At 50.8% G+C, this 230,686-nt stretch carries 227 protein-coding genes, 7 tRNA genes, 3 rRNA genes, 1 pseudogene and 2 riboswitches (2 of these 240 only partly in view); of the genes and pseudogenes, 71 read left to right on the top strand and 167 right to left on the bottom strand.

The genetic code is table 11. From position 1 onward, the window contains the following. Together ACZ5FK_RS13165 and ACZ5FK_RS13160 are read right to left on the bottom strand one after the other, a co-directional pair. Nucleotides 1–779, bottom strand: the 5' end (the start) of a protein-coding gene (locus tag ACZ5FK_RS13165; protein WP_464805340.1) for an ABC transporter ATP-binding protein. It extends 1,063 nt beyond the left edge of the window; 779 of the gene's 1,842 nt are visible here — the first part of the coding sequence; the start codon lies at nt 777–779; its stop codon lies off the left edge, out of view. Next, nucleotides 776–2,254: pseudogene (locus ACZ5FK_RS13160) on the bottom strand (ABC transporter ATP-binding protein). The gene ACZ5FK_RS13165 and the pseudogene ACZ5FK_RS13160 overlap by 4 nt, the downstream one beginning before the upstream one ends. Nucleotides 2,255–2,473: 219 nt before the next feature. Between ACZ5FK_RS13160 and ACZ5FK_RS13155 the strand changes: the two are divergent. From ACZ5FK_RS13155 to ACZ5FK_RS13145, 3 genes are all read left to right on the top strand, one after another. Beyond that, the gene (locus ACZ5FK_RS13155; protein WP_464805339.1) at nt 2,474–3,082 is read left to right on the top strand and encodes a TetR/AcrR family transcriptional regulator; all 609 of its coding nucleotides are present in this window, start codon (nt 2,474–2,476) and stop codon (nt 3,080–3,082) included. Between the two features lie 96 nt (nt 3,083–3,178). Beyond that, nucleotides 3,179–4,315 (top strand): YibE/F family protein, encoded by a 1,137-nt coding sequence (locus ACZ5FK_RS13150; RefSeq protein WP_464805338.1) that lies wholly within the window; start codon nt 3,179–3,181, stop codon nt 4,313–4,315. After that, a complete protein-coding gene (locus ACZ5FK_RS13145) occupies nt 4,312–5,100 on the top strand; it encodes a YibE/F family protein (protein ID WP_464805337.1) in 789 nt (262 codons plus the stop codon). Before ACZ5FK_RS13150 ends, ACZ5FK_RS13145 begins: the two co-directional genes overlap by 4 nt. A 35-nt stretch (nt 5,101–5,135) precedes the next feature. Here the strand turns inward: ACZ5FK_RS13145 and ACZ5FK_RS13140 are convergent, their stop codons facing one another. From ACZ5FK_RS13140 to ACZ5FK_RS13120, 5 genes are all read right to left on the bottom strand, one after another. Then, a complete protein-coding gene (locus tag ACZ5FK_RS13140; RefSeq protein ID WP_464805336.1) occupies nt 5,136–6,065 on the bottom strand; it encodes an ABC transporter ATP-binding protein in 930 nt (309 codons plus the stop codon). Next, the gene (locus ACZ5FK_RS13135; RefSeq protein ID WP_464805335.1) at nt 6,065–7,129 is read right to left on the bottom strand and encodes an ABC transporter ATP-binding protein; all 1,065 of its coding nucleotides are present in this window, start codon (nt 7,127–7,129) and stop codon (nt 6,065–6,067) included. Before ACZ5FK_RS13135 ends, ACZ5FK_RS13140 begins: the two co-directional genes overlap by 1 nt. Before the next feature lie 15 nt (nt 7,130–7,144). After that, nucleotides 7,145–8,167, bottom strand: coding sequence for an oligopeptide ABC transporter permease (opp3C, locus tag ACZ5FK_RS13130; protein WP_464805334.1), 1,023 nt, complete (start codon nt 8,165–8,167; stop codon nt 7,145–7,147). Then, entirely contained in the window at nt 8,167–9,099 is a 933-nt protein-coding gene (gene opp3b / locus ACZ5FK_RS13125) for an oligopeptide ABC transporter permease (RefSeq protein ID WP_464805333.1), read from the bottom strand. Before opp3b ends, opp3C begins: the two co-directional genes overlap by 1 nt. A 166-nt stretch (nt 9,100–9,265) precedes the next feature. Next, a complete protein-coding gene (locus ACZ5FK_RS13120) occupies nt 9,266–10,987 on the bottom strand; it encodes a peptide ABC transporter substrate-binding protein (protein WP_464805332.1) in 1,722 nt (573 codons plus the stop codon). Nucleotides 10,988–11,241: 254 nt separating this feature from the next. Here ACZ5FK_RS13120 and ACZ5FK_RS13115 point away from each other — a divergent pair, with 254 nt between their 5' ends. The 3 genes from ACZ5FK_RS13115 to ACZ5FK_RS13105 all read left to right on the top strand — a co-directional run bounded on the left by ACZ5FK_RS13115 (nt 11,242) and on the right by ACZ5FK_RS13105 (nt 13,579). Continuing rightward, nucleotides 11,242–11,577, top strand: coding sequence for a DUF3899 domain-containing protein (locus tag ACZ5FK_RS13115; protein WP_464805331.1), 336 nt, complete (start codon nt 11,242–11,244; stop codon nt 11,575–11,577). Between the two features lie 502 nt (nt 11,578–12,079). Beyond that, on the top strand, nt 12,080–12,958 hold the full coding sequence (locus ACZ5FK_RS13110) for a DMT family transporter (protein ID WP_464805330.1): 879 nt from the start codon (nt 12,080–12,082) through the stop codon (nt 12,956–12,958). A 105-nt stretch (nt 12,959–13,063) separates the two neighbouring features. Continuing rightward, nucleotides 13,064–13,579 carry a hypothetical protein gene (locus ACZ5FK_RS13105; protein ID WP_464805329.1) on the top strand — a complete coding sequence of 172 codons (516 nt, stop codon included), beginning with the start codon at nt 13,064–13,066 and terminating at the stop codon, nt 13,577–13,579. A gap of 67 nt (nt 13,580–13,646) precedes the next feature. Here the strand turns inward: ACZ5FK_RS13105 and ACZ5FK_RS13100 are convergent, their stop codons facing one another. Genes ACZ5FK_RS13100 through ACZ5FK_RS13090 form a run of 3 tightly spaced genes read right to left on the bottom strand, consistent with a single transcriptional unit; the run spans nt 13,647 to nt 14,753 of the window. Continuing rightward, a complete protein-coding gene (locus ACZ5FK_RS13100) occupies nt 13,647–14,093 on the bottom strand; it encodes a DUF4385 domain-containing protein (protein WP_464805328.1) in 447 nt (148 codons plus the stop codon). Nucleotides 14,094–14,109: 16 nt separating this feature from the next. After that, the gene (locus ACZ5FK_RS13095) at nt 14,110–14,547 is read right to left on the bottom strand and encodes a hypothetical protein (protein ID WP_464805327.1); all 438 of its coding nucleotides are present in this window, start codon (nt 14,545–14,547) and stop codon (nt 14,110–14,112) included. After that, nucleotides 14,544–14,753, bottom strand: a complete 210-nt coding sequence (locus ACZ5FK_RS13090) for a hypothetical protein (protein ID WP_464805326.1) — start codon at nt 14,751–14,753, stop codon at nt 14,544–14,546. Before ACZ5FK_RS13090 ends, ACZ5FK_RS13095 begins: the two co-directional genes overlap by 4 nt. A gap of 185 nt (nt 14,754–14,938) precedes the next feature. Between ACZ5FK_RS13090 and yiaA the strand changes: the two genes are divergently transcribed. Further along, nucleotides 14,939–15,406 carry an inner membrane protein YiaA gene (gene yiaA / locus ACZ5FK_RS13085; RefSeq protein ID WP_464807439.1) on the top strand — a complete coding sequence of 156 codons (468 nt, stop codon included), beginning with the start codon at nt 14,939–14,941 and terminating at the stop codon, nt 15,404–15,406. A gap of 75 nt (nt 15,407–15,481) precedes the next feature. Next, on the top strand, nt 15,482–15,895 hold the full coding sequence (locus tag ACZ5FK_RS13080) for a hypothetical protein (protein WP_464805325.1): 414 nt from the start codon (nt 15,482–15,484) through the stop codon (nt 15,893–15,895). Nucleotides 15,896–15,907: 12 nt separating this feature from the next. Here ACZ5FK_RS13080 and ACZ5FK_RS13075 read toward each other — a convergent pair whose 3' ends face one another. The 4 genes from ACZ5FK_RS13075 to ACZ5FK_RS13060 all read right to left on the bottom strand — a co-directional run bounded on the left by ACZ5FK_RS13075 (nt 15,908) and on the right by ACZ5FK_RS13060 (nt 19,546). Next, nucleotides 15,908–16,348 (bottom strand): hypothetical protein, encoded by a 441-nt coding sequence (locus ACZ5FK_RS13075; RefSeq protein WP_464805324.1) that lies wholly within the window; start codon nt 16,346–16,348, stop codon nt 15,908–15,910. Nucleotides 16,349–16,468: 120 nt separating this feature from the next. After that, nucleotides 16,469–16,639: a hypothetical protein gene (locus ACZ5FK_RS13070; protein ID WP_464805323.1), complete on the bottom strand. Its 171-nt coding sequence runs from the start codon at nt 16,637–16,639 to the stop codon at nt 16,469–16,471. An 18-nt stretch (nt 16,640–16,657) separates the two neighbouring features. Further along, a complete protein-coding gene (gene thiC / locus ACZ5FK_RS13065) occupies nt 16,658–18,433 on the bottom strand; it encodes a phosphomethylpyrimidine synthase ThiC (RefSeq protein WP_464805322.1) in 1,776 nt (591 codons plus the stop codon). Between the two features lie 143 nt (nt 18,434–18,576). Further along, a riboswitch (TPP riboswitch) is annotated at nt 18,577–18,692 on the bottom strand. Nucleotides 18,693–18,769: 77 nt separating this feature from the next. Further along, nucleotides 18,770–19,546: a GNAT family N-acetyltransferase gene (locus tag ACZ5FK_RS13060; RefSeq protein WP_464805321.1), complete on the bottom strand. Its 777-nt coding sequence runs from the start codon at nt 19,544–19,546 to the stop codon at nt 18,770–18,772. Between the two features lie 185 nt (nt 19,547–19,731). On the opposite strand from ACZ5FK_RS13060, the gene ACZ5FK_RS13055 reads away from it, so the two are divergent. After that, on the top strand, nt 19,732–20,352 hold the full coding sequence (locus ACZ5FK_RS13055; RefSeq protein WP_464805320.1) for a cupin domain-containing protein: 621 nt from the start codon (nt 19,732–19,734) through the stop codon (nt 20,350–20,352). Nucleotides 20,353–20,459: 107 nt separating this feature from the next. Here ACZ5FK_RS13055 and ACZ5FK_RS13050 read toward each other — a convergent pair whose 3' ends face one another. The 8 genes from ACZ5FK_RS13050 to ACZ5FK_RS13015 all read right to left on the bottom strand — a co-directional run bounded on the left by ACZ5FK_RS13050 (nt 20,460) and on the right by ACZ5FK_RS13015 (nt 29,716). Next, nucleotides 20,460–20,909, bottom strand: a complete 450-nt coding sequence (locus ACZ5FK_RS13050) for a DUF4362 domain-containing protein (RefSeq protein ID WP_464805319.1) — start codon at nt 20,907–20,909, stop codon at nt 20,460–20,462. A gap of 106 nt (nt 20,910–21,015) precedes the next feature. After that, nucleotides 21,016–21,654 (bottom strand): FusB/FusC family EF-G-binding protein, encoded by a 639-nt coding sequence (locus ACZ5FK_RS13045; protein WP_464805318.1) that lies wholly within the window; start codon nt 21,652–21,654, stop codon nt 21,016–21,018. A gap of 355 nt (nt 21,655–22,009) precedes the next feature. Continuing rightward, a complete protein-coding gene (locus ACZ5FK_RS13040; RefSeq protein WP_464805317.1) occupies nt 22,010–22,435 on the bottom strand; it encodes a YugN family protein in 426 nt (141 codons plus the stop codon). A gap of 105 nt (nt 22,436–22,540) precedes the next feature. After that, nucleotides 22,541–23,959, bottom strand: a complete 1,419-nt coding sequence (locus tag ACZ5FK_RS13035; RefSeq protein WP_464805316.1) for a vWA domain-containing protein — start codon at nt 23,957–23,959, stop codon at nt 22,541–22,543. A gap of 12 nt (nt 23,960–23,971) precedes the next feature. Next, nucleotides 23,972–25,156 carry an AAA family ATPase gene (locus ACZ5FK_RS13030; protein ID WP_464805315.1) on the bottom strand — a complete coding sequence of 395 codons (1,185 nt, stop codon included), beginning with the start codon at nt 25,154–25,156 and terminating at the stop codon, nt 23,972–23,974. A 392-nt stretch (nt 25,157–25,548) separates the two neighbouring features. After that, on the bottom strand, nt 25,549–26,874 hold the full coding sequence (ltrA, locus tag ACZ5FK_RS13025) for a group II intron reverse transcriptase/maturase (RefSeq protein ID WP_464805314.1): 1,326 nt from the start codon (nt 26,872–26,874) through the stop codon (nt 25,549–25,551). A 694-nt stretch (nt 26,875–27,568) separates the two neighbouring features. Then, the gene (locus ACZ5FK_RS13020) at nt 27,569–28,024 is read right to left on the bottom strand and encodes a CoxG family protein (RefSeq protein WP_464805313.1); all 456 of its coding nucleotides are present in this window, start codon (nt 28,022–28,024) and stop codon (nt 27,569–27,571) included. A 12-nt stretch (nt 28,025–28,036) separates the two neighbouring features. After that, entirely contained in the window at nt 28,037–29,716 is a 1,680-nt protein-coding gene (locus ACZ5FK_RS13015) for an FAD-dependent oxidoreductase (RefSeq protein WP_464805312.1), read from the bottom strand. A 216-nt stretch (nt 29,717–29,932) separates the two neighbouring features. Between ACZ5FK_RS13015 and ACZ5FK_RS13010 the strand changes: the two genes are divergently transcribed. Continuing rightward, entirely contained in the window at nt 29,933–30,526 is a 594-nt protein-coding gene (locus ACZ5FK_RS13010; RefSeq protein WP_464805311.1) for a TetR/AcrR family transcriptional regulator, read from the top strand. Nucleotides 30,527–30,577: 51 nt separating this feature from the next. Here the strand turns inward: ACZ5FK_RS13010 and ACZ5FK_RS13005 are convergent, their stop codons facing one another. Then, nucleotides 30,578–31,537 carry an Rpn family recombination-promoting nuclease/putative transposase gene (locus ACZ5FK_RS13005; protein ID WP_464805310.1) on the bottom strand — a complete coding sequence of 320 codons (960 nt, stop codon included), beginning with the start codon at nt 31,535–31,537 and terminating at the stop codon, nt 30,578–30,580. 296 nt (nt 31,538–31,833) lie between these two features. Further along, nucleotides 31,834–33,228, bottom strand: coding sequence for a 23S rRNA (uracil(1939)-C(5))-methyltransferase RlmD (rlmD, locus tag ACZ5FK_RS13000; RefSeq protein WP_464805309.1), 1,395 nt, complete (start codon nt 33,226–33,228; stop codon nt 31,834–31,836). Between the two features lie 318 nt (nt 33,229–33,546). Between rlmD and ACZ5FK_RS12995 the strand changes: the two genes are divergently transcribed. Next, a complete protein-coding gene (locus ACZ5FK_RS12995) occupies nt 33,547–33,909 on the top strand; it encodes a DUF488 domain-containing protein (protein WP_464805308.1) in 363 nt (120 codons plus the stop codon). A 150-nt stretch (nt 33,910–34,059) separates the two neighbouring features. On the opposite strand, the gene ACZ5FK_RS12990 is transcribed toward ACZ5FK_RS12995, so the two are convergent. The 4 genes from ACZ5FK_RS12990 to ACZ5FK_RS12975 all read right to left on the bottom strand — a co-directional run bounded on the left by ACZ5FK_RS12990 (nt 34,060) and on the right by ACZ5FK_RS12975 (nt 37,761). Next, on the bottom strand, nt 34,060–35,130 hold the full coding sequence (locus tag ACZ5FK_RS12990; protein WP_464805307.1) for a S26 family signal peptidase: 1,071 nt from the start codon (nt 35,128–35,130) through the stop codon (nt 34,060–34,062). Continuing rightward, nucleotides 35,123–35,623, bottom strand: a complete 501-nt coding sequence (locus tag ACZ5FK_RS12985; protein WP_464807438.1) for a sigma-70 family RNA polymerase sigma factor — start codon at nt 35,621–35,623, stop codon at nt 35,123–35,125. Before ACZ5FK_RS12985 ends, ACZ5FK_RS12990 begins: the two co-directional genes overlap by 8 nt. A gap of 275 nt (nt 35,624–35,898) precedes the next feature. Next, nucleotides 35,899–36,858, bottom strand: a complete 960-nt coding sequence (locus ACZ5FK_RS12980) for a tRNA dihydrouridine synthase (protein ID WP_464807437.1) — start codon at nt 36,856–36,858, stop codon at nt 35,899–35,901. 315 nt (nt 36,859–37,173) lie between these two features. Continuing rightward, nucleotides 37,174–37,761, bottom strand: a complete 588-nt coding sequence (locus tag ACZ5FK_RS12975; protein WP_464807436.1) for a TetR/AcrR family transcriptional regulator — start codon at nt 37,759–37,761, stop codon at nt 37,174–37,176. Between the two features lie 112 nt (nt 37,762–37,873). Here ACZ5FK_RS12975 and ACZ5FK_RS12970 point away from each other — a divergent pair, with 112 nt between their 5' ends. Beyond that, nucleotides 37,874–38,425 (top strand): hypothetical protein, encoded by a 552-nt coding sequence (locus tag ACZ5FK_RS12970; protein ID WP_464805306.1) that lies wholly within the window; start codon nt 37,874–37,876, stop codon nt 38,423–38,425. A gap of 264 nt (nt 38,426–38,689) precedes the next feature. Here ACZ5FK_RS12970 and ACZ5FK_RS12965 read toward each other — a convergent pair whose 3' ends face one another. From ACZ5FK_RS12965 to ACZ5FK_RS12950, 4 genes are all read right to left on the bottom strand, one after another. Beyond that, the gene (locus ACZ5FK_RS12965; RefSeq protein WP_464805305.1) at nt 38,690–40,165 is read right to left on the bottom strand and encodes a PH domain-containing protein; all 1,476 of its coding nucleotides are present in this window, start codon (nt 40,163–40,165) and stop codon (nt 38,690–38,692) included. After that, nucleotides 40,162–40,662 (bottom strand): PH domain-containing protein, encoded by a 501-nt coding sequence (locus ACZ5FK_RS12960; protein WP_464805304.1) that lies wholly within the window; start codon nt 40,660–40,662, stop codon nt 40,162–40,164. Before ACZ5FK_RS12960 ends, ACZ5FK_RS12965 begins: the two co-directional genes overlap by 4 nt. A gap of 92 nt (nt 40,663–40,754) precedes the next feature. After that, on the bottom strand, nt 40,755–40,961 hold the full coding sequence (locus ACZ5FK_RS12955) for a hypothetical protein (RefSeq protein WP_464805303.1): 207 nt from the start codon (nt 40,959–40,961) through the stop codon (nt 40,755–40,757). Next, nucleotides 40,948–42,150 (bottom strand): DUF418 domain-containing protein, encoded by a 1,203-nt coding sequence (locus ACZ5FK_RS12950; RefSeq protein ID WP_464805302.1) that lies wholly within the window; start codon nt 42,148–42,150, stop codon nt 40,948–40,950. Before ACZ5FK_RS12950 ends, ACZ5FK_RS12955 begins: the two co-directional genes overlap by 14 nt. A 128-nt stretch (nt 42,151–42,278) precedes the next feature. On the opposite strand from ACZ5FK_RS12950, the gene ACZ5FK_RS12945 reads away from it, so the two are divergent. Both ACZ5FK_RS12945 and ACZ5FK_RS12940 read left to right on the top strand, forming a co-directional pair. Then, complete coding sequence (locus ACZ5FK_RS12945) at nt 42,279–42,971, top strand: response regulator transcription factor (protein ID WP_464805301.1); 693 nt, start codon at nt 42,279–42,281, stop codon at nt 42,969–42,971. A 37-nt stretch (nt 42,972–43,008) separates the two neighbouring features. Continuing rightward, nucleotides 43,009–44,640 (top strand): sensor histidine kinase, encoded by a 1,632-nt coding sequence (locus ACZ5FK_RS12940; RefSeq protein ID WP_464805300.1) that lies wholly within the window; start codon nt 43,009–43,011, stop codon nt 44,638–44,640. A gap of 45 nt (nt 44,641–44,685) precedes the next feature. On the opposite strand, the gene ACZ5FK_RS12935 is transcribed toward ACZ5FK_RS12940, so the two are convergent. The 3 genes from ACZ5FK_RS12935 to ACZ5FK_RS12925 all read right to left on the bottom strand — a co-directional run bounded on the left by ACZ5FK_RS12935 (nt 44,686) and on the right by ACZ5FK_RS12925 (nt 47,078). Then, the gene (locus tag ACZ5FK_RS12935) at nt 44,686–45,057 is read right to left on the bottom strand and encodes a hypothetical protein (RefSeq protein ID WP_464805299.1); all 372 of its coding nucleotides are present in this window, start codon (nt 45,055–45,057) and stop codon (nt 44,686–44,688) included. A 196-nt stretch (nt 45,058–45,253) separates the two neighbouring features. Further along, complete coding sequence (locus ACZ5FK_RS12930) at nt 45,254–46,567, bottom strand: DUF4179 domain-containing protein (protein WP_464805298.1); 1,314 nt, start codon at nt 46,565–46,567, stop codon at nt 45,254–45,256. After that, nucleotides 46,560–47,078: a sigma-70 family RNA polymerase sigma factor gene (locus ACZ5FK_RS12925; RefSeq protein ID WP_464805297.1), complete on the bottom strand. Its 519-nt coding sequence runs from the start codon at nt 47,076–47,078 to the stop codon at nt 46,560–46,562. The genes ACZ5FK_RS12930 and ACZ5FK_RS12925 overlap by 8 nt, the downstream gene beginning before the upstream one ends. A gap of 154 nt (nt 47,079–47,232) precedes the next feature. Between ACZ5FK_RS12925 and ACZ5FK_RS12920 the strand changes: the two genes are divergently transcribed. Both ACZ5FK_RS12920 and ACZ5FK_RS12915 read left to right on the top strand, forming a co-directional pair. After that, on the top strand, nt 47,233–47,760 hold the full coding sequence (locus tag ACZ5FK_RS12920) for a sigma-70 family RNA polymerase sigma factor (RefSeq protein WP_464805296.1): 528 nt from the start codon (nt 47,233–47,235) through the stop codon (nt 47,758–47,760). Next, on the top strand, nt 47,753–49,108 hold the full coding sequence (locus ACZ5FK_RS12915) for a DUF4179 domain-containing protein (RefSeq protein WP_464805295.1): 1,356 nt from the start codon (nt 47,753–47,755) through the stop codon (nt 49,106–49,108). The genes ACZ5FK_RS12920 and ACZ5FK_RS12915 overlap by 8 nt, the downstream gene beginning before the upstream one ends. A gap of 69 nt (nt 49,109–49,177) precedes the next feature. Here the strand turns inward: ACZ5FK_RS12915 and ACZ5FK_RS12910 are convergent, their stop codons facing one another. After that, entirely contained in the window at nt 49,178–49,501 is a 324-nt protein-coding gene (locus tag ACZ5FK_RS12910; protein WP_464805294.1) for a hypothetical protein, read from the bottom strand. 19 nt (nt 49,502–49,520) lie between these two features. Continuing rightward, complete coding sequence (locus ACZ5FK_RS12905; RefSeq protein ID WP_464805293.1) at nt 49,521–49,991, bottom strand: DUF3221 domain-containing protein; 471 nt, start codon at nt 49,989–49,991, stop codon at nt 49,521–49,523. A 230-nt stretch (nt 49,992–50,221) separates the two neighbouring features. Here ACZ5FK_RS12905 and ACZ5FK_RS12900 point away from each other — a divergent pair, with 230 nt between their 5' ends. The 3 genes from ACZ5FK_RS12900 to ACZ5FK_RS12890 all read left to right on the top strand — a co-directional run bounded on the left by ACZ5FK_RS12900 (nt 50,222) and on the right by ACZ5FK_RS12890 (nt 51,607). Beyond that, complete coding sequence (locus tag ACZ5FK_RS12900) at nt 50,222–50,752, top strand: DUF1275 family protein (protein ID WP_464805292.1); 531 nt, start codon at nt 50,222–50,224, stop codon at nt 50,750–50,752. Between the two features lie 98 nt (nt 50,753–50,850). Then, the gene (gene csaA, locus ACZ5FK_RS12895) at nt 50,851–51,180 is read left to right on the top strand and encodes a chaperone CsaA (protein ID WP_464805291.1); all 330 of its coding nucleotides are present in this window, start codon (nt 50,851–50,853) and stop codon (nt 51,178–51,180) included. Between the two features lie 115 nt (nt 51,181–51,295). Continuing rightward, nucleotides 51,296–51,607 carry a hypothetical protein gene (locus tag ACZ5FK_RS12890; protein ID WP_464805290.1) on the top strand — a complete coding sequence of 104 codons (312 nt, stop codon included), beginning with the start codon at nt 51,296–51,298 and terminating at the stop codon, nt 51,605–51,607. Nucleotides 51,608–51,719: 112 nt separating this feature from the next. Here ACZ5FK_RS12890 and ACZ5FK_RS12885 read toward each other — a convergent pair whose 3' ends face one another. The 3 genes from ACZ5FK_RS12885 to msrA form a co-directional block, all read right to left on the bottom strand. Beyond that, nucleotides 51,720–52,097, bottom strand: coding sequence for an SET domain-containing protein (locus ACZ5FK_RS12885; protein WP_464805289.1), 378 nt, complete (start codon nt 52,095–52,097; stop codon nt 51,720–51,722). Nucleotides 52,098–52,263: 166 nt separating this feature from the next. After that, on the bottom strand, nt 52,264–52,746 hold the full coding sequence (locus ACZ5FK_RS12880; RefSeq protein ID WP_464805288.1) for a nucleoside deaminase: 483 nt from the start codon (nt 52,744–52,746) through the stop codon (nt 52,264–52,266). A 298-nt stretch (nt 52,747–53,044) separates the two neighbouring features. After that, complete coding sequence (msrA, locus tag ACZ5FK_RS12875; RefSeq protein WP_464805287.1) at nt 53,045–53,764, bottom strand: peptide-methionine (S)-S-oxide reductase MsrA; 720 nt, start codon at nt 53,762–53,764, stop codon at nt 53,045–53,047. A gap of 136 nt (nt 53,765–53,900) precedes the next feature. On the opposite strand from msrA, the gene ACZ5FK_RS12870 reads away from it, so the two are divergent. After that, nucleotides 53,901–54,884, top strand: a complete 984-nt coding sequence (locus tag ACZ5FK_RS12870) for a hypothetical protein (protein ID WP_464805286.1) — start codon at nt 53,901–53,903, stop codon at nt 54,882–54,884. 309 nt (nt 54,885–55,193) lie between these two features. Here ACZ5FK_RS12870 and ACZ5FK_RS12865 read toward each other — a convergent pair whose 3' ends face one another. Next, nucleotides 55,194–56,699, bottom strand: coding sequence for an S-layer homology domain-containing protein (locus tag ACZ5FK_RS12865; protein ID WP_464805285.1), 1,506 nt, complete (start codon nt 56,697–56,699; stop codon nt 55,194–55,196). A 260-nt stretch (nt 56,700–56,959) separates the two neighbouring features. Between ACZ5FK_RS12865 and gltS the strand changes: the two genes are divergently transcribed. Continuing rightward, a complete protein-coding gene (gene gltS, locus ACZ5FK_RS12860; RefSeq protein WP_464805284.1) occupies nt 56,960–58,147 on the top strand; it encodes a sodium/glutamate symporter in 1,188 nt (395 codons plus the stop codon). Nucleotides 58,148–58,278: 131 nt separating this feature from the next. Here gltS and ACZ5FK_RS12855 read toward each other — a convergent pair whose 3' ends face one another. After that, nucleotides 58,279–59,817 carry a bifunctional metallophosphatase/5'-nucleotidase gene (locus ACZ5FK_RS12855; RefSeq protein ID WP_464805283.1) on the bottom strand — a complete coding sequence of 513 codons (1,539 nt, stop codon included), beginning with the start codon at nt 59,815–59,817 and terminating at the stop codon, nt 58,279–58,281. A gap of 128 nt (nt 59,818–59,945) precedes the next feature. Between ACZ5FK_RS12855 and ACZ5FK_RS12850 the strand changes: the two genes are divergently transcribed. The 4 genes from ACZ5FK_RS12850 to phnE (ACZ5FK_RS12835) all read left to right on the top strand — a co-directional run bounded on the left by ACZ5FK_RS12850 (nt 59,946) and on the right by phnE (ACZ5FK_RS12835) (nt 63,449). After that, nucleotides 59,946–60,989, top strand: a complete 1,044-nt coding sequence (locus tag ACZ5FK_RS12850; RefSeq protein WP_464805282.1) for a PhnD/SsuA/transferrin family substrate-binding protein — start codon at nt 59,946–59,948, stop codon at nt 60,987–60,989. Nucleotides 60,990–61,057: 68 nt separating this feature from the next. Further along, nucleotides 61,058–61,819, top strand: coding sequence for a phosphonate ABC transporter ATP-binding protein (gene phnC, locus ACZ5FK_RS12845; protein WP_464805281.1), 762 nt, complete (start codon nt 61,058–61,060; stop codon nt 61,817–61,819). Between the two features lie 2 nt (nt 61,820–61,821). Then, complete coding sequence (gene phnE, locus ACZ5FK_RS12840) at nt 61,822–62,631, top strand: phosphonate ABC transporter, permease protein PhnE (protein ID WP_464807435.1); 810 nt, start codon at nt 61,822–61,824, stop codon at nt 62,629–62,631. A gap of 11 nt (nt 62,632–62,642) precedes the next feature. After that, nucleotides 62,643–63,449 (top strand): phosphonate ABC transporter, permease protein PhnE, encoded by an 807-nt coding sequence (gene phnE / locus ACZ5FK_RS12835; RefSeq protein ID WP_464805280.1) that lies wholly within the window; start codon nt 62,643–62,645, stop codon nt 63,447–63,449. 48 nt (nt 63,450–63,497) lie between these two features. Here phnE (ACZ5FK_RS12835) and ACZ5FK_RS12830 read toward each other — a convergent pair whose 3' ends face one another. The 3 genes from ACZ5FK_RS12830 to ACZ5FK_RS12820 form a co-directional block, all read right to left on the bottom strand. Next, nucleotides 63,498–63,776: a hypothetical protein gene (locus ACZ5FK_RS12830; RefSeq protein WP_464805279.1), complete on the bottom strand. Its 279-nt coding sequence runs from the start codon at nt 63,774–63,776 to the stop codon at nt 63,498–63,500. Between the two features lie 244 nt (nt 63,777–64,020). Further along, nucleotides 64,021–64,395: a YbgA family protein gene (locus tag ACZ5FK_RS12825; RefSeq protein WP_464805278.1), complete on the bottom strand. Its 375-nt coding sequence runs from the start codon at nt 64,393–64,395 to the stop codon at nt 64,021–64,023. A gap of 55 nt (nt 64,396–64,450) precedes the next feature. Further along, nucleotides 64,451–65,473, bottom strand: a complete 1,023-nt coding sequence (locus tag ACZ5FK_RS12820; protein WP_464805277.1) for a glycine-rich domain-containing protein — start codon at nt 65,471–65,473, stop codon at nt 64,451–64,453. A 184-nt stretch (nt 65,474–65,657) separates the two neighbouring features. Between ACZ5FK_RS12820 and ACZ5FK_RS12815 the strand changes: the two genes are divergently transcribed. Together ACZ5FK_RS12815 and ACZ5FK_RS12810 are read left to right on the top strand one after the other, a co-directional pair. Continuing rightward, nucleotides 65,658–66,560, top strand: coding sequence for a polysaccharide deacetylase family protein (locus tag ACZ5FK_RS12815; RefSeq protein ID WP_464805276.1), 903 nt, complete (start codon nt 65,658–65,660; stop codon nt 66,558–66,560). Nucleotides 66,561–66,650: 90 nt separating this feature from the next. Beyond that, on the top strand, nt 66,651–66,995 hold the full coding sequence (locus tag ACZ5FK_RS12810; protein WP_464805275.1) for a c-type cytochrome: 345 nt from the start codon (nt 66,651–66,653) through the stop codon (nt 66,993–66,995). 60 nt (nt 66,996–67,055) lie between these two features. Here ACZ5FK_RS12810 and ACZ5FK_RS12805 read toward each other — a convergent pair whose 3' ends face one another. Together ACZ5FK_RS12805 and ACZ5FK_RS12800 are read right to left on the bottom strand one after the other, a co-directional pair. Continuing rightward, nucleotides 67,056–68,570 carry a hypothetical protein gene (locus ACZ5FK_RS12805; RefSeq protein ID WP_464805274.1) on the bottom strand — a complete coding sequence of 505 codons (1,515 nt, stop codon included), beginning with the start codon at nt 68,568–68,570 and terminating at the stop codon, nt 67,056–67,058. Nucleotides 68,571–68,575: 5 nt separating this feature from the next. Next, nucleotides 68,576–69,208, bottom strand: coding sequence for a hypothetical protein (locus tag ACZ5FK_RS12800; RefSeq protein WP_464805273.1), 633 nt, complete (start codon nt 69,206–69,208; stop codon nt 68,576–68,578). 233 nt (nt 69,209–69,441) lie between these two features. Between ACZ5FK_RS12800 and ACZ5FK_RS12795 the strand changes: the two genes are divergently transcribed. From ACZ5FK_RS12795 to ACZ5FK_RS12765, 7 genes are all read left to right on the top strand, one after another. Next, a complete protein-coding gene (locus tag ACZ5FK_RS12795) occupies nt 69,442–70,956 on the top strand; it encodes a spore germination protein (protein WP_464805272.1) in 1,515 nt (504 codons plus the stop codon). Continuing rightward, nucleotides 70,949–72,043 (top strand): GerAB/ArcD/ProY family transporter, encoded by a 1,095-nt coding sequence (locus tag ACZ5FK_RS12790; protein ID WP_464805271.1) that lies wholly within the window; start codon nt 70,949–70,951, stop codon nt 72,041–72,043. The genes ACZ5FK_RS12795 and ACZ5FK_RS12790 overlap by 8 nt, the downstream gene beginning before the upstream one ends. After that, nucleotides 72,033–73,259, top strand: coding sequence for a Ger(x)C family spore germination protein (locus ACZ5FK_RS12785; protein ID WP_464805270.1), 1,227 nt, complete (start codon nt 72,033–72,035; stop codon nt 73,257–73,259). The genes ACZ5FK_RS12790 and ACZ5FK_RS12785 overlap by 11 nt, the downstream gene beginning before the upstream one ends. A gap of 4 nt (nt 73,260–73,263) precedes the next feature. Further along, nucleotides 73,264–73,425, top strand: coding sequence for a hypothetical protein (locus ACZ5FK_RS12780; RefSeq protein ID WP_464805269.1), 162 nt, complete (start codon nt 73,264–73,266; stop codon nt 73,423–73,425). A gap of 335 nt (nt 73,426–73,760) precedes the next feature. Next, nucleotides 73,761–74,279: a sigma-70 family RNA polymerase sigma factor gene (locus ACZ5FK_RS12775; protein ID WP_464805268.1), complete on the top strand. Its 519-nt coding sequence runs from the start codon at nt 73,761–73,763 to the stop codon at nt 74,277–74,279. Beyond that, on the top strand, nt 74,272–75,207 hold the full coding sequence (locus tag ACZ5FK_RS12770) for a hypothetical protein (RefSeq protein ID WP_464805267.1): 936 nt from the start codon (nt 74,272–74,274) through the stop codon (nt 75,205–75,207). The genes ACZ5FK_RS12775 and ACZ5FK_RS12770 overlap by 8 nt, the downstream gene beginning before the upstream one ends. A 120-nt stretch (nt 75,208–75,327) precedes the next feature. After that, a complete protein-coding gene (locus ACZ5FK_RS12765; RefSeq protein ID WP_464805266.1) occupies nt 75,328–75,813 on the top strand; it encodes a GNAT family N-acetyltransferase in 486 nt (161 codons plus the stop codon). A gap of 199 nt (nt 75,814–76,012) precedes the next feature. Here ACZ5FK_RS12765 and ACZ5FK_RS12760 read toward each other — a convergent pair whose 3' ends face one another. The 7 genes from ACZ5FK_RS12760 to ACZ5FK_RS12730 all read right to left on the bottom strand — a co-directional run bounded on the left by ACZ5FK_RS12760 (nt 76,013) and on the right by ACZ5FK_RS12730 (nt 83,475). Next, complete coding sequence (locus ACZ5FK_RS12760) at nt 76,013–76,672, bottom strand: hypothetical protein (RefSeq protein WP_464805265.1); 660 nt, start codon at nt 76,670–76,672, stop codon at nt 76,013–76,015. A 558-nt stretch (nt 76,673–77,230) separates the two neighbouring features. Beyond that, on the bottom strand, nt 77,231–77,752 hold the full coding sequence (locus ACZ5FK_RS12755) for an N-acetyltransferase family protein (RefSeq protein ID WP_464805264.1): 522 nt from the start codon (nt 77,750–77,752) through the stop codon (nt 77,231–77,233). Between the two features lie 131 nt (nt 77,753–77,883). Next, nucleotides 77,884–78,783, bottom strand: coding sequence for a hypothetical protein (locus ACZ5FK_RS12750; RefSeq protein ID WP_464805263.1), 900 nt, complete (start codon nt 78,781–78,783; stop codon nt 77,884–77,886). A gap of 13 nt (nt 78,784–78,796) precedes the next feature. Then, nucleotides 78,797–79,321 (bottom strand): RNA polymerase sigma factor, encoded by a 525-nt coding sequence (locus ACZ5FK_RS12745; protein ID WP_464805262.1) that lies wholly within the window; start codon nt 79,319–79,321, stop codon nt 78,797–78,799. Between the two features lie 178 nt (nt 79,322–79,499). Next, the gene (locus ACZ5FK_RS12740) at nt 79,500–80,795 is read right to left on the bottom strand and encodes an NCS2 family permease (protein ID WP_464805261.1); all 1,296 of its coding nucleotides are present in this window, start codon (nt 80,793–80,795) and stop codon (nt 79,500–79,502) included. 127 nt (nt 80,796–80,922) lie between these two features. Further along, nucleotides 80,923–81,023, bottom strand: a riboswitch (purine riboswitch). Between the two features lie 62 nt (nt 81,024–81,085). Continuing rightward, nucleotides 81,086–81,895: an aldo/keto reductase gene (locus ACZ5FK_RS12735; RefSeq protein ID WP_464805260.1), complete on the bottom strand. Its 810-nt coding sequence runs from the start codon at nt 81,893–81,895 to the stop codon at nt 81,086–81,088. A gap of 77 nt (nt 81,896–81,972) precedes the next feature. Next, nucleotides 81,973–83,475: an S-layer homology domain-containing protein gene (locus ACZ5FK_RS12730; protein ID WP_464805259.1), complete on the bottom strand. Its 1,503-nt coding sequence runs from the start codon at nt 83,473–83,475 to the stop codon at nt 81,973–81,975. 211 nt (nt 83,476–83,686) lie between these two features. On the opposite strand from ACZ5FK_RS12730, the gene ACZ5FK_RS12725 reads away from it, so the two are divergent. Next, the gene (locus ACZ5FK_RS12725; RefSeq protein WP_464807434.1) at nt 83,687–84,607 is read left to right on the top strand and encodes an Rpn family recombination-promoting nuclease/putative transposase; all 921 of its coding nucleotides are present in this window, start codon (nt 83,687–83,689) and stop codon (nt 84,605–84,607) included. A 150-nt stretch (nt 84,608–84,757) separates the two neighbouring features. Here ACZ5FK_RS12725 and ACZ5FK_RS12720 read toward each other — a convergent pair whose 3' ends face one another. The 9 genes from ACZ5FK_RS12720 to ACZ5FK_RS12680 all read right to left on the bottom strand — a co-directional run bounded on the left by ACZ5FK_RS12720 (nt 84,758) and on the right by ACZ5FK_RS12680 (nt 95,852). Next, nucleotides 84,758–86,245, bottom strand: coding sequence for an S-layer homology domain-containing protein (locus ACZ5FK_RS12720; RefSeq protein WP_464805258.1), 1,488 nt, complete (start codon nt 86,243–86,245; stop codon nt 84,758–84,760). 262 nt (nt 86,246–86,507) lie between these two features. Continuing rightward, nucleotides 86,508–86,771: a hypothetical protein gene (locus ACZ5FK_RS12715; RefSeq protein ID WP_464805257.1), complete on the bottom strand. Its 264-nt coding sequence runs from the start codon at nt 86,769–86,771 to the stop codon at nt 86,508–86,510. 50 nt (nt 86,772–86,821) lie between these two features. Then, nucleotides 86,822–87,037 (bottom strand): hypothetical protein, encoded by a 216-nt coding sequence (locus ACZ5FK_RS12710; RefSeq protein ID WP_464805256.1) that lies wholly within the window; start codon nt 87,035–87,037, stop codon nt 86,822–86,824. Nucleotides 87,038–87,186: 149 nt separating this feature from the next. Then, on the bottom strand, nt 87,187–87,480 hold the full coding sequence (locus ACZ5FK_RS12705) for a TcaA NTF2-like domain-containing protein (RefSeq protein ID WP_464805255.1): 294 nt from the start codon (nt 87,478–87,480) through the stop codon (nt 87,187–87,189). Between the two features lie 291 nt (nt 87,481–87,771). Next, nucleotides 87,772–90,969, bottom strand: coding sequence for an AAA family ATPase (locus ACZ5FK_RS12700; RefSeq protein WP_464805254.1), 3,198 nt, complete (start codon nt 90,967–90,969; stop codon nt 87,772–87,774). Continuing rightward, on the bottom strand, nt 90,966–91,658 hold the full coding sequence (locus ACZ5FK_RS12695; RefSeq protein ID WP_464805253.1) for a hypothetical protein: 693 nt from the start codon (nt 91,656–91,658) through the stop codon (nt 90,966–90,968). The genes ACZ5FK_RS12700 and ACZ5FK_RS12695 overlap by 4 nt, the downstream gene beginning before the upstream one ends. Next, nucleotides 91,615–93,012, bottom strand: coding sequence for a hypothetical protein (locus ACZ5FK_RS12690; RefSeq protein WP_464805252.1), 1,398 nt, complete (start codon nt 93,010–93,012; stop codon nt 91,615–91,617). Before ACZ5FK_RS12690 ends, ACZ5FK_RS12695 begins: the two co-directional genes overlap by 44 nt. Further along, nucleotides 92,988–94,196, bottom strand: a complete 1,209-nt coding sequence (locus ACZ5FK_RS12685; RefSeq protein ID WP_464805251.1) for a hypothetical protein — start codon at nt 94,194–94,196, stop codon at nt 92,988–92,990. The genes ACZ5FK_RS12690 and ACZ5FK_RS12685 overlap by 25 nt, the downstream gene beginning before the upstream one ends. 1,053 nt (nt 94,197–95,249) lie before the next feature. Further along, nucleotides 95,250–95,852 carry a hypothetical protein gene (locus ACZ5FK_RS12680; RefSeq protein WP_464805250.1) on the bottom strand — a complete coding sequence of 201 codons (603 nt, stop codon included), beginning with the start codon at nt 95,850–95,852 and terminating at the stop codon, nt 95,250–95,252. Nucleotides 95,853–96,912: 1,060 nt separating this feature from the next. Between ACZ5FK_RS12680 and ACZ5FK_RS12675 the strand changes: the two genes are divergently transcribed. Both ACZ5FK_RS12675 and ACZ5FK_RS12670 read left to right on the top strand, forming a co-directional pair. Continuing rightward, nucleotides 96,913–98,048, top strand: a protein-coding gene (locus ACZ5FK_RS12675) for an IS3 family transposase (RefSeq protein ID WP_464805249.1) whose coding sequence is annotated in 2 segments (ribosomal slippage) — nt 96,913–97,198 and nt 97,198–98,048 — 1,137 coding nt in all. Because the reading frame shifts where the segments join, the coding sequence is not laid out codon by codon here. A 347-nt stretch (nt 98,049–98,395) separates the two neighbouring features. After that, nucleotides 98,396–99,534 (top strand): IS3 family transposase gene (locus ACZ5FK_RS12670; RefSeq protein WP_464805248.1). Its coding sequence is split into 2 segments (ribosomal slippage): nt 98,396–98,621 and nt 98,621–99,534, totalling 1,140 coding nucleotides; the frame shifts between segments, so codons are not numbered across the junction. An 846-nt stretch (nt 99,535–100,380) separates the two neighbouring features. Here the strand turns inward: ACZ5FK_RS12670 and ACZ5FK_RS12665 are convergent. Together ACZ5FK_RS12665 and ACZ5FK_RS12660 are read right to left on the bottom strand one after the other, a co-directional pair. Next, the gene (locus ACZ5FK_RS12665) at nt 100,381–100,500 is read right to left on the bottom strand and encodes a hypothetical protein (protein ID WP_464807433.1); all 120 of its coding nucleotides are present in this window, start codon (nt 100,498–100,500) and stop codon (nt 100,381–100,383) included. 89 nt (nt 100,501–100,589) lie between these two features. Next, nucleotides 100,590–102,398 (bottom strand): DUF262 domain-containing protein, encoded by a 1,809-nt coding sequence (locus ACZ5FK_RS12660; RefSeq protein ID WP_464805247.1) that lies wholly within the window; start codon nt 102,396–102,398, stop codon nt 100,590–100,592. A gap of 265 nt (nt 102,399–102,663) precedes the next feature. Here ACZ5FK_RS12660 and ACZ5FK_RS12655 point away from each other — a divergent pair, with 265 nt between their 5' ends. The 3 genes from ACZ5FK_RS12655 (at nt 102,664) to ACZ5FK_RS12645 (ending at nt 105,848) form a co-directional block, all read left to right on the top strand. Beyond that, the gene (locus ACZ5FK_RS12655) at nt 102,664–103,041 is read left to right on the top strand and encodes a very short patch repair endonuclease (protein WP_464805246.1); all 378 of its coding nucleotides are present in this window, start codon (nt 102,664–102,666) and stop codon (nt 103,039–103,041) included. A gap of 83 nt (nt 103,042–103,124) precedes the next feature. After that, on the top strand, nt 103,125–104,384 hold the full coding sequence (gene dcm, locus ACZ5FK_RS12650; protein ID WP_464805245.1) for a DNA (cytosine-5-)-methyltransferase: 1,260 nt from the start codon (nt 103,125–103,127) through the stop codon (nt 104,382–104,384). A gap of 69 nt (nt 104,385–104,453) precedes the next feature. Beyond that, nucleotides 104,454–105,848 carry a Sau3AI family type II restriction endonuclease gene (locus tag ACZ5FK_RS12645; protein ID WP_464805244.1) on the top strand — a complete coding sequence of 465 codons (1,395 nt, stop codon included), beginning with the start codon at nt 104,454–104,456 and terminating at the stop codon, nt 105,846–105,848. Between the two features lie 477 nt (nt 105,849–106,325). Here ACZ5FK_RS12645 and ACZ5FK_RS12640 read toward each other — a convergent pair whose 3' ends face one another. The 5 genes from ACZ5FK_RS12640 to ACZ5FK_RS12620 all read right to left on the bottom strand — a co-directional run bounded on the left by ACZ5FK_RS12640 (nt 106,326) and on the right by ACZ5FK_RS12620 (nt 112,789). After that, nucleotides 106,326–108,260: a DNA/RNA helicase domain-containing protein gene (locus ACZ5FK_RS12640; RefSeq protein ID WP_464805243.1), complete on the bottom strand. Its 1,935-nt coding sequence runs from the start codon at nt 108,258–108,260 to the stop codon at nt 106,326–106,328. A 108-nt stretch (nt 108,261–108,368) separates the two neighbouring features. After that, complete coding sequence (locus ACZ5FK_RS12635; RefSeq protein ID WP_464805242.1) at nt 108,369–108,803, bottom strand: hypothetical protein; 435 nt, start codon at nt 108,801–108,803, stop codon at nt 108,369–108,371. Beyond that, nucleotides 108,796–110,031, bottom strand: a complete 1,236-nt coding sequence (locus ACZ5FK_RS12630; protein WP_464805241.1) for a replicative DNA helicase — start codon at nt 110,029–110,031, stop codon at nt 108,796–108,798. Before ACZ5FK_RS12630 ends, ACZ5FK_RS12635 begins: the two co-directional genes overlap by 8 nt. After that, nucleotides 110,031–110,543: a hypothetical protein gene (locus tag ACZ5FK_RS12625; protein WP_464805240.1), complete on the bottom strand. Its 513-nt coding sequence runs from the start codon at nt 110,541–110,543 to the stop codon at nt 110,031–110,033. Before ACZ5FK_RS12625 ends, ACZ5FK_RS12630 begins: the two co-directional genes overlap by 1 nt. Before the next feature lie 302 nt (nt 110,544–110,845). Continuing rightward, nucleotides 110,846–112,789 carry a DUF2207 domain-containing protein gene (locus ACZ5FK_RS12620; protein WP_464805239.1) on the bottom strand — a complete coding sequence of 648 codons (1,944 nt, stop codon included), beginning with the start codon at nt 112,787–112,789 and terminating at the stop codon, nt 110,846–110,848. 118 nt (nt 112,790–112,907) lie between these two features. Between ACZ5FK_RS12620 and ACZ5FK_RS12615 the strand changes: the two genes are divergently transcribed. After that, nucleotides 112,908–113,084: a hypothetical protein gene (locus tag ACZ5FK_RS12615; protein ID WP_464805238.1), complete on the top strand. Its 177-nt coding sequence runs from the start codon at nt 112,908–112,910 to the stop codon at nt 113,082–113,084. Between the two features lie 230 nt (nt 113,085–113,314). Here the strand turns inward: ACZ5FK_RS12615 and ACZ5FK_RS12610 are convergent, their stop codons facing one another. Further along, nucleotides 113,315–114,859: a BCCT family transporter gene (locus ACZ5FK_RS12610; RefSeq protein WP_464805237.1), complete on the bottom strand. Its 1,545-nt coding sequence runs from the start codon at nt 114,857–114,859 to the stop codon at nt 113,315–113,317. A gap of 421 nt (nt 114,860–115,280) precedes the next feature. After that, the gene (locus ACZ5FK_RS12605; RefSeq protein WP_464805236.1) at nt 115,281–116,339 is read right to left on the bottom strand and encodes a threonine aldolase family protein; all 1,059 of its coding nucleotides are present in this window, start codon (nt 116,337–116,339) and stop codon (nt 115,281–115,283) included. 57 nt (nt 116,340–116,396) lie between these two features. On the opposite strand from ACZ5FK_RS12605, the gene ACZ5FK_RS12600 reads away from it, so the two are divergent. Then, entirely contained in the window at nt 116,397–117,155 is a 759-nt protein-coding gene (locus ACZ5FK_RS12600) for an RpnC/YadD family protein (protein WP_464805235.1), read from the top strand. 141 nt (nt 117,156–117,296) lie between these two features. Here the strand turns inward: ACZ5FK_RS12600 and ACZ5FK_RS12595 are convergent, their stop codons facing one another. Further along, nucleotides 117,297–118,565, bottom strand: coding sequence for a DUF4179 domain-containing protein (locus tag ACZ5FK_RS12595; protein WP_464805234.1), 1,269 nt, complete (start codon nt 118,563–118,565; stop codon nt 117,297–117,299). Then, entirely contained in the window at nt 118,558–119,085 is a 528-nt protein-coding gene (locus ACZ5FK_RS12590) for an RNA polymerase sigma factor (RefSeq protein WP_464805233.1), read from the bottom strand. Before ACZ5FK_RS12590 ends, ACZ5FK_RS12595 begins: the two co-directional genes overlap by 8 nt. A gap of 252 nt (nt 119,086–119,337) precedes the next feature. Here ACZ5FK_RS12590 and ACZ5FK_RS12585 point away from each other — a divergent pair, with 252 nt between their 5' ends. After that, complete coding sequence (locus ACZ5FK_RS12585; protein ID WP_464805232.1) at nt 119,338–119,571, top strand: permease; 234 nt, start codon at nt 119,338–119,340, stop codon at nt 119,569–119,571. A gap of 215 nt (nt 119,572–119,786) precedes the next feature. On the opposite strand, the gene ACZ5FK_RS12580 is transcribed toward ACZ5FK_RS12585, so the two are convergent. Next, nucleotides 119,787–120,251: a hypothetical protein gene (locus ACZ5FK_RS12580; RefSeq protein ID WP_464807432.1), complete on the bottom strand. Its 465-nt coding sequence runs from the start codon at nt 120,249–120,251 to the stop codon at nt 119,787–119,789. Between the two features lie 183 nt (nt 120,252–120,434). On the opposite strand from ACZ5FK_RS12580, the gene ACZ5FK_RS12575 reads away from it, so the two are divergent. After that, complete coding sequence (locus ACZ5FK_RS12575; RefSeq protein WP_464805231.1) at nt 120,435–121,628, top strand: chromate transporter; 1,194 nt, start codon at nt 120,435–120,437, stop codon at nt 121,626–121,628. 75 nt (nt 121,629–121,703) lie between these two features. On the opposite strand, the gene ACZ5FK_RS12570 is transcribed toward ACZ5FK_RS12575, so the two are convergent. Both ACZ5FK_RS12570 and ACZ5FK_RS12565 read right to left on the bottom strand, forming a co-directional pair. After that, the gene (locus ACZ5FK_RS12570) at nt 121,704–122,996 is read right to left on the bottom strand and encodes an arsenic transporter (protein ID WP_464805230.1); all 1,293 of its coding nucleotides are present in this window, start codon (nt 122,994–122,996) and stop codon (nt 121,704–121,706) included. A gap of 30 nt (nt 122,997–123,026) precedes the next feature. Next, on the bottom strand, nt 123,027–123,332 hold the full coding sequence (locus ACZ5FK_RS12565) for an ArsR/SmtB family transcription factor (protein ID WP_464807431.1): 306 nt from the start codon (nt 123,330–123,332) through the stop codon (nt 123,027–123,029). Between the two features lie 334 nt (nt 123,333–123,666). Between ACZ5FK_RS12565 and ACZ5FK_RS12560 the strand changes: the two genes are divergently transcribed. Both ACZ5FK_RS12560 and galU read left to right on the top strand, forming a co-directional pair. After that, nucleotides 123,667–125,196: a glycosyltransferase family 2 protein gene (locus ACZ5FK_RS12560; RefSeq protein WP_464805229.1), complete on the top strand. Its 1,530-nt coding sequence runs from the start codon at nt 123,667–123,669 to the stop codon at nt 125,194–125,196. 32 nt (nt 125,197–125,228) lie between these two features. Then, nucleotides 125,229–126,110 carry a UTP--glucose-1-phosphate uridylyltransferase GalU gene (gene galU, locus ACZ5FK_RS12555; protein ID WP_464805228.1) on the top strand — a complete coding sequence of 294 codons (882 nt, stop codon included), beginning with the start codon at nt 125,229–125,231 and terminating at the stop codon, nt 126,108–126,110. Between the two features lie 382 nt (nt 126,111–126,492). On the opposite strand, the gene ACZ5FK_RS12550 is transcribed toward galU, so the two are convergent. The 4 genes from ACZ5FK_RS12550 to pnuC form a co-directional block, all read right to left on the bottom strand. Further along, complete coding sequence (locus ACZ5FK_RS12550) at nt 126,493–127,836, bottom strand: glucose-6-phosphate isomerase (protein ID WP_464805227.1); 1,344 nt, start codon at nt 127,834–127,836, stop codon at nt 126,493–126,495. 731 nt (nt 127,837–128,567) lie between these two features. Continuing rightward, nucleotides 128,568–129,485: an NUDIX hydrolase gene (locus tag ACZ5FK_RS12545; protein ID WP_464805226.1), complete on the bottom strand. Its 918-nt coding sequence runs from the start codon at nt 129,483–129,485 to the stop codon at nt 128,568–128,570. A 97-nt stretch (nt 129,486–129,582) separates the two neighbouring features. Continuing rightward, nucleotides 129,583–130,620, bottom strand: a complete 1,038-nt coding sequence (nadR, locus tag ACZ5FK_RS12540) for a multifunctional transcriptional regulator/nicotinamide-nucleotide adenylyltransferase/ribosylnicotinamide kinase NadR (RefSeq protein WP_464805225.1) — start codon at nt 130,618–130,620, stop codon at nt 129,583–129,585. Beyond that, nucleotides 130,617–131,342, bottom strand: a complete 726-nt coding sequence (gene pnuC, locus ACZ5FK_RS12535) for a nicotinamide riboside transporter PnuC (RefSeq protein WP_464805224.1) — start codon at nt 131,340–131,342, stop codon at nt 130,617–130,619. The genes nadR and pnuC overlap by 4 nt, the downstream gene beginning before the upstream one ends. 356 nt (nt 131,343–131,698) lie before the next feature. Here pnuC and ACZ5FK_RS12530 point away from each other — a divergent pair, with 356 nt between their 5' ends. Together ACZ5FK_RS12530 and ACZ5FK_RS12525 are read left to right on the top strand one after the other, a co-directional pair. Next, on the top strand, nt 131,699–132,250 hold the full coding sequence (locus ACZ5FK_RS12530; RefSeq protein ID WP_464805223.1) for an Rpn family recombination-promoting nuclease/putative transposase: 552 nt from the start codon (nt 131,699–131,701) through the stop codon (nt 132,248–132,250). A gap of 3 nt (nt 132,251–132,253) precedes the next feature. After that, nucleotides 132,254–132,631 (top strand): hypothetical protein, encoded by a 378-nt coding sequence (locus ACZ5FK_RS12525; protein WP_464805222.1) that lies wholly within the window; start codon nt 132,254–132,256, stop codon nt 132,629–132,631. 112 nt (nt 132,632–132,743) lie between these two features. Here ACZ5FK_RS12525 and helD read toward each other — a convergent pair whose 3' ends face one another. The 8 genes from helD to ACZ5FK_RS12485 form a co-directional block, all read right to left on the bottom strand. Next, the gene (gene helD, locus ACZ5FK_RS12520; RefSeq protein ID WP_464805221.1) at nt 132,744–135,062 is read right to left on the bottom strand and encodes an RNA polymerase recycling motor HelD; all 2,319 of its coding nucleotides are present in this window, start codon (nt 135,060–135,062) and stop codon (nt 132,744–132,746) included. A gap of 235 nt (nt 135,063–135,297) precedes the next feature. Then, nucleotides 135,298–135,945 carry an enoyl-CoA hydratase/isomerase family protein gene (locus tag ACZ5FK_RS12515; protein WP_464805220.1) on the bottom strand — a complete coding sequence of 216 codons (648 nt, stop codon included), beginning with the start codon at nt 135,943–135,945 and terminating at the stop codon, nt 135,298–135,300. A gap of 183 nt (nt 135,946–136,128) precedes the next feature. Further along, entirely contained in the window at nt 136,129–136,467 is a 339-nt protein-coding gene (locus ACZ5FK_RS12510) for an NIPSNAP family protein (protein WP_464805219.1), read from the bottom strand. 202 nt (nt 136,468–136,669) lie between these two features. Beyond that, complete coding sequence (locus ACZ5FK_RS12505) at nt 136,670–136,939, bottom strand: DUF2651 family protein (protein WP_464805218.1); 270 nt, start codon at nt 136,937–136,939, stop codon at nt 136,670–136,672. Nucleotides 136,940–136,962: 23 nt separating this feature from the next. Continuing rightward, nucleotides 136,963–137,784, bottom strand: coding sequence for an SAM-dependent methyltransferase (locus tag ACZ5FK_RS12500; RefSeq protein ID WP_464805217.1), 822 nt, complete (start codon nt 137,782–137,784; stop codon nt 136,963–136,965). 39 nt (nt 137,785–137,823) lie between these two features. After that, a complete protein-coding gene (locus ACZ5FK_RS12495; protein ID WP_464805216.1) occupies nt 137,824–138,117 on the bottom strand; it encodes a hypothetical protein in 294 nt (97 codons plus the stop codon). Next, the gene (locus ACZ5FK_RS12490; RefSeq protein WP_464805215.1) at nt 138,114–138,320 is read right to left on the bottom strand and encodes a transcription initiation factor TFIIIB; all 207 of its coding nucleotides are present in this window, start codon (nt 138,318–138,320) and stop codon (nt 138,114–138,116) included. Before ACZ5FK_RS12490 ends, ACZ5FK_RS12495 begins: the two co-directional genes overlap by 4 nt. Nucleotides 138,321–138,350: 30 nt before the next feature. Continuing rightward, on the bottom strand, nt 138,351–138,812 hold the full coding sequence (locus tag ACZ5FK_RS12485; RefSeq protein WP_464807430.1) for a DinB family protein: 462 nt from the start codon (nt 138,810–138,812) through the stop codon (nt 138,351–138,353). 399 nt (nt 138,813–139,211) lie between these two features. Here ACZ5FK_RS12485 and ACZ5FK_RS12480 point away from each other — a divergent pair, with 399 nt between their 5' ends. The 3 genes from ACZ5FK_RS12480 to ACZ5FK_RS12470 all read left to right on the top strand — a co-directional run bounded on the left by ACZ5FK_RS12480 (nt 139,212) and on the right by ACZ5FK_RS12470 (nt 141,659). Next, the gene (locus ACZ5FK_RS12480) at nt 139,212–140,177 is read left to right on the top strand and encodes a linear amide C-N hydrolase (RefSeq protein ID WP_464805214.1); all 966 of its coding nucleotides are present in this window, start codon (nt 139,212–139,214) and stop codon (nt 140,175–140,177) included. A gap of 32 nt (nt 140,178–140,209) precedes the next feature. Then, nucleotides 140,210–141,403: an MFS transporter gene (locus tag ACZ5FK_RS12475; RefSeq protein WP_464805213.1), complete on the top strand. Its 1,194-nt coding sequence runs from the start codon at nt 140,210–140,212 to the stop codon at nt 141,401–141,403. A gap of 103 nt (nt 141,404–141,506) precedes the next feature. Continuing rightward, nucleotides 141,507–141,659, top strand: a complete 153-nt coding sequence (locus tag ACZ5FK_RS12470) for a hypothetical protein (RefSeq protein ID WP_464805212.1) — start codon at nt 141,507–141,509, stop codon at nt 141,657–141,659. 68 nt (nt 141,660–141,727) lie between these two features. Here the strand turns inward: ACZ5FK_RS12470 and ACZ5FK_RS12465 are convergent, their stop codons facing one another. The 6 genes from ACZ5FK_RS12465 to ACZ5FK_RS12440 form a co-directional block, all read right to left on the bottom strand. Then, nucleotides 141,728–142,819, bottom strand: coding sequence for a LolA family protein (locus ACZ5FK_RS12465; protein WP_464805211.1), 1,092 nt, complete (start codon nt 142,817–142,819; stop codon nt 141,728–141,730). After that, nucleotides 142,819–144,264, bottom strand: coding sequence for a HAMP domain-containing sensor histidine kinase (locus ACZ5FK_RS12460; RefSeq protein WP_464805210.1), 1,446 nt, complete (start codon nt 144,262–144,264; stop codon nt 142,819–142,821). The genes ACZ5FK_RS12465 and ACZ5FK_RS12460 overlap by 1 nt, the downstream gene beginning before the upstream one ends. After that, the gene (locus ACZ5FK_RS12455) at nt 144,261–144,962 is read right to left on the bottom strand and encodes a response regulator transcription factor (RefSeq protein ID WP_464805209.1); all 702 of its coding nucleotides are present in this window, start codon (nt 144,960–144,962) and stop codon (nt 144,261–144,263) included. Before ACZ5FK_RS12455 ends, ACZ5FK_RS12460 begins: the two co-directional genes overlap by 4 nt. A 136-nt stretch (nt 144,963–145,098) precedes the next feature. Beyond that, nucleotides 145,099–145,506 carry an IDEAL domain-containing protein gene (locus ACZ5FK_RS12450; RefSeq protein WP_464805208.1) on the bottom strand — a complete coding sequence of 136 codons (408 nt, stop codon included), beginning with the start codon at nt 145,504–145,506 and terminating at the stop codon, nt 145,099–145,101. Nucleotides 145,507–145,742: 236 nt separating this feature from the next. After that, complete coding sequence (locus tag ACZ5FK_RS12445) at nt 145,743–146,123, bottom strand: retropepsin-like aspartic protease (protein WP_464805207.1); 381 nt, start codon at nt 146,121–146,123, stop codon at nt 145,743–145,745. Then, a complete protein-coding gene (locus ACZ5FK_RS12440; protein WP_464805206.1) occupies nt 146,120–146,368 on the bottom strand; it encodes a hypothetical protein in 249 nt (82 codons plus the stop codon). Before ACZ5FK_RS12440 ends, ACZ5FK_RS12445 begins: the two co-directional genes overlap by 4 nt. Nucleotides 146,369–146,574: 206 nt before the next feature. Here ACZ5FK_RS12440 and ACZ5FK_RS12435 point away from each other — a divergent pair, with 206 nt between their 5' ends. Both ACZ5FK_RS12435 and ACZ5FK_RS12430 read left to right on the top strand, forming a co-directional pair. Then, nucleotides 146,575–147,459: a fructose bisphosphate aldolase gene (locus ACZ5FK_RS12435; protein ID WP_464805205.1), complete on the top strand. Its 885-nt coding sequence runs from the start codon at nt 146,575–146,577 to the stop codon at nt 147,457–147,459. Nucleotides 147,460–147,595: 136 nt separating this feature from the next. Further along, entirely contained in the window at nt 147,596–148,204 is a 609-nt protein-coding gene (locus ACZ5FK_RS12430) for an exosporium glycoprotein BclB-related protein (protein ID WP_464805204.1), read from the top strand. A 63-nt stretch (nt 148,205–148,267) separates the two neighbouring features. On the opposite strand, the gene ACZ5FK_RS12425 is transcribed toward ACZ5FK_RS12430, so the two are convergent. The 3 genes from ACZ5FK_RS12425 to ACZ5FK_RS12415 form a co-directional block, all read right to left on the bottom strand. Further along, nucleotides 148,268–149,566, bottom strand: a complete 1,299-nt coding sequence (locus tag ACZ5FK_RS12425; protein WP_464805203.1) for a polysaccharide deacetylase family protein — start codon at nt 149,564–149,566, stop codon at nt 148,268–148,270. Nucleotides 149,567–149,843: 277 nt separating this feature from the next. Further along, nucleotides 149,844–149,987, bottom strand: a complete 144-nt coding sequence (locus ACZ5FK_RS12420; protein WP_464805202.1) for a hypothetical protein — start codon at nt 149,985–149,987, stop codon at nt 149,844–149,846. Further along, a complete protein-coding gene (locus ACZ5FK_RS12415; protein ID WP_464805201.1) occupies nt 149,984–151,630 on the bottom strand; it encodes a catalase in 1,647 nt (548 codons plus the stop codon). The genes ACZ5FK_RS12420 and ACZ5FK_RS12415 overlap by 4 nt, the downstream gene beginning before the upstream one ends. A 183-nt stretch (nt 151,631–151,813) precedes the next feature. On the opposite strand from ACZ5FK_RS12415, the gene ACZ5FK_RS12410 reads away from it, so the two are divergent. From ACZ5FK_RS12410 to ACZ5FK_RS12395, 4 genes are all read left to right on the top strand, one after another. After that, nucleotides 151,814–153,184: a HAMP domain-containing sensor histidine kinase gene (locus ACZ5FK_RS12410; protein ID WP_464805200.1), complete on the top strand. Its 1,371-nt coding sequence runs from the start codon at nt 151,814–151,816 to the stop codon at nt 153,182–153,184. Nucleotides 153,185–153,186: 2 nt separating this feature from the next. Continuing rightward, on the top strand, nt 153,187–153,885 hold the full coding sequence (locus tag ACZ5FK_RS12405) for a response regulator transcription factor (RefSeq protein ID WP_464805199.1): 699 nt from the start codon (nt 153,187–153,189) through the stop codon (nt 153,883–153,885). A gap of 133 nt (nt 153,886–154,018) precedes the next feature. Then, nucleotides 154,019–155,533 (top strand): multicopper oxidase family protein, encoded by a 1,515-nt coding sequence (locus tag ACZ5FK_RS12400; RefSeq protein ID WP_464805198.1) that lies wholly within the window; start codon nt 154,019–154,021, stop codon nt 155,531–155,533. Between the two features lie 112 nt (nt 155,534–155,645). After that, nucleotides 155,646–156,104 (top strand): DUF305 domain-containing protein, encoded by a 459-nt coding sequence (locus ACZ5FK_RS12395; RefSeq protein ID WP_464805197.1) that lies wholly within the window; start codon nt 155,646–155,648, stop codon nt 156,102–156,104. Nucleotides 156,105–156,364: 260 nt separating this feature from the next. Here the strand turns inward: ACZ5FK_RS12395 and ACZ5FK_RS12390 are convergent, their stop codons facing one another. The 4 genes from ACZ5FK_RS12390 to ACZ5FK_RS12375 all read right to left on the bottom strand — a co-directional run bounded on the left by ACZ5FK_RS12390 (nt 156,365) and on the right by ACZ5FK_RS12375 (nt 159,631). After that, the gene (locus ACZ5FK_RS12390) at nt 156,365–156,862 is read right to left on the bottom strand and encodes a lysozyme inhibitor LprI family protein (RefSeq protein ID WP_464805196.1); all 498 of its coding nucleotides are present in this window, start codon (nt 156,860–156,862) and stop codon (nt 156,365–156,367) included. Between the two features lie 39 nt (nt 156,863–156,901). After that, nucleotides 156,902–157,453 (bottom strand): DUF4256 domain-containing protein, encoded by a 552-nt coding sequence (locus ACZ5FK_RS12385; protein ID WP_464805195.1) that lies wholly within the window; start codon nt 157,451–157,453, stop codon nt 156,902–156,904. Nucleotides 157,454–157,952: 499 nt separating this feature from the next. Beyond that, nucleotides 157,953–158,390, bottom strand: coding sequence for a cell wall hydrolase (locus tag ACZ5FK_RS12380; protein ID WP_464805194.1), 438 nt, complete (start codon nt 158,388–158,390; stop codon nt 157,953–157,955). 65 nt (nt 158,391–158,455) lie between these two features. Further along, entirely contained in the window at nt 158,456–159,631 is a 1,176-nt protein-coding gene (locus tag ACZ5FK_RS12375; RefSeq protein ID WP_464805193.1) for an MFS transporter, read from the bottom strand. Between the two features lie 192 nt (nt 159,632–159,823). On the opposite strand from ACZ5FK_RS12375, the gene ACZ5FK_RS12370 reads away from it, so the two are divergent. Further along, nucleotides 159,824–161,095: an amidohydrolase family protein gene (locus ACZ5FK_RS12370; RefSeq protein ID WP_464805192.1), complete on the top strand. Its 1,272-nt coding sequence runs from the start codon at nt 159,824–159,826 to the stop codon at nt 161,093–161,095. Nucleotides 161,096–161,546: 451 nt separating this feature from the next. On the opposite strand, the gene groL is transcribed toward ACZ5FK_RS12370, so the two are convergent. Then, nucleotides 161,547–163,169, bottom strand: a complete 1,623-nt coding sequence (gene groL, locus ACZ5FK_RS12365; RefSeq protein ID WP_464805191.1) for a chaperonin GroEL — start codon at nt 163,167–163,169, stop codon at nt 161,547–161,549. Between the two features lie 58 nt (nt 163,170–163,227). Further along, nucleotides 163,228–163,512, bottom strand: a complete 285-nt coding sequence (groES, locus tag ACZ5FK_RS12360) for a co-chaperone GroES (protein WP_464805190.1) — start codon at nt 163,510–163,512, stop codon at nt 163,228–163,230. A 178-nt stretch (nt 163,513–163,690) separates the two neighbouring features. Between groES and ACZ5FK_RS12355 the strand changes: the two genes are divergently transcribed. Continuing rightward, a complete protein-coding gene (locus tag ACZ5FK_RS12355; protein ID WP_464805189.1) occupies nt 163,691–164,437 on the top strand; it encodes a lysostaphin resistance A-like protein in 747 nt (248 codons plus the stop codon). 42 nt (nt 164,438–164,479) lie between these two features. Here ACZ5FK_RS12355 and ACZ5FK_RS12350 read toward each other — a convergent pair whose 3' ends face one another. Next, a complete protein-coding gene (locus ACZ5FK_RS12350) occupies nt 164,480–165,094 on the bottom strand; it encodes a YIP1 family protein (RefSeq protein WP_464805188.1) in 615 nt (204 codons plus the stop codon). 81 nt (nt 165,095–165,175) lie between these two features. On the opposite strand from ACZ5FK_RS12350, the gene ACZ5FK_RS12345 reads away from it, so the two are divergent. After that, nucleotides 165,176–165,655 (top strand): metallophosphoesterase family protein, encoded by a 480-nt coding sequence (locus ACZ5FK_RS12345; RefSeq protein WP_464805187.1) that lies wholly within the window; start codon nt 165,176–165,178, stop codon nt 165,653–165,655. Between the two features lie 147 nt (nt 165,656–165,802). Here the strand turns inward: ACZ5FK_RS12345 and tatC are convergent, their stop codons facing one another. Genes tatC through ACZ5FK_RS12330 form a run of 3 tightly spaced genes read right to left on the bottom strand, consistent with a single transcriptional unit; the run spans nt 165,803 to nt 167,522 of the window. Further along, on the bottom strand, nt 165,803–166,597 hold the full coding sequence (gene tatC / locus ACZ5FK_RS12340; RefSeq protein WP_464805186.1) for a twin-arginine translocase subunit TatC: 795 nt from the start codon (nt 166,595–166,597) through the stop codon (nt 165,803–165,805). A 17-nt stretch (nt 166,598–166,614) separates the two neighbouring features. After that, nucleotides 166,615–166,800, bottom strand: coding sequence for a twin-arginine translocase TatA/TatE family subunit (gene tatA, locus ACZ5FK_RS12335; RefSeq protein WP_464807429.1), 186 nt, complete (start codon nt 166,798–166,800; stop codon nt 166,615–166,617). A 56-nt stretch (nt 166,801–166,856) separates the two neighbouring features. Next, nucleotides 166,857–167,522, bottom strand: a complete 666-nt coding sequence (locus ACZ5FK_RS12330) for a redox-sensing transcriptional repressor Rex (RefSeq protein WP_464805185.1) — start codon at nt 167,520–167,522, stop codon at nt 166,857–166,859. Nucleotides 167,523–167,710: 188 nt separating this feature from the next. Between ACZ5FK_RS12330 and ACZ5FK_RS12325 the strand changes: the two genes are divergently transcribed. Further along, nucleotides 167,711–169,651, top strand: coding sequence for an ABC-F family ATP-binding cassette domain-containing protein (locus ACZ5FK_RS12325; protein ID WP_464805184.1), 1,941 nt, complete (start codon nt 167,711–167,713; stop codon nt 169,649–169,651). A gap of 297 nt (nt 169,652–169,948) precedes the next feature. Here ACZ5FK_RS12325 and tsaD read toward each other — a convergent pair whose 3' ends face one another. The 29 genes from tsaD to acpS all read right to left on the bottom strand — a co-directional run bounded on the left by tsaD (nt 169,949) and on the right by acpS (nt 191,559). After that, nucleotides 169,949–170,971 carry a tRNA (adenosine(37)-N6)-threonylcarbamoyltransferase complex transferase subunit TsaD gene (gene tsaD / locus ACZ5FK_RS12320; RefSeq protein WP_464805183.1) on the bottom strand — a complete coding sequence of 341 codons (1,023 nt, stop codon included), beginning with the start codon at nt 170,969–170,971 and terminating at the stop codon, nt 169,949–169,951. Next, nucleotides 170,968–171,393 carry a ribosomal protein S18-alanine N-acetyltransferase gene (gene rimI, locus ACZ5FK_RS12315; RefSeq protein ID WP_464807428.1) on the bottom strand — a complete coding sequence of 142 codons (426 nt, stop codon included), beginning with the start codon at nt 171,391–171,393 and terminating at the stop codon, nt 170,968–170,970. Before rimI ends, tsaD begins: the two co-directional genes overlap by 4 nt. A gap of 22 nt (nt 171,394–171,415) precedes the next feature. Then, the gene (gene tsaB / locus ACZ5FK_RS12310) at nt 171,416–172,126 is read right to left on the bottom strand and encodes a tRNA (adenosine(37)-N6)-threonylcarbamoyltransferase complex dimerization subunit type 1 TsaB (RefSeq protein ID WP_464805182.1); all 711 of its coding nucleotides are present in this window, start codon (nt 172,124–172,126) and stop codon (nt 171,416–171,418) included. After that, nucleotides 172,123–172,575, bottom strand: a complete 453-nt coding sequence (gene tsaE, locus ACZ5FK_RS12305; protein ID WP_464805181.1) for a tRNA (adenosine(37)-N6)-threonylcarbamoyltransferase complex ATPase subunit type 1 TsaE — start codon at nt 172,573–172,575, stop codon at nt 172,123–172,125. Before tsaE ends, tsaB begins: the two co-directional genes overlap by 4 nt. A 914-nt stretch (nt 172,576–173,489) precedes the next feature. Further along, a tRNA-Asp gene (locus ACZ5FK_RS12300) sits at nt 173,490–173,565 on the bottom strand. Nucleotides 173,566–173,670: 105 nt separating this feature from the next. After that, nucleotides 173,671–173,786 (bottom strand): 5S ribosomal RNA (rrf, locus tag ACZ5FK_RS12295). A 73-nt stretch (nt 173,787–173,859) separates the two neighbouring features. Beyond that, a 23S ribosomal RNA gene (locus ACZ5FK_RS12290) occupies nt 173,860–176,794 on the bottom strand. A 362-nt stretch (nt 176,795–177,156) separates the two neighbouring features. After that, a 16S ribosomal RNA gene (locus ACZ5FK_RS12285) occupies nt 177,157–178,708 on the bottom strand. Together the 16S, 23S and 5S rRNA genes with 7 tRNA genes alongside form the textbook arrangement of a ribosomal RNA operon. Nucleotides 178,709–179,183: 475 nt before the next feature. After that, a tRNA-Gly gene (locus ACZ5FK_RS12280) sits at nt 179,184–179,257 on the bottom strand. Between the two features lie 10 nt (nt 179,258–179,267). Further along, nucleotides 179,268–179,344, bottom strand: a tRNA-Arg gene (locus tag ACZ5FK_RS12275). A gap of 22 nt (nt 179,345–179,366) precedes the next feature. Beyond that, nucleotides 179,367–179,453, bottom strand: a tRNA-Leu gene (locus tag ACZ5FK_RS12270). 75 nt (nt 179,454–179,528) lie between these two features. Then, nucleotides 179,529–179,604: transfer RNA gene (locus ACZ5FK_RS12265), tRNA-Lys, on the bottom strand. A 248-nt stretch (nt 179,605–179,852) separates the two neighbouring features. Then, nucleotides 179,853–179,927, bottom strand: a tRNA-Gln gene (locus ACZ5FK_RS12260). A gap of 77 nt (nt 179,928–180,004) precedes the next feature. Beyond that, a tRNA-Glu gene (locus ACZ5FK_RS12255) sits at nt 180,005–180,076 on the bottom strand. Nucleotides 180,077–180,221: 145 nt separating this feature from the next. Further along, the gene (locus ACZ5FK_RS12250; RefSeq protein WP_464805180.1) at nt 180,222–180,698 is read right to left on the bottom strand and encodes a SprT family protein; all 477 of its coding nucleotides are present in this window, start codon (nt 180,696–180,698) and stop codon (nt 180,222–180,224) included. 8 nt (nt 180,699–180,706) lie between these two features. Next, entirely contained in the window at nt 180,707–182,860 is a 2,154-nt protein-coding gene (locus ACZ5FK_RS12245; protein ID WP_464805179.1) for a Tex family protein, read from the bottom strand. A 106-nt stretch (nt 182,861–182,966) separates the two neighbouring features. Continuing rightward, the gene (locus ACZ5FK_RS12240) at nt 182,967–183,572 is read right to left on the bottom strand and encodes a PP2C family serine/threonine-protein phosphatase (protein WP_464805178.1); all 606 of its coding nucleotides are present in this window, start codon (nt 183,570–183,572) and stop codon (nt 182,967–182,969) included. Continuing rightward, on the bottom strand, nt 183,572–184,357 hold the full coding sequence (gene sigB, locus ACZ5FK_RS12235; protein WP_464805177.1) for an RNA polymerase sigma factor SigB: 786 nt from the start codon (nt 184,355–184,357) through the stop codon (nt 183,572–183,574). The genes ACZ5FK_RS12240 and sigB overlap by 1 nt, the downstream gene beginning before the upstream one ends. Beyond that, the gene (rsbW, locus tag ACZ5FK_RS12230; protein WP_464805176.1) at nt 184,332–184,805 is read right to left on the bottom strand and encodes an anti-sigma B factor RsbW; all 474 of its coding nucleotides are present in this window, start codon (nt 184,803–184,805) and stop codon (nt 184,332–184,334) included. The genes sigB and rsbW overlap by 26 nt, the downstream gene beginning before the upstream one ends. Then, nucleotides 184,792–185,133 (bottom strand): anti-sigma factor antagonist, encoded by a 342-nt coding sequence (locus ACZ5FK_RS12225; RefSeq protein WP_464805175.1) that lies wholly within the window; start codon nt 185,131–185,133, stop codon nt 184,792–184,794. Before ACZ5FK_RS12225 ends, rsbW begins: the two co-directional genes overlap by 14 nt. 83 nt (nt 185,134–185,216) lie before the next feature. After that, on the bottom strand, nt 185,217–186,221 hold the full coding sequence (locus tag ACZ5FK_RS12220) for a SpoIIE family protein phosphatase (RefSeq protein ID WP_464805174.1): 1,005 nt from the start codon (nt 186,219–186,221) through the stop codon (nt 185,217–185,219). Nucleotides 186,222–186,240: 19 nt separating this feature from the next. Beyond that, complete coding sequence (locus ACZ5FK_RS12215; RefSeq protein ID WP_464805173.1) at nt 186,241–186,642, bottom strand: anti-sigma regulatory factor; 402 nt, start codon at nt 186,640–186,642, stop codon at nt 186,241–186,243. A gap of 2 nt (nt 186,643–186,644) precedes the next feature. Beyond that, nucleotides 186,645–187,007 carry an STAS domain-containing protein gene (locus ACZ5FK_RS12210; protein WP_207958894.1) on the bottom strand — a complete coding sequence of 121 codons (363 nt, stop codon included), beginning with the start codon at nt 187,005–187,007 and terminating at the stop codon, nt 186,645–186,647. Beyond that, a complete protein-coding gene (locus ACZ5FK_RS12205; RefSeq protein WP_464805172.1) occupies nt 187,004–187,849 on the bottom strand; it encodes an RsbT co-antagonist protein RsbRA in 846 nt (281 codons plus the stop codon). Before ACZ5FK_RS12205 ends, ACZ5FK_RS12210 begins: the two co-directional genes overlap by 4 nt. Nucleotides 187,850–188,047: 198 nt before the next feature. Continuing rightward, nucleotides 188,048–188,398, bottom strand: a complete 351-nt coding sequence (locus ACZ5FK_RS12200) for a type II toxin-antitoxin system PemK/MazF family toxin (protein ID WP_464805171.1) — start codon at nt 188,396–188,398, stop codon at nt 188,048–188,050. Nucleotides 188,399–188,402: 4 nt separating this feature from the next. Next, nucleotides 188,403–188,678, bottom strand: a complete 276-nt coding sequence (locus tag ACZ5FK_RS12195) for a transcriptional regulator (RefSeq protein ID WP_464805170.1) — start codon at nt 188,676–188,678, stop codon at nt 188,403–188,405. Between the two features lie 228 nt (nt 188,679–188,906). Continuing rightward, nucleotides 188,907–190,028 (bottom strand): alanine racemase, encoded by a 1,122-nt coding sequence (gene alr / locus ACZ5FK_RS12190; protein ID WP_464805169.1) that lies wholly within the window; start codon nt 190,026–190,028, stop codon nt 188,907–188,909. Between the two features lie 66 nt (nt 190,029–190,094). Next, a complete protein-coding gene (locus ACZ5FK_RS12185; protein ID WP_464805168.1) occupies nt 190,095–191,120 on the bottom strand; it encodes a LolA family protein in 1,026 nt (341 codons plus the stop codon). An 82-nt stretch (nt 191,121–191,202) separates the two neighbouring features. Beyond that, a complete protein-coding gene (gene acpS / locus ACZ5FK_RS12180; RefSeq protein ID WP_464805167.1) occupies nt 191,203–191,559 on the bottom strand; it encodes a holo-ACP synthase in 357 nt (118 codons plus the stop codon). 62 nt (nt 191,560–191,621) lie between these two features. Between acpS and ACZ5FK_RS12175 the strand changes: the two genes are divergently transcribed. Beyond that, on the top strand, nt 191,622–192,221 hold the full coding sequence (locus ACZ5FK_RS12175; protein ID WP_464805166.1) for a rhomboid family intramembrane serine protease: 600 nt from the start codon (nt 191,622–191,624) through the stop codon (nt 192,219–192,221). Nucleotides 192,222–192,299: 78 nt separating this feature from the next. Here the strand turns inward: ACZ5FK_RS12175 and ACZ5FK_RS12170 are convergent, their stop codons facing one another. The 6 genes from ACZ5FK_RS12170 to ACZ5FK_RS12145 all read right to left on the bottom strand — a co-directional run bounded on the left by ACZ5FK_RS12170 (nt 192,300) and on the right by ACZ5FK_RS12145 (nt 200,079). Next, entirely contained in the window at nt 192,300–193,820 is a 1,521-nt protein-coding gene (locus ACZ5FK_RS12170) for a PH domain-containing protein (protein WP_464805165.1), read from the bottom strand. After that, nucleotides 193,813–194,292 (bottom strand): PH domain-containing protein, encoded by a 480-nt coding sequence (locus ACZ5FK_RS12165; protein ID WP_464805164.1) that lies wholly within the window; start codon nt 194,290–194,292, stop codon nt 193,813–193,815. Before ACZ5FK_RS12165 ends, ACZ5FK_RS12170 begins: the two co-directional genes overlap by 8 nt. Nucleotides 194,293–195,005: 713 nt before the next feature. Next, nucleotides 195,006–196,499, bottom strand: a complete 1,494-nt coding sequence (locus ACZ5FK_RS12160) for a DEAD/DEAH box helicase (RefSeq protein ID WP_464805163.1) — start codon at nt 196,497–196,499, stop codon at nt 195,006–195,008. 440 nt (nt 196,500–196,939) lie between these two features. Beyond that, nucleotides 196,940–197,632, bottom strand: coding sequence for an alpha/beta hydrolase (locus tag ACZ5FK_RS12155; RefSeq protein ID WP_464805162.1), 693 nt, complete (start codon nt 197,630–197,632; stop codon nt 196,940–196,942). Continuing rightward, on the bottom strand, nt 197,629–199,005 hold the full coding sequence (locus tag ACZ5FK_RS12150; protein ID WP_464805161.1) for a UDP-N-acetylmuramoyl-tripeptide--D-alanyl-D-alanine ligase: 1,377 nt from the start codon (nt 199,003–199,005) through the stop codon (nt 197,629–197,631). Before ACZ5FK_RS12150 ends, ACZ5FK_RS12155 begins: the two co-directional genes overlap by 4 nt. Nucleotides 199,006–199,017: 12 nt before the next feature. After that, entirely contained in the window at nt 199,018–200,079 is a 1,062-nt protein-coding gene (locus ACZ5FK_RS12145) for a D-alanine--D-alanine ligase (RefSeq protein ID WP_464805160.1), read from the bottom strand. Between the two features lie 229 nt (nt 200,080–200,308). Here ACZ5FK_RS12145 and ACZ5FK_RS12140 point away from each other — a divergent pair, with 229 nt between their 5' ends. Both ACZ5FK_RS12140 and ACZ5FK_RS12135 read left to right on the top strand, forming a co-directional pair. Continuing rightward, on the top strand, nt 200,309–201,439 hold the full coding sequence (locus tag ACZ5FK_RS12140) for an FtsW/RodA/SpoVE family cell cycle protein (RefSeq protein ID WP_464807427.1): 1,131 nt from the start codon (nt 200,309–200,311) through the stop codon (nt 201,437–201,439). Between the two features lie 134 nt (nt 201,440–201,573). Beyond that, complete coding sequence (locus ACZ5FK_RS12135; protein WP_464805159.1) at nt 201,574–202,764, top strand: FtsW/RodA/SpoVE family cell cycle protein; 1,191 nt, start codon at nt 201,574–201,576, stop codon at nt 202,762–202,764. Between the two features lie 265 nt (nt 202,765–203,029). On the opposite strand, the gene ACZ5FK_RS12130 is transcribed toward ACZ5FK_RS12135, so the two are convergent. Both ACZ5FK_RS12130 and ACZ5FK_RS12125 read right to left on the bottom strand, forming a co-directional pair. After that, nucleotides 203,030–203,521, bottom strand: a complete 492-nt coding sequence (locus tag ACZ5FK_RS12130; RefSeq protein ID WP_464805158.1) for a hypothetical protein — start codon at nt 203,519–203,521, stop codon at nt 203,030–203,032. Then, complete coding sequence (locus ACZ5FK_RS12125) at nt 203,499–203,639, bottom strand: Lmo0850 family protein (RefSeq protein ID WP_464805157.1); 141 nt, start codon at nt 203,637–203,639, stop codon at nt 203,499–203,501. Before ACZ5FK_RS12125 ends, ACZ5FK_RS12130 begins: the two co-directional genes overlap by 23 nt. Nucleotides 203,640–203,924: 285 nt before the next feature. On the opposite strand from ACZ5FK_RS12125, the gene ACZ5FK_RS12120 reads away from it, so the two are divergent. After that, nucleotides 203,925–205,100: an MFS transporter gene (locus ACZ5FK_RS12120; RefSeq protein ID WP_464805156.1), complete on the top strand. Its 1,176-nt coding sequence runs from the start codon at nt 203,925–203,927 to the stop codon at nt 205,098–205,100. A 38-nt stretch (nt 205,101–205,138) separates the two neighbouring features. Here ACZ5FK_RS12120 and ACZ5FK_RS12115 read toward each other — a convergent pair whose 3' ends face one another. Both ACZ5FK_RS12115 and ACZ5FK_RS12110 read right to left on the bottom strand, forming a co-directional pair. Beyond that, entirely contained in the window at nt 205,139–205,987 is an 849-nt protein-coding gene (locus tag ACZ5FK_RS12115) for a DUF2268 domain-containing putative Zn-dependent protease (protein ID WP_464805155.1), read from the bottom strand. Nucleotides 205,988–206,019: 32 nt separating this feature from the next. Then, nucleotides 206,020–207,321: an MFS transporter gene (locus tag ACZ5FK_RS12110; RefSeq protein WP_464805154.1), complete on the bottom strand. Its 1,302-nt coding sequence runs from the start codon at nt 207,319–207,321 to the stop codon at nt 206,020–206,022. A 112-nt stretch (nt 207,322–207,433) separates the two neighbouring features. Here ACZ5FK_RS12110 and ACZ5FK_RS12105 point away from each other — a divergent pair, with 112 nt between their 5' ends. Continuing rightward, nucleotides 207,434–208,666, top strand: a complete 1,233-nt coding sequence (locus ACZ5FK_RS12105; RefSeq protein WP_464805153.1) for a helix-turn-helix domain-containing protein — start codon at nt 207,434–207,436, stop codon at nt 208,664–208,666. A 54-nt stretch (nt 208,667–208,720) separates the two neighbouring features. Here ACZ5FK_RS12105 and ACZ5FK_RS12100 read toward each other — a convergent pair whose 3' ends face one another. Further along, entirely contained in the window at nt 208,721–210,079 is a 1,359-nt protein-coding gene (locus ACZ5FK_RS12100) for an L-cystine transporter (RefSeq protein WP_464807426.1), read from the bottom strand. Between the two features lie 245 nt (nt 210,080–210,324). On the opposite strand from ACZ5FK_RS12100, the gene cls reads away from it, so the two are divergent. Further along, nucleotides 210,325–211,776 (top strand): cardiolipin synthase, encoded by a 1,452-nt coding sequence (cls, locus tag ACZ5FK_RS12095; protein ID WP_464805152.1) that lies wholly within the window; start codon nt 210,325–210,327, stop codon nt 211,774–211,776. A 41-nt stretch (nt 211,777–211,817) separates the two neighbouring features. Here the strand turns inward: cls and ACZ5FK_RS12090 are convergent, their stop codons facing one another. Beyond that, nucleotides 211,818–212,858 (bottom strand): M15 family metallopeptidase, encoded by a 1,041-nt coding sequence (locus ACZ5FK_RS12090; protein WP_464805151.1) that lies wholly within the window; start codon nt 212,856–212,858, stop codon nt 211,818–211,820. A gap of 148 nt (nt 212,859–213,006) precedes the next feature. On the opposite strand from ACZ5FK_RS12090, the gene ACZ5FK_RS12085 reads away from it, so the two are divergent. Then, complete coding sequence (locus ACZ5FK_RS12085) at nt 213,007–214,155, top strand: MFS transporter (RefSeq protein WP_464805150.1); 1,149 nt, start codon at nt 213,007–213,009, stop codon at nt 214,153–214,155. A 60-nt stretch (nt 214,156–214,215) separates the two neighbouring features. Here ACZ5FK_RS12085 and ACZ5FK_RS12080 read toward each other — a convergent pair whose 3' ends face one another. The 3 genes from ACZ5FK_RS12080 to ACZ5FK_RS12070 all read right to left on the bottom strand — a co-directional run bounded on the left by ACZ5FK_RS12080 (nt 214,216) and on the right by ACZ5FK_RS12070 (nt 215,960). After that, a complete protein-coding gene (locus ACZ5FK_RS12080) occupies nt 214,216–214,461 on the bottom strand; it encodes a hypothetical protein (RefSeq protein WP_464807425.1) in 246 nt (81 codons plus the stop codon). A gap of 53 nt (nt 214,462–214,514) precedes the next feature. After that, nucleotides 214,515–215,297, bottom strand: coding sequence for a membrane protein insertase YidC (yidC, locus tag ACZ5FK_RS12075; protein ID WP_464805149.1), 783 nt, complete (start codon nt 215,295–215,297; stop codon nt 214,515–214,517). A 225-nt stretch (nt 215,298–215,522) separates the two neighbouring features. Beyond that, nucleotides 215,523–215,960: a hypothetical protein gene (locus ACZ5FK_RS12070; RefSeq protein WP_464805148.1), complete on the bottom strand. Its 438-nt coding sequence runs from the start codon at nt 215,958–215,960 to the stop codon at nt 215,523–215,525. A 206-nt stretch (nt 215,961–216,166) separates the two neighbouring features. Between ACZ5FK_RS12070 and ACZ5FK_RS12065 the strand changes: the two genes are divergently transcribed. After that, nucleotides 216,167–216,661 (top strand): N-acetyltransferase family protein, encoded by a 495-nt coding sequence (locus tag ACZ5FK_RS12065; protein WP_464805147.1) that lies wholly within the window; start codon nt 216,167–216,169, stop codon nt 216,659–216,661. 88 nt (nt 216,662–216,749) lie between these two features. Here ACZ5FK_RS12065 and ACZ5FK_RS12060 read toward each other — a convergent pair whose 3' ends face one another. The 5 genes from ACZ5FK_RS12060 to mntR all read right to left on the bottom strand — a co-directional run bounded on the left by ACZ5FK_RS12060 (nt 216,750) and on the right by mntR (nt 220,221). After that, the gene (locus tag ACZ5FK_RS12060) at nt 216,750–217,229 is read right to left on the bottom strand and encodes a DUF4064 domain-containing protein (protein ID WP_464805146.1); all 480 of its coding nucleotides are present in this window, start codon (nt 217,227–217,229) and stop codon (nt 216,750–216,752) included. A 331-nt stretch (nt 217,230–217,560) separates the two neighbouring features. Further along, the gene (locus tag ACZ5FK_RS12055; RefSeq protein WP_464805145.1) at nt 217,561–217,842 is read right to left on the bottom strand and encodes a GNAT family N-acetyltransferase; all 282 of its coding nucleotides are present in this window, start codon (nt 217,840–217,842) and stop codon (nt 217,561–217,563) included. Nucleotides 217,843–217,941: 99 nt separating this feature from the next. After that, on the bottom strand, nt 217,942–218,826 hold the full coding sequence (locus ACZ5FK_RS12050) for a DUF1002 domain-containing protein (protein WP_464805144.1): 885 nt from the start codon (nt 218,824–218,826) through the stop codon (nt 217,942–217,944). Nucleotides 218,827–218,889: 63 nt separating this feature from the next. Further along, a complete protein-coding gene (locus ACZ5FK_RS12045) occupies nt 218,890–219,747 on the bottom strand; it encodes a CvfB family protein (protein ID WP_464805143.1) in 858 nt (285 codons plus the stop codon). A gap of 66 nt (nt 219,748–219,813) precedes the next feature. Further along, complete coding sequence (gene mntR, locus ACZ5FK_RS12040) at nt 219,814–220,221, bottom strand: transcriptional regulator MntR (RefSeq protein ID WP_464805142.1); 408 nt, start codon at nt 220,219–220,221, stop codon at nt 219,814–219,816. Nucleotides 220,222–220,333: 112 nt separating this feature from the next. Between mntR and ACZ5FK_RS12035 the strand changes: the two genes are divergently transcribed. Then, the gene (locus ACZ5FK_RS12035) at nt 220,334–220,489 is read left to right on the top strand and encodes a lmo0937 family membrane protein (protein WP_464805141.1); all 156 of its coding nucleotides are present in this window, start codon (nt 220,334–220,336) and stop codon (nt 220,487–220,489) included. A 62-nt stretch (nt 220,490–220,551) separates the two neighbouring features. Here the strand turns inward: ACZ5FK_RS12035 and ACZ5FK_RS12030 are convergent, their stop codons facing one another. The 3 genes from ACZ5FK_RS12030 to ACZ5FK_RS12020 are packed head-to-tail and all read right to left on the bottom strand — an operon-like array spanning nt 220,552 to nt 224,145. Next, nucleotides 220,552–221,667, bottom strand: coding sequence for a GNAT family N-acetyltransferase (locus ACZ5FK_RS12030; protein ID WP_464805140.1), 1,116 nt, complete (start codon nt 221,665–221,667; stop codon nt 220,552–220,554). A 17-nt stretch (nt 221,668–221,684) separates the two neighbouring features. Continuing rightward, entirely contained in the window at nt 221,685–223,793 is a 2,109-nt protein-coding gene (locus ACZ5FK_RS12025) for a heavy metal translocating P-type ATPase (protein WP_464805139.1), read from the bottom strand. A 4-nt stretch (nt 223,794–223,797) separates the two neighbouring features. Then, nucleotides 223,798–224,145 carry an ArsR/SmtB family transcription factor gene (locus ACZ5FK_RS12020; protein ID WP_464805138.1) on the bottom strand — a complete coding sequence of 116 codons (348 nt, stop codon included), beginning with the start codon at nt 224,143–224,145 and terminating at the stop codon, nt 223,798–223,800. A gap of 180 nt (nt 224,146–224,325) precedes the next feature. Here ACZ5FK_RS12020 and ACZ5FK_RS12015 point away from each other — a divergent pair, with 180 nt between their 5' ends. Then, nucleotides 224,326–225,345 carry a DmpA family aminopeptidase gene (locus tag ACZ5FK_RS12015; protein ID WP_464805137.1) on the top strand — a complete coding sequence of 340 codons (1,020 nt, stop codon included), beginning with the start codon at nt 224,326–224,328 and terminating at the stop codon, nt 225,343–225,345. A gap of 18 nt (nt 225,346–225,363) precedes the next feature. Here ACZ5FK_RS12015 and ACZ5FK_RS12010 read toward each other — a convergent pair whose 3' ends face one another. The 7 genes in view from ACZ5FK_RS12010 to ACZ5FK_RS11980 are tightly spaced (at most 44 nt apart) and all read right to left on the bottom strand, a layout consistent with a single transcriptional unit that may run on beyond the window. After that, the gene (locus tag ACZ5FK_RS12010; protein WP_464805136.1) at nt 225,364–225,738 is read right to left on the bottom strand and encodes a Na+/H+ antiporter subunit G; all 375 of its coding nucleotides are present in this window, start codon (nt 225,736–225,738) and stop codon (nt 225,364–225,366) included. After that, nucleotides 225,716–226,000: a Na(+)/H(+) antiporter subunit F1 gene (locus ACZ5FK_RS12005; protein WP_464805135.1), complete on the bottom strand. Its 285-nt coding sequence runs from the start codon at nt 225,998–226,000 to the stop codon at nt 225,716–225,718. Before ACZ5FK_RS12005 ends, ACZ5FK_RS12010 begins: the two co-directional genes overlap by 23 nt. Then, the gene (locus ACZ5FK_RS12000) at nt 226,001–226,483 is read right to left on the bottom strand and encodes a Na+/H+ antiporter subunit E (RefSeq protein ID WP_464805134.1); all 483 of its coding nucleotides are present in this window, start codon (nt 226,481–226,483) and stop codon (nt 226,001–226,003) included. 44 nt (nt 226,484–226,527) lie between these two features. Beyond that, a complete protein-coding gene (locus ACZ5FK_RS11995; RefSeq protein WP_464805133.1) occupies nt 226,528–228,024 on the bottom strand; it encodes a Na+/H+ antiporter subunit D in 1,497 nt (498 codons plus the stop codon). Continuing rightward, nucleotides 228,017–228,361 carry a Na(+)/H(+) antiporter subunit C gene (locus tag ACZ5FK_RS11990; RefSeq protein WP_464805132.1) on the bottom strand — a complete coding sequence of 115 codons (345 nt, stop codon included), beginning with the start codon at nt 228,359–228,361 and terminating at the stop codon, nt 228,017–228,019. The genes ACZ5FK_RS11995 and ACZ5FK_RS11990 overlap by 8 nt, the downstream gene beginning before the upstream one ends. Nucleotides 228,362–228,363: 2 nt before the next feature. Further along, a complete protein-coding gene (locus ACZ5FK_RS11985) occupies nt 228,364–228,786 on the bottom strand; it encodes a Na(+)/H(+) antiporter subunit B (protein WP_464805131.1) in 423 nt (140 codons plus the stop codon). Beyond that, nucleotides 228,773–230,686: the 3' portion of a Na+/H+ antiporter subunit A gene (locus tag ACZ5FK_RS11980; RefSeq protein WP_464807424.1), read on the bottom strand. Its footprint extends 459 nt past the window's final position; the window shows 1,914 of its 2,373 coding nt (coding positions 460–2,373); the start codon falls outside the window, past its right edge; it ends in the stop codon at nt 228,773–228,775. Before ACZ5FK_RS11980 ends, ACZ5FK_RS11985 begins: the two co-directional genes overlap by 14 nt.

Below are 230,686 nucleotides of genomic sequence, written 5' to 3'. Positions count from 1 at the left end.
TCAAACTGGCCGATCGCTTTCTTCTCATGGCCGAACACTTTCACGACTTGGTGGCCTGTGTACATCTCTTCGATATGGCCGTTCAAGTTCCCAAGTGTCCGCTGCTGATCCGCAAAGTATTTCTGGGATCTTTTCAGGAATGGCCCAATGACGAAAAGCGACAGGGGCAGCGTCACGAGTGCGATGATCGTCAGCATCGGGCTGATATAGAACATCATGATGAGAATTCCGATGATCGTGACGACCGAAGTGATGAACTGCGTGATTGTCTGCTGCAGCGTATTGCCGACTGTATCAATATCATTCGTCATGCGGCTGAGCGTATCTCCGACCGGGTGGCCGTCATAATATTTCAGCGGCAGCTTTTCCAGTTTCCGGTTGACGTCCTCCCGGAGTGCAAACACCGTCCGTTGCGATACCCCTGCCATGATGTATTGCTGAATGTAGCTGAAGATGCTGCTGATCACATATAAGCCCGCAAGAAGAAGCAAGAGTTTCCCGATCGCGGTGAAATCAATTGCCGCATCCGGATCACCCGTGAACTTGCCATACGCCCCTTCGAAGAGTTCCGTGATCGCGTTCCCCATGATTTTCGGACCGAGGATCATGAACACTGTGCTGAGCACCGCGGCTGCAAAGACGCCAATCAGCTTTCCTCGATGCGGTTTCAAATAGCGAAGCAGTCTGCGCAGCGTCCCTTTGAAATTCTTCGGCTTGTTTTTCGCCATCATATTCTTTCCGCCGGCTCCTCTACCCGGAGGACGATTCATCTGTCTCATGCGATATCCTCCTCTGACAGCTGGCTTTCTACGATTTCTCGGTATACATCATTCGTTTCCAGCAGCTGTTCATGCGTGCCGATTCCTGCCATCTTCCCGTGCTCCAGAACAATGATCCGGTCTGCGTCCATGACGGTGCTCACCCGCTGCGCAACAATGATGACAGTCGCATTTTCCGTCTCTTCATTCAGCGCTGAGCGCAGCTTCGCATCCGTCTTTTAATCAAGTGCAGAAAAGCTGTCGTCGAAGACGTAAATATCCGGCTTGCGGACAAGCGCCCTGGCGATCGCCAGCCGCTGTTTCTGTCCGCCGGAGACATTTGAACCGCCCTGGGTGATCACCGATTCATATCCGTCCTTCATCTTCTCGATGAAACTGCTCGCCTGCGCCACTTCGGCGGCATGCTTGATCTCTTCCATTGTTGCGTCCTCTTTGCCGAACCGGATATTCTCGGCGATCGTTCCAGAGAACAATAATGCACGCTGCGGCACGAATCCTACCTTAGACCGGATCTCTTCTTCTGAAGAATCCCTGACATCGACGCCATTGACCCGGATCGCCCCTTCCGTCACATCATAGAAACGCGGAATCATGATGAACATGACAGACCCCATAGCGAGCGACGACATGATGAGCATGACATACTGGATATATGCCATAAGGTCCCCGATCTGCATCGCACCGTTGTCGATACGGATGCCGCCGAACCAGATGACACCGACCGTCGTCAAGTTCATGACCAGCATCATGCCCGGCATAAGGAAGGCCATGATCTTGTTCACTTTTATGGAAACGTCCTTCAAGTCGCTGTTCGCTTTGCCGAGACGCACCTGCTCGTCCTGCACCCGGTTGAATGCCCGCACGACACGGATGCCTGTCAAGTTCTCACGCAAAACGAGATTCAGCCGGTCAATCCGCTTCTGGACCGTCTTAAACAACGGGATCCCCTTTTTCAGGATGAACAGGATCAGCCCGACTAAGAGCGGCATCGTTGCAACGATGACAAGCGATAGTTTCACGTCTTTGGACAGCGCCATGATCAAGCCGCCGATGAACATGATGGGCGCACTCAGCACCATGCGAAGCAGCATGATGGTCACTTGCTGGACTTGCGTAATATCATTCGTCGTTCTTGTAATAAGCGACGCAGTGCCGAATTTATCAAAATCCTGCAAAGTGAACTGTTCTACATGGGTGAATACATTCCTTCGGATATCGCGTCCGAGTCCCATCGCCGTCTTGGAGGAATAGAAGCTGACCGCGACTGATGCGATGGCGCTAAGGGCCGAGACACCGAGCATGAAGCCGCCGATTTTCCAAATGTACGGGATGTCGCCTGCGACTACCCCGTTATCGATAATATCTGCCATCAGTGTCGGCAAGAACAGTTCTGCCATCGACTGGATGAACACCAGGCCGAAAATGACTGCGATCATCCATTTATAGGCACCCAGGCTTTTCAGAAGTTTTCCCATTCCACGCATTCCTCGATTCCTCATATATTTCCATGCCGCATTATATGCCGGCCAGCTTATGACACATTGTCATGTCAAACGATAGATGTAATAGTAAATCAACCCGGCATTCATGTCAATTGAGAAGTGACACATTGTCACTTCTTAATTGACATTGGGAAATCAGGCCATTATCATTGGCTGTAATTATGTACTCCATTAAAGGAAGGAAGTTACTTCATGCCTAAGCAAACATTTATTAATTTACCCGTAGAGAAGAAAAAGAAACTGATTGCTGCGGGCAAGAAGGAGTTCTCCCGGGTGCCGTTGCAGGAAGCGGTCATTTCGAACATCGTCAAAGATGCGAATATTCCGAGGGGAAGCTTCTATCAATATTTCGATGATCTGGAGGATCTCTTCTTTTATATATTGCAGGAACATATGCAGTGGAACAGACAGCGGTTTCTCCGTCTGCTGGAGGTTCATAGGGGTGATTTGATCGAGACGTTCATCGGCGTGTTCACGTCTATGCTGGCCGATTTCCAGCAAGCCGAAAACCGGGTCTTTTTCAAAAATGCCTTTCTAAATATGAATCATCGGGTGAGCAACGCATTCACCGAGCAGACCAGCCTGGAAAAGTCAGGCGGCCGCGAGGCGCTGTTCGGCCTGATTGACAAGGAAAAGCTGAATATCAAGGACGAGCAGGAACTTCGCCATGCGCTGCGCATCATCCAGGCCGTAACCTTCCAGACCCTCATCCATAGTTTTGCCGCACAGCTCCAAGCAGATGAGGCGACGGCCCTGTATGAAGCGGAAATGGTTTTGCTGAAAAAGGGGCTGTACCGGTAAGCACGCCTGCTCCCAAATCGTTTGACGGGCGGATTTAGGGTAGTCTATCCTTAGACGTGCCCTTTTTGCACAGAATATACATACGGAGGTGCCATGATGAGTGATATCCAGCCGGAGCGGAAACCAGCAGCGCGAAAGCGGATCTTAGCCATCGCTATCCTTTTCGCCTGTTTTATCAGCTCCCTCCTTTTTGTCACGAATAATCATTCACTCTACGGCCGTCCGATCGCGAAAGTCACCGCGGTGCAGGTTGCCAAGACCGAAAAGGTTTCCGATCAGAACTCCAATGAAGATACAATTACCACGCAGGACATCACGGCTATTTTACAGAACGGCAGCCATAAGGGAGAGCACATCCGACTGAGGAATGAGTTCTCTGTGTCAGGCGCGTTTGACCAGGAATACCACGCCGGCAATGAACTGTTTGTCGTACTTGATAAGGATGCTGCAGCAAATGATTTGACAGGCCTCATCACAGACGTGAAGCGGGATAAGTATGTCGTGTTTTTCGCATGGGTGTTCATCGCGGCACTGTTGATTGTGGGCAGGCGGCAAGGTCTGTTCGCAGTCATCAGCTTCGCGATTAATATTATGCTGCTGTCTTTTGCGCTAGATCTCTACGTGGAATTTCCGAAGATCCCCTTGCTCCTCATCTGTGGAATCTGCATTTTGCTGTTCACTGCCATTTCACTGCTATTTGTCAGCGGATTTACGGAAAAGACATATGCCGCGATTGTCGCAACCTTGATCGGCACCGCAATCTCTCTCGGCGTTGCCACGCTTGTGATTTGGCTGACCGGCGGCAATGGGCTGCGATATGAAGAAATGCAGTTTGTCACGCGCCCGTATCATTCCGTTTTTATGGGCGGACTTTTCATCGGATCACTCGGCGCCATCATGGACGTCACCATCACGATGTCCTCTTCGATGTTTGCATTGTATGAGAGGGATCCAGGCATCTCGTTCCAGGCGCTTAAGAAATCGGGGATTGATATTGGAAGGGATATTATGGGGACGATCACAAACATTCTTTTCTTTGCCTATGTCAGCGGGTCGATTCCGATGCTGATCCTTTATCTCAAAAACCGTTCGCCGCTCGGCTTCACGTTTTCCATGAACTTGTCGCTTGAAATGGCGCGCGCACTGACGGGCGGCATCGGCATCGTTCTCGCCATTCCGATTGGCTTGTACACATCCATCTATTTCATCAACCGAAAGAGGGCACGCCTATGAACACGCTTCTTTTGCTCGGGGTCATATTGCTTGTATTGATGGTGCTGATCGGCGGAAAGAAAGGAATCCGCTCATTTTTGTCGCTGTTCCTGAACTTCGGCGTACTGTTCTTTACGATGTTTTTCATGATGGATCCGGCTGCGAATCCAATCGTGATCACATTGATTGCCAGCACTTTAATCGGCTGCATCAATCTGTTTTTCATCAATGAAGTGAACCGGAAAACCGTTACGGCGTTCATCTCGACAATGCTCACGATCACCATCCTGCTTTTGTTGATCGTCGTGGTGGCGCATCTGATGATGATTAAAGGATTTGGCGAAGAGGAAGCAGATGCCATTGCGGGGCTTTCGCTTCTCGTAGGGGTAGACTTCCTGAAAATCGGGGTGTCCGTCATCATCATGAGCACAATCGGCGCTGTCATGGATGTCTCGATTTCCATCGCTTCCGCCATGCATGAGATGGCGCGGCATAATCCGACGATTTCCAAGAAGGACTTGTTTGCATCCGGCGTGCGGATCGGCCGTGACATTCTCAGCACGGACACGAACACACTTTTCTTCGCTTTCTTCGGCGGTTATTTGGCGCTTCTCATCTGGTTCAAAGATTTGAAGTACTCCATCGGCGAGATCATCAATTCAAAAGTGTTCGGCTCGGAGATGGTATTGATCCTCTGCGCAGGTACTGGGATCGCCATGGTGATTCCGTTGACGGCATGGATCAATATGTACTATTTGGACCGGACACGCAGGAAAGCTGTGCAAGTAAAGGAAGAAATAAAATAAAGGGCTGCCCAGCTTAGTGTTGGGCAACCCTTCTTTTATTTAATACGCTCCATCTCCGCATATTCCTTATCGGAACAGAGGACAAAGTGGCCTGGCGTGACTTCACGGAATGTCAGCTTTTCATCCGGTCCATAATTATGGTCGGCCGGGTTATACGGTTTCCGGACGCGCGCTCTTTCGTACCGCGGGTCGGGAAGCGGGATTGCTGACAAAAGTGATTTTGTATATGGATGCAGCGGATTTTTGTATAGCTCTTCTGCCGGGGCAAGTTCGACAAGTTTGCCGAAATACATGACGCCGATCCGGTCGGAAATATATTTGACCATCGACAGATCGTGGGCAATGAACAAATACGTCAATCCTTTTTCTTCTTGCAGCTCTTTCAGCAAGTTGACGACTTGTGCCTGGATCGATACGTCTAGTGCGGAAATCGGCTCGTCCGCAATGATGAATTCCGGGTTGACGGCAAGCGCACGGGCGATGCCGATCCGCTGCCGCTGTCCGCCCGAAAACTCATGCGGGTAGCGGGAAGCGTGTTCGGGGTTCAATCCGACCGTTTCCAGCAATTCGATCACTTTCTGTTTCCGCTCTTTTGGATTTTTGGCAAGTCCGTGGATATCAAGACCTTCTGCAATAATGTCCATGACTTTCATCCGCGGGTTGAGCGATGCGTATGGATCCTGGAAGATCATCTGCATCTGCTGATTCAGATGTTTCATCTCTGCACCTGACTTCTTGCCATGGACGTCCACTCCGTTGTAGAGGACTTCCCCGTCTGTCGCATCGTACAGGCGGATGATCGTCCGTCCTGTTGTCGATTTGCCGCAGCCTGACTCTCCGACAAGGCCGAATGTCTCGCCTTTGTAGATATCAAAGCTGATCCCATCGATCGCACGGACTTCGGACGGCTTGCCTTCATTGAAATACTGCTTCAGGTTTTTGACTTCTACCAACTTTTCAACCATCACAAGCCACCTCCCGTCGCTGCTTCATAGTATCTGCTTCCTGGAAACGTCTTCATGCGCTCAATGATCGCGGCCGGCGGCTCAACTATCGGCGCTTCCGGATGAAGAAGCCATGTCGCCGCGTAATGAGTGTCACTCACTTTGAAAAACGGCGGCGCTTCTTCCAGGTCGATTTGCAGCGCATATTCACTTCGCAATGCAAACGCATCCCCTTTTGGCGGATTCAATAGATCCGGCGGCGTACCAGGGATTGCATACAATTTCTCCTCTTCGAGATCCATGGACGGCATTGAACTCAAAAGGCCCCATGTATACGGGTGCTGCGGATTGTAGAATATCTCATCGACCGTTCCGACTTCGACGATTTTCCCTCCGTACATGACAGCGACCCGGTCAGCGACGTTTGCGACAACCCCAAGATCGTGTGTGATGAAAATGATGGAAGTGTCCACTTTCTTCTGGATGTCCTTCATCAATTCCAGGATCTGTGCCTGGATTGTCACATCAAGCGCCGTTGTCGGTTCGTCGGCAATCAGGATCTTCGGGTTGCAGGCAAGCGCAATCGCAATGACGATCCGCTGCCGCTGCCCGCCTGAGAATTGGTGCGGGTACATCTTATAGCGATTCTCCGCGTTCGGGATGCCGACCATCTTCAGCAAGTCGATGACAATCTGCTTCGCTTTCCCTTTGCTCACTTTCTGGTGCTTCAAGATCGGCTCCATCACCTGTTTCCCGATCGTCATCGTCGGGTTCAAGGAGGTCATCGGATCCTGGAAGATCATCGAAATGTCTTTCCCCCGGATCTTCTGCATCTCCCGTTCAGGCAGCTTCGTCAAATCTTTTCCATTGAATAAAATTTCGCCGTTTTTAAACTCCGAGCTGGATTCAGGAAGGAGGCGCATGATCGATTTAGTCGTGACGGATTTACCGGACCCCGACTCACCGACAATCGCCAATGTCTCCCCTTTCTTCAAATCGAAATTCACTCCGCGTATCGCTTTCACTTCACCGGCAAATGTATGGAAGGAAAGCTCCAAGTCTTTTACCTGCAATATGTTTTCCATGTGGCTTTCCTCCTATCAGTCTTTCATCTTCGGATCAAGCGCGTCGCGCAATCCATCACCGATCAAGTTGAAGGCGATCATCAAGACACTGATGACAAGTGCCGGGAACAGAAGGAAGTACGGCTGGTTCTCCATCACTTTGTACCCGTCATTGATCAACGTACCGAGGGAAGCATCCGGCGCTTGCAATCCAAGCCCGATGAAGCTCAGGAACGCCTCGAAGAAGATTGCGCTCGGAATCGTGAACATCGTATTGATGATAATGATCCCCATAATGTTCGGAAGCAAATGCTTTCCGATGATGCGGGAGTTGCCGGCACCAAGTGTCTTGGATGCCAGGACAAAATCCTGCCCTTTGTATTTCAAGATCTGCGCCCGGACGATACGGGACATCCCGATCCATCCGGTCAGGGCAATCGCGATGATGATTGCGGTAAGGCCCGGTTCCATGATCAACAGCATCAGGATGACGATGATCAATGTCGGAATACCAATCAGGATTTCGACGATCCGCTGCATGATATCATCTACACGGCCTCCGAAATATCCGGATATGCCTCCGTATAAGACACCGATGAACACGTCGATCGCTGCTGCGACAAACGCAATCATAAGGGAGACGCGTGTTCCTTCCCATAGACGGGTGAAGAGGTCTCGGCCAAGGCCATCTGTCCCGAACCAGTAGTACTCGTCCACTTTTTTCACTTTATACAAGTCAACTGTTTCTCCGCCCAGCTTGCCCATCCCGTCAAAGATGCCAAGTTTCTCGATTCCAGGGATCTTCGGCGGAAGATTGGCGTGGCGGAGCACTTGCGTCTCGCCGTCGTGACCGTCCAGATAAGGGCCGACCGCTGCCATAATAATCATCAGGAACAAGACGACCACACTGATGATCGCCGCTTTATTTTTGCGGAGACGCAGCCAGGCATCCTGCCAGAAATTCAAGCTCGGTTTTTCAATCCGTTCCGCATTACTGCTGTCGATCGTAATACGTTCGAATTTTTCTTTCGGCAATTGTGGAAAACTATCGTTACGCATTACGCTTTACCTCCCGACAAACGGATTCGTGGATCAATGATTCCGTATAATAGGTCCACAATGAAAATAATGAAAATCAACAATGCGGAGAAGAATAGGGTCGTACCCATGATGGTCGCAAAGTCGTTCGTCATGATGGATGATACGAACTGTTCCCCGATTCCGGGAATCGCGAAAATCTGTTCAACGACGAGGGACCCTGTGACAATTCCTGCAGCCTGCGGTCCAAGAACCGTAATAAGCGGTATCAATGCGTTCCGGAATGCATGTTTGAATGCAATTTCAAAACCGTTTGCACCTTTCGCTTTGGCGAGTGTGATGTAATCAGAGTTCAATACTTCGATCATCTCGGTACGGATGAAGCGGGCAGATAGAGCAAGCGGTCCCATCGCTAGCGCAAGGGAAGGAAGAATGCTCGATTTCCAGCCGTCATCCCACAGGCCGACCGGCAGCAGATGCCACTGGGAAGCGATCCAATATTGCAATAATGATGCGAATACGAATGAAGGTATCGAAATCCCGATGATTGCGAAAAGCGTACTTCCGTAATCCCAGAAGGTATTCTGCTTCAGGGCAGCGAGCATGCCGAGCAGGATTCCGACGATCGTCCCGAAGACCATCGCCTGCGCACCTAATATGAAGGAAGGCTTAATTCGCGAAGCGAGCAAGTCGTTGACGCTCTTCCCTTTGAACACGAAGGAAGTGCCCAGGTCGCCTTTCGCCAGGTTCTTCATATAAATCGCATATTGCACGGGCTTCGGCTTATCGATGCCGTATTTCTTCTCAACGATCGCCCGCTGTGTTTCGTTCAGTTTATTATAAGAAGCGATTGGCGAGCCTGGCAGTGTCTGCATTAGGAAAAACGTCGCCGTCGCAATCAGGAACAATGTCAGGAACATGTACACGAGCCGTTTGAAAATGTATTTAACCATGTCGCACCTCCAAATTACGCAAGTTTGCTGTATGTCAAATTGATAATAATCAATCATTTTTCATAGTGAAATCACTACAAACTTTCGTTTATGATATTTGATTAAAAAGAGAGTATATAGAATGACTCCATATACTCCCTCTCTATTCTGTTGTACCGTAAGAGTTTTATTGTTTTCCTGAAATGTACGCCCACTTGTAGCTATGGTCAGCTCCGAACGGGTGAACTCCGAGGCCTTTGAAATATTGTTTTTGAAGTTGAATTGTACCTTTTTGGTAAATTGGCGCGATTGCTGCGTCATCTTCAAGAAGGATTTTTTCAGCTTTCGCAAATGCTTCATAACGAGCAACTGGATCTTGTGCAAGTTCAACCTTTGTCGACTCGATCAGTTTGTCGTATTCTTCGTTCTTGTAGTTCATCAAGTTCTTCGTGCTGTCGCTTGTGAAGAGGTCAAGGAAAGTGATCGGGTCTTGGAAGTCAGGACCCCAGCCGGATACTTGGATGTCATAGTTCTGGTTAGCTTCAAGTTCCAAACGTACGCCGAACGGCACTTCTTTCAATTTGATCTTCAAGCCTTTAAGGTTTCCTTCAAGTTGTGCTTTGAAGTACTCATCCATTTTCTTAGCGGCTTCTGTATCTCCACCTAGGATTTCAAGTTGCAATTCAGTAACCCCAAGCTCTTTCAAGCCTTTTTCCCAATACTTTTTCGCTTCATCTTTATCGTAGACGAGCATGTCTCCGTTAATTTCACGGAAGTCTTTACCGTCTTCGCTGAATGCAAAGTTTTTTGGTACTAGGTAGTTCGCTGGCAGTGAGCCGTTTGCAAGGACAACATCCGCCAAGTCTTCTTTTTGGAAGGACTTCGCAATTGCCTTACGGATATTGACGTTAGCAAGCGGTGTCTCTTTGCCGTCTCTGAGCTGGTTGAATTTGAAATAGAAGACAGACGTATCAGGCTCGATGATTGCATCTTCATGTGAACCGTATTGAAGAGCCAAGTCACCGGATACTCCTGCGCGGTCTTTCTTGCCGTCATTGTAAAGTTTGACAGCGGTTGCAGAATCTTTAACAACGTCAACATTGATTGTTTCAAGCTTCACATTGTCAGCATCCCAGTACTGTTCGTTCTTTTTATACACCCAGCTGTCGCCAGTGCCGTCCCACTCTGTCAAGATGAATGGTCCGTTATATAGCAAGCTGTCGGAGTTCTTCGCGTATTGGTCGCCTTTCGCAGTTACAAATTCCTCTTTTGCAGGAAGGAATGTTCCGAAAGACATAAGTGACAAGAAATACGGTACAGGACGTTCCAAAGTGACGACTAATGTCTTATCGTCTTTCGCTTCCACGCCAAGTTCCTTCTTGTCCATTGTTCCTTCACTGATTGCAGTTGCGTTTTTAATCGTTCCAGACATCATCATCGGACCGTATGGAGATCCAGTGTCCGGATCGATTGCACGCTGCCATGCGTACACAAAATCTTGTGCTGTGACAGGAGTTCCATCAGACCAGTTTGCATCACGCAGTTTGAATGTGTATGTCAAACCGTCTTCACTTACTTCCGCTTCCTCTGCAGCCATCGCCGGTTCAGGGACGTTGTCTAGATTCAAGCGGTAAAGTCCTTCGTTCACCTGGTTCAATACGTTGAAACCGACTTGGTCTTCAACGAGTGCGGAGTCCACTGATGGAATTGCTGCGGATTCGACCAAGTTCAATACTTGTTCAGCATCCGGCTCAGTAGCTTCTTCCGTTCTGCCTTGTTCTGTCTGATTGTTGTCGTCGCCTTTGTCCTCTTTGTCAGCGCTTTCTTTATCCTTGGAACCACATGCCGCAAGGACAACGCTAAGTACGAGCGTGAGGGCCAAAAGCATAAGCCAATTGCTTTTCTTCAAATCAATGACCTCCTTTTTGAATTGTCTAAGGAATTAACACTTTTTATTATACATCCAAAATATCTGAAGTCAAACTATTTTTTAAGTCTCTTTTCTACATATACATAATAAAAAGATATTTATGGGTGTACAAAATATCTGAAAACCTTTGATATCATTGGTTTTATCGTGCAGTTTGCAACTAAAGACATATTCATTTATGATTATTATACGTGACTAATCTGTCAATTAAAAATGATAAAGAGGGTTAAATTATGCAAAAATTTATAGTGAATGTTATTGTAAACCAATTAATAATTGTGGCACTTGTATTTTTAATTGGAAAAAGTCCATCTATTTTATTGTATATAAACTATTCATTTTACATCGGAGCCTCCTATCTGTTCATCGGCGGTGTCATCTTTATCCTGCGTTCCGGCTTCTTTGATTTCTTCTCGACCAGCATGAAAAAAGTCTTCTCCCGGGACAAGGATATCCTGACGATGCGCAAACCATCCGAAGCCGTTTCGATCACCCCCCGTTTTTTTCTGCGATCCGGCATTCCGGTCATTGTATTGATGCTCGTTGCGCTGTTCTTGTATCCATATTAAAAAATGCCATGTTCCTGTTGACCGGGAACATGGCATTCTTTCGTATTGGTTTATTTACATGCAATGCGGGATCGAACTGTTTACGGCCGGGAACGACCGATTAGATGCAGGTATGATCCGTTTACGGCCGGGAACGACCGATTGGACGCGGGTGTGATCCGTTTACGGCGGGGAACGACCGATTAGACGCGGATATGATCCGTTTACCGCGGCGAACGACCGATTGGACGCGGGTATGATCCGTTTATGGCGGCGAACGACCGATTGGATGCGGGTATGATCCGTTTATGGCGGCGAACGACCGATTAGGCGCGGGATCGATCCGTTTACAGCCGGGAACGACCGATTGGACGTCCGATCGATCCGCTTAGTCGATTAAACGTTACCTAACCGGGCGAACCTCACCTATGGTCTGCCGCTTCCTCCCGCAAACAGCCGTTTCGCTTGCACAGGCCTTTTATGATACGATACATACCGTATTCTTATCAGACCGGAGGCAATTATGACAAACCGCAATAAAGGGATTTTACTATTACTCGCATCGGCATTCGGCTTTTCGCTGATGACGCTGTTTGTGAAGCTGTCCGGCGATGTGCCGACGCTTCAGAAGACGATTTTCCGGAATGGCGTGTCGATGGTCATTTCGTTCTTTTTTGTCATTCATTATAAAGAGCGGCTGCTCGGCAAGAGGGAAAACCAGCCGCTCTTGCTTTTGCGTTCAGTGCTTGGCGCGCTTGGCATCATTCTGCTGTTTTACGCAATCGATCATCTGGTGATTGCGGATGCAGATATGCTGAATAAGATGAGTCCGTTTTTCACGATTGTGTTCGCGGCCCTCTTCTTAAAGGAGCATGTCAAACCATTTCAGCTCTATAGCATCATTGTCGCGTTCCTCGGCACGCTGTTCATCATCAAACCATCGTTCTCGCTCGATATCGTTCCCTATGCAGCCGGGATTTTATCCGCAATATTTGCCGGCGGTGCCTATACGGCGCTACGGGCACTTGGAAACCGCGAGAAATTCTATACAATCGTGTTCTATTTTTCGGGGTTTACGACGGTAGTACTGCTGCCATTTGTCATCTATGCTTATCAGCCGATGACGTGGCAGCAAACGGCCTTTTTACTGCTTGGCGGCGTGTTTGCGACCGTCGGCCAGTTCGGCATCACACTTGCGTATAAATTCGCACCCGCAAAAGAGATTTCCGTGTTCAACTATTTTACAGTCGTCTTTACGGCGGTCTTCGGTTTCGTTTTCCTCAGTCAAGCGCCAGATGTATATAGCATAATCGGCTACCTGATCATTTTCGGCGCTTCGCTTTATATGTTCCTGAAAAACAAGGAGGGCGAAGAAGTGCCTGCCGAACTTTCGAAGAAATGACAATACATCCCCTGCCTGGCTCAATTGTCCAGACAGGGGATTTGCAATGAAGCTAGTCCTGCTCTTTAAAATCGGCTATACTGATAGGTAGAGGAGGTGAAGAAGATGGAAAACAAATTGGTGGAAATGATGGGTCAAGTGCTGGAGAAGGTTTCTTCACTGGAAGCGAATGTAACTATGTTACGGACAGACGTGGAGACGTTGAAATCTGACATGGAGATGATGAAGTCTGACATGGAGACGGTGAAGTCTGACATGGAGATGATGAGAGCAGACATGAATACCAGGTTTGACGCAGTCGATTCCCGCTTTGAAGAGGTGGACCGGCGGTTTGACGCAGTCGATTGCCGTTTTGAAGGGATGGACCGGCGATTTGACGCAGTCGATCTCCGTTTTGAAGAGGTGGACCGGCGATTTGACGCAGTCGATCTCCGTTTTGAAGAGGTGGACCGGCGATTTGATAAAATCGACACAAAGCTCGACGGGATCGGCGGGCAATTTGAGGTGCTTTCCACGAATACCATTGAAGTGCAAGACCGTTTGACGAAAGAACTCCAATATGTGACTCACCGGGTGAATGCGCTGGATCGTGATTTGTTTATCAGAACTCAATCCCATTAAGATATGAATCATGTGCCAAGCGCTCGTAACCCCTGTGACTTTCACAGAGCACTTGGCCTTCCCCCTGTCATCCGTATTCCTTCTGATGCGCTTTTTTGCGTTCCAAGTAGTCTTGATCCTCCCGGATGCGGTCCCAGTAACCCTTGAAGACAGCAGCCGATTCCGCTTTTACAGGATCGATCTGCCGCTCTTTTTCCTTGCCCTCCTCATCGTATTTCCTTCCACTTTTATGATTGGCGTACCGCCGGGCGCGCGTGTATCCCATCTGGATGAATTTTCTCGCCATATCCATTCCGACAAAGTCATCCTGTTTCCGGTATTCCTCGAAAAGTCCATAGATCGCCTCAGCTGATTCTTTTGCGATTTCCGGAGTCTTGAACCTCCAATGGGGCAAAATCTCGCTTTTATATGGTTCCACCAGCAAAACGCCCTGTTCACCGCGGCCGACCCGGTATAAGTGGGGGTGTTTCCGTAGATCAAGTTTTTTGTAATCCAGATTGTAGTCGAATGACATGTCCTGTCCTCCCTTATCAGAATCCCAGCAGCCAATTCAGCAAGTTGCCGGTGATCCCGAGCAGTATCACAATCCCGGCTAGGCCGATCACCATATATTTGATACGTAAGGTAAATAATTTCTTTGTCACTTCATTCTTGTTATTGAGGACAAACCAGCGTTTTTTCCCACATTCCGGACAATCCAAACGAAATTGCTCCTTTGTCACGGTTCCGGCTGCCGGTCCCGCCTGGATGGTCACGCTCTGCTCCTTACGCATCTTAAATAAAAATCTCCAGCCCGTATCCACTAATTTGATCCGGACCAGATGGGGGCATTCAACAGGCAGGAATTCGTAGTACACCGCCTGGAACCAATCTTTCGACTTCAGTTCCTTCTTGTACAACCGATACGTCACGATACCTGCAGCAAGCGCAAGCATTGCCATGAGAGCGACACCCATCAGGATCTTCATCGCCCGCCACCTCCGCCTGTTCCTTTCTTACATGTCAGCTCCCCATCTCTTTTGCTGATGACGACAGTCTCCCTGAAGTCTTTGAAACAATCATGTATTTTTGCCATGTTCTCTTCATGCCTTTTTTCCATCTGAACCAAGTAATAGGTGGCACCCGCTATGATCAGCAGACATAAGAAAGCCGCCAGCCAAATGGTATGCTTCATCACGACACTTCCTTTCCATTCAAGTACGTTTCGGCAGCCAGGATGTTTCATGTCTTTCAGGACATGTACATTTCACGAAAAAGGGGCTATTCACTTTGCCGGGAGTAAAGGCGCATTCATGGAAAATGAATTGCCTGCATGCACTCCGTTGGATATGATAAGTAAAAAGGAGATGGAACAATTTGATAACGGAGGAGAAAGAGAAGATCCAGGATCCAGAGGATGCCAAACCGAAAATACGCCAGGAACGGCGGGAGGGCGAACCGACATCCGCTTTCAAAGGGGCTTCCATTGCCGCGTTGCTGATCGGAGCCGGTGCGTATTTGATCGGTTTATTCAACGCATCCATGGAATTGAATGAGAAAGGCTATTATTTCGCGGTCCTCATCTTTGGCCTGTATGCCGCCGTCTCTTTGCAAAAGGCAGTACGCGACCGGGAGGAAGGTGTTCCAGTCACGGCGATCTATTATGGCATCAGCTGGTTTGCGCTTGTCGTTGCGATCGCGCTGATGGCAATCGGCCTGTATAATGCGGGGAGCATCATCCTTAGTGAAAAAGGCTTTTATGCAATGGCGTTCGTCCTCAGTGTCTTCTCGGCCATCACGGTGCAAAAGAATGTAAGAGATACGCAAAGAGCCCGCGATGCGCGTTGATGTTCGCCAGTGACGTCATAAACGACCCGCATTTGCTCAGTTGGCAACGGGTCGTTTTTTATGGAGGGATACCTTTTGGAAAGTCGCATTTCATTCAAAGCAGCGGCCATTGCTGCGTGTGTAGCTGCCGCTCTTTTTATCGCACTTTTATTTACATTTCATCATCAAGCGCCGCTTTTGATCGATCTGAGGAACCCCTATGACCGCAATGTGAAAAACCACCAGGCCGCGGATTCCTTTATCGCCGGAAAAAATAATCGGCTGGACGTTTTGACGGCGGTGCAGGAACGTTTTGAATTGCGCCGGAAGAGCGGCGGGATTCTTGTGAAGGAATATAAGCTGGACGGTAAACAGAAAGAGTTTGTCCAAACTGGCACTTGCGGCACGTTCACGTCTTTAGATATGGATTACGGCGGACGAATGCTGTTGCTTTCGGGGTGCGGGCCATCCGGGGAGGATACCATCAGTCTCGGCAGCTTGTCTTACTAGAAGCGGCGCGGCTCAGTCCCGTTTTGCCGCGTCTGCCAAAAAGCGGGTCGCTTCATACAGATCATTTGTGCAGCACAATGCCCGCTCGGGACTTGAGACAATCCGGTCTTCCGCTTCGGCGTATTCCTCGGCACTGACCCGCCCAAACAACTTCCGCCATTTGTTCTCCTTCTCGAGCTGCTCGACCTCTTTGCGGATGGCTTCATGGTCTATTTTATTGATCATGAAAAAGCGTCTTGTCACATCGACATGGGAAAAACGTTCTTTTATGTCAGCGATCACGGCTTGGTCATATTCGGCAAGCTCAATCAATTCACTCGTCCCTACATTATCAGCCGCGTCAGCCAGCTGTTCGTCCCATTCCATGTATGTCTCATCAGAGACGGTGTCAGGCACATAGATGCCAACATTGTAAAACACAGTCTCGCTGTCTTTCTTTTTCTTTGTAAACATAGAAATCCACCTCGCATTTTGATCGGTTTCTGCTTTATGTATATATACGACCGTGCAGCCGATTCGTTTCATACATCAAGAAAGATGCCGGAAATGTTTCGTGCCCGGCATCTTTCTTGATTAATAGTGGTAATTCTCCACAAGCTTGCACTTGCGGCAGATCTGATGTGAACGTGCCATTTGAAAGTCATGCACGCAACGATCCTGAAGTTCTTTGAGTTCCCTCTCCAGCCGTGACAACTGCTGTTTCCCTTCGGCAATGTCCGCAAGCAGCCGGTCGATCACCGTCATGCCCATCCCTCGTTCCCGTCAAGTATAGATTTGTCCTCCGGCTTCTTGAAACTCCTTCGCCTTTTCCTCCATGCCCTTTTCAATGGCAGTCATCCCGTCAAGCCCTTTCTCGTCCGCGTATTTACGGATATCGTGCGAAATTCTCATGCTGCAGAACTTCGGGCCGCACATCGAGCAGAAGTGCGCAATCTTCGCCCCTTCTGCTGGCAGCGTCTCATCGTGGTATTCCATCGCCCGCTCCGGATCCAGGCTCAAATTGAATTGGTCACGCCAACGGAATTCGAATCGTGCTTTTGAAAGTGCATCATCGCGCTTCTGCGCACTTGGATGCCCTTTCGCGAGATCTGCCGCATGGGCCGCGATTTTATACGCGATGACCCCTTCCCGGACATCTTCCCGGTTCGGCAATCCTAAATGCTCCTTCGGCGTCACATAGCAAAGCATCGCGGTGCCGAACCAGCCGATCATCGCCGCCCCGATTGCAGATGTGATGTGATCATACGCTGGCGCAATATCTGTCGTCAGCGGTCCGAGCGTGTAGAAAGGTGCTTCCCCGCAAATCTCCATTTGCTTGTCCACGTTTTCTTTGATCAAATGCATCGGGACATGTCCCGGCCCTTCGATGATCACTTGGACATCGTGTTTCCATGCGATCTTTGTCAGTTCTCCGAGAGTCTCAAGCTCCGCGAACTGCGCTTCGTCATTGGCGTCCGCGATCGAGCCCGGCCGCAAGCCGTCTCCGAGCGAGAAGGAAACATCATACATTTTCATGATTTCGCAGATCTCTTCGAAGTGTGTGTATAGGAAACTCTCCTGGTGATGGAGGAGGCACCACTGCGCCATAATGGACCCGCCGCGCGAGACGATCCCGGTGACCCGTTTCACAGTGAGCGGAATATAGCGGAGCAGTACGCCAGCATGGATCGTAAAGTAGTCGACGCCTTGCTCTGCCTGTTCAATCAGCGTATCGCGAAACACTTCCCACGAAAGGTCTTCCACTTTTCCATTCACTTTTTCAAGAGCCTGATAGATCGGAACCGTGCCGACCGGGACCGGCGAATTGCGGATGATCCATTCCCGTGTTGTATGGATGTCTTTACCAGTCGACAGGTCCATCATCGTGTCTGCACCCCACCTAGTCGCCCACGTCATCTTCTCCACTTCTTGTGCGATATTCGAAGTGACGGCTGAGTTTCCAATGTTCGCATTGATCTTCACGTGGAAGTTGCGTCCGATGATCATCGGCTCGGCTTCCGGATGGTTGATGTTCGAAGGGATGACCGCACGCCCCCTTGCGACTTCTGACCGTACAAACTCCGCATCCAGCCCTTCACGGATTGCGATGAATTCCATTTCGGGCGTGATGATCCCATTTCGCGCGTAATGCATTTGCGTCACGTTCTTTCCGGCTTTCGCCCGGAGCGGTTTGCGTTTCAGGAGCGGAAACTGCTCATGCTCCTTCTCTTTTCCAGCTCGGTATCCATTATCCTCGGGCCTCACCTTTCTACCTTCGTATTCCTCGACGTCTCCGCGTTCTAAAATCCATGGCTTCCGGAGTTCCGGCAAGCCTTTGCGGATGTCCACTTCATGGGCAGGGTCGGTGTATTTGCCGCTCGTGTCATAAACACGGAACGGCGGGTTGTCGAACTCGCCTTCTTCTGTGATCGTCGGCGACAATTCGATCTCCCGCATCGGCACCTGGAGATCTTCTCGGCTGCCCTGCACGTATACTTTCCGGCTTGCCGGGAAGCAGGAATGGATGTGAATCGGTGTGTCTTCTGTCATTTTTGTCATTTCGTCATCGTCCCCTCATTTTTTATTCGGGTGACCTATGACTCTATCCAATACAGGGAATTTGAGCCCGCAAAGACGCAAAAAGACCGGATCCTCATCATGCGGACCCGGTCTTAAACACATACGTCTGCCGTATGCCAAATTATGTTTAAGAGAAACTTCCCTACGCTGGTACGAGCCAGATCAGGTCCAAAGAGTTAGGAAAAATCATCGCTTTTCCCTCTCAGTCCGGACTATCCGGACACCCCTAGTTCAACAGTATTCATTTGTTCGAACACTTTCAGTTTACCTGACATTTATGCAATGTCAAGTTCTTCCTTGATTTGTAATGCAACTTTACCCTCTTTCAGGCGACTGGCAGCCTGCCATTTGCGCAAGGCACTGAAATCCGTACTTCTCTAGAATCGGCCTGCTCATCGGGCTGGCATCCACTGTGAGGAACCGGTAACCGTGTTCCCATGCTTTCTTTGCCCGTACGGAGAGCATCGATGTGTAACAGCCCTTTTTGCGATACTCGGGCAATGTCGAGCCGCCCCATAGACTCGCGAATGATGAGTTTTCCTCAAAGTACATCCACGAGGCGCTGATCAGCTTGTCCCCCTCATAAAGTCCATATAGGAAAAGCGAGTCGGGATCGTTCTGCTTATCTCGCCAGAGCCGGGTTCCCAGTTCATCATGCGTATCCGCCCATATGAAATCCATGAGTGAAATGATTTCGCAGATGCCCTTTTCGTCTGTTATTTCGGTTACCGTCAAGGGAGCATCTCCGGTCACGAGCGGATGGCTCTCTTCCACTTCCAAAACCATGAGCGCCTCAGGAGGTTCGCACTCAAACCCTTCCGTTTCAAGAAGCTCCTTCAAGTTGCCGGGCTTGTCATAGCTGTATACTTTCCACTCGAACCCGGAGCCTTGCCCGTTGAAATAGGCGAGTTCCTCCCGTATAACGCGGCTTGCGTTCTCTTCATTCACATCGGATGCGATGATGAACCCTCTCTCGCCGTGCTGTGAGACATGACGGATGACGTGCTCCGTCTCTTCCCGGATATAGCCTGGCGTCACTAGATGGCGCCGCAATTCATGATCATATAAATCCAGGATCTGTTGCCGATTCACGCGGATCCCTCCTTCTAAAAAAACTCATCCATCAGTTGATAATACCTCACTTTTGCCCAGTCAACATCAACATGCCCGTATCCATTCAGGAAGGATAGCACATTCTCGGTTTTCAAACGGCAGCATTTCGGGCCTTTTCATTCACATGACTCCGGGCCTTCGCATACCTTAGAAAGGCAATGACCATGGCCCAAGGGAGTGATGGAATCATCGAGAAGCATGACGTGGATTTCAAAGATCCGAATTTGCAGTATGCCTACGATTTGAGCAAGAGCCGGTTTTTCACGAAAAATGAACGCAATTATATAAATGTACTAAGCCAGGAGCAACTGAAGACGCTTGGCAATGTAGTTCTGTTAGATGTTTTTCTGGGCGGAGACAATGGCGTGGAGCCTCATTACCATTCAAACGCAGATGAATTGATTTACGGTATCACGGGTGAGACGGTCGTGTCGATGATCAATCCCAAGACAAATGAATTGATCAGCTACCGGATCGGCCCACAGCAAGCCGTGACAATTCCGCAAGGCTGGTGGCATTATTTTAATGCAAGTGGAGAGAACACGCACGTCCTCACCATCTATGACACAGCGAAACTGGATACGGTCTGGGGATCGGACATTTTACGAGTGACCCCGCCGCAAGTGTTCGCTAAGGCGTATTGCCTGGATGAACGGCTCGTCCAGCAAGCATTCGCGCCGATCAAGGACCGGGTCATCATCGCTCCTCCAGCAGGATGCAGGCAGCCGGGCGGAGGATTTCCCGTCCAGACCGGATCGCCCTATCACGGCTATTATCCATATTAGGCTGTAAAAAGCAAATCAGGCCCCGCTCGTATTGGTGCCTGGTTTGCTTTTATTGCATATGGAACTGTAGGACATCGATAATCCTCCATACTCTACGTTCCGCAAGGTTAATGATCGTGATCCATCTCCTGCTCCTTTAAGATGTTCAGCAACGTGAATTGATCAGTAGAGGACTCAGAACGACAGCCCTGGAGCGAATAGCTGAACAGCTGCTCTCCCTCCTCGCGTTCGAGCTCTGTGCAAGACAGTTTCTCTTTCGCCGGCTTGTCCCCACGTTCTTTATTGCCGGAACGGTCAATTTCAAGATGAAAAACGGAACCGTCAAACGTCACGTTATAGAGTGTCGGATTGCCCTCCGGCGTAAAATTCGAGATTCGGACGAAAGCCTGGCCCTCCTTTTCCACGTGCTCCAGAAATTTTTCGAAGTAGACGAAGTTGTAAACCGGTCCGTGCATATTGATGACATCCCCATTTTTCAGTGCCTTTTCACTGTCATATGTACAGGCGGCTAGCAGCAGGACACTCAGGAGTAGCGGCAAAAGTAATCGTTTGTCCATTCCATTCCCCTTTCGCACTGTCTCGTTTTGACTATATGCAAAAGACGGGCGGCATATCCCCAGGTGAAAAAAAGCCCCCTCAACGCGTGTCGAGGAGACTCTCTCGTTACTTTTTCATATGGTCGATGAACTCATGAAGTTTCTCTAATTCAAGCACGTGTTGATTGCAATCATCCGCGTCGCGGCAAATATAATTCCCTTTGGTCGTATAGGTGCCGGGAATCTCGCCTTTTTTCTTCGTCATGAACATGTATGACTCCGTCAGGCGATTGCAGACGGAGCATATCTGCTTCGTCTTCACCTCTTCGTACGTACCCGCAAGCCCTACTGTACCTTTCGGTGTCGGCACAATCATATACCGCTTCTTTGTACCGAGGTCATCATAACTTAAAAAAGTCATTCGCTGATAATTCAATTCAGTGGGCAGTTTCAGCTTCTTGACCTTTGGAAACAGCTTTTTCAGCTGCTGGTCCGATGGCTCTTTGAACGGAATGATGTATTTTTTTAATTCCACAAGGTACTGTTCAGCCGTTTCCTTGTCCTCGACGTTTCCAATGCCGCTAAGAATTTCTTTTTGCACATCTGTAGTTTCAGGCAGCAGATTCCCAATCTTTTCATTCGACAACGATTCGATTGCGCCGATGACATGCTGGTCACTCACTGTAGAGTGGCCGTTCACCAGTTGCAGCACTAGCCGCTTTATCACATTGAACTGGTCATTTCTCATAAATGGATCAACTTTCATTTCTGACAGCTCCTCTGTTTTATTTCAATCAAACAAAGTGCAAAGCCTAGAAATGCAAAAGTTGCATACAAGCGATTTACCGTTTCGTCCGCCCCATGCAAAGTATCGCCTTTCCCATAACAGGCTCTGCATGAGTGTTGTTTGAAGCTGGCAATGCCATTGTTCTTGCCATCTTCACATCACCTCCCGCTTCCTTTGTTCCTTATCATACTGCCATCCTTTTTGTATGACAAGCAGTTACTTTTTCTCCATACCCACACACTTCTTCCTGCACATATGTGGCGATGTCCAGGCCGCCTGCCGAAAAACCCGCATAAAAAAACAGCCGCCGGATTGGCAGGCTGTCCTAGCTTCACTACAGTAGTTCTCCTGAAAAAACATGATGGCCTGTGATTTTAGCGACGAGTGCCTCTCCATCTTTGACCCATTGCTCGTTGTAAATCGGGGCATCCGGGGCATCGGGGCTCTGGAATTGATTCAGCCCGACTGTCGTCAGGATCGGACTTTCGCCATCATCCAGGCCAATATTCAAGATATGCTTAATGATGAACGGATTCCGGAACTCAATCAATGCGTTGTCTTCGTCCAGCATGCCTTCGAGAACATCAAATGGAAGCCGGATGTAAATCGTTTCTTCGTCATTATCAAGCAAGATCCCGTCAAACATCCCTTGATCGAAATCCCAGCCGCCGCCTAGGACGATGCCATGCTCTCTTAGTACCGCTGCGGCATCTCCGTACAACGCCCGCCTTCCAGGCAAATCAGTTTTTAATTCAATCATCAATGTCCACCTTCATTTCTGTATATATTCCTATTCATTCTCGTATTGCCACTAGAATACCCTCGCTGCGGAACTTGCAAACTAGGAATGGGTTCGGGCCCTTGTTTAGAGCTCAAATGCCCTGTAACTTCCTTCATCATTGAAGTCATCCACGTCTATAATCTCGTCCGAGAACGCCTCCACGGCTTCGCGGCTGGTGCCGAGCAATAGTGACAGGACTTGAAAACCAAGCTCCTCTTTCTTTTCAAGAAACGCTTCCAGGAACACTTTGTCCACCTCATCTTCGCCATCCGTTACGAACACGACATCCGCGTCTTCAAATCCGCTGTCCTCGATAACGGAGAGTGCCTGTTCGAGTGCCGCCCCGAAATCCGTTCCGCCACCCAAATAGAGCCCCGCAAGTTCGATCAGATCGCTCGCTGCCATCAACCCTTTTTTATACGTCAGGCATTTGCTTTCCGTGGAAAAAAGAATGACACAGAGATCCCGATGCTGCCTCTTCGCGATAGAAAGAAGAGCGAGGACGAACCCTTTGGACTGGTTCTCGAGCTTCCGCATGCTTGTCGACTGGTCCAAGCAGAAGACAATGGGACCTTTTCCGAGATCGCTCCGCTTTTTTTGATCGAATTGCATTGTTTCCTTTTCCGCAAATCGCCGGAGAAACTCCGTTTTCAGGACAGGATGCTTATACATGCCGAGTTCGGAAGGCAGAAGCCGGTCAAGTTCATTCCCGAACGTGACGCCGCGCCGTTCCATCGCATCCGCATACTCCTCTTTCCGCTTGTCCCGCGCAATCCCTTTGAAACGCCCGGCCCATTCCGCTATATTCTGAAGGCGGATATCATGGGCGACTTGATCGGCGACGGCAAGCTGATCCCGGAGTGGAACCTTTTTCAAATCCGGAGCCCCTTTGCCGCTTTCCTGGCCGAGCAATGAAACGATATTGTTCTGTACTTGCAGTGTCTCGTCCATCGCTTCTTCCGCAGCTTCCGCAAATCCATCGCCGTCCCTCGTCAGCGCGAGCTGCAAGAGATTGTCCAGCTCGTCCAGCGTTTCGTCGGGTACATCCGCAAGCTCATCCACTGCATGTCCGCCAGGTTCTCCAGCTGGCAAAGTCTGTTCCGCAGCTTCCAGAAGTCTTGCAAACTCACCATCCCGCTCTTTTTGATCAGCCATCCAATCGCTCAATTTCTCGGCCACCAGCACAGTCGAAATAGTGGCGGACAGCTCGTTCAGCCTCGTATTCTCACGGTGCTCCCCGAATCTCTCATGGTTCATCCACGTTTCAAGTAATGTACGATTCACCTTCAGCGCTGGGTCATGATCCTCCACAATTTGTGGTTTCATCTTATAGAAAGAAGCCCACATATCCCCGAGCAAGGATTCCATCCAAGGAAAATCCGCTTCATCACGCACGCGCTGCAGTCCTTCCGACATCATGAACATCTCTTGAAACCGGCGCTTGTCATAAGCATCCGTATTGAGGACAGAACGCTGATCCCGTATGATTTTGCTCCTTCTCACGACAATCCCTCCTCACATGCGGAAAAAGACGCCATCCTGCCCGTCCGTATCCTTCCGGGCCGGTTCCTGCGCTGCATATCCTGAATCGATCCGGCTGTTCTCCACTTCCCGTATCATCGAATCAATACGCGCGTATAGACTGTCAGCTGCCGCTGCGCTCTCCGCGTGGGCTTCCGGCATTCCTGGAAGCGCCTGTTTCAGCTCATTCAGCTTCTTCAGCGCTTCCACACCCGCTTCCTGGGATGGATCGCGAACAGCCGCATCATAGATTTCCTCCGCCTCGGCCGATATAGAGGCGAGCGAATGGATGCCCCCTTGCTGCTGAGTATGCCGCGTAACCGCCGATTGCACGACATCTCTCTGGTCCGGCGCTTCCCAAAGCATATGCTGCAAGATTACAAGATCCTTCAGCTCGACAGAATCTCGGCCTTCCAGAAGCGCCTTCGCCTTTAAAACGCCAAGTGACTGCTTGAACCGGCGATCGGAAGGCTGGATCCCTTCATCTTGCAATTCAGAGCGGATACGGGCGAGCGCTTCCACCGCCTCATCCGGTACCGGAACGCGTTCCGTCAATTCCTGCAGCTCCTTCAGTTCATCCAAACTCATGGAAGGCCGCTCTTCCGCCTCCTCCCCTTCTTTCATCATCGCGAAGAAATTCGATTCATCTTCAATAAAATCAATCATGTAGCGAAGCAGGAAACGGTCATATAGGGCCTCCAGCCCCTCACCTTCCTCGGGGAATTCATTGGAAGCTCCGATGACCGACATGAGCGGGACCACATCAGGGGATCCGCCGTTATAAAAGAGCCGTTCGTTGACGAGTGTTAGCAAACTGTTCAAAATTGCCGAGTTCGCTTTGAAAATCTCATCCAAGAACGCGATATGCGCTTCCGGCATTTTGGTTTCCGTATTCCGCTGGTACACCCCCTCCTCCAGCTCCTTCAGCGACAGCGGACCGAACAATTCTTCAGGCGTGCTGAACGGCGTCAGCAGCCACTGGAAATAGGATGTGCCGCTGACGATTTCCGCAAGCTCCGTGGACAGCGCCGACTTTGCCGTCCCCGCCGGTCCAATCAGCAGCATATGCTGTTTTGCCAAGAGAGCGAGCAGCAGACCCTCGACTTCCTGTTCACGCTCATAAAACCGGGAATTCAGCACCCGCTCGATTTCTTTCAGTTTCTGTACACTCGGATTCATCATGTCTCCACCCCTCTGTCAGTTACGAGATTTGCATTGTGCTAATTTCTTACCCCACTTCCCGCATATTCACTCCCACGGGAGATTGGTGACAGTTACGTGGAGCGGCCCTTTATCAATGGCAAGGGTATTAGTAGAGAATGAACGACCATTTACTGCGGCAACGATCCAATTACGATGGGGAACGACAATTTGTAATGAACGCCTTATTTAGATGGATGAACGCCCATTCATTTAGCCAGGTGAACGCCCATTTAACGATGCCGAACGCCTATTTAGCATGATTGAACACCTATTTCCTCCCTGCACGCAAATCGAGTAGGCGCATGAATAAATTCATGCGCCTCTCACAGATCCGTACGTGCGGGTCATCGCATACGGCTCCTCCATGCTTATCCCCTCTGGGGATGCAGGTCCTGATAGATATCAAGCAGAAATACCAGACGTAGCTCCCGAAACTTTTCATTTGGGATTGCTACATGAACAGGTGTGGATAGGGAACTTCTCCATTTTGTCATTCTTAAATTAGGAAGTTCTCCTTTCCAATCCCTTCGCCTAAGCTCCTTATGGAGCTTTTTAATATTCCTCCAGCTTCTTAACTGTATCATTCGAAGTCTTCGCCGAATCCATGAATCCAGTTCCGAGAATAGTTTCTTACTGAAGCCGATGCCAAAGTATCTGCCCCAGCCCCTCACTATCGGATTTAGCCGATGTTTAATAAATTCCTCAAGGTCGACGGTCTGGTTTCTTTTAGTGACTTCCTTTACCTTCTTCTTGAATTTCAGAACGGCCTCGTTCGATGGAGTATGGTAATATCCCATCTTGAAAGTGTATCCAAGGAATGTAAAAGGTTCGCTGAGATTGTCTACAATCTTGGTTTTTGTCGGATGTACTACGAGACCCAAATCGCCTTCAAGAATTTTCGTGACGGATTTGAGTACTCTTTCCGCACCTTTTCTTGATTTACAACAGATTACAAAGTCATCTGCATATCGAGTAATTCGATGGTTTCGCTGTGTCATCACTTCAGCCAGCGGATGCAAATAGATGTTTGCCAGTAGCGGGCTGATAACTCCGCCTTGCGGACTGCCGCTGTTGCTCTGATAGTAAACCCCATCTTCCAGAACTCCCGATTGTAGAAACTGTTCGATTAAGGATAGTACACTCCCATCGACCATTTCCTCCCTTATCAATTCCATAAGTCTACCGTGAGGTATCGCGTCAAAATAGGTTTTGATATCCGCGTCAATCACATAGGTATACCCGTCCAATAAATCCTTTCGGATTTTCTCAATCGCCATATGGGCACTTCTTTCAGGACGAAAACCGTAGCTGCACGGAAGGAACTTCTTCTCAAAGATTGGCTCAAGTTTTCGCTTGACTGCCGCCTGTACAATCCTGTCTTGCACTGTAGGAATTCCAAGGGGACGTTGGGTTCCGTCCGCTTTTGGTATATAAACCCTTCTGACAGGTTTGGAACGATATGTTTTCTCACGCAAGGAGTTTTGAAGCATTCTTAAGTTATGCTCCAATTCGGTTTCATACTCCTTAATCGTGACGTTGTCCACCCCGTGGGCTCCTCTATTCTTCTTGACATCATAGAAGGATGCCTCTAGATTCGAATAAGCCCATACCTTGTCAAACAGGCTATACCATTTGGATTTCTTTGGAGACTTTCCACCTGCATGAAAGTCTTGCTTTCTTGTCGATTCTTTCATGTGTCCGTATCCTTCCTAATCCCTCTACTAACCGTATAGGGTTTCACTGGTTAGCGAATAAGACGAGTACTCCGCCCCCAAGCAACCTACTGACTTTTCGGTTCCGATTCTTTGGCTATCTGCCTCCTCGGCTTCTGCTTGGCACATGGAGAACCATCAAGCGCACTTACTCTTCTTACATGGACAGACGGGCTTCGCATCCACACAATGCCTTTTGGGTCACCATGGGTCTTATCAATATAATGATAAGTCACTTACCTTTGTGGCTTTTCGGATAAGTTTCTTTACTACTATCCCCTGCTCTGACTTCTCACTCTCCGTAAAGCCTCCCTTGTCCATTACGGGTTTGACAGGCTCTTACCACCGTAGGTGGAGAAAATGAGATCTCCTTGGGTCACGTCAATTCTCTTTCCCCCGAATCCAGTCCTCATAACTAATAGGATATAGCGTGGTTTTGGACATCCCCATGCTTTGCAAGGTCATCCTATCCTACCAGCCAACATGGTGTATGCCACCTGTTCCGGGTTTTGTCTTCTGGCCCTCCGCACGGACTCTCACGACTCCCGCACTGCCAGTCAACTATACATTTCCGCCACTGCGGTATGTTAGGGACTTTCACCCATTAGAGAAATGCGCTGCCAAGCGCACAAAGCCGGCAAACCCCTGAAGGGCTGCCGGCAGACGTATTCCTAACTTAAACTCGTTTCAATTCGATTTCTGTGATTTCATCCGCAATCGCCTTCGTCAATTCCTCCGCTGTTTTCGGTACGAATGATTTCAAAATCGTATTGATCATCGGGGCCATCATGCCTTTAGCGGTGATGTCGAGGTTCCCTTGCATCCGCGTTTGGCTGTCAGATATCGCTTCCGCTTTGAAATAACCGTTGCCCGCGAAATTTTCATTCAGCCCGGTCAAGTCGAACGTGACAAGGGACGGCTCTTGCCATTCCGTAATGTCAATCCGCAGTTTGACAAGCTTCTGCATGATGCCGATATCGCCTTTGAATTCCCATGTCGACTGTTTGTCGCTCAAGATTTCATGTGTGATATATCCCGGAACGAGTGGTGCCCATCTGTTCATGTCGCTGACGAATTCCCATACTCTTTCAATCGGTATATCAAGATCTATCGTATGTGTTCCACTAGGCATTGTGATACCTCCTTATGAAATGGCCATGTCCTTGAGTTCTGTGATTTTCCGTCCCTCTGTACTGCCCGCATGTTTTCCTGCCAAATAGCCGAATGTGAGTGCCGGTCCGATCGTGCCGCCCGCCCCCGGATAGGCGCCGCCGAGGACACCCATGGCGGCGTTTCCTGCGGCATATAAGCCTGGAATGACATTGCCGCGAAGGCTCATGACTTGTCCATGCTCGTTGATGCGCGGGCCGCCATTCGTACCTAGCGCACCCGGATAGACCGGCATCGCGTAGAATGGCCCTTTTTCAATCGCTCCGAGGATGGCTTGCGGTCCTGCGAAACCTGTCGTGAACTTCTCAAAATGCAGCGAGCCGCGGTTGAAGTCCGGATCGATCTGATTACGTGCGTTCTCATTGAACCGTTCCACGGTCGCTTCAAGCTGATCCGGATCAATATTGATCAATTCCGCGAGTTCGCGGATGCTGCCTGCCTGCGGGAGCCAGTCCGGCGCATCTTCGCCCGGCGCCATCGTGACGATCAGCGTACGGTCCTTGAGCTGCTGATCGAAAATCATCCAAGCGTTCGCCTGGTTCGGCAAGGATTGTGTGTTTTGATCATATGTGTAGAAGGATTTCGGCAAATCCATGTACGAAGATCCTTCATTGACGAAACGCTTGCCGTGCTGGTTGACCATAATTGTGTTCGCCATTGTCCGCGCCTGCGTATCGATCTGGTTATACACTTTGCCTTCGTATTCCATTGTTGGATCGACGAAAGCCGGCGACCACCAAGCTTCTCCCATATTCGCAAGAGCCGCCCCCGCCTCCATCGCCATAATGAGACCGTCTCCCTCGTTGTACGATGGGGATTGCGGGTGTGTGACTGCGCCTCTCAGGAATGCGCGCACGAGCTCCTTGTTCCACTCGAATCCGCCCGTTCCGATCATGACGCCTTTACGGGCACCGATGAGAAGATTTGTTCCGTCTTCCTGTTCCGCCCGGACGCCGATTACGGCACCATCCTCATTCATGACGAGTTCCTTGCCCGGCGTCTTCAGCCTTGTCTCAATTCCCCGGTCTAGCGCCGCCTTGAACAGTCCAGCAGCAAGAGCACGTCCCATTGTCGTAATGTTCTGCTCCATTCGGGTTGCGACGATATTGAAATCGATTTCCCCGGGATCAACCGCTCCGCCCTCTTCAAGTGTAAGCGGCGGGAAAATCGGGTTCCGGCGCACTTTATCAGCCCACTCACCAAGTTCATTCAGCGGAAACGGCTTCGGATCGAGTGAGCGCCCTTCCTGCTTACCCCCGGGCAGATCAGCGTAGTAATCCCCATAGCCGCGCGGAACTGCAAACCGCACAGGCGTATGCTCATACAAGTAATCGATCATTTTGGCGCTCTCCTCGATGAACACATCGATCAGTTCAGGATCGGGTTCATTGCCATGCGTCAGCTTCGTAATATATTTCTTGGCGTCTTCATGTGAATCCTCAAGACCAAGTTCTTTCATGTACCGGTTATTCGGAATCCATGGAATTCCGCCCGAGAACGCTGTTGTGCCGCCAATCTGGTCTGATTTTTCAAGGATAAGGACCTCGGCTCCCTGATCATGCGCCAGGATGGCCGATGTCAACGCTGCTCCGCCGCTTCCAAGAACCACTACATCCGTCTCCATGTCCCACTTCACTTCATTCTTCAAGATCATCCAAAACTACCCCCTTTTCTTATCGTAAGCGCTTGCAAAATAAATCGGCCTGCTACAGGATTGCTTGCAGCTCTTTATCGGCCAAGTGTTGTCATGTATAATTATAGAGAAGATAAAAGTTAAGACAATAATCATTTTTCGGATAAGTGTCGGATTCTCGTCACTTTCATTCTGAATGTCTACTTACAGCTTTCAAATCGACAGGGGGGCAGTGAATTGTCTACTAAAGTGGATCCGCGAATAATGCGGACGAGAAGGATGTTTCAAGAGGCGCTGGTAGATTTGATGGAAGAGAAGGATTACAAGAAGATCACCGTGATGGAGATTTCCGAACGGTCTACATTAAACCGGGCGACGTTCTATCTTCATTATTATGATAAGGACGAGCTTCTGGAGCAGATGCTGGATGAGGCGCTCGACAGTTTGCGGGCCAGCGCGCAGGTCAAGGAGATCGAGTTCAAATATGACAGCGAGAATCCCCATCCGATTTTCGTGCGTTTATTCAGCAAGATCATGGAACAGCCGCGATTCTACAAAGTGGTCCTCGTCCAGGAGAAAGTGCCGGACTTCACGGAAGCGGTCCGCCAGATCATCGAATCGCTCGTCAACCGAGGCTCGAAGTATATGATCGAGGACGGGACCGAATATGCTGTCCCGGTCGACATGTCCGTCGCTTATACGTCATCCGCCTATCTCGGTGTCCTCATCTGGTGGCTGAAGCATGATATGCCGCACACGCCTTCCTACATGGCGAAACAGCTGACGAGGATGTCGACAGTCGGCCCGTATGCGGTGAATCCTTATTTGTAAAGCAGTTAAAAAGCCGGTACGCACTTCAAGCGCGGCCGGCTTTCCGATGATTTATTGATTGTCTTTCCGTAATTTCTCCACTTCATCCACCGGCAAGTTGGTGAGTTCACTGACTTCTTCATCGCCCAGTCCTTTACGGATCAAATTCAAAGCTACCATCTTCAGGCCTTCTTCTCTGCCTTTTTCTCTGCCTTCTTCTCTTCCAAGCTCCATTCCTTCCTGCCTGCCTTCTGCAAGCCCCTCTTTCCGCGCAAGATATTTGGAATCCGCCAGCCTGTTCTGCTCATCGAGAATATATTTCAGCCGCGACTCATAAGCGTACCGGTCTTCTTCGGACCTGCTCAATTCCTGCCACACATCGAATGCAATCTGCAGTTCTTTATCGTTCATCGCAATCGCCTCCAGTTCGTTATAGATTTCGGCATAGACTTTTTCTTTCTTGCCGTCCACCATCCCAAGCAACAACAGCCAGCGTGCCATTACGTCATTCCATGGATCCAGCTTCTCCGCATGCCATTGCCGTATGAATTTCGGCATTTCAATGAAATGAATTTCCATCGTATCATCCATCAGGAATTTCTCATCCTTTTCAAGGAGCTGGAATATTGGATGAAATGAGGCGGTTTGCGGAAAAAGAGTGAAGTTGCAGATGTTGATTGTGATGGTCCGCGGCAACTGATGGTACCCTTCTCCCTCAAGCAGTCTTTCTGAAAAAATGCGTGACCAATAGTACAATGTCCGTTTCATCATATCGTATTGATTGGCCAGCTGGATCTCTATATTGATAAATTCATCGTCTTGCGTCTTTACTAGTATGTCAAGCCTGGATTGCTTGTCACCCGCATACCCTCCGCCAATTTCCTGCGGAAGGAACTCAACTTCCCTGATCGCCTGCCTGCCGGAGCGCTGTAATAGAGCATTTAAGAACACGACCGTAATGTCCTTGTTCTTCTCATTCCCGAATAACTGCTTGAATGCATAATCCACTTTCAGATCTACAAATTTCTCCAACGGAATCCTCCGGAGAGGTCTTTCCTTTTCATATATGATACTGTCTGCCGGCCTATTCGCCTCACTGACATACATCCAGCCACCCCCAGCCTTTTCATCACCATACGATAAAAACAGGAAGATGTAAATTGTTGTAAATACATATACAATCCGATAACGGGACAGAAAAACCCTTTTCACAACCAAATCGATATTCCTTACGGCGAAACAGGGGCAAATCGCTATTTTGGACTCCATGAAAAAATAGCCCGCCGCACCAGGAAATCTCCCGGCGTGATGAGCCATTACCTTATCTTTTATTCGCTTAACGTCAAAAGTGCAACACATTCCACATGCACCGTATGCGGGAACAGGTCGACGGGCTGTACAGTTTCGAGTGTATAGCCGAACGGCATCAGTTCTGCGATGTCTGTCGCAAACGTGTCGGGTTTGCAAGATACGTAGACGATCCGTTTCGGCTGTGCCCGGCCGATGCGCCGCATCACTTTGCCGCCCGCTCCGCAGCGAGGCGGATCGATGAGCAGCAGATCCGCAAAGCCCCAGCTTTCATGGATTTCGTCAATCCCTTTCCGTGCATCACGGGCAAGGAATGTCGTGTTATGCAAGTCATTATCTACGGCATTCCGTTTCGCCGATTCGATCGATGTCTCCACGATCTCAACGCCTGCGAGTTCCTTCACGCGAGCCGCAAACGGCAAGGAGAAGGTGCCGACGCCGCAGAACATATCGATCATCTTCTCGTCTTCGCGCGGCTTGCCCATTTCAAGCGCAAGGTCTACAAGTTTCTGCGCTTGGACAGGGTTCGTCTGGAAGAAAGTGTCGAACCAGAGCCGGTATCTGTAGCCGCCGAGCTCATCATAGATGAAGTCACGGCCGGCAAGTACAAACGTTTCCTCAGACTGCGTACGGTCTGCGAGATCCGTGTTCACGAGCCAAAGAAGGCTTTTGACATTCGGATAGTTCGAAGTGATTCTGGCAATCAAATCTTCCGCAGCCGCCGCAAGTTCACCTGACGGCGCTTCTGTCGCGAATAGTGCAAGCATCATTTCACCTGTCTCGAACGACTCCCGGACCATCAAATGGCGGAGCAATCCTTGGTGCGTGTCTTTATTGTAACCGGACAGCTGATGCTCTTTCGCCCACTTGCTCACTTCCATCGCAGCGCTGACCATGTTTTTCCCCGCGATCAGGCATGTCTCAAGAGGAATGATCTTCCGGAAGTTCCCCTGCTCATGCAGGCCTAGTTCCCCTTCCGCGGAGAAGGTGAACTCCATCTTATTGCGGTACTCCCACGGTTCGTCCATGCCGATCGTATCCCGGACAAGCGCGGGATCCATGCCGACACTCTCAAGCGCTTCCCGTACGTGATCCGTCTTATGCTTCAGCTGGCCTTCATACGACCAATGCTGCAAAGTGCATCCCCCGCAAAGCTCGAAATGCGGGCACGGCGCTTCCACTCGCTCGGGGCTTGCTTCAAGGATCACTTCCGGCAGTACTTTCCTATGTCGTTTGTCGGGCTGATCCACAACGACCTGTACCGTCTCTCCCGGCAGCGTCTGCGGAATCGTCAATTTCAGCTTCCGGGGATTGCTGCCCCTGTCACTCTCCATCCACTTGACGGCCTGCCCGTTTCCTTTATTGTCCAATCCATGGACGTTCGCGACCAATGTCTCTCCTGTTGTAACGGTCATCGATAGTGCCTCCTTCTACTTTCACTAACTTCTATCAAACGGCTTCTGCCTGTATCTTCATAAGGACGTACTGACCTATTATAGCGGAGTTTGGGCCCGTTCACCAGACTTGGAATGCAGCGAGTTGATATCCTCCTCGTTTAAACAGTTGGTCAATTGCACACTGCTAAACTTCCTTCCCCTACTATCCAGTGCTGCTCCGTTCCTGTGAATAGAGTAGAAGTTTCGAAACTTGAAGCCACTCCAGATATTTACTGCAAAAGTTATGTTTAAAACGAAAGACGCGCGTCTAGATAATAAATGAAAGGAGCTGTTTCCATGCCCGTACATATCAAACGTGCATACGACAAGAACGAGGCATCGGATGGAATGCGCATCCTCGTGGACCGGATCTGGCCGCGGGGCGTCAGCAAGGAGGACGCTGCACTAGATGAATGGCTGAAAGAGATCAGCCCAAGTACAGAGCTGCGTCAGTGGTTCGATCATGACCCGGACAAATTCGGCGAGTTCAAAAAGCAGTACAAAGAAGAACTTGCATGCAACCAGAGGAAAAAAGCGGCGCTAGAGCAATTGAAGGAATGGGCAAAGGAGCCCCACAAGGATATTACTCTCGTCTATGCAGCGAAAGATGAAACGCATAATCAGGCGGTTGTGCTGAAAGAGATACTGGATGATCTATGACAAAAAGCCATTTCCCGGCAAGTTCCGGGAAACGGCTTTTCGTGTTCAGCTTATGATGGAGCCACGCTAGTTGATTGGCGGATTGAATCTCCGCGGCCAGTCCGTCTTTTGAGCGGTTGGTTGACAGCTTACTAAGACTGGCCAAATCCTTCATTCCTCGATCATCCATCCTTGCTCACCGCGCGTCATGCTGAACACACGGTCTGCCACTCCTTCATGTCCGTACTGATACCGGACTTCGACCTGATCGTCCGAAGACGGGACCGCTTTCCGGTACGAGGCTTCGACAAACAATTCGCCGACCCGGCTGACGTTTGCGAATGCGGCTGTCTGCGGCAGGCGCTTTCCGCCGAATAGTGCATCATACAGACAGAGATCGAAAGTCTGCTCCGGCGGATACTCCCCTGCAAGGTCTCCCGCCAGATAATCCAGATAGATGGAATCTGTGCTTCCTTCCGCCGCAACGCCTGCCACTTGGCCGAGTATCTTATGGACTGGCGTGATGGTCGCCCCCTGTACTGTCCCATTAGCGGGGAAATGGTTGAGCAATAGATATTCCCGCGCATTCAGCACCTGGTCGTACCCGCCAGCAATCGTGACACCCTGCTTCTTATAGGACTCCATCAGATCAGACCGAAGCGGCCTCCCATTGATCTTCAGGTTCCCGTCTTCCAGGATCACCCGGTCTCCCGGCACAGCGATCACTTCGTAATACACATCGTCATACGTCGGCAGATGGCTCGTCGTGTCGGTCATTGTCCGCACGACATCGCCCGCCTGATAGACGACTCCGTCATAGACATTCGCTTTCCGTTCGATGACGGTATGAAGGAGGGATCCCGTGCTCTTTTTTGCAGTAAAGGCTTCCCTGTCGACATAATACAGGCCGTCCACTTGATCGAAATACGGCAAGTCCGCCAGCTCGTCGTATTTGATATCCGACAGCTGCTTCTTCTTTTGCAATGCCGAAATCTGCGCCAGGTCATCCAGCGGATCATACGGCGTGCCCGGCCCTTGATCCGCGGATAACTGGTTGAACGGATCAAAAGAAAAGAACAAAAGGACGGCGAGGGCAGGAAGTGCGGCTGAGATGATGGCCACTTTCCAAGATGGTCTTCTGGCTGGCGGCCGGTTAGTTTCGTACACACGCTGCCGGATCCTTTGTTCCTGGGCGGATGTATCGCCCATCATCTGATCCAGCTTTCGTTTAAAATCATTCATGGCCTGCCACCTCCTCTTCGTCAAAAAACTCTTTGAGCTGCTGTTTTGCCCGCCGCAGCCGGGTCTTCACCGTGTTTTCATTCAATTCAAGGAAACTTGCGATCTCCGCGATCGACTGTTCATCGTAGTAGTATAAAATCAGCGGTTCCCGGTACTTCAGCGGCAGTTGAAACAGATTCTTCTGGAGAGATGCCAGCTGCTCCTGCTCCAGCAAGACTTCTTCCGCATCCCTTTCTGCCGTGAACACGGCTCCAAACAGCACGTCCTTCTTCCGTTTCCATGAACGCAAATAGTCCTTTGCCCGGTTGGCGGTCATTTTCGTCAAATATGTCTTCATGGACGCTTCCCCCCGGAACTGCCCGCTTTTTTGGAAGAAAGTGACGAACACTTCCTGCACAATATCCTCGGCGCTCGACCAGTTCTTCACATATAGATAAGCGATCCGCACTAAATAGCGCGTATGCTCCGCCATGATTTCCTCCATGTCTCGCATATACAATACTCACTCTCTTCTCTGGCCTTGCCGCGTTTCCGGCTATCTGTTCCGGGTGGTATAGCACCGTACAGACGCCGGTTTCCCGGAAAAGTTTCATGTTGGCGCAAAAACTTTTCCGGCGGTTATGCCGGAAACGTGTCTGGCCTGTTTTTCATGCAAAAAGGACATTCTGCCGCTCACTGACAAGCGGCAGAATGCCTTGATTCTCCCATCATTCCTAGTGGCAGATCAGCACCAGCTGTGAACCTTCCATCATCTGGTGGCTGAAAACCCTAGTACTCAAATGCGTCAAGCATCGCACGCACTTCATCCGTCGATTCCGTATCCATCATCTGATGGCGGAGCTCGCTTGCCCCGCGGAACCCTTTGATGTAAATCTTGAAGAAGCGGCGCAGCGGCTTGAACGGCCGCGGCTCGAGCTCACTCGAATATTTATCGAACAGATCGAGGTGCAAGTGCAACAGATCGATCAGCTCCTCCGGCGTGTGCTCTTTCGCTTCCTTTTCAAATGCGAAAGGATTCTTGAAGATGCCCCGGCCGATCATGACGCCGTCGATGCCGTACTTCTCAGCGAGCTCCATCCCCTTAGCACGATCCGGGATATCCCCGTTGATCGTCAGCATCGTCTGCGGTGCAATCTCGTCCCGAAGTTTCTTGATCTCCGGAATCAATTCCCAGTGCGCATCGACGTTGCTCATCTCTTTGCGCGTCCGAAGATGGATCGACAAATTGGCGATATCCTGCTGCAGGACATGCGCCAGCCAGCCGCGCCACTCGTCCACTTCCGTATAGCCGAGCCGCGTTTTGACGCTGACCGGAAGGCCTCCCGCTTTCGCTGCCTGAATGATCGCAGCCGCCGTCTCCGGGTGGTTGATCAAACCGCTGCCGCGGCCTTTCGACGCCACATTCGGGACAGGGCAGCCCATATTGATGTCCACGCCTTTGAATCCCATCTCCGCCATGCCGATGCTCATATCCCGGAAATGCTCCGGCTTGTCCCCCCAAATATGCGCGACCATCGGCTGTTCATCCTCCGTGAACGTCAGGCGTCCGCGCACACTGAAGATACCTTCCGGGTGACAGAAACTTTCCGTATTTGTAAACTCCGTAAAAAACACATCCGGCCGCGCCGCTGCACTCACGACGTGGCGGAACACGACATCCGTGACATCTTCCATCGGTGCCAATATGAAAAACGGCTTCGGTAAATCAAGCCAAAAATTCTCTTTCATGTTTCGTTCCATTCCTCTCTTCCAGCCTGGCATTCAGGCAAGCCCAAATGCCCGTCCCTCCATTATACAAAAATCCCGCCTGCATGTTCCACTATCTTTGAACATTGCAGGCGGGATTTTTTGGAGGCCTGTGAGAAGCTTTCCGGTGAACTAAGCAATAACAGGCGTTTAGCGAGCAACGAAAGCCTGATAGGTAGCAATGAACAGCGGGATGCTCGCAATAGCGTCCCAATAGTAAGCAACAATGAGCATAACATACGCAACACATGGCCTAAAGTAAGCAGTCCCGTTGACAGGCGTGCCAGAAAATCAGATTCATCCCTTGCAAATTGAGTCGACGTGATAGCGGATCGTCTTTTTCACTCGATCACCCGGCAGCTGTTCAGGTGCAAGCAACGCATGGATGGCGATCCCGTCGATCAGCGCATATAACCGCTCGACCTCCAGCTCCAGATCGAGCCCGTCTTTCAGCAAACCGCTCATCTGCAAATACCCGACCACTTTCATCACGCCATCCCGCACGCCGTCTTCCGGGACCGGGAGCTCATCTTTCCGATGCTTCACGTGCGCGATGAACGCGAACCATACTTCCATTTCCGCCCGCGTCTCCTCAGTCAGCGGCACGATCTCTTGCAGCACCGAGAGCACCATTTCTTTCGGCGGCAATTCCTGGCGCGCCACGTTTTCTATCCGGGCAGTCGCCCTATTCTGCACAAGCGTCATCGCATAGACAAGCAGGTCATCCTGGGTCTTGAAATAATGGCGGAGCGCTCCGAGCGAGAGCCCTGCCTCTTCCGCGATATTCCGAACTGTCGCCCCTTCCATCCCTTTATCCAGGATGACCCGCCACATCGCCTCCGCGATCAATTGCTTGCGCTCTTCATGATGTACTTGTTTTGGCATATGATCATTGTAGAATATATCCATCTTTTTCACAATACACTTGTATTGTTTAAGGTCGGTATGATACGATGCAAACAACCAATACAACTGTATTAAATTAAGGAGAGATTTCATGAACTTCGTAGCATGGATGATCGTCGCATGTGAAATCGGCTTTTGGGTCGCCATTCTTGCCGGCCTGATCACGCGGTATGTCTTCAATCGAAAACGGCTCGGCTTTTTCTTCCTCGCCCTGACGCCCGTCATTGACGCAGCATTGCTGATCGTCACTGCATCCGATCTGCTTCGCGGAGCCGTCGCCACGCAAGCGCATGCCATTGCCGCCATCTACCTTGGCGTATCTATTGCGTTCGGAAAAAGCATGATCCGCTGGGCCGATGAACGTTTTCTGTATTACGTCAAAAAACAAGGGCCGAAACCACAGAAGAAAACGGGCTATGCCCATGCGCGCCATTCCATGAAAGGCACTTTGCAGCACGTCCTCGCCTTCCTCATCGGCGGCGCCTTCCTAGCAGCCATGGTGTATTTCATAAACGACGCTTCCAAAACTGAAGCGCTCAGCCAGATGTTAAAACTGTGGATGCTCATAGTAGGAATCGACTTTGTCATCTCCCTTTCGTACTTCATCTGGCCGCGGCCTGAGAAAGCCACCAGGTCTATGTGAACAAGACGCCTGCGCGAATCAGCACAGGCGTTTTTGTTTTTCTTTCAGGCAGGCCTGCGCAGCGCAAGAAAGCACGTGGACGCAACAAACTGGAGAAACAGTATAAGCAGGCCAGCAAACAGTGCAAGTGTACTCAGCAGCATGACCGCAAGTGCTTGAACTACGAAAAAACACCAGACTACAGAAAACCTTACAGCCTGGCGGTTCTTCTGACGAGGCAGCGGGCCAAGGCTGGCCTTCGCAAAAAGCCGTGGACCCTTCTCCTTACTTCGTCGTTATCTCTTCGGTACGGCCTGCATACCAGGAATGGAACCTGACCGCTTCAGGCAGCGGAACGTCGCGGAGTGTTTCATGCCGAACCGGTTTCGCCCGGTTGACGACACCGATTGTTGCCAAGCCTGACCATTGCTGAAGTTTAGACCTCTCCACGTATATTTCAATTATTTTATCCCGGCGCGTCAGGAACGTCGTTTTTCCAAGCGCCCCTTCACTTACTTGGATAAAACCTGCCGTAATCGAATACGTCGTGTTCAGGAAGCCCAATATGCGACTGCATATGATGGCAATCAATAACACGAGCGGTGCTGCCCACCATACGAACTGCCAGCCGAACGGCTCGGGACGGAAGTACACGGCCAGAGCCGTTACGATCAGCCAGAACCAATACGGCTTCAATAATCGGATGGCAAGTGCCTTCCGCGGAAGGCGCCTTGTCTGATGCTGCACTGCATAACCTGGAAGCATCTCTTCAATGATCGAATAGGCACGCGAGATGGGCAGGAAGGGATATAATGTGCTGATCTCTTTGTCATCCTCTCCTAAACTTCCCGCACTGATCAGCTTGACTTCCGCCAGACCCAGCAAGCGTTTCATGAATGACTGGGTGATTTCGATTGCCTGTACACGTGTTTTCCGGATAGAGAATGCCGTCTCATCGACCACGCCCTTGCGGATGGTGATCCGTTCGTCATCTGATGCGATCTCATACTTGCTATACTTGAAATACGTCCACACGAAACCGGCAATAATCGATATCGCCATCAGTACAGCGGCCAGTCCCGCGATCAGCCAGCCAGATGTCAGCAAGGAAAACAGCCATCCTTCCACCGCCTCTTCCAGATCGAACAGCTGGTCCAGCTTGGCGAACAGGGAAGCCCCCACCGCAATGAGCACTAAGAAGCTGAAGGATGTCAAGGAGGCTTTGATGATGTCCTTTCGTGTCGGCGTAAAGTGGATGACGCGCCGGCTCTCACCCGCGGCATTCCGCTCCTCTTCTTCCACCGCATTTCCTTGCGTACCGGCCCCCTTCTTCACAAGAGCCTCCAAGCGCTCTGCCTCCTGCTTCGTCACCGCCTTGAATTCCACATTTGAATTCAAGAGGCCTGCACCGGTTTCAAAAGTAACCGACGTCATCCGGAAGAACTTATGCAGAAACGTTGTGCGCCGCTGCACATTTTGCACTTTATCGAAATAAACCGTACGCTCCGTTTTATCGAACCAGCCTGATCTCAGATGAAACGCCTTGCCGTCCACTGCATAGCGGCTCGTCAGCCACTTGAACAGCAGGCTGACAAGCGTCAGGATGACGATTGTCCAAAACAATCTCCTTCCCCAGATGACGATGAATGACTGCGATTGGTAATTGATCACAAAAAGCATGAAAGCAAAAATGGCCATGCTCTTTCCAAATTCAAATAGATCAAAAACGAGTGTCAACGGATGATAACGCTTCATATTCATCCCTCATCCACCTCACGGATTTTGGCAAAATGGGCGATGTCGTTCCGCAAGTCGACTGCAACCTGCTTCGGCAATCCGACAATGCCATGACTGGATCCCATCGTCTCGATTGCGATTGAATACAAATTGAACTTTCGCAGGATCGGCCCCTGGTTCGTGGAGACGGCCTGTATCTTCGTCATCGGCACCAATTCGTGCCGCTCATGAAAAGCACCGCTCTTCAATTGCAGAAAATCTTCACTGATTCCGTAACGTGTATGTTTATAGATGAATACCGGCCGCAATCCGATGCCCCAGATGGCCGACGCGATCAGGAGAACTGCACCGATCCAGACAACATAGTCAGACCAGCTCCCCCATGAAAAATGCCGGCTGATGAAATAGAACGCAGCTAGCAGAACCATTTCAATCGAGTGGCTGATGACGGACCTGAGACGCAGTACACTGAGGATCTCTTTCGCCAAACGGCTGGATGGCGCTTGAATATCCGTATACATGAAATTCCTCCTTCCCGTGTCTGTCTGTTCTTTACGATGCAGGCCATTAAAAGTTTCATAGGAAGCGAAAGGGGCTCCCATCCTCTTTCGCTTCACCTCCGGCCGATCAATCTGAACATATACACCGCGCCATACATGGCAAGCATGATCAGCAGGAATGCACCGATGAAGGTCATCCATCCCGCGAATCCGCTCGGCAATCCGCCGCCAGTCACGATGGAATACCCGGCATAGAGAAAACCGCCTGCCCCGGCAATCGCTTCCTCGACTTTATGATTTCTTTTCTCACTGTTTTCCATAAGACTCTTCCCCTTTCAACACTTCTTTCCGTTTCCCGGTCCGCACGTTCCCGTTCCATGAAAAGTTCGTTCCCATCCGGAGCAGCACTTCCACGGGTCCGCGCCGAAATTTCTTCAAATACAGGCTGCTTAACAGGCACTGCATCGCGAACAGGATAAGGCCGAACGCCATGGCGGGACCGATGCCCATCTTGCCGAACCAGCCGAGCCCGTAGCCATAGAACACCGTTGTGCACACGACCGTCTGCAGCAAATAGTTCGTCAAGGATAGCTTCCCTACGCTTTCAAAAGCACGGACGACCAGGGTATTGCCCCATGCCGCATAAACCCATGCGAATGCGCTCATATACCCGACGGCAAGCAACGATGCCCCCGTCCCGGCAAAAAAGTCCGTCCATGCTCCAAACCATTTATAATGGCCAGCCGCTTTCATCAGGCATCCAAGCGGCAGCAGTAGCGCCCACAACCGGTAGGCCGGAAGTTCCCGGCCAGGGTCTTTAAACATACTGATACGTGCTGCATACATGCCGAATAAGAATAACGGGGCGGTGACCAGTGGCGACAGCAGAACGAGAACAAACATGAAGAGCTCTGGCATGTCGCTGAACGGATCAGCATGATTGCGATGCTCTTTAATTTCCCAATACGTGCCGTTTGCATACACATGATTCGTTTGCTGTACATAGTCTGCCGGCACGTTGAAATCGTCCGAACCAGGATCTGCGACTCCGACACCGAGCAACGATATCGCAACCGTCAGTACATACAACAAAATCCCCCAGACGAGAATAGTCTTCGTTTTCCGATTCACAAAGAGCAATAGGAAGAAGCCCATCAACCCATAGAAAAATAAAATGTCCCCTTCCCATAAATAAATGCTGTGCGCAAGGCCGACCGCCCCGAGCAGGATGGACCGCCTGACGAAAAATCGCTTGACCGGCTTTCCTTTCGCACGTAGGCTGTCCGCCATTTTGATCATCGAGTAGCCGAATAAAAACGTGAAAATCGGCATGAAGCTGCCTTCGATGGCTATTTTGGTAACATCATAAAATCCTTTATCCAGACCGGTAAATACCGTTTCATCCTTGCCGAACATCCCATATTGGAAAATGAGCAGGTTGGCGAGAAGGATGCCGAATAAGCTCCATCCCCGCAACCCGTCCACTAATTGAACCCGCTTCTGATTCATTATCTTGTCTCCTCCCGACTTTCATCCTTGTGATAGAATCATAGTGACTGTACCGTTAGTATGCAGGTGGAATCTTACCTGCAAGACGATGAAACCTTATCGGAAGCTTAATTTTTGGAGGGATCGATGTGGAGGATGCAAGAATTCTCGTGGTGGACGATGAACAGGCAATCGGTGATATGGTAGACATCATACTGCGCAAAGAAGGGTTCCGCACAATCGATGGCTGTGCCACGTTCAAGGAAGCGGAGCAGTTTATTTCAACTAATTCGTATGATCTTTACATACTCGACATCATGCTGCCGGACGGCACGGGACTGGCACTTGCCGAAAATATCCGGAAACGGACCGATGCGCCGATCTTCTTTTTGACGGCGAAAGCATCCGAAGCCGATATACTGCGCGGTTTCATGCACGGCGCGGACGATTACATCACCAAGCCGTTCAACCCGCTGGAACTGGCGGCGCGCGTGAAAGTCCAGGTCGCCCGCTATTTGGCGGCAAAAGGGCATGCGAAACAGCATATCTATGATTTCGGTGACTTCCAGCTCGATGCGGACGGGGCGGCACTGACGGTCGCTGGGGAATCCGTCCCGCTCACCCAGAAGCAATTCCAGCTGCTGGAGCTGTTCTGCAGCCATCCGAATCAAGTGCTGTCGAAGGAGCAGCTGTATGAGCAGGTCTGGGGATACGAGAAGGTCGTCGACGGCAACTCGATTATGGTACATATCCGCAAGCTGCGGGAGAAGATCGAGAAGGACCCGAGCCGGCCCGAGCATCTGGTGACGGTGCGGGGAATCGGGTACAAGCTAAATGGGTAAGCGAAAACCGTCAATGAAACTGCCGAGGCGGATTACTTTGAGATTTATCGGGTACTTCCTCGCCTTTTATGGTGTATTATTCATCGGCACAGCCGTCATCTTCCTCGTGCTCGCCTTCCGCGTTCTGTCAGGATTTTATTACCACGACATACGGGTGCTGGAGCAGAGTGAAGTGGAAAGCGCGGTCGATATCGGCGAAGGGGTGGTCCGTTTCTCGGACGCTTTGCTGAATATCGCGGAACGAAGCGGCGGGATTGTCCAAGTGGTGGACCATTCTGGAAATGTCGTGGCGGATTCCGAGCCTGGGATTCTGCCGCATTCGTATACACCAGGTGAGTTGATCCGGATGGCCCGATCGAAAAAGATGCATACCTGGTCGCTTTCAGAGGACTATTCCCTCCTGTTCCAGGAATATACGGAGGCGGATCGGCTGCTTTATTCCCTAGAGCAGAGGCCGGGGTTCCCTAGCCTGTCACAAACGGACATCGATGCAGAGGCGGCTGTGTTGGAGCTGTACGCAGCGGACGGACAGCTGCTGGCATCGACTGGCGACTCCCCTAGCGCATCTCTTCAGATTGAGGATGCCCTTAAAGCCAGTGCCTCTGTGAATGAACGGCAGGAGTTGCTCGCGGCCACTCCTTTATCAGACGGGGAACTGGCAGTCGTCCGGATGCCGAATTCCCACTATCACGCATTCGAACCGCTCGATACGCAACTGATGCTTTCATTAGTGAAGTGGCTCGGCATCTACCATCTCGCGCTATTGCTCGTGACGTTGCTGTTTTCCCTATGGATCGGACGCCAATTCGGAAAACCCGTCTTTTACTTCCTGCGCTGGCTTGAGCATTTGTCGCGGAAGGTATACGACAGACCCGATGACCGGAACATCCGGCGCCGCAAAGACGGGCGTCTCAAGGGGAATTACAGAGTATACGAAGATGTGGATGCCTCCCTCTTACGACTCACCGAGAAACTGCAAGAGAATGAGCGGACGATCAGCCAAACCGAACAATTGCGCGAAGACTGGATCACCGGCTTGTCCCATGACCTGAAAACACCGCTCAGCACGATCTACGGCTATGCCGCCATGCTGGAGTCCGGGCATGAGTGGTCCGCCGATGAAATACGGGGATTTGCCTCGACCATGGTGGAAAAAGCTAGCTATATGGACGCCCTTATCAACGATTTGACGTACACGTACCAGCTCAAAAACGATGGCGTCCACTTGCAGAAAGAGAGAACAGGTTTTTATTTGTATCTGAAGGAGTACCTGAAACGGCGCGACTGGCCGAATCCATTGACACTTCATGCCGGCGCGGATGTAGTTGTTTCCATAGACCCGGCCCGTTTTGAACGTGTCCTCGACAATATGATCGGAAACGCCAGTAAGCACAATCCGCCTGGGACGCTCATCCATCTGGAAGTGGATGGCGGCGAGGATACGGTGACGCTAGTCATCCGGGACGAGGGCCGCGGCATCCCGCCCGAACAGCTCGACCACCTGTTCAATCGCTACTATCGCGGCACGAACACGACAACAGAAGATTCCGGTACGGGGCTCGGCTTGACGATTGCCAAGCAATTGATCGAAGCGCATGCAGGGCGCGTGGACGTCAGCTCTACGGCGGAAGGCACGACAATCCGCATTACGTTGCCGCGCGTATACTAAAAAACAACTACCCGTGTGCTGATAGATCAGCTGGGCAGTTTTTTTCTACGGCTGCAATTCATCGAACATCTTTCCAACTAATTCACGAGCATCCTTCCCAACACCCGCAAGCAGGGAAGAGCCTCTATGTGTCTGCCATGGCAGTCCAAGAAAGTATAATCCGGTAATGGGGCTTACTCCTCGGGTATGTATAAGTTCACATTGATGGGTCAGAACTCTCTCGATATCGATCCATTCATAATCGGGCGTAAAGCCGGTAGCCCAGACGATATTGTCCACTTTAATAGAGGACTGATCCGAAAAGTAGAGATACCGCCCTTCGGCATGTAAGGCTCGCGGCCTGACGTTCACACTTGCCTTCTTCACGGCGTCCTTCAATTCATAACCGAAAACAGGATCTCCTTTCCGCCTTATCATGCGGCCGATGAGCATCGTACAATCGTTGCGCCATCACAAACACCCTTTCATTCAAACATCCGTCTGAATGTATTGTATATAAGGATATTTGAATGATCTTCAGCAATGAATAAGACCATGTCTCGAAGTCATGGGAAAAACCGAAAAAAGGTGGACACTGTCAGTTGCACAGTATCCACCTTTTTAGGTTTTCTTTCTATTTAACCTTCATCTCCACATGTCCCTCAATATACGACGGATAGCCGTATAGCGGCAGCGTAATCGGATTCTTATAGCCGCCATCCTGCAGTTCCAATTCTATCTGACGGTCATTTTCATTGCCGGAGTAGGTTCCGCTGTTCATATGCAGCTCTTTTCCATCCGCATCGAACGCTACGGAAAACGGATCACGGTAATAGCCCTCTTCCGCTCTGAAATGAACTTTCAATCGGCGTTCCTCCGCAAGCAACAGGTTGAACCGCGCATCGCTTGGCTGCTTGAGGATCTTCCCTTTCTCCATATCGATCACGACGGATGCTTGCTCTTTCTCAAGCGCCATCAGCTTGTCGAATGCGAGCGTCAGATGATCGCTTTTCTTGAAGTAATTGCTCTGCAAGTAATAGATGGCCACATTTGGGTCATCCGTCCCTCTCCCGGATACGCCGTCTTTGATGGAGCTCCAGACATCCCCGTTCTCATCCATAAGACGCAGGTCTTCAAAGCCGAAGATTTCCATCGTGTTGTGCGGATCCACTTCCACTTCCACCGCCGTTTTCAAGGTACCGACCGTAACCGACCGGATACGGATTTTCTGCCCCTCGACAATCGCCGTTTCATTCAAGATGTATTGTTCTTTCTTGATCGGCTGTAAATCCAGCTTGAATGGGATACGGACGGTCGTGACCTCTTCTTCGCCTTTCCAATCAGTGACTTCGTATTCGATAAATGCCTCTTGCGGCAGACCGTCTTCAAACTCAAATTCCGCCACATTCGTGAGGATGTAGTCGCCACCGTCTGACCAGCTTGTTTGGGATGAACTATGGCGTGATAGCGGAATACCGTTCTCGTCCACCACTTGGATGCTAGGCATGCTGAGTTCCCTGGAGTTCCGGCCGGTCTTGACTTTCGAAAACACCACCATGCCCGCTTCGTCTGTAATTAACCCTTCAAGCGTCACCGACACCCCGTCCGCTTCCTCCGACGCGCCGACTGCCTGGTAGTGATCATTTTCGATCGCCAATTGAAGCCCTTTGTTGTCCTGGATCCTTTCAACAATGCCTGCCATGCCGGGAATGGACGCAATGGCGCTTGCAAAAGCAGGCGAGACGCGGATCGATGTCACAAATGCCAACATCAGGACAGCCGCAGCCATCACGGTCCACATGATACGCTTCTGGAATTTTTGTTTATTCCGCTGCCGTCGCTGTCTCGCCTGCTTCAGGCCGGCAGCAATCGCCCCCTCAATCCGTTCAGCTGGAATGTCCTGCTTTTCAATTTCCTTTTTCCAAGCTTGCAGCTCCTCATCATGCACGGCCTTCCACCCCTTTTCCGTCAAAATAGGCACGCAGCCGTTTCACCGCTTTGTACAGCCTGGTCTTCACGGTCCCTTCCGGTGTAGACGTCATATCCGCGATGTCCTTGATCTTCAAGTCATGCAAATACTTCATATGGATCAGCTCCCGGTCACTTTCAGAAAGCCTGCTAAGCGCCTCCTCCACTTCAAGATACGTAAAATCGTCACTGATTCCTTGCGCCTCCAGCATCGCTTCATCCTCCGTATACCGTTTGCGGTTTTTCAGCACATCCCGGCAGTAATTCATCATGATCCGGATGAGCCACGTCTTCGCGTATTCCGGCATGCGGAGTGTCCGGATCTTCTCATACGCCCGCACGGTCACTTCCTGCATCGCCTCGACAGCCAGGTCCTCGTTCTTCAAATAGGCAAGCGCCGTACGGTATAGCGCCTCCTGGTTGAGATGCATCAGTGCGAGAAATGCTTCCTCATCCCCTCGGACGGCGCGCTCCGCCAGTTCCTTTTCCATTCATCCACATCTCCCATTCCGCTTGCTTATTCATTAGACCCGCAGCGGCCGAAAAAGTTTTCCTGTTGTATGATTACTTTTCATTGAAAAAGTCTTTGAAACGATATCAACCTGCTATCAGTCTAACAAATGTCCGGACGAAAGGAGTTGTCCTATGAAGCATGCGAAATTGTTGAAGAAAGCCCAAGCAGGAAACGAAGAGGCTTTCCTGCGATTACTAGATCAAGAAAAAGATAAATTATACAGAATGGCTTTCACCTATGTAAAAAATCAAGCCGATGCACTCGATATTGTGCAAGAAACGGTGTGTAAAGCGTTTGCATCCATCGAAAGTGTGAAGGAAGCCGCCTTTTTCTCCACGTGGCTGATGAGGATTTTGATTAACAGTGCTCTGGATTTCATTAAAAAAAGCAGCAATATCGTACCGTTTGAGACGGAAGCAATGGAACGGATCGAAGCGTCGGTGTCCGCATCACAGGAAGACGCGCTCGATCTGCAGGAGGCAATCGGGCGGCTCGAGAATCGCTACAAGACCGTCATCCTATTGCGTTTCTACCAGGATCTCACCGTCCCGCAAATTGCGGAAGTGCTCGATTGTCCGGAAGGGACCGTGAAGACGCACTTGCACCGGGCAATCAACCAATTGAGAAATTCCTATAAGGGGGTTTGCAGCAATGAGTAAAAATAACGAAGATATCAAGCAGGCCATGGAGACGATTGATGTGCCCGCAAAGCAGCTGGATCAGGCCATCTTGGCAGGCATCAAACAGGCGAAAGCGGGCAGGAAACAGCTGCGCAAGCGCTTATATCCATATGTGGCTGCAGCAAGCGCCGCCCTATTTCTGATGGTAGGCTCGGCATTCGTCTCACCGGCCATGGCGCGGGTATTGTCGACTGTGCCGGTGCTCGATTCGGTTTTTGAATTCACAGGCGATATGGGACTCGTCATCGCGAGCAAGCGCGGACTGCAGCAAGGTGTCGGTCATACGTCCACGGATCAGGGAATCAGCTTGACCATCGAGGATGTCTATTATGACGGAACGCGGCTGTCCATCAGCTATCTGGAAGAGATGCACGGAAATCCTGGATTCATCGCTGAGGGAAAACATATGGACCATTTGGGCGAGCTGCAATTGTTCGCAGACGGCAAGGAAATCAATTTCAGCGACAGCAGATCCGTTCGACAGCTGTCTGATCACACATACGCGGGCGTCGTCAATATCTCGTCAATCGGTGAATTGCCCGATTCGTTCGAACTGAAAATGGGAATCAAGGAAATCGTGGACACATCCGGGTCTTGGGAGTTCACCATCCCTGTCGAAATGGCAAAGGAAGAGGTAAAGACGTTTGCTTCAGGTGAAACCGTAGTGTATAAAGACCAGGTGATCACCGTGAATGACGTGAAGATCGGCGCAGCAGGCACGAAACTGTCGCTGACCATCGAGTCACCGGAATTGAACACATTGCAAATGGTCGATGGACAATTGCTGCAGTTTAATCTGCTAGATGATCAAGGCCATGCACTTACGCTGCTTGACGCATTCGGCACAGGTGACATCAGATCAGGCGACGGTCCCTATAGCATGGAAATGGAATACCGGTATGAGCCGGTTGCGGAAGACATCAAGGAATTGACGGTCAGTCCGTTCCTAGTGCCTGTGGATACAGGCGCACCCGAGCAAGTGCGGACTCCCCTTGAGGCGGACCGGCTGCCGCTCGTAATCGACCAAGGAACGATGGGGTCCATCATCGTCAAGTCCCTGCGACACGAAGACGACAAGATGGTGCTGACATTTGAATCCGCGAGTGACTTTCCGTTCGACGGCCATTTCCAATACAACACCCTCTGGCTGGAAGACGCGGACGGCAACAACCTTACCGCTCAGGCAAAAGGCTATCCGGAGCGGATCCGACCGCATGTCTATGAGCAAGAATTCCAGGCGGCGGACGGCCCATTGACGCTGGTGACGTTTATGATGAATGAATTGAAGGTGCTGCAAGGCAGCGAAGTAGTTATACCGATTCACTAGAAGTGAAAAAACCGCATCCAGGATTGGCCACGGCCGATCGGGATGCGGTTTTCTCATAATGTTCATTCATCAAAATGCGATTTGGCTGACCCGCCATGTAAGGTAAAGTGTCAAGGGGACGTTGAACAGGATAGGAAGCACTTTTCTCAGCTTGATGCCAAAAGACGTAAGGATCGAGGAATACAAGAGAAAACTAACAATCAATACAGCGCCATGCAATAGAGGCACTCCGATACTATACACGATTTTCGAACCCATTTCGATATCACCTGGCGGATGATCCGAAGCTGTGAAACGCATGCCTGAAACAAACAATAGCAACACCCATTGAACGACATACGTAGAGGCTGTCGCCACCGCATAATAGAAAGCAGCCGCTATCCCTTTTTTCAATCCCACACATTCCTTTCGGTTACCGGTCTTCCACTTCCACCGTGTTGCCGTCACTGATCTCGAAAATCCACTTTCCCTCATCATAGTGGACGTCTTTAATGATATTGAAATTGAAATAGGCCAATGTTTCCTGCTCGATCACTTTTCTGACCGCCTCTGATTCAGTGAGCGTCGCGCCGTCCGGTTTATAATCGGGCAGGATCTCCACCTGTTTCGCTGTCCCGCTCGCCGGAGAAGTTTCAAAGATCGGCCCCTTCGTCTCCACTTTTACGCGCTGGCCCGCTGACAGCTGATCCGCTTCCGGAAACGTCAGGTTGATCGCCCCTTCCCCCCCGCCTGAGACGAAAATGTAGCCTTCTTTTACAGCCATGATGAAGGCACCCTCTTGAACCGGCTTGTCCGTTATAGGCGGTTCCGGCTGGATGACCGCTTTCCCGGCGCATCCGGCGAGTATCCCGAGCACGCCCAGGAGAACCAATAATCGTTTCATGCTGTCCCCCCTTTATGAAATCAGACGGTTTCCGCAGAGAAACGTTTCAACTGGTCGAGCAGGGTATAAGAAGAGTGGTATTCCTCTACTAGAAAGGAGGATTATTTGGACAATCAAAATAGGGTTGATCAGCAAATCAGGAGTCTGCTCAATATCGGGGCAGCCTTCCTTATGGGCTATCTGGACGCCTATGCTTTCCTTGAACTCTCGTTAGTGCGCAGACAGGCAATATGGTCTCGTACGGCATCAAGCTCGTCACAAAGGAGAATCTGGCAGGGGCGACGAACATCCTGTCATTCGCCGGCTTTGTGGCTGGCGCATTTGCGGGAGAATCCCTGCTCGCCCATCTCAAACGGACCGGCGTGAGACGCTACCGGGTCTTCCTGTATATCCAGTCGGCTATCCTCCTTGCCCTCGCCTCCCTGCAATCACAACTGCCCGTGACAGTCACCGTCCTGTTCCTTGGCATCGTCGCCGGCTTCACCTTGACCGCTTTTCGGAGATTATCGTCCCGGCCGGTCAATATCGGCATCATGACCGGCAATGCACGGATGGTCGTCCATTTCATCTACAGGACGATCCACCGGAAGGACGTGGATGCCCGCTCGAAACTGATGCAGCTTGCCGTCGTCCTGTCGACCTTCATCCTCGGCGTCTGTGCTAGCGCGGCGCTCATCGAATGGCGGCCGGCCGCCGTTTTGTGGATCGCCTTCCTGCTTGTCACCCTGCCGATTGCGGGGATGTACCGGAAGGATTTGTGAAGGAGCGGGAAGTAATGGACATTTGTTGAATGACGGCCGAACGTTTATAATGAAATGGAAAGGTTTAGAATTTTATTTTAATGAAAGAGGTATCAGACATGCCGACAATAGAGGATTTCTTGGAATTGGATATACGGATTGGCACCGTCGTGCAGGCGGAGCCTTTCCCCGAAGCGCGAAAACCGGCCATCAAATTGGAGATTGATTTCGGCGAACTGGGGATCAAAAAGTCCTCTGCCCAGATCACCAAAAGATACGAACCAGAGCAGCTGATCGGCAATCAAGTCGTCGCTGTCGTCAACTTCCCGCCTCGGCGCATCGCCGGCTTCAAGTCCGAAGTATTGGTGATTGGCGGTGTTCCTGGCGCGGATGATGTCGTGCTGCTGCGGCCGGACCAGCCGGTTGCGGACGGGACGCCGGTTGCATGACGCAGCCGGCAATACGGTGGACTTTATAGAAGGGGGCTGAATAGAAATAGAAATAGCCATTCACGATGGTGTGATACTCGGATACTCCGTCAACTTTTCAAGCCGAATCTTGACCATGGACATTGAAACGGCGGCGAAGGAAACTGCGACCGCGACTTTCGAAGAGTATCTTGCCCATGAATTCGATCATGTCATGGCTGGCAGTATTCTGTTTGATATTGAAGAAGTCGAAGCAAAGGCCTTGATCAGCCAGAACAGACAAGCCTTCGGAATCCATTCAACTTATTCATGGCCGATTCGGCATGACAATATCAGTGAACTGGAAAATTATCTGAACAGCCATGGGTATAAAAGCTATGAGATCTGTGCTTCATATGGATTGTCGGGTTATGTATTTGCTAAGGGATTGACGATCGGGAGAAGCTGAAAGAGTGCCGGCTCAAGTAATCTTTTTAGCGAGATGTTTACACGGCGCCTTTAATAAAACAAGCCAGGCAGTCATTGGCGACTGCCTGGCTATTTCATGCGTTTTTCAGCACTTATTCTTTATCGAACCACAGCAATTCCTGGTCTTCCTCATCGCCGTTGTAGTTGATCAAAATCTCCTCGCCGGCTTTGATGTCCGTGTAGGCGAAAAAGTCGAAGGTATGCTTGTCAAAACTGATCTCATACGTCGCGTTCGGCGTGTAGGAATGGTTGAACAGCATGCCATAGCCAAGGAGGATGGCGGTGTGATTAATGCCATATTCGAACGCGTAGTCAGCCAGCAGCGTCTTTTCGATATGTTCGTGCTGCTCGTTCGGATACGCGATGACGGGCGCTTCGTGGAGCAGCGTCCCCTTCTTGATGTCGCATGTTGCGAAGATGCCTCGGTTGAATTCGCCGTCACTCAGCGAAGATGTTTTTACTTCTATCATGTTCATTCACCTGCTCACTTGTACAATATACGTTCTAACTATATCATTAATCGGTTTCCCAAGTCCTTTTATACAACTATCTATTTTCTTTACATCCAGTTCATCAGGAACCGCAAGCGGCACCAACCCGGAAAGTAGGTGGTGCCGCCTTTTCAAATTCCATGATCTATTGGCTCCCCGCCACCGATTGTACATGCAGCTCGCGCACTTGTTCGGCAAGCTCCGGAACAGGGCCCGCCACGTCCGCCCCTGGGATGATTTCCTGGATAGGAAGCGTGCGTATGCCGAGCGGCGGCGCCCCGAGTTCCTCCATCCATTGCGCGAGCTGTTCGGACGAGCTCGCATACACAATGCGCCCGAGACCCGCGAGGCCATGCGCCGCGGAACACATCGGGCAATGCTCGCCGGATGTGTAGACAGTTGCGATCTTCCGCTCTTCCGGCGTCATGTTCTGCGCCGCCCACCTAGCAAGCGCGAACTCCGGATGCTGCGTCGGGTCCCCGCCGCCTACCCGGTTGCGGTCCTCCGCCAGCACCTCGCCGTTCGCCGACACGAGAACGGAACCGAACGGCTCGTCTCCATTATGGACCGCCTCTTTCGCCAGCTCCACGCAGCGCTTCAAGTGTTTTAAATCGGTTTCATTGATCATACGTAATCCCTCCTCACTTGTTCCTACCCCTACTGTAAAGCAGATATGCAATCGTGTAATCTATTTAGGTTGAATCGAATGTAACCCATTCACCTTCAGCTTTGTCTAACATGTAGAATGCCCTCCATGCCCTTCTCCTCCGTACCTTTTACATTTGTATTGCTACCTTTATGGCGTTCATTGCTTACTTGCGCATCATGGCTGCTTACTTCCAGCGCAGATTGCTTACTTCGGGCCCTTGATTGCTCACTTCAGGATGAGTATTGCGCACTAACAGGCTGTATTGCTTACTAACCCGTCACGCTCCCCGGCTCAGCCCCTTCACGATCTCCTCGTCTTCCGGAATCGGCTTGACCGGCATATCATCCAGCGCGTGCAGGTTGATGTGGCAGTAGCCGTTCGGGTTCTTCTCGAGATAATCCTGATGGTACTCCTCCGCGCGGTAGAAATTCTGCAGCGGCTCCGTTTCCGTCACAATCGCCTTCTTGTATTTCTGCTGCTCTTTTTCAACCGCCTTTGCAACGATGGCTGCGTCACTTTCTTCCGTGTAATAAATGCCTGTACGGTACTGCACGCCGATGTCGTTGCCCTGCTTGTTCTTGGATGTCGGATCAATAACGGTGAACATATTGCCGATCAGCTCTTCCAGCGACACGCGCTCCGGATCATAGGTGACTTCGACAGCCTCCACGAAATTCCGGTCCCCTTCGATCACTTCTTCATAGCTCGGATCTTCCCCTGTTCCGTTCGCATAGCCGGACACCGTTCCCGCGACGCCGTACACCCGGTCCAGAAACGCTTCGACACCCCAGAAACAGCCGCCTGCCATATAAATCTTCTTGAGCTCGCGATCTGTATAATCCAGGTGGCGGTTGATATTGCCTGCTTCTTCGCTCAGCACATAACTTCCTTCTTCCGGAACCGCAGCGGCTTGTTCCGGCTTCTCTTTCGCCTGGCAGCCTGCGAGCAAACAGAAGAACACCAGGACCCCTGCAAGCCATTTCACTTGCTGATGCATCCAGCCCACCTCCCGTCTTTTTCCTATTGTATACCCCATTATCAATCTACAAATAGTAGAACAGTCACCTTTTCACGGAACCCCTGTCCTTCCAGCCGACCTTCCGCTAAGATGAAATCAACGAGGAGTGAAGGCAATGGAACGCATCAAAGAAATACTGGGCATGGCAGCTGTCACGCTGCTGTTCAGCCTGTTCACATGGGCGCTAGTCTCGTCCTATCTCGAAGAATATGATTTGCGGTCAGCAAAGCCACAGACTGTGACCGTCAGTGAAAAGATCGGAGAAAAAGGGCTATTTACTCCTCCTGCCTACTATGTACGCGTGAGACTTCCGAGCGGCAATCTGCAAAGTGAGGCCAACCGGATTTCGAAAAAACAGATGCAGCAAGTGGAGCGGGGCGATACCATCGATGGCTATATGACAGGGCCATCGACTTTTTCGACGGTCCATGATATCGTCATAGACAGCTTTTTCTACCTTGTGGGCATTCTCGCTTTGGGATTTATTGCGTTCTGCTGTCTCATCGCAACCGTCTTCACGATTCTCGCCGCTTCCAATTGGGGGAAACAGCCGGCTGCAAAAAAGCGGAAAGAGAAACGGAGGAAAAGCAAACGGAAAGAGAAATCGAGGCGCGAGCAGGAAAATTCCGGCTGGCGGATCGCCGCCTCCGTGGTTCTCATCTTCCTGCTGGCGGCCGGCCGTTTTCTGATGAACCTTGTCCGGAAACTGGTGCCGTTCGGCAAAACAAAGACCGAGGCGCTGATCATGGAGGGGACTTCCCATTTTTCCTTTCGCCGATATGAAGATTCCTCCTACCAATTTTCACTCGCTTTTGTGGATGAAGACGGGAATTTGATCCAGGCGATCAAGGACGTCACGCGCCATACATACGCACAATACGGGATCGGCGACAGACTGCAGATCGCCTACGACAAGTCGAATCCCTACGATATCTTCGTGCCGGGCACATCCATTTGGGACCTCTTCCAGCTGGCGATCACGTGGCAAATGTTGCTCTACAGCTCCATCCTCGCCGTCAGCGTCTTTGTCTGCTGGGCGTTCTATGACAGCCGGCTGAAAGGGAAATGGCGAAAACCCAAGGAAACGTATAAGAAGTGACGTATCCGAAGTGGAGTATGCTCACCGGAGAATGCCGGGTTCCGGGTATCTTGAAGGCCGGCGAATTCCACAGCGACACGGACGTCAAACAGGAGAAGGTCAAAAATATCGTCATGATGATTGTCTATGGACTGTTTCCTTTCATTTATCTCGTCCAACGGAAATCGTCGGCAGCACCTTCTTTGCGGCCTGCGGCTGATGCGGATCAAGGAATAGAAGATACTCCATACGAACAAGAACAAGGACACCCATTCAGAGCCGATGGGTGTCCTTGTTTATTTACCTGCTCACTTCCGTATCTATTCACCTTTACATGTCCGAATTGACCGTAAAGACAGGTCGCGCAGAAACGCGGATGAGCCCATTCAGTTCTTCCACTTTGATTTCCATGCCCGTCGTATACCCCGTAATTGCATCACCCGGCTGGCCATCCCGCCAGTACACTTCGTTTTCAAAATCGACTTTCACTGTTCCGACTTTCTTCGGTGTGACACGAAACACATTCGTGCCGGGATCTCTAGTAATGTCCGCGATGTCGCCTGCGTTCTCCGTTAGAATCGTATGCTTTCCAATCTTTTGAGCCGCTTCCTTGTCATAGTAATCGTTCAATGAGAAAAGTGTTTTCGTGTCAAAGACAAGTGACTGCTGCTCTCTCAATGTTTTGATGTCATATTGGAATTGTGCTTCTTTCGGTTTTGTCGCCTCGATGGAAAAGCGGACTTCCTTGCCGTCCGCGAATTTTACTTGCGCGAGATAGCTGCCCAGCTGGTCGATCATCACACACACGCGCTGCGAGGTCAGCTCACACTTCTTCCACGGGGTGTTTTCGTTTACAGGTGTACCGTCTGTCGTTGTAAGTTTGACATGCTGTACCGTTTCATCAGCACTTACCTCCAGCGGCGCTTCCGTCGGCACCAGAGCTTCCGTCTTTTCCAGCGTCGCTGTCAACGTGCCATTCACTTTTTGGACATGTACCAGATACTTTTTCAACTCCCCTTCGTATGGATACGCCGCCTTGTGCACCGATATATTCAACATCCCGGTTCCTTCTTTCAGCAAAACGAGCTGCAATCTATCGGAGTAGTAACCCGTCTTGCCGTTCACTACAATCGGTTCATATACGTCCTCGCCTGTTCTCCACCTTACATTGTGGATTCGTTCCACCCCCAATTCATCCGCGTCCAGCGACACCATCGCGGGCTTCAGTTCCTCTGTCGCTTTCAGCAGTTTTGCAGCCTGCCCCCGCGTCACGGGCTGGTTGATGCCGAACCGGTCCGGCGTTGTCCCCGTCGTGATGCCGAGACGGTAGAGGATCATGATGTTCGGGCCATGTGACTGATGTTCGATGACATCCTTGAACGGATTTTTCATGTCATAGGAAGAATAGCGCGGCAAATCGAACGCTTTCACAAGAATCGAAGCCAACTGCCCGCGCGTGATCGGATCATTCGGCCCGTACCTTCCATCCTGATATCCGCCGATGATATTCGCTTCCGCAAGTGCGCCAATCGCTTTGTAGTAGCCATTATCGGTGGTCACGTCCTTGAATTGCGGATCTTTCACCTCCGACAAATCCAGACCCGTCATTTTTGCGATGATGGCCGCCGCCTGGCCGCGCGTAATCGGGTTCCCCGGCTTGAACGTGCCGTCCGGATATCCGCCGATCACATGCCGTGCAGCCAGCTCGTTTACCGCCTCCGCAAAATGCTTCGATGGCGGCACATCGGAAAACGGCTGCTCTTTCGCGAGGCCTGAGAGAGGCAGACTGCAGGCGAGCGCAAGTGCACCAAAGGCTGTTAGTAGTTTCTTCTTCATCAATAATCATCCCTTCCGCTGTCTATGTATGTATCCTGTTAGCACCGTACAGACGGCGGATTCCTGAAAAAGTTTCAAAGAGAATAAAAAAACCACAGATGAATTATTTATATTTCACGAGAATTAACAAGACATTTATATATAGCCAGCAAGCGCCAAACGGTTTCAAGTCATCCGTTATTTTGGTACATTCATAAGATGGGACATGTGCATGCAAAGCGCACAGGCGTCCTTTTTGTGTAAAGGATAGGTGAAACTGCATGATGGAACTCAACCAGATAACAACCTTATTTCTAGCGGCGGCCTTGTACTTGCTCGGCACCGCGCTTGTCAGCCGGATCGGAATTCTCGACAGGTTCCTTATCCCGGCGCCGGTCGTCGGCGGCTTGCTGTTTGCGATACTCGCGCTGATCCTGAAAACGACCGGCATTGTGGAAATTTCATTGGATACCTCGCTGCAATCCATATTCATGATCGCTTTCTTCACGACAGTCGGCCTTGGAGCCAGTTTCAAGCTCATCAAGCTTGGCGGTAAACTCCTGATCATCTATTTGCTGCTCTGCGGCGTAACCGTTTTCATGCAAAACGTCATCGGTGTCTCCCTCGCGAAACTGTTCCATATCGATCCGCTGCTTGGCGTTATGAGCGGTGCGGTGTCGATGAGCGGCGGGCACGGTGGTGCAGCTGCATACGGGCAGACGATCGAGGAGCTCGGCATCACGTCAGCTGTGACGATCGGGATGGCAGCAGCCACTCTCGGTTTGATCTGCGGCAGCCTGTCCGGCGGTCCGATCGCCCGGCATTTGATCGGTAAATATAACCTGAAGCCGAAAGAAGGCACGGTGGAAGAATATGTGGAACAGGATGAAAAGCCGATCAACCAGTACTCGTTCATGGTGCAAGTGACGATGATCACGCTGTCGATGGCAGGCGGAACCCTGCTCGGCGACCTGTTCACCGACGCGACCGGCTTTGTGCTGCCGGCATACATCGGTGCCATGTTCGTCGCAGTGATCATCCGTAACATCGTGGACCGGTTCTTGCCGGGCACTGTCAACATGAAGGAGATCAACCTGATCGGCGACGTATCGCTCGCGATCTTCCTGTCGATGGCTCTCATGAGCATCAAACTGTGGGAGCTGGCAGGTCTTGCGCTTCCGCTCATCGGCATCATCCTCATCCAGGTCGTCTTCATCGTCGGCTTCGCCGTGTTCATCATGTTCCGTGCGCTTGGCAAAGACTATGATGCGGCCGTCATGATCGCCGGCTTCCTCGGCCACGGCCTCGGCGCCACGCCGAACGCGATGGCGAATATGGGAGCGACTGTCAATAAATTCGGGCCGTCCCGCACCGCCTTCCTCGTCGTCCCGATCGTCGGTGCCTTCCTGATGGATGTCATCTTCAGCGCGCCGATCATCATCACGACCATCAATATGTTTGCGCCTTAATAAAACTGGAACAACCCATCCTCGTGCGGGATGGGTTGTTTTATTGACCAAGTGGTCCGGGCGAATCTTTTCTTTCTCTCAAAAAAAGAAGGCCCTTGCCACATTAGGCACGGCCTTCCTCTTTTCATCCCTCAATAGACAATCTTCATATTGCCCATCGGCCTTGCTTCGACTATGCCATGCTTCACGAAATAATTGGCGATCAGTTCTGTCATGTCCGTCTGGATGTCTTTAACGACCGGGCAATCGCGGAAGTAATCGAAGTTGCCTGCCCCGGTCGCCCGGTAATTGTTCATGACGACTTCGTACGTTGCATCCGGATCCAGCGGGCTGCCCTCGTAGAGCACACTCGTGACGCGGCTGCCTTCCGGCTTGCGGAGATCGACCGTATACTCGATGCCGCTCCATAGGTCGTAGTTGAATGGCGTGGCTTTCGGCTTCAGGAACGCATCAGATACGGCCGGAATTCCATCCTTCAACGTAAAATACGTCGCCGATTGTTCCAGTGCGCTGATGATGTACTCGCCCTTCACCTCAAGCACTTTCAAGGTGTTCGGGAAAATATAGTTCGTCACAATATCGCGCATCGTCACGTCCGGCTGGAACCCGCGGCACACGTCGTTGAAGATCGCCATGCAGGAGATGGCCGTGCCGCCGACTTCGTTCTGGACGCGGTTAATGAAGTCGACATAAGGGTGCCCGTGCAGCCTTGCTTCAAACGGACTTCTGATAATCATGTCCCCTTCAATCTTTCCGATGCTCTGATCGAGCCATTTCTCCGTCTCTGTATAGACCGGCGCGATCAACTCCTGGATCGTGTCGTTGAGCGGCGCGTCTTCCACGTAGATGAGGGATGGTTCGGCATTCACCAGCTTGTTATTTCCGTCTAGCTTCAACTCGATTTTTCCGACGCAGACGCCTTTCGTCCCCGGCTGGACAACCGCTTTGCCGAACAGATGCTGGGCGATTTCGCGGTGCTGGTGGCCTGTAATGACCGCGTCGACGCCTTCGATGTCTTTACAGATCTGGTATCCGACATTCTCTCCTGTCGTCTCAAGGGCCGTTCCTGTTTCCAGGTCGTTTTCGAACCCGCCGTGATACGCGATGATCATGACATCGATCTCATGATTGGCCCGGAGCCACTCCACTTCCCGTTTCGCTGCTACAAACGCGTCTTCGAACATCAGTCCCTCAATATGTTCCGGCGCTTCCCATACTGGTATGAATTGAGTCGTTACGCCAACAATAGCGATAACGGCGCCTGCAATTTCCTTCAGAATCCAAGGTTTCGTGTAGTACGATCCGTCCTCCCGTTTAATGTTCGCCGCCAGCCACGGATGATTGGATTGCTCCACCACTTGATTTAAAACCTTCAGGCCGAAGTTGAATTCATGGTTCCCGAATACCGCCAAATCGTAGTCCAGTGCATTCGCCGTCCGGATGACCGCATTCTCTTCTTCCTTCATGATGCTTTGCTCAAAATAGGTTAAAGGGCTTCCTTGGATGAAATCCCCATTTTCGATCAAAAGGACCGGATTCCGGTTCCGTTCCGCTTCAATGACAGTCGCCAGCTTTCCTAATCCGAGCGGCAGATCGCCCTCTCCGGAAAAATCAGTCGGCATGATATATCCATGGATATCGCTCGTCGCCAATACAGAAATCGTTTTCATAACGCACCTCGATACTTTTTTTCATAATATTTTAGTATTTTTAAAATACACTTTAACAAAATATTTACTTTGCAATTTTATCAATGTATTTTATACTAGTCTAGTGCAAATCACAGGAGGTATATCATATGAAGAAAATAGTTATGTTACTGCTCGTCCTTGTCATGGCCTTTTCACTTGCAGCATGCGGGTCGGATGACAAGCAATCCAGCAGCAATGGCGACGATAAGACAATTGACAAACTTTCCATCGCTTTTGTCCCATCTCGTGACCCTGAAGAAATCATCACTGCAACAGAGCCACTGAAAGAGATGTTAAAAGATCAACTTGCGGAGCAAGGATATGATGTGAACAAAGTCGACATCACAGTCGGAACGAACTATGAAGCTGTCGGTGAAGCCCTATCTGCTGGCACAACGGATATCGGTTTGATCCCCGGCGGTACGTATGTCCTCTATGATGACGGTGCGGAAGTCATTTTGACTGCGACTCGTGCCGGTTTGAGCCTCGACTCCGAAGACCCGGCTGAGTGGAATAAAAACAAGCCGACCGAGAAATCGGATCAGCAAACAAGCTCGTACCGCGCGCTTTTGATTGCGGGCCCTTCTGAAAAAGGCCGGGCGCTTGCTGACAAAGTGAACAACGGTGAAGAACTAACATTCGAAGACCTCGACAATGTAAGCTGGAATGTGATGTCCTCATCCTCTCCAGCAGGTTATATCTATCCAGCCCTATGGCTAGATGAAAACTACGGCAAGACAATCACGGATCTTTCCAAAGTCGTTCAGGCCGACTCGTACGGAAGTGCCTTTGCCCGCCTTGCTGCAGGCCAGACAGACGTACTTGTGACATATGCGGACGCACGGATCGATTTCGCGGATAAGTGGACTTCCGAATTCGGACGCTCGAGCGATATCTGGGCGGACACTGATGTGCTTGGCGTCATGCCTGCAATTTATAATGACACTGTCAGCGTGAGCAAAGAATCCGATATTATGACAGATGATCTGAAAGCGGCACTCCAGAAAGCATTCATCAACATCGGCAACAGCGAAGAAGGCAAAGAAGTCATCGCCATCTATAGCCATGACGGGTACCAGGAAGCAAAAGACTCCGACTATGACAACGAACGCAAAGCGCAAGAGCTCGTTCAGCAAATCGGTTCTAACTAAATACAAAGACATAAAGAGGGGAACATCTTGTGTGTTCCCTTTTTTTAAGCAAAGGTAGTGAAAACGGAATGATCAAGTTCGAGAACGTCCAAAAACAATACGACAATGGCTATGTCGCGTTAAACGATATCAACTTAACGATCGAACAAGGGGAGTATGTGGCGGTGATCGGGCTGTCGGGAGCCGGGAAATCCACCCTTTTGCGCTGCGTCAACCGGATGCACGACATCTCAAGCGGATCCCTTACGGTCAATGATGTCGAAGTGTCCACGCTGAGAGGCAGAGAAATCCGGAAATTGCGCCGGGGAATCGGGATGATCTTCCAATCATTCAACCTCGTGAATCGCATCTCCTCCCTCAAAAATGTCCTTGTCTCGTTTGTCCCCGATATGCCAGCATGGCGGAAGGTCCTTGGTTTGTATACAAAACAGCAAAAAATCGAGGCGCTCGAAGCACTCGACCGTGTGAATATTTTGGATAAAGCCTTCATCCGCGTCGACCAGCTTTCCGGCGGCCAGCAGCAGCGGGTCGCCCTCGCGCGGACGCTCGCCCAAAAACCGAGCATCATCCTCGCCGATGAACCTGTCGCGTCCCTTGACCCGATCACTGCGAAACAAGTCATGACCGACTTCCAGCGGATCAACAAGGACATGAACATGACCGTCATCATCAACATCCACCACGTCGATCTCGCGCTTGAGTATGCGACGCGGGTCGTCGGCATCCGGAGCGGTGAAATCGTCTACGACGGTCCGGCAAGCGAAGTGACGGACGAGATCCTGGATCATATCTACAACGGGAAGCTGGAAGAGGAGCTGAACGGCAAGTGAGCATCCTCAAAGCGAAATCCATCACCTTGCCGAACGGGAAAACGGTTTCTGTCAAGCGCTCGAAGGCTCCGATCGTCATCGTGCTCCTTCTTATCGCCTTTTACTATTCGGTTCAGATCACGGGTTTTGATCTGCAAGTGCTGACCAACCCGAGAAAGATCAAGAAGTTCTGGGATATCATTGCCGGCATGATCCCGCCGAACTGGGATTACCTGCACAAGCTCTGGCAGCCGCTTTTCGACACGATCAAGATGTCCCTGCTCGGCTCCGTGCTCGGTTCCGTGCTCGCACTGCCACTCGCCTATTATGCATCATCCAATATGATCAAGAACCAGGCGGTCGTCGCCGTGATGAAATTCATCCTGAGCATTCTGCGGACCTTGCCTACGCTGGTCGCGGCGCTGATTGCGACGTTCATCTTCGGAATCGGCACGATGGCGGGGACGGTCGCGATCTTCATCTTCACAGTCGCCTATGTCGGCAAGCTGCTGTATGAGCAGATCGAAAACGCTGACCTGAAAGCGTTCGAAGCGATGCAGTCGATGGGCCACTCGACCTTCTCGGCCTTCCGTTTCGCGGTCATGCCGCAGATCTTGCCGAACTACCTGTCAAACGCCATCTTCGCATTCGAAGGAAATGTGCGGTACGCCGCCATCCTCGGATACGTAGGCGCGGGCGGAATCGGACTATTGCTCAATGAAAGCCTCGGCTGGCGCAACTACGCGAACGTCGGCATGATCCTGCTGCTGCTCGCCGTCACCGTCTTCATCATTGAGACGATCAGTGAATACTTCAGAAAGAAATTATTATAAAGGTGGTCACAATGAATAGTATCGAGAAGCATTTATTGAATGAACCCAAACGCACTGTCCAACATGTGATCACCGCTGTTATCCTGCTAGTCTTTCTCATGTGGTCCCTATCCGCCGTCGACTTGTCGAACTTCACAAGCAACGGTCTCGCCATCGCGAAAAACATCTTGCACGGAATCGTGACACCGAACACCGATCTATTGTTCACGTTCAATACGAACGGCGTGCCGTATCTCTTGCTTGAAACGATGGCGATCGCTTTTCTCGGAACGATTGTCGGCGCCATCCTTGCGATTCCGCTCGCATTCCTGTCGGCCTCGAATATCGTGCCGAAACCGGTCGCTTTCCTCATCCGCCTGTTCCTGATCTTCGTGCGGACGATTCCCGCGATCGTCTACGGCTTGATGTTCATCCGGGTGACGGGCCCTGGACCATTCGCCGGCGTGCTGACAATGGCGCTGACGTCCATCGGGATGCTGTCCAAGCTCTTCGTCGACATCATCGAGGATCTTGAGGTCAACATCCTCGAATCGCTCGAGTCCATCGGCTGCACGACGTTCGAGAAGATTCGCTACGGCATCATCCCTCAATTGTCCGCCATGTTCCTGTCGGTCGCCATCTACCGGTACGACATGAACCTGCGCGACGCAGCCATTCTCGGCCTGGTCGGCGCGGGCGGCATCGGGGCACCATTGATCTTCGCCATGAACGGCTACAAATGGTCCGAAGTCGGCTCCATCTTGATCGGCCTCATGGTCTTGATCCTGATCGTCGAATTCCTATCGAATAAAATCCGCAATAAAATTGTCCGCGGGTAATTAAAAAAGGAGAACAGCGTCTGTTGGGCGCTGTTCTCCTTTCCTATATCATTCATTGCCTGTGTTGCCATTGACCACGTTCATGCACCACGTGAAGTTTTCCCATGCGGAATACCAGCCGGTGAACAGTTCGCTTGAATCATCCCAGCGAACTTCGAATTTCTTCTGGCCGTCCATGATAACCAAGTATAATTCGAGGGCCGGATCATCCTTCGACACCGCCAGCTTCATACCGTTTTGAAGCTCTTCCTCCGTAAATTCCACATCGGACACCGATCTCAACTGCGCTTGTTCAAATACCGCTTTGTTAATGATTCTATAATTCATACATAGCCTCCACTATCATCCTTTTTCTTTATGTTTGCCCAATTGTCATCTGCAATCATCACTACAAAAGTTAATTTTAAAGCATTTGACGATGAAATCAAGAATGAATTTGTGGAAGGTGCCAGGTTCTTCGGGATTCGGGTGTGAATTTGCCGTGTGATGTGAAAGGGTACACGGCTTGGCAAGGACAGTCTCGAAAGATGCAATTCTCAGCATAAAATCGCCAGGCCAGGCCAGCAGAGCTTTACTCCTCTTCTAAAATCGTGCTATTCAGCAGATACTCCACCTCATACCCGGCGGCGAGCTGCCGGATGTAGTCCCAGAGCTGCATGGCGCCGGCTGCCCCCTCTTCAAATTCTTCGCACAGCCGCCGGTACTCCGTCTTTTCTGCCTCGGTCGCCCGTTTTTTGAAGTAGCCCCACATATGCTGGAACGCATTGATCACCGAACCTTTCGTCGGTTCCACGGCGGCCGCTTCGTCGATGAGCTCTTGTACACGCCGGATGGACGGGGCTTCTTTCATGGCTTGCCGGATTGTATTGTAATGCTGCTGGCTGTGGGCCATGACGCGGTATTTCTCCCGGCTCCACAACCGTTCCGCCTCTCGCTGGTCTGTCATCTGCATCACCTCACCTAAAAGACCGCCTCCTGTCAACAATGGCGGCCCTGTTGTCTTACGAAGAGCATCCGCTGCAGGAGCTGCATGAACTGCAAGAGCTGCAGCTGCTTCCGGAGTCGCCGCCCGAGGAAGGCGCGCCGTCCGTGCCGGCATGGAACGTGTTCACGTCTGTCGTTACGTCATTCCATTCTTTTTCGTGGCGGCCTGCATCGGCATAGCCGGAAATCGTGCCATCTGTGCCGGTCGGCTGATGCTGCTTTTTCAATTCTTCCGCCGGATCAAGGACGTGATACGCTGCGAGTCCGAAGATGACCGGCCCATACCAGTAGCCGTCCGCCTGCTGCACACGCTCCGTACGGCCTTGCCGGAATTGCGAACCCGCGAACGCCAGGAAATCTTCCAGGACGGAGACTGCCGGTGCTCCGCGCCTCTCTCTGCGATGTTCCGCCAAAACTCCGGCCGGATTCTCCATGAATTCACGCAGCCAGTTCGCATGCTCTTTCTTCTCCCCTAGGAATGTGCCCCATAATGCCGAATAGGCGCTGATCGGGAAGAAGGACAGATAGAGGATATCGAACCATGCCCGCTCCCGCGGAAGATGCCGCGGCGACTCGTGGGGATGGTGCTCGATCCGTTCGCCGATGAACCGGCTGCAAAACTCCTCATAGAGCTGCGGCTCCTCGAGGAAGCAGTGCCAGACCGTATCGATCTTCTTCGAGAACATCGGCAGCCCCTTCGAAAAACTCGCCAACAGCAGATATTTCTTCAGTTCATACCAGCTCTCGCGGATTTCGGACCTCGTCAGCTTGCGGTCCTTCTTCATCAGCCGTTCATTGACAGTCCTCTCGATTTCAATCGACCAGGCATCATTGAACTGCTTGAACAGCTGGCGCGTCTCCGGACCTGCCCAGGAAGGCGGCCTCAGCTTTTTTGAATAAAGTAGTTTCCGGTCTTTCACCTTGAAATAGACGCTCATGATAATACAGAACACCACGAAACAGATGATAGGCGGACTGATAGCGACGAGCTGTTCCCATAGCTCAGACGCCGCCTGCCCCGCCTTGTGAATGAAATCCAAACCCTCAGCCCCTTTTCGTGAGAATGTCCATCTATATCCTCACTCTACCGATACGTTCCATTATTTTCAATAGGCATTAATGACGCCAGGCAAGCTGTTACTCCAGTCATCCATCTGAAAAAAGTAAGGAATCCATGCTATAATAATAGACTATATCAATCATGCAACGGAGATGGAGACACCTATGAAACGGAAAGTCAGCCGCAACGGAAAAATAGTGATTGCAATCCTATTACTAGCAGCAATTGTATTTACAGTCGAGTCCTTGGCAGTCCAAGCGAAAAACGAAGCGAAAGCCGAAATCCACAGCATCACACTCGAACCCTTGTCCTTTACAATCACCCCTTACACAAAAGCCGAGAAATCGCCATTCTGGCAGGCAAAGGTGAAAGACGAGAGGGCCGCCAAAGAAACGGCACGAAAAGAAGCAGTCGCGAGGCAAAACGCAATCGACCGGGAACACCATGTCATCTATCTGACATTCGACGACGGCCCATCGAATGTGGCAGAGGAACTGCTGGATCTGTTGGACAGCTATCATATGAAAGCGACGTTCTTCATGTTAGGGCCGAACATGAAAGCCCATCCGCAATCCGTGATACGCATGCGTGATGCGGGACACGGTCTCGGACTCCACGGGATCACCCATGCGGCCGGGAAGATCTACAGCAATCCTGATGCTCCCGCAAGCGAGATGGCAGAGGATCAGAGCATCCTTGAGAACGTGACGGGCGTGCATTCCAATCTTATCCGCCTGCCGTACGGGAGCATCCCTTACCTGACCGAGGAGATGCGGGACAGGCTGGACGGACATGATTTCAAGATTTGGGACTGGAACATCGACAGCCGCGACTGGGAACTGCAGGACAGGCGCTATGTTGCATTGACAGAGCAGGCCATCGACCGATTCATGAGTGCGGGCATTTCGCCGGTCGTCCTGCTGCATGACAAGCCGCAGACGATCGAGTATCTGCCCGAGCTGCTCTCGTACATACAAAAGCATGGCTATCAGACCAAAGTGCTCACGAATGAGCAAGCGCCCGTGACATTCCCTTGCAACGGCCGGTGCCATTCCATCAACGGGTGACCCCTTTGCTTGAAGAGGGTTCACTTTCCAAAGCCTGTATCTACGTTTACAATGAAAGAAGTCCTATACATACGCATGGGAGGGATGGATATGAAGAAACGATTCGCTTACTTGCTGGGGGCTGTCTGCTTATCCGCCGGGCTTGCCGCCTGCAGCCAGGATGAAGAGACCTCAACAAAGCAGCCGGAACCTGAAACCGAAGTGGACACGGACAATCAAGCGTCAGTGGAGCAAGGGGAAAAGATCGCGAAAACCAGCTGCATCACGTGCCATGGCGCCGATCTGTCCGGGGACATGGGGCCGGATCTGCATAATCTCACGCTCTCCAAAGACGAGATCATCGAGGTTCTGAAAAAAGGGCGCAAAGCAATGCCGCCTGCTACTGCCGCTGGGCATGAAGAGGAAGTCGCTGCGTACTTATTGACGCTGAAATGACATATTGAAAAAAGGGTGCCTGAGAAGACCGCATGACGGTCCTCAGGCACCCTTTTCATATTAGTCTTCCGTCACTTCAAACATCATCCGCAAGGCAGGAATTCCAGTTCCCGGATGATCTGTGCGGTATGTCAGCTGCGGATTCAGATAGATGTCCGGCTGGATCTGCTGTCCTTTGTAGATGGACGGCACGATGTCGATCAGATGATAGCCGGGTTCCCCGGAAGCGACGAGCGGCAGCATGACAGTCCCTTGGTTATGGAAAGCGCACACATAGCCGATGCTCGCATTGTCATAGGTGATCGCCATGGCGTTGTCGAATTCCGTCCATCCCGAGCCTTGGATCTCGACCATGAACGGGGTTCCGACAGGCCCTGAAGATGGCGTGACGGATACGATGGATGGCAGGATCCGGAAGTAGGCCTGTCCGTATACGCTGTCCTTCGCTTTGACATCGATCAGATGCGGCAGGCCGCCGAGATCTTCAGGCACTTTGAACTCGTACGTAAATTCACCGTTATCATCCGTCTTCACCGCTTGGTCCCCGAGAGGAATGACTTTCTCGTCGTACCCTGCGGACGAAACCCGGTCGCCGGTCATCGTATGCCAGTCGAGGGTGATGTCTTCATTCGCCGGAAGGCCGCTGCCCGAAAGCACGATGTCCTCTCCGACGATGCCGCTTTCCTTATCAAGCGAAATGGTGACGCCGTCCTTATTCTCAAGGTCCGGCATCTTGATGCCGCCCGCTGCCGGCTCAGGTGCATCTTCCACGTACGCTAGCGGGACTTCCGGCTGGTCGTCCGTCACCGTGAACGTGAAATGCTGGGTGCTGATATAGTTGATGGATGAGTCGCTGCGGTTCATGTACGGCTTGCCCGAAGAACCACTTTCGATCGTGATCGTGTGGTCTCCTTTTTTGCCGGCCGCCCGGATGACCGCCGTTGCATCTCCGTTTGTGGAAATGCCCGTGATCATGCCTGAATACTTGTTGTCATAATTCAGGTGCCACAGGCTTCCGTACATCTTCCAGCTCAGCCCTTCACCTTTTACAATGATGTCAGAGCCGATCGGTCCCGAGTCGTTTTCCAGCGTGAACACGGTCTCGACGAAGAAGTTGGCTTTCGCGACCACCTTGTCGTCCTGATAGATGGATACATCATGGTCATCGCCGAATCCGCGGGGGATCGTGATCTTGCCTTCCCACTTACCGTCCGCATCCGCTTTGCCTTCCGCCAGCTCTTTGTCCGCCGGTTCATACGTGGAACCGATGAACGCATAGTTCTCTTCAATCGCAAAGCTGCCGGCCATATCCGACCAGACCACTTTCAGCGGCTCGCCAGGCGTCAGGGACTCGGCTGAGATCGTAACCTCGTCACCGATCCGCCCCTTCGCCTGATCCAGCTTCAACTTGCCGGTCAGCGCCACTTCTTTTTCTTTTTCCTTTTTCGCCCCCGTATCCGCGGCATCCGTTTTCCCGACAGCCGTGTCATCGGTCTTTGCAGAATCAGAGTCCGCAGAGCAAGCGCCCATGATTAGCACCAGCACCAACGCGAGCGATGTCAGTATTTTTTTCAAAATGATTACTTCCCTTCATCCTCTGCAGCTTTTTCCTTTTCGGCTTGATCCTTTTCGGCCTCATCCTTTGCCTTTTCCTGCTTCTCCTCTGCCTCCGCACCCGCAGCGGCCGCTGTCATATCTTTCTGGCCGGGCTCCACAATCGTCAATTTGGAGAGCGAGACGTCAAATGGCTTATACGTATAGTCTTTGCCGCCCACTTCTGCAACATATTCATAGTCGAGTGTGCCTGTCGGATAATCGTCCGGAATCGTCCATGCATAGGAGTACAGCAGCGTGCCTTCCTCGCCGTGCGGAATCAGTTCCATCTCGAACTCGTCGCCCGTCTGCAGCTTCACTTTGACGTTCGCGTCCTCGATCAGTTTCCCGGTATCCGCGTCGTTGACACTTGCCCGGAAGACGAGCCGGTCCCCTTGTTCAAACCGGCTGTTCACGACACAGACCGCGTCCTCGACAAGATGTGAATTGATGATGTCCCCATGGACGACAACGTGCTGCTCCTCTGTCTGCGCCGGTTGTTCCGTCTTGCCTGCATCATTGTTGTCCGCCTTATCCCCGTCATCCGAGCACCCTGCGAGCATGATGGCCGTCGCCAGCATACCCCCTGCAAGCAGCGACTTTGTTTTCGTTATTTCCATTCTGTTTCTCCTCCTTTTTCAGATTGACCTCCCTAGTTCTCTAGCAAAAGTCCTACTACCATTCTAGATTTCATCAACATTCGTGTCAAAAGTTGCGATTTTGACCCATGATTCGACATTCAGTTAATTCTAGATGTATCCTATCCAATACCTTCCACTGCCGCTGAATAAACCTCTTACTTTTTGGCAACAACTAGAAGAAACTGCTTCCCATATGGAAGGGGGACAACCGGTTGCAGGATCATCAAATCAAAAAGGATCTTTCCTTCACGGAGGACCTTCACTATAATCGCCAGCTCATCTATGACGCTTTTTCGTACCCGACCAACCAGTCGCTGAAGACGCGTGAACTGGCCACGCGGCACGGGAGCAAAAAAGGAATCGTTTTCTATCTGGAAGGGGCAGTCGATGCGACGACGATTGAAAACCACGTGATCAAGCCCTTTAAACAGCTGGCGGATGAGCCTGCGGGCGGAAACGCCGTGTCGATGCTCGCGGACAGTATCCTGCTGACGACAGCTGCCCGGCAGATCAACTCCCTTCAGGAAGCTGTTTCGGGTTTATTGAACGGAAATTCGTTGATCCTCCTGGACGGTGAGAAAGTTGCCATTACGACGGATACGGCCGGCTTTGAGAAACGCGCTGTCACTGAGCCGACCGTCGAGAACGTCGTCCGCGGACCGAAAGAGGCTTTCATCGAGTCCATGTCGGTCAATCAATCCTTGCTTCGCCGGCATATCAAGGACAGCCGGCTGCTTTGCGAATCGCTGACGGTAGGCGATGTATTCAAGAACGAGGTTTGCATGATGTATATCAAAGGCGTTGCAGCTGATGAGCTGATTCACGAGGTCAAGCAGAAAGTGCAGGATATCAAGACGGACGTCGTCCAGAACTTATCCATCCTTGAGCAATTCATTGAAAGCAGGACATATTCGCTCGTGCCTTCCACGTTAATGACGGAGCGGCCGGACCGCGCCACTTCTTTCCTGCTGGGCGGCCATATCATTCTGCTGATGGATAATTCGCCGTACGCGCTGGTCGTCCCGATCACGTTCTGGTCTTTGTTTCATACGGCAGAAGACCCCTATTTGCGATGGGCCAACGTGAATTTCACAAGACTCGTCAGCCTGCTCTCCATATTCATCGCCATCTTTCTTCCGGCCATTTATCTTGCGGTCAGTACGTTCCACGTCGAAATGCTGCCGCCTGATCTTTTATTCGCCATCGCGGCTACGCGGGAAATCGTGCCGATCCCTGTCTTATGGGAAATCATCCTGCTCGAGCTCACGTTCGAAATCTTGCGGGAGGCCGGCATCCGGATCCCCTCTGTAATCGGGCCGACCATCGGGATTGTCGGGGCCCTGATTCTAGGCCAGGCTGCGGTTCAGGCGAATGTTGTGAGCCCGATCATTGTCATCGTCGTGGCACTTACAGGCTTGTCTTCTTTTGTCATTCAAGATATGTCATTAAACTTCATGATCCGGATTTTGCGGTTCTTTTTCATTTTCGTCGCAAATTTCATGGGGTTTTTCGGCATCTTCCTTGCCGTCGCCTGCACGCTCGCCTATATGGTGTCCTTGAAGTCGTTCAATGTGCCGTTCTTATCGCCGGCCGCTCCCTATTTCCGTGCGCAGAAAGGCGTGCTATTCCGGCAGCCGGTCTGGAAACAGTCACTTCTTCCGTTTTTCTCAAGCAGCCGCTATGAGAAGAAGGTGGATTCTTCGAAAGTAGGGCACCGTGATGATTAAAACAAATAATGGCACGATCCGAAAGCGGGAATTTGCAGCCATTTTCGTCTTTCTGTATATGATCCAGTTGATGAACACGACACCCGATCTGCTCATCACACTTGGGAAAAACGCGGCGTGGATCATTCCTTTCGTCGCACTGTCGGTCATGCTGATCCCATTTCTCGTCTTGCTGCGTCTGTCTAAGAAACACGATGCCGGACTTGTGGAACTGGTCTTTTCAATTATGGGAAAGTGGACCGGCACATTCCTAGTGCTGGTTTTATTCCTCATCATCTTTAGTGCTTTGGTGTTCAACAGCCGCAATTACACGGACATTTTTAATACGATGTTCTATCCGAAGACGCCTGTCGCCTATATTTATGTGATGCTCATTGGCGCCTGTTTCTATATTGCGGTCCGCGGCTTGGAAACAATCGGACGGACCGCTTGGCTGCTTGGCCCGCTCTATGTACTCACGACATGCCTTTTGGTTTTCTTCATAACGGATGACCTGTCGTTTGAACGGATTTTCCCGATTGCGGGACCGGGATTCTTCACTCTCTTACTAGAAGGAGCAACCCATAGTTCCATCTATGGAGAAAGCATCTTGCTTCTGGCTTTCTACCCGTTCATCCGGACGTATAAGGATTTCCGGACCGGCGCACTTGCCGGCTGGGCCGTTTCGGCTGTCACCCTCTCTCTTTTCATGGCGATCTATATTGCCGTTTTCGACTATCCGGCAGCAGAAGATATCGCCTACCCGTTTCAGCAATTAACCCGGATGGCCACTCTCGGAACAATCGGCCATCTCGAATCTGTGTACCTGGCAATTTGGACGGTAGCTTCGGCCATCCATTTCTCAATCTACTTGTATCTATCCGCTTATTTCCTTTCAAAGATGCTGAAGCTGACAGAGTTTGAACCGCTGGTGTTGCCGCTCGCGGGACTTACCGTTCTAAGCGGGCTGATCTCCCCGAATATCTTTGTCGGCAATGCGCTCCGGGATCTGCTGATTCAAACAAGTTCCGTGATCCTGTTTCTGTTGCCGTTCGTTTTATGGGGCGTAGATCGCCTGAAAGGGGGCAAGAGGGCGGATGCGGACTAAATGGCTGATTGTTCTGCTTCCGTCTCTTTTCCTGCTCTGCGGCTGCTGGGATAAAGTGGAGCTGGAGGAACGGGGCTATGCCGTCGTACTCGGCCTGGACAAGAGTGAAGATGAGCATATGGTCGATGTCACGTTCCAGATTGAAAATCCGCAAGTCGGCTCAACGAAAGAGTCTGTCGCTCAAAGTGAGCCGCCGAGCGATATTCTGACGATCACGGCAACTGACATCATATCGGCGAAAGAACTGGCAAACAGCATTGTCTCCAGGGAAATCGACCTTTCCCAGCTGCAGACGATCATCATTGGCGAAGAATTAGCAAGAAGCGATTATTTCAACCATATCATCGCCTCTTCCGTCCGTGATCCGGAGATCCGGCGGAAGATGATGCTGATCGTCAGCAAAGAGAAGGCAAGCGAGTTCATCCACACCAACCATTCCGAACTGGAAACGCGGCCGCATAAATACTATTCCTTCATGCGGGACCGCTGGAAAGGGACCGGATTTGTACCTTTGTCCGACCTGAACCGTTATTTCCAGCGGACGGAAGATTCCCTGTTCCTCATTATCTATGCAACGACCGAAAAGGATCCTGAACTCCGGAAAACAACGGACGACTACAAAGCGGGCCAAGTCCCTCAAACATCCGGTGATCCCGCGCAAATAATCGGATCGGCCGTTTTTAAGAATGGAAAAATGGTTGGCGTCTTATCCGGGGAGGAAACCCGCCATGTTTTGTTATTGAGGAAGAAAAGCATTGCCAACCATTATGTCGACTCTTTCACCGATCCGACTGAAAGGGACATGAAGATTTCTGTCAGGCTGCTGAAACAAAAGAAGACGAGCGTGAAGGTGACTGTCGATCAGGAAAACCCAGAAGTCCGGGTCACTGTGCCGATCACTGTTCAGGTCTTGTCCACCCCGAGCCTGATCAATTACGCGAAAACCAAGGAAAAACAGCAGCTCATCATCAACGAGATCCAGCAGGAGCTGCATGAGAAGATCATGGAACTCGTCCAGAAGACACAAGAGGAATACGGAGCGGAACCTTTCGTCTGGTTCCAGCAGGCCCGCCGCGAATTCTGGACGATGGACGCTTTTGAGGAGTATGACTGGCAGGAAAAGTACAAGCAAGCGGACATCCACGTAGAACTCGATCTAACAATCGAAAGTTTCGGAAGCCAGCTGCAGCCGCCGAACGTACAACAGAAGGAGTGAGGGCATGCCGTTGCCTCTATGCGCGCTATTCCTGTATGTCGCCTATTATACAATCCGCTACGGCGGCAAGGTCTGGGGATCCGGCAAAAAGCCGGCGAGCCTGTCCATCTTTTTCATTGCGGCCTGCATCCTCGGCCTTACTGGCTGGCACTTGTTTTTTTCATAACATGCAGGAAGCCCTGCCCGCAAATTTGTCTAAACAAAAGAGGCGATACGGCCGTTTCCAGGACGTATCGCTTCTTTTCATTTTACAAATTCGTATCGATTTCTTCGGACGTACCCTCTTGCGTCTCAGGAAGAGGCCGAGGATGGCTCCGAACACGGCCCCACGCGAGGAGGTTGGTGAGCGCGGCGGTCAGTTGAAAATGACTTGAGAAGAAAATGATGACACCTCATTTCGATGATAAGTTTACGAATTACGTACTCCCCTATTTCGACATGAATTTATTTTCTCCTGCAAAACTATTCCCTCGCTCGTTTCGTTAAAGTAGTAGAAAGAAGGTGAGGACGCTGGGGACGGATGATTTTGATTGGATAGTCGATGAGTACGGGGAGCATTTGCTGAAGATGGCCTATTTCTATGTACGGAACCATGAAACGGCGAAGGATCTTGTGCAGGATGTGCTCCTGTCCTTCTACGAACAGACGAACTACACGGAGCAGGGAAAACTGCGGGCGTACTTGACGAAGATGACGGTCAACCGGTGCCGGGATCATTTGCGCAGCTGGTCGTTCCGCAACTTGCTATTCCGTCAAGACGATATAGAGGCAAGTCACGAGGCGCGCGACTCTCTCCTATTGAATGAAGAGCGGACGGAAATCGCCATGGCGGTCCTCAGGCTGCCGCTGAAATACAGGGAAATCATCCTGCTGTATTATTACGAGGAACTCAATATGCGGGAAATCGCCGGGTTCCTCGTCCTATCTGAAAACACGGTCAAGACACGGATGCGGAAAGCGCGGGAATTGCTGAAAGAACAGCTGCCCGCGCAAAACTGGGAGGTGCTCTCGAATGAATGAAGTGAAACGAAGCCTGGATGCGTTAGCCGGTGACATGAAGCTGCATCAGGAAGACTTGAAGCAGCGGCTGCTCGCGGGACCGCGCAAACCGAAGAGAAGGAGCCCTCTCCCCTTTGCAGCCGGCGCCATTGTCCTTGCCGCGGTGCTGTTCTTGTCCTTCGCGTTGCTGCGGGAGGAACCGGCCGGGCTGAGCAGCGCCTATGCCGTGGATGAAAACCTGTACGAACTGATCCTGCTGAATCATCAGGGGGAGTACGGGCAGCCGGAGTACAAAGCTTTACAGCAAATCTTACTCACGGATTCCCTCATCGATTTTGCTAAAGCAGCCGGCTACCAGGAGGATCTGCCCGCGATTGAGAAACAGTCCGCGCAGCAGGAACAGGAATATTACAGCGGATATGCAGACGGTGAACTGGAGAATGTACAAAAGACACAGCTCGAAAACTTCGGCTATACGTTCGAAGACTATTTCCAGCATCTCTACAAGTACACCCTACGGGATACCGCTGCCCGCGACTGGCTGGACGCCCACCCGCCGGAGACAATGGTGTCTCGCCGGGAAGTCATGGATGCGTTCATGCAGGAGCATGAGAGGGAGATCACGGCATTCATGGACAAGAAGCACATCACCGCGCCGCCGCATACTTCCGGTTTTCTTACCCTCGACGTATACGTGACGTCCACGGAAGATGGCCGGATCACCGGCGTTCCCGCACCCGCAGACGAAGCAGCCATCCGGCAGATGACGCTCGGGGAGCTGGAACCTATCGTGACCACTTTCATTTCAGGCACCGCACAAGAGGCTGAACCGTATACGTATATCCGAATCACCTACGATCCGCTGTCGTATCCGGTCAGCCGGGCCCAAGGGGAAGACCTGTTCATGGACGTGCCGGGTTGGGAGGAAGTGCAGGAGAATCCCGAATAAGAACAGCAAAAGAAGCAGCCCTCTTAGTGACGGTTCCGTCATCGGGAGGGCTGCTTTTCTCATGGGCATCCGTCTCGCGGAACGGCTATAATGGAGGTACCCATGCAGGAGGTCTATATCATGCACATACGTGAAATCAAAACGAAAGACAATGCGGCCATGGAACGGATCATCAAAGAATCGCTGGAATCGTACGGGCTGGATATCCCCGGGACGGCGTATTTCGACTCGCAGCTCGGGCATCTCGCCGAGTACTACGAAAATGAACCGAACGCAAAGTATTGGGTGTTGGTGGATGAAGCGGATAACGTCAGGGGAGGCGTAGGGATCGCCCGGTTCGGCTCTACGGATGGGGTTTGTGAACTGCAGAAACTGTACATTGAACCAGGGGCGCAAGGCAAGGGCCATTCGAAGAAGCTGATGGAGACGGCTATTGCTTTTGCCGGGAAGCATTACACGCACTGTTATTTGGAGACAATGGACAAACTGGCAACTGCGAATCACCTGTATGCCAAACTTGGTTTCCAGCGGTTCGAACGTCCGCTTGACGGGTCGGAACATTCGACGATGGATCGGTGGTATGTGAAGGAGCTAGAGCAGGAATAGGTGGAAAGTCACGCTAAAATGCCGATCAACTCAGCAAGTTGATCGGCATTTCACGTGTCTTCTTACATGTTAATCGCTGTCTATTCAGAAGTAGACAAACGCAAACAAATCCTTACATGATCTATCATCATTTCCCGCGAAAGTTGTCGGTATTTCCCGGGAAATGAAAAGATCCGTCGACTGCCTGAAGAACACTATGTTACATAGTCACCCGCCCAATCAGGTTCCATGCATCACTGTTGTTCAATTCATCAATGGTGACTTCGATGTCGCCTCCCAGATACACAATATCCCCTGTAACAGCAACGACCATTGCCTGCAGGACGGGGTCGCTGTCATTTTTTTGAAACACATCACCGATTTTAGGAGTATACGCCGGGTGTGTATGGACTTCCAGCTTCTTCAAAAGTTCATTTGCATCATGCTCGTTCGGCTCCGCCAAATCGATGATGGTTGCCCCTTCTTCCTGCCCCGGCACCATGACCCAATATTCGCTATGCTTGATGCCATTGGACTTGTTGCTGATCACGCCATTTGCTTCGATCGCCGAGACGGTTTCAATGGCGTGCAGGTGATGATGATCGAGCGAGTCGGGTTTCGGATTGATGATTAATATATAATCTCCTACTTTTGCCTTTTCCTCTTTATGTAGTGTATATCTCTTGTAATTGAACACGAAACTATCCAAATGCTTCGGCTTATATAACGTAATGTCTTTCGCCGTGACAAGCTCCTGCTCCAAGTCTTCCAGCCGAATCAGGTGCACTGACTTTTTAAAGAACGGTTTCACGGAGTACACTTTATGCAGCTTATTTTTGTAATACACAAATTGCCCTTTTCGGACGTTCAATAGATTCAAAACGATCCCACCCTTTTCAGTTTGTCTTGTCTGCCATCCTTCATAATACATGAATTATACTCTTCGCTGTATCTTGCGAACTGATGAATGCTGGCGGAATGGTTGCCGCTGTCCTAAATCACACCAGGCCCATCCCCTTCTCCTCACTCACCAACATGTCGGTCCTGGCCTTCGAATAAAAACCTGGCTTATTCTTTTCCTATCCTATTTTCACCTTGCCAAAACGGGAAAACATCATATCGATTCAAAAACTGATGATCAGGACAGTCCAAATATGTACACCCAGCCAAATTATCAACTATAAATGCCATCTCCCCTGAAGTCGAACCGTTAAATTGTTCAGGAGCAAGGCCCCTCGCGGCGACATGCCAAAACACCCGGTCCCACTTCCATTTTACTTGTTCAGCGGTTACCCATAATGATTGCCGAGACAGCGATGAAGTATTCGAAGACCGGGCATTGCTTGCGCTGGATGCCTGTGCAAAGTTGAATTCAATTAACTCGCTATAATGTAATCATCATAGAAGATGATTGGTTAAAAGGCACCTAGGTAACCCCTTACAAGAAGAGCGCCATGGAAAGACTGTCGTAATATTGTCCGCGTTGATATTGGTCTTTACGGAACACCCCTTCCCGCTCGAAACCAAGTTTTTCGTACAGCGCAATTGCACGCCCGTTGTCCGCACGCGTGACAAGGGTGATTTTCTTCGTGATGCCATTCCCTTTCGCCCAGTCAATCAACGCATTCATCAGCTGGCGGCCCAGTCCGTTGCCGCAATGCGAAAGGCGGATGGCAATGCCGAGGACACCCACATGCTTGAAGCGCGCTTTCGGGCTGGAATGAATGGTTCCGATCCCTATTATCCGTTCGCCCTCCATCATGAGGAGCGTACAGCTGCCGTTCGTGGCATCCATCCCTTCAAGCGAACGAACGACCTCTTCGGCCGTTTGCGGGTATTCCCCCTGTCCGAAAGACAAATAATCGGTTTCCCCGCCGACTTCATTGTAAAACTCGACAATCGCCGCCGCATCCTCAGGGCGGGCATGGCGGATTGCTGCATTTTCATAGCTGTTTGACATAAGCTGCTCCTTCTTTCCATCTTTTAGGCGTGGCCTGTGCAAAGTCGTGATTAATTTATTCCCTTCAATTATACAGATATAATGATGAAATAGGAATGTCCCATTAGTTTCTCGTTCAGGTACTCAAGGAACTACTGAAGCTGCTTCCACAAATCCGAAAAGGCCGTATTTTCCATTTTAAAATAGACTTCCATGGCACCATACATGATATAGCCGCCTTCCAGAAGACTTAGTCTGACTGTCGTGCCATCCTTCAGTTCTATCGTCAGTTCTTTGAATCCTTTCTCGTTCCGCAACTGGTCTACTGGATCTCCGCCGCGCTTGCGGAGGATCGGTTCCGTGCGGTCCAGTTCCTCCAAAAATGCATGCAGCACAGCTGTATCTGTTACGGGTTTGAAGTTCTCCACACTGTTGAACCAGTCATCAGACGTCCTCCAGTTGGCAGACGATACATTGCCCGTCATCTGCAATTTCCCGAACAGGTCCGCTCCGCTGCGGATTGTGATGCCATTCAGGTTTTCGTAGAATTCTGTCCGTACGCCCCCATCCCCTTCAGTATAGATCATAATCCGGAAATTTCGGTCGTACCCTTTTACTGAATAGACAGCTGCTCCGCTGCCGATCGTCGAAGCAAGTTCCTCCTCATATGCGTTCTTGCTGCTCCACTCGTCGATATTCCCTTTGGTCACGCCCAGCTTCTCATCAGCAAGATTTTTTGCAACTGCGGGTTCGATACGGCTGTTCGTCTCGGTATACACTTTTCCGTTATAGACAATCAATCCGATCATATCCATAGTCGACGTATCCCCCGTCGGCAGTTTAAGGGCCGGTATGGCGATCCCTTTTTTCAGTTCACCCATGTCCGATTCTCCCGCCAGAAGAAATGTCCCCAAGGAAAGCAGCAGAACCGCCGCAATACCGAGTCCCGCCAGATTGAACCGCTTCCGCCTGGCTCTCATCTCCCGGCCGGCTCGCGCAGCGCCGCGTCTGCTCCGTTCACTCAAATCTTCCGGCACCGCAATTTTCTCCATTTCCTCCTTCACCCTATTGTTCATGCTGCTCATCCCCTTTCCACTCGGCACGGAGTTTTTTTAATGCCCGATACAGGATCGTTTTAACGGTGCCCAAAGGCAAATCCAGAGTCTCACCGATTTCTTTAAACGTCAGCCCACTGTAGTATTTCAACATGACCACACTCTTTTGGCTCTCCTGCAAACGATTCATCAAATCATCTAACGTCACTTTCAGGTCAATGTCTTCTTCTATTGTTTCATCAGCGTGATTTTCTGCGTCAAAATGGAATTGCACCGTTTTTTGATTGGCCCGCAGCACATCGAGCGAACAATTGATGGCAATCCGCAGAAGCCACGTCTTGAAATAGGAGCCTTCCTTCAAGCCTTTCAAGTTTTTAAAGGCACGGTAGGCCGTCTCCTGCACCACATCCAGTGCATCATCCGAATTCTTCACATACAGAAAGGCCATCCGGTACACAGCTTCCTCATAGGGCTGGAACAATTCCAGAAATGCCTGTTCGTTCCCTTTTTGAGCTTTTTTCAATAGATCCGTCAAACAATCACCTCCAAAATGGCCGATTCATTGATTAGACGGCGCACAGGGAGATTTGGCTTCAATTTTCAAAGTAAAGAAGAGGACAAAAAAAGAGTCCCCGATCACTATCTTGATCAAGAACTCTTTTAATTGCAGACATCCGGCAGTTGATGATCCTAGCCGGTTGAAAGCCAAGGCACTACACGATAAACGCAAAGTACAGGATAAACAACAAACCAATTACATACATAATCGGATGAATCTCTTTATACCGCTTTTGCGCAAGCAGACAGAGCGGATACAGGATAAAACCAAAGGCGAGACCCATCGCCACGCTGGACGTGAGGGGCATCATGATGATCGTCAAGAAGGAGGGAATGACTATTTCCAGCCGGCTCCAGTCGATTTTCCTGATTTCCATTGCCATTAATCCGCCGACAATGATTAATGCCGGGGCTGTCACTTCGAGTGTAATGACCGATAAAACCGGTGAAAAGAACAAAGCGACCATAAAGCACGCCGCAATCACGACAGACGTGAAGCCTGTCCTCCCGCCGACTGCAATGCCCGCAGACGATTCAACGCTCGTCGCAGGCGTGGATGTCCCCAGTATCGCTCCGACTGCACTCGCGGTGGAATCAGCAAGCAAGGCTCTTCCGATATTCGGCACAGTGTTCCCTTTCATCATGCCCGCTTGGCTGGTCAGTGCGATTAACGCACCTGCCGTATCAAAAAAGGCGACCAGTAAAAACGTGAAGATCACTGCCAGCAATTCAGGCGTGAACACCTGATCTATATGGGAAAACACGACGCCGAATGTCGGTTCCAAGCTTGGTATGCTCCCCAGGATCTTGGAAGGCGTGTGTATGAGTCCAACGATCATTCCAACCACTGTGGTAATGATCATCCCGTAAAAAATTCCCCCATTAATCCCGCGCACCACCATCACGATCGTGATTACCAAGCCAAAAATGGCTAGCAGGGTCGTAGGCGATGTGACGTTACCAATCGATACGAATGTATCTGGATTGGCGATGATCAGCCCTCCATTTTTCAATCCGATGAAGGTAATAAAGAATCCGATCCCAGCAGCAATTGCATATTTCAAGTTCAATGGGATGATATTGATAATCTTCTCGCGGATTTTCAGCAAGCTTAACACCATGAAAATAATCCCTGCCACAAAGACACCCGTCAGCGCGACTTGCCACGGCACGCCCATCCCGATGCACACGGAAAAGGTGAAAAAAGAATTAAGCCCCATACTGGGCGCAATGCCGATCGGGAAATTCGCAAGCAGCCCAATCAGGAGTGTCCCGATAATCGCCGTCAGCGCGGTGGCCGTAAATACAGCTCCGCTGTCCATCCCGGCTTGGCTGAGGATCAATGGATTGACGACTAATATATACGCGACAGACAGGAAGGTCGTCACGCCTGCGAGTGTTTCCTGTTTATAGGAAGTATTCCGTTCCGTAAATTTAAAAAAATTCCTCATCATGCAGTCTCCTATGTGAATAAACGGCCCTCGTTTTCAGCCTAGTCCACGCTAGTATGCCCGATAATATAAAAAAACTTTGACCTCTGTCAGGACAAAGTTTTTCTACAAAAGGAATATAAAATTGAATCGATTTCACATTCCTTGTAGACAAGCCATTTATGGTAGCTGGTAGAAACTTTCAAGCCGTATTCTTGAAATTATACAAGGGATCTCTATTCATTTACAAAAACAATAGAGGAATTATAACAAATTCAAGGAGTCACGTCAATAGCGGGCGGTGCCTGCCATCATAGCTGTGCGATGCGGTCGCGGTCGCTTGCAGTCAGCTCAAAATCGAATAGATCCAGGCATTGCGCTTGGCGTTCTTTATTGTGAGACTTCGGAATGACGATCACATCTCGTTCAATTTGATACCGCAGGATAACTTGTGCGTATGTCTTTCCGTATTGCTCCCCGATGTCTTCCAGCACCCGCTTCGCTTGTTCATCAATGCCTCGCAATGGGGACCAGGCTACTGTGGCAATGCCTTTTTCCTTGTTATACGCAATTAATTCATCATTCCAATGTCCGGCTTGGGATTTGATTTGGTTGGCAGCCGGCGGAACCGTCCCTTTTTCAAGAAGCAGATCAAGATGTTCCTGTTCGAAGTTCGACACACCAATTAACCTAAAGACACCCCGGTTATAGTAGTCTTCTAAAATCGTCCAGGCTTCCACCATCTCAGCATGAGAATCCCATGGTTTGTGGATCAGGAACAGATCAATATAGTCCGTCTGCAACTTCTCCAAGCTCTTTTCAATCTCAGCATAGGCCCAGTCTGCACCATGGAAACCTTCAAACGTGTCCAGCTTCGTTGTGATAAAGAACTCTTCACGCGGCAGGCCGGATTTCTTGATTCCCTTTCCAACAACTTCCTCGTTCCTATACAATTGCGCACAGTCAAAATGACGGTAGCCGTTTTCGATGGCCCAGTCGACTTCTTGCGTGTCTCCCCGCAGGGCGCCTGTATATTGGTTCCCCTCTTTCCCATACGTATTCGTCCCGCTGCCGACGATCGGAATTTCAATGCCATTGTGTAGTGGTATAGACTTCAACATAATCCCTCCCTTTGATAGTTTCACCTTACCTTGCAGAAAGGGAGGAATCAATCTATCTGTTCAGCAAGGAGGGGTGCTCAGTAATTCAGGTCATACACTTGCGTCGCGGAAACACTTATCAGGCCATTCAGCTCCCGGACCGTTATTTCCATGCCTGTGATCATGCCCGATACCCCGTCCCCCACTTCGCCCCGGAAGTAGACGCCATTCTCAAATTCCACTTCGATTGTGCCGGGTTTTTTCGCCGTGACATGGAAGACATTCGTTCCGGGATCTCTTGTAATGTCGGCAACGTCTTGCGCGTGTTTCGACACGACAGTATGCTTGCCGATCCGCTGCACCATTTTCTTATCATAGTACCCATTCTGTTTGAACAGTTCTTCCGGATTGAATGTATACGACGGCCGCTCTCTCAGCACATCCATGTCATAATGGAAATACGCATGCTCCGGTTCTTTTGCCTGAATGGCATAGCGCACTTCTTTACCGCCCGCCAATTGGGCAATGGCAAGATAGCTGCCCGGCTTAGGAATCGATATGCACGTCTTTTGATCTTCTTTGCATGCCTGCGTGGCGGCATTGCCATCCAGCAACTTGCCATCTGTTGAATACAGGCTGACGTTCTTGATTTTCTCAGATCCGTACAACTCGAGCGGCGCCTCTGTCGGCAAGAGATCATTTGTCTCCTCAAGCGACAGCTGCAGTTCGCCATTCACTTTTTTGACATGTACATAATATTTCCGGTATACCTCTTCGTCCTGATTCACTGGCGATTCACCTTTATATCCGCTGACGTTCAGCGTAGCAGTTCCTTCTTTCAGCGGAATCAGCTGCAGCCGGTTCGGTCCCCAAGCCGCGGGGTTGCTGATTACCTCCTCATACACCTCCTGCTCCTCTTTCCAGATCGCTCCATACAGGCCGTCCATCCCAAACTCTTCTGCTGCAAATGTAGCCATCGCAGGTTTTTTCTCTTCTGCCGCCTTCATCATTTGTGCGGCCTGTCCTCTCGTCACAGGCTCATTCACGCCAAAACGGTTCGGTTCGACGCCGTCCGCGATCCCATACCGGTGCAGTATCAAAATACTGGCACTGTGTGACTGGTTGCCCGCCACGTCTCGATACGGATTTTTCATTCCGTAGAAATCATAGCGCGGCAAATCGAATGCCTTCACGAGAATGGATGCGAGCTGGCCCCGTTTCACCGGATCATTCGGCCCAAACCGCCCATCTTCATATCCGCCCATCACATTTGCCTCGGCGAGTGCGGCAATTGCCTTGTAAGATCCGTGCGATTTCCCAACATCTTTAAACTGCGGATCTTTCACTTGTGTCGTGTCCAGCCCTGTCAGTTTCACAATCATCGCAGCCGCCTGTCCTCGCGTCACCGGATTGCCGGGCTTAAACGTCCCATCCGGGTATCCGCCGATGATATGCCGGTCCGCCAGATCATTCACCGATTCTGCATACTGTTTACTCGCCGGCACATCGGAAAACACCTGCTCTCCCGCTGCACAGCCTGCCGCAGGGAAACTGCATGCCAGCACCAAAGCCCCGAGTACTCCCGTAATCTGTTTCTTCATGTGAATCTCCTCCTCATTTGCTGGCGTTCAACAGACAATTCAGCGTACAGACGGGGAAATCAGGAAAAAGTTTCAAGGAATTTGGAGTGATCAACGTCTTTCTAATGGTAGGTGAATAAAGTTCAGAAAAAACCGATTACTTTATTGACAAGTGCGAACATACGTTTTATGATAGGTATAACGGATTGAGGAGGTGTCAGTTTTGGCGGTAATGGTTCGAGAGGATGCAGAACAGTACGGATTACAAGTGTTAGAGCTTCGCAATGATGTGGTCTTCAAATCTTTTTTCACGGATGAACGGAATAATGGATTGCTTCTCCATTTCGTCAATTCAATTGTAGGCGGCAGCATTCGTTCCATCCAAGTGGTCGATCCTACGAACAAGCAGGAACACAGGACGGATAAGTATTCGGTTTTGGACTTGAAGGCAACGACAGGCAGCGGCGAATGGATCAATATAGAAGTGCAACTGCAAAATCATCCTGCCTTCAAAGAAAGGGTGTTGTATTACTGGGCAAAAACTTATACCTCACAGGCCAAGCACCGGAATCCATACACGCAATTGCAGAAGGTCATCCAAATCGTTATCACGGATTTTGAATTGTTGCCTTCACTCGGGATTCATAGTACATTCCAATTACAAGATATTTCTTCTGGCGAACTCTTCACGGATCACTTGGAAATCCACACACTGCAACTTGGAAAACAGGCAAACAAACCAGTAACCACCATGGACGACTTGGAAAAATGGCTGCTATTTTTTAAAGGGGATCAAAAAGCAAAGGAGGAAGCCGCTTTGGAAAGTACCGCTTTTGAACAGGCTTGGGAAGAAATCCGCAAGCTCAGCATGGATCCTGAAACCATCCATCTCGCTATCAGCCGAGAGAAAGCATTACGAGACCATATCAGCTTGATGCATGATGCGGAAACTCGTGGTTTGCAAATGGGAATCGAGAGAGGAATCGAGAAAGGAATCGAGAAAGGGATGGAGGAAGGCTCCAGGAAGGAAAAAATCGAGATTGTTCTAAAACTCCATGACGAGTCCTCTCCACTCCCATTCATCGCAAAAGTGACTGATTTATCCGTGGAAGAGGTCCAAGCGATTATTGAGAAGCGGGAAAATCGTGCGTAAGGGAAGGTAAACAGGAAGGAAGCCATCGTTCACGGGCTTCCTTCTTTTTCGTATATGCACTGCGCTTCAATCCATGCTCCTAGATGACAGAAGCTTCAAAAAGGAACAGAGACCAGGGCATTATCGGTTGCCCCGGTCTCTGTTTCAACATCACTGCCACTCATCGAATAAATACGGCTGCACCGTCACGCGCAAAACAAAGCCCAGCTGTTCGACACGGACGGAGATCCCTTCGAAATACACACCTTCGAAAAGATGCACACGGTCATCCGGAAACTTGACGATGAAACTGCCCTCTTCTTTTGCCTCTGCCCGGAAACGGTTCGTGCCTTTCTCCCGCGTCACGACAGCCATTTTCTCGGAACCTTCCGGGATCACATACGTGCCGAGGAGAGTCCCAGGTTTGACGGAATAATACTCATCCGTGTTCAAATCTACCAAATGGGTTTTCCGTTCCTGCAACGTCCGGGTCTTATAAAGGAAATGCGCTGTCCTTTCCGTCGCCTCGATGCCATACCTGACCTCTTCGCCGCCTTTGAATTGTACAGTCGCTATATATTGACCGGGTTGATCGATCGGAATACAGAGTTTGTCCTGCCCGTACACTTTGCAATGCCTGAAGCTCACCTGATCACGCACGCGTTCCCCTTCCATCTTCGCCAGGGAGATGTGTTCCACTTGTCTGATCTGCTCCAGCGACATGTCGAGCGTAGCATCCGCCGTGAAATGGTCGTCCGTCTCCTCGAGTGTCACGTCCCACTCGCCATCCGTCTTCTTGACATGTACATAATACTTCTTAAAATGGGTGTCATCCGGGAATACATCACTGCCTTCACCAAAGCTCAGCGTTCCCGTCCCTTCTTTCAGCGGGACGATCTGCAAACGGTCGCCCGTATAGCCGGCAGGCGTCTTACGCCCCGTCACCAAAGCAGCTTTGAAAATGTCCGGATTCTTCTCTCCATCATTGAACCACTCGATCCGGTCCCATCCAAACTCGCTTGCGTGCAGCGTCTTCATCTGCGGTTTCAGCTCCTCCGTCGCTTTCAGGAGCTTCGCCGCCTGCCCCCTCGTAATCAAAGCGTTCGGGCTGAATGTCGCCCGGGATGTACCCGTCGTAATGCCGAGGTGGTAGAGGATCAAGATGTTCGGGCTATGCGAAAAATACCGCTCGGTTCTCACGTCTGTGAACGGGTTCTCTAGGTCAGCATATCGCGGCAAATCGAACGCCTTCACGAGAATCGACGCCATCTGCCCCCGCGTAATCGGATTGTTCGGGCCATACCGTCCATCCTCATAGCCCCCGATGATCTCCTTTTCTGCAAGGGCCGCAATTGCCTGGTAGTACCCATTCTCCGGTGACACATCCTTGAATCCCGGATCCTTCACCTTTTCCGTATCCAGACCGATCATCTTCACAATGATCGCAGCCGCCTGTCCCCGCGTGATCGGATTCCCCGGCTTGAACGTGCCGTCCGGGTACCCGCCAATTATATTCCTCGCCGCCAGGCTCTCCACCGCTTCCGCAAAATGTTTCGTCTGCGGTACATCCGAAAATTGTGCGCCTTCCGCTGCCGCACCGGTTGCCGGCAAACTGGCCGAAAGCAATAAGGCAACTAGCAGCATCCATAGTTTCTTCACGTATATCCTTCCTCTCTATTGGCACATGTTTCCTGAAAGTATCGTATAGACGAGGGATTCCGGAAAAAGTTTCAGAGAAGATGAGAAAGAACTGATGAACTCGAATGGGACAAGCGACTCTGCCGAACGATTTGTGGGAAAACGAAGATCAGCCTTGATTGCCTAAAAAAGTGGATTCACCGTGGAATCGATAAAAACAAACGAGGAAATAAGCCGCAGCCAATCGACCGGCATTAGCTCGGCGTCACTTTAGCAAAACATATCATTCCGTAAAGAACGGAACAGGTGCATAGACAAGAACCACCATTAAACCAAACAAACTTAAAAGTCCGATTGTCTTATGCACCTCTTGCGAATCCTGGCTGCGGACTTTCTGGAAATCAATCGCCTTCCAGACCAGGCCGAACGTCAACGCGACAAGCAGCGGCAGGAGAAACTCATTCAGGGAAGACAGGCGTGCATTCATACATAAGACGAGCAGATATACAGTCAACCATGTCAGCGGCAGCCGTTTGGGCAACTCCATGACGTCACCTCTTTACCTTGATCTCTACTCTTGGCAAACCCTTTACCATCCTAGCCATCATATTGGACTCGGTCGACAAGCCTGTTGGCTGTCCAAATGCCAAGCAGCAAGGACGCGGCGATGACGGCAATGCTTAACGCCAAGATAAAGACGGAGTTCGGCGCAAAGCCGAGACTTCTCCATACGTAATCGATCAACAGATAGTACAAAACAGCGAATAGCGCAGACAGCAACAAACGAATGAATATATGTTTTCGGACCGCCACCTAAACCTCTCCTATCATTCTATTCTGAACCTTCTATAGAACCAATTATAAGGGAATGGATGGGATTTGCAATGGGACATCCGATTCTTCATGAAAAGAGCCGCTCCATGCCGGCATGGAACGGCTTTCATGTCGTGAGTAGGCAGGGGCTATCGATTCCGCACGTCGCGGATCTCATACGTCTCCTCGCCAATCACCACTTCATATGCCTTCTCTTTCTCATAATGCTTCTCCTGCCCCGCCCGGTTGCGGAAATTGAACGTTTCCCGCGTCAAGACGAGCGCATGGTCATCGTAGATGGTGATCCCTGTCACTACATTATCGAGGAATTCGAAATCCATCCCTTCGCCTGAGATTTCATCAAAGTAGTCCTCATACTCCCGGTACGCCTTGCTGCCCGCTTGCAGGTAAGGGGCGATCATGGAGAAATCCTCATAATACAACGCCCCTTCATAGACCGAGCGGAACGCCAGGATGAAATCTTCGAGCCACTCATCGTAGAAGTAGGCATCCCCTTCGTATTCTTCAGTAACGGGTGCCTGTGCAAGGTTGAAATCAATTAATTCACTACAATTTCATAATCATAAAAAATGAAGACCCTTTTCTAGAGGGATACTAATTTTCTAGCGGATTTTTATTTAAATTGATTAAATTAACATGAATGTTTTTTACACAGGCACCTTCACAACTACACAGGCACTTTAACAACTGCGCCGCCCCACTTCCACGTACTACTACTTCGCTCGAATCCCCCTAATCCTACTTTGCACTTCATTCGGATCATGCGACACGATAAACACCTTCGAAAACTGTTGATAGTACTGATCTTCATGGGCTTTCGGAGAGAGGATGATCAATTTCCGTTCCAGCTTTTCAGCGTATAGCCGGAAAACCGTGGATTTCCGGTTTTCGTCGAGTGCGCTGTCAAATTCATCTAGCACAATAAAGCCAGCCTGGTTCTCAAGGTTCTGGAGCAGTGCTAGCGCGAATAGCAGGGAACTGAGTGATTCTTCGCCGCCCGAGACGCCTCTTCCGACTCGTCCGCCTCTCGCCTTGACACTGACGTCCTCAAACTTGCCCCGGTGCCCCTCTTTCCGTACGTAGATGAAGAGCTTGAAGACAGGCCGGCCTTTCTTATCCGTGAGCTTTTCGTATTCGATTCGCCCCTGAAATTGAAATTCACCCATATACTCCTGGAAGAGCAGGTTGATTTTCGTCACTTGCATGTTGATGGCGGTTTCGAGACGCTGTTCGTTCTGGGTGGCGCGCTGTTCATTTTCGTCGAGCAGATTTTTGGCCGATTCCAGTTCGTCTTTTTTTCGCAAAACTTCACTTTCGAGTGTCCGGAAGTTCTCTACGGCATGCGGGTCAATATCCTTTTCATTGCGGGCTTGTTCGAAACCGACTTTCGCCTTGTTCAATCGGCTATTCCACTCATACATCGATATGCCTTGAGATGACTCCTTTAGCGCTTCCTCTACAACGTCAGGGATCAGTGTTCTGAGCGTCTCCAGTTCCTCTTCATAGGCCACCGCTTCCTGATGCATGCTCAGCCGTTCTTCCTTTTTGCCGCTGATCTGCTTTTCAATTTGTTCGATGTTCCGCTTGGCAGCCGTCAGACGGTCCTCCATCTCTGTTTTCGACCGGTTGTATTTCTGCAAAGACACAAACAGATCATCCAAAGTATTATTCAAAGCCACAATGGACCTCCGGGCGGCGTGCAATTCTTGGTTCTGCTTCTTGACGGACGTCTCGAGTGCTTGCAATAGCGCGATTCGTTCCGCCTGCTGGCCAAACCGGGCGAATACCGCGAGATAGCCTTCCAGCTCCTTGATCGCTGCGTCTTCACGCAACTGTATCTTCACGTGGGCATGTCTCTCGGCCTCAAGTTTCTCCTTGGACGCCATTAGATCTCGATACTCGGTGGAAAGGCTGTCGATTTGCTCCAACCGATATCGCTGGCTCGCTTCGTCAGATAAGAATGCTTCCGCCTCTTTCACTTTCTGCACATCGGCATTCCATACACGTAATGTACCCGTGTCCTGCGCGACTCGTGCTTGCAACTGCTCCACCTTTTCAGACAACCGGGAAATCAGTGCCTCCAGCGCCTTTCTTCTCTCTTCGATCGCCTTATCGCTGAGGATGAACGTATTCTGCTCTGCAGGGCCTCTCACCCCTTGCGAATCCCAAAGCAGCCCTTTCAGAATGCGCGGCTCTTCTTTCAGGAAAAACTGCTCCAGCCACCAGAGCACGCGCGATGCATGATTCTCTTCTTGCACCGTAAGCCCTTCCCGCATTTCAAGACCGTACGCAGGTAGACTGATGACAGAGCGATCCGGCACCACTTTTTCCAGCGACACATGATACAGATCGTTCAGCGGCACGCAAGAAGAGGCTTGATAGAAGATCGTATATTTCACGGCATCCAACAGCCGCTCTTTTTCAATCGGCAGATGATCGGCGAGCTTGATGAAGTGCCGGAGCGGGTATGCCGCAATCCCCTGCTTCTTCAAGTGGACGATCGCTTCGGTCTGCCTGCGAGACTGCACGCGATTCTCTTTGAGCAGTCCGTACTCCTCTTTCAGCTTCACGAGTTCTTTCTTTGCATCCGATACATCGTCTTTGTCTTTGTCGATCTTTGCTTCCAGCGTTCTCAAATCTGCCTGCAGCTGATGACTGGAACGATACCGGTCGATCCACTGCATCGCCTGAACTCGCTGCTTCTCCCATTGCGCTGCAGCCGCCTTCACAGTGGCATGCGTATTGCGGTTTTTCTCAATCGCTTCACCGATACTCTGAATCTGCTCTTTGATCGCCTGTTCCTCTTGCGATGACTGCTCCAAATTCCGTTCCGCTTCAGCCAGTTTCGCCTTCGTCTCCGTTTCTGTGTACGGAAGACGCGCATATTCCTCTTGCAGCTCACTCAATTCATTCCGCAAGCCTGCGAGTTCGTCTTCCGCCTTCCCAAGCCGCTCTTCTCTGGCGCCAAGCTGTTCTTCCTCCGCAGCCAGCATGTTCTGCTGCTCCTCCTGGTTCGATTTCACCGTACTCAGCCGCTCGTTCACCTGGGCCAGTTCTTCAGTATCCTGCTGCAACTTGTCCTGCTCCGTTTCCAGTTCCTGCTCTCTTGCTTCTATATATTCTTCTGCTTCTTTCACATTGCCAGCAAGCAAAGCCCTGAGCCCGTTCGCAGCTTGCGCATACATTTTTCCGTTTTCCAGCAGACGCATCCGGTTATTCTCGAAGCGGTCCTTTTTATCACGCCTAAAGGTCAAGTCCATTTCAAGAAGCTTCTGCTGGGTTGTCGCCATCTGGAACGCTTCTTGCGCTTCCTTTACGATATCCAAGGATACTTCCCAGTCTTTCTGGATGCGGTCGATCTTGTGCATCTCGCTAAAGATGCGGAATCGTTCTTCGGGCGCCATTACGGAGAATTGATTGACTTCCTGCTGGTACCAGATAAGGTAATACAAATCGGGATGGATCTTATATTTGAATTCAAGTTCCCGTTTATACGCCGTAAAATTATTCTTATTCACATCTCCAGACCGGAATGCTTGCCGGAGTTCCAATTCATCGATCGTCTCGCCGTCATATATCTCATACCGCAGCTTGATCAGTTCTTTCGGCGGCTGTTCGATGAGCAGGCGGAACTCGATGAAAAGGGGCGCATCCACGCGGGACGGCCCTTCATTCTTAAATAGAAGATGGATAGCCGCCCGCCATGTCTCGTCCTCCGCCAAGTTCTGCGATTTCAGCCCTTCAATGTCGACTTTCGCGGAACGCAGGACAGCCCCCATGCAGAAGGAGATCGTCGACTTGCCTGCCCCGTTCGGCCCCGTGATCAAGATATGTTCCTCCGCCTGATCCAGCATCATCTTCTCGTGGCCATAATCACGGATGCCCGTGAATTGCAATCGCCAAGGTATCAAGAGAAATCCTCCCCTTCAAATAGGTTATAACGGTTAAAGAACTTCATGACATCCTCTTTTGACAACTGGCTGGAATGGCTGAATTCGACCATCCGGCGTAAGAACGAATCGGAGAACATATGGACACCGATCGCCGTGACCTGGTAGGCTTCCTCCTGCCCCGTCACTTGGTGCTGCATGACGGCTCCGATTTTCTTGAGCGCATCGATTGCAAGCTGGATGCGCCTGCTGCCTTTCTTCACCTCGTGCCCGAACGCGTCCAGCAGCTGGGAGACCAATGTGTACTCATGTTTCAACACTTCCTGCTGATAAAACATGAACAGCAGAACAGCGAGCGCTTCCGCGGACAACGTCTGACGCGCAGACCGCGCTGGAACACGCAGCATCGCGACCACCTGATCCCGCTCCTCATCATAGATGAGCCGGTAATACCTGCCGACTGCCTGATTGACACGCGACAGGAACGAAAAGAAATAGCCATCATCCCCCGACGTATCAGCAAGCAGCCGTTCCACTTCCTTCCGGGACAAGCCGAAATTCGTTGCACGCACCGTCGCACTGGATGAAAAAAGGATCGACATGAATGCCATCTCTTCCCGGCTCGATAATACGCTGCGCAAGGAATGCAGACTGTTCAGTGACATATTATCGTTCATCTCTTCGCCGGATGCTGTATGTTCGGTCGTCATCTTCCATCCATCTCCATTCCTTCTCAAGTTCCGGTACGTCTTCGTCACGCGCAAGCTTCACTTTTTTATTCGCTTCCAGTGCCGCAACGCCTAGAAGCTGACGGATTGCATCTCCCCATGACTCGGAACCCGTCTCGATCACCGTCTCTTCAAGTCCCGCTTTTTCTTTCATTCTCAGATAGTCCTCAATCTTTTCCGTATCGATGGCCGCTTTCGTCATGAGCCAGCTTGCTTCGTCCATGACAGTCCCGATCGCCTGCGCGTCAATCAGCACTTCCTCGAATTCGACCTCTTCTTCATCCTCAATCTCAGCGACGACCGGTTCATAACTTTCAAGGAATTGAAGCCCTTCCTCGATGCCCGCCGGCGACAGAGGACTTGCGTACTTGACGGGCATCCACAATCCGTCCAGCTCTTCGCCTTCATACTGGCCCTGTTCCATGAAGCTGAGTAATTGATAGGCATTCGGGATTTCGGATTCAAGGGGCGGATTGAACATTTTCGTGATGAATACACGGACTTTTTCAGGTGAAATGGCGGTCATAAGAGGGGTTTTCTGCACATTCATGAATTGGAGATATTTATTGATCATCCCGATCGAAAGGCTCGTCCCTTCCGCAAGCGCCGCTGTTCCGCGCTGCACATGCCGGCTGAGGACCAGACTGTCTTCGATCGTGGCGAACTGTTTCAAACGGTCATGCAGCTTCTGATCGAGATCTTCCATGAGCGTATGGATGATCTCCAGCTGCGGCAGCGCATTCCGTTCTGCGAGAAGTTCAAGCTCCCGCTCTTTCAGCAAGTCAATCGCATCTTGCACATTCCGGATCATGCTGCCGATGATATTGCCGCCCGAGACGCCCTTGTCGTCGTACGCTTCACTGATTTCCGCGTCGCGCCTCGCCTGGAACAAGGAACGGCCGATGTCATCTTCCAGGTAATACGCGAGGGAATCATTCGCAAGACGGGTCAGCGCATGCATCATCCGTTTGCCGACACTCATCATCTTGATGTGGCCCGACTGCTTGCTGATCCAGTTATTCGCGGCTAACACATTGAGGATCTGGCCGACTCTCGCTTTCGTCGGCGGCTCGTTGTCGTTGAACTTGTTCAGATACCGGTAATACAACGTCTCTGCACTATCAATGGGATCCGCAAGCCCGTACGCTTCCTGATGGATCAATTCAATGATCCGCAAGAAACGGAGCATCTCAAGCGGCGAATCGAATATCGCTTCCCCCGAGAGATCCTTCATCACACCCGCCAGCGTAATGAGATCCCGCATGGCACGCGTCACTTCCGGCTGCTGATGATCCGCTCCGAAAATCGAAACTACCGATTGCACATCCTTCTCCATTCAGCGGGACCTCCTAACGTCATTTCCTGTTCTGTACTCTTGCCTTCCGACCATTTTTGATACGCATCCAAATCCGTGAACAGTTGGTCCGCCGTTCCAACAAACCGAACAGCTATCCCCTCTGCCAAATCCGCCAAATCCCTAGCGATGACCGTACCCGCAAAATCCGCATCGACCCAGACGATGACCAATTGAATGGTAGAGTTGCGGCAAATCTGCGTGATCAGTTTACGATGGGCACCCCTCACCTGCCCGTCCACGCCAAGGACAAGCGAAGACGTGTCCTCGAGGAATTCAACCTCTGTCGCCATCCTCGTCAAGACAGCGCGGTTCTCAACTAGCCACAAGATGTTGGCGGAAGTGGAGTACTGGTCCAATGCAACCGCAAGATCCGTCGTCGCATGCACCGCGCCTACGCGATATGCCGAGAATTCCCCTTGCAAGTCTCCCGTGAAAAGAACCGGAACGATCGAACCCGTACTCACAATCCCGAGCTCCTGGACCGGTGCGCCGAGCCATTTTTCAAGACGCTGGATAAACACATCCCGGTTCGCATCGAACACCTTCGACCCGCCAATCCGCCGGTAATACGTCGCACCGATCTCCTTATATTCCATATGGTGTTGCCGCTGTTTCAACTGGAGGAACGCAATCAGAAAATGCATGAACTTCCGTACCCGTTCGGTTGGCCACGCTTCCTCGTCAACTGCCGCGAAAGCAAATTCATTCAGTTTTGCCAGAAACGATGAAGGCAGCTTGCCGGATGAAGCTTGAATTTCGTGCAGCAAGGTTTGCCGAAGCTCCTGATCCGCCGCAGCCGTCTCCTCTTTTCGCTGCAACTCAAATGCATACAAGCCCGGCCCCATCCGATACTGGATGGATGACGGCGTCTTTCCATCCGCCTTGAACCGGACCTCCTGGATCAGCCATCCTTTCCGTAACGCCTCACTCAGCAACGACTCCGAAATCGGCAGCGTGCTCCTGCGGGATTTCGGTTTCAAGCCCAGCTTGACGATCTCGTCAGGCGGCACGGCATCGTAGTCGACCGCCGCTTGCACATTTCCAAGCGTCCGGTATGTCCGGGCGGTCCATTTCTGGATGACCCATTCCTGGTTTCCAAGCGGCTCGACGGATTCTCCTGTTTTACAGACGAAGGTTTCTAGAAATGTTTGTGTAGTGATCATGACAGGCCTCCGGTTTGGTGTAGTATGGGTTGCGACTGGTGGTACTATTGATTGTAGTATACCATGGAATTCCATCAGACTAAATTTAGTGAAATAAAAAAGGAAACCCCGTTATAGGTTCCCTAATTTGTAGCCAGAAAATAGTTAGACGACTTTTGCTTTATCTTGAATCACACTATAATGGCGATCTTTGAAGTCATATTGAAAGTTACCGGCAAGTTAAAAAAGTGTGGCCAGCTGGTGAGTAGCAAAATTTACACAGTCAGCCAATACAAACGTTTATGCTTCCATCCTTTGCCCTTGCTAATCATTCTTTTACATATTACAGTATAAGTGTGCATAATTATTATTGATCATGGTTTGCATAGAAGACCTTGATTCAATATATACTGAAAAGCCCATTGTTTGCGTAGCAGACATTGGGCTTTTTATTTGCAGAAGGTCAGAGAGACGAGTACCTCAGAATATGATAGATTATAAGATGCAGCTACATATAGCGGATTGGGCGGTTGGCACTCCCTTGAGAGAGGGGGTGTTTACATGGTGACATACGACGCAATGAACATGTTATTCTAATTTGGAATATTTCTAGCGACAGTAGTAACAGCTGTTGTCGCATTAATTGCTCTATACACCAATAGAAAAAAGTAACCACCCTCCGCTAACGACCAAGTAAGCAGGGTGGTTACTTTTTAGTAAAACTCTCATATTACCTGGCCAACCGCACTTCAAGCGGATGTCAGCTGCTAGACTGGGTGTACCAAGCACCCGGTCTTTTTTAGTATATGCTTAGTTTACCACATTCATTCGATGTATACACTTTTTTTCTACCGGTGTATCTTAAATTAGTTCCACTCCTACCAGTACCGCCTGGTTATTAGTTGGCAACACATAAATAATCATTCTTTGACCCCTTCAACTCAAATAATCGTAACCGATTCAAGAAGAGCTGCAGTTTTTCGATCCTTAGCAATTCAATTATCAATGCAACTTGCTCTCTCTTTTTCCTGCTCGTATTATCTGGGTTTTCAAGAATGACTCTAACAATTCCAATCAAAATATCGGTAAGTTCCACTCCATCTCTTCGCCCTTTTTCCTATAACTGCATTCTTGAACATAAAAGGGCTCGCCACGATATAGAGCATGGATATTTAATTGCATCTTCATGTTCTCTGCAAGATGTAAGGATACATATTCATTTGCTTGTTCAATATATAAAGTAGATCTGATTGGACTTGAAGAATCATATCCTCGCAGTAATCCATACATGATCCTTTCAGGTAATTTTGTATACAACATATTCTCCATTACTTCATTTCCCTGTTTGTCCAGATCAAAAGTTCTAAACTTCCGTTCTTGAATAATTAGGTCTTGTCGGTAGTATCGAATGATATTAAGCTGTACGAATGGCGCAAGGGAAGATGCGATATCAAAGAGCAACAGTATGCCTTCCCTCTGCTTATAATCGCCTTTGTACTCGGACCAATGGTATCTGTAAGTTTCATTTAATTGATGTAAGGATTGGAGTTGTTTACTAAAGTAAACTCTACTCGGTAAAGACAAACCACCCATTAGTTGGACATTGTCAGTTTTCCTTTTACCGCTTTCATCAAAAAATATAGCTAGATCGTTGTAGTTTTCTATCCTATTATCCAATCTTTCAAATCCCCCTTGACATAAATACATAATTCAATCATAATTAGGGTACGTTTAATAAGGAATGTAGCTACTCGTGGCGCTTAGTTCACGCGTACCACATTCTACGTGAAGAACTGGCGGCGCTTAGTCCGCCCGTTCTTTTTTTGTTTATTCTTCCAACCATATTCAAAATGCCTCTTGTGTTTTGAGCAGCTTCCAGTATATGCTGTTGTCAATTGCTCATAAATATTTCCCCGATATATGCATACCTCATTCAGTCTCTTTCGACATGTAATAACTAATTCAATTGTGTTATATCTCTTCCAATATATCTCATACATTTGGGTGATATTTAGCTACCAATGATCTTTGCTTGTATTAAATTCATTAGAAGGCATGGGTAATGTATTTGTAGGAAGTAGTGAGTGGTGCCTGTTGCATGGTTGAAATCAGTTTATGATGAATGCCATCACTAAGAAGAATTCTCTATTTTAACTTATTTTTACTAACAATTGAAAGCTTCGTAGACAGGGACTTTACATTAACCGGAAGCATTAAAAGCAGCTTGCACAACGGTACTCTAATCTCACTCAGCAGGGTTTTTCCAAGCTCTTGACCCGCCGCGGCCTTCTCCTTTTTCTACTCTATCTTGAATTCATACAAGCCTGTCCCATCTCACACTAAATGGATAACGGTGTTTTTCCATCCGACTTGTACCGCACCTCCTAGAACAGCCATCCTTTTCATAATGCATCGATCAGCAACGAGTCCGAAATGGACAGCGTGCTTCTTCGCGACTTCGGTTTCAAGCCCAGCTTGACACCCCCTCCAAATCAGGTAAAACGTAGGGGCTGCAAGTCATGTCTAAGAACAATAGAAATTTTTACAATCTATCTTTTCCAACTATCTATTATTATGATAAAATAATCACTGTGCCCCTTGTCGGAAGGCAAGGAGGAATAGAATGATAAGTGTTCTAATCATCTTATATTCAGAGAACATTGGATAGGCTACACTTAGTTGGACAGAAAAATTAAGGTCTTGTAGAATACATCTAACAGAAACGGAGAGATCTACAATGACTGAAAAAAGACTGAGACGAACATATACGCAAGAGTTTAAAAAACAAATGGTTCAACTTTATGAAAATGGTAAATCGAGAGCAGATATTATACGTGAATACGATTTGACCGCATCAGCTTTCGATAAATGGGTGAAGCAGTCTACAACCACCGGCTCATTTAAGGAAAAAGATAACCGGACACCGGAAGAGAATGAGTTGCTTCAGCTCCGAAAAGAAAACCAGCAGCTACGGATGGAGAACGATATTTTAAAGCAAGCAGCGCTGATCATGGGACGAAAATAGATGTGATCCGCAATAACGCCCACCTCTATTCGGTATCAGCAATGTGCGACGTCCTCAATATTTCAAGAAGTACCTATTACGCCCGGATCCAGGCAGAAGCTCAAATGAAACTAGAAGAAGATGAACAAAAACTGGTGAAACTGATCCGTGAGATCTTCTTTACGAGCCGAAAGAACTTCGGTACTCGAAAGATTAAGGTTGAACTAAAAAAGAAAGGTCATATTGTCTCCAGAAGGCGGATTGGCCGGATCATGCACGAGGAAGGGCTTGTTTCAAATTACACGATCGCCCAATTCAAGCCGCATAAAAGCAAGTCTAATGAAGAAAAAGTGGAAAACGTTCTGAACCGGGAGTTTAACGGGCAAGAGGAACTGGCTGTCGTTGTCAGCGACCTTACCTACGTCCGGGTCGGCTACAGGTGGCATTATGTTTGTCTATTCACCGACCTTTTTAACCGGGAAATCATCGGCTATAGTGCCGGTCCACATAAGGATGCCCAGCTTGTCTATAAAGCCTTGTCACGTATTGATCGTCCGCTCAATTCCATTCAACTGTTCCACACCGACCGTGGGAGTGAATTTGACAATCAACTCATCAGCGAAGTGCTGGAAACATTCAACATCAAGCGATCGCTGAGTATGAAAGGATGCCCTTATGATAATGCGGTCGCTGAGGCAATGTTCAATGTGGTAAAGACGGAATTTATCAAGCAAATGCGTTTTGAAAGCCAGCAGCAATTGGATCTGGAACTTGATGATTATGTGAACTGGTACAACAATTTTCGCATACACGGCACCCTTGATTATCTGACGCCAACGGAATACCGTAAGGCGGCCATAGGGAGCTAAGCGGATATCGTGCAAGGGGCGTTGCGACTTTACAGTGAGGGGCAGGCATGATAGCCTTGGGGGCTTGGCCAGATACCTTTGAATCTGGCGTCCTGGCCGGAAAGTCATGCCTGCAGAGGCTCGCTGTCAAGTCGCAACATCAAATGGGCAAGGACCTTAAAACTTTTGTGCGGTTTAGTGTTGACAATCCAACATTCATTTTATTGGGAACTATATTATGTTTTCTAAATTAATAATCCAATATTACAAACAATAACCCCCTCAAACAAAGCTTTGGAGCTAGTATAGATGTATGGACACAAGTTAGTTAAGTCTCTATCCTAAACAATAGAGAGGACGTGTCCGGAATGAAACAAAAACGTTACAACCACGAATTCAAACAAACAATCGTCGAACTCTACAGAGCTGGCACGCCTGTGAGTGATCTCAACCGCGAATATGGTGTATCTGAAGTGACCATTTACAAATGGATCAAAGCGCACTCCCCAATTGAAAATGGAGACGGTTTGACACCCGCTGAAATTGCGGAGATCCAAAAGGAAAATCTACGCCTCAAGCAGGAGGTAGACATTCTAAAAAAGGCTATGACCATATTCGCGAAAAAGTGACCGACCAAGAGATTATCGACCATATCGAACAGGAGAAAGAAAACCACCCTGTTCAAGTTTTGTGTGACGTGCTAGACATGCCAAGAAGTACGTACTATCAATCATTCCATAAAGTGAAATCCTCGTATGAAACGGAAAACGAGGCGATTTTAGAACGCATAAAAATCATACATGCGGAGAGTAAAGGCCGCTATGGTGCGCCTAAAATTCATCAACTTCTCAAAAAGGAAGGCTTCGCTGTCAGCGTAAAGCGTGTCCAGCGCCTTATGAAAACAGAAGGAATCCGATCTGTCATCACGAAGAAATACCGTCCAGCTTCATCGGGCAGCCAAGTAGAAGAACGCGACAATGTATTAGAACAAGATTTTAAAACGACGACCATCAATGAAAAATGGGTAGCCGATATTACGTATATCCACACACTGAGAGACGGTTGGTGCTACCTGGCCTCTGTATTGGATTTACATACGAAGAAAATCGTAGGTTATTCTTTTTCTAAATCCATGACAACAGAACTCGTCTTACAAGCATTAGCCAACGCAATTGATGTCCAGCAGCCTGAAGAGGGACTTATCCTTCATACCGATTTAGGCAGCCAATATACGAGCGAAGACTTTCAAAAAGCAGTAAAAGCAGCGAAAATGGAACACTCTTTCAGTCGAAAAGGCTGTCCGTATGACAACGCCTGCATCGAGTCTTTTCATGCCACATTAAAGAAGGAAGAAATCTATCAAACCACTTATCTAGATTTTGAAGCAGCACGAATTGCCCTCTTCCAGTACATTGAATCCTGGTATAACCGGAAACGAATCCATGGGGCGATTGATTACTTGACGCCGCAGCAACTCGAGGATCAGTGCAGACAGGTAGCTGCTTGATCGTTAGATGTCATGAGGTCTTCGATTCAACCTACCTACACATTTTTCAGGAACGACATCCATGGACTGTACTTCCTGTATCCAGCGAAAGCTGTCAAGTGCGGGCTTTCACTTGACTGGTTTCGCTGGATACAGGACCATCCATGAATGGATGCCGTCTCTGACAACGACTTAACATTTTTGTGTCCAGGATATTGACATAGATCCACTTGTTAGGAAGTCTATCAAATTATACTAACTTCAAGGGTGCACCTAGTTCTGTGATAATTCATAGAACTAGGTGCAGGAATAAATAACAAAATAAAATAGAACATTTATTATTCCTCATTATTACGGTTTAAATCTAATCACAGTTTGTATTTAAATAGTCCTCGCAATGAATATGTTATTTCAATGTGAAATTCTCTAGCAACAGTAGTAAACGCTATTGGTGCATTAATTGCTCTATACACCAATAGAAAAAAGCAACCACCCTCCGCTCACGTCCAAGTAAGCAGGGTGGTTACTTTTAAGTAAAACTCTCATATTACCTGGCCAACCGCACTTCAAGCGGATGTCCGCTGCTAGACTGGGTGTACCTAGCACCCGGTCTTTTTTAGTATATGCTTTGTTTACCACATTCACTCGATGTATACACTTTTTTTACTGCTTACATCAACCGTCCATCCTAGATTGGAACCACTCCTACCGGCCCCTGCATCACACTCAAACTCCCACCAATCATCCGCGCCAGCATCTCCTCATCCAACCGCCACACAAAACTAATCGCCTGGTTCCCTTTATGTCTTACATACTCCGCCGTCCCGATAACGCAAACGGTCCGGTGTAGCCATCCTGTTGCCGGTACTAACGGACAAACAGCGCGATTGTCGTCCCGTTCTCCCGCTGGTGAATATAACGCTGACCCGTGGAACTCGTCACCAACGTGCGGTTCTGTGACTGGCAGTCGAACAAATGCGTCCCGATTGCGTAGTCGTCGTATTGCGTGGATGAGGAAAAGTACTGTCTATCTTTAGCATAAAGTCAATATTTTTTAATGTTTGAATTATAATGCATTAATTAAAGTATGCTTCCCAATAGATATTGCCCAACTCTTTTGCTCGTTTGCTTATATCCTTATCGCTAAAATTCGGATAATCTACACATAACTTAGAGACCATCACATATTTGCTCTCTCTATAAATTGGAAGCTTGTCCAAATAAGTAATTTCATTATTACTCTTTTGCTTAATAACATTTATCTTGTTGTTTTTATTGTTTTCCAAAACAGTCAGATTTCCAATATTTGTATATCCGGAAGATTCGTCGTATACATGTTCAATTGAATATTGATCATCATTGTATTCCCTATTCTCAAAAAAGTTTGCCACTTGTTTAACTGCGTAAGAAGCTGGAAAAGATTCCGCATCGCCTGGAGTTAACTTCTTTGTAAATCTCAATTCACTAAACGCTTGAATAAACTTATCTTTTGAAATCAAACCAAATAATTCTCCTTTTAAATTATTTATGGCTTTTTGCAAGTCCTCTCTATTCTTGGCTTTATGAACAATTTCTATGAAATTCCTATACGGTTTAGTAACTATATTGGAACGGATTTTCAAATTCGTTCCAAATGCTGCAAAGTGGAAGGTGCTTAACATCCTCAAGAAGTCATTCCTCTTCTTTCTTTGCAAAACTTTTTTACCGTCATTCCCCATTTTATGGTTCGCCATATAGAAGGCTAGAAGTGCCGGTCTAACTTGAACACCCTTAAACCTATTTATCGCTTCCAAATATTCATATTCAGGTTTTTGTTCCTGCCTTTTAAAGTGATTCAGGTCAGGTGATAAAATGCTCACGTAAAGATTTAAAGCAATTTCTATCTTCTTCACAAACTGTTCCAAACCTACTTGGTCTTCTGTTGCAAATCTATCTAGAAATTTTTTATATAAGTTTGTTCCCGTAGCTTGATCGAATGGAAATTCTGCTTTCCAAAAGTGCAAGAAAAATTCATCAAACGTTGTGTCAAGATTCATTACCCTTTTTCCGAACGCCGACCAAGTCATCGCTATCTCATCAATACCTGCGCCTGTTACGTTAATCTTGCTGAAAATTGAGTTCTTAATCAAATCTACTTGAGATAGTGGTTTACCTTTTGAGTTAATATTCTCAAAAATCTTATTCGCTTGGTCGCGTTCCGCTACAAAAACCTCAATAATTTGAGCCTTTAAGATTTGATCTCTCAGAGCCTTTAGAATCTTTATATAATGAGTTTCTTTAAATTTTTGCCCGAGTGAATCAGAAAGCTTTTTCAATAAGAACTCTTTATCCAATTGTTTTTTAAAAAAATCAAACGCCTTTTTAAGAAGTTCTTCTTCCTCAGTACTTGGTTCCACTTCCGAATTACTGGTGGCATAATCTTGAATTGTTTGAGTAAAATAAGGAAAACTTGAGGTGGTCTCAACTTTACGCTGTGGAACTCCGTCAATTTTTTTAATAAGGTATTCATTATGTATTGTATCTGCATAGTCCTTTGCAGATTGAATATCAGCATCACTATAAATATCTTTGTCTGTAATATTATACAACGTATTTCTGATTGCACTCAATAAAATAGTAATGGAGGTTATTCTTTGCTGGCCATCAACTACATCAACTAAATCGTCCTCCTTCTTACCAAGGAAGAGCATATTTCCTAAAAAATATTGGGAGTTAACATAGTCATCATGTTCCTCGCAATAACCGATTTGGGATATCATATCATTCAAAAACTCGTTATAATTAGACTGTTCCCAAGAGAAGTCTCTTTGAAATCTCGGTATTCTATACGTTCTTGTAGAGGTAAGTAACCCCTTAACATTATCACTAACCGCCTCGAAGTTCATTCAATTCACCTTTTCCTTTTTATATTCTCATACAATTCATTTTATCTAAAAGGGCTCTAAACACAATAACATTCCCCAAGTAGGTTTCATCATTAGTTGCGGTGACTCAGTTTCTTATAATATACATTAAACATCATTGAAGATCAAGTACACCTTCAATTAAAAAATCGTCTTCTTGTTTTATATACGTATTCCAAGGGAATCCCAAGAAAAAAGGATGATTACCATGGCCGACATAATGTCTAAAGAACAACGCAGTAAGACCATGAGTAAAATCAGAGCAAAATCAAAGCTGGAAGACATGTTCGCAAGCGCTTTGTGGAAAAGGGGTTTGCGCTTCCGGCGCAACGTCCGCTCCCTCAAGGGAACCCCTGACATTGCCATAAAAAAATACAAGCTTGTCATATTCGTCGATTCCTGCTTCTGGCATGTCTGTCCCGATCACTTCAAGCGGCCTAAAAGCAATGAGGAGTTTTGGGACAAGAAATTCAAACGGAATGTGGAACGTGATGCTGAGACAACTGAATACTACAAAGAAAAGGGCTGGCATGTGAAACGTGTATGGGAACATGAAATTAGAAATGACTTGGAGAAGGCAGTGGAGGATACCCTGGAGTTCATTTCGGCAATAAAAGGACATTAAATTACCTTTTTCGCAATTTAGATCTTGATCTTTCCGTCGAAATAGAGTATAATGTAGAAAATGGACCGAAAGGGTGTTCGAAAATGTCTGACAGCAACAAACTCACTGTTATTGAATTATTCGCTGGTGTCGGCGGTTTTCGCCGAGGATTGGAACAAGCCAATCCCCGCCTTTTCGACGTGGTCTGGGGTAATCAATGGGAACCATCACGGAAAGCCCAGGATGCCTTTGATTGTTATGCGAGGAACTTCGATAGTGGAATCCACAGCAATGCAGATATAGCAAGCGTACCCGACGAAACATTCCAAGAATTGGCGCCAGATATGGTCGTAGGCGGATTCCCGTGTCAAGACTATTCAGTTGCAAGGACACTTTCCGGAGAAAAAGGCATCCAAGGGAAAAAGGGAGTGCTTTTCTGGGAAATCAAACGGGTGATCGAGAACGGCTACCCTAAATACGTTCTTCTCGAGAATGTCGATAGATTACTCAAGTCTCCCGCTTCCCAACGTGGCCGGGATTTTGCGGTCATGCTCGCAACCTTCCGTGATTTGGGATACAGCGTGGAATGGAGAGTCATCAACGCGGCGGACTATGGCTTCGCACAAAGAAGGCGCAGGGTCTTCATCTTTGCTTATAAGAACGGAATCCCGTTCAGCGATGATCAGCGAGAATTGGATAATCAAGATATACTCTTCCATGATGGCTTCTTTGCAAAGGCGTTTCCTGTAGAGAATGAGCCGTATAAAGACAGAGCAGCCTCTGGAGTTCTTCCTGAGGATATAATTGATGTATCCGATAATTATTCTTTCTCGTTCCATACCGCAGGAATCATGAGGGATGGTCACTTCTACACTGCACATGTTGACCCGAAGCAACTAAGGCCGACGCCTTTACGTGATATCCTCCTTGATGAAAACATAGTGGATGAAAAGTATTATCTGTCACAAGAGGCTGAGGAGAAGTTCAAGTATCTCCGTGGTCCCAAAAAAATTGAGCGGACATCAGCTGATGGCCATAAGTATCAGTTTTCGGAGGGCGGAATGTCTCCAACAGATGAACTCGATAAACCGGGTCGTACGATGTTGACGAGCGAGGGTTCCATCAATAGAAGCACCCATATTGTCGAGGTCAACGGCAGGAAGCGTCTTTTGACTCCGATTGAATGCGAGCGGCTTAATGGGTTTCCTGACAATTGGACACAGGGCATGACAGACCGTATGCGTTATTTCTGCATGGGTAATGCACTGGTCGTGAATCTCATTGAGCTTATGGGTAAACGCATCGAGGAGATTGAGACTTCCTATTCGGAACCGACAGATATCCAAATGCATTTATCCATCTAGCCGATACTTTTGTATCGGCTTTTTCTTATGTATGGTAGTATATTGGTAACAACTGGGGAGGGATGGGACTTGATATATAAAAGCGAAGAAGAGTTGATGTATAAAGCCAGACAAGCTGAGGGCCAAACATTCGGGGAAATAGATAGAAGCGGACGCATTGAAAACGAGCGGGCTAAAGGCCAACTCGGACAGATTATTGAGGAAAGCTTCTTCGAGTACAAAATAAACTCTGACAGCGAGGCAGACTTCAAGGATTTGGATATCGAGTTGAAAGTCACCCCTCTGAAAAGAAATAAGAATGGCACCTTGTCCGCAAAGGAGCGACTGGTTCTCAATATCATAAATTATATGGAGGAAGTGGACAAGTCATTCCATGATTCGAGTTTCTGGAATAAGAACAGGCAATTATTAATGATGTTCTACGAATGGATGCCGGAAATCAGTCGGGCTGATTACCGTATCATTAAATCCTACCTCCACCGCTATCCTGCCGAAGACTTGGAAATTATCAAGCAGGACTGGATGCTGATAAACGATAAGATAAAAAACGGGTTGGCTCATGAACTATCAGAAGCTGATACGAACTATCTGGCCGCATGTACGAAAGGTGCAAACAAATCTTCCTTGAGGGCTCAGCCGCACAGTGCAATTCCGGCTATGCAACGCGCTTATTCCCTAAAACAGAGCTATATGACAGCGTTAATACGAAAAGTCATCTCCGAAGAGGACTTGACCCGCATTACCACCTCCTCCGAATTGCAGAACAAAAGTTTACTTCAAATTCTACAGGAGAAATTTGAGCCTTACGTCGGGAAATCTTTAAGTGACATCGCCAATGAAACAGGGATTACCACTGATTCTAAATCGAAAAACTTCCTTCAAATATTTGTAAGTAATCTCCTCGGAATTAAAGGAACTAGGCTCGATGATATAGACGAGTTTGCAAAAGCTAACATCCAATTGAAAACTGTTCGCTTGGAACCGAACGGTATCCCTCATGAACATATGTCTTTCCGCAATGTCCATTTCAATGAGTGGGTGGAGACACAATGGGATGAGAGCTGGTTGAAAGAGTACTTCGAAGAGACAAAACTTCTGTTTGTTGTATTTGAATATAGAGAGAAGAAGAAAAAGAATTGTCCGCGCGAACTGCACTTTAAGGGAATAGTCTTATGGAACATGCCAATAAGTGAGATAGAAGGACGTCTGCGAGATTTCTACGACAATGTCCAAACAACAATTCAGGACGGTATCGAGCTGACACCTGTCCAGCAGAAAAACAGGGTGATTGTCATGAACAACTTGCCAAAGCCTAAATCTAACGGACTTTGCCATATTCGCCCTAAAGGCAAAGATGGAAACGACAAAGTGGAATTACCGGATGGCAGGATGATCAGCAAACAGGCATTTTGGTTGGATAGGGAGTTTGTTGCTAGCGTCGTATCAGAGAGGTTAAATCATTAAGCTCTTTAAATTAACACTTTCTCGTTACAGTTCAGCTATCGACAACTTAGATTTATTGACGGTGCATAGCATATATATTACAATTCCAGTAACGATACAATAAACTTGAGCGAACTCTTTCCCCGCTACCATTTGCAGGGCTGGGGTGCTTTGTTATTCTATTAATCTTACTGCCCCCTTCTCCCCAAAATCCAGGTGGTCGGTCCATGGATTAATGGAATTATTAATTAGGATGAAAATAGCCCTTTAGAAAAATTCTTCACTCTTTGAACTGTTCTTTTGCTATAATGGATGCAACAGAACCCACCACGCCTCTTGACAATGCGGACCAAGGTGGGTCGTTTTTTGTGCCCCGCCGATAATACCTGTCCTTTTCATCAACAAAAAAAGAGTAACCTCCTTCTGATAACAGTTACATAGGAGATTCCTCTTTTTAGATATCGTAGTTTATTTGAGGGCCCTGCATTTATTTTTCTTTCAGTACTCCCCATACCCTTCTTTCTCATCCACCAAATACAACATCCTCTCCCACTCTTTCCGATACAACATAACCCTCTCCAACCGCTCTTCCAAATATCCTTGCAAAGCAGCATCCGTACAAAACACAAAGCACCCCTTCTGCCCGCGCGTCATCAGTGTTCGATACGTATTCCGGATAATCGGATCTGCTAATACATGGGCTTTTACCGGATCTTCCTTCGCAACTCCTTTGATGCCCCTCAAGGATTGGTCTGTCTTTGCCCGTTTGGTGAAGTCTGTAATGATTTGACCATCTTCGAATCGCATGTCATCACCAATGATGACGCCCACATAATCAAATTCCAATCCCTGAGCCGTGTGGATACAGCCTGCTTCCCTGACAGATGAATTTTCGATGGCCCAGGTGTTCTCAATGTTCCAGCTGATGCCGAAGTCGTGCTTTGGTATTGTTATGTCGAGATGGTTGACGTCTTGCCGATTTTTCTTTGGCCATTCCCAGCAATAGCCTGCCATTACGCGGGATTTGTTATTTTTCCCGTTCAGCCGTTCAATCTCTGCCAGCATTTCATTCGGATCATCATAGAGCCTGATGTCATAATCCATGCCAAGGTCGTTTTTGTTGGCCGTATTCCTGATTTGCAGCACATCGTCCAGCCATGCAATATAGCCGTCCGAGCCGTCGCAGCGGAATTGGGAGGTGAGCTCGCATGAAATGACTTCAGCCTTATATTCGTTGGCGTATTCTTTGATCATGTCGACGCTGCCGATATCGCTTAAGGTGACTTTTTGATGTTCATCTATGAAAAAGATGGTGAACTTCGAGCCTTTGATCAGCTCTTTCACCTGGTTTTCGCCTTTGTTCCGGAACATGCCGGATTTTTCGTTCAGCCTATGGGCTTCATCGACAATCAGTACATCGAATTCATTGTCGCCAGCTTCCGTAAAACTGCCTGATCCTTTGAAGAGGTTGTCGATATGGGATTTCTTAAAATCCCCTTTCAGCTTGGTGGAATAGATATGCCGGGGTGCCGAGTTCTTCGTCACATACATGGAGACAAGTCCTTGGTCAATGAGGTTGACCAGCAGATTAATCGCAAGGACCGACTTTCCGGTGCCCGGCCCCCCTTCCACAATCATGACATGCTTCTTATCCGTTTTAACTGCTTCCAGGGCAAGTTGAAGCGCTTCTTCATAAAACACTTTCTGCTCATCGATCATGATGAATTCTTTGTTCCCTTTAAGCATATTGTTCAGCGTATCCTGCAGCGATTTTGACGGACGGATCCGGCCATTTTCAATCTGATAGATGAGCTGGTTCCGATCGCCTTTGCGGATGTATTTCTTGATGAATGAGCGTAATTTCTGGATCTCCCCTTTCGTGAAGACAGGGGCTTTATCCAGATGATCCTGATAATGTTCGTCCGTCAATGGATCGTCTTCGGTTTTCCTGTAGTTATGTAAATAAGCACAGGGTTTTAGTTGGATCTCTTTCTCCTGAACATTTTCATTGAAATCCTCGATCAGCTCCGCATACGACCAAGCCTGATAGGAGGGGTGGGTCGTCTCCCTGACGGCGTTCCCAAGATACGTTCTGACAATCGCATCCCTCGTCGGGACTTTCTCGACTTCTTCCCATTGCTTCAGTTCAACGATGACGACATGATCCTGCTGGCCGTCATTCCCTGCAATCAAGAAATCGACGCGCTTGGATGTGTTAGGAATGTTGAACTCAATGGCCACTGCTGCGTCATTCGGTATCTCGTCGTCCTGCATGACATTGGACATTTTTTGCAATGAATTTTCCCATGAGCGAATTTCCGCTTTCGAGGTACGCCCAATCTTCTTCTGATATGAATTATAAAGGCGGTCAATGAGCAGTTCATTGACAACATCTCCGACGAATTGTTGCTTTGTGGATTCGTAGATGATCATAGGTACACACCTGCTTTGTAGTGGAGTTAGTAGACGAATAGATTATTTGATTTACGAAATATTCTTAGTTCCATTGTCTTGTATTTCCACTATATTCGCAAGGTCTTCTTACTTCACCTCCCCCAAATAACAAGGAAACACCACCACCCGCCTCTTCATCTCCCGAATCATCCGGTACACACCAGTCGCCTCACAATACAAGGAAACATCCATCTTGTGTGTAGCATCGATCACGCGCTGAGCAAGCACTCCATAGACCTTAAAGTGCTTCGCCCGGGCATCATCCTCTTTTCGCGCGAGGTAAAGAGCATGCCGCTTCTGCCCCATAGGGATGGTGTAGAGCCCCACAGTACACAGCTGCAGCAAGTTCTCATCCCGCCACCGGGTAATGACGGCGAAGTCCAGGTCGTTCGGCAGGCTGCTTGCCGCATCTTCAAGTCGCACGAGTCCTTCCTGTAGAGCGTAGTAGATCGCATGCGCGAGCAATGGCGCGTCGTAGTCGATGGCGTCCTCGAGTTGTTCTTTGATCGTCGGTTCACGCAATTCCGGTCACCTCGCCTGTGAATTTATTGTAATCTGCGATGGCTGTGCCGACGGGGCCGTTGCGGTTTTTGGAGACGATGAGTTCCAGTGTCCGGTCGTTTTCTTTCCGCAAGCCGTAGTAGGCGTCCCGGTAGAGGAAGATGATGACGTCGGCGTCTTCTTCGATGGAGCCGGATTCGCGCAGGTCGGACATGAGGGGGCGTTTGTCGCCTCTCTGTTCGACGGCGCGGCTGAGCTGGGCGAGTGTGATGACGGGGCAGTTGAATTCGCGCGCCATCGCTTTCAGGTCTTTTGTCATTTGGGAGACTTGCAGGTGCATGCTGCTGCTTTTCTCTTCCGAATGGATGAGGGTCAGGTAATCGACGAAGATGACGGGTTTCTTGCCTGGGTGCGCATGGATCATCTTGCGGACGTTCATGCGGATGTCCGCGATCGTCTGTTTGCTGCGGTCGAAGAAGTGCATGTTCGATTCCGCGAGGATGCCGACCGTGCGCGGCCATGCGGCTTTCTGTTTTTCATCGAACGACGTATAGGGATCGCGCATACGCAGTCTTGAAAAGCGCCCGGTTGACGCGAGCAGGCGATCCCGCAGGCTTTCCGCGGACATTTCCAGGGAGAAGATGAGCGGGAGCCGGTTGTTCCAGCCGGCGTGCTTCGCGATATGCAGCATGATGTCCGACTTCCCCATGCTCGGCCTTGCCGCGATGATGGTCAGTTCCCCGTCCTTCAGGCCATCCGTCATCTGGTCCAGCGTGCCGATTCCGGTCGTTGCGCCTTCCGTGATCTCCCTCTGGACGTACGGCGCCTCGTAAATGTCCGCGAGCAGGTCGGTCAGGGAGACATAATGGCTCGCGCGGTTGTCGTGGAGTGCTTCAAGCGCGCTCATGATGCGGTCGATCGGCCAGTTCTCCTGCACGGCAATGCTCAGGACGTTCCGCTTTTCCCGTTCGCGCCACGCATCGAGCATGACGGCGACATAGTCGTCAAACGCCGGGATGTTCGCGTAGTCCGATAAGTCCCGGACGTAGTTGGCGCCGCCGATGTCCCCTGGGTGGAAGCTCGTCAGCAAGGTGATGAAGTCGACTGTCTTTCCGCCAGCCCGCAGCTCCTTCATCGATTGGAAGATCATCCGGTGGACCGGATCCGCAAATTGATCGGCGGACAGGTTGGCATCCGTGATCAGATAGTTTTCCCTCATCATGGTGCCGAGCACCGCTTTTTCCGCCATCATAGCGCTTCTCCTCTCGTCAGGTCGAACTGGAATTCCTGGACCTGTTTCGCGTACGCGAAAGATCTTTGTATTATGTTCTTTTCATTCTTTTCATTCTTATAGTTCTTCTTAGTTGTTGCTGCTTTGTCATCGCTTTGTTCATCGGTTGTTAGGCTTGATGTTTGCGAGTGGCCGTTGTGCTGGTACATGGCCCAGTTGGCAATGGTGATGAGCCGGTTCTGCATTGTTGATTCGTTTGTTAGAAATCCGTATTTCTCAAAACGCTTGAGTGCCGTGCGGATTTGCTGGACGCTGATGTTTTTGCCGCATTTCTCCTTGAGCGATGCAAGTGATGTGATCATTTGGCCGGGCTTCACGGAGTACGCCCGGCCATTCCAATCCCACTCCCTCTCTTCGTGATTCGCCATGGACAGCAGCGTCAGGAGCACCACTTTCTGTTCCGGCGTCGAGCCTGTCCAAATCGGTTTCTCCCATAGCATGCGATGTGTTTTGAACCATCCCTTTTCCATTTACAACTCCACCTTTTCATTTATATGACCATACCTTTCATCTGTTATATAGAAAGTTAGGAGGGAAAAGGATACTCCCTTAAAATAATAAATATTTTCAGTTATTTAGAATGAAGACTTTTTCGTAATGAATGATGGTTGTTTCACGAAGGAAACAGCTGATCCGCGTTAGGGCAGCGGGTGCTGATTCGTAGAAATTTTATGGACTATTTTCATCAACCAAAAAAAAGAACCGCCCATTGTGCATGGACGATCCCTCTTCCCATTCAAATGAACCAAGCCCGACGTTTCGCAGGTGTTCTTCAAAACGCCCCCGCACCGCCCCCGCCGCTCGATCCGCTGCCGCCGCTTCCGCCAGAACTGCCGCCGGACCCCGAATACGACGTCTGCAGATGGGTGTAGCACGTGCGATGCGTATAATGAAACGCGGTCAGCAGTTCCGTCAGGCGGGCGGTCATCGGCGGCAACGAGGCAAGGTCTTCCGGCACGGTCTTCGCGTATTTGAGGAGCAGCGGGAAGAACAGGCCAAGGGAAATGGCATGTTCCATCCACTGATCCGCCAAGTGCCTGCCGCGGAAGTCGAACTCCCCTGACTTCACGTCTTTCTTGAACGCTTTGGCGCCTTTGAAATACGGGGCGGCTTTTCGTTTGATGTCCCGCAGCGGCAGCAGGAAGGCTGTGACGGCGAGCAGTGCGGAGGCGATCGCAAATACTGCGTACACCCCGTCCGTGTTATCCGCTACTCCTTCCATGCAAATAATTCCAAATACAAAATGGATCGGCAACGCAATCCTATAGTTTTGCTTGAACAGCAATGCGATAAACCCGGCGATCGAAAGAAGCAGCAGGAAACCTACGACCGACATGTCCCCGGTGAGCATCCAGAGATTCACACATGCAAAGGCGGTCCACAAAGGAACGCCGAGCCGCGTAAGAACCTTGCGCACGGGGTTCGGGGCGACATATGTCATCACTTCCGGGTCTGTCCGCACGAGTTTCTTCCACTCTTTGAAACGCTTCGTGAACTGTTTGGCCCGGCTGGAGTAGTCCGGACCGAGCCGCCAATTCTTTTCGCGCTGCTGCTTTGTGAGGAACGGGAATTGATCCAGCGAAAAGGCGAGGGATCCTTCCGCATCCTCTTCGAACAGCCAATCGACCAGGTCTTGTTCATACGGATGCAGCGAGCCCGGATCCGCTGTCAATTTGAACCGGAACGTGTACTCCGGGGCGTTGTCGTCACTTCTGTAGATGGCGCTAGACGGAACCTTCTCCATCGTGACCATCCCTTTTTGGCGAAGCCGCAGCAGCGCCGCGGAAATGGCGCCAGGTTCCACCTTCCCTTTGCGTTCGATGATCGTCAGAAGAAACGAATCGATCTCTTCCAGGTGATGCATCGGCGGTTTTGAAAGTAGCAGCCTGTGCAGGCGTCTTGGATACAAAACGGCGATGAGGAACAGGACGATGACAGCTCCCAGCACGGTGATGTTCAGTGCCGATACTGCCGGCAGGGCTTTCTCTCTTTTCCTCCTCCAGTCGGCATAGGCGGCTTCCTCCGCCGCAAACTGCGCTAACATCGGCTCATTTTCGGTGTAGGGAGCATCCTTCAAGAACGTTTCCGGGAATAAAAAGCGGATCTCCAGCTTGCTGTAGGCTTCCAATTCATCCGCCCTGTAGACGTATCCTTTGTGATCGGACTTTGTTAATTCACCTGTAAAGCTATGGAGATACGCCTTCCCGGCAAGTGTCGCATCCCGGTCTCCTGATAAGACGAGCCGAATGCGAACGTTGTGCAAGTCCGTCTCGTTCAGCTCGTCAAAGAAACGCCAATACAGCTGCCCGGTGTCCTGATACTTTTTGGCTGCTCCGCTGATCAAATACCGATAAAACACTTTCTTCCGTTCATCTTTGCTCGGCGTATGGATCTTGAACGTCACGTCCTCCCGCTCCACTTCCAGCGGCTCGAACGTGCTGTTGTCATACTGCGCAAGGTCAGTATTCATCGGTACTAGGTAGCCTTCGAAATACTGGACGCCCCCATGATTCTGCTTTCCGATCGTCCGCGTCGTCCCGTTGTAGACGCCCGAAAAGGTATATGTAAATAGTTCCTCGACGTACAGGTCCCCATTATCCAGCACATACGCATTGATATCGACCTGATTGATGGTAAATGATTTTGCGCTCGCAAGCGGCGCTGTCCCCATCATCAAAATCAGAAGCAGACAAAGTACGCCCATCACTTTCTTCATATTCACGCCTCCCCGCTCACCATTCTCTATCTCATACGGGTGACCAGGCATCATAGTTTCAATCATCCGCTGCTGAATGTGATAAACTAAGCAAAACAAATGCGAGGAGGACACACTCATGCAATATGTAAAGTCAAAAATGGAACAGCTCGTGAAGAACACACCCGAACTGTCTCAGCGGCTCAAGCAGATCATGAAAGAACATGAACTGGAGAAGGAATACGCATTGAAAGCCTTGTACCATGCCGAAGTGAAAGAAAGCGGCCGCTTCATGAAAAACTATCAGGAACTGTAGGAGGGCAGCCGTTACAAGTGGTATCCCATTTATTATCTGACATTTCTGTTGACTATTCAGAACGCCTGTTCTATACTGGTTGTAGAATATGTGGAGGTGGCCATGAAGGTTGCTGCTATAAGGGAAGATACTGAACGGTATGGAACGGAGTTATTCATTAAGAAAAGCGCCAAGTCCTAGTGCAAATTGAATCATACAGAACTTGGCGCCTTCTATTTATTTTTCCTACGTTATTTCCTGCGTTTGTTTCCGTCGCCGAACTGCTCTTCATACATGATCCTTGCGGTTTTCGGCGCCGCCCAGAACGTAGGCAATAGCAAGAGGGACACCGGAATCGCCGTCACGACGATAAACGATTGGATGGCATCGATTCCGCCTTCACTGATCATCAGCAGGACAATTGCTACGATCCCCATGATGACCGCCCAAAATACGCGCAGGCTCTTTGGCGGCACACTGCTTCCTGCAATCGCCACCGACACGGTATAGGCCATCGAGTCGGCAGTCGTCACGACGAACAATATGGTGACTAGCAGGAAAAGAGGAGCAATGAGTGAACTCAGCGGCAGCTGCTGGGTGATCGCCATCATCGCAGCCGGCATGCCGGATTCATTCAAAGCTTCCGAAATGACTCCCGGCTGTCCGAGTTCATAAAACATTCCCGTCCCGCCAACGACCGAGAACCAAAATGCCGTAACGACAGGTGCGGTGATCGAAACCGCCAGAATCAGCTCACGGATGGTGCGTCCGCGTGAAATCGTGGCGATAAAGATCGCCATCATCGGTCCATATCCGAGGAACCAGCCCCAGAAGAACACGGTCCAGGAGCCTAACCAGGCCCCATCTCCCCGGTATGTGCTCATCGGCAGGAATTCCCGGAGATACACCCCGCTTGCTTCTATGAACGTATTCAGGATAAAGCCGCCTGGTCCGATCAATAGAATCGCGACCATCAAGAGCAAGGTGATCCCGATGTTCAAGTTACTCAGGAACTCGATTCCTTTGCGCAACCCTGTAACGGCTGATATGGTGGCGATGACGACGACGGACACAATGATGATCACTTGTGTCAGTAAGTTATTGGGCAGCCCGAACAATGACTCCAGGCCATACGCCGCCTGTAAGCCGAGAAAACCGATCGGCCCGATTGTCCCTGCAGCGACTGCAATAATGGCAAACGCGTCAATGATGGTTCCCAGCACGCTTTTCCCGGTGATTTTGTCACCGAGCAGCGGATACAGCAACGTACGCGGTTTGAGCGGCATCCCTTTTTGGAAATGCGCATACATCAAAACAATCGTACCGAGCGTCCCCAGGATCGACCATGCGAGAAAGCCCCAATGCAGAAAGGATTGGGCAAATGCGGGAACGACGGCGCTCTTAGTGCCTGACACCACGCCGGAATTTGCAAAAATAGGCGGGCTGGAAAGAAAATGATACATCGGTTCTGCGGCTGCCCAAAATACGCCGCCGCCCGCAAGCAGCGTCGTCATGATCATGGAAATCCATTTGAAATAACTGATTTCCGCTTGATCGGCGGCTCCTAGACGGATCTTCCCGTATTTTGAGAAGCCCAGGAAAATCGCGATGAAAAATGTACCCAGTAATAGAATCTGCCAAAAACCGCCAAAATATTTCACTGCAAATGCAAATGACCGGTCGACCATCGCGGATACGAAATCTATATCGATAAACGATGCAATGACAAAAGCGACAAGCAAGCCGCCGCTGATGAGAAGTACGCGCCAGTCAATCTTCGTGTTGTATTCATTCAAAATGTAACCTCCAATTAAAGCATAACGTTGTTTCGTTCAAAATGATGATGCTGCGCGCCCTGCACCGCAACCAAGTTGCCGAAGAAGAATTTGTCCTCCGGCCTAAGATATTGTGCCCCATACACGTAATCGGGAAACCTTTCCTTCCTTTGTACGCACAATGTTACTTGCCCTCACTGCAGTTTCTCAGGCAAATAAAAAATCGATTCCCTAATGCTAGGAAATCGACTATCAACTTTATCTTATTCATATACACAACGCAAGTCATCCGCATGAATTTCCCGGAATGTTTTTTTTACTAATTTTCACTCGACTAATTATCGGGATTCGACATTTTTTTATCAAGATGCCATTGCCGTGTTTGCAAGATCGAACACATTCCTTCGCACAAAGCTCTCAGTGAATGAACGATTGCCTGTTATCACTTATGCAGCGGACGGACAAACTCCATATTTCGAATGTCCTCCATCAGTTGTTCAACATGTTCCACTCTCGTAGCCCAGCTTGTACAAAACCTTACAACGCTTTGCGTATCATCGACTGCTTCCCAATGGGAAAAAGAGTAGCTCTTGCTTAACTCGCGCAGCACATCATTCGGCAATATGGGGAACTGCTGATTTGTCTTGGAATCGTATCGCAAGGAAACCCCTTGTTCCACGAACGCGTGTCGAATCATCATCGCTAAATCCACGGCATGCCTCGATACTTCGTAGTACAGGCCGTCTTCAAACAACGTCTCGAACTGGATTCCTAACAATCTTCCTTTCGCTAACAATCCGCCTTTTTGTTTCATCATATATCGGAAGTCTTTTTGCAAGGATTCCTTTGTGATCACTACCGCTTCCCCGAACAATGCGCCGACCTTCGTGCCGCCGATATAGAATATATCGCAGAGCCTTGCGATGTCCCCGAGCGACAAATCATTGCCTTCTGCAGCTAATCCATACCCTAATCGTGCACCATCCATGAATAAGGGCAACCCGTATTTTCGGCATACCTTGCTCAGGTCTTCCAATTCCGATTTACTGTATGTCGTCCCGTTTTCGGTAGGGTGGGAAATGTACACCAGTCCCGGCTGCACCGTATGTTCATGCGAGGCATCGTTCCCATGCGCCTCGACTGCTTCCTGCACTTGTGCTGCTCTGATCTTCCCGTCATCACTCGGCAGCGTCAGCACTTTATGTCCAGTCGCTTCGATCGCTCCCGTTTCATGCGTCGCGATATGGCCCGTGTTTGCAGATAACACACCTTGATACGGACGCAAAATGGAAGAGATGATTGTCGTATTCGCTTGCGTGCCGCCGACGAGGAAATGCACATCCGCATGCTCATCTTCGCACGCTTTACGGATATACCCTCTAGCACGCTCGCAATAGTCATCTGTCCCATATCCAGGCGTCTGCTCATCATTGGTCTCCATCAGCCGTTTCAGGATTCGCGCGTGAGCACCCTCTAAATAATCACTTTCAAACCGTATCATCCCTATCATCCACCCTGTCAGTAGTCTCTTACCATCTATACGTAAGTATATCTTTTCGTGAAAAGTTTGCCCATTGAAAGTTATGAGACCGTCCGTTTTGACGTCCCCGTGCATATGTTTCAGTACTTCTACCGGTTCTATGATCGATATGATCAAAAGATTACAGCGCTTGCCATCATGACGTCTCCTCATCAAGAAAGCGCGCCAGCAGAGTTCCACTATGACTTCTTTGGCACCACGCTTCATTATGCGTATAATAACAGAAACGTCCATGCTTACACGACGGACGAGTTGCGCCGCTCCGATCAGCTGTTCAGCAAAATCGTGCTCGCGGCCAAGTACCTTCACGAAACGAATGGCCACGATAGACAGCGCTATGTATGTAAACGACGACTCATGCGGCTCATCGTACGCAATCATTCCTATTCACGGACGGCTGTGCAAGCCGCGTTCCATTTCATCGACTACTTGCTGCGATTGCCCGCGGAATTCGAACAAAAACTGGCACACACCATGTATCCTGTGCTTGGAAAGGAGAAGGAACTCATGCAGCTGTATAATAAGGACAATGCGTCCCCTACGATTGCGAATGCTTTTGAGAGAGAACGTTTGGAAGGTATGCTGGAAGGCGAGTTAAAAGGCAAGGCGGAAGGTAAAGCGGAGGGCATAGCAGAGGGCATAGCGGAGGGCAAAGCAGAAGAGCGCCGGGCAATTGCCCGGAACTTATTACTGCAGCAACTGCCTATAGAATTGATTTCTTCGGCGACTGGACTTTCTAAAGAGGAATTGGTCGAAATGCAGACAGAGTTGCAATGATTGGAATTCTGTTTAAAAAAGTAAACTGAACGAGGTGTCTTTACGAATAAAGACGCCTCTCTATTTATTGCCACATGCCGTAAATGAAAGCGGCCATCCATTCGATCCTTTCAAATCGAATGGATGGCACGCTCTCCTCATTCACTTGACCGGAATCTCAATCACCTTGCCAACCGGCTTCATATGATGCATCCCTTTAATCCGCAGTTTCTCCGGCTCCGCGCCTGCCGGGAACACCAAGGTCCGCTCTTTCACGATTGTACCGCCAGCCAGTTCCTTCTCGTCTTGCCGGATTGTCGTTTCCAGCTGGCTGCTTCCTCCCTTGCCTTCCAGTGTCACGCCGTCGAGCATGACATCCGGATCCGTGGCAATGGTGACCTCTACGCCCGTTTCCGTTTCCGCCACTTTTTTCACCCATAGCTCTTTCCCTGCGATCCGGAAGGCTTGCTCCCCGGACGGTTGAAGAGGGATGGTTTCATCGACTTTGGTGTAGCCGACGAATTCGTTGACCGCGATGGCTACGCTCTCGATCTCTTCCGGCAGCGCATCGAACTCCAATTCGAATTGCGCACCTTTGACCGACGTGTTCACTTGGCTGCCTGTCTGACTCAACGTGTTCCCATTGACTACCAATTGAATATGTTCAAACGGTAGTTGCACCCGGTCGAGATTTTCCACCTTCGCTGTTCCCTTGATCACTACGCTGCTCGGGGTGGCGGTAATGGACTTGAATTCGATTATCCCTTTGTCGACTTTCACTTTTTCCATCAGCTTCTTCTCGATTTGAGTTTTCATGGCCTGGTTAGGGTCGTACGGGAACGACATTGTGCCTGTTGCCGTCTGATCATCATCTGTCCACTTCGTCACTTCCAATGTCAGCTTCTTCGCAAACGGGCTGACGGGGTCGAAAAAGAGCTGGCCTTTGATTTCAGAGTGATCCTCGTCAAACGTCGAGAAGCCGCCGCCTTTATTGGAGTCCGTCCTAAACCCCGTGATCTTTCCAAATACGATATCCTCCATCTCCTCTACGCCCGAAAGCGTATAATACAGGATCAGCTGATTGGCGTCCGTCATGATGCCATCGACGGTCAAAATGGTTCCATCCTCCAGCCGCGTTTCTTTCTCGACCGCCTGCCCCATCCCTTTGTCATTCAGCTCAGCCAGCGTGCCGCCCATGATGTCATCGAAGCCCATAATCTTCTTTCCATAATAGGCGAGCCCGTTGTAATTGAACCCGATCAGGCAGGCCAGCAGGATGGCCGCTGCGGCAAATGGCCATTTGGGCTTCGGTTTCCGTTTGGCCGGAATGGCGTCCAGCGCATGCTGCAGCCGTTCTGCCAGGCTCGCTGGCGCCTTCACGGTCTCCAGCTGCCGCTTCTTCTCCTGCAATTGTTTTTCCATCTCATTCATGGGCTCCACCCCTGTACTGGTCTCGTATTCTCTTCAAGCCTTGAAAGACCCTCGACTTCACAGTTCCGACTGACACATTTGTCATGCCGGCGATCGTTTCATAATCCAGATCATGCAGATATTTCAACTCAATCGCTTCTTTCTGATGTTCATTCACCGACGCCAGCATCTTCTCGATGTCGGTGCGCTGCTGCCACTGTTCGATCGGGTCATGCCCTTCGTCCTGCGCGAGGTCCCATTCCTGGAGCAGGACTACTTTCTGCTGTTTCTTCAGCATCTGCTTGCATTTGTTCACGAGGATGGTCTTGCTCCAGCTATAGAACCCCTCTTCCTTTTTCAGCTGATGCATGTTCACATATAGGCTGACGATCATCTCTTCCATCGCATCCATGGCATCATGGGGGTTGCCCATATAGGACAGGGCGAGTCGGTAATAGTCATCCTGTTGCGCCATGATGAGCGCAAGCAGCGCTTTCTTGTCCCCTTTTTTCGCTTTTCTAACGGTCTGCACCACTCTCACGATCTCACCTCTCCCTTATAAGAGTCCGGATGCCGGCGGAAAGTTCATTTTTTGAGGAAAACATTTTTACACGATTCATTCACAGGTCTGCTGCCTGCTCGTACATCAACTAGCTGTTATGTATACATGCTTACAAACAGAGTGTCGCAAGCCGGCGGAAGTTTTGCGGTATGGTATAATATTTCATATAAGCGGCTATCAGCATGCTCTGTTCGCACGTGCCAGTATGCCTGATCAAGGGAGGGTGATTCCATGTGGAGTTTTCGTACGTTTCGAGACAAGCGGTATTGGATCCTACTCGCGGCAACTCTCGTCATTCTGGTCTTGTTTGTCATTTTCATCCCGGGCGACATCCTGGCAAAACCTTTTTTCGCGCCGGTCCTGTTGCTGATCTTGGCGGCGGGCTTCTGGTCGGTGTACCATACGTGGAAGTATTTCGGTGATAAAAGAGAGCGGAAACGTGCGGAGAATGGAGAAACCCGGTGACTCTGTAGAAAAGGAGAAAGGTAGGCACCTGTTTTATATCCTTTTCATTGTACAATCGTTTCGCTGGGCAGCTCCGCCTGTACGGTTACTACCGAAAAACACCCCGTAAGTGATCACTCGCCATCTGATCACCTACGGGGATTCGTAGTCTCCTATTTCAAATGCCACGCGCGCCATACGTTTATCCGGCATTCTTTTACAATAAATCAGGCTTTCTATTCGCCCATCAACCCGACAAACCCCCAGCTGCGGTCGACTATGAACGGCATACGGTCCTCCGCATGCAGCACGCTGTACACAGTCGTCCGTTCCCGGTCCCTCCCAAAATAAATGCCATATTGGTTGTTCTGCGGATGCCCGTACACATAGCACACGACCTTGCCGTCTTTCATGAACACCAGCTGGTTCATGTCTTCGCTCACCGTTACATCGATACGTGTCCATTTATACCCGACCGTTTCGTAAATCGCCTCTTTCGATGTGTACGGATCGAACGAATAGACCCAGTCCCATTCAAATGGTGTCACGTCCTGCAAGTAGACCTTCTCTGCCGAATCATCCAGCTGCAGGATACTCTTTTTGAACGCTTTTTCATTGCGTTGCCATGTTTTATCAAACAGCTCATACGCCACCAACCCCGCCAGCAGCACCACGACAGCCAGCAACACCTTCTTCTTCATCGTCAAGCAGGCATCCCCTCTTTCCCTTATCAAGAGGACGCGGCCTGAATACGGCTGGTTGCCGAATATTAAGATTATGTAAATGCCGCAAGCCGTATTGAAAAGAGTCAGTGTCTGCTATACGCTTGCCATAGTGAAACCTGTCTCGCAATGAGAAAATCAATTTCTGATAAGGAGATATAAATGAATCCATTACATAGAAAGACAAAAGCTTCCCGGCTATGGGAGATCTTCTTCGTTTCCACCCGTCTTGGACTGACATCATTCGGCGGTCCCACCGCCCATCTCGGGTATTTCCATGAAGAATATGTGCGCCGGCGCAAGTGGATGGATGAAAAGAGTTACGCGGATTTAGTTGCGCTGGCACAGTTCTTGCCGGGGCCGGCGAGCAGCCAGGTTGGCATCGGAATCGGCGTCATACGCGCCGGAATTCTGGGCGGCCTTATATCATTTCTCGGGTTCACCTTTCCATCCGTTTTAGTGCTGATCCTCTTCGCCTTGCTGCTCACTGGGTATGACGTGGCGGAGGCCGGGTGGATTCACGGCCTGAAAATTGTCGCGGTTGCTGTCGTGGCGCATGCGATTCTCGGGATGGCCAAGAATTTGACGCCTGACGTGAAACGAAAAATCATCGCCTTATTGGCGCTCGTTGGTACGCTCATCTGGCAGTCGGCGTATACGCAAATCATTGTCATTTTGGCGGCTGCCCTTCTTGGTTATCTTTTATTCTCCAATCAACAGGAAGAGACAGACAAGCAATCGGCATTCCCTGTGAAAAAACGCGTTTCCGTAATTTGCCTGACGGTATTTTTCAGTCTGCTCGTCCTGCTCCCCATCTTGAAGGAAATGACCGGCTCCTATTGGATCGCGCTATTCGACAGTTTCTACCGCTCGGGTTCCTTCGTCTTCGGAGGCGGCCATGTCGTTTTGCCGTTGCTCGAGCAGGAATTCGTCCCGGCTGGCTGGATCAGTGAAGAAGCCTTTCTCGCAGGGTACGGAGCCACGCAGGCTGTGCCCGGCCCCCTTTTCACGTTTGCCGCGTATCTAGGGGCGGTGATGAATGGCTGGCAAGGCGGATTGCTGGCGACCGCAGCCATCTTCTTGCCTGCGTTCCTTCTCATCCTTGGGGCACTTCCCCTTTGGGATATCCTTCGGAACAACCCGAAAATCCGCGGAGCAATCATGGGCGTCAATGCGGCCGTAATCGGGATATTGATTTCCGCCTTGTACACGCCCATCTGGACAAGTTCCATTTTGTCGCCGCTCGACTTCGCGTTGGCCGCTGTGTTATTCAGCATGCTCGCGTACTTGGAACTTCCCCCGTGGGTCGTTGTGCTTTCGGGAGCGGTTGGCGGAATGCTGCTTGCCGTAATATAACTGACGGAAAACTGGAAAGAGGTGCCCAACGTCTTCAGACATGTTGGGCACCTCTATTACTTATCTGCGCAAGGATCACACCGCCAACACGATATATAAACCGACAAGTGTGATGAATAAAATCGGAAGCGTCAGCACAATCCCCGTCTTGAAATACGTCCCCCACGAGATCTTCACACCTTTTTGCGACAGCACATGCAGCCAGACGAGCGTCGCCAAGGAGCCGATCGGCGTTATTTTCGGGCCGAGATCGGAACCGATGACATTCGCATAGATGAGCGCTTCGCGAATCTGTCCAGATGTCTCCGTCTCCGCGATTGCGAGCGCGTCGATCATGACGGTCGGCATATTGTTCATCACAGACGACAGGATCGCCGCGATGAAGCCCATGCCGACGGTCGCCGTGAACAGCCCTTTTTCCGCGGTCGCTTGGATGAGGCCGGCGAGTGAGCCCGTGAGCCATGCGTTGCCGAGCCCGTACACGACGACGTACATGCCGATCGAGAAGAACACGACATTCCAAGGGGCGCCTTTTACAACTGCCTTCGCCTGCACGACCGGGCTCGTTCTTGCCATCACAAGGAAAAAGATGGCGATTGCCCCTGCGACAAACGAAACGGGCACACGCAAGAAATCGCTCGCGAAATAGCCGATCAGCAACAACCCGAGCACATACCAGGACAGACGGAACATCCGCTCATCGCGGATCGCCGTCTTCGGCTCCTTCAATTTATCCGCCTCAAACGTGCGCGGGATGCTTTTTCTGAAGTACAGCAACAGAACCGTGATCGTCGCAAACAGCGAAAACAAATTCGGGACCATCATCCGCGCGGCATATTCCGCAAAACCGATCCCGAAGAAATCGGCAGAGACAATGTTCACCAAATTGCTGATCACCAGGGGCAGCGACGTCGTATCGGCGATGAAGCCGCTCGCCATGATGAACGGGAAAACCATCGCCTCTTTGAAATTCAAATGCCGCACCATCGCAAGCACGATCGGCGTCAGGATAAGCGCGGCGCCGTCATTGGCGAATAACGCGGACACTACTGCTCCGAGCAGGCTGACATAGACGAACATCCGGATTCCGCTTCCTCTTGCAAGCCGCGCCATATGCAAGGCGGCCCATTCGAACAGACCGATTTCATCCAGCACCAGTGAAATCAGGATGATCGCAACGAACGACAACGTCGCATTCCACGTAATCCCAACCACTTCCGCGACATCAGGCAGGCCGACCACGCCGGCAAGCAGCGCCACAAGCGCCCCTCCGCACGCAGACCAGCCGATATTCAGCCCCTTCGGCTGCCAGATCACGAGTATTAAGGTAAGTATAAAAATAAGTGTTGCCAGTATTGCAGTGCCCATCTCAATCCTCCACTATATGTAATACGCCCGTCAGCAGCAGCTGCCCGGCCCTCGTTTCCGGAAGATGCAGCAAAGCTCTTCCGACAATAAATGATTCACCGCTGTATCATGCAAATCATAGTAACTCCACGTGCCCTTCGCCTCTCTTACAATCAAACCGGCCTCCAGCAAAATCTTCAAATGGTAGGACAGCTTGGACTGAATCATCCCGACGGCTTCCGCCAGCTCCCCGACACTGGTCTGCCCCCTCTGGCACAGCACATACATGATTTCCAAGCGTTGCTGATCCGCCAGCGCCTTGAACTTCTTTTCATATTCCCGGAACTGCAACTGCAGGGTATCCACCGCCCGCACCCCCTTCATCAACTTTTTTTGATATATGCATTGTACGGGTTTGGCGCGGCCAGTGCAATCGATTGCTAACTTCACCCAAGTGATATGCCCGTCTTCCTTCCACATGGGCCTCCGCTTTTTATTATATTGAACAACTTACGAATCTTCACATCCTCGACCAAAGGTTTTGAGTAGGGACCCGTTCTATTTCGATTCGCTCCTAAGTAAATTAGAATAGGGCAAATGATAGATGCTGTGAATATCATCTCAATATTGTTTTGCATTTACTAATAATCGTCCGGAAAAGTTAGGAGGAAAAGAAGTAGATACGCGGGAGATGGTGCCTTATGCAGGCACGGGCGAAGGGGCTTCCCCTGACCCAAGCAGATTGTCAGGTGTCCGGAATACGTATATGAGACCTCGAATTGTCGCCTTTATCCCCGCCCATAACGAAGAGAAGTCCATTCGTGATTGTCTGGCCGGGCTGGGGGATCAACGGTTGCCGCCGGGCGTTGAGCTGGATGTCATTGTGATAGCGGATAATTGTACAGACCGGACTGAGGAATTTGCACTTCAGGCAGGCGTGGAATTCAATCTGGAACTTCGGGTGCTGAAGACTAGAAATAACAGGCAGCGGAAAGTCGGCGCCCTCAATGCGGCGTGGAAAAGCATTTACGGGGACCCTTTGGATTTATACGATAAGAAGCAGACGCTTTTTCAAGAGTATTATAGAAACTCGATCAAAGCCATTCTCGGGATGGACGCGGACAGCCGGCTGGCGCCTGGTGCCTTATCGGAGCTGTGGGACGGGTTGATGAGCGCCCGGAATATCGGCGGGGTCATGGCCAAGTACACGATGAGGATGCCTAAAAAGAAAAGTCTGATCTCCAAAGATGATCCGCATTATGAGGATAAAGTGGCAAGCGGCGAATACGGAAACGCCATGACCCGCTGGTGGACCCATCAGCAGAAGCAGGATATGGCCAGCTGGCTGCTGGATCTGCAATACAGCGGGGGGAGCACCTATGTACTGGGAGGGCAAGCCACCCTCTTCCGTCCGGAGACCCTGCAGGATGTCATTAATGAAAACAAGCTGGATGGGCCTTGGCAGGACGATAGTGATGTGGAGGATATGCTGCTGACCTGGCAGATCCAAAAAAAGTGGAAGACCCTGATCAGCCCGACCGCCCGGTGCTACGTGGACGCCATGAAATCCTATCATACCTTCCGGCAACAGCGGAATAAGTGGCAATCAGGCACAGTCGATCTCCTCACAAACCGGAATATCGGGGTCCGTTCCAAGCACCGGGGCAAGGTGTGGCGTTCCCAGCTCAAGACTCTCCTGAATCTGATCATCCGGCTGCTCTTCATCATCTTACTTGTGGTCAGCCTGGCGACGGACCAGTTCCAATGGTCCTGGTTCTGGATCACTCCCATTATCATCGCTTCCGTGCTCAATACCATCCTTGCCATAAAGACACCGATGTCACGACCCATCGACGTCTTCTTCGCAGCCATCTTAATAAGTCCGGAAATCTATTTATGGGTGAATTTGATCACCTTTGTGAATGTCTGGCTTGGTAAATTGTCCGCCAACAAAAAAGATGGGTGGGCCATCCAATATAGCGCGGAGCGAGGACAGACGAAGAGCAAGCTGGCACAGGGCATCTTGATCGTCTTGCTTTTCCTCACGCTGGCTGTCTATTTTTGCATCAATGAACGGGACTTCCTGACAAGCGAAGCGGTCCAAACTGCTGTATGGCCCTTTTTGGAAAAAGGTTGGACGGTATTGACCTATATCACTATTTTCGCAACGCTCAATATGGTCTATCAAATTTGGAGATTGCGCGGACGCCACAAAGCATGATGCAACTCCAGGAAAAGGGGTGTTAATTTCAAATGAGCATCAAAAAAGCGATCATCCCGGCTGCAGGCTTTGGTACACGGTTCTTGCCTGCCACAAAGGCGCAGCCAAAGGAAATGTTGCCGATCATCGATAAACCCACGATCCAATATATCGTGGAGGAGGCTGCCCTTTCCGGCATCGAGGATATCATCATTGTCACAGGCAAAGGGAAGCGTTCCATTGAGGACCATTTCGATGGAGCGCCCGAACTTGAAGCCAACCTGCTGGCGAAAGGGAAAATGGATTTATTGCACAAGGTCCGCTATCCCTCCCATCTGGCCAATATCCATTATGTTCGCCAAAAGGAACCACTCGGGCTGGGGCATGCCATTTGGTGTGCCCGGAGTTTTATCGGTGATGAACCATTCGCCGTCCTTCTGGGTGACGATATCGTCAGATCTACTGCGCCTTGCCTGGGCCAATTACTGGACGTTTACAAGCAAACGGGCGCATCCGTGATCGGCGTCCAGCAAGTGCCTCTTTCAGATACAAACCGCTATGGCATCATCCAGCCAAGCGGGCAGCAAGGCAGGACATATGAAGTCTCCGATTTGGTGGAAAAACCGGCCCCAGGCGATTCCCCTTCCAACTTAGCCATTGTCGGCCGATATGTTTTGACGCCCGCCATTTTTGATTATTTGAAGGAACAAAGAATTGGGGCTGGCGGGGAAATTCAATTGACAGACGCTTTGCAGCGATTCAATCAGCGCCATCCATTATTCGCATACGAATTTGAAGGAAAACGGTATGACGTGGGCGAAAAAACGGGATTCGTAAAGGCCACAATCGATTTTGCATTACTGGACCAAGATATCCGCGAACCCTTATTGGCATATCTGAATGAGGTCATTTCAACGGAACCGACTTTTTTGTAATGAAAAAAGGGGTTGTCCGAAAAGACGAAAATCGCCAGAACCGGCACGCTTTCCGCGGGCACGGCCCGAGCCAATTGGACAGCGCAGGGTCCAATTTGCCGTATTTCTGAGGTTTGTTCAGAAATTAAGGCATCCTCTCTGTGCTGCGAGCGCTCCGCTTTTGCTCGCAAAAGCCGTTCTACGTAACGGCTTTCGCTGCGGGGTCTCGGACTCGTGCTGTTCCCGCAGGACTTGAAAAACTCCCTGAAAAAGCATCGCACGAAGGAAATGCGAAGCATTTTCAAGGAGTCGACCGTTTCTGGCGATTTTCTACATCCTCATAAGAATCTTTTAAAAGGTCCTAATAATGATTTATGCTTTCTAGACAGCCCCTTTTTTCTATTCAATCCACCCCCTTGGCACTTTCCGCAAGAAGGTATCCAGGCTTCTCCAGCAGCTTAAACAGTTCTATCTTGTAGTTTTCCACTCCGGGTTGATCAAACGGGTTGACGCCGAATAAACACGCGCTCAATGCGCACGCTTTCTGAAAAAAGTAGACCAGGTACCCGAACGAGAACGCATCCATAGCCGGAATCTCTAAACCGATGATGGGCACTCCCCCTTCTCCATGCGCCCGAAATGCACCTTCACACGCTTTACGATTCACAAAATCCACGGACCTCCCCGTCAAGTAATTCAAGCCATCTATATTCTGATCATCCATCGGAATTAAAACCTCCCGTAGCGGCCGATCCACTTGAATGATAGTTTCGAATACATTCCGCTGGCCCTCTTGTATATACTGGCCAAACGAATGAAGGTCCGTCGAGAAAATGGAGGACGCCGGAAAAATGCCGCGCTGATTTTTCCCCTCGCTTTCCCCAAAAAGCTGTTTCCACCATTCTGCCAAGTACCGCATTCCCGGCTCATAGGACACCAGCATTTCAATCGACAACCCTTTTTGGAAAAGGATGTTCCGGACGACGGCGTATTGATACGCCGGGTTTCTTTCAAGCGCGGGGTCCGCCAGTTCGGTTTGCGCTTGCCGGGCGCCCTCTAGTATTTTGTGGATGTCAATGGAACCCACCGCCATTGGCAACAGACCTACCGGTGACAATACGGAATACCTGCCTCCAATATCGCCCGGTATGACGAAAGATTCGTACCCTTCCTTTTCAATCAATTGACGCAACGCGCCTCTGCTTTGATCCGTTGTCGCAAATATCCGTTTGCCCGCTTCCGCTTTCCCGTACCTTTCTTCCAGTATCGAACGGAATATCCGGAACGCGATGGCGGGTTCCATTGTCGTGCCAGACTTGGAGATGACAATGATCGAAAAGTCCTTTCCCTGCAAAAGATCCATGACGTGGCTGATATACGTAGAACTTAAATTGTGGCCTGCAAATATGAGTTGCGGCTGGCCCTTTTCAGCCGATGCCAGCAAGTTATAAAAACTATGATTCAACATGTCCATGGCAGCCCTCGCGCCGAGGTAGGATCCTCCGATGCCGATGATGAGAACGATGTCACTCATTTCCTGGATTCTTTCGGCGCATCGGGTGATGTGGGCAAGCTCCTCTTGGCCTATAGCGCCCGGTAATTCCACCCAGCCCACATGCTCTTCATATACACTGGATTTGCCATGGAACAGCTGATGCATAGACTCTACGGACTGCTTGAAAAAAGAGAGATTGTAATTGCCGAGGAAAGGGGTTGCACCAGAAAGATCAAGCTTGAGATATGTCATTTCGCCGCCTCCATTTTCTTTGCGATTGCTCCAGATGCCCTATGTACTCCCTTACTTTCAGCTTATGCTGCAACCTCCTGGTGCCATACATGAAATGTGGTACACCCGCTTCTCCCTATATTCAAAAAAGATGACCCTCGAATTGAGAGTCATCTCTTGGCGGTGCCCACTAGCGTTGCACAGCTTTAAATTTATGGTAAATAGATATAAAACTAGTATTCATCAATGCCTGAATAATGCAAAAAGAGAGCTCCTACTGTAAAATAATAACTGACGACTAAACCAGTTATATCCTACAGAAAGGAGACTCCCTATGGGAAGCATAGACCATAACTTAGTATTTCGTCAATACTTATCGTTGCTGCCAGCCAACAGTCTGGCATGCCCTCTGATGAACTACGATGCTAAGAAGTTAACAGACTTCGCATTGGTCAAAGCCCTCATATTAAGTACGATCTGTAAGTGGGAAAGCCATCGAGAAATCGAAGAAAATATCCGCGCTAACAAGTCCATACAACGAGAACTAGAATTGCAGTTAGTGGGCGGTGCCTGTGCATGACAAGATTCAAATCATTCACTACAACTGCATAGTAATAGAAAATGAATAGTATATTTTCCATGTTTCCCTGAATTCATCTCATTTTTATTAAAACTGTCTGAATTAACATGAATGTTTTTGACACAGGTACCCAAACAAACACAGGTACCCAAACAATCTCCAGCACCCCATCCTACTTCCAACGATCCTGCGACCAGGCCGAATTATAACGGTACAGCTTCGACGGCCGGTAGGCGCCAGTGCGGACCTCCTTGCCGGTATCCGTCACCATTTCTTCAACGTACCGGCGGAACTGCACTTTGTTCAGCTTCTTGCCAAGGATCACTTCATAGACTTGCTGAAGATCCGGCAGTGTGAATTCGTCTTCCATTAGATTAAAGGCGATGTTCGTGTAATTAATTTTCCCGCGGAGCCGCTCGAGCGAGTACAAGATGATTTCCGCATGGTCGAATGCAAGCCCCTGCTGCTCGATGATCCGCACAGTCGTCTGTGTACGGGTGCCGGTCGTTTCGGTCACGCGCTCCAGGCGTGCTGTCACTGAAATGTCCTCCGCCGTCAGCCGGAGTTCAATTTCCTCGATTCTGCGCGCAATAGGGCCATCCAGTTCCTCGCGCTCATCAAGCACTATATCCTGAACGGTGAACCACCGGGCTTCCTCCGCATCATCACCCGCCTGCAGCGGAGGCAACTTGCTTTGCTCGACTAGCGCAAGATAGCTGACGCTGACAATCCGCATGCGCGGATCCCGGTCCACCGCACTCCACGTGTACAGCTGTTCCGCATAGACGCCTTCCACGCCCGTCTCTTCTTTTAATTCCCGCTGGACCGCCGTATCGAGATCCTCCTCGATCCCCATGAAACCTCCCGCCAGTGCCCATGCTCCCTTGAAGGGGTGGCCGCCGCGCCGGATCATCAGGATCTGCAGCTCCTTCTCCGCCTTTTTCCGTTTGTCCGCAGGGTGCCCCGTCGCTACTGTAAAAATGACCATATCTGTCGTGATGGACGGCTTTTCATACCGGTCTTTCTCTGTTTTCCTGTAGAGTTCGATAAATTCCTGTTCGCTGAGATTCCGCAGTTCTTGTTCGTTCACGTACCCTTCCCCTTTCAAACGTTTCACTTAGTCACATCGTAAACCTAACCATGTGAGAATACAAGTTTCGCCTGAATGGGTGTCACAAGCAGCTCGTTTATCTCGAATGATGGAGCAGCTTCGCGATCTCCTCGATGGCCCGGTCCAGCCGTTGTTCATAGGAGCCGCTGATACTGACAACCGGAATGTTCCTTTCCTCGAACATCCGCTTCAGTATTTCATTCGTCTCCTTCCGCACGCCCGGATCGCTGAAGGTCCGATATCCGTCTGCCACCCACTCGACATCCGGTTCCAAATACAAGTACAAATCATACGCCTGCGAGCCGATCACCCCTTCGATGAACTCCAGCTCCCTTCCGAAATACATCTTCGCGTAATACTGGGAAACGACCGCCTCACTGTCAATGAACAACAGCTTGTTGGCTTTCTTCAGCTTCTGGTATTCCAAGTGTTTTTGCCCATAGACGATTTCCTGATAATGTTCTTCTGTCAGCAAGGTACTGCCGTCTCCGATCTCTTCGCTGACCGTCCTTCCGTATTCCTCCACATATTCCGTCCCGAACAATTGCGCCAAGTTCCGCGTGAGTGTCGACTTCCCGCAGGACTCTACGCCGACAATCGCAATCCGTTTCGTGAAATAAGGCTTCGCCGCCTCCGGGATCATTTCCCAGTTCGCAAACACGCCTTCATTCCGGATCTTCGTTGCGCTGATCGGGAAAATGGTCCGTGCTTCATCGATGACAATATGGCAGACCCCTTCCCCGTAAATTTGCGTGAACCATGCGCCATACGCCGGTTCCGAGCTGAATATATGCGTGATCTTCTCAGGAATTGCCTCAATCATCCGGCGCCCCCCTTCCAGCCACATATGGGTTTCATCCACATAAGGCGGGTCTTCCACCGCCAACACCTTCACATTTGGCATTCCTTTCACACTCGTCATGATCCACTGCTGGCGTCTCCGGAAATCGATATACGCAAGCCCCGCTTCCGCACATAGACGCCGGTCCCGCGCCTCATCATAACTGACGATGACATAAAGCGTATCCACCTGCGCCGCCGCTTTGGTGATCGCGTATAAATGCCCTTTATGGAACGGAATGAACTTCCCGCCGTAATGTCCGACTTTTTTCATGAGTGAGCGCCCCTTTCCGTTTTCTGCACTCTTGACAGTTTCACCCAGTTGACATAGCCATAGATGGAATTCACGAGGAACGCCGACCACATGATAACCATGTTCCAGTCATTGCCGCCCGCCTGCACAAGCGTCACCACCCATAGTGTGATCGTCAGCACATTCACGAGAATCCATATGACCCACTGCTCCGCGTACCGCCGCACCATGAGAATTTGCGCGATGACGGACAGGACGACCGCCATGCTGTCGATCCGCACTTGCTGCGCCGAAAGCAAGGTGAGCAGTTCCGCGTACACGAGGGCTCCGACTACGAAAGAGGCGACTACGGCCAGCCAGCCCTTTGCCGTCAGCCGTTTCACATAGACATCCTCTCCCCGCACAGATTCCTCTTTCGCCTTCGCATGCCGCATCCACAGCCAGATGCCGATGAACTGCGTCGGGAAATAAAACAGCCAATTCAGCATCGCTTCCCCGTACAGCCCATAGCCGAATGCAATATACCCGTACGTCGCCGTCTGGACAATCCCGAACACATAATTCGATACTTTCCCTTTCGCCACAAGCACAACGCAAAGCATCCCGGCAATCGAACTCACAAGCCCAAGCAGCGTATCCTCGAATGCAAAATACAAATAGACGGTAATCCCTGTAAACACGGTGATCCATATTTTTTCAAATACGGTCCATTGAGAAAAGAACCCCTTCAGCTTTCTGCTCATTCCGCTCACTTCCAATCTACTTAGTTTCAATTCAACACTAACTATAAACTTAGTATATAAATGAAACTATGTATTTGTCAATGAAAAACACAAATTCCCGTTACACTAGTTGCCGCTACGAAGGCATATCAAAAAACCAGACCCACAGCAGGCCTGGTTTCTGATGGCGGATACGCCTGCGGATTGCTGGGTGTACCCACACAATCCAGTTTCAAATGCTAGAATGTGCTCGTTGTGACGGTACCTGTGCAAGACAAGATTCAAATCATTCACTACAATTGCATAGAAATAGAAAATGAACATTGCCAATTCCATTTTTGATTAAATATATATTCAAATTGGCTGAATTGACATGAATGTTTTTGGCACAGGTACCCAAACAAGAACCGCAGAAAGATAGCTTTATAGATGAAAAACTGGATGAAACGTACTCGGATTTATTGTTCAAGACTAGAATTGAAGATGCGGAAGGCTATATCTATATTTTATTCGAACACAAAAGTTATCCTGATAAAGGAATCGCGTTTCAGCTGTTGCGCTATATGACAGACATTTGGAAAGCGTCAATGGATAATAATACAATCGATATGCCCGTTGTTCTTCCACTCGTTGTTTATCATGGGAAACCAAATTGGAATGTCCCAGAAAGTTTGGGTAGCAAAATAAGCAACTATGAATCACTCCCTTCTTCCATTAAAAAGTATGTGCCCGATTTTAATTACTTACTTTTTGATCTTTCCCGCTTCTCAAATGAAGAAATTAAAGGCATAGTGAAGACACGTATTGGCTTACTACTTTTGCGAGACATATTCACCTCAGATTCCGAAAAATTACTATGCTCCTTCCATCGTGCTATTCAATACTTGAATGATTTAGAAGACAGACAAACAGGAATAGAATACTTTTAAACGATGATTCGTTATATAGCAAGTGCAGCAAAAAGTTTAACGAAGAAAGACATGGAGAAACTGTTACAAGACGTAGAAACAAATTATCAGGAAGGAAGTGAAATTGCAATGACCTTAGCGGATATGTGGAGAGAAGAAGGACTGGAAAAAGGATTGGAAAAGGGGCTAGAAAAGGGGCTAGAAAAGGGACTTGAACAAGGCATTAGAGCAAGCTTGCTTGAGATGGCAGACCAAGGATTGATTTCGAGATTCAAGAAAGTCCCGCAAGATATTCGTGAAGGACTAAAAGATGTGGAGACCGCTGTCCTGAAAGCGATTGTTTTACGAATTATGAGCGAGGACAGTTTCGACAGCCTGGATGAAGTCCGGGAATACTTATAAAGTTGAAATTAGATTACAGACAGAAGCCAACCATACATTGGCCTGGTTGGCTTCTGTCTCTTTTCTATGCAATTATTGTGTAGGACCTACCTTACACCCGGCATCGGCACCACTAAATCCTCCCCTCCAGCAACCCGCTCGGTTCGCCCACGCTATACAGCTGCAGCGCGTGCATGGCCCTTGTGCAGGCCGTATAAAGAAGCCGGCGCACTTGCTCTGAATTGTAAACGTCCCTGGAAGCATTGTAGAGGATGACGGCATCGAACTCGATGCCTTTCGCCAAGTATGCCGGCACGACTACGACGCCCTGTTCGTATTCGAAGGAGCCGGTCTTCAGCAAGATCAGCCCGCTGACCATGGCAGACAAGGATTCATATGCATGTCTGCTCTCTTCGGCGGACTTACAGATGATGGCGATGCTTTGGTAACCGGCCTGTTTGTAGTCATCGATTTTGGAGACGATCTCCCCGTGCAGCTCTTCCTGATCCGCCACCCGCTTCAACTCAGGACGCACTCCATCCCGTTCAAACGGGACAATCTGGCTGGCGCCAGGAATGAGCGAACGCGTGAATTCGATGATCGGTTTTGTCGACCGGTAGCTTTTCGCCAGTTCAATCACGGTCGTCTCCTCCGGCCCGTACAATCCTTCGAGCATATCGAAATCGGTCGTCTGATCCGCATGCGCGAAAATGGCCTGGTTGAAATCCCCCAGCACGGTCATCCTCGCTGCCGGGAAAAGCCGCCGTAAAAATTCGAATTGGAACGGAGAATAATCCTGCGCCTCGTCGACGAAGACATGTTTGATTGTCCGGTTCGCCTGGAAACCTTTGATCAGTTCATTTAATAATAGAAACGGGGTGGCATCCTCATAGGCTAGCCGATTGTCTTCCAGCATATCCCGTGTCGCCTGACAGATGGCCTTCCATTCCTCCGGCGTTTCCCCATCCATCCACTGCTTGATGTGCAACGGGTCTTCGAAAAGCTGCCCATAGATCCCTTTCATGTCGATGAATTCGAACGCTTTGATCCTTTGCAAGAGCGGTTTCACTTTTCGCCTGACAATCAACCGCGCGAGGTCCTTTTGCTCCACCTCGTAGTCGGCCATCGCGGCTCCCTTCAGCCCGTGTTTCTTCGCCAATTGCCGGTGCGCCTTATGGTATTCCTCATCGCTCAGCAGCTCAATCCGATCCAGCACCCATTGCTCATTCCACTCTGCCTTCTGGAACTCTTTCACTTCCTTCAGCAGCCACTCCTTCAACTGCTCCAGGCGGTTATGAAAACGGAAATTCGTGTCTTGCGAATAAAACCTCTCTGCCATCTGGCTGGCAGACACAATCGTCTGTCCGCGGAAAACCAAATCGGTGAACCGCATGCCCGCTTGCTCAAGTGACACCCGGTACGACTCGATCGCCTCGAAAAACAGTGAAGACGCCTTGAACCGGATGCTTTCCGTCCGTACCCGGAGTGCAGGGGAATCCTCCGCTGTCAAAATGTACTCCAGCTGGTCATACGGATTTTCCACGTTGAACTCCTTGCTCAAGCGGTGATCCAAGTACTCCTGGAACGTGACTTGCTGCATATTCTCCTCGCCAAGCTCCGGCAGCACATTGGAAACATAGCTGTTGAATAACGTATTCGGGGAGAATAAAATGATCTGATCCGCCCGCAGACTTTCGCGGTATTTATAGAGCAAATAGGCGACCCGTTGCAAGGCTGCAGATGTCTTCCCGCTGCCCGCCGCCCCGTGGACAATAAGTAGTCTGCCGCCATCGTGGCGGATGATCCGGTTCTGATCCTGCTGGATGGTCGCGACAATGTTATTCATCTTCTTGTCCGCGCTTTCGCCTAACGCGAGCTGCAAAATCTCATCACCGATTGTCAGGCTCGTATCAAACATCGACTGGAGCGTGCCCTTTCGGATCAAGTACTGCCACTTCGTTTCCATGTTCCCGTGAACCATCCCGCCCGGCGTTTTATAGGAAGCTTCACCCGGCTCATAATCGTAATAGACACTTGAAATCGGTGCGCGCCAGTCGTAAATGAGGAAATTCTCCCCGTCCTGATCAGTCAGCGTGCCAATTCCGATGTAGACCTGCTCCGCAGCTTGTTCTCCTTCTTCCAGAAAATCAATCCGTCCGAAATACGGCACATCCTTCATACGCCGAAGTGTCGACAATCGTTTCGCGGCATTCTTATGAGTGCTTTGGCTGACAGACAAGGCTTGCGCCTCTTGCCTCAGTCCAATGATCGTTTCCAAATAATCGTCGAATGTATCGAGATTGACCTTCACTTCATCCCAAAAATGCTTGCGGATCCTGACCACTTCATCACGCTGACGCGCAGTGTCCCCTTCAAGTTTGCGAATTTGTTCTGCAATAACACGACCCACTTCATCCACCCGCTGCTGTTCAATCTGAAACGTCGACTTCACGGCAAACACCCCTTTTACAAAAATGAGTAAACCTGTTGACATGCAGATAGACGATGGTGTATACTTAAAATAGGGAAATTATAAGTATAAAAACATTTAATGTCTATCCTTACTATCGTACCATTCGATTGCCAGCGGGTCAATTGTGTGGGTACGTATTTTTTTATTTGCAATTAATGATTGATGATACAAAAAGGAGCCAACGCAGCATGACCGCGATGGCTCCTTTTTTTAGTTACTCGCCAATTGGCGTAAAGAATTCTCGTACTTTCTCTTCCGTCACATCACCTAGCTCCTCATAGACGCATGAGGGATTGCGATCTTTATCAACCACCACAGAACGGATGCCCTCGAAGAAATCCGCATGCCGCAAGAAGCGCTTCGCCAGGATCAAATCCGTGGTAAGGCACTCTGCCACGGATGTCCCCTCGCCCTTCTTCATCTGTTCAAGTGTCACTTTAAGAGACGATGGGGACACGGAACGCATGGTCTCCATGGTAGTCTTGGCAAAACGGGTCTCGCTTTCCCCGAGCGACGCGATGATCTCTTCCACCGTCTCAGAGGAAAAATGAAGGTCTATTTCAGGCTGCCATTCCGCCAGCACCCCGTTCGCAGGCGGCTCAGATGTAAACGCCGCAAGCAAGCTCTTCAGTCCCGACGCTTCTTCATCCAGGTCGCGCCAATCCGTCGTTTCAACAGCCGCCAAAAACGCAGGCAGCTCGCCGCTTTCCATGTACACATCCGCCGCATTTGCATATAAGACGTCCGCAGCCGTAATGGTCGCCGCGGTCAATGCAAGATAGCGGCCCGCCTTCCCAGGTGCCCGGTTCAAGAAATACGCGGCTCCGACATCGGGAAAGAAACCGATATTCATCTCAGGCATCGCCCATTTCGTCCGCTCCGTGATTGTGGCGGTACCTGTGCAAGACAAGATTCAAATCATTCACTACAATTGCATAGTAATAGAAAATGAACAGTACCACTTCCATATTTGATTGAATATATATTCAAATTGGCTAAATTAACATAAATGTTTTTGGCACAGGTACCCTAACTTCGCCTCTCTTCATCTCACCGTCGGGATAATCTCCTCGTTCTTCACTTCCACAATACAATTCTTCAGGACATTCTCCCTGCCGCCATGCCGGTCATACCAATCCTGCACCCGCACCACATGCGCCTCATCGCTTCGCACATTATCTTCAATCCGGATATACTCCTCGCGGCTGTCATATTCCCAGACCGCAAAAATCTCCGTCGTCTGTTCGTCATGCGGAAGCATCCATCTGCCCACAAGCCGCGCCCCATGCTTCAGCTGATTGGGCAGGTTGTTTTCGTTGAAATGGTTATTGAATGTGTCGACAAATTCATTTTTTACAATGTAGTATTTACGTCTGTAAAACAACTTTCCACCCCGTTATCGCTTTGTATTGTCTTTTTCCGAAAGTACAGAGATGATGCTATCCTGTTTTTTCTCTATTCTTTTATTGCTCTCGTATTTTTTTGTTGATTATGCAACCCCGCACTCATCATAATGAAGAGAAAAAGCACAGCACTATTTGCCAGAAAACCAATCACTTGATTACACTCCTTATACTGCAGATGGTCTATAACGAATTCCCGAGCCGCGCGTCCCTAGTCATACGAGCAAGCCGCTTCCGCAGAACCGATGTCAGCAGGCCAGCCCCAATAGATAATAGCGTATAAAAAATTACCCAAATGAGGAATGACGTGTTGAAAACAGTGAACATGGACACAACACAAGCGAGCAGCGTGACGACCGGCATGACAAACCACCTTTTGAAAAAGATCGTTCCAAGTATGGACGCGGCAATGACACCGATCGGCAACATGATTAAAACAAGTACGAATTCCATCTATTTCGCCCCTCATTCCATTACTAGGATGCAGTGATCACAAAACTGTCTAAGGCACACACTTCGCCTTGCGGCTCGTTCATGAGCGCATAATAACTGGTCAATAACGGTATCATGGCAGGCGCTGCCGCCTCCAGTTCGACCCGGATGCTGTTCGCGTAGCTCATTTCCCACTTTCCGTCAGGCAAGAATGAAGCATCCACCACTGCCTGTTTTTCGACGGTAAAGCCCGCTTCCTCTAGCAGCTGCCGAATTTGCACCTTATGGAACAGGTTTTGGACATTGCTGTCATTCTCCACAAATTGTGAGTAGAGGGCGATCAGGGAAACCGCGCAGAAGTGGCTGCGCTGCGCCATCTCGGTGAACGCGATATCCCATTCCGCGAAACAGATCCGCTTTGTCAGCCGGCGCAATTTTTGGAAGACGCCCAGCAGCTCCTTCGGGTCGTGAAAATACCAGGAGCAGTGGGATAATACTACGGCATCAAAGGGAACGTCCACTTCCACATCATGTAAATCGGTATCCAGGTGGAACGTGATCCGCTTTCCTAACGATGATTGCAAAATATGATCGGTCGCTTCGCCCAACGTGAAAGGCGCCCCGTACTCCCGGCTCGCTTTGTCGACAGCGACGATCTGTCCTTTTTCTCCCGTTGCATGGGCAAGCGCCATCGTCGTATCCCCTTGCCCGCAACCAATCTCAAGAATTCGCCCGCCCTTCGGAAGGTCAAATGCAGAAACGAGACGCAACCGGTGCTGCAGCTGAATCTGCTGGATCTCGTCGTGTTCAAATAACTGATGTTCCTTCAGGAAGGTAATGGTTTGCGCGTCCAATGGATAGTCCATACTCTCGTTCCTCCGTTTGTCCACTGAAATCGTGACGTTTTATCTCTCACTCGGAACCCATTTCCGTGCTGTCAGCTGAAGGACGAGCAGACTCACCCAGCTAACAAACGGAATGGCGATCACAAGAATATATTGCTTTCTCCCACTGCTGCCGAACAGGCGTGCTTCCGCATCCAAGAGATAGGATCCCCACGCGATGGCACCGAGAAAGAGCAGATTGATCAAACATGCGGATAGCATGGCAACCCTTTTGTTCCCAGTCGCCCTAAGCACCTGGCTGGAGACGAGTACGGAAAACAGCAGAGAGGCCACGATCATGATCGCATGACTCACTCATGCGACCCCTTGAATTTCTCCGGTTTCATCACATAACTCTCGACAATAAACCCGCAATCCGTACAGACGACAAATTCCACCGGCGAGCCGAAACTCGATTTATTGACCGTCGCCATGGCGGCATAGCCGCTCTGCTTGCCCCTTCCGAGTTCCCGGCTGCCGCATTTCGGACATTCCGTCGCTTTTTCCACTTGTTTCATGTAAATCCCTCCGTATGCAGGGACCGGCAGTTATTGACCTGCCAGCCGCATGCTTTTTTTGATCAACCGGATCTGGCCCCTGTGGCTCAGTTCGTCCTCCATCACATGGAACCATTTGAAATAATGATTGGCCGGTTCTCCGCCCCAAAAGGGAGACTGCTCGAACAGCCAGCTGTCCGGCAATGTACGGAACGTATCGACCGTCTTCCGGCGGGCATGCTCCAGCTGTTCGATATAATAGTCGATGGAGTGGCCGCGGATCTGCTCACGCGCCGCGGGACCCAGATCGAGAGCCGGATTCAGCTTTTCCAGGTCTTTTTCCGTAAAGCCCCTGTTCTCAAAGGTGTTGATTTGGTATGCCTCCTCGACAGACACCATATGGGCGAGCAGCATGCCGATCGAGTTCGCCTCGTCATGCATCAGATAATCGAGCTCGCTGACCGTCAAATCCTTCACCTCATCCAGTGTCGTCAACCGGGTATACACCATCATGGAGACCAATTTGCTGAACTCCAGGCTGAGGCCTTCTTTTTGATCGATAATAAATAGCCCTTCTGTTTCCAAGTCCATTCCTCCTCACGCGTCCCTGCTTGATACGAAAAAACCACAGAACCTCATGAAATCGCCTGTGGTTGCAATGTTTCCGAGCAGTGCGGCCATGTTCCGCACGTTTACATGTAGAATCCGTGGAGTGAGACGCACTGAATGCCTTTCAAAGGTGCTGTAATGACATTCACTGATTGCATTCTACTCACTCCTTTCCGTCACTTTAAAACTATCATATCATTCGAACAAATTACGGACAACCTTCTTTCTTGAAACGGTTGTTCTCGCCTCCGCCCGGTTTTCCCTCTATAATAAGTGGACAACTGACGAAACGGAAGTGATCACATGTGCACGACAGTCGGATTTTCATACACGGACGGCTATGTATTCGGACGGACGCTGGAGATGGGGATCAAGCTCGAAAACTCGCTGCTCTGCGTGCCAGCCGGGCATACAGGATTCATCCAGGCAGACGGAAACGCGTTTGACACAACGTACGCGGTGCTCGGCATGGCGTTCATGGAGATTGCAGCATTCGGCGACGGCATCAATGAAATGGGGCTGATGGCGTCGAACAATCTGCTGCCGGGCTATGCGTCATTCGCGGAAGAGCCGGCAGCAGGCAAGATCAATCTGACGCTTTCCCACGCCTTCAATTATTTGCTCAGCCGCTGCAAAGATGTGCAAGAGGTCAGAGAGGAAGCGGAGAAGATGAACATTCTCGCAAAGAACGAAGCCGGCGAGACGTCCGCAGACATGCACTTTTTCTTCATGGATGCAGCAGGGAACGGGCTGGTGCTCGAGCCGAAAGGCGGCCGGCTCCTGGCGTACGACAATCCGTACGGGGTGCTGACGAATGCACCTGAATTCCCATGGCATACGGCAAACCTGAAAAACTATCTGCATTTGCAGCCTGAAAATATCGAAAGCCGCGACTGGAACGGAACGCCCGTGACGAAATTCGGCGAAGGAAGCGGGCTCGTCGGACTGCCTGGCGACTTCACCCCGCCTTCCCGCTTCGTGCGCGCCGCCTTCTTCGTATCCTCGACCCCGCGGCAGCTCGATCGCACGAGTGCCATCTTGCAGGGCTTCCGTATCCTGTCCCAGTCGGATATCCCGACCGGCGCGGTCATTGATCCGAATGAAGGGAATAACGATGAAACGCTCTATACAGGTGTCATGGATACAGCGCGCCGCGCATATATCGTCAAATGCCATGACAATATCAATCTCCAAGTTTTCTCGCTGGATGATTATAAAGATGCAGAAGACATGCAGTTCATCCCGCTTCAGAGGAGCATGGAGCTGTAAAGTTGCCACACCGTCCATAAAGGAGTCCACCCATGACAACACAATTCACAAAAAAACAGGCCGTCCTGCTGCTGTTCACCATTTTCGCGGTGTCCGTCAACATGCGGCCCGCCATCTCATCCATCGGCCCGATGCTCGATACGATCCGGGATGATCTCGCCCTCTCAAACGCGCAAGTGAGCTTGCTGACTGCATTGCCGGTCCTCTGCATGGGCTTGTTCGCTTCCCTTGCTCCGTTCCTGAACCGGACCATCGGGCTCACCGGGTCGATGTATCTCATGCTGCTGATCATCGGCGGCATGACGCTGCTGCGCGGATTCACATCCTCCTATGCAGCCTTGCTCATTTCTGCAGTCTTCATCGGGATCGGCATCGCCGTCATCGGGCCGCTGCTGTCGTCGATGATCAAACAGTTCTTTCCGGACCGCGCGACAAGTGTCATCGGCATTTACACATTCGGCATGGGGGTCGGCGCGACGCTCGGAGCGGGGCTGACCGCGGTCTTTTTCAAACGGACCGGCTCGTATCCGTTTGCGCTGGGCATCTGGGCGGCGCTTGCGGTACTCGGGCTCGTCTTCTGCGCGCTTTCCTTGCGGGGCAATATCCGCTTGAAGCAGAAAAAAGCGGATTCCGCAGGCGGCGCTGCCGGGATCTCCCCGTGGAAGCAGAAAAAAGCGTGGCTGTTCCTCGTGTTCTTCGGCCTGCAGGCATCGAGCTTCTTCTGCGTCATCACATGGGTCGTGCCGATCGCGACAAGCAGCGGCATGTCGCTCGTTGCGGCAAGCGGAGTGCTCAGCCTGATGACGGGGATCCAGATCGTCCTGAACCTGATCTTCCCGATCGTCTATGAACGGATACCGAAGCGCCGGCTCTGGCTGCTGTTTTTCCTTACCATGGGCTTGATCTCGATCGCCTTGCTCTCGACTGGCAACTGGACACTTATGTGGGTCAGCGCGGTTTTCATGAGCATGCCGCTCGCGGGGCTCTTCCCGATCTCGCTTCTGTTCCCGCTGGACGCGACCGAAACGGCCGAAGATACGAACGCCTGGACCGCCATGATGCAGACAGGCGGCTATATCATAGCGAGTTTCGTTCCGCTCCTCATCGCGCTCGTCTACGACGCGACGGGCAACCATGCATACACGCTCGGAATCTTCGCTGCGCTGTTCATCGGCATGATCCGACTGACGTTTTTGGTCGGGGAACGGGAACAGCAGGTTGGTTGATTTGATTCACAGTAAAAAGCAATCGTCCATTATTCATCTGGATGATTGCTTTTTTTGATATACATATTATGTTATAGTACTCATCAACTAAGGGGGTATCAGAATGGGCTATTTCAAGTCGCCTGAAGACAAGTTAAACGTTACTAGAATAGTGCAGTTGCAACAGGCTGATGAAGCGGATGCTGCATTCATGAAAATCTTACAAGACGTGCTTCAAGAACATGACGCAGCCTTTAAAGGGTTAGCTGATCGTTGAGTCAAGAAGGGGATTGTACTATTGTGATTGCTGCCTGACATCCAATTCCCCCTCGACGTTTACCTCCATCAATCCGCCAGCTGCATCCCTTCCAGGCAGCCTTCCACTTCCTCAAACGAGATGTCCGGGTTCAGCAGCAGGACGCTGTATTTGTTGCCGTCTTCCTGCCAGTCCAGCGAACGGAAATCACCCATCTCCATCTTCATCCCTTTCTTCCCGTGTATCGTCACTTCCTCTTGCTTGCCAAGACCGCCGAAGCCGGTACTTTCTAATTCCGCTCCTGCCTTGAACACATCGATCGAGAAAGCCGGAATGCCCTCTTTCGTGTAGAGGAACGAGAATTCCTGACGTCCTTCATATCCATCCAGCACTGTAATGTCCGATAGCTTCACATCATCCTTCTCCTGCACCAGTAGAAATGAACCCAGCTCCTCCTTCGCATCTTCGAGAGTCGCTTTCCGAGGTGTATAGCTGTCCTCATCCATCACTTCGACGCTCGCCCCTTCGGGAATGTCGAGGACGAAGAGGTCTTCTTCAAGCGCTGGCTTATAGTCGATCTTCGTGTATTCCATCGTGCTCATCAGACCTCCGCTTTTATTGACCGACTTCAGGACCATCCATGTCTCCTTGTCGATCCAGAGTTCCAGGTTCCCGATAAGGGCTGTATCGTCTTTCGCTTTTGCGATGACGTGATACGTCTGCCGTCCTGCAACTTCCTCTTCACGGCCGGCCGACAATTCATGTGTATCCTTCACAAGGTTCAGCATCCGTTCCGCCTGTTCACGGGGCGACTGCCGGGCCAGGTCTGCCGCGTCCTCTTCATTGATTTCCATGATCATCGCCGTGTTGCTTGCCTCGTCATACATGGATATCTTCTTTCCGTCGTTCACGGCCGTTGTCGTTCCGCCGCTTTCCACCGTCATTTCAATCCGGTTCCGGCCATCGCCTGCCACCCATTCCTTCGCCTTCATCTCTTCTTCATCAGAACCGCTCTTCATCGTATTTTCACCATAATAGGAAAGCGGACCATCCGCCTCCTGCAATGCCGCGTTCACAACTTCCTGCGGAGATAGCCCATGCTCCCCTGCATTGCAGGCAGCAAGCCCCACTGCGAAAAACAGCAAGACGCCTACTCCTGTCACCGGTTTCAACCATTTCATCATTCATCGTCTCCTTTGTTTACAGGCAGCCAGCAAATGACCGCTGTCCCGCTTCCGTCCTGGGACACCATCCGCACCGTGCCGCCATGCTTTTCCACTATCTCTTTTGTAATGGCGAGGCCTAGGCCCGATCCCGACTTTGTCCTCGCCTTTTCAGCTTGGTACAGCGGATCGAACGCCTTTCGTATCGTTTCCTCCGAAACACCCGGCCCTTCATTTTGAACAATCAAATACACTCCGTCCTTGCGATCAAGCGCATGCTTCACGAAATCAAAACACCCCGCTGCCCACGCAGCCGCATTCACGGCAAATAGGCAAATGCCGCCGCCCCTTTCCGTATGACCGATCGCATTGTCCATCAAATTGTCAACCACCCGCACGAGCTGTTTCGCGTTCACCAAAACTTCGCCTTCCACGTCAACTGTCACGTGAAGGTTAATCTGCCGTTCCTCACAAAGCATTTCGTAGCCGCTCGTCAGCATGTCAAAGAATTCTTCGGCATCGACAAGGGTTCGTTCCATCTGATACGCAGCCGACTGGAGCAGCGTGTACGTCAGCAGGTCATCCAGCATCTGCCGCATATGATTCGCTTTCGCCACGATGACACTAGGGTATTCCTGCAACTTCTGCGAATCCGTAGTTTCCGCTTCCATCGCTTCAGCGTAGGCCCGGATGGACGTGAGCGGGGTCTTGAGATCATGCGAAATGCTCGCAATCATGAACTCCTTTTGACGCTGTTCGCTCGCCAGCGTTTCATTCGCCTTGGTCAATTCTTCGCGCATCGCTTCGAAATTGCCGGCTAACGCTCCGATTTCATCATTCTTCATTTGCAGTGGTTCGACCGTTTCCCCTTTTGCGAACGCCGCCATCTGACCGGACAGCTGGCGCAGCGGCCGGTTCAATTTACGGCCGACGAGCACAACGACAACCGCGTAAAGCGCTAGGAAGAACGCCCCGAACAAGCCGCCGATGAACCACGTACGCTTGCCGACACCCGCGACCCATTCCTCGCGGCTCCATTCAATCTCGTAAACACCTGCAATGCGTCCGTCGTCAAAGACAGGCTCTTTGTATGTGACCGTGCCGAACGTCTGCCTCATTTCATAGAAGCCTTCATAGAGCTGCTTTCGCGGGAGGAAAGCGATCGGATTCGGCTTGATAGGATTCGTGGAATGCACCATATAGCCATTTGACGCATACAACGTGATCGCGAGGCGGTTGGACGCGAGTCCGTCAACCGCTTCAAAATCTGCATCCGTCCGGTAAAAGCCTTTTTCAGAAAGTACTGCTTGGAGTTCATTCAACTCAACAAATGTCTCCATATACTCTGCGACGTTTCGCTCCTCATGGTACGAATTGATCCAGGCGAACAAGCCGTACGCTCCGAGCAGAGGCAGAAGCATGACAACCAGGTAGGAAAGCAGAAGCCACGTCCGGATCTTCACAATTTCTCACCGACAAACCGGTACCCTTTGCCCCACACCGTTTGGATGAAAAGCGGAGCCTTCACCGGATCCTGCAGTTTCTCGCGCAGCGATTTGATATGCACCGCCACCGAATTCGCACCTTCCATCTCCAGTTGCCCCCACACATGCTCATACAGTGTTGCTTTTGAAAAGATGAGGCCTTGATTGCGGGCGAGCACCTTCAACAGTTCGAATTCCTTCGGCGTCAATAAAACAGGTTCTTCGCCTAATGTCACTTGTTCCGCCAGCCAGTCGATGCACAAGCCATGCAGGAACATCTCGCGTTTCTCCGGTTGCGCCTCGCCGTGATACCGCCGCCACCTTCTTAGCTGCGATGCCACGCGCGCCTTCAATTCGGCCAGGCTGAACGGCTTCGCGAGATAATCATCGGCCCCCGTATCAAGCCCTTCCACCTTGTCCGCATCCTCTTTCCGCGCACTGATCATGATGACGGGCACATCCCCCGCAAGCCGCACATTTCGGCACAACGAAATCCCATCCATCTCCGGCAGCATCCAATCGACGAGGACCAAATCATACGTAGCCCGCTGGAAATCCTCCCATCCTTCCAGCCCTGTCGTCGCCCACGTCACCTCATAGCCCTCCTGCCGCAAGGTATCCCGCACAATCTGCGCGATATGCGCATCATCTTCCACGAGCAAAATCCGTTCCGCCATGACCATTCCTCCTGACTCTACTCTATCAAGGATCTTTCACGAGTTTCGAAAGTTAATAAAAGCTTTATCTTTTATCGTACCATTGTTTTTGGAGATGAAAAAAGACCTGCTAGGTGCAGGCCTTTCGAGAAATTCTTCAGCTCAATACCTTTTCAGCGGAATGGATCGCCTCGAGCTTCTCTTTCAGCTCCTGGACCGCCCGCAGCTCTTTCGAACGTTTCAGGAATGACTCTTTATCACGCGTCTCCAACGATCGGTCAATCTGGAACTGCAAATAATTGAGCTGCAGCGACACATCGTAATCGGACACGAGCTTCCCTTCGTTATAATAAGCCGTCAGCTTATCCCGTGCGATATAGAGGCGGATTTCATTGTTAATGGTGACGAGCCAATACCAGTCCTCCTCAAATAGAAAGCTTTCATGGTCAATGACTTGCAGCACATCCGCCTTGTCGATCGTCAATGTGGACGTATGTTTCTTATCCGGACAAAAGCAGACGACCTGATGATGAAACGTTTCCGTTGTGATAAAGTAATGGATCATTCCTACTCCTCCTCGCGTATCCTATCTCACTAGATGATAATGAGAATCATTTTCATTTACACCTAGTGTACTGGAAACCGTTCAGGTGCGTCAAGGATGTGTTGGCTGCTTTCGTAGATGGCGAGGAATGAACCGCTTGAAACCTCCGTTGCATCCAGCGGCTATCAAATTTTTGAGAAATGAAAAAAAGACCCGCTATCTGCAGGCCGGACATTCTCTTTTAACGTTTTCATTAGCTACATGGAATGGTGAAGTATACATTTTTCAAAATCAATTACAAACCGTCCAGTGGCTAGAATATCAAGTCCGATTAAACCATTAATACCCCATCCATGCAAATCACCAAAATCTAATTTAAAGTTATCTACTTGATAAGAACCAAGGGTAATACCATCCACTTGTTTACGGAACGAATACTCTTCGCCGCCAATTCCGTATGCGCTGACTAACTGGTCGCCGTTCTCAAAAAAGATGCCCAGCTCACTAACTGCATCAGACGAGAACAATGAGTGAGCTGCACCCGTATCAAAAACCAGCTTATCAATTACAGCCGTTCTTTCTTTATACACAACGCTCATTTCAACATGAAATAATGAATTTACTTGCTTCATGTTCATAAACGCATTCCTCTGAATCCAATAGGCGACCGCATTTGAATCTCAATTTCAGAAGAACCTGTCGGATAGACAAACGTGTCTCCTTTTGAATTCAAGAGCTCCCTTGTTGCTTGCTTTGGATCTGTAATGACGCTGATTAATGCTACATCGGTGATAATCTTTTTGTCTCCCTTCACTTTGAAATCAAGAACTTTCAGTTTGACATACTGATTGGGATACATGGTTCTGATTTCCTCCCATTTCACTCAAATTCACTCCTTTCATTCAAGATCCTCAAACAGTTGCTATATACTTGTAAGATAAGAATAAAACATACGTTCGTAAAATGCAACTAATATGCAAAAAATTTAGACAGTAAATCTTGTAAAATGCTCCCCTTCTACCCTTATGGTAGACTGATAATAAGCGGGCGGCTATCCGCCTTTCATTCACACAGAAGGAGTGGATTTACATGAACCAACAGCAATTCGACAAAGTGAAGAACGGCAAAGGATTTATCGCAGCGCTGGACCAAAGCGGCGGCAGCACGCCGAAAGCGCTGGCGGCCTATGGCATTTCCGAAGATTCATATGAAGGCGAGGACAAGATGTTCGACCTCGTCCATGAGATGCGGACGCGGATCATCACGTCCCCTGCATTCGATTCCGATTCCATCATCGGCGCCATCCTGTTCGAACAGACGATGGACCGCGAAATCGACGGTATGTACACAGCGGATTATCTCGCTGAAAAAAAGGGAATCGTTCCGTTTCTGAAAGTCGACAAGGGGCTCGCGGATGAGAAGAACGGCGTCCAGCTCATGAAACCGATCGGAGACCTCGATGAAACCCTGCGCCACGCAAACGAACGCCATATCTTCGGCACGAAGATGCGCTCCGTCATCAAAGAAGCGAACGAGGAAGGCATCCGGGACGTCGTCGACCAGCAATTCGACATCGGCAAACAGATCCTGGCGGCAGGCCTCGTGCCGATCATCGAGCCGGAAGTTGATATTCACAGCAAGGACAAAGAGAAGTGCGAGGACTTGCTGAAAGATGAAATCCTGAAGCATCTCGACGCGCTCAGCGAAGATCAGAACGTCATGCTCAAACTGACAATCCCGACCAAAGCGAACCAATACAAGGAATTGATCGACCATCCGCGCGTCGTCCGCGTCGTCGCCCTCTCCGGCGGCTATTCTACTGACGAAGCAAACCGGAAACTGAAAGAGAACGACGGCCTCATCGCCAGCTTCTCCCGCGCCCTCAGCCAGGACCTGCGCGCGGACCAGTCCGACGAGGATTTCAATGAAACATTGAAGGCCGCAGTGAAGTCGATCTACGAAGCTTCTATTTAACGCCGAAACCCCTCTCTAGCCAAATTTGGCAAGAGAGGGGTTTCTTTCGTTTCAAACACATCTAGACTGTTTGTCCATTCTCTCTGTGGCTAGCTTGAATATAGTACTAGTAAATGTACAGAAAGGAGGTATGAATTTGAATAGATATCATGCAATAAGTTATACTCCATGCCAAAGAACATACGACTGCTGCTCACACCATTATCTGGACTGTCACTATATTCCGGAGCCGACCGATACAGGGGCAATGATTCCATATGCATCAGGAACAACACTCGTCAATATGAACACAAACGCTGTCGGCGTCCCTGTCAATTATACGTTAGTCGCCTTCGGAAGTGCTTACGACAAAACTGGCCCTTTATTTAGCCCGATCGATGTTTCCAGCGGATTTGATGAGGCGTTTTCCGTGTCCCGACGAGGTCATATTTCAGCTATTGCTGCCTCCTACACTGAACCGAACGGTTTTAATTTGGGGACCCGGGTATTCATCGTGTCAGCTCGAATATACAAAGCAGCACCCGGAAGTACAAGGTTTTTCGAAACTGCTGCTTCCGTGGACTTGACCCCCTTAACCGGCAACATTCCCGCTGGCGCCACTTTCCATGGCGAAAACAGCAGCTTTGAGCCAGTTCCCGTGCAGCCAGGCGATCGCTTGCTGATGGTGTTTTTTGTTAGAGAAGTAGGAGCTATTCAATCTGGAAATCTTCGAGGAAGAGTCAGTGCAGGCATCACGATTAGATAATCACCAGGAAAGGTGCCAATTGAACAGCTTGGCGCCTTTCTGCTTCCAAGTGAAAAAACGGCTTTATTGCCAAGTCATCTTCCCATCCACATACGCCGCAAATTCCTCGAACGTCTTCTTCTCCGTCATCCCGAACCGGCATACATCATAATTGGACAACTCCATGTTTGCATAGCCTTCGACCGTCGTGAAGCCGATCAGCAATCCTGATTTCTTCGCTGCTTCTACAAACGCTTCCGTATAATGGCCGAAGGGATAAGCGACGGTGATGGCAGAAGGGACAGCCGCCTTGTTCTGCTGAAGATCCTCCCGGATGGCCTCCTCGGAAAGCGACAGCGCTACACCGGCATGGCTGCCGTCTTTCGTCTCTTCCAAGGTATGCAGTTCGTGCGTATGCGCCTCGTACTGGAACACATCCCGCATCTCCTTCATCTCTTCCCTCGTCAAAAATTGCAGCGGCCCCTCTCCGTTAAAGACCTGCTCGCCATTCGCGCGGTCCGTGCGGGACGAAATGATATGCTGAAGCGCCGTGAAGCCGTACTGTTTCAATAAAGGATAGGCGTATTCTTTCGATGACAATAAGCCATCGTCAAACGTCAGCAGCACCGCCCGGCTCGTCACGACAATCCGTCCTTCCAAATAATCGTAGAGCTCATCTGCCGTCAGCGCGGTGAATCCCTCATCCGCCAAATACTTCATCTGCAGCTCGAACGATTCCAGCGAAACGGTGCTGGCCGTTGTCGTCATCATCTCGCGGGGCAAAATATGATGGTAGACAAGAACTGGAAGCCCTTCATCCCGCACAACGGACGGCTTGTGGATATACCCCGGCCGTTCTCCGATCTTGATCACATACCAATCATCCGTCTCATGGACGACCGGATACCGGAAGCCTTCCGCAAGCTCCGCCACTGGATCGCTCTGCATATTCGCACGCTCAAACACCCTGGTCTTCTGCACCGTTTTCACAGCGGCCAGCCGCTCCGAATGGGTCGACACGGAGAGCTTCGATGCCGCAATCGTGCCATGGCCTTTTGGAATGAACGCCGCCATCTTTCCGAAACGGATCTCATAATACTGTTCATCCTCACCCGTCAATGCAACAGGCTGTCCCGCCTCAAGCATCCCGATCGGCACAAACCCCTCCGCCTTCATATAGATCGGCTGGCGCTCCTCCAGCGTCAGCACTTTTTCCACTTTCACCTTCCTTACAAACGGATCTCCCTGGATGAATTGCGCAAATGCCTTGCCTCCCCATCCCGTCATCGGCAGTCCAGCCGGCCCGCTCATCAGCACAAACACCGCGCATCCCATCAAAAGAACCATAACCGTCAGCCGTCTTCCTTTATATGTATCCCTCATGGTTTCCCCTCCACTGTCAACTAAGCAACCTACAGACGGAGGTTTCCTGAAAAAGTTTCAAACCATTTTCGTAGAATGAAAGACGCACATTCGCGGACCTTTTAAATGGTCAGGAGGCATTCATCGCGGAAGAAAGGAAGCATGCCAGCGGGACGACCCGCCGCGAACGCATTCGTTCTCGCAGGCGACAAGAGCCCGCCATCCTCATTGCTTACTTTTAGCAGCGGATTGCTCATTTCGCGGCTGTCGTTGCTTACTTCAGCCGGCCATTGCTTATTTAGGCCTTATCATTGCTCACTTTCAGCGCCGCGTTGCTCACTTTTATCATGCTATTGCTTACTTCCAGCGCCGCAATCCACGGAAAAACACCCGCACAGCCTTGGCCATGCGGGCGGGTGATACCGTTGTCTATTTCGATCAATACGGATCTGCTTCGTTGCTCTTGTCGACTGCATCTTCCACGGCATCGGACGCTTTCGGCGTGCCGAGGCCGAATTTCGTCTTGCCGGATTCGCGGCCCGGCAAGTATTCCTCGTCCGCCATTTTCTCGTTCTCCTGCATCTTCTGCTCGATGCCTTCCTTCACGCGCCGGCCGTAGTCTTCGTCGGCTTTCGTAAAGTGTTCGACCATCGCGTCCTGGATGCGCTTATCACAGACGGCGAGCGCTTCGGACAGGTTGTTGATCAACTCGTCGCGTTCCCAGTCCTCGAAGCTGCGGTACGTGTTGCCGGCCTGCCCGTAGTTGTTCGGCCGGTCAATCGGCGCGCTCATCGCCGCTGCGTTGAAGGTCGGGCGGTGCTGAGGCCGCTCTCCTTTCGGTGCTTCCTCGAGGCCGCCGATCATGGACGGTTCATAGTTGATATGCGGATTGCTGCCCGCTTCGTTCGGGTCACGGTGGTCCATCTGGCCGCGCATCTGGTTTGTGCGGACCTTTGTCTTCGGCGCGTTTGCCGGCAATTGCAGATAGTTCGATCCGATCCGATAGCGCTGCGTATCCGAATAGGAGAACGTCCGGCCCTGCAGCATCTTATCGTCCGAGAAGTCCATGCCATCGACGAGGACGCCCGTTCCGAATGCGGCCTGCTCGATCTCCGCGTGGAAGTCCACAGGATTCCGGTCAAGCACCATCCGTCCGACCGGCAGCCATGGGAACTTATCCTCCGGCCACAGTTTCGTGTCGTCAAGCGGATCGAAGTCGAGTTCCTCATGGTAGTCGTCCTCCATGATCTGGACGAACAGCTCCCACTCCGGATACTCGCCGCGCTCGATCGCTTCATACAGATCCTGCGTCGCATGCCCGACGTTCTTCGCCTGGATCTGGTCGGCCTCTTCCTGCGTCAAATTCCGGATGCCCTGCTTCGGCTCCCAGTGATACTTCACGAGCACCGCTTCGCCTTTATCATTCACCCATTTGTACGTGTTCACGCCCGAGCCCTGCATATGGCGGTACGTCGCCGGGATGCCCCATGGCGAGAACAGGAACGTGATCATATGCGTCGCTTCCGGCGAGCGCGACACGAAGTCGAACATCCGCTGCGGGTGCGGCACGTTCGAGGCCGGATCCGCCTTGAACGCATGGATCATATCCGGGAACTTCATCGCATCACGGATAAAAAAGATCTTGAGGTTATTGCCGACCAGATCCCAGTTGCCGTCTTCGGTATACATCTTCACCGCGAAACCGCGCGGGTCACGGGCAGTCTCCGGCGAATCCTTTGCGCCGCCGACCGTCGAGAAACGCACAAGCAGCGGCGTCCGCTTCCCTTCACCTTGGAACACTTTCGCCCGGGTATACTTCTCCACCGGCTCATCCCCGACTTTTCCGTATGTCTCAAAATAGCCATGCGCGCCGGCGCCGCGTGCGTGCACGATCCGCTCCGGAATCTCTTCGCGGTCGAAGTGCGAGATCTTCTCGATGAAATGATAGTTCTCAAGCGTCGCCGGGCCGCGGTCTCCGATCGTCCGGATGTTCTGATTGTCCGTCACCGGATGCCCTTGGCGCGTCGTCAATGTCTCGCGCTGCTCGTCCTGCCCCTTTTGCACATTCTTGTCCTTTTCATTCAAAGAAAATTCCCTCCCTGCAGTAGTCTATTGGTTGTCCGCCAATTCAAAATTGGCAGTCGTCAATATAAATAGCCTACCCTTATTCCCGCGCCGAAAAACAAAAATTGATATGTGGGATAACAGAACCTTCTGCATCAGTTCTTGATATTCTTCAGGTACACTAGAAACCAGGTGGTGAGATGTTTGAAAAAGATTTCGATTAAGATCGGCCTGCTGTTCTTCTGTCTGATTTTCACGATGGAAGTGTGCCTGTTCTTTCTGCTGCATCAAAAGATCACACAGACGCGGATCGACGAACAGCTCTCCGCTCTTGTGACACGCGGTAATAACCACCGTGATGTCCTGGAAACCTATTATAACGAAGAAACCATCCACCATATTGCACTGATGGAGGCTAAAACAGATACGATGGTCGTAATTATCGATAGCGGCGGGGAGGTGCTCATCTCTTCCAGAAAGCTGACAGATAACATCGAGCGCGTACTATCGTCCTCTCAAAAAATATCTCGTAACGGAGAAGTCATCGAAGATAATTGGAAATCCGGCTCTTTCATTGCCGCCGCCACGCCGTTTGATGCTGGCGATGAGACGGGGGTTGTCTATATGTTCCAGGACACCAAGCAATTGAAACATTTGATTGCGCAGCTGAACCGCCACTTCCTGATCGCCGGAATCACGACAGCCGCCATGACTGCCCTCATCATCTTATTACTCTCGCGGATTATCACCAGGCCGCTTATTAAAATGAAGGAAGCGACCAAAGAGTTAAGCCACGGGAACTTTTCCATCCAATTACGGAATTCAGGGCATGATGAACTGGGAGAACTTTCAGGATCCATCCAGTCCCTGGCGGATGAATTGATGCATGTAAAGAATGAACGGAGTGAATTTCTGGCAAGCATCTCGCATGAACTCCGCACCCCGTTAACCTATATCAAAGGATACGCCGAAATTGCCAAACGGGATAATCTTGGCGAGGCTGAGCGGATGGAATATTTGCAGATCATCACAGAAGAGACGGCGAAACTGACCCGGCTTGTGACGGAACTGATGCAGCTGGCCCAGTTAGACCGGAATACATTCTCCATCCAAAGAGAATGCTTTCGTCTTGCAGATTCGTTAGAAAGCATACAGCAGAAAGTGCTGCCCGCCTTCTCGCAGGAAAACAAGCGGCTGGAGCTGCACTGTCCCGCTGGCATCCGCATCGATGCTGATCCCGTCCGCTTCGAGCAAATGATCATAAATCTGCTGGAAAACGCCCGGATTTATTCGCCAGCAGGGACACTCACAGCCATCACAGCCCGGCAAACGGAAACGGCTGTTGAAATTTGTATCCAGGATGAAGGCAAAGGGATCCCAGGTGCGGATCTGCCTTATCTGTTCGAGCGATTCTACAGAGTCGACAAATCACGCTCCAGGGAGCTGGGCGGCGTCGGACTGGGCCTTTCCATCGTGCATGAACTGATTGAAGCACATCAGTGGGGCATCTCCGTCAGAAGCCGGCTTGGCGAAGGGACCGTCTTCACGATTACAACAGGACAGGGGGATGATTGACCATGACTACCGTATTAGTGGTGGATGATGAAGAACGGATGCGTAATTTGCTCACGTTAATGCTGATACCGGCCGGCTATAATTGTGTGCCTGCCGCTTCAGGCCATGAGGCGCTCCGTTTTTTGCAGGACGGCGGAACATGCGACCTGATCATATTGGATGTCATGATGCCCTATATGGACGGGTGGGAAACGTGCAGGCGGATCCGGGAATTTTCGGATCTCCCCATCATCATGCTGACGGCCCGCACGGACAAATCGGATATTGTTACCGGGCTTCGAAGCGGAGCGGATGATTATATTACCAAACCGTTTGACGAAGATGAACTGCTTGCCAGGATCGAGACGATTTTCAGGCGCTCCGGCAGGCCTCAAAGCAACGTCATCTCCTTCAAAGGACTGCTTTGGAACCCTGATTCCTTCTTGCTGACCTACTCGGGAAAACCCATCCAGATGACACCTAAGGAATTTTCACTCATCGGCCTTTTATTGCAGCAACAAAACCGGGTCTTTTCAAGGGAGCTGCTGCTTCACTCCATCTGGGGCCATGCGGCAGGCACCGAGGATCGGACGATCGACTCCCATATCCGGAATGTACGGGACAAACTCCGCTCTGCCGGTTTTCCGGTCGATGAGCATCTGCAGACCGTCTGGGGAATCGGCTACAAATGGAATGGCCAGGTATGGAATCATCATTCATAGGAAAACTACCGGCAAGCCCTCTTCGAAAGGGCTTGTCTTTTTCATTTGCAATCAAACTGTCAACTTCACTGCATCGTTTCTCGATAGTCGATTGGTATCCTGAAACAAACATCAGTAGATTGGAGAGAATACATTGACTCGAAATAGATGGATTGGAACTGCTCTCGTTCTGTTGCTCGCAGGCTGCTCACCGACAGGCGCCGAGCAGCCCCAGGAAGGACACGGCATGAACCACGGGAAGATGGGACATAGCGGAGGGCAGATGGAAGGGCAGATGAATCATCATACAGGACAGATGGTTGGTCATATGGATCACGACAATATCGCGCCGCTTCAAAACTCGGAAGGAACACAGGAACTTGCCATTCCGCCAATACTTCAAAAACAGGAGGACAAGGACTTTGATTATGAAGTCGTGGCAGAGGAAGGGACCGTGGAATTTTTCGATGGCCAGGCGACCGCGACATTCGGGTACAATGGAAACCTGCTAGGTCCGACCTTGAGACTGCAAGAGGGCGAAACCGTCAACGTGAAAGTGCGGAACGCGTTATCCGAACCGACCACATTCCACTGGCACGGACTCGAAATACCGGGTTCGGCTGACGGCGGGCCGCATCAGGAAATCAAGCCGGGTGAAAGTAAAATCGTCACCTTGCAGGCGAACCAGCCAGCCGCCACGCTCTGGTATCATCCGCATCCGCACAAAGCAACCGCCCGCCAAGTATTCAAAGGGCTTGCCGGCATGTTGTATATTGACCCAAGCGAAGAGTCCATGGGCCTCCCTGCTGACTATGGCGTCAATGACATACCGCTCATCTTCCAAGACCGGCTGTTCAATGCGGACCATCAACTCGCCTATGACCAGCTGATGAATAGCGACGGAACCATCGGGGATATCTCGCTCGTCAACGGGACACTGAATCCAAAGCTGACCGTGGCAAAACCGCTTATGCGTTTTCGGATTCTGAATGGTGCAAACGCCAGAAATTACACATTCTCACTCAGCAACGGGGCGAGCTTCACGCAAATCGCGTCAGACGGCGGCATGCTGAACAAACCGGCTGAAATGGATAAGCTGACCCTGTCCCCTTCCGAAAGGGCGGAAATTCTGATCGACTTTTCCAAGATGGGCGACGAGCCTGTCTCGATTGTCGACAGCCACGGAAGCGTTCTTCTGCCATTTGAGTTGAAGCTGCAAGACAAGGCGGCAAGCCATTCTGCACAGACCGGTTCCGGCACCCCGTTTGTAACGAATGAAGAGAAATCATTGCCTGTGACGAAAAACATCGAGCTGTTCGGCATGATGGAGCATGTGACGATCAACGGAAAGAAATTCGATCCCGGCCGGATTGATCTGACCCAGAAGAAAGGCGTTCCTGAAGTATGGGAAGTCCATAATAAGCCCGATATGATGGGCGGCATGATCCATCCGTTCCATATCCACGGCACGCAGTTCAAAGTGATATCACGTGACGGGAAAGAGACGCCTGTAAACGAGCAAGGCCTAAAAGACAGCGTCCTCATCGAACCCGGCGAACGGGTCAGGCTGCTCGTCGCATTCCCCGAAGAAGGCATCTATATGTATCATTGCCACATCCTTGAGCACGAAGACAATGGGATGATGGGACAGATTGAAGTGACAAGGTAATACAACATCCGGCGTGGCACTATGCACACGCCGGTTTTTTGTCATGGATTCTGCAAACTATCTGCATATATTACGGGAATACAGATAAAGAATAACTACGAGGAGGATGGAAATGAAAATGAAACCATACACACGCTTTGCGCTCATGATTCTTACGTCTACCATCATCATGTTCGCCTTCATGTATTTGAATACATACGAACTGGACCATGTATTTTTCAGTGAAACCAGAGCCTACATGTCACTCTTGATGGGTGCATCGATGACGGTCATCATGCTGCTCTTCATGCGTCATATGCTAAAGAACTGGAAGGCGAATATCGGTATCCTGGCAGGCGCTGTCGTTGTCTTCTGCCTCTCCCTTTTCCTCGTAAGAAGTCAGACGACTGTCGATGATGTATCCTATATGCGGGCGATGATCCCCCACCATTCCATTGCCATCTTGACGAGCGAACGCGCACAGATCAAGGATGAACGTGTCCGCAAACTGGCGGATGGCATCATTGAGACGCAGAAAAAGGAGATTGCGGAGATGAAGCGGCTGATCGAGGAGTTGAAGACGAAAGAATAAGCTGCATGCTTACTTACAAAGGCCGCCTTCCCGGGGGAAAGGCGGCTGTCACAGGCAGCACAATTTCTAAAGTATACGGAGATTGCTTACTTTCGCGTCATGATTGCTTACTCCGGCCGGCTGGTTGCGCACTTTCGCATGGCGATTGCTTACTTCACCGTGCTGGTTGCTTACTTTCGAAGAGCGATTGCTTATTTCAGCACAGCCATTGCTTACTTCCGCAGCCAGATTGCTGAATCCAGCCAGCTTGCAGACCAGCATCACTTCATATACTCATTCACCAATTCATAACAGCGCTCTTTCGTCAAATTCGCCTTGGTCGTGATATACTCGAGCGGTTTCATCGTGCCGCCCTCATACTTCGCGGATGCCTCATCCGCTTTCTGATCGCGCTCCGCAATCCAGGCGAGCTGCTCCTCTTTCAGCGCCGCAAATGCATCGGCATCGAGCTGCTTCTCAAGCGCTCCATAAATCCTGTTCAATTCCGTATCCCACTTTTCGAAACGCGCGGACGCCTGCTCTTCCATATCCACCGTCGTGGTGCCGGTATCTTCGAGACGATCCTCTTCTTCCATATCATTGAGCTTCTTGAGGTAGTCAGCCTTGCTCAACTCTTCCTCTGCATCCTCATTTCCTGAGACGGACGCATCTTCGTATTCATCATCCGCCGGCATTTCCGGTTTCTCATTTTTGCCATTTCCACACGCCGCCAGCATCAGGCCAAGCGACACGATCAGCAATAGAAGACTTTTTCTCATGATGCAGCACCTCTTCTTGTTGATTAATTGCAAAATCCCTTACACACGCAGCAAGCCGCGGAAACCGCGCGCTGCATAATAGGAATCCGCTCCATTATGATAGACAAACACCGTGTCATAGCGCCGGTCGCAGAAGAGGGCGCCGCCCAGCTCCCGGATCGCAGCAGGCGTCTCCACCCAGCTCGACGTTTTCCGGTCGAATTCCCCGAGCGTCTGCAACTGCCGATACTGCTCTTCTGTAAGCAGCTCGATGCCCATTTCTTCTGCCAAATCCATCGCGCTTGTCAAAGGCTTATTCTTCTTCCGCGCATCAAGCGCCTTCCGGTCATAGCACACACTCCTGCGGCCATCCGGACTTTCCGCCGAGCAGTCGCAGAACAGATAGGCACCCGTCTCCCTGCTGATGCCGATGACATCCGGCTCGCCGCCCGTCCGTTCCATCTCGCGAAGCGACCACAGCTTGGCCGGCTGCGTCTCCAGCTTATCCAGCACGCCTTTCCACTGGATGCCGGGATGCCGCTGCATATTCCCTTCAAACCGCTCCTTCAAAGTGGCGAGAAGCCCTTCGCGTTCCTCATGTCCCATCTCCATGACCTTCCTCCTTCAACTATCCTTTTTTCTGCTTCTACAATACCATACAACCTTCCAGCACCGCCCGGGTCAGCTGCAAATCCTTTCTGGAAATCAAAAAACTTCCCCTAAGCTGCATCCGCTTACGAGAAGTTTCTTGAGTTGATATGGAATGGCGCCGCGAACGACCGTTTATCAATTCCAACGCCTGTTTGTATCGGCTGAACGACCGTTTATCATTCCGAACGACCGTTTACATCGACTGAACGACCGTTTATCGTTTCGAACGACCGTTTACATCGGCTGAACGACCGTTTATCGTCTCGAACGCCCGTTTACATCGGCTGAACGACCGTTTATCATTCCGAACGCCCTTTTACATCGACTGAACGACCGTTTATCGTTTCGAACGCCCGTTTACTTCAACTGAACGACCGTTTATCAATTCCAACGCCCATTTACATCAACTGAACGCCTCTTTACAAACCACCCACGCCGGTCAGCTGCCCGCTCACCGCACTCAACTATACACACTCGCGCACGTTCCTGCCTGCGGCTCATAGAAACAATGTTTCTTATATTGTCCTGTAAACGGCTGCCCATACCATGTCGGCGGGCACGGCGCATATGGATTGAAATACCACAGAGCATATTTCGCGGGATGGACCCGCCAGTAGTCGAGGTTCTGTCTGGCCAAACGTTTCTCCGTTTCCCTCGCCCGCTGATAAAACAAGTTCCCTTTCTGCACTGCCTCGAACGAATAATTGTTTCCTTGCACTTGGAAGATCACGTCGTTGATCGTCCGGACATCCGCAAAATCCAAGCAATCCGCAAGCGCCCGGTTCACAATGACATTGCCGACATACAGCATGCCCTGCTTCCCTTCGCCTTCCGCCTCGGCCCGCATCATCCGTGCCATCAGGTCGACATCCGAATTCCGGTACTTCACTCTAGGCACTCTTCCACCTCCATCTATAGAATATGTGAGGTGCTGTAAAATGATGAATTGCGGGCTCCCATCACTTAATTGGAGGAAGCATTTTTAGCATCACCCAAAGTCTTCTTAGAAAATATGGAGATGACAACCCCAATGACTAACAAAATCAGCGCCATCATCACGATCGGCTTCGATGACCCGTTCGCTAACAACCAGCCGCCTGCCGTACTGCCGATCATAATCGAAAAGTTAAATGCAGACGATTGAAGAGAAGTCGCAACAGCCGTCCCTTTGGAAACTTGGTGCGTCACCGCCGTCTGGAACAGGCTCACTAACGCCCCAAACCCGATGCCCCAAAGGATAAAGGAAACGTGGTGCAAGAACGTCACGTCAACCCAGTAGAAGATGGCCATCGCAATTCCGGTAGAAGCCAGCATGGTAACACAGACGATTTGCAAGTGTTTGTCGATCAAATACCCAGCATATAGAACGGATAAAATCGACCCGACACCGAATAAGATCTGCGCTAAACTGATGCCTGGATAGTCAATCGTGCTGACTAGGTTTGTAATATACGTGTACACTCCATAGTTTGCCACAACCGCCAAAAGGGTCAGAAGAATGACCATTAAGACGCCTTTGTTCTTCAGCATTGTAAATGGCGAATTGGACTTTGAATGCTTTTCACCCGCTACATGGGGCAAAAAGATTTGGCATAAGATCGCCATGACGACAACAAAGGCACCCATCGTCATAAATTCAATGTGGAAACTGAAAGTGGTGCCGATCCACGTCATGACGGGCAAGCCGACACTCATCCCGACTGTCGTTCCTGCCATAATGACAGTAACCGCCTTTCCCCGTTCCTCTTTCGGCACCAAACTCATTCCATACGCGGATATCATCGGCCATAGCGTACCCGCACAGATCCCGCCTAAGATCCGGGCCGCCACAGCAAGCCAATAATTCGTAACGAAGCCCAAAGCGATATTAGCAACAGCGAAACCGGCTAATAAGATCATCAATAGCTTTTTGCGGTCCCACCCGACAGTTGCTGTAACGATCGGAAGCCCCAGCAAGGCACTGGCAATGGCATATTGCCCTACAAATCCCCCTGCTTTCGATTCGGAAATATCAAATCCCTTTGCCATCTCAGGCAACACACCCGAGGGCATTAACTCTGATAAGATTGCCATAAACGTAACGCCTGCCATTAAAATGAACAGCGGCCAGGAAAAGCCGTGTTTTTGTGTGTCTTCCATCCGTATAAGCCCTCCCTTTTATATATCATTTTCCGCGATGTTGTATGTATTATCCTTTTGCCATATATACTAAACTTCTTGATAAGAAAAGACCTCTGGCAGATAGAAACCAAGTATAAGCGGTAGCTGGCTGTCTACATGTTTAAACTCCGTTAAATCATGGTAGATGTAGAGGACGAGGAGGGTGAAAACATGAAGAAAAAATTTATCAATGCAACCATTTATAAACATGAAGGGGCCTCAGAAGTTCTAGTGGAAGACGGTAAATTTGCAGCCATCGGCAGTAACTTGGGGGATGCAGACGAAACCATTGATCTAGAGGGCCGGCTCGTGCTGCCGCCTTACGTGGATTCCCATTTACATCTGGATTATTATTTCACCGGCCAGGATGACAAAATCAAAAATACATCCGGTACGCTATTCGAAGCCATCGATCTATGGAATGACTATAAAAAAGGGACCACGAAAGAAGAAATGAAAGACCGCATCCGGCAAGCGGTGCACGATGTGGCTTCGTATGGAACCCAATATATCCGGGCGCAGACGGATTGCACCGATCCGAATCTGACCGGGATTAAAGCGGCGATCGAAGTACGTGATGAGCTGAAAGACAATATAACGATTCAGGTCGTCGCGTTCCCGCAAAACGGCATGTACTCCTATAAGGAAGAAGGCAAAACGGGCCGCGACTTAGTCGAAGAAGCCCTGCAATTAGGGGCGGACTGCGTGGGAGGCATCCCGCATAATGAGTGGAGCCGCGAAGATGGAAATGAATCCATCAAGGAAATCGTCCGTCTCGCCATTAAATACGATAAGCTGATTGACGTCCATTGCGATGAAACCGATGATGTTCAATCGAGATTCGTAGAATTGCTGAACGCGGAAATCATGCATCAGAACTATGGTAAATCAACAACGGCTTCTCATACATGCTCATTCGGTTCAGCAGATGACTCATATGCCTTCAGAATGATGGGGTTGTTCCGTAAATCGGGCATGAACTTTGTGGCGTGCCCGACCGAAAACCTCTTCTTGGAGGGCCGCCAGGACACATACCCGAAACGCCGCGGCTTGACGCGTGTCAAAGAGTTTGTGGACAATGACATCAATGTCGCATTTGGCCAAGATTCGATTGTAGACCTCTGGTATCCCGCAGGTTCCGGCAATCTGATGAATATCTTGGACAATGGGCTGCATGCAACCCAATTGATGCGCGAAGAAGACTTCCCGCGTAATTTCGACTTGATCACATACAATGGCGCAGAATTAATGCAACTAGAGGATGTCTATGGATTAGATGAAGGCAAACCGGCTAACTTTATCGTGCTAGACGCACCAAACGTCTTCGAAGCCCAGCGCCGGCGTGTCGATTGCTTAGCGTCTGTCCGCAATGGCGAGTATCTGTTCAATCGGAAGCCTCATGTATATGAAACAGAACTGGACATTGATCGGAAAACGAAATGAAATGAATCGAAAAGAGCTTTCCAATAGGTCCTTATAATAAAGCAGGTGGAGAAAAACGGATCGTTTTCCTCCACCTGCTTTTGATTTCCTATAGGCTCAGCATTCCTCAGTAGCGACCACAGATGAAATTTACGGACATCTGACAAAAGAAATAGAAAGAGGCCCCTCAAAAATTCAGTGAATTAATGAGAGACCTCTTTCTTAAAACGGTTTAACGAGCTAGCCCCTCGAGGTCATAAGCCACTCCAGGAATGAAGGCAAAGGACGCCTTCTTTCCTGGATCGTCTTATGCTGGTCGGGGCTGGACAGCCGCTTCCGCTTTTCGTTGGCCAGCTGCAGCGGCTAGCCCCTCGAGGTCATAAGCCACTCCAGGAATGAAGGCAAAGGACGCCTTCTTTCCTGGATCGTCTTATGCTGGTCGGGGCTGGACAGCCGCTTCCGCTTTTCGTTGTTACATCATGCCGCCCATGCCGCCCATGTCAGGCATAGCTGGAGCTTCTTCTGGGATATCTGCCACGACTGCCTCTGTTGTGAGGAACATTGCCGCTACAGATGCCGCGTTTTGTAGTGCGGAACGAGTTACTTTGGTAGGGTCCACGATACCCGCTTGGACCATGTTCACCCATTCGCCGTCTGCTGCGTTGAAGCCGGTGCCGACTTCTTCGCGCTTGAGGCGATCGACAACGATAGAGCCTTCAAGACCAGCGTTTGTTGCGATTTGACGTACTGGCTCTTCAAGTGCACGAAGGACGATCTTCACGCCAGTCGCTACGTCGCCTTCTACGCCGTCCAGCAAGCCTTCGACGTTTTTGTAGACGTTGACAAGTGCAGTACCGCCGCCGGATACGATGCCTTCTTCGACAGCTGCGCGTGTCGAGTTGAGGGCGTCTTCGATGCGGAGTTTGCGCTCTTTGAGTTCTGTTTCAGTTGCTGCACCGACTTTGATGACAGCTACGCCGCCTGCAAGTTTCGCAAGGCGCTCTTGCAACTTCTCTTTGTCGAACTCGGACGTTGTTTCTTCGAGTTGCGCACGGATTTGGCCGACGCGAGCTGTAATTGCGTCAGTTTCGCCAGTACCTTCGACGATTGTTGTGTTGTCTTTCGTGACGACGACTTTGCCAGCGCGTCCAAGCATGCTGATGTCAGCTGTTTTAAGATCAAGACCGAGGTCTTCCGTGATCACTTGGCCGCCAGTCAAAATTGCGATGTCTTCGAGCATTGCCTTACGGCGGTCGCCGAAGCCAGGTGCTTTGACTGCGACTGCGTTGAATGTGCCGCGAAGTTTATTCACAACAAGTGTCGCAAGCGCTTCGCCTTCCACGTCTTCTGCGATGAGAAGAAGCGGTTTGCCTTGCTGTACAACTTGCTCAAGGACAGGAAGGATTTCCTGGATGTTTGTAATCTTCTTATCTGTGATCAAGATGAATGGGTTGTCGAGGACAGCTTCCATCTTGTCCGTGTTTGTTGCCATGTACGCAGATGCATATCCGCGGTCGAATTGCATACCTTCTACAACGTCAAGCTCTGTTGTGAACCCTTTGGATTCTTCGATTGTGATGACGCCGTCGTTGCCGACACGCTCCATCGCTTCAGCGATCAATTCGCCGACTTCTTCGTCGCCGGACGAGATAGCTGCCACTTGTGCGATCTCTTGCTTGCTTTCGATTTCGTCAGAGATGCCTTTTAGGCTCTCAACTGCAGTCGTCACCGCTTTTTCGATTCCCTTGCGGATGCCGACAGGGTTTGCGCCAGCTGTTACGTTCTTCAATCCTTCGCGGATCATCGCTTGTGCTAGAACTGTCGCAGTCGTCGTACCATCACCAGCGATCTCGTTCGTCTTGGAAGCGACTTCCGCCACGAGTTTTGCACCCATGTTTTCAAACGGATCTTCCAGTTCGATTTCCTTCGCGATTGTCACACCGTCGTTAGTGATCAATGGAGAACCGAATTTCTTTTCAAGAACGACGTTGCGTCCTTTTGGTCCGAGTGTCACTTTTACAGCGTCAGCAAGTGTGTCAACGCCGCGAAGCATTGCGCTGCGTGCGTCTTCATTGAATTTCAATTGTTTAGCCATAGCATGTATTCCCTCCTGATTTTACTCGTCTTTCTGTATAAGAGCTTGCCAAACGGGATTATCCGATGACAGCCAAAATGTCGCTTTCACGCAAGATCAAATATTCGTTTCCTTCATACTTCACTTCAGTGCCTGCATATTTGGAGAAGATGATGTGGTCGCCTTCTTTTACTTCCAGATCAACGCGCTGGCCGTTTTCAAGAACGCGTCCAGTACCGACAGCGACTACTTTTCCTTCTTGCGGCTTCTCTTTTGCGGAATCGGGCAATACAATACCGCTTTGTGTCTTTTCTTCCGCTTCGATTAGTTCGATTACGATACGGTCACCTAATGGTTTCAACAAGTGAAACAACCTCCTCGACAAATTATCTTCTTTTTAGCACTCACTAAACTTGAGTGCTAACACATTTCTTATCATAATAAAGTTGCCCAACATTTGCAAGTAAAATACTCGCATTCTTTTCATTTGGCGAAACATCAATTGAAAAGATACAATGGAGGAAGTGGAAAGGACGGGAAACATGAAAAATTGGAAGATTTACATATGGATTGTAATCGTCTATCTCGTAATGCAATTCGGCAGCCTGCCGGTCAGCCAAGGTCTGATTCATTACTTTGATGGGCTTGGCCTTTCTGAAGCGGATGCCAAGTTTCAAGGTGTGGCCTGGGGGTTGTTCCTCTCCAATCTCATCGCCGCACCCATCATCATCTGGCTGACGACGCGCAATAAGAAATTCTGGGATATCTTTAAAGGGAAGAAACCGAAATCATCCGTGCTCGAAATCATCGGCTGGGGATTCCTCGGCTTCTTCATGGCAATGGCCGGCCAAATGATTGCCGGCATCATCGAGGTGGCGCTCGGCGTCACGGAAGGCTCGGAAAACACGGAAATGCTCAGCCTCATTGCGAAGCAGTCGCCGATCATCATCTTCAGCATCGTCTTCTTTGCACCGCTCTTTGAGGAAATCGTGTTTCGCCGTGTGCTGTTCGGCGGGATTTATACTAAAACGAATTTCTGGATCGCCGGAATCCTGAGTGCCGTCGTCTTCTCGCTCGTCCACGGCGAGCCGCAGCATCTGCTCATCTACCTGGCGCCGGGACTCGTCTTCGCGTTCATCTACACACAGACGCGCAGCATTTTCACATCGATGATTTCCCATTTTCTGATGAACAGCTTCGTCATGGTCCTGCAGCTGAACATGGAAAAAATCATCGAGTTCCAGGAGAAGCTGCAAAAGCTGTCGGAGCAGTATATTTCATTCCATTAAAAAACCTGCCCGCTCCTTTCTGAGGAAGCGGACAGGTTTTTCTCATATGCCTGACAGCATATTGAACATGATGACACCAATGATCATGAACAGGATCATGAAGAAGATGAAGAAAACGCCCATAAGAATGGCAAGCGTCCCAAAGCCGCGCCAAGCGGAGAATCGGTGCACAAGCCCAATCCCTTTACTCGCAATGACGATGCCATAGACGCCGATCCCGATCGTAATGAAGTTCACAACCATAAAGAGGATGAACGGCGTGAAAGAACCGTGCGCAAACGGATCTGGATTTCCCCCCGTCAGCGAAAACACGATGTAATTGAGCGGGCCGACCCAGATCAGCGGCAACGTGGCAGCAGGGACGATCCATAGCATTTCCGCAAATCGGCCGGTCCCCCCAAGCATCTTGCCGACCAGCGTATAGAGTCCCGCATTCACGACCCAGCCGATGAGCCCGCCGAGAAACGAGATGAAAAATGCGAGCAGCAGGGCCGTTCCTGCACCCATGTCGGAGATTTCCAGTATGTTCGGCACATTCACCGGTGCTGTCGCAGCCGCAGCAAGGAACCAGATCAGAAGTGTCAATCCGACCGAGCGTTTCGTAAGCAGATATTCAAGCGTCCACGTCGGCCGCATCCAAATTGTCAGTAACGGCATGTGTCTCCCCCTTCCATGCTTCTCCTATCATATGCCAATCCCGCTTCTGTTACAATTGTAAAAAGGGAAGGAGGCACCGCCATGAAACTCATCATCCTGTCCGATACACACGGCAAACCCTTGCCGCCCCGGCTGCTGGCGGAATGCGAGGATGCAGATCTCATCATCCATGCAGGCGACTGGGCGAAAACACGAGAAGCCTCATCCGCCTTGCGTGAACAGCTTGCGGCATACGCTGAAGTCATCGGCGTCGCGGGAAATATCGACGAAACCGGCAGCTTCCCCGCAAAACAGATTGTGCAAGCGGGCCGTTTCACGCTCGGCATCGTCCATGGACATGGTGACAAAGGAACGACTGAAAAGCGGGCCGTCGACGCATTTGCCAGCGAGGACGTCGACGCCATCATTTTTGGACATTCCCACATCCCCCTCATCAAATACACCGGCCGGACGCTGCTGCTCAATCCCGGCTCTCCCACCGACAAACGCCGCCTGCCCCATTTCTCGTTCATCATTTTGACGATTAAGGAAGAGATGCAAGTGGAGCTCGTATTGTTCTAAGAAGTGACGGCTCGTGAACTGGAGCGCAAGCCGATCAACTATCGTCGCTTCGACTGTTGAATCAGACTGCAGCACTGCCGCACGCTCAATGGCCACGCAGCAAAAGACCCCTCTGCCCAGGCATCAGCCGGGCGGCGGGGTCCTATTTTATTTCTCCAGATTGCCCATCACTTCATCGATCTGGCGCTGCTGCTCGGCTTTGATCTCGTCGAGCTGCCGCTGCCGCTCCATCTTGACGTATTTCCGGTGGCCAATCCGGCTGATGACGATGCTGATCTCATACAAGGCGAAGAGCGGCACAGTCACGAACAGATGCGACACGATGTCCGGCGGCGTGATGAACGCAGCGAGCACGAACAGGCCGAAGTAGGAATACTTCCGGACTTTCACAAGCACTTTCGGATCAAGTATGCCAAGCCTGGACAGGAACAGCATGACGATCGGCAGCTGGAAGACGATCCCGAACGGCAGGAGGATCTGGAATAAAAACGTGAAATACTCGTTGATGCCGTATGTCTGGGCGACGCCGAGATCCGACGACAGATTCGTCATGAACTGGATGAAATACGGCGTCAGCACGAAATACGAAAACGCGATGCCCCCGAGGAACAAAAGGAACGCGAACGGGATATAGCTCAGCGTCACCTTGCGTTCCGTCTCATGAAGCCCTGGCGAGATGAACGACCAGAACTGATACATGATGACCGGCGAGATGATGACAATCGCGATGAAGATGACCACTTTCAAATAGACGACAATCGGATCAGCGACGTTGAAGGCGTTGAAGGTCACGCCTGTCGCCTGATCTTGCAAAAACCGGATGAGCGGCTTCGCAAGGAAGAAGCTCCCGACCACGCCGATAACAAAGAAAACGACGATTACCATCAGCCGTTTTCGGATTTCATCTATATGCTCAATGACGGTTAAATTCTTATCTTTCATGGAATGGACATCCTAACTTATTGCACGTCTTTTTTCGGGTCTTCCACTTTCTTCACGTCATCGTCGTCGACAAGGCCTTTAGTGGCATGCTTGAATTCACGCAATGAAGAGCCGAATGCCTTACCGATTTCAGGCAATTTCTTCGGTCCAAAAATAAGCAATGCAATGACAGCGATAATAATCAAACTTCCGATTCCTGGCATCATTTTGGACACCTCCCTATTCTAAAGTCTATTTTACACGAAACGGCCCGGTTTTACTATTCCAGCCGTCCCTGGATTTGTGAATCTTTTACGTCATTTTTAATGAAATAAATGAGCGTCTGCAGTTCGACCGACAGATCGATCGTATGGACTCGCATCGTTTCCGGCACGGCCAGCCGGACAGGTGTGAAGTTCAGAATGCCTTTCACCCCGAGTTCCGCCAGCTCGTCCGTCACATCCTGTGCAGCGCGCGACGGCACCGTCAGAATCGCGAGCTCGATGCCGAGTTCGTTGATCTTCTCTGCCATGCGGCTAGGCGGATATACGGGAATCCCGTTCAATGTCTTGCCGTCCCGCGGCGCTTTCGTATCGAACGCGACAACGATCTTCGTATTGTGGTTCTTCTGGAAATTATATTTTAAGAAAGCAGTGCCGAGACTTCCGACGCCGATCAGCGCCACATCCGTCTCTTCATCCTGATCAAGGGCCTGCCTAAAAAAATTGACAAGATACGCTACATCATACCCATATCCTTTGCGGCCTAAAGCGCCGAAATATGAGAAATCACGGCGGATGGTCGCAGCATCTATTTTCATCGCCTCACTCAGCTCGCTCGACGATACCCGTTTCTTCCCCGCATTTGCGAAGTTTTGCAGAAAGCGGTAATAGAGCGGCAGCCGCTTCGACGTCGCTTGTGGGATTTTTGGTAGATCCTCAGCCATTTCTAACCTCCCGGACTTCCATTCTCGCAAAAATGGCGGCGTCCTGCGGAAGGAAGTGATCCGTCCACAATCCGGCAAGGAACAGACGCAGCCTATTCCATCCTACAGCAGTTGACAACCATTGTAAAGCCGACCGTTGCGCCTTTTCTCCCCTTCCATTACACTTAAGGAGAATAGAGGTGTTTCCATTGATCATATTACAAGTGAATGGGCTCACGAAGTCCTTTTCAGGCACGGATATATTAAATAATGTCAAACTCGAAGTCCAGCATCGCGACCGGGTGGCACTCGTCGGACGAAACGGTGCAGGCAAATCGACATTGCTGAAGATCATCGCAGGCGAGATGACAGCGGATACGGGCGACATCATCATCCCGAAAGGCACCCGCATCGGCTATCTCGAGCAGCATGCCGGAATTGATTCGGCAAATACGGTGTGGGATGAAATGATGACCGTCTACGAACCGCTCCGCAACCTGGAAACGCGCCTGCGCTCGCTTGAGCAGCAAATGGCGAATCCAGCCGTCTATGAAAACGCGTCGGAATACGAGCGCGTCACAAAGGAATATGATGCGCTGCAAGTGGAGTTCAAGGACGCAGGCGGCTACCAGTATGAATCCGACTGCCGCTCCGTGCTCCACGGCATGCGCTTTTATCCGGAAGACTATGAGAAACAGGTGAACCTGCTGTCGGGCGGCCAGAAGACGCGGCTCGCACTTGCGAAAATGCTCCTGAGCAAGCCCGATCTGCTGATCCTGGACGAGCCGACGAACCATCTCGACATCGAGACGCTGGGCTGGCTTGAGAAGTACCTCGTCTCCTATGAAGGCGCGATTCTGATTGTCTCCCATGACCGGTATTTCCTCGATCAGGTCGTGACGATCGTCTATGAAGTCTCACGCCGGAAAGTATCGAAGTACGTCGGCAACTATAGCGCTTATCTTGATGAGAAGGCGAAGAACTACGAGCGGGACCGTAAACTGTACGAGAAGGAACTGGATGAACGGGCGAAACTCGAGGATTTCATCCAGCGCAACATCGCCCGCGCGTCCACTTCAAAGATGGCGAAAAGCCGACGCAAGCAGCTGGAGCGGACCGAGTGGATGGATGCTCCGGAAGGCGGCGAGAAATCCGCGAGTTTCGCGTTCGACGTGGAGCGGCAGAGCGGCAACGATGTCCTTGCAGTGGACGACGTTTCGATCGGATACGGAGGCGAACCCGTCTCCGAGCATCTGACCATGCATGCGTACAAAGGCGATCGCATCGCCATCATCGGACCGAACGGAATCGGAAAGTCGACGCTGCTCAAGACAATTGTGAAACGGCAAGAGCCGATCGCCGGCAACATCCGGTACGGCACGAACGTCAAGCTCGGCTACTATGACCAGAATCAGGCGACCATCGTCGGCAATGGCACTGTGCTGGATGAAATCTGGGATGACTGGCCGCTGCTGAATGAAAAGGACATCCGCTCCCTGCTCGGCCGTTTCCTCTTCACGGGAGAAGACGTTGAAAAGCCAGTGCAGTCGCTGTCAGGCGGAGAAAAAGCACGGCTGTCCCTCGCGAAACTGATGCTTGAGAAAGCGAACACGCTCGTATTGGATGAGCCGACCAACCACTTGGATCTCGACAGCAAAGAAGTGCTCGAAAACGCGCTCGATGATTTCCCGGGCACTCTCCTGTTCGTTTCGCACGACCGGTACTTCATCAACCGTCTTGCCTCGAAAGTGATCGACCTGAGTGCGAACGGCGCGACGGAATATCTGGGCGACTATGATTACTTCATTGAGAAGAAGGCCGAACAGGAGGAACTGAAGGCGGAAGCTGCCCTCAGCAATCCGGCATCACTTCCTACGGGGAAAGCGCGGAACGAAAGCGACAAGGAGTTCAAGCGGCAGGAGAGACGCCTGCTGCGCGCCATAGACGAATACGAAAAGGAGATGGCGAAGCTGGACGAGGACATTGCCCGGCTGCAGGATGAGCTCCTGAATCCGTATTTCGCCGATGACCACGTGAAGCTCATGGAACTGCAAGCGGACATCGATGCACTTCAGGAAAAACACGATGCCGCCGCTGAAGCATGGCTGGCGGGCCAGGAAGAACTCGAAGCCCTCTACGCCTCCAACTGAAAAACCGCCATTTCGATGAAATTTGTCGAAATGGCGGTTTTCATTTTCCACAATCTTTTCCACATGACTATCCTTGATATTATCGGATATGAACAGAGTTACTCACATTATCCACAGTTCATCTGTTCATTGCCCACAAAGTTATCCAAAAGAGCAGGCGGAATTGTGTTTATATCCTGTACTTATGCACAACTTACCCACAAATGTGAACAAGTACGAACGTTCCCCCTTGACAAAGTTTTATACGCGTGTAAGAAAAAACTCGGAAATTGTCATATGCTGACAACCCCCGAGTCCTCATTCATTCCATGATACGAGCTCCATGCCCGGCCTGCCGTTCATCGCGAGACCGCTCCGCACGCCAGATTCAAACATTGCTGAACCCGCAGCCGCGATCATCGCTGCATTATCGGTGCAAAGCGCGATCGGCGGTACGTAAAACGGGATGCCTTCCTGCTCGAATGCCGCTTCCAGAGATGCCCGCAATCCTTTATTCGCTGCCACGCCGCCTGCTGCAATTACTTGCTTTACGCCATACTCCCGGGCTGCACGCACCGTTTTAGCCGTCAGCACCTCAATGACGCTCTCCTGGAAGCCGCGCGCAACATGCCCGGCGTCGACCGTTCCGCCCTTCTGCTCGATATTATGTTTGTAATTGATGACCGCCGATTTTAGACCGCTAAAGCTGAAGTCATAGGAATCCGCTTCTAGCCAGGCTCTCGGAAAATCGACCGCCCCGTCACTTTCAAGCGCCAGCTTGTCTATCCGCGGACCGCCCGGATACGGAAGACCCAGTACACGGGCGACCTTGTCATACGCTTCACCAGCTGCATCATCCCGTGTTTCGCCGATCAATTCAAACTGCCCATGTCCTTTCATCACAACAAGTTCCGTATGGCCGCCTGAGACAATCAGCGCAAGCAACGGGAACTCCATCGGCTGGATCAGCTGGTTCGCATAGACATGCCCTGCGATATGATGCACGCCGATCAGCGGCAGTCCATTCGCAAACGCGAACGCTTTCGCTGCGTTGATGCCGATCAATAGAGCGCCTACAAGGCCAGGCCCTTCTGTCACAGCGACAGCGTCCAGATCGTTCGGCTCAAGGCCCGCCTCCTCCAGCGCCTTCTCAATGACAAGCGTGATCTGCTCGACATGATGCCGTGATGCAATCTCGGGAACGACCCCGCCGAACCGCTGCTGGCTCTGGATTTGCGAAGCGACAACATTCGACACGATCTCATGCCCGTTTTTCACAACGGATGCTGCCGTCTCGTCACAGCTTGTTTCAATTCCAAGTATATAGATGTCTTTATTCATTCGAATTCCACCCACATGACGAGCGCATCTTCATGGTCGTCGGTATAGTAGTTTTTCCGGATGCCGCCGTCCTGGAAGCCAAGTTTCCGGTACAGATTCTGTGCCGCCTCGTTGCTGACACGCACTTCAAGCGTCATCAGCCGGACATCATTCGCCCGGCAGAGCTCGATCGACTTGCGCATCAGCCCTTCCCCGATGCCGAGCCCCCTATACTGTTGCAGGACCGCTACATTGGTGATATGGCACTCATCGAGCACAATCCACATGCCGCAATGGCCGATCACCTCGCCGTCCATTTCTGCCAGGATATAATGGGCATACGCGTTTCCAGTCATCTCATGCTCAAAAATCTCAGCCGTCCACGGCGTCGAGAACGCTTCCTCCTCAATCTTCACGACAGCAGGGATATCGGTCAGCGTCATCCGGCGATACAACACATCTACGTTAGTCGCCACCGTTCGCACCCCGCTTCTGTTCCTTCAGCCAATTCGCTTCCGCTTCCGCGATCCGGCGGTACTCCGGCACAAACGCATGGACATCCGCCTTCTCTTTTTCCGAAGCCAGATGGATCAGCACCGAAGCACGAGGCAGACGGAACGGGAACGGAGCGACAGCTGCATCTCCGCCAAAAATAGAACCGATTGCATCCTCATAAACCGCCACATCGATTCCGGTGAATAAAACAGCCTTGCCCAGAACGCGGACTTGCTGCGCGAAATCGTCGAACGCATAATGGCCATCCTTAATGACAGGAACAAGTTGACCGTCTTGCCATTCATACGCTCCTGCATATACATTGCCGCGCCGCGCATCGACGACCGGACAGATGAGACCAGTAAACGCAGGGATATTTCCCGCGATCACTTGAAGGCTGGACACGCCGACAAGCGGTTTTCCGAGCGTCCAGGCAAGCGTCTTTGCGATTGTCACACCGATCCGCACGCCTGTATAGGAGCCAGGACCTTCAGATACGGCAATCACATCCACATCAGCAGGAGCAAGTCCCGCTTTTTCGAATAGCTCCTCAATCGCCGGCATGGCCCGCAGCGAGTGGTTCAGCGCCAGTGCCGCATTCGTCTCCGCAAGCACAGAGCCGTCCTGCACAATCGCCACGGACAGCGGTGTATTGGCAGTATCAATCCCTAACCAGATCATAGTGAAATCGCCTCGCAAATCTTCTCAAAATGAGCCCCGGCCGGCTCAAACGTAAAACGTCTCTTATCGTCGCCAAGGTGCTCGATCGTTACTGCCAAGCGCTCCTCAGGCAAATGTGGCTCGATAAACTGCGCCCATTCCACAACAGACACCGCATCACCGAAAAACAGCTCCTCAAAACCGAGGTCCTCTTCACTATCCGCTAGCCGGTACACGTCCAAATGGTTGAACGGAAAATGGCTGCCTTCATATTGCTTCAATATAGTAAACGTAGGGCTGTTGACCGTCCGCTTTACCCCAAGCGCTTTCGCCAGCGCCTGAGTGAACGTCGTCTTGCCTGCACCAAGATCGCCTTCCAGCGTGATGACATCCGGCGGAGCCAAAAGCGATGCCAGCGTCTCTGCCAGCCGGATCGTCTCCGCCAGCCCCTGCACTTCAATTACTTTCATATCATTTGCAGTCCTTTCTACAAACATCCTCTTACAGTGTACCGAGGAATTACACCCGCACGCAAGAGAACCAATCCATTTGGCAATCTTCAAGAATGACCGTTCAGGAGGTCTGTCCGACCGTTTAGCCACTACGCGCGACCATTTACACGATGTAACGACCGATTAGCCATAGCGCACGACCGTTTATACGATGTAACGACCGATTAGCTTGGGCGTGCGATCGTTTACTCGATGTAACGACCGATTAGCCTGGGCGTGCGACCGTTTACTCGGTTTAACGACCGTTTAGCCACAGCGTGCGACCGTTTACGCGATATAACGACCGATTAGCTCGGGCGTGCGACCGTTTACTCGATGTAACGACCGATTAGCCATAGCGTGCGACCGTTTACTCGATGTAACGACCGATTAGCCTGGGTGTGCGACCGTTTATACGATGTAACGACCGATTAGCATGGGCGCGCGACCGTTTACTCGGTTTAACGACCATTTAGCCACAGCGCGCGACCGTTTACACGATGTAACGACCGATTAGCCATAGCGCGCGACCGTTTACACGATGTAACGACCGATTAGCCTGGGCGTGCGACCGTTTACGCGATGTAACGACCGATTAGCTCGGGCGTGCGACCGTTTACTCGGTTTAACGACCGTTTAGCCACAGCGTGCGACCGTTTGCGCTTGCCTGGACAGGTGACCGGTTAGGAAACTTATTCTCCTATCTAGTTTACAGTACGTGTAGATCTCTAAACGGATCGTTCTCAAAGCATATGCCAATCTGCCGGTCTTGTCAGTCACTGCGTCTCATAATACACCCTCATTGTGAGGTAGTTATTTTATATTAATATGTCTCTAATATACAAAAAACCGATTCAGGAGCGAACTCCAAAATCGGGTATGTGTTAGGTAAATGGCGGTCCCGACCGGGATCGAACCGGCGATCTCCTGCGTGACAGGCAGGCATGTTAACCGCTACACCACGGGACCATTCATATGTATGTTTTCGACAAAGGATTCTTGGCTCGTAAACTGCTGCTATATTGTAAGTGATCAATCCTAACCATTAAAGAGCTCTGTCGAAAAAAGCAGACTGCCTGGCAACGTCCTACTCTCACAGGGGGAAGCCCCCTACTACCATCGGCGCTGAAGAGCTTAACTTCCGTGTTCGGGATGGGAACGGGTGTGACCTCTTCGCCGTCATTACCAGACAGGTGAATGAATTGCTCATTCAAAACCGGATAGAAGTGACATTGTGTAACGTAATCAACTACTGTTGTAATTAAGGTTAAGTCCTCGATCGATTAGTATCCGTCAGCTGCACGTGTCGCCACGCTTCCACCCCGGACCTATCCACCTCATCATCTTTGAGGGATCTTACTTACAGAAGTAAAGGGAAATCTCATCTCGAGGGGGGCTTCATGCTTAGATGCTTTCAGCATTTATCCCGTCCACACATAGCTACCCAGCGATGCCCTTGGCAGAACAACTGGTACACCAGCGGTGTGTCCATCCCGGTCCTCTCGTACTAAGGACAGCTCCTCTCAAATTTCCTGCGCCCGCGACGGATAGGGACCGAACTGTCTCACGACGTTCTGAACCCAGCTCGCGTACCGCTTTAATGGGCGAACAGCCCAACCCTTGGGACCGACTACAGCCCCAGGATGCGATGAGCCGACATCGAGGTGCCAAACCTCCCCGTCGATGTGGACTCTTGGGGGAGATAAGCCTGTTATCCCCGGGGTAGCTTTTATCCGTTGAGCGATGGCCCTTCCATGCGGAACCACCGGATCACTAAGCCCGTCTTTCGACCCTGCTCGACTTGTAGGTCTCGCAGTCAAGCTCCCTTATGCCTTTGCACTCTGCGAATGATGTCCAACCATTCTGAGGGAACCTTTGGGCGCCTCCGTTACTCTTTAGGAGGCGACCGCCCCAGTCAAACTGCCCGCCTGACACTGTCTCCTGCCCGGATCACGGGCAAGGGTTAGAAGTCCAATACAGCCAGGGTAGTATCCCACGGGTGCCTCCACCGAAGCTGGCGCTCCGGCATCTTAGGCTCCTACCTATCCTGTACAGGCTGCACCGGAATTCAATATCAGGCTGCAGTAAAGCTCCACGGGGTCTTTCCGTCCTGTCGCGGGTAATGCGCATCTTCACGCATATTATAATTTCACCGAGTCTCTCGTTGAGACAGTGCCCAGATCGTTACGCCTTTCGTGCGGGTCGGAACTTACCCGACAAGGAATTTCGCTACCTTAGGACCGTTATAGTTACGGCCGCCGTTTACTGGGGCTTCAATTCGGAGCTTCGCTTGCGCTGACCCCTCCTCTTAACCTTCCAGCACCGGGCAGGCGTCAGCCCCTATACGTCACCTTACGGTTTTGCAGAGACCTGTGTTTTTGCTAAACAGTCGCCTGGGCCTATTCACTGCGGCTCTCTCGGGCTATTCACCCTACCAGAGCACCCCTTCTCCCGAAGTTACGGGGTCATTTTGCCGAGTTCCTTAACGAGAGTTCTCTCGATCACCTTAGGATTCTCTCCTCGCCTACCTGTGTCGGTTTGCGGTACGGGCACCTCCCGCCTCGCTAGAGGCTTTTCTTGGCAGTGTGAAATCAGGGACTCCGGGGATAATTCCCCTTGCCATCACAGCCCAGCGCATCTGGAATGGGATTTGCCTCATTCCACGCCTCACTGCTTGGACGCGCATGACCAACAGCGCGCTCACCCTATCCTACTGCGTCCCCCCATTGCTGATAACGGCGGGGAGGTGGTACAGGAATATCAACCTGTTGTCCATCGTCTACGCCTATCGGCCTCGACTTAGGTCCCGACTAACCCTGAGCGGACGAGCCTTCCTCAGGAAACCTTAGGCATTCGGTGGAAGGGATTCTCACCCTTCTTTCGCTACTCATACCGGCATTCTCACTTCCAAGCGCTCCACCAGTCCTTCCGGTCTGGCTTCGACGCCCTTGGAACGCTCTCCTACCACTGACACCATCGGTGTCAATCCGCAGTTTCGGTGATCCGTTTAGCCCCGGTACATTTTCGGCGCAGCGCCACTCGACCAGTGAGCTATTACGCACTCTTTAAATGGTGGCTGCTTCTAAGCCAACATCCTGGTTGTCTGGGCAGCGCCACATCCTTTTCCACTCAACGGATACTTGGGGACCTTAACTGGCGGTCTGGGCTGTTTCCCTCTCGACCACGGATCTTATCACCCGCAGTCTGACTCCCAAACAGAAGTCATCCGGCATTCGGAGTTTGTCTGAATTCGGTAACCCGGGATGGGCCCCTCGTCCAAACAGTGCTCTACCTCCGGGACTCTTACGTTTGAGGCTAGCCCTAAAGCTATTTCGGAGAGAACCAGCTATCTCCAGGTTCGATTGGAATTTCACCGCTACCCACACCTCATCCCCGCACTTTTCAACGTACGTGGGTTCGGGCCTCCAGTAAGTGTTACCTTACCTTCACCCTGGACATGGGTAGATCACCTGGTTTCGGGTCTACGACCCCATACTCATGCGCCCTATTCAGACTCGCTTTCGCTGCGGCTCCGCCTTCTCGGCTTAACCTCGCATGGAATCGTAACTCGCCGGTTCATTCTACAAAAGGCACGCCATCACCCATTAACGGGCTCTGACAACTTGTAGGCACACGGTTTCAGGTTCTCTTTCACTCCCCTTCCGGGGTGCTTTTCACCTTTCCCTCACGGTACTGGTTCACTATCGGTCACTAGGGAGTATTTAGCCTTGGGAGATGGTCCTCCCGGATTCCGACGGAATTTCACGTGTTCCGCCGTACTCAGGATCCACTCTGGAGGGGCTGGACTTTCGGCTACGGGGCTTTTACCCGCTCTGGCGGACCTTTCCAGGTCGCTTCGCCTAACCCAGCCCTTTGTAACTCCGTATAGAGTGTCCTACAACCCCAGGAAGCAAGCTTCCTGGTTTGGGCTCTTCCCGTTTCGCTCGCCGCTACTAAGGGAATCGATGTTTCTTTCTCTTCCTCCGGGTACTTAGATGTTTCAGTTCTCCGGGTGTGCCTCGCTCACGCTATGTATTCACGTGCAGCGTACTGCCCCATTACGGGCAGTGGGTTCCCCCATTCGGAAATCTTCGGTTCAAAGCTTACTTACAGCTCCCCGAAGCATATCGGTGTTAGTTCCGTCCTTCATCGGCTCCTAGTGCCAAGGCATCCGCCGTGCGCCCTTTCTAACTTAACCTTTTCGGCATCCTGCTAGAGGTGCCATGGTTTGAGTGGTGTATTTAGCGATAAATACAACCAGCTCGTTACAAAGTATTGCATGTTCAATCACAAAAGTGATCGACTCGGTTGATTACTTGTTACTTTCAATGTCGTTCTATCCAGTTTTCAATGAACAAGTCTGAAGATATTATTGTCCAGCTCCAAACACCAGCTCACGCGTCCGCTTCGGTCTTTCGGACGAAATGCAAGCATTTCACCTCAAGCCCTCCAGCTGCCGGTTGAGCTAACCGGTGTTTTCCGCTTTTCGATAAACCTTCAAAACTGAACGCAAAACGTCAACTTACAGATCGAAGATCTGTATTCCGTAATTATCCTTAGAAAGGAGGTGATCCAGCCGCACCTTCCGATACGGCTACCTTGTTACGACTTCACCCCAATCATCTGTCCCACCTTCGGCGGCTGGCTCCCGTAAGGGTTACCCCACCGACTTCGGGTGTTACAAACTCTCGTGGTGTGACGGGCGGTGTGTACAAGACCCGGGAACGTATTCACCGTGGCATGCTGATCCACGATTACTAGCGATTCCGGCTTCATGCAGGCGAGTTGCAGCCTGCAATCCGAACTGGGAACGGTTTTATGGGATTGGCTCCCCCTCGCGGGTTCGCAGCCCTTTGTACCGTCCATTGTAGCACGTGTGTAGCCCAGGTCATAAGGGGCATGATGATTTGACGTCATCCCCACCTTCCTCCGGTTTGTCACCGGCAGTCACCTTAGAGTGCCCAACTGAATGCTGGCAACTAAGATCAAGGGTTGCGCTCGTTGCGGGACTTAACCCAACATCTCACGACACGAGCTGACGACAACCATGCACCACCTGTCACCGCTGTCCCCGAAGGGAAAGGCATGTCTCCATGCCGGTCAGCGGGATGTCAAGACCTGGTAAGGTTCTTCGCGTTGCTTCGAATTAAACCACATGCTCCACCGCTTGTGCGGGTCCCCGTCAATTCCTTTGAGTTTCAGCCTTGCGGCCGTACTCCCCAGGCGGAGTGCTTAATGCGTTAGCTGCAGCACTAAGGGGCGGAAACCCCCTAACACTTAGCACTCATCGTTTACGGCGTGGACTACCAGGGTATCTAATCCTGTTTGCTCCCCACGCTTTCGCGCCTCAGCGTCAGTTACAGACCAGAAAGCCGCCTTCGCCACTGGTGTTCCTCCACATCTCTACGCATTTCACCGCTACACGTGGAATTCCGCTTTCCTCTTCTGCACTCAAGTCCCCCAGTTTCCAATGACCGTTCGCGGTTGAGCCGCGAGATTTCACATCAGACTTAAAGGACCGCCTGCGCGCGCTTTACGCCCAATAATTCCGGACAACGCTTGCCACCTACGTATTACCGCGGCTGCTGGCACGTAGTTAGCCGTGGCTTTCTGACGAGGTACCGTCAAGGTACGGGCAGTGACTCCCGTACGTGTTCTTCCCTCGCAACAGAACTTTACGACCCGAGAGCCTTCTTCGTTCACGCGGCGTTGCTCCATCAGACTTTCGTCCATTGTGGAAGATTCCCTACTGCTGCCTCCCGTAGGAGTCTGGGCCGTGTCTCAGTCCCAGTGTGGCCGATCACCCTCTCAGGTCGGCTACGCATCGTCGCCTTGGTAGGCCGTTACCCCACCAACTAGCTAATGCGCCGCGGGCCCATCCTGCAGTGACAGCCGAAACCGTCTTTCAGAGTTCCTCCATGCGGAGGAACTGATTATTCGGTATTAGCCCCGGTTTCCCGGAGTTATCCCCATCTGCAGGGCAGGTTGCCCACGTGTTACTCACCCGTCCGCCGCTAAATCAAGGGAGCAAGCTCCCTGTCATTCGCTCGACTTGCATGTATTAGGCACGCCGCCAGCGTTCGTCCTGAGCCAGGATCAAACTCTCCATAAATCTGGCGAGCGATACGCAGCGCATTGCGTTGTCGGCCGCGCTCGCTCAGTCGGTCACGTACTGATGTACGCTCCCTCCTTCGCTCGCTTGCCTCCTAGCACTGCACCACGTCTCGCACACCAGTCTGGCGGACCGATACACAGCGCATTGCGTTGTCGACTTCATTCGTTCAGTCGGTCACGTGCCAAAGCACGCTCCCTCCTTGACTCAATCGTCTCCTAGCACTGCACTACGTCTCGGCCGCCAGATGCCTCTCTTGTATAAGAAAGGTTGAAGAAATTCGAGTAGCTCGATTTCTTTGCTGGCATCTTAATGATGTCCATTGTTGTTCGTCCGCCGACGGAGTCGGCTTCTGAACTTTATGTTGACGTTTTGCTGTTCAGTTTTCAAGGTTCATGTTGAAGTTGCCTTTGCAGCAACTTTTCTAATATAACGCTTTGCAATCAGTTTGTCAAGCGTATATTTATAAAAAGTTTGGAGCGGGTGAAGGGAATCGAACCCTCATCACCAGCTTGGAAGGCTGGGGTTTTACCACTAAACTACACCCGCGTGATAAAAATGGCGCGCCCGGCAGAAGTCGAATCCACAACCTTCTGATCCGTAGTCAGACGCTCTATCCAATTGAGCTACGGGCGCGCGGTGTTATTAAAATAAAATTTGGTGCGGTAGAGAGGACTTGAACCTCCACGGGGTTAACCCCCACTAGGCCCTCAACCTAGCGCGTCTGCCATTCCGCCACTACCGCATTATTCTTTTCAAGAACAAGTTTTATTATACAACTTTCTATCCAAAAGTCAATAACTTTTTTCAAGAGAAGAAATGGTGAGCCATGCAGGATTCGAACCTGCGACCCTCTGATTAAAAGTCAGATGCTCTACCAACTGAGCTAATGGCTCGTGCATATGTTTTCCTTGTTTCCTCATCCAGGATCGTAACCAACCGGAGTTGTTGGCAATATCTTGTGTCCCAAATACCTTCAGCCTGTTAAGACTAGGGTTTTGTGCCCCAAATACCTTCAAGCTTTTCTGCAAGCGAGGCTTTGTGCTCCAAATACCTTCATCTTTTCTACAAGCGAGGCTTTGTGCTCCAAATACCTTGCGGTATTTCTCGCAAATCGTTCTAAACGCAACGCGTTTATAACGATTGGCTGGGGTAGCTGGATTCGAACCAACGAATGACGGAGTCAAAGTCCGTTGCCTTACCGCTTGGCTATACCCCAGTAGGATGTATCGCTTTGCATTTTAGCGCAACGAGTGTTAATTATAAAGCGTGTCAAACGCTTTGTCAAGGAAAAAGTGACCCCTACGGGATTCGAACCCGTGTTACCGCCGTGAAAGGGCGGTGTCTTAACCGCTTGACCAAGGGGCCGTGTTTCGTATTTCATTCATCTGTCCGGGTTGCTTTTCAGCAATTCCCCAACCGACTTTTCCTATTATAGAGACTCCTGTTTGATCCGTCAACACTTTTCCTCAACTTTTTTAAAAGAACTTCACGAAAGCAAGAAAGACCGCCATTACAGCGGTCTTTCCCCTTGCAAGCTATGCACGTACTCAATCAGACCCGCGCATTTGCCGCATCTATATTTCCGTACGTCCATCCTTCTTCTTCTGCTATACTCTGCGCCGCAGTCCTTGCATCTATATAGATGGATCGTCTTCGGGCGCCTTCTCGTTTCCTGAAGCGGTTTGCAGTATCTCGGTGAACCGGTTTGCTGTAATAACTGCCTGAAATCATGGTCTCCGTGCTTATAGCCTTTCCCTTCCTGGTGCAGATGGTAATGGCAGAGTTCGTGCTTAATGATTCCGGCCAGTTCTTCATTGCCGTATTTCTCGATCACTAGCGGATTAATTTCGATGGAGCCGTCTGAAAGCTTATAGCGGCCCCCGGTTGTCCGCAGTCTTCCGTTAAAAGCCGCTTGGTGCCGGAATGGTTTTCCGAAGACGTTCTGCGAAATGGCCTCTACGAGCATCTGCAATTCTTGTTGCGACATGAGGATACTCATTTCCCCGGCGGCAGCATTGTCAGTGAAATGCGTCCTTTCGCCTTGTCGACTCCTTCTACCCAGACAGTGACGATATCGCCTGATGCGACAACGTCGAGCGGATGTTTGACATATCCTTTCTTCAACTTGGAGATATGGACAAGCCCGTCTTCATGTACGCCGATATCAACGAACGCGCCAAAGTCGACGACATTCCGCACTGTTCCCTGCATTTCCATTCCTTCATGCAGATCATCCATATCAAGGACATCCGCTTTCAATAGCGGCTGCGGATAATCATCTCGAGGGTCGCGGTTCGGCCGCTGAAGTGTTTGGATGATATCACGGAGGGTCACTTCCCCTGCATTCAGCTTGCTTGCCAGGCTTTTGCAGTCAAGAGAGTCAAGCGCCTCCACTGCTTCCGGTTTGCCGAGCATCTTTTTGTCAATACCTGCTTCCTCCAGGACCTGTTCAGCAATCTCATAGCTCTCCGGATGGATGCCTGTTGCGTCGAACCTGTTTTTCGCATCCGGTATCCGGAGAAAGCCGATTGCCTGCTCATATGTTTTTGCTCCGAGACGCGGCACTTTCTTGAGCTGCGCACGCCCTGTGAAACGCCCCTCTTCTTCCCTGCGCTTCACGATATTTTCCGCCACCGTCTTAGACAACCCGGCGACATATTGCAATAAGGACGTCGACGCCGTATTGACATTGACGCCGACCCGGTTGACGGACGTTTCGACGACGAACGCCAATGACTCCGACAGTTTCTTCCGCGCCACATCATGCTGGTACTGGCCGACGCCGATTGATTCGGGATCGATTTTCACGAGTTCGGATAGCGGATCTTGCAGCCGGCGCGCGATGGAAACGGCACTCCGCTGTTCCACTTGCAGATCGGGAAACTCGCTCCTCGCCTGTTCGGAGGCGGAATAGACACTCGCCCCCGCCTCATTGACGATGACGTAAGGCACTGTGCCAGGCATCTCCTTAATGCAGTCCGCGATAAATTTTTCCGTCTCCCTTGATGCCGTTCCGTTGCCGATCGCAATCAGAGTTACCTGATATTTTGAGACGAGATCAAAAACGATCCGTTTCGATTCTTCTTTTTTCGGTTTTGGAGGATGCGGATACATGACAGAGATATCGAGCACCTTGCCCGTCTCATCAATGACCGCAAGCTTGCAGCCGGTTCGAAACGCAGGGTCGACTCCCAGGACGACATGGCCTTTCAGCGGCGGCTGCAGCAAAAGGCTTTTCAGGTTTTCCGAGAAGACATGGATCGCCTGCGCTTCTGCTTTCTCGGTCAGTTCCGTGCGGATTTCCCGTTCGACCGAAGGCGCGATCAATCGTTTGAACGAGTCCTCCGCAGCTTCCTTCACTTGAGCTGCTGCCGGAGAATGCGTCTTCTTAATATAGGCGCGTTCCATTTCACCGATGATGCGCTCCGCCGGAAACTCGACGCCTACACGAAGCACTTCCTCTTTCTCTCCGCGGTTCATGGCAAGTACACGGTGAGGCACAGTCTTTTTCAGCGGTTCTGCATAGTCATAGTACATGCTGTAAACCGCTTTTTCGTCTTCAGCCCCTTTTCGGATAACCGATTTCATCAATCCGTCCTGGCGCGTCAATTTGCGCACCTTATCCCGAAGCGATGCGTCATCCGCCATACGTTCGGCGATAATATCCCGTGCCCCTGCCAGTGCGTCCTCGATATTCTCCACATTTTTCTCCGGATTAATGAAAGGCTTTGCGAGTTCTTCCACTGGAGTCCCTGAAAAAGCAAGAAGGCGTTCTGCCAGCGGCTCAAGCCCGTTCTCGATCGCGACAGCGGCCCGCGTTCGCCGTTTCTGCTTGTACGGACGGTATAGATCCTCTACTCGCTGCAGCACAGCCGCCCCTTCGATTTCCTTCTTCAATTCCGCCGTTAGCTTGCCTTGTTCTTCAATCAGGCGCAGGACTTCTTCTTTCCGTTGCGTGAGGTTCTTTTCGTATTGGTATGCGTCTTCGATTGCCTTGATCTGCACTTCATCCAAGGAACCGGTCGCCTCTTTCCGATATCTCGCGATGAAAGGCACGGTGTTCCCGCCTTCCAGCAGTTCGATGACGTTCGCAGTTTGCCGCTCATTGATATTGGCGCGTTTCGCCGTCGCCTCGATGATTGTTGCCATATAACCTACCACCCTTTCTGCCATGCCTTTAGTGTACCAAATTGATTCGTCAAAGGACGCAAAAAAACCTGCTTCCTGTAGAAGCAGGCTAGTTGTCCATATGGAATCAGCAATCCGACCTGAGAAGACTGCCTGCGATAAATGTGGCATCATCCCCGCTCAGTGCTGTCTTTTCCACTTTTTTATACAGTTCGTAGGCATTGACGCTTTCCTGCATGGTCATCTTGGGACTTTTCATGGTGATCCCGTCGGAATGGAGAAAGAACAGATCCCCGTTTTGAAATTCATACTCCTGCGTTTTCAACGTTTGAGGACGTCCAGACAAATAGCCCATCACCGGAAGTGGATACAGCATTTTCTGGCCGTTATGCAAAATGTACAATCGGACATTGCCTACGCAACTATATTCGATCGTACACTTCATATAATCGACTTTCACAATCGCTACGGCCGCCCCCCGCTTTTGCACCATATGCTCGTTGCAGCGGTTCAGCAGCTCATCCAGCGACTCGTGATGATGTTCTGCAAGCACCCGGGGAATTACCTCGGCCGACTGGCGGGCAACAACGCCGTTGCCGAGCCCGTCCGCAATGGCACAGATGAAGTAGTCTTCTTCCGAATGGATGAAGTACACATCGCCTGATTCATTATTTCCATGCTTCGCCGAATTATAAATGTATGCTTCTACAAATTGGTTCTTAAACGTCTCCACTACGTAGCACCACCAGCTGACAATATTGCTTCTTGCAGTTTCTTGATCGCTTTCCGCTGCAGGCGGGATACATGCATTTGCGAAATGCCCAGTAGTTCACCCGCTTCTTTTTGACTGAGCTGTTCGATGTATGTATATTGGATAATCCGCTTTTCCCGCTCCGACAGGACGTTGAGTGCATTCGCCACAACCAAACGGTGATCCGTCTTCTCGAATCCATCGTCCTGCTCTCCAATAATATCGAACAATGTCACAGTGCCGCCTTCCGAATCAGCTTCGAGTGTATGGTCCATCGAAAGGGCCTGATAACTCCTGCCCATCTCCATCGCTTCCAGCACCAGCTCTTCATCGGTCTCAAGGTAATCCGCAATTTCGCTGACAAGCGGCGACCGTTGCAATTCGGTCGTCAGCACTTCGGCCGCAGCCTTGATCTTCGGACCCAGCTCTTTGATGCGCCGCGGCACATGCACTGCCCACGTCTTATCTCTAAGGAAGCGTTTGATCTCCCCGACGATTGTCGGAACCGCAAACGCTTCGAAGCTGCGCCCTAGATCCGGGTCGTATCTGCGAATGGCTCCGAGAAGACCCAGCATGCCCACTTGAACGATGTCTTCATGGTACGGCTTGCCGTTGGAATATTTACGGGCGATCGAGTGGACGAGACGTTCATAGTGCAATACCAGATTCGTCTGCGCCTCCTCATCTCCGCTGTCCTGGAAATCCCTGATCCACTGGAGCACTTTCTCTTTTGTATCCGGCTTATGAGTTGGCTGTTCGTTTGACATTGTCTTCGCCCCGCTCTCCGCCGAGATATTTGGTCATAAAGACCGTCACGCCCTCCTCATGGTGTAATTTAACTTCATCCATGAGCGTTTCCATCAGGTATAGGCCTAGTCCGCCTTCGCGGAGGAATTCGACTTCAGCTGTCTCGTCGTATGGTCCGATATGCTTCTTCGTCTCTTCGAAGTCGAAGCTCGTTCCGTGGTCTGCAATCATGATCTCAAAACGATCTTCATACAGCGCACAGCCGACGACAACCTCCCCTTCCTCTTCTTCCTGATACGCGTGCTGGACTGCGTTTGTGATCGCTTCACTCGAAGCAATCTTCAAATCTTCGATATCGTCATATGTAAATCCTTGACGGCTTGCAATTCCTGAGATCATCAACCGAGCGACACCGACATACTGCGCCTTGGCGGGAATTTTGATCTCTACATAATCATACTGTTGCATCATTGTCCCCACTTTCTTTCTTCTCGATGTCGATAATCTCACTCAAGCCCGTGATTTCAAACAGCCTGCTTAGACGGCGGTTCAGTCCGGTAATCTTGACATGCCCTCCGTTCGCTTTGACAGCCTTATAGAAACCGACAAAGACGCCGAGTCCCGTACTGTCCATATAGTCCACCTGCGAAAGGTCGAGTTCTGCGTGCAGATCCTGCACACCCTCGACTTCCGAAAGTTTTTCGCGGAGGACCGGTGCTGTAAAGGCATCGATTTCACCGATGATCTTAAAATATTGAATGCTATCCTGTTTCGACAATTGAACTTGTAAATTCACTTTTTTCACACCCCGAATCATAATTTCTACAACATCGTGTACTAACTGTTTAAGTACCCAATCTCGGTTAGGGCGAAACCTTTTCAGACGGTTTTTTTGAAAATGACGATTGTGAAATCATCGCTCAACTTGTATTCCTGCATGCCTGCAAGCTCATTATATACATGCTCCGCGATCTTTTGGGAGGATAAATCCTTCGCCTCGGCAAGCAGGCCTTGGATCGTGTCCATCTCAACAAACCCATCGTCGTTCCTCGACTCCGTGACGCCATCTGTCATCATGGCGACAAAATCCCCTTCTTCCAGAAGGACGGAATGCTCCTGATACCAAGTATCGACCTGGATGCCGAGCAGCAGGCCTTTCGCATCCAGCTCTGTGAAAGCACCTGTCCGGGCGCTGTAATGAAGAGCAGGCTCATGACCCGCAGACGCATAGGAGAAAAGAGAGGAACGCGCGTCGTATTTTCCATAGAACATGGAGATGAACATGGAATCACTCACGCTCTTCTCCACGATCCGGTTCAGGACATCCAGCACCGCAGCAGGGTGCGTATCCCCTTTCTGCAGTCCGTCCATCCCGAATTTGATCATGGACATGCAAAGAGCCGCCGGAATGCCTTTCCCCATGACGTCAGCGACAGCGACACTCGCTTCTTCCGGGCTTTCATTCAGGAAATAGATATAATCGCCATTCATCTGATGGGCCGGCTCTGTAATCCAGCCGATCTCCAGGCCGTTCACTTCAGGCACCTTCGTCTTCAGCAAGGTGGCCTGCACTTTCGTCGCAACGTCCATTTCCATCTGCAAGGTTTCCTGTTTACGGATAAGGCTCTGATGCTCACGGAGGGTGAATCCGTAATGGATCATCATCTCAATCAGAAAGTCGAACGCATCCCAAACTTCGTCGCGCAAGCCAGGAGCGATCTCATACAAAGAACTTTTATGGATGCTGATGACATCTTCCGGCGCAATTTCTCTCTCGATGAATTTCCTGCTGAATTGCTGTCCGACGTACAAATCTTCTTCACTCTTGCTCTCAAGATACTTCCTCAAAATTTCCTTATACTGCTCTCCGACTTCCCGCGGCATCGTTTATCCTCCTTCTACATCAGTGAAGCCATTTTGTCGCAGTGATCGTCGTTCCGACACCCGGTTCGGAAACAACTTTGAACTCGTCCATCAGCCTTTTGACGCCTGGCATCCCGGCTCCCAGACCACCCGATGTGGAAAACCCGTCTTCCATCACTTTCCGGAGATCCTGAATGCCCGGCCCTTCGTCAGATGCGATGATCTTTATGCCAAACAAGCCGTTTTCACTGATTCTCTCAATTTCGATTTTCCCTTTTCCGGCATACAAATAGATGTTCCTCGCCAACTCACTGATCGCTGTCGTGATTCGCGCCTGGTCCACGGTGCCGAAACCGGTCTGCTTTGCCTCGTTACGGCCCATTTGCCGTGCAGCAACAATATCCCATTCCGTGTATATCTCTACAGAAGACCGATAACTCATGGTCAGGCCTCCAATTCTTTGTAAAGTTTATCCAAGCCGTTTTCGAGATCAAGTGCCGTCATGACATTTTCCATCCGTATTCCAAGTTCGATCAATGTGATGGCGACTGCTGGCTGAATACCGGTAATCACTACTTTCGCACCCATCAGGCCTGTCATATTAATGACATCTCCAAGCACCTTCGCAATAAACGAATCGATGAAGTCGATAGGTGTCAGATCGATCACCACACCAAGAGCTGATGTTTCGTGCATCTTCGTAAGAAGGTCTTCTTGAAATTGAATAGCCGTCTGGTCATCGAGTTCCCATTGGATGGAAACAATGAGGACTTCGTTCAGCTTTAAAATCGGGATCCGCGTTTTCATTTCTTCGCCACCTCCACGATAGTCTTGTTTGTAAGCTCAAGTGCTGCCTGCATACCACGCTGCAATGTGCTCTTCGTTGTGAAATCGGTCAGGTTGATGCCAAGCGCGACAATCGTTTGGGCGATTTCAGGACGGATGCCGACTAACATGCATTTCGCTCCGACAAGGCGTACTGCATCAGCCGCCTGTATGATATGGTGTGCGACCATCGTATCGACGACAGGAACACCGGTGATATCAAGCAGGACGACCTCCGCCCGTTGGCTGACAACGCCTTCCAGCAGATTTTCCATGATCAGTTTTGCCCGTTCGGTGTCAATGGTCCCGACTAGCGGCATGACTGAAATTTTCTCGAACACCGGAATCAGGGACGCAGACAGTTCCTGCAAGGCGATCTTCTGCAGGCTGACCGTCCGTTCCCATTCATTGGCGTACGCTTCAATGATGCTCTCACGCAGCGGATTGATCCATCTTGTGAAAACGGGAACAAATTTGCGCATGTTGCTGTCGTTGATGATCTCTTTCTCCAGGAGCAGATCGAATACGACATCTGAAAAATTATCAATTGCCTTGTTGACGAATTTGATGGACCAGCCGAACCGTACAATCTTTTCCGTGAACTCATTGATCTTGTCGTTGTCGATCATGTCAGGATCCGTTGTGAGTTCCTCTACGATATTCGATGTCATGAGCTCTGCGAATTCGCGGCTCGTTTTGCTGACAAGATGCTCGGGCATGAAATGGAAGAATCGCTCTCCCTTTTCTTCCTTCATGCGGGTCGTCCACCGTTCTATGATCTCGTCCATATGTTCATTAATGCCTTCTACCATGAGTTTGTTCATGATGCTTCAAGTACCCTCCCCTAATAACTGAAAATATCATCGGTCGATGAGATAAAACATCCTACCTCCTATTGTAACGAAAAATGGCGGATGAAACATCTTTTTCGCAAATTATATATTGACAGCCCTCTGCTGACACACTAAATAAAACGGCATTACGGAAGAGAATGCCTCCGTAATGCCGTTTCGATATGTATACTAGAATTTGATCAACCCGAAGCTGACTTCAAGTGCTTCATCCACTTTTTCCATTAAAAGCTCATCCAAGTGGGTGATTTTGTCTGTGAGCCTTGACTTGTCGATTGTGCGGACCTGTTCGAGCAGGATGACCGAATCCCGCTCAAACCCGTATCTATCCGCATCGATTTCAACATGTGTCGGCAATTTTGCTTTTTGGATCTGCGCAGTGATCGCCGCAACGATCACCGTCGGACTGAACCGGTTGCCGATGTCATTCTGAATGACAAGAACCGGCCTTGTCCCGCCTTGTTCGGATCCGACAACAGGCGACAAGTCTGCAAAAAAGACGTCTCCACGTTTTATCGCCAAAATTTCATCCTCCGCTTACGAGACGTTCCATCACGTGCTGGGCCTCTAGCTCCGCATGCAAGCATTCCTTTGCGATTTTCAAGTTGATATGCGACATTTCGACATATCCCTTCATCATCACTTCCCGGATCAGTTCCGCGTCGTGATCGGTGACATATCGTTTTGTCGAAACGTAGACGAATTCTTCATGCTCCGCCCCTAGATGGACGTTCGTATGTTCATTTTCATGTAACGGCACGCCGACTTCTTTGATGATTTTGTTCTCACGCAATGCTAGCACCTCCGACAGACCCCGTTCCTTCGATCGATTCTACTCTACTTCATCTTACCATCGAAGTTCGACAATGAGAAGACATAAAAGGTAATTACCCGACAAGAATCTTCGACATCGGAAAGGAGTTTGTCGAAAATGGTTCGTTTATGGAATCAAATCAAATCATGCATTACAGCTCGTCATCATAACAGGCTTCAGCGGCACCAGTAACAGTAATACCCTAACTATACCCAATCAACGTGAATATATGCGCGGAAGCCGCGGTGAAAAGGAGACGGCAATTTCATAGGGGATCGTGCCGAGACGCTCCGCCCACTCTTCCATCTTGACCTCCTCGCCGCCTTGCGTGCCGATCAGGACGACCGGTTCACCCGCCGCATACTCCCGGTCAAGGCGGACCATGCATTGGTCCATGCAGATCGTTCCGACAATCGGCATCCTTCTGCCTCGGATCAAGACCTCCTGGCCGCGCAACCCGCGCCTCAGGCCGTCTGCGTAGCCGACCGGCAGCGTGCCGATCCACTCGTCCGTCTCCGTCACGTATGTTCCGCCATAACTCACGGGACTTCCGGCAGGCAACTTTTTTACATATGCGAGCTCCGTCTCCACCGTCATGGCTCGTTTCAGGCCGAACGGCAAGTTCCCGCCCGCGTGCGCGGAGGGAGGGATGCCGTATAAGCTGATGCCATACCGGACAGCATCCAGCGCATAGTCAGGATACAGCATGGCAGCGGCACTGCCTGCTGCATGGAGGAGAGGCGGCTTCTCGGGCAGCTTGCGCACAAGCCGCATGAACAGTTCATACTGCTCCGCAGTGTGCGACCGCTCCTCCTCATCGGCCCGGGCGAAATGGGTGAACATGCCGCAAAGGGACAGCTTCCTTTCGTTTGCGATCACCTGATAGATCGCAAGAAGCTCCTCCTCGCTGCGGACACCGATCCGGCCCATGCCCGTGTCGACTTTAATATGTACATGCAGATCAGGTGAATCTTCTCGCATCCTGGCAGACGCCTGCTCCAGCCAGTCCGCTTCAAAGACGGTAACCGTGATCTGCTCTTCTGCTGCCCGCGCGGCGAATGAAACAGGAGAAGACCCTAGCACTAGGATCTCTCCCTCTAACCCTTCTTCCCTCAGCCGGATCGCTTCATCCGGCGTCGCAACCGCACACATGGCGGCTCCGCCGTCAAATGCCGCCTGCGCAGTTTGAAGTGCGCCATGCCCATAACCATCGGCTTTCACGACGGCGATGACACCAGTGCCCTCCGGTAAAAAGTCTTTTAGTTCCTTTACATTCCCTGTGATTGCTGATAAATTGACAGTCGCCTTCGTCGGGCGGTAGTTTACGTCGCCGGCCATGAAATCCCTCCGTCCTCGCGTATACCACCATTATGTTCCTACCGCCCGCCCCCGGTCAACTTGTTATCATTTCACGCTGTCGCGTTTCATCGAGGAAGCGACCTCGATCAGCTCATCCTTCGTTAACGTGTTCGATGCAACGAAGAACGAGATGCCGTCCTGCTCCCAGCGGATCGATGTATCCGTCAATGCCGCCACCGTAAAGCCGAGATCGACAGGATCCCCCTCTGCTGATACCGGCACCAGCTGATTCTCCGGCGCGGATGCAGGCTCCTGGATGACGACAAACTCCCTGTCGCCGCCGCCGTAAGTCAAGAACAGGCGCGTGTTTTCCCCATCTCTCATGCTCTGCTCGTTCTGAAGCGTCGTATCGTCCCACTCGAGATCCGGGTAGAAGCTGCCTAGTCCTGTTTCATCGCTCTTCTCTTCATTCCCGTCCTCTTCACCGGCTTCCGGCTTCACTCCTGTGTCATCCATCTGAACGGCGAAATCGGATGGCTTCCGTTCCACGCCTAGAGCGATTTTATTGAACGTTATCCGGATCTTCTCTTCCATATTCGCATCCATCACCGACACATGCTTCGGCAGCAATGTTTTCTTATCAATATGGATCTGCTGCGTCGGCAGCACTTTCTTATGGTTGTTGCGTGTCACCGTCTCAAAAATATACGTCTTATCCTTCTCAGTCATTTTCGCGTTCTTGTCGGCTTTGATGTCATCCGACAAGGAACCGATCAAATATCCCATGCTGTTCTGCGTCGGCCAGTCGCTTTGGAATTTATACGTCTTGCCGAGCGAAGGCGTCACAACAAATACGCCGTCCGCATTTCTGATGATCATCTGGGACTCATTCGTCCCGCCTTGCGCCACATTCACTTTGTAGAAATCAGGTTTCGTATGCCAGACGGTCACATCGTACAGCCGCGGCTCCGCGCCTGTCTTGATTTCCATTGTCGCTTGTAGCTCATACCCTTTCGTGTCGTTCCATTTACCACTGAGTTTCTTCATGACATCTTCCTTCGATGGTGTACCACATGCAGCGAGAAGAACCATGACCATAACCAACAATACAGCAGCTATCCGGGTGCGCATTCAGTTCATCCTTTCTCATTTCGATCAGGTAGGTCATCTTATGAGGGTGGACGAACAATTATGCGAGCTTGGCTCCTTCAAATTAATTTTCCATTAGAACCACTTGCGCGGCAGCGACCGTTTCCGTATGCGTAATGGAGACAAACCCGCTTTCTGCCACGCCCTTGAAATAAAGGACCGGTTTTCCGGCCGCATCCGGCAAAACTTCGATATCAAGAAAGGCGCACCCTTCCCCGATTCCTGTTCCGCGTGCCTTGGCGAACGCCTCCTTCGCCGAGAAGCGGCCCGCCAGAAACTCGATCCGCCGTTTTTCCGAGAGCGACGAATAGATGGTAAGCTCCCTTTCCGTCAATATGCGTTCCCGAAAACGCGGCGATCGCATATCCGATTTCCGGATACGGTCGAGTTCCACGATATCAAGCCCGATTCCTGCAATCATACGGCCTCCCCCTTTCTTTTTAACCTATTCGAATTGTATAATGAATCCATAGAGGTGACGAAATGTTTATACGCAGAGAAAGCTTTTCCCAATATATACGGCTCTATCCCGTCGTATCCTTTCTGATTGCGCTGAATATCATCATTCATGTACTGACCGTGCTGCCATTCCTTGGCTACCGCGTCTATAATTTCGGAGTCGGCATCAACTATTTGATTTCTGAAGGGGAATGGTGGAGGCTCATCACACCGATGTTCCTGCACGCGGGGCTCATGCATTTGCTGTTCAATATGTTCTCGCTCTTCATCTTCGGGCCGGAACTCGAACGGGTGGCAGGGAAAGCGCGATTCCTGACCATCTATCTGCTGTCCGGCATCTTCGGCAATATCGCCGGCTTTTTCCTCGCAGGACCTGAGTTCGCCCAAGTCGGAGCGAGCGGCGCGATTTTCGGGATTCTCGGCGCATTCGGGGCACTCGTCCATTATACGAAGCGCGTGCTGCCTGAACTCCGCCAGATCGTTCTGCCGATCATCGTGATCAGCGTCGTCATGACGTTCCTTCAGCCGAACATCAATATCATCGGACATCTTGTCGGGCTCGGCGTCGGATTCCTGATCGGGCTCGGATACTTCCACCCGAAGCGGATTACGAGATGGCGCTAAGGCACTGCTTCTAGCAATGTAGAGTACGTCCTATAGGCAGTAAAGAGCGGAGGAACCTATCAGCGTTCCTCCGCTCTTTTATTCTACGTCAACAAGCGGATCTTCCTTCTCCGCAAGCGGCAGTCTCTTTTTTTCAAACCAATTGAACAGCTCTTCCGCTTCAGCCTCATCCATAAACGGAATCTGTCCGCGGTGCTCGCCTGCGCCGGATTTGGCACTCGCAATGACGGTGCCGACCTTCTTCCGTCTGTTGAAATAGCTCTGCTTCATTTCCATCACTTGGATTCTCCGCTTCAGCATGTAGGCCGTCTGCAGACTGACGACCCGGAAGCGCATCGTCAGCTGATTCGCATGCACTCTGTAGCGGACCGAGCGGTATTGCCACAGTCCGAACGCGATGACGAACGGAAGCACGAGGAATGACAGCAGCCCGAGCGGGAAGAAGAAGATTGAAACGGCTGTCAGGACAGGCACCATCCAGAACAGGTCAATCCGGTAGAAATACCGCTTGCTGCGAGGCGGAATCCTCTTCTCCGGCTCCGTAAAATCGTATTCCTCAAAGATTTGTCCGAGCAGCTCCTGCACTTTTTTCCTCCTGACGAGCGGGAACAGATTGATCTTCGCCCCGTCGCCAATGCCGCCTCCCGCGCTCTGGATACTGACGGACGCGAGTCCAAACGGCCGCCGCAGCGGACTCTCGATCAAGCTGATGCTTTGCACGCGCTTGAGCGGAACCGTCATCCGCTTCTTCTCGAGCAGGCCGCGCGTGATGATGATGTCATCACCGTCGAGCGCTACCGTGAATCCGAAATACGAGAAGAACGTCATGAAAACGGACAGGATCCAGACGATGAACAGCCCGACGAACGCAGCAAGCGCGACAATCAATGCTCCAAATTTGATGAACGCCGAAATCTCGTCGTACATCCACTCATATGGAATGAGATCGGAGAACTGGGAAAGGAACACGGCGGCACCGGACAAAATGACGCCCGCTCCGCCTGACGTCGTCGCCAGGATGAACAGATCCTTTGTCGACAGCCGGAAAATTGATACAGGCTCAGGCTGTGTCTCTTCCACTGCTTCCACTTCGACAGATCCCTCATGTGCGTGATCCGCCTTGCGTCCCCTTTTCGCCTCAGCAATCCGCTGCTCAATCCTTTTAGCAGCCTCCCTCGTGATCGCAGTCAGTTCCCCTTCCGCTTCTTTAGAGGTGGAGTTGCCCGCTGTTTCCACTTTCACTTTCACAAGCCCGAAAGGCCGGTGGAAGATGCCTTCCGTGTAATCCAGACTTTGAATCCTTTCGAACGGGATATAACGCTTCTTGCGGACAAACAGCCCCGACTCGATGCGCAGTTCATCGTCTTCAAACCAATACGTGAAGCGCAGCCATTTGATGATGCCGCTCAGCGACAGGAAGATGACCAGTACACCAAGGATGATGAACGACAGATAATCGAGCCACCATAGCCCCGTATTTCCCTCGCGCCTCGTATTGGCAAACAGCAAAACGACGAGCGGCAATGCGGCTTCCTTCACGGTCTTTATCGTCTCAATGACCGCTGTCACCCAGTGCAATTTATAACGTTCATCAGACATCATCTTCCGCCACCCTTGCCAGCACCGAAATCCGGCTGCGAAGCGCATCCGCCTCTTCCATCTCCAGCGCCGGAATCGAGTGGTTGGTCGCCGCAGTCGAAACCGTGATGACCGACAGCCCGTACTTCTTCAAGATCGGCCCCTGCGACGTATCGACATGCTGCACGCGCACCATCGGAATCAATGTCCGTTTGACAATGAACAAGCCATGCTGCAGCTCGATCTCCGTCTCACGCACCTCATACCGCCAGCGCATCCACCGCACCTTCGGAATCAGATAAATTGAGAAATACCCCTCCGCAATGACGACAGCAGCCGCCACAATATACAGCCAAGAAGCCCATTCCAAGAAATGCACCAGGACGCCAAATCCAATGGCGACCAGCAGCACTATGGCCGTCTGGATCATCCCATACAGCCTCCACACCTTCAGCCCTTTCACCGAAATCCGGTTCGCCGGTTGCGGTCTCATATACCTCCACCTCTTTCCATTCACTCTATGTATAGCATACCTTTCATCCTGTCAAATACAGAACCGCTCTCTTCTATACGATCCTCACCCGCTGAACGTTTCATTTCCAGCCAGAAAATGAATGATTTCTTTACGGACTAGCCGGCGAACAGCCGTTTAGCCGGAATGAACGCCTGTTTGCGAGATTAAACGACCGGTTAGCCAGCATCAACGACCGTTTACGCGATCGAACGCCCGTTTAGCCGGTACGAACGACCGTTTACGAGATTGAACGACCGTTTAGCCAGCATGTACGACCGTTTACGCGATCGAACGACCGTTTAGCCAGCATCAACGATCGTTTACGAGATTAAACGACCGTTTAGCCGGAATGAACGCCTGTTTGCGAGATTGAACGCCCATTTAGCCAGCTTGAACGACCGTTTAGCCAGCATCAACGACTGTTTACGAGATTGAACGACCGTTTAGCCAGCACCAACGACCGTTTACGAGATCGAACGCCTATTTCGCCGACACCAACGCCCATTTACCAGATTGAACGCCTATTTCGCCGGCACCAACGCCCATTTACGAGATTGAACGCCTATTTCGCCGGCACCAGCGCCCATTTACCAGATTGAACGCCTATTTCGCCGACACCAACGCCCGTTCAGCCAATTCCGCCCACACAAAAAGCAGAGGATTTCTCCTCTGCTTCATGGTTGTTCTATAGATTACCGGTCGTTCCGGCCACGGGATGAGGAACGGCCAGAATCACGGCGTCCGCCGCCTTCGCGGCTGCCGCCACGGCGGTTGCTGCCGTAGCCTCGGCCTCCGCCATACGAACGGTTGCCGCCGCTGCGGCTTCCTTTGTATCCGCCGCGGTCACGGGAGCCCGTCTTGCGCATCGGCAATGGCTTCTCTTCTGTGATCTTGACTGGCGTATCATCCGGTTCTTTTGTAAGCGATCTGAGGGCAGCAGCGATAAGATCTACCGCTTCATACTTATCGAGCATTTCGGAAGCGAGCTGTTTGTAATCGCTCAATTCGTTCTTCTCGACAAGCTCTGCCAATTGTTCTACTGCGAACCGCTGCTGTCCGAGCAATGCTTCGTCGGATGTCGGCGGCTGAAGCGGCATCATGCGCTTCTTCGTTGTTTCTTCGACAATGCGCAGGTAGCCCATTTCACGTGGTGTGACGAATGTAACTGCGACACCGCTGCGTCCTGCGCGTCCTGTCCGGCCGATCCGGTGGACATAGCTTTCAGGGTCTTGCGGGATATCGAAGTTGTAGACATGTGTCACGCCGGAAATATCAAGTCCGCGTGCCGCTACGTCTGTTGCGACGAGGACATCGATCTTGTTTTCCTTGAACTGGCGAAGGACGCTCATCCGTTTCGCCTGTGTCAAGTCGCCGTGGATGCCTTCTGCAAGGTATCCGCGGATGCTGAGCGCATGAGCAAGCTCATCAACACGGCGCTTTGTACGGCCGAAGACGATCGCAAGCTCCGGCTGGTGAACGTTCAAGAGACGTGTCAACACGTCGAATTTCTCGCGTTCCTGTGATTTCACGAAGAACTGGTCGATGTTTTCGACTGTCATTTCTTTCGATTTGATCTTGACGACTTCCGGCTCTTTCATGAACGTTTCCGCAATTTTACGGATCGGTCCAGGCATTGTTGCCGAGAAGAGGAGCGTCTGGCGCTCAGACGGCACGTTCTCAAGGATCGTGTTGATGTCTTCGATGAAGCCCATGTTGAGCATTTCATCCGCTTCGTCAAGCACAAGCGTGCGGACGTTGCCGAGCTTGAGCGTCTTGCGGTTGATATGATCGAGAATACGTCCCGGTGTACCGACTACGATTTGCGGATTGTTGCGCAGCGCGCGGATCTGGCGTCCGATTTCCTGGCCGCCGTACACAGTCAAGACGCGTGCACGTTTGCCGAATCCGATCTTGTAGATCTCTTCGGACACTTGGATCGCAAGTTCACGGGTCGGCGCGATGACAAGCGCCTGGACGGATGGATCGTTCATATCGATCTTTTCAATGATCGGAATACCGAATGCAGCCGTCTTACCAGTACCTGTTTGTGCCTGGCCGATGACGTCGCGGCCTTCCATGCCAAATGTGATCGTACCTTCCTGGATTGGTGTTGCTTCTTCGAATCCCATGCGTTGCAATGCCTTCTGTGTGGATTCGCTAATGTTCAAGTCTGAAAATTTTGTCAAACTACTCATTCTCCTTTGTTTCTTCATTTAGCAATTGGTTACATTTGCAAATGAAAGCGCGGCAAATTCGAGCTTAAACGGTTATGGGAACGTTTCCGATGTGTTGGTTTTCTCTGGAGTGGGCGGAAGTCATGCACTTTATTCAATAATCAATAGAGGCAATCCGCTCTCTATGCTCGGTGTTCTGTACCCACCTGGACAAGAGGCATCCGCTCAAATATAAGTACTTCCTGTTTATCAGAGGTAATCGCTTAAAAGGAAAGCCCGGTCTTTGCCGAGCGGCCTGTATGGATGGAGGTTCATCCGTTTTCAGACCGTTTTATTCAAAAAAAAGTACTCTCCGCTCGGGAAGAGTCTCATGTAAATGTATCCATCACTCATTGTAGTGTAACACGCTCCCTCAGCGCCCGCAACGATTCCGCTTAAATTCAGAATACGCATTATTCGCCTTTCATAAACATCAAAACATCCGAAAACCACTTTTTCCGATCATCACTAAAGCAAATGTGATGTTTTCCATTTTCAGAAAAGAGAAGCCGTTTCTCCGCAGAGGCAATCCCTTCATAAATCTGCCTGCCGGCGGAAAAGTGGACAATCTCATCGCGTTTCCCTTGGACGATGATGGCTGGCGTCCTGACCAAGTTCAAATGCGGCAGCACCATCTTATGGAGCCGGATGAATTCGAACGTGGAACGGATGGGCGTGTGGGTCAATTTGTAATTGTACAGATGCCGGAACGTCGTCGTCTTGTAATGGCGCGTCACCGATTCCTTCGCGAGCGACAGAAGATCGCCCAGCAAAATGCGGGGACTGACGTATTTCACTGCGGCGCTCATCAGGACAAGGCGGTCGACTTCATAGCGCATGCAAAGATGCATCGCGATCAGCCCGCCCATCGAGAATCCCGCCACGATGACCCGGTCGACTTCTTTCCGGAGCTTCCGGAAAGCCGTTTCCGCCTCCATCATCCACGCTTCCGCGGAAATCCCCCGGAGATTCGGCGGGAAGCCATGCCCCGGAAGCGTCGGCACAACAATCCGCCAATCCGTCAATCCCCTTACATAGTCAATGAACGGCCTCACTTCGAACGGCCCGCCCGTGAAGCCATGCAGCACGAGCAAGCCGGTTTTCATCTTCCGTCTCCTGAGAGAGCCGTGATGATCCGCTCGAGCTTCATGCCCCTCGATCCCTTCAGAAGGATGATGGAGTCCGCATCGATCGACCGGCGAAGTTCCTCCGCAAGCGGCTCGATGTCCTCCTCTTCCCAGCAGAGCCGGACGGAAGGCGCGGACTGCGCAAGCTTGTCATGCAGCCATTTCATGCGCGGCCCATATAATAGAACCCCTTGCGCATTCACGGAGACTACCGCGTCCGCCAGCGCTTCATGGTACGCCTTCTCGTCATCGCCGAGTTCCAGCATGTCGCCGAGCACAAGCCATTTGTCCGGCCGCAGTTCCGTCTCCCGGATGAACCCAATCGCCGCGCGCATCGATGTCGGCGCCGCATTGTATGCGTCATTGATGAACAAAGCACCGCTCCCGTGCTGCACTGGCTGCATCCGCATATCCGTCAGGCGCACACGTCTCAGTGAATCCGCAATCTGCGCAGACGTCAAGCCAAGCTCATTGGCGATCAGGACGCTGACGAGAGCGTTTTTCACTTGATGCGCGCCGTATACCGGAATCGTGAAATGGCCGTCCACAATCCCCTCCGTCGTGAACAGGCTTCCTTCATCACCGGAAGTAATCGAAGTGATGTGCAAGTCCGCCTGCTGGGACATGCCGAAGGAGACCGTTTCCTTGCTGGTCGAAGCGACAAATGGGACGAGAAGCGGTTCATCGCCGTCGTAGAACAGCTTTCCGCCTTCCGCCATGCCGTCGATGATCTCGAATTTCGCCTTCGCGATCCCTTCACGGGAGCCGAGATCCTGCAGATGCGCTTCCCCGATATTCGTGATGACCGTATAACGCGGTTTCGCGAGGCGGGAGAGGAAAGAGATTTCCCCGAACCCGCTCATCCCCATCTCAAGGACGGCGACTTCGGTGTCCTCCTCAAGCGACAGAAGCGTGATCGGCAGTCCGAGTTCATTATTGAAGTTCCCTTCCGTCTTGCGCACGTTGAAATACGGGCTGAGCGTCCCTGCGATCAAGTCCTTCGTCGATGTCTTGCCGTTCGATCCCGTGACGCCGATCACCGTGCAGGAAAGTTCCTCCCGGTACGCCTCCGCCATGCGCTGCAGCGCTAGTTCGGAATCATAAATGAAGACGAGCGGCACATCCGCAGGAGGATTCGGCTCATCCGCGAGCCAAAGGGACGCGGCGGCCCCTTGCTCAATCGCCTGCAGGACGAATTTATGGCCATTCACCTGCTCCCCGCGGAACGGGATGAACAGATCCCCTTCTTTCGCAGTGCGGGAATCGATTGACACGCCTGTCACCATGACGCCGTCCATCTGCTGCCCGTCAGCGCCAAGCCAGCGGGCAACTTCATTCAACTGTTTCTTCATCATCTATCACGCTCAATCCATCGTATATTGTATTTGTTTCTTCTCTTCATGCCGGTCAATGGCAAGTTCCAGCAGCTTCTCGATCAAGTCGGGATACGTCAGGCCGGTGTTCTGCCACAGCAGCGGGAACATGCTTGTCGGCGTGAAGCCCGGCATCGTGTTCACTTCGTTGATCAGCACTTCATCATCCGCTGTGACAAAGAAATCCGCGCGGATGAGACCCGCGCAGTCGAGCACTTTGAACGCGCGGAGCGCCATATCTTCCATGCGGCTCTTGACGTCATCCGTCACTTGCGCCGGAATGACGAGCTCCGTATTGCCGTCTTTGTACTTCGCCTCGTAATCATAGAAAGAAGCGACCGGTTTGATTTCCCCCGGAACGGAACAAGCGGGACGGTCATTGCCAAGGACGGCGATCTCCACTTCGCGCGCCGTGACGCCCTGCTCTACGATGATCTTGCGGTCGAACCGCAAGGCAAAATCGATTGCTTGGATCAGGCTTTCGCGGTCCTCCGCTTTGCTGATGCCGACGCTCGACCCGAGATTCGCAGGCTTGACGAACATCGGCCAGATGAGCTCGCTCTCCATCTTCGCAAGCAGCCGGTCCCGGTCCTCTTTCCATTCGCTGCGGATGAAGTACACATAAGGCACCTGATGCAAGCCGGCATGCGCAAACAGCTGCTTCATGACGACTTTGTCCATGCCGGCGGACGAGGCGAGCACTCCGTTGCCTGCGTACGGGATGTTCATCACTTCGAACAGGCCTTGCACCGTGCCGTCCTCACCGTTCGTCCCGTGAAGGAGCGGAAGCACGACATCCACGTCCGCGGTGCCGATAAATTCAGCGATGCAGTCCGGCCGGTCGGTATTGCGGCCGATCCGCAACTCTTCAATTGAAGCAACCGGCTCCCGAAGAGCATCGCCGACCCGCCATTCCCCTTTATATGTGATGTACACCGGGATGATTTCATAAGCTTTGAAATCGACAGCATGTGTCACTGCACGAGCCGTGGATAAAGACACCTCATGTTCGGCAGATTTGCCTCCATATACTAAACCTAAACGCTTTTTCATCGAATCCCCCGCTCATTTGTTAAATTTCATTCTTACAGTTTACCACGAATCCAAAAGCCGATGAACTAAAAACAAAGCGTGCTGGAACTTCTGCAAACGGCCGGCCGTCAATAGAGTTACGGCGCGAAGTAGTTTATACTGGAATGAGTGAATTACAGAAAAGGTGAATGCTTTGAAACTTCCAGGAAGGCCCGCTGACCGTTTCGACTGGACACTCGCTTTCATCCTGATGCTGCTGTGCATCATCAGCGTGACGGTCATTTCCTCGGCCCAGACTTCCGGACAATATAATATTAATTTTGCTTTGCTTCAAATCAGATGGTATATCGTTGGTTTGACGATTGTCGGCATGACGATGATCCTCGACCCTGAACAATATAAGAAAATCGCGTGGCCGCTATACGGCATCGGCGTACTCGTGCTGCTGTTCCTCATGCTGGCGCCTGGCGGAGAAGGACAGATCGCGGAAATGCGCAAAGGGGCAAAGCGCTGGCTGACTCTCCCCGTCATCGGGCGCATCCAGCCGACCGAGTTCATCAAGACATTTTTCATACTCGGTCTCGCAAAACTCGTCAGCTCCCATCAGGAGAAGAATCTCGAAAAGACATTGAAAACCGATTTTGTGCTGCTTGGAAAAATGGCGGTCGTCCTTCTCGTGCCGCTCGCTTTCATCATGAAACAGCCGGATCTCGGAACGTCCCTCGTCTTCATCGCCATCACGGCGGCGATCGTCATTGCGGCCGGCGTCTCGTGGAAAATCCTGCTGCCGATCTTTTCCGTCGGCGCGACTCTCGGGACAGGACTGCTCTGGATGGCGCTGTACGCGCAGGACTTCCTCGAGGATCTCGGCTTTTCCCGCTATCAGTTCAAGCGTGTCTATTCCTGGCTTGATCCGTACTCCTACTCGTCGAACGAGGGCTATAACCTCATTAACGCGATGATGGCCATCGGGTCGGGGGAGCTGCGCGGCAAGGGCTACCAGGGCGGCGAAATATACATACCGGAGAACCACACCGATTTCATCTTCAGCGTCATCGGGGAGGAATATGGATTTATCGGCGCCTGCATCGTCATCACGCTGTTCTTCGTCCTTATTTATCATTTGACGAAAGTCGCGATCGGGCTGCGGGATCCGTTCAGTGTGTATGTATGCGTGGGCGTCATCGCGATGATTGCGTTCCATGTGTTCGAAAATATCGGGATGAATATCCAACTGCTCCCGATCACAGGCATTCCCCTGCCGTTCATCAGTTACGGAGGCAGTTCGCTGTTCAGCATGATGCTCGCCATCGGGCTTGTGTTCAGTATCCAGTTCCACCACCGAACGTATATGTTCGACTCCGATGACGACGACTATTGAGCGGCTGGTAAAAATTCAGTCGACCATTTTATACTGAATTCCTGTATAATAAAATCCTTGTCAGATTCCGTGTTTTATAATGAAAACCGGACGGCAAGACGCATTTGATTCCTACGATAAGGTGACTACTACCCATGAAAATAAAAGCAGACGCAAGGCCAGCCGACCGGTTCGACTGGACACTCGCCTTCATCCTGCTGCTGTTCGGCGTGATCAGCCTCATAGCGATCTCTTCCGCCCAGACGACAGGCCAGTATTCGATCAACTTCATCCCGTCGCAAATCCAGTGGTACGTGGTCGGCGCGGTCATCATCGCTGTCACCATGTACCTGGAACCCGAGCAGTATAAGAAAGCCGCTTGGATCATTTACGGGGGCGGCGTCCTGCTCCTCGCCCTATTATATGTACTGCCCGACAGCTGGGAACTCGTGGCACGGCGGAACAACGCAAAAAGCTGGTTCCACCTGCCAGGGATCGGAAGCATCCAGCCTGCCGAATTCATGAAGACATTCTTCATCATCGGACTCGCGCGGATGATTACGCAGCACCACGAGAAATACTTGGACAAGACGCTGCAAACGGACTTCTTGCTGCTCGGCAAGATTCTCGGCGTCCTGCTCCTCCCGTTCGTCTTCATCATGCTGCAGCCGGACCTCGGAACCGGACTCGTGTTCCTTGCGATCACAACCGCGCTGATCATCGTCGCAGGCATCTCGTGGCGCATCATCCTGCCGATCTTCGCAGGCGGCGCAACACTCGGGACCGCCATGCTCTGGATGGCGCTGTACGCACAGGATTTCCTCTTCAAGCTCGGCTTCAAGGAATACCAGTTCATGCGCATCTATACGTGGCTCGACCCTTATTCCTACGCCTCCGACGAAGGACGCCACCTGATTGTTTCATTGAACGCGATCGGCTCCGGCGAAATCTTCGGCAAAGGCTACCAGGGGCGCGAGGTATATGTGCCGGAGAGCCACACCGACTTCATCTTCAGCACCATCTCGGAAGACTGGGGATTCATCGGCGCCAGCCTCGTCATCTGTCTGTACTTCTTCCTGATCTACCATATGACGAAAATCACGCTGGAATTAAAAGATCCGTTCAGCACCTATCTATGCGCGGGCATCATCGCGATGATCACATTCCACGTGATCGAGAACATCGGCATGACGATCCAGCTCCTGCCGATCACCGGCATCCCGCTCCCGTTCATCAGCTACGGCGGAAGCTCCCTCATGGGCAACATGCTCGCGATCGGACTCGTGTTCAGCATGAAATTCCATCACCGCACCTACATGTTCAGCAAACATCATGACGATGACTGAAAACCGGCCGCGCGCCGGTTTTTTGTATGCGGGGGAGAAGATGACTGGCGGAAATTGCTTGCTTTGGCCTGGCTCACGGGTCCCCGGAGAGCTCCGGGGACCCCGGGGACGTCGGGACACATTGCCGCAGGAACATTGCTTACTTTTGAGCAGCCATTGCTTACTTTGACAGGACCGTTGCTCACTTCTTCAGTAGCCTTGCTCACTTCAGAGCTGCCATTGCTCACTTTGACCGGTGCGTTGCTTACTTTTGGCTACCCGTTGCTTATTCCGGTCCGCTCACTCTTGCCGCTGAGCCTATTGCTTCCTTAGGCGGGAACACTGCTTCCTTTAAATAGCCATTGCATCTTTCGGCCGGGGCATTGCTTACTTCGGAGCTGCCGGTGCTTCTTTCCCCGGCAGCATTGCTGACTTCGGAGCTGTCGTTGCTTCTTTCCGCGGCTGCATTGCTTACTTCGGAGCTGCCGTTGCTTCTTTCGGCCGGGGCATTGCTTACTTTAGAGCCGCCGTTGCTTCTTTCCACGGCTGCATTGCTGACTTCGGAGCTGCCGTTGCTTCTTTCGGCCGGGGCATTGCTTACTTTAGAGCCGCCGTTGCTTCTTTCCACGGCTGCATTGCTGACTTCGGAGCTGCCGTTGCTTCTTTCCGCGGCTGCATTGCTGACTTCGCCCCTGAAGAAATCAAAAAAGAGGCAGCCCTCCTCGATCAGGGCTGCCTCTTTGAATTCTTCGTTATTAAGACTGGATGTGCGGGTCATGTGCGGGTGGCGCGAGCGCTTTCAACATTTCCAGACGGGATTTCGTCACGGTTGCGGATACGCCTAGTTTCGCCAGATTAGTGATGATCTTTTTCAAGTCCACTTTCTCTTTAGCCATCTTTCCACCTCGACCTTTCTGTTCATAGTTATAAACGTTTTTGCCGTATGGAAGGTTTCATCGGTTGAATGAAAATTGTTCCATCTTATCTTTACTACCATCATACCACTCCTTGGTGATTTTAAATCTTTCAATTCTGTTACAATTTTATCTTTAATGTAAATCTCTCATACATCAGACCGATAATTAATTTCTTCCATTTGCGCAGGTGCGCCATTTCCTTTGTGTACAAGGTCGTGCCGAGAGTAGAATGGATGTATTGATATTGAGGAAAGCAGGTCTCTTATGAAAAAAGCAATACTTCTTTTAATGTCTGTTCAATTTTTTGTTTATCTCGGATTCGGGCTGATCATCCCGGTCCTTCCCGAAGTGGTCGTGCAGAAAGGGCTTTCGGAAGTGCATGTCGGCGGCCTGCTGACGGTCTACTCGCTCGCTTCGTTCTTCACGGCGCCATTCTGGGGTTCATTATCCGACCGGACGGGGCGCAAGAAGCTGATTCTTGTCGGTCTTGCCGGCTTCAGTCTCAGTTTCTTCCTGTTCGCGTTTTTCATTGACCATTTGGTGCTGCTGTATGTCTCCCGGATTGTCGGGGGGATTTTCTCAGGGGCTCTTTATACGGCAGTGACTGGGTTTGTCGGGGATATGACGACGGAGGAGAACCGGAATAAATATATGGGGCTGCTCGGCATGTCGATCGGTCTCGGGTTCATCTTCGGACCGGCGCTTGGCGGGGTGCTTGGCGACTTCGGCCTACACGTGCCGTTCCTCGCTTCTGGAATCCTGACGCTTCTGCTTCTGATCTATGCAAGTCTGATCCTGAAAGAACCGAAGCGCACCGGCGAAGCGAATAAGCGTGCGCTTCTTCCGAAAGGCGGTTCGATGCTTTGGCGGTACCGGATCCGCAATTTGTTCCTGCTGTCCTTCATGGTGACGCTCATCCTCGCAGGCGTCGAATCGACGTTCCAGCTGTTCCAGATTTCCCGGATCGATATTACACCGAAACAGGTCGGCTACCTCTTCATGGCAAGCGGATTTGTCGATGCGGCGATTCAGGGAGGTGTCGTCCGGAGAGTGAAAGACGGCAAGGAGACTTCCTGGATTCTGGCTGCGCAGTTCATCACCGCAATCGGACTCCTGCTCATTACGTTCACGTCGAATCTGTTCTGGGCAGGACTCGCCCTCAGTGTCTTCACGGCCGGAAATGCGCTCGCCCGGACGATCCTCGTATCGCTGACGTCGAAGGAATCGGGCGGCAAATATGGCACAGCGGCAGGCATGACATATTCGATGGACAATATGGGCCGCATCATCGGGCCGCTTCTGTTCACGTCGCTTTTCACGCAGATCAGCGGCGGGATCTATTACATCTCAGCTGCGCTCGCCCTTATTTCAATCATCTTTATCATCACGTTCAAAACTTCAAGCCAATCATTGCGTACCGCACCTGAAGGCGCCAAGTGAGAGAGACCGCCGGCATCATTGCCGAGCGGTCTTTCTCATTAGACCGGCATGCTCTCCGCCAGTCTATGCAAATGCTCGCGGACGAATCCGGCAATTTTTTCCTTCTTCACATGCGCGATTTCCTGCAATGAAACCCCTCCTGCCAAAAGATCGCCAACGAGGATCCACCCCGCGTAGTAGACTTCACGCTCAAGGCCCGTCGACCCGCTCCCGAAAATGAAACGGCTGACCGTCTCTCCCGAAGAATCCTCAAGGAACGGGAGGATGCCATGGATAATTTCCGCCTTCTTCGCGGATGCCTCGCGCAGCCAGCCGGGCCGGTGTTCCACATACGCTTCGACAGAATGGCCCGGTGCAATTTCAAGGCTCGCCCGCATCGCAACACCTTCCGCCAAAATCGATTCTGCGACGGAACGCTCCCATTCCATGCTGAGACCTGCAGCTGCCCCGTGGATGATATGGGCCATTTCATGCGCAAGGAAAATGTCGGCATCCCCCGCTTCGATAGACAGGCAAAGTGTCAGGCCCCCGTCCGCTGCCGGCGCGACAAACGCATTGCCTTCCAGTGCACCGACATAGTAGAGGACCGTAACCGAGATATCGCCTTCGTAGCCGAGCAGCTGTTTCATCTCACGGACCGATTGGCGGACCGCCTCTTCGTCAGGCGCAAAGCTGCGGATCCGTTCCATTGCGGCTTCATATCCGGTCCAGGCCTCCTCCAGCATCTCGCGCGCCAGTTCACGCCGGTTCTCGACTGGCGGCAGCGCGGCAAAATTATACTCCGCCTCCCATGCCTCAAATACTTTCTCCATATCTTCTTCCGTCCGGGCATTTTCATAAAAGGCTAGAAACTTCGGCACCAGATTCACAATCTTCACTTGATCCACCCTGCCCCACACTCCCTTTCCATTCGATATCCTTATTGTTCTGCAGCCATTTCCGCTTTCACGCTTCCCTTTTTATCGAGCTCAGGATGCGCTTTGCGCACGACAGATGGGCGCGCCATGACCAGCACTGTCAGGATCAGCAGCAGCCCGGAACCGATCAGGATCCACTCCGCCGGCACTGCATCGTACAAAAAGCCGAACAGGACCACTCCAAGCGGCATCAGCGCCATCGACATCGTTTCAAGGATCGCGAACACCCGCCCTTTGAAATCGTCGTCGATCGACTTCTGCATCATCACCATGATCGGCGTGTTGACGATCATCATGTTGACGCCGAACACGAATGTCACGGTCATGTAGAATGCGAAGAACATGTTGTACTGCATCGTCACAAGTAGCGGCAGCGGAATCATCATAAGCAGCAATCCGAAGACTAGAATGCCCCTTTTTGAGACAAGCAGCGGGTACTTAACCTCTTTGCGGATGGAGAAATAGATCGACATGAGCAACATGCCCACCGCAAGAGCCCCTTCCACAATTCCGAAATGCTGCGACGCCATCTTCAGCTTTTCAATGAGAATAAACGAGAAGCCGACTTGGAATGCGCCGAACAGGAAATTGATGACAAGCGATATCCAGATGATCGTCATCAGAACCGGCTGCAGCCGCAAATACGAAAGCCCCGCCTTCATATTTTGCATCATGGACTCTTTCGGTTCGCCCTCCACTTTCTCCTTCCGCTTCGCGAACAATTTGAAATTCATCGTCGACTCTAGAAGAACAGCCAATACGGATGCCGACATGTAGATGATAAGGAAGGTGTTCATCGAAACGGTTCCGTACAGGATTCCACCAACCGCCGGGCTTCCGATCGAGGCGAACGAAATCGACATCTGGTTCAGCGACATCGCCCGCTGGATCCGCGCTTCGTCAATGAGCCCCGTAATCGAGGAACTGAATGTCACCCCGGAAAATGTAGAGGCGATCGACAGTACGACAGTTGTTGTATAGAGCGCAGCGAGCGACAGGCCTTGCGTCAGGCTGAACGCCAGCAATCCGCCGAGCGCAAGCGTTGTGCCTGCCTGCGCCGAGATGACGATCGCCTTTCTCGAATACCGGTCAGCCGCATACCCCGCGAAAGGCGCCACAAGCGTCCGCGGCAAAATGCTGCAGATCAAATTGGTCGCGAAGCTCGTCGCAGAACCTGTCATCTGTAAAATATAGAAACTGACCGCAAACGCATAGACATTCGCCCCAAAAGCCGAAATCAGCTTGCTGATCGTGAACGTCCACATATGGTAGGTCGCCCTCTTAAGATTGCTTGCAGAATCCAAATTTCTCACTCCATTCAGTTTGTTTAATGTAATTAAACAAAGAATAGCATACTCCTCACTTCCCCTGCAAGCGGAAGTTTAATATAATTAAACCAAGAAGGAGGCGAGCCAAGTGAAACAAGTAGGCGAGCGGATCCGGGAATTACGGAAAGAACGCAAACTGACCCTTGAAGCGCTTGCGGGCGATCAGCTTTCCAAAGGGATGCTCAGTTTAATTGAGAATAATAAGGCGAACCCTTCGATGGAGAGCCTTTCCTATTTGGCGAAGCGGCTTGAGGTGGATATTGCAGAGCTGCTGGCGGAGGTAACTCCTGCAGAGCTTCGCCTGGTCCTCGAGGAAGCGGAGAAATTGTATAGCGTGCCCATTGAGATGGAAAACGGTGAAAACGAGCAGCTCATCACTATACTAGAGCCGTATATCACGAAATTGCCCGAGAGATATGAAGGTGCGCGATTGCTCGATCTATATGGACGGGCTCTGTTTCTGGCAGGCCAAGAAGGCTGGGAGGAAGCGATCGATAAGGCGTCCGCCATGTACGAGCGGTTGCACATTGTAACCAAATGGATCACTATCCGTCTTTTCCTTTCATTCACGAAGACGAAAGACCATTCATATGCAGAAGCGCTCCAAATGCTTCTGTCGGACCGCGAGTATCTAAGCCTGCATTATTCATACATCGAACCGATCTCGGAAATCAGCCTCGACTATTATGAGGCGATTTACCGGTTTGCTGTAGGCCAGTACGAGCAGGGAATCCAGGTCATGAACCACGCAATCGAATTTTCGAAAAGCCAGCAGATTTTCTACCGGGTGGACAGCCTGTATCGGCTGGCCGCCATCACTTCACTCATGAACGGCCAACAGGACGAGTATGAAAGTTATGTTGAAAAACTAGAGCTTTACAGCCAGTTTTCAGGTGATGAAGATCCACTCGGCTTCCTGAACTTCATCAAGCTCCATCACTTGACGACATACGAAAAAGATTACGACAAGGCGCAATCGATGATAGCGGAGTATAAAGTATTCATCCAACAGGACGGCTGGCCGAATGCCTATCTGTTTTTGGAAGAAGGAAAGGTATTGTATGGGCTCTGCAAGTATCAGGAGGCCCTGCATGCTTTTGAGATGGTTGAAATCCCTTCCTATCTCAACCATCCACTGGACTTATCACCCTTTTACAGCATGGAAGCCTATATGGCGAAGTGCTGCGCTGCACTTGGCGAATCAGAGCAGGCAGCCCATTATGCAAAAAAAGCGTACGAACAGATGGCTCTTATGCCGGATTCTCCATACAAGGAATTTGTTCTCCGGACGTACGATGAAATCATAGGAAACAATGAGTAAATGAAAAACATGGCAAGGTGCCCCCTTAGGCTCCTGCCATGTTTTTTCGTTTACTTATGATGCTTCGATCGACTGTGTACTCACTGTATCTTCATACATCTCTTTATCCAGTTCCCCGTTGACGCGGGCCGTCACGGTTCCTGCCGTCATTGCACCGCTGACGTTGAGCGCAGTGCGCCCCATATCGATCAAAGGTTCAACAGAGATGAGCAGTCCCGCGAGTGCGACCGGCAAGTTCAGTGCCGACAAGACGAGGATTGCTGCAAATGTAGCCCCTCCTCCGACGCCTGCGACGCCGAACGAGCTGATCGCGACGATTGCGACTAGCGTAAGCAGGAACATCGGCTCCAGCGGATTCTGCCCGACAGTCGGCGCGATCATGACCGCAAGCATCGCCGGGTAGATCCCTGCGCAGCCGTTCTGGCCGATCGACAAGCCGAAGGAACCTGCGAAGTTCGCGATGCCGTCCGGAACGCCGAGACGGTTCGTCTGTGTTTTGATCGTCAGCGGCAAGGTGCCTGCGCTGGACCTGGATGAAAACGCGAACAGCAGCGCCGCCCCTGTCTTTTTGACGTAGGTAACCGGATTTAAACCGGATACCGTCAAAATGAGCAGGTGGATGGCGAACATGACAAGCAATGCAACATACGATGCCAGCACGAATTTCCCAAGATTATAAATCGCTCCGAAGTCGCTCGTCGCGACCGTCTTCGTGATGATCGCGAGGATGCCGTATGGTGTCAGGCGCAAGACAATGCGCACGACATTCATGATCAAGGCATACAGCGCATCGATGCCGAGTTTCACGCGTCCCGCCGTCTCTTCATCACGTCCGCGCAGTGCGAGGTACGCAAAGCCAAGGAACGCGGCGAAGATGACGACTCCGATTGTCGATGTCGGACGGGCGCCCGTCAGATCCTGGAACGGATTTGCAGGCAGCAGGTCAAGGATCTGATCCGGCAATGCGCGCCCCGCCATTTCCTCAGAACGCGTCTCAAGCGCCGTTCCGCGGGATAATTCCGCTTCTCCTTGGACAATGTCAGTGGCATCCAGCTGAAATACAGACGCAGACGCAATGCCGATGACCGCAGCGACCGCAGTCGTACCGACCAGCATGGCGAGGATCATCGCAGCCGTCTTCCCGAAATTTTTTCCGACCGTCACTTTTGTGAAAGCGCCGATGATGGAAATGAACACAAGCGGCATGACGATCATTTGCAGCAGTTTTACATAACCGGTCCCGACGACAGAGAACCACGGAACCGTCTTCGCAAGGACTTCGGAATCCGCCCCGTATGTCAGGTGAAGCAGCAGGCCGTACGCGATTCCGAGACCGAGTCCTGTGAAGACACGCTTCGAAAACGAAACCTTCTTGCGGTGCATAGTATAAAGTACGAAGATGAGTGCCAGCATACCGGCAATATTCAATAATAACAGCGATGTATCCAAAGCCATTTCCTCCTATCAGTTTTATAGGAATTACTATAAGCATATTATTCCTATTAGTCAAGTAGGTATTAGGCGTTTTCTGTTTTTCTTTTCCTCTTGCCGTTTTCAGGTATACTGTAAATGGAGACAACCGCCTCATATCTTTTCGGTTTCAACAGATATATGTGCGCACACATAGAGAAATACCTCATACGAAAGGGGGACAGCAAATGGCTCAATATATCAGCATAACGGTAACGGCGATTTTAATCCTCAACATCTTCCTGGCGATCGCCCTGATCTTCCTCGAACGCCGTGATGCCACTTCCACTTGGGCGTGGATTCTCGTCCTGTTTTTCATTCCGTTCTTCGGGTTTTTCATCTATCTGCTGTTCGGCAGGCAGCTTCGGGAAAAGAAGCTGTTCAGATGGGAGGGAAGGCACCGGATTGGGATCGACAAACTGATCGATTATCAGATTGAAGCGATCGAGGATGGCTCGTTCGACTTCCGCCTCGATGATACCGCTCATTACCAGGACATGATTTATCTGCATTTACGAAATAACCACGCCGTCTTGACGCAGGATAACGACGTGCAAATTTTCAACGACGGTGCCGATAAATTCGAAGCGCTCATCGAGGACCTGGAAAATGCGAAGGATCACATCCACTTTCAATATTATATTGTGCGGCTTGATACACTCGGCCGGCGCATCCTGGATATTCTCATCCGGAAAGCGAAACAAGGGGTGAAGGTGCGGGTGCTGTTCGATGATATCGGCTCGCGCGGCCTGCATGTCCGCCACCTGAAGGAATTGACGGACGCAGGAGGCGAAGTCGCGGCATTCTTTCCAGCCGTCTTCCCGCTCATCAACCCCCGGCTGAATTACAGGAACCACCGGAAAATCGTTGTCGTCGACGGGCGCATCGGCTATATCGGCGGATTCAATGTCGGTGATGAATACCTCGGTCTGAACAAGAAATTCGGCTATTGGCGCGATACGCACCTCCGCATCGAAGGAAGCGCCGTCCATCCGCTCCAGACACGGTTCATCCTCGACTGGAACCAGGCATCCGAAAAACATAATATCGAATACGATGACCGGCTCTTCCCCGCAATCCCGCGAAAAGGCTCGGTCGGCATCCAGATTGTTTCGAGCGGACCGGATGCGGAATGGGAGCAGATTAAAGACGGCTACCTGAAAATGATCTTCCTCGCCAAAGAATATATTTATATCCAGACGCCGTACTTCATTCCCGATGTCAGTTTCCATGATGCTCTGCGGCTCGCGTGCCTGTCAGGCGTTGATGTGCGGATCATGATCCCGAACAAACCTGACCATATGTTCGTCTACTGGGCGACATATTCGAATGTCGGAAGCCTTCTGAAGGCCGGCGCAAAGGTCTATATTTATGAAAATGGATTTATCCATGCGAAACAGATTGTCGTCGATGATGAAGTGTCGACAGTCGGCACCGCAAATATCGACGTCCGAAGTTTCAAACTCAATTTTGAAATTAATGCATTCATCTATGACCGCGAGAAATCACACGAGCTTGCGGAACTGTTTGAGCAAGACATTCAGCTATGCACCGAGCTGACATACGAAATGTACGTCAACCGCTCAAGAGGCATCAAGATCAAGGAATCCGTATCCCGTCTGCTTTCGCCGATCTTATAAAAACAAGCATCCTGCCCTTGCCGGGCGGATGCTTGTTTTTTTTATTGATGGATCCCTAAGTATTCCTCAAGGGTGATGTTGCGCTCGTGAATGGCTGTCGCGACTTTCTCCCCGACATAGCGGTAATGCCAGGCCTCGTGCATATAACCTGTGACGCTTTCCTTGCCTTTCGGATAGCGCAGGATAAATCCGTAACGGTGAGCGTTTTCGGAGAGCCATTTTCCGGCTTCCGTGCCTCCGAAAGAAGAGGAAGCCCAGTGCTTCTCATGATTCACTTCCCCGATATCGAATGCAAGGCCGGTCTGGTGTTCGGAATAGCCGGGCTGAGCGCTATAGCGGTCGGCGGCATCTTTTCCATCCTTTTTGACGTACCGGTCATAGAGCGTCACCTGATAGTCGTACGAGCGGTAGGTGCTGAACGCAGTAAGATCAAAGCCTGATAGCTTCGCTTCTGCAGCCATTTTATCGAATGCCGCACGTGCTTCTTTGTTTTCCCCTGGCGCAAACGTACTTGGGAGCGGATATTTTTTATTTGCGACCAAAATGCCCTGAATATACGTCGGCTTGGCTGGCAATTGCTGCCCTTCGATATAGCCGTTATCCGTTTTTGTCCCCGGCTTCTTCGCAGGCGTTTCCGGTTTGTTGCCTGGCTTCTGTGGCTGGGCTGGCTTGGCTGGCTCTTTTACAGGTTCCTTTACAGGTTCTTTTGCAGGCTCCTTTACTGGCTCTTTAGCAGGTTCTTTGGCGGGATCTTTTTCATCAGGCGCAGTCTGTTCCGGTTCTTGCTTCACCGGTTCTTCCTTGCCTGTATCAGGATCTTCCAAAACCGGGTTTTCATCTGCCGGTTCATCTGTCGCAGCAGGCTCCTCTTCCTCCAGGCCCGGTTCCTCGGCTTCCGGCTCCTTAGCTGGCTCTTCCGCCGCCTCTTCCTTGCCAATACCGAACTGCTTTAAACTTTTATCGACGTCCCAGCCATTCAGGCCAATGAACACGACGATCGCCGTCATGACGACAGCAGCGATGGTCAAGATGATGGTCAGCGCTTTTCCCGACTTTCTATGGTGCTTCGCTTTTCGATTCATTCTATATTTGCCTTCCTTCTCTAGCGATAACTATGTAAAATCATAATGGAGCACTTCGGCCCTCTATCAGTCTACCATTATTTTGGGCTCACGTCTTTCCGCGGTCCGATTTTTTTATGCCATTTCTAATGAATGCGAGGGTTACTCTATGAATCAACGTTGGCTTTCCACAGGCTTTTTTGTGTTTTTCTTCACGTGGGGCGTCTTTCTTCCGTATTGGACAGGATGGCTTCACTCCGATAAAGGGATGAGTGTCGCTGCGGCGAGCGTCATCATGGGGGCCGGCATGGTCGCCCGTTCCTTCTCGACTCTGTTCCTGTTCCCTTTCTTGATGAGCCGCACTTCGTATTTGCACGTTCTTAGATGGACGACTGTCCTCTCGTTCCTGCTGGTTCTTCTCTACCTGCCGGATCTATCGTATACATCGCTCTTAATCGTCACAGTCTTTTTCAGCGCTGTATATCCTGTCATTTTGCCTGCTGTTGAAAGCAGCGCGTCCATCTTGATGCAGCAGGGCGGCATCCATTACGGAAAGAGCCGTTCGTACGGTTCGATCGGCTATACGATCGCTTTGCTTATCGTCGGCGCCGCGACAGCCATCTGGAGCAGCTCCGCCATCCTTTATCTGATGGTCATCGGGCTCTTCGGCATGATGCTGTTCTTCCTGCGGGGCGGTCCCGAGGTACTGGCCGCCTCTTCTGGGGGTGCCAGCAAAGCGAAGGGCACTGGCTTCCGGACACTTTTCGCTTCCCGCGGGTTTATCATCGTCATGCTGCTCGGCGTCCTGCTCCAGGGAGCCCATGCGTCCTACTACAATTTCGGTTTCATCTACCTGGAAGATCTGCAGGTGAACGGTTTTTACATCGGCGTCATCCTGAATATCGCCGTGCTGTTTGAAATCCTGTTTTTCACGACGGCAGACCGCTTGCTGGCAAGCATGAAACCGTCGACCATGTTCCTCATTTCCGCGGCCGGCTCGACAGTCCGCTGGGTGCTGATCTATCTGTTTCCAGTCACCTCTGTCTTTATAGGGACCCAGGTGCTGCATGCCGTCTCATTCGGTTTCGCCCATTTCGCATTCATCCAATACATCACGAAGCGGTTGCCGCACTCCCAGATTGCCGCAGCGCAAGGCTTCTATGCCGCTATTGCAATGAGCCTGAGCACGGCTATCCTGACATTTCCCGCGGGCGCCCTTTATGATGTGTCGCCGGGAATAGCATTTCTCGGCATGACAGTCTGCACGGTTCCCGCTCTCCTCATCGCTTTCTTCAAGCGAGATTTGATTGACAGATAAACGCAACGTCAAAAAGGACGTTCTCCGCCGCAATCGGTTCCGGGAGAACGTCCTTTTCATTCACAAAACAATCATGATAAAAATGACGACAAACGCAGCTGCGAAGAAGATCGCGAGCCAGCGCATCCACTTCGATTCCCGCTCCAGCCCCTGCCTTTTGAAAGACACGGAACGCAGCAGATTCGTCATGGTGAACAAAGCCATCATTGATAAAATCGCAAAATCCAAATTCAGCTTTATGATAAAAAACAGCGCAGCGAGGGCTGCGAGGGCAATCCCCGCGCCAAGCGCCTTTTTGGCATCCATCACCAGCATTCCCTCCAAAAAAGGCTGGAGACGGATCTCCAGCCTTCCAACTATCATTTCTTTTCTTGAACGCCCGGCGTGATTTCCTTGTAATAGAACTTACGTCCGAGATATGTCTGGAACACAAGCAATGCCCCGCTGACTGCCCAGTAAAGCGGAAGTGCGGCCATCGCTTTGAAAGAGATGAACATGATCATGATCGGTGACATGTAGATGAACATCTTCATCTGCTGCTTCTGCTGCTCCGGCATCGTCCAGAGCGATACACGCGCCTGCGCAAAATACACAGCACCCGCAACGAACATCATGATCAGATCCGGCTTCCCGAGTGTAAACCAGAGGAACTGATGATCCTTCACTTCTGGCGGTGCGTAGAGAATGGCAAAATACAAGCCCATGATGATCGGCATTTGGATGATCAGCGGCAGACAGCCCAGGTTCAGCGGGTTGACGCCATGCTTTGAGTACAAGCCCATCATTTCCTGCTGCAACTTCATCTGCTCGTCCTTATCCTGCTTGTCACGTGCCACTTTGATCTTCTTCTGGATATCCTCCATCTCCGGACGGAGCGCATCCATCTTCACTTTCATCTCCTGCTGCGACTTGTAGTTCTTCAGCATGAGCGGCATGAGGATGAGGCGGACAGCGACCGTGATGAGAATGATCGCTAGACCATAGCTTCCACTAAACGTTTCGCCTAGCGTATGAAGCAGCCACTCCATCGGTCTCACGAAAATACTATAGAATGTACCCTCTTTATTCTGCACTCCTGAACAGCCGCTCAGGAAGACCGCAGCGGTCATTAAAATCGTGACCAATCCAATTCGTTTCTTCAATGATTTCACCCACTAATTCAAACTACTGAAAATTATACAGGAAACCCTCCCCCATTACCAATGTTTCCTCCCGTCCTTTCTGACCTTCTGGTGAACAGAAAGAGTGATCGACTCACCCGCCAGTTCACGCCCTCGCAGCGCCAATAAACAATTAGACTGAAAGCCATTCTCTTCACGCCGCTCCACCAAAAAACGCTTCCGCAGATCGGAAGCGTTTTAGCGTCATTATTTTACTTGCTTGTCTGATTTGCTCAGATCTGCCGATGGATGCTTAGGCAGGTCCTCATCTGTTTTCTTCTGGTCTTTGTCTTCATCCGCTTTCTCATCCATGCCAGTCAAATCAGCGGTCTGCTGTTTCCGGTAAAGGCCGTCCTCTTCGGAATCCTTCGATTTATCCTGGACTTCCTGGTTATAGTAGTGGACGCTTGTCTGCGATCCTTCACTCACCATTTTATTGTCTTGCAAGTCGTATGGATCGGAGTGGCCCGGTTTGACCGCATCCGACCGGTTTAATTTTTGTGATTCCACAAACGATTCGACTTTCGTTTTCATGTTGTTGAAAGCGACTGCCGCTTTATCCCTGTTTTCCTTTTTGCTGAAATACGCATATGCACCTGCTGCAAGGCCTGCAAGCAGCAATCCGTTCCCACGTTTACGTGCCATGCCAATCACTCCTTCACTTATAATCGAACTAGTATAGAATGAGTATACCCTATCCATGACAATTAAAAACTTCCAGTCCCCCCACCACCAGTTGAGCATGTAACTTTTAAAATAACTGAAAACTATATTTCATTATGGTTACAATCGTAGTCGCCGTGCCAAAAATTTGCTATGATAGCAGAAAGGATAGCTGAGGTGACAGAGACATGATTCGACCGATGACGGCCGGCGATATCGGCCATGTGCAGCGAATTGCGCGCGCGACTTGGAATGACACATATCAAGGCATTATTCCGGAAGAGATTCAAACTGATTTTCTGAAGCGTTCCTATTCGGACGCCATGCTTCTGAAGCGGATGGAGAAGACGGATGTCCTCATTGCCGAACAAGACGGTGTGCCGATCGGCTTCCTCAATTACACGAGGGAAGACGAAGACGGCGACTCGGAATTGACCGCGATGTACATACTTCCGGAATATCAGCAGGCGGGCTATGGCAAAAAATTGATGGAATACGCATTGTATTCATTGCGTCAGGCAAAACAACTCTTCGTCTATGTCGACGGACGGAATGAAAGCGGACGGGCCTTCTATGAAAAGCAGGGCTTCGAACTGCTTGATGTCTTTCATGAGTATTTTGAAGGATACCCGGTTGAAACTGCACAATACGTCTATACGATCAATGAACCTGTCCTCGTTTGAACGGATGCCCTTCCACTCGGGAGGGTCTTTTATATGGGAAAACGCCTTCCAGCCTGATTCGGCCGGAAGGCGTTTTTTTGCACATCCGTCAAAGCGGGCGCATCGAGTCGGAATCGCCTTCTGGATATGGCGCGTTTCCGTACTGCGTGTCTTGCAATGGCGGTTTTTTCGTGAAGCAAAGGATACCCGCGATGTAGAGCAGAATTGACGGCAAGGTAAGGATTCCTGCAAACAGGCCGGCAATGATGAATAGGATGCCCGCAAGCTTCGCGTTCTTATTGTTCCAGATGTTGACGATTCCGATGATGTTCAAGATGATGCTGATGATCATCGCGATGATGAGTAACCAGATGAAACCGCCCATCATATCGATGATGTTGAAAAACAGGTCCACGTCATCCATGCTGAGGGCCGGGTCTTCCAGCAGGGATGCCGTCATCTCCTCTTTGAATGCCGGGTCGTTCTTCAGCATGTTGAAGATGGCGACGCCCAAAAATCCGAATATGGTGCTGATCGCCGTCAAAACGACGGCTATGATGGATAATACCTTTTCCGCTGTGCGGTTCATGAGATGCACACCTTTCTTCTCTAAAAATTCGATATACCCATTATACGTGATAGGCGTCCTGAAGTTTCGTTTTCACTACATTCAGGAGGAACGTTTCATATTTTCAGAGCCGGGGTATATCAAGACTAGTAGAAATTTCACCTATGAAGGCGAAAGGAGAGCATGGAAATGGGGAGAAAACTATCATTTACTCAGACGGACATGCTTTACACCGTCGCGGGCGCATCTGTTTTGACCGGAATTGTTTATGTTGTCACTCTTGCATGGGGACTTTGATTTGGCACTCATATATATGAAAAAGGGCGATCCCATGATCAGGATCGCCTTTTTCTTATGCCTTGATATCGTCGTACTCTTTATACCGCTCAAACGCCGTGACGACATAGGAGCAGACCGCTTCCATTTTATATCCCTTTTCCCGGGCATATTCCGCAGCACGGTCGAGCAGCTGCTTCGCGACCCCTTGTCCGCGCAGATCTAGCGAGACGAATGTATGGTCCATCACCATGACATCCCCGAGCTGCGTCCATGTGATTTCCGCTTGTGTGCTTCCGTCTTTCTTCGATTGGAATGCAAAGGCATCCCCGCCAAGTTCGACAAATTCAAAATCCATGCCACTCACTCCTTATCGCGTTTCCGGGCAGTCATTCCGCCGTCCGGTCCATTCAGTGTACTGGCTTTCCAAAAGCATTGTCAAAGGATTCAAACGGCATCAGTTGAACCAGGATTTGATCGAATCAAACAGATCGGCGAAAAATTGCTTCACCTTTTCCCAGAAGCCCGGGTCGATTTCACCGATTTTATCTTTGATCTTCGCTGCCATATCGTTCAGCTGGTCGGACAGTTTGCTGAAATCGATGTCGAGGTTCCGGATCCGGTCCATCAAGTCGATCAGCAACTGACGGTCCGCATCGCTCAATTCGATCTTCAGGTTTTTCAGCTGTTCATTGACGATCTTTTCAACATCCTCTTTCGTGGCCGGCTTGTTCTCCGCGATCTCTTTCTTGATCTGCGTCAAAAGTTCTGCCACTTTGTCCTTGTCGATGCCATTGCCTGAGAACCGGGTCGCGAGGTTCAACTCATCGTTCGCGACATCCGTCCGTTCCGTATCCAGCGTTTCGCCCGATACTTCATATGCTTTGTAAATGCCGACAAGCGCGGAATGGCCTGTCACCGCTTTCGGCGACGCCACTTCGACGACCGCATCCTCGACACCCGCCGTCAGCATGGCAGTCGCGTACATATCCGCAGTCACCTGCGTGATGTTGTCAGGCGTGACGATGGAAATCTGCAGTCCCTTGCCCGCTTCTTTTCTTGTAATCTTGGCGGACGAATACATGCGCGCTTTCGGATCGCCGTCCTTGATATACTTGACGAGATCCGAGCCGTCGACGAGGATCTCCTCCACTTCCGCCTCCTGCTCGACGCCAAGACTCTTTTTCACGCTTTCTTTCTCCGTATCCGATAGATTCGCCCCATACACGACAATCGGCACACCGAGTTTCTCATCTATCGCCTTCTCCGCTTTTACAGTGGAACCTGCAAACACGCCAAACACCAGCAGAAATGCGGCTGTCATTGCCAATAATCGTTTCATAGATGGCACCCCCTCTTCATCTATCGATTAGTACGATTTGGAAATCAAAAAGGTTCCCCGCACTTATTTCAGTTGTGTCCAGCCGTCTTCCTGCTTGATCCGGCCTTCTTTCATCAGCTTGCCGAGCGCACGCTTGAAAGCCGCTTTGCTCATGCCGAACATCTCTTGGATTTCGTCAGGCGAAGACTTGTCGCCAAACGGCATCTTGCCGCCGACCTCCGACAGATAACCGAGGATCTGCTCGGCATCCGGCCCAAGCCTGTCCTGCTTCCTTGGCAATAAAGAGCCGTTCAGCGTTCCGTCGTCTCGCACGCCAATGATACGCACATCGACTTCTTCTCCAAGCCGAGGTTCGCGTTCCCGCTCGTCGCGGTGGACAAATATACGATACAGTTCGTCTTCGCTCAGCAGGAATGAGCCTACGGGGAGAAGACGGTAAGGGCGTGCCTGCACATTTTTGTTCATCAGTTCGGCAGGTGCCGATCCAATCAATTCCAGCACCCGTTCCTCTGTCGCCAGGCGGCCGAAAATATTGCCGCCCTGGTCGGTTCGGAGTGTCATGAACAACCGGTCATCGATCTGCGGCCAAAGTGATTTCAGCCGCGGAAGATCCGCCCGGTTCACGAGCACTTCGAACGATGAGCCGATATCGATGAAAGCCCCTTCCCGGTCGTCAAGCCGGATGACCCGGCCCCAGCCGAATGACTCGCATGTCACGCTCGGCAGATTGCCGGTTGCAGCAAGCTCCCCTCTCCGGTTGCGGTACAGGAAGACATCCACGCTGTCTCCTGCTGCCAATTCCGGATCCGCCTCCGATTTGTTCAGAAAAATTTCCGTATCGCCTCCGTCAAGCACCCACCGCGAGCCTTCTTCCCGTACGATGGTCATCGTCACTGTATACCCTGATTGCAATTGTTCCACATCAATCGTCCTTTCCATCATGCAGGCGGATGGCCGCGTGCATGTGATTGCAAGTGCGCCGCTATATCACACTTGCCGTTCTTTCAACTTCCTTACAAATTCCGTGTCTTCCTCCATCGCTTCCACAAGGTCCGTGATCCGGTCCATCGCATTCCAGCTCAGATGATGCTCGATCCCTTCGACGTCCGTGTAGATATGCTTCTCCTCCACCCCGATGATGCGCAGGAACTGCTCCAGCAGCGCATGCCGATGGACAAGTTTCTTTCCGAACTTCAATCCTTTTTCCGTCAGTTCGAGGCCCCGGTATCTCTCATAGACGAGATACCCTTCCTTATCGAGACGCTGCGCCATCTTCGTGACGGAAGACGGAAGCACCTCCAGGGCCTCAGCAACATCAGAGACGCGCGCTTCCCCTCTGGATTCGTATTGGAGATAAATCTGTTCAATGTAATCTTCCATGCTTGGTGTCGCCAATGTGTCACCCCTTCCTAGCCGCTCTGAATGGTTGCCCGCATCCCCTCCGGTTTACCGCTTCTTCAAAAGGGGTATTATTTTTGTACCACCAAATAAAGGAGTGAATGCAAAAATGGGCAAAATATTATGGTTCATCATCGTACTCGTACTAGCTTTTTGGCTCATCGGATTTGTCATGAAAATCGGCGGCGGCCTCATCCACTTATTGCTTGTTGTTGCCGGTATCCTATTCGTCATTCAACTATTGACAGGACGAAGGTCCATATAGCATGTAAAGGATGCCCTCATGCGGCATCCTTTTTCTATGCTGCCGGCAGAGTTGGATCCGCCTCATGCATCTTCTTCTATTTTCGCATAAATACACGTATTACGTAACTGTTTACCATCCGCTGATAAGGAATCGTTCCGCAGGACTCCTTCGAGCGGGTAGCCGGCCCTCTCCGCGACCGCCCGGCTCTTTTCGTTTTCCTCATCACACCGGATCTCCACCCGCTTCGCTCCAAGCTCCTCGAAGGCAAAGGACGTAATGCGCCGGGCAGCTTCCGTCATATAGCCTTTCCCCTCAAACTTCTCATCTAACCAGTAGCCGATCTCAAATTTCGGGATGGTCCAGTCGATGCGGTGCAGGCCAGAGGAGCCGATGAATTCGCCTGTCTCTTTCAAGAACAGGTGAAGCCGGAGATCTTCCCGTAGAATGAATGCAGCAATCGCTTTGCGTAAATTTTCTTCCGCCGCATGCAGATCATACTCCGGCGTCGCCCATGGCATCCATGCAGAAAGTGAAGCAAGGGAACGCTTCACGGCATTCCACACATCCAGCGCATCGCCCATCTCCGGCATCCTGATGAGCAGCCGCTCGGATTCGAAGACTTGCGGAAAGTTCGGGATTCCTTTCGGGCCGGCATTCTCCGCTCGGTCATCTTCCCATTCCACTGGCGTCGTCGTGCCTTCCAGAAAATCTTCCCGCGTCATTCCATATGTAACCGCATCATAATACGAGCCTTCTTTCGGAGAAAACCAAGCTTTCCGCAAATGGGCCTCTTTTACAAAACCAGCACGTTCAAACGTCTTCCGCATCGCCAGATTATCCTGGCGCGTGTGGCCTTCCAGCCGGATTTTCCCTTCCGGCATGCCAAAGACATATTCCGTCACAAGCCGGAGCGCGGCCGGTCCGTAGCCGAAGCCGCGGTACCGGTCCGCAATCCTGAGGTCGAACAACGGGATTTCATCCTGCAGATCATACAGTTTTACAATGCCGACAATATCCTCTTCGTTGTTCAGCACCCAAAATGTCTTTACTTCATCAGATTCATATCCGCCTTCTTCAATCGTCTTCTCGATCAAGTCCCGTTCCGGATGGGCATTTCCATGGAACGGCCACGTGTTTGTCGTCAAAAAATGGATGAGCTGCTCCTGTTCCTCCATCGTCCATTCTCGTAATTGCATTAGAATTCCCCCATTCATCACTTCTGGATGCGCATCAGCCGCAAGGAATTCAAGACAACGAGCAATGTAGCACCCATGTCAGCGAAGATGGCGATCCAAAGCGTCAACCATCCCGGGATGATCAACAGCAAAGCTACAATTTTTAATCCTAATGCAAACATAATATTTTCTTTGATGATACGCAATGTTTTTCGGCTTAATTTCATTGTATACGGCAGTTGATCCAAGTCGTCCGCCATAAGTGCGATATCGGCTGTTTCAAGAGCCGCGTCCGTGCCTGCACCGCCCATGGCAATTCCTACGGAGGAGGCGGCAAGCGCCGGTGCGTCATTGACGCCGTCGCCGACCATGGCGACCCGGCCGTACGTTTCTCCAAGTTCTTTAATTGCCATCAATTTCTCATCCGGCATCAGCCCCGCACGGACATCAGTCACCCCGATCTTTGCAGCAATGGCATTCGCCGTCGCTGCATGGTCACCCGTCAGCATGACCGTATGCCGGATGCCCGATGCCGCAAGCCCTTTCAGCACCGCTTCGCTTTCTTCCCGCACTGGATCCGCTACAGCGATCAGTCCGCTGTAATTGTCTCCTTCAGCAATCGCCATGACGGATTTCCCTTCATCCTGAAGCTGTTTTGCATGCAAAACCGCCTCCTGAGGCGTTTTCGCAATTTCTTCGATCCATGTAAGGCTTCCAATGGACACCTTGACGCCGTCCACTACGGCATATGCCCCTTTTCCTGTGACAGACTGGAAATCAGACGCCTCCGCATCGATGGTCTTCTTCGCGCGTGCATACGACACAATTGCATTCCCAAGCGGGTGCTGGGACATCGACTCCACTGCAGCGATGCGGCTGAGCAGCTGTCCGCAGCCGGCTTCATCCACCGCAACGAAATCCGTCACTTCAGGATACCCTTTCGTCAGCGTCCCTGTCTTATCGAAAGCGACCGCATCGATCCGGCCCATCTCCTCGAGATACACGCCGCCTTTGATCAGCACGCCGCGCCGAGCTGCATTGCCGATTGCCGTGACAATGGCGACAGGCGTCGAGACGACAAGTGCGCACGGACAACCGACGACCAGAACCGCAAGCCCCTGGTACACCCACTCATGCCACGCCCCTGTGAATAACGGAGGAATGACGGCGACGAGCAAGGCGACTCCAATGACAGCCGGGGTATAATATTTCGCGAATTTATCTACAAATTTCTGGGAAGGTGCTTTTTCTGCCTGGGCCTCTTCCACCAGATGGATGATTTTTGCGATTGTCGTATCGTTGACGAGCTTTGTAACCCGGATTTCGAGGGCACCTTCCTCATTCAGTGTCCCCGCAAACACCTCGTCCTCCGCTCTCTTCACCACAGGCACGGATTCCCCTGTGATATTCGCCTGGTTGACAGTCGATTGCCCGGACAGCACGATGCCGTCCATAGCGATCTTCTGTCCCGGTTTGACGAGTAGGACATCGCCGATCCCGATCTCTTCTGTGGCCAGTTCTACAAGTTTCCCGTCCCTCTTCACAAAGGCGGTCGGCGGCGCAATATCGACCAGCTGCTGGATCGACTGGCGCGCTTTATTCATCGAATACGCTTCAAGCGCTTCGCTCACAGCAAACAGGAAGACGACAACAGCCGCCTCTTGCCATTCTCCTATGATTGCTGCCCCGATGATCGCAATCGTCATGAGCGTCTTCATATCAAAGTCGAGGCGCACAAGATTCTTGATGCCTGTGATGAACATCCCTGTTCCGCCGACTACAATGGCAGCAGCATACAGCGCGGTGCCCGTCTGATCCATCCCATAGCCGTGCGAGACGATCAATCCTGCCAGCAGGAAGAGCAGCGACAGCCCTGTTACAATATTCTCCTTGCGCTTGAAGAAAGGCGTTTTCTTCTCGATCCGGCGTGCACCCGCCGGCATGACTTTGATGCCGTCGAATGCGCCGGCCGCCTCGAGTTCCGAAAGGCTGGCATCTCCCATAACGGAGAGTTTCGAAGCACCGAAGTTCACCTGGGCATCTTGCACTCGCGGCAGGTTCTTCACATTGTTCTCAAACTTCGCCGCACAGTTGGCGCAGCTCAAATTGATAAGTCGATATTCCGTCCTTTCGAACGCTTTTTCCATTTCATCACCCCTCAGCCGCGTGTTCATGCGAAATTCTCAGCAAATCGTATACATGATCATCCGCAAGCGAATAATAAACCATCTTCCCTTTACGCTCCGACTTCGCCAGCCCATGATCCCGCAAGTAGCGCAGATGATGCGAAGCCGTCGCATTCGACGAGCCGATCACCGCTGCCACGTCACAGACGCACATTTCCTTCTCCACGGTTAACGAATAGGCGATTTTCAGCCGCGTCTCATCTGCGAGCGCTTTAAAAATAAGTGCCATTCCAGCTATATCGGGCATCATGCGCCGGGCATTCTCCACAACATCATCGTGGACATTGATCACTTCGCACATATCCTGGTTCACTTTATATTCCCCCTTCATTCAAATGCTCATTTGATTATACCTATTGTATGCATTCGAATTCTCTTTTGCAAGGATAATCAAACCGGCATTTGAATATAAATTTCCGCTTCTGCAGAAGGGGAATTCATTTCCATACCGAACAAGAGTAAGGAGCAGTAGATCAGAAAGCGGGTGCAGAAGATGGAACATGGAAAATGGAATGCGATCACAGATGTCCCCGGCGTGAGAGTCGGGCATGTGACACTTGACGAAGACCGCGGAGATGCATGCATACGCACCGGCGTGACAGCGATCCTGCCACACGGCGGCAATCCCTTCGAACAGAAGGTGTCCGCGGGGCATTTTGTCCTGAACGGCTTCGGCAAAACAGCCGGCCTCCTTCAAATCGAGGAACTTGGCCTGATCGAATCACCGGTCATGCTGACAAATACGCTCAGCGTCGCCTCGGTGCTCGAGGGGACGCTGCGGCATATGCTTAAGGAGAATCCTGCCATCGGCGATACGGCAGGTACTGTCAATATCGTCGTAGGCGAATGCAATGACGGCTACTTGAACTCAATCAGGGAGTTGGCGGTGAAACCGGAGCACGCCGAAGAGGCGATCCGGATTGCAGAAGAGGGACCGGTCGCACAAGGAGCCGTCGGTGCCGGCAGAGGGATGGTCTGCTTCGGGGCAAAAGGAGGGATCGGCACGTCTTCCCGCGTCGTCACGCGCAGCGAGGAGCGCTATACGGTAGGCGTGCTGACACTGACAAACTTCGGCGATACCGAAGAATGCCTGATCGATGAGTGGCTCAGGAGGAACGGGAAAACGGCACCGGCTGCAGCACCGGAAAACGGCAATCATGAGGAAAAGCCGGACGGGTCAGTGATCATCGTAGTTGCAACGGATGCCCCGCTCGACAGCCGGCAATTGACCCGCCTCGCGCGACGGGCGGCAATCGGTCTCGGACGGACAGGAACAAATGTGCATAACGGCAGCGGTGATATCATCATCTCCTTTTCAAATGCCCAGCTGACAGAGCATAAGAGCGACAGCCCGGTCGAGCGGCGTATGCATATACGCGACGATCACCCGCTCATGAAAGACTTGTTCGTTGCAGCGATCGACGCGACGGAGGAGGCTGTCTTCCAGTCACTCCTCCATGCGGAGACAACGGATGGACGACTCGGACGCGTAGTAAAGGCCTGGCCGAAATAAAAAGAAGGAGGCGGATGATCAGTCCGCCTCCTTCTCTTCTTTTCCTTTATGGAGCACATCGTACAATTCGTCTTCAGTCGAGATGTCAGCGAGCTTTACCCGGGAGCGATACGCCGCCCGGATGATCAAGTGGCCTGCGACAGGTGCTGTCAGAAAGACGAAGACGATTCCGAGCAGCAGCCGCACACTGATGAAATTCTCTTTGGAGAGGAAGTAAATGAAAGCGCCCGACAGCGTCAGCAGCACCGCAAGCGTGGAACTTTTCGTGGCTGCATGCGACCGCGTATACACATCCGGCAGCCGAATCAGGCCGAAGACGCTGATGACGCTGGCGATTCCGCCTGTCAGGATCAGCAGTGCCCCGATATACTCACCGATTTCGTCTACGCTCAACGATGACCCCCCTCTCGATGGATTTTGAAAACGCGATAGTCCCGATGAACGAAAGGATCCCTAAAATGAGGATCGCTTCGAGATACGCCTTCGTATTCATGATGACGGAATAGGCGGCAATCGTCGCAATCAGGTTCACCCCGATGACATCAAGTGCAATGACCCGGTCCGGCATCGACGGTCCGAGAATGATCCGGATGACAGCGATGCCGATCGCGATGGCGAACAGGATGATCGAAACGGCCAATATGATAGTAATCATTCAGCGGGTCACCTCCTTGATCGCCTTCTCAAAATTCCGCAGCTGTTTAAGCAAACCTTCCCGTGATTTCTCGACATCCATTGCGTGGATGAACAGAACATTCCCTTCCGGAGACACTTCCATGACGACCGATCCCGGGGTCAAGGTGAGCAGCATCGACAGCATCGTCACTTCCACCTCGCTCCTCAGTTCGGTCTCGTATTTGAAGATTCCCGGCTCGATATCAAGTTTCGGGCTCAAGATCTGGCGAAGCACGATCGCGCTTGATAATGTCAATTCCCAGATGAAGATGTACAGCAGTTTGATGGATGCATACAGACGCCTCAAGTAAAACTGGTTGCCAAAGAAGCGGTGCATCACAAAGAGGATGGCGATCCCGACGATGAATCCGGTGAGAAATGTCGTGAACCGCAGTTCATCCTCATCCATTAGCGTCATCCACAGGAAGGCGATGAAAAGGTTCAATAATAATTGGGCAGGCATCTACTCGTCACCTCTTTCCGGGCGGCATGCAAGCGGCCGCCTGTTCATTCCGAAGGACCTTCATTTCCCGGCAGGACAGCATCAATATAAAGGCCGGGTTCCGATAGTGTTCTCGCCGCATCCTCTACATAAGGGGATATGAATTCCGCCCCGAGTCCGATTGCTGCCGTCAGCACTCCTAGAAGGACAATCGGCACAGCCATCCCTTTCGTCATCGGCATTTCATCCTCTTCACTCATGATCGTCTCCCCCCAGAAGCAGTTCATGAAGATGCGCAGCAGTGAATAGAGCACGAACAGGCTTGAGATGAACCCTGCCCCGAGCAGTACAAAAGCACCCGCTTCTATCGCCCCTTCTCCGATGAACACCTTGCCAATAAATCCGCTGAGAGGCGGGATGCCGACGAGTGACAGAATCGATACGAAAAAGAGCCAGCCAAGTACCGGATAGTTGCGGATCAACCCGCTCATCCGGCTGATGCGTGATGTCCCCGCCAGGTAGACCATCGTTCCGCCGGCCAAAAACAGCAGCGCTTTTGCGACCATGTCATGGATCAGATAATAAACAGCCCCCTGGAAAGCCATATCGGTAGACACCGCAAGCCCGATCATGATGAAACCGACAGAAATGACGACATTATAGGAGATGATCTTCTTCACATCATCGGTTGAAATCGCCCCGATGCTGCCCCCGATCATCGTCAGCAGCGCCATTAGGCCGATGAGCGTATGTGTCACATCCGGCTGATGATGAAAAATCAGCGTAAATACGCGGAACATCGCGTACATCCCGACTTTCGTCAGCAGGGCGCCGAACAGCGCTGCAACCGCGGTCCGCGGCACGCTGTAGGATCCCGGCAGCCAGAAGTAAAGCAGGAGCCCCGCCTTCAGGCTGAACACGAGCAGGAACACAAGACTGACGACTGTCAGCATCGGCCCTTGGCCCGCCTCCCCCACCCGCACGGCGATATGCGCCATGTTGAGTGTGCCGACCGTTCCGTATAAATAGGCGATCGCAAGTAAAAAGAACCACGAGGATAACACGTTGATCGCTATGTATTTGATCGATTCGGCCAGCTGGACTTTCCGGCCGCCGATCGCAATCAAGGCATATGAGGAAAGAAGCATGACCTCAAAGCAGACGAATAAATTGAAAATATCCCCCGTGAGGAAGGAACCATTCACGCCCGCGACAAGGAAAAAGATGAACGGGTAAAAGAATTTCGACTCCAACTCACGGCTCGTCGTCGCAAACGCATAGATCAGCAGGATTCCAGTAATGATCGAAGACGTCACCACAAGCAACAGCGCAAAAGAATCCGCGACGAATGAAATGCCATGCGGAGGCAGCCACCCGCCAAAATCAAGCCGCAGGATGCCGCCCTTCCTCACCCGTTCCAGCAAATAAGCGGAAATACCGGCCGTCAAGACGATGGATAGCAACGCCAGAAGCCGCTGCGCCCCCGGCCTGTTTGTAAGAAATACGAGAAGGATGGCAGTCAGAATCGGGGCGACCATCGGCAGGACAAGCAGATTATTCATCTTCATCCCCCCGCAGCATGCTGAAATCATCCGTTCCCGTTTCCTGATAGGTCCTATACGCCAGGACGAGCAGAAACGCGGTCACCGCAAAACTGATGACAATCGCAGTCAAAATGAGCGCTTGCGGCAAGGCATCCGTATAATTTCCCTCCGGCAATCCTTCCCCGATCAGCGGAACTCCGCCCCTTTTCAACCCGCCCATCGTCAATAACAGGAGATGGATCGCATGGGAAAGGATGGCCGACCCTAAGATGATGCGTATCATGTTCTTGGACAGCAATAAATAGACCGCCACCGCCACAAGCACACCGACAAGTAATGTAAGTAATGTTTCCATCGCTACACGTCCTCACTAATGCTTAAGATGATGGTCACGACGACCCCGACAACCGTCAGGGCCACTCCCGCCTCGAACACGATGACCGATGCGATTTCCGTGTCTCCGAATATCGGCAGATCTGCATGGCGCACGCCCTGTCCGAGGAAACTCGAACCGAACAGGACAGAGACAATCCCTGACCCAACCGCAAGCAGCACGCCGAATGCGGCCACTTTCTTGAAATCGAACGGAATCCCTTTATGGATCGTTTCGATATCGTTGACGAGGTACATGAGCACGAAAGCCGATGACAGGACAAGCCCGCCGATGAAGCCGCCCCCCGGCTCATGATGGCCGGACAGGAACAGTTCCACGCCGAACGTCAAGATGATGAAAACGACAATCTTCGAAACTGTTTTCAGAATGACATCATTGATCTCCAACGTCATTGCCCCCTTTCCGCCCTTTCAGCTTGATCAGCGTAAACACGCCGATCCCCGCAATGAACAGCACGACCACCTCGAGCATCGTATCGAATGCACGGAAGTCGCCGAGAATCGCATTGACGATATTCCGTCCGCCCGCCAAGTTGTAAGCATCCTCGAAAAATGAGGAGACCGAATCGAACAGCCGGTTGCCTTGCACAATGAGTGCCATGATTGTCACAACTGCGCCCGCTCCGGCTGCAATGAATATATTCGTGATCTTTTTCGACTTCTTCACATTCTCTTTCTTCCAGTCAGGCAGGAAGTAGAAACAGAGAAGGAACAGGACAGTCGTCACGGACTCGACGACAATCTGTGTAAGCGCGAGATCGGGTGCGCGCAGGAAGACGAAGAGGACGGCGATCGAATACCCGAGGACGCCGTTCAAGATGATGGCCGTCTTGCGCGATTTCGCGAAGAGGATGGCAACGCCCGCAAGGCCCATGACCGAGACGATGACGTACTCATTGACCGTCACGCTTGCCCCTCCCGAGAGATCGATCCGCGGGAAGCCGATCCATAGGATGCCGCCCCCGATCGTCAGGATGAAGAAGACGAAGATATACGTGAAATAATCCCGCAGATGCCCTGTCATATACCGGTTTGTCAGCAAGGTCGACATGCTCTCCATCTGTATTTGCGCCGTATTATAAAGGGAATCGAGATTCCAGCGGAGCGGTCCGAACGAATAGATGCGCCTCCATCTTTCCAGCAGCCTGTACAAGACAACGCCGAAGACAATCACGCCCGCCGTCAGAAGAAGCGGCATGTTGAATCCGTGCCAGGCCGCTATTTCTGGAACTAGCTGAGACTGGCCGCTGTACATTGGAAAGACTGCTTCCATCGCCGGCGACAACACATAAGTCCCAATAAGATTCGGGAAGAAGAAAATGCCGACGACAAAACAGGCAAGGATGAGCGGCGCAATATGCATGCCAAGCGGAGGCTCATGCGCTTCGCGGATCACGCGCTCCGTTTGCGGCTTTCCTAAGAATGTCCGGAAGACGATGATCATCGAATAGACGAATGTGAGTACACTTGCAATCCAGGCGACGACCGGAATGATCAAGGACAGGGACTGGTCTGACAGGAAGTCCTGCTGCCTGACGAGCAGCGTGGCCTCAAAGAACATCTCCTTGCTCAAAAATCCGTTGAACGGCGGCAAACCCGCCATCGAAAAGCTGCCGATGAGCGCAATCGTAAACGTCAGCGGCATGAACGACATCAGTCCGCCGAGGCGCCTAATATCACGTGTTCCAAGCTCATGGTCCACAATCCCGACGACCATGAACAAAGCACCTTTGAATGTCGAGTGGTTGATCAGATGGAAAAGGCCTGCAAATGCCGCCGCAGTGAACAGAAGAGCATCCGCCTGATCGATTTCCCGCAGGGCGGCAGAACTGATACCGAGCAGGCTCATGATCAGGCCCAGCTGGCTGACCGTCGAATAGGCAAGCAGCGCTTTCAGATCCGTCTGCCGAATGGCGTTGAATGACCCCCAGAACAAGGTGAAGAGACCGACGCAAGTCACGGTATAGAACCATCCCGGCTCTGCACCGAACACTGGCGTGAAACGGGCGACCAGATAAATTCCCGCCTTGACCATTGTCGCAGAATGCAAATATGCACTCACCGGCGTCGGAGCTTCCATCGCGTCCGGAAGCCATATATGGAACGGGAACTGCGCGGACTTCGTAAAGGCCCCAAGAAGCACAAGCACCATCGCCGCGATGAACAGCGGCTCCTCATGCAAGGATGCGGATGCGGCGATAATGTCCCGAAGGCTGAATGAACCTGTCAGAAAGTGGAGCATCAGGAAGCCAGCGAGCATTCCCACTCCGCCCGTCACCGTAATGAG

Source organism: Sporosarcina sp. GTC18466 (assembly GCF_055389225.1).
This window is presented reverse-complemented; position numbering and strand designations above follow the sequence as displayed.

Coding starts and splice junctions, on each gene's coding strand:
- tatA (WP_464807429.1), bottom strand. CDS start 166,800: ATGCCAGGAATCGGAAGTTTGATTATTATCGCTGTCATTGCATTGCTT.
- tsaD (WP_464805183.1), bottom strand. CDS start 170,971: ATGAATAAAGACATCTATATACTTGGAATTGAAACAAGCTGTGACGAG.
- thiC (WP_464805322.1), bottom strand. CDS start 18,433: ATGACAAAAATGACAGAAGACACACCGATTCACATCCATTCCTGCTTC.
- ACZ5FK_RS12725 (WP_464807434.1), top strand. CDS start 83,687: ATGGTTCGAGAGGATGCAGAACAGTACGGATTACAAGTGTTAGAGCTT.
- ACZ5FK_RS12975 (WP_464807436.1), bottom strand. CDS start 37,761: ATGCCAAAACAAGTACATCATGAAGAGCGCAAGCAATTGATCGCGGAG.
- ACZ5FK_RS12120 (WP_464805156.1), top strand. CDS start 203,925: ATGAAAAAAGCAATACTTCTTTTAATGTCTGTTCAATTTTTTGTTTAT.
- ACZ5FK_RS12090 (WP_464805151.1), bottom strand. CDS start 212,858: ATGAATCGAAAAGCGAAGCACCATAGAAAGTCGGGAAAAGCGCTGACC.
- ACZ5FK_RS12385 (WP_464805195.1), bottom strand. CDS start 157,453: ATGGAGATGGGACATGAGGAACGCGAAGGGCTTCTCGCCACTTTGAAG.
- ACZ5FK_RS13045 (WP_464805318.1), bottom strand. CDS start 21,654: ATGAAAGTTGATCCATTTATGAGAAATGACCAGTTCAATGTGATAAAG.
- ACZ5FK_RS13155 (WP_464805339.1), top strand. CDS start 2,474: ATGCCTAAGCAAACATTTATTAATTTACCCGTAGAGAAGAAAAAGAAA.
- ACZ5FK_RS12550 (WP_464805227.1), bottom strand. CDS start 127,836: ATGACATATCTCAAGCTTGATCTTTCTGGTGCAACCCCTTTCCTCGGC.
- ACZ5FK_RS12990 (WP_464805307.1), bottom strand. CDS start 35,130: ATGAATGATTTTAAACGAAAGCTGGATCAGATGATGGGCGATACATCC.
- ACZ5FK_RS12490 (WP_464805215.1), bottom strand. CDS start 138,320: ATGAAACAAGTGGAAAAAGCGACGGAATGTCCGAAATGCGGCAGCCGG.
- ACZ5FK_RS12085 (WP_464805150.1), top strand. CDS start 213,007: ATGAATCAACGTTGGCTTTCCACAGGCTTTTTTGTGTTTTTCTTCACG.
- ACZ5FK_RS12630 (WP_464805241.1), bottom strand. CDS start 110,031: ATGGCGGAAAAAGCGGTGCTCGGCACCATGATGAGGGAAAACTATCTG.
- ACZ5FK_RS12660 (WP_464805247.1), bottom strand. CDS start 102,398: ATGAACTTCGAGGCGGTTAGTGATAATGTTAAGGGGTTACTTACCTCT.
- nadR (WP_464805225.1), bottom strand. CDS start 130,620: ATGAAAAAAGTCGGACATTACGGCGGGAAGTTCATTCCGTTCCATAAA.
- ACZ5FK_RS11995 (WP_464805133.1), bottom strand. CDS start 228,024: ATGAATAATCTGCTTGTCCTGCCGATGGTCGCCCCGATTCTGACTGCC.
- cls (WP_464805152.1), top strand. CDS start 210,325: ATGGCTCAATATATCAGCATAACGGTAACGGCGATTTTAATCCTCAAC.
- ACZ5FK_RS12125 (WP_464805157.1), bottom strand. CDS start 203,639: ATGGCTAAAGAGAAAGTGGACTTGAAAAAGATCATCACTAATCTGGCG.
- ACZ5FK_RS12605 (WP_464805236.1), bottom strand. CDS start 116,339: ATGATACGGTTTGAAAGTGATTATTTAGAGGGTGCTCACGCGCGAATC.
- ACZ5FK_RS12135 (WP_464805159.1), top strand. CDS start 201,574: ATGAAAATAAAAGCAGACGCAAGGCCAGCCGACCGGTTCGACTGGACA.
- ACZ5FK_RS12350 (WP_464805188.1), bottom strand. CDS start 165,094: ATGCCGTTACTGACAATTTGGATGCGGCCGACGTGGACGCTTGAATAT.
- ACZ5FK_RS13100 (WP_464805328.1), bottom strand. CDS start 14,093: ATGTCATTCGACTACAATCTGGATTACAAAAAACTTGATCTACGGAAA.
- ACZ5FK_RS13145 (WP_464805337.1), top strand. CDS start 4,312: ATGAACACGCTTCTTTTGCTCGGGGTCATATTGCTTGTATTGATGGTG.
- ACZ5FK_RS12900 (WP_464805292.1), top strand. CDS start 50,222: ATGGTCTCGTACGGCATCAAGCTCGTCACAAAGGAGAATCTGGCAGGG.
- ACZ5FK_RS12830 (WP_464805279.1), bottom strand. CDS start 63,776: ATGAATTATAGAATCATTAACAAAGCGGTATTTGAACAAGCGCAGTTG.
- ACZ5FK_RS12405 (WP_464805199.1), top strand. CDS start 153,187: ATGACTACCGTATTAGTGGTGGATGATGAAGAACGGATGCGTAATTTG.
- ACZ5FK_RS12870 (WP_464805286.1), top strand. CDS start 53,901: ATGGAACGCATCAAAGAAATACTGGGCATGGCAGCTGTCACGCTGCTG.
- ACZ5FK_RS12205 (WP_464805172.1), bottom strand. CDS start 187,849: ATGAACAAACTCATGGTAGAAGGCATTAATGAACATATGGACGAGATC.
- ACZ5FK_RS12465 (WP_464805211.1), bottom strand. CDS start 142,819: ATGAAATGGTTGAAACCGGTGACAGGAGTAGGCGTCTTGCTGTTTTTC.
- ACZ5FK_RS12030 (WP_464805140.1), bottom strand. CDS start 221,667: ATGCAATTACGAGAATGGACGATGGAGGAACAGGAGCAGCTCATCCAT.
- ACZ5FK_RS12210 (WP_207958894.1), bottom strand. CDS start 187,007: ATGAAAACGCGGATCCCGATTTTAAAGCTGAACGAAGTCCTCATTGTT.
- ACZ5FK_RS12955 (WP_464805303.1), bottom strand. CDS start 40,961: ATGGAAAACAGTGAGAAAAGAAATCATAAAGTCGAGGAAGCGATTGCC.
- ACZ5FK_RS12060 (WP_464805146.1), bottom strand. CDS start 217,229: ATGAACCGCACAGCGGAAAAGGTATTATCCATCATAGCCGTCGTTTTG.
- dcm (WP_464805245.1), top strand. CDS start 103,125: ATGTCTGACAGCAACAAACTCACTGTTATTGAATTATTCGCTGGTGTC.
- tsaE (WP_464805181.1), bottom strand. CDS start 172,575: ATGAAAGTAATTGAAGTGCAGGGGCTGGCGGAGACGATCCGGCTGGCA.
- ACZ5FK_RS12890 (WP_464805290.1), top strand. CDS start 51,296: ATGGACATTGAAACGGCGGCGAAGGAAACTGCGACCGCGACTTTCGAA.
- ACZ5FK_RS12770 (WP_464805267.1), top strand. CDS start 74,272: ATGAATGAAGTGAAACGAAGCCTGGATGCGTTAGCCGGTGACATGAAG.
- ACZ5FK_RS12130 (WP_464805158.1), bottom strand. CDS start 203,521: ATGACCCGCACATCCAGTCTTAATAACGAAGAATTCAAAGAGGCAGCC.
- ACZ5FK_RS12730 (WP_464805259.1), bottom strand. CDS start 83,475: ATGAAGAAACAGATTACGGGAGTACTCGGGGCTTTGGTGCTGGCATGC.
- ACZ5FK_RS13090 (WP_464805326.1), bottom strand. CDS start 14,753: ATGAAGCATACCATTTGGCTGGCGGCTTTCTTATGTCTGCTGATCATA.
- ACZ5FK_RS12165 (WP_464805164.1), bottom strand. CDS start 194,292: ATGAGACCGCAACCGGCGAACCGGATTTCGGTGAAAGGGCTGAAGGTG.
- ACZ5FK_RS12815 (WP_464805276.1), top strand. CDS start 65,658: ATGAAACGGAAAGTCAGCCGCAACGGAAAAATAGTGATTGCAATCCTA.
- ACZ5FK_RS12885 (WP_464805289.1), bottom strand. CDS start 52,097: ATGATAGAAGTAAAAACATCTTCGCTGAGTGACGGCGAATTCAACCGA.
- ACZ5FK_RS12995 (WP_464805308.1), top strand. CDS start 33,547: ATGCCCGTACATATCAAACGTGCATACGACAAGAACGAGGCATCGGAT.
- ACZ5FK_RS12515 (WP_464805220.1), bottom strand. CDS start 135,945: ATGCCTGAGATGAATATCGGTTTCTTTCCCGATGTCGGAGCCGCGTAT.
- ACZ5FK_RS12965 (WP_464805305.1), bottom strand. CDS start 40,165: ATGAATATGAAGCGTTATCATCCGTTGACACTCGTTTTTGATCTATTT.
- ACZ5FK_RS12585 (WP_464805232.1), top strand. CDS start 119,338: ATGTGGAGTTTTCGTACGTTTCGAGACAAGCGGTATTGGATCCTACTC.
- ACZ5FK_RS12715 (WP_464805257.1), bottom strand. CDS start 86,771: ATGGAGTTGCCCAAACGGCTGCCGCTGACATGGTTGACTGTATATCTG.
- ACZ5FK_RS13020 (WP_464805313.1), bottom strand. CDS start 28,024: ATGCCTAGTGGAACACATACGATAGATCTTGATATACCGATTGAAAGA.
- ACZ5FK_RS12915 (WP_464805295.1), top strand. CDS start 47,753: ATGAGTAAAAATAACGAAGATATCAAGCAGGCCATGGAGACGATTGAT.
- ACZ5FK_RS12525 (WP_464805222.1), top strand. CDS start 132,254: ATGATTCGTTATATAGCAAGTGCAGCAAAAAGTTTAACGAAGAAAGAC.
- ACZ5FK_RS12500 (WP_464805217.1), bottom strand. CDS start 137,784: ATGGACTATCCATTGGACGCGCAAACCATTACCTTCCTGAAGGAACAT.
- ACZ5FK_RS12865 (WP_464805285.1), bottom strand. CDS start 56,699: ATGAAGAAGAAACTACTAACAGCCTTTGGTGCACTTGCGCTCGCCTGC.
- ACZ5FK_RS12065 (WP_464805147.1), top strand. CDS start 216,167: ATGATTCGACCGATGACGGCCGGCGATATCGGCCATGTGCAGCGAATT.
- ACZ5FK_RS12250 (WP_464805180.1), bottom strand. CDS start 180,698: ATGTCGCAACAAGAATTGCAGATGCTCGTAGAGGCCATTTCGCAGAAC.
- rsbW (WP_464805176.1), bottom strand. CDS start 184,805: ATGCAACAGTATGATTATGTAGAGATCAAAATTCCCGCCAAGGCGCAG.
- ACZ5FK_RS12960 (WP_464805304.1), bottom strand. CDS start 40,662: ATGTATACGGATATTCAAGCGCCATCCAGCCGTTTGGCGAAAGAGATC.
- ACZ5FK_RS12580 (WP_464807432.1), bottom strand. CDS start 120,251: ATGAAGAAGAAGGTGTTGCTGGCTGTCGTGGTGCTGCTGGCGGGGTTG.
- ACZ5FK_RS12150 (WP_464805161.1), bottom strand. CDS start 199,005: ATGAAGAAACAGTTGAATGAAGTTGCCCGCTGGCTTGGCGCTGACGGG.
- groL (WP_464805191.1), bottom strand. CDS start 163,169: ATGGCTAAACAATTGAAATTCAATGAAGACGCACGCAGCGCAATGCTT.
- ACZ5FK_RS13095 (WP_464805327.1), bottom strand. CDS start 14,547: ATGAAGATCCTGATGGGTGTCGCTCTCATGGCAATGCTTGCGCTTGCT.
- ACZ5FK_RS12185 (WP_464805168.1), bottom strand. CDS start 191,120: ATGCGCACCCGGATAGCTGCTGTATTGTTGGTTATGGTCATGGTTCTT.
- ACZ5FK_RS12620 (WP_464805239.1), bottom strand. CDS start 112,789: ATGAAGAAAGTGATGGGCGTACTTTGTCTGCTTCTGATTTTGATGATG.
- ACZ5FK_RS12925 (WP_464805297.1), bottom strand. CDS start 47,078: ATGGAAAAGGAACTGGCGGAGCGCGCCGTCCGAGGGGATGAGGAAGCA.
- ACZ5FK_RS12685 (WP_464805251.1), bottom strand. CDS start 94,196: ATGATCACTACACAAACATTTCTAGAAACCTTCGTCTGTAAAACAGGA.
- ACZ5FK_RS13055 (WP_464805320.1), top strand. CDS start 19,732: ATGGCCCAAGGGAGTGATGGAATCATCGAGAAGCATGACGTGGATTTC.
- ACZ5FK_RS12690 (WP_464805252.1), bottom strand. CDS start 93,012: ATGGAGAAGGATGTGCAATCGGTAGTTTCGATTTTCGGAGCGGATCAT.
- sigB (WP_464805177.1), bottom strand. CDS start 184,357: ATGTCAAACGAACAGCCAACTCATAAGCCGGATACAAAAGAGAAAGTG.
- ltrA (WP_464805314.1), bottom strand. CDS start 26,874: ATGAAAGAATCGACAAGAAAGCAAGACTTTCATGCAGGTGGAAAGTCT.
- tatC (WP_464805186.1), bottom strand. CDS start 166,597: ATGAAAGATAAGAATTTAACCGTCATTGAGCATATAGATGAAATCCGA.
- ACZ5FK_RS12455 (WP_464805209.1), bottom strand. CDS start 144,962: ATGGCGGAACGGATTTTGCTCGTGGAAGATGATGCGCATATCGCGCAG.
- ACZ5FK_RS13050 (WP_464805319.1), bottom strand. CDS start 20,909: ATGGACAAACGATTACTTTTGCCGCTACTCCTGAGTGTCCTGCTGCTA.
- ACZ5FK_RS12390 (WP_464805196.1), bottom strand. CDS start 156,862: ATGAGAAAAAGTCTTCTATTGCTGATCGTGTCGCTTGGCCTGATGCTG.
- opp3b (WP_464805333.1), bottom strand. CDS start 9,099: ATGGTTAAATACATTTTCAAACGGCTCGTGTACATGTTCCTGACATTG.
- ACZ5FK_RS12560 (WP_464805229.1), top strand. CDS start 123,667: ATGGTGCCTTATGCAGGCACGGGCGAAGGGGCTTCCCCTGACCCAAGC.
- ACZ5FK_RS12035 (WP_464805141.1), top strand. CDS start 220,334: ATGGGCAAAATATTATGGTTCATCATCGTACTCGTACTAGCTTTTTGG.
- ACZ5FK_RS12330 (WP_464805185.1), bottom strand. CDS start 167,522: ATGGCTGAGGATCTACCAAAAATCCCACAAGCGACGTCGAAGCGGCTG.
- ACZ5FK_RS12170 (WP_464805165.1), bottom strand. CDS start 193,820: ATGTCTGATGAACGTTATAAATTGCACTGGGTGACAGCGGTCATTGAG.
- ACZ5FK_RS12480 (WP_464805214.1), top strand. CDS start 139,212: ATGTGCACGACAGTCGGATTTTCATACACGGACGGCTATGTATTCGGA.
- ACZ5FK_RS12215 (WP_464805173.1), bottom strand. CDS start 186,642: ATGAGTTATCGGTCTTCTGTAGAGATATACACGGAATGGGATATTGTT.
- ACZ5FK_RS12485 (WP_464807430.1), bottom strand. CDS start 138,812: ATGATGGTGTATACCCGGTTGACGACACTGGATGAGGTGAAGGATTTG.
- ACZ5FK_RS12750 (WP_464805263.1), bottom strand. CDS start 78,783: ATGGAGAAAATTGCGGTGCCGGAAGATTTGAGTGAACGGAGCAGACGC.
- ACZ5FK_RS12345 (WP_464805187.1), top strand. CDS start 165,176: ATGAAACTCATCATCCTGTCCGATACACACGGCAAACCCTTGCCGCCC.
- ACZ5FK_RS12790 (WP_464805271.1), top strand. CDS start 70,949: ATGATTAAAACAAATAATGGCACGATCCGAAAGCGGGAATTTGCAGCC.
- ACZ5FK_RS12475 (WP_464805213.1), top strand. CDS start 140,210: ATGACAACACAATTCACAAAAAAACAGGCCGTCCTGCTGCTGTTCACC.
- ACZ5FK_RS12735 (WP_464805260.1), bottom strand. CDS start 81,895: ATGTTGAAGTCTATACCACTACACAATGGCATTGAAATTCCGATCGTC.
- ACZ5FK_RS12395 (WP_464805197.1), top strand. CDS start 155,646: ATGAAAATGAAACCATACACACGCTTTGCGCTCATGATTCTTACGTCT.
- gltS (WP_464805284.1), top strand. CDS start 56,960: ATGATGGAACTCAACCAGATAACAACCTTATTTCTAGCGGCGGCCTTG.
- ACZ5FK_RS12880 (WP_464805288.1), bottom strand. CDS start 52,746: ATGATCAATGAAACCGATTTAAAACACTTGAAGCGCTGCGTGGAGCTG.
- ACZ5FK_RS12810 (WP_464805275.1), top strand. CDS start 66,651: ATGAAGAAACGATTCGCTTACTTGCTGGGGGCTGTCTGCTTATCCGCC.
- ACZ5FK_RS12370 (WP_464805192.1), top strand. CDS start 159,824: ATGAAGAAAAAATTTATCAATGCAACCATTTATAAACATGAAGGGGCC.
- ACZ5FK_RS12850 (WP_464805282.1), top strand. CDS start 59,946: ATGAAGAAAATAGTTATGTTACTGCTCGTCCTTGTCATGGCCTTTTCA.
- ACZ5FK_RS12435 (WP_464805205.1), top strand. CDS start 146,575: ATGAACCAACAGCAATTCGACAAAGTGAAGAACGGCAAAGGATTTATC.
- ACZ5FK_RS12785 (WP_464805270.1), top strand. CDS start 72,033: ATGCGGACTAAATGGCTGATTGTTCTGCTTCCGTCTCTTTTCCTGCTC.
- csaA (WP_464805291.1), top strand. CDS start 50,851: ATGCCGACAATAGAGGATTTCTTGGAATTGGATATACGGATTGGCACC.
- ACZ5FK_RS13105 (WP_464805329.1), top strand. CDS start 13,064: ATGGAAAACAAATTGGTGGAAATGATGGGTCAAGTGCTGGAGAAGGTT.
- ACZ5FK_RS12530 (WP_464805223.1), top strand. CDS start 131,699: ATGTTTTTGGCACAGGTACCCAAACAAGAACCGCAGAAAGATAGCTTT.
- phnC (WP_464805281.1), top strand. CDS start 61,058: ATGATCAAGTTCGAGAACGTCCAAAAACAATACGACAATGGCTATGTC.
- ACZ5FK_RS13075 (WP_464805324.1), bottom strand. CDS start 16,348: ATGTTTACAAAGAAAAAGAAAGACAGCGAGACTGTGTTTTACAATGTT.
- rlmD (WP_464805309.1), bottom strand. CDS start 33,228: ATGACCGTTACAACAGGAGAGACATTGGTCGCGAACGTCCATGGATTG.
- ACZ5FK_RS12780 (WP_464805269.1), top strand. CDS start 73,264: ATGCCGTTGCCTCTATGCGCGCTATTCCTGTATGTCGCCTATTATACA.
- ACZ5FK_RS12935 (WP_464805299.1), bottom strand. CDS start 45,057: ATGATAAGGCGGAAAGGAGATCCTGTTTTCGGTTATGAATTGAAGGAC.
- ACZ5FK_RS13110 (WP_464805330.1), top strand. CDS start 12,080: ATGACAAACCGCAATAAAGGGATTTTACTATTACTCGCATCGGCATTC.
- ACZ5FK_RS12000 (WP_464805134.1), bottom strand. CDS start 226,483: ATGCCTGCCCAATTATTATTGAACCTTTTCATCGCCTTCCTGTGGATG.
- ACZ5FK_RS12220 (WP_464805174.1), bottom strand. CDS start 186,221: ATGCCGCGGGAAGTCGGAGAGCAGTATAAGGAAATTTTGAGGAAGTAT.
- ACZ5FK_RS12445 (WP_464805207.1), bottom strand. CDS start 146,123: ATGAACATGAAGCAAGTAAATTCATTATTTCATGTTGAAATGAGCGTT.
- opp3C (WP_464805334.1), bottom strand. CDS start 8,167: ATGCGTAACGATAGTTTTCCACAATTGCCGAAAGAAAAATTCGAACGT.
- ACZ5FK_RS12575 (WP_464805231.1), top strand. CDS start 120,435: ATGAATCCATTACATAGAAAGACAAAAGCTTCCCGGCTATGGGAGATC.
- ACZ5FK_RS12765 (WP_464805266.1), top strand. CDS start 75,328: ATGCACATACGTGAAATCAAAACGAAAGACAATGCGGCCATGGAACGG.
- phnE (WP_464805280.1), top strand. CDS start 62,643: ATGAATAGTATCGAGAAGCATTTATTGAATGAACCCAAACGCACTGTC.
- ACZ5FK_RS12025 (WP_464805139.1), bottom strand. CDS start 223,793: ATGGAAAAAGCGTTCGAAAGGACGGAATATCGACTTATCAATTTGAGC.
- ACZ5FK_RS12625 (WP_464805240.1), bottom strand. CDS start 110,543: ATGGAAAAGGGATGGTTCAAAACACATCGCATGCTATGGGAGAAACCG.
- ACZ5FK_RS12100 (WP_464807426.1), bottom strand. CDS start 210,079: ATGCTGGCACTCATCTTCGTACTTTATACTATGCACCGCAAGAAGGTT.
- ACZ5FK_RS13115 (WP_464805331.1), top strand. CDS start 11,242: ATGCAAAAATTTATAGTGAATGTTATTGTAAACCAATTAATAATTGTG.
- ACZ5FK_RS13070 (WP_464805323.1), bottom strand. CDS start 16,639: ATGACGGTGATCGACCGGCTGCTTGCGGACATTGCCGAAGGGAAACAG.
- ACZ5FK_RS12005 (WP_464805135.1), bottom strand. CDS start 226,000: ATGATTACTATCATATTGGCCGTTTCGATCATCCTGTTCGCCATCGCG.
- alr (WP_464805169.1), bottom strand. CDS start 190,028: ATGGCCGGCGACGTAAACTACCGCCCGACGAAGGCGACTGTCAATTTA.
- ACZ5FK_RS12050 (WP_464805144.1), bottom strand. CDS start 218,826: ATGAAACGATTATTGGCAATGACAGCCGCATTTCTGCTGGTGTTTGGC.
- ACZ5FK_RS12055 (WP_464805145.1), bottom strand. CDS start 217,842: ATGGATTTTGAATTTGTCGAACTTGGCGGGGATGCCTTTGCATTCCAA.
- rimI (WP_464807428.1), bottom strand. CDS start 171,393: ATGACGCTGACCGATATCCCTGCTGTCGTGAAGATTGAGGAGGAAGCG.
- ACZ5FK_RS12985 (WP_464807438.1), bottom strand. CDS start 35,623: ATGCGAGACATGGAGGAAATCATGGCGGAGCATACGCGCTATTTAGTG.
- ACZ5FK_RS13015 (WP_464805312.1), bottom strand. CDS start 29,716: ATGATCTTGAAGAATGAAGTGAAGTGGGACATGGAGACGGATGTAGTG.
- ACZ5FK_RS12080 (WP_464807425.1), bottom strand. CDS start 214,461: ATGGATGCCAAAAAGGCGCTTGGCGCGGGGATTGCCCTCGCAGCCCTC.
- ACZ5FK_RS12615 (WP_464805238.1), top strand. CDS start 112,908: ATGCAATATGTAAAGTCAAAAATGGAACAGCTCGTGAAGAACACACCC.
- ACZ5FK_RS12970 (WP_464805306.1), top strand. CDS start 37,874: ATGAACTTCGTAGCATGGATGATCGTCGCATGTGAAATCGGCTTTTGG.
- ACZ5FK_RS12740 (WP_464805261.1), bottom strand. CDS start 80,795: ATGAGGAATTTTTTTAAATTTACGGAACGGAATACTTCCTATAAACAG.
- ACZ5FK_RS12595 (WP_464805234.1), bottom strand. CDS start 118,565: ATGAATGAGATGGAAAAACAATTGCAGGAGAAGAAGCGGCAGCTGGAG.
- acpS (WP_464805167.1), bottom strand. CDS start 191,559: ATGATTGCAGGAATCGGGCTTGATATCGTGGAACTCGACCGTATCCGG.
- ACZ5FK_RS12355 (WP_464805189.1), top strand. CDS start 163,691: ATGAAAAATTGGAAGATTTACATATGGATTGTAATCGTCTATCTCGTA.
- ACZ5FK_RS12655 (WP_464805246.1), top strand. CDS start 102,664: ATGAGTAAAATCAGAGCAAAATCAAAGCTGGAAGACATGTTCGCAAGC.
- ACZ5FK_RS12450 (WP_464805208.1), bottom strand. CDS start 145,506: ATGATCCATTACTTTATCACAACGGAAACGTTTCATCATCAGGTCGTC.
- ACZ5FK_RS12070 (WP_464805148.1), bottom strand. CDS start 215,960: ATGGCACGTAAACGTGGGAACGGATTGCTGCTTGCAGGCCTTGCAGCA.
- ACZ5FK_RS12570 (WP_464805230.1), bottom strand. CDS start 122,996: ATGGGCACTGCAATACTGGCAACACTTATTTTTATACTTACCTTAATA.
- ACZ5FK_RS12145 (WP_464805160.1), bottom strand. CDS start 200,079: ATGAAAAAGCGTTTAGGTTTAGTATATGGAGGCAAATCTGCCGAACAT.
- msrA (WP_464805287.1), bottom strand. CDS start 53,764: ATGCATCAGCAAGTGAAATGGCTTGCAGGGGTCCTGGTGTTCTTCTGT.
- ACZ5FK_RS12505 (WP_464805218.1), bottom strand. CDS start 136,939: ATGGAATTCGTACTTGTTTTAATCATGTTGCCGATCGGTGTCATTGCC.
- ACZ5FK_RS12905 (WP_464805293.1), bottom strand. CDS start 49,991: ATGAAACGATTATTGGTTCTCCTGGGCGTGCTCGGGATACTCGCCGGA.
- ACZ5FK_RS12855 (WP_464805283.1), bottom strand. CDS start 59,817: ATGAAAACGATTTCTGTATTGGCGACGAGCGATATCCATGGATATATC.
- ACZ5FK_RS12755 (WP_464805264.1), bottom strand. CDS start 77,752: ATGTCAAACAGCTATGAAAATGCAGCAATCCGCCATGCCCGCCCTGAG.
- ACZ5FK_RS12800 (WP_464805273.1), bottom strand. CDS start 69,208: ATGGAAATAACGAAAACAAAGTCGCTGCTTGCAGGGGGTATGCTGGCG.
- ACZ5FK_RS12920 (WP_464805296.1), top strand. CDS start 47,233: ATGAAGCATGCGAAATTGTTGAAGAAAGCCCAAGCAGGAAACGAAGAG.
- ACZ5FK_RS11990 (WP_464805132.1), bottom strand. CDS start 228,361: ATGGAAACATTACTTACATTACTTGTCGGTGTGCTTGTGGCGGTGGCG.
- galU (WP_464805228.1), top strand. CDS start 125,229: ATGAGCATCAAAAAAGCGATCATCCCGGCTGCAGGCTTTGGTACACGG.
- ACZ5FK_RS12470 (WP_464805212.1), top strand. CDS start 141,507: ATGGGCTATTTCAAGTCGCCTGAAGACAAGTTAAACGTTACTAGAATA.
- ACZ5FK_RS12375 (WP_464805193.1), bottom strand. CDS start 159,631: ATGGAAGACACACAAAAACACGGCTTTTCCTGGCCGCTGTTCATTTTA.
- ACZ5FK_RS12155 (WP_464805162.1), bottom strand. CDS start 197,632: ATGAAAACCGGCTTGCTCGTGCTGCATGGCTTCACGGGCGGGCCGTTC.
- ACZ5FK_RS12140 (WP_464807427.1), top strand. CDS start 200,309: ATGCTGCTGTGCATCATCAGCGTGACGGTCATTTCCTCGGCCCAGACT.
- ACZ5FK_RS12695 (WP_464805253.1), bottom strand. CDS start 91,658: ATGACGACCGAACATACAGCATCCGGCGAAGAGATGAACGATAATATG.
- ACZ5FK_RS13140 (WP_464805336.1), bottom strand. CDS start 6,065: ATGGTTGAAAAGTTGGTAGAAGTCAAAAACCTGAAGCAGTATTTCAAT.
- ACZ5FK_RS12245 (WP_464805179.1), bottom strand. CDS start 182,860: ATGGCAACAATCATCGAGGCGACGGCGAAACGCGCCAATATCAATGAG.
- ACZ5FK_RS12950 (WP_464805302.1), bottom strand. CDS start 42,150: ATGAATCAGAAGCGGGTTCAATTAGTGGACGGGTTGCGGGGATGGAGC.
- ACZ5FK_RS12015 (WP_464805137.1), top strand. CDS start 224,326: ATGGAACATGGAAAATGGAATGCGATCACAGATGTCCCCGGCGTGAGA.
- pnuC (WP_464805224.1), bottom strand. CDS start 131,342: ATGAGCAGAAAGCTGAAGGGGTTCTTTTCTCAATGGACCGTATTTGAA.
- ACZ5FK_RS13150 (WP_464805338.1), top strand. CDS start 3,179: ATGAGTGATATCCAGCCGGAGCGGAAACCAGCAGCGCGAAAGCGGATC.
- ACZ5FK_RS13135 (WP_464805335.1), bottom strand. CDS start 7,129: ATGGAAAACATATTGCAGGTAAAAGACTTGGAGCTTTCCTTCCATACA.
- ACZ5FK_RS12980 (WP_464807437.1), bottom strand. CDS start 36,858: ATGAAAGAGAATTTTTGGCTTGATTTACCGAAGCCGTTTTTCATATTG.
- ACZ5FK_RS12425 (WP_464805203.1), bottom strand. CDS start 149,566: ATGAGGGATACATATAAAGGAAGACGGCTGACGGTTATGGTTCTTTTG.
- ACZ5FK_RS12640 (WP_464805243.1), bottom strand. CDS start 108,260: ATGATCATCTACGAATCCACAAAGCAACAATTCGTCGGAGATGTTGTC.
- ACZ5FK_RS12825 (WP_464805278.1), bottom strand. CDS start 64,395: ATGACAGACCAGCGAGAGGCGGAACGGTTGTGGAGCCGGGAGAAATAC.
- ACZ5FK_RS13030 (WP_464805315.1), bottom strand. CDS start 25,156: ATGAATCCGAGTGTACAGAAACTGAAAGAAATCGAGCGGGTGCTGAAT.
- ACZ5FK_RS12175 (WP_464805166.1), top strand. CDS start 191,622: ATGTTTATACGCAGAGAAAGCTTTTCCCAATATATACGGCTCTATCCC.
- ACZ5FK_RS13040 (WP_464805317.1), bottom strand. CDS start 22,435: ATGATTGAATTAAAAACTGATTTGCCTGGAAGGCGGGCGTTGTACGGA.
- tsaB (WP_464805182.1), bottom strand. CDS start 172,126: ATGATCTGGTTAGGGATTGATACTGCCAATACACCGCTGTCCGTGGCG.